Genomic DNA, 227,815 nt, shown 5'->3' with positions numbered 1-227,815 from the left:
TGGTGTCCTTCATTGAGGTCGAGAGTGAGGTCGAGGCTGACGGGCGGGACGAGCGGGTGGGCGCCGTCGTGGCGGCGGCCGTCCCCTATTCTCGCGCCCGCCGGGGGATGGTCGGAACGAGATCTCGCGGAGCGGGTACGAGGCGGAGCGGGTGCTAGAACGAGTACCCGAGGTCGGCCTCGTCGGCCGCGATCTCGGCTTCGGGGTCGGGGTGACGGTCCGGTGCCGTCGCCGCGTGCCGTGCGCGGCCGGGCCCGCCGCGCAGGTCGGCGGGCCGCAGACCGCTCGCGCGGACGTCGTCCGGGTCCGGCTGCCCCTCGGCCAGGAGGGCCGCGGTGAGCTCGGCCTCGCGGGCGGTGCGGGCCTGGGTGAACTCGCGCCGGAACGTGGCGACGAACGTCTCCGCCCGCCGTCCCGCGTCCTGCGCCGCCCGCTCCGCGCGGTCGACGACGGCCTCGGGCGCGTACTGCGCCACGATCTTGCGTCCCCGCTGGACGACGACGACCGTCACCACGACACCGACGCCGACCCAGAACAGCCGGCGCATCAGCGACCGGCCTTCGGCGCGTCGCCGCCGGACCGGGAGGCCCGCGCGAACGCCTGGCGGACGCCGTAGGAGAACGCGGCGACCTTCACCAGGGGGCGACCGAGCGTCGAGGCGTACAGGCCGGCCAGCGCCGACACGTTCTCGCTGACCTGTGCCGCCGACGTCGTGATCGTGTCCACCTTGACCAGCTGGTCGTTGGTGGAGGCGACCGTGGTCGCCGCCTCGTCGAGGATCGGCACGGAGTGCTCCGTGACCTCGCGGATGGAGCGCGTCGCCTCGTCGAGCACACGCCCCAGCTTCACCAGCGGGATCGCGAGCAGGCCCACGAGCAGCACGAACGCGACGGCCGCGATGAGCCCGGCCACGTCACCCATCGACATCAGATCTCTCCTCGCACAGGCGTCAGACGGTCGGTCGTCACCCTATCCCGGGTGACCGGCTGCGAACGGCGGACGCCCCGCCCCCCGCGAGGCGGGTGACGGGGCGTCCGGGGTGCAGGTCCGCGAGCGGTGCGGACCGGCGCGCGTGAGAGGTCAGCGCGCGTAGAACTCGACCACGAGCTGCACCTCGCAGGTCACGGGGACCTCGGCGCGCTTCGGCTTGCGGGTCAGCGTGGCCGACAGCTTCTCGAGGTTCACCTCGAGGTAGCCCGGGACGGCCGGCAGGACGTCGCGGTGCGCGCCGGCGGCGGCGACCTGGAACGGCGTCGTGGTCTGCGACTTCGGCTTGACCTGGATCGTCTGGCCCGGCTTCACGCGGAACGACGGACGGTCGACGATCTTGCCGTCCACCAGGATGTGGCGGTGCGTCACGGCCTGGCGGGCCTGCAGCATCGTGCGGCCGAAGCCGGCGCGCAGCACGAGCGCGTCCAGACGCGTCTCGAGGTCCTCGACCATGACCTCACCGGTCAGGCCCGGGTGCTTGCGGGCGTCCTCGTAGACCTTGAGGAGCTGCTTCTCGCGCAGCATGTACTGGGCGCGCAGACGCTGCTTCTCGCGGAGGCGGACCGCGTAGTCCGACTCGGTGCGGCGGCGGGCGCGGCCGTGCTCACCCGGGGGGTACGGGCGCTTCTCGAAGTGGCGGACGGCCTTCGGGGTCAGCGCGAGGCCGAGCTTGCGGCTCAGGCGGACCTGGCGGCGCGACTTGGTGACAGCGGTCACTGGTTGCTTCCTGTCCTGTGGTGATGGATGAGGTCACACCCGACGTCCACCCCGTGCGGGGAGGTCTCTCGGGTGCGGGACCAGCCGATGGAGCTCCCGCGCGGGGCGGGTGCTCACGGGGCCGAGGTCCCAGGCGGTCGCCGGAAACGGCAACCGCAGCATCTTACCGCATCCCGCGGGGCGTCCCGGCCCTCCGGCAGACCGCCCACACCTCCCGCGGCGAGGTCTTGTCGCCGGCGACGCGCTGCCGGTTGACTGTGCACCGCCGGCACGGCGCCGGCACGTCGCCCGAAGGAGTCGCCAGGATGCCCTCCCCCGTCACGCTCTCGCCCCGCTCCGCCGAGGTGGTCCGCTCCACCCTGCCCGTGGTCGAGGACTCCATCGACGACATCACCACGATCTTCTACCGGACGCTCCTGGACGAGCACCCCGGGCTGCTCGGGGCGATGTTCTCCCCCGAGCGCATCGCCGACGGCACGCAGCAGCGGGCGCTCGCGGCCGCGATCACCTCGTGCGCGGCGATGCTCGTCGCCGACGAGGAGGCCGACCCCCGCGACGTCCTGGCGCCGGTCGCCCGGCGGCACCGCGCCGTCGGCGTGGAGCCCGCCCAGTACGAGGTGGTGCACCAGCACCTGTTCGCGGCCATCGTCGCCGTGCTGGGCGACGCGGTGACGCCGGAGGTGGCGGCCGCATGGGACGAGGTCTACCGGACCATGGCGGGCACGCTGATCGAGCTCGAGACGGCGTGACGCCCGGTCGCCGACCGGGTGCCCGGGTCAGGCGCCGTCGAGGATCTGCCTGATCCGCGCCACCCGGTCGGTGACCTGCTTCTCGAAGCCGCGGTCGGTCGGGTCGTAGTAGCGCCGTCCGGCCAGCTCGTCGGGGAGGTACTGCTGCGCCGCGATGGCGTGCGGCGCGTCGTGCGCGTACCGGTAGCCCTTGCCGTGGCCGAGCCCCTCGGCGCCCGCGTAGTGCGCGTCTCGCAGGTGCGGCGGCACCACGCCGACCTTGCCCGCGCGCACGTCCGCCAGCGCCGCGTCGATCCCCTGGTACGCCCGGTTCGACTTCGGCGCGGTCGCCAGGTGGACGACCGCCTCGGCCAGGACGATCCGACCCTCCGGCATGCCGATGAGCTGCACGGCCTGCGCCGCCGCCACCGCGGTCTGCAGCGCGGACGGGTCGGCCATGCCGACGTCCTCGGCCGCGGAGATCACCAGCCGCCGTGCGATGAAGCGCGGGTCCTCGCCCGCCGCCACCATGCGCGCCAGGTAGTGCAGGGCGGCGTCCACGTCCGAGCCGCGGATCGACTTGATGAACGCGGAGACGACGTCGTAGTGCTGGTCGCCGTCCCGGTCGTACCGGACGGCGGCGACGTCGACCGCGCGCTCGACCGTGTCCAGGTCCACGGCCACCGGGTCGCCCAGGTCGCGGCCGGGGGCGGCGTCGGCCAGCGCCGCCCCGGCAGCCGCCTCCAGGATGGTCAGCGCCTTGCGCGCGTCCCCGCCCGCCATGCGCACGAGCTGGTCCTCGGCGTCGTCAGCCAGCGCGACGGCGCCGTCCAGGCCGCGCTCGTCAGCCACCGCACGGCGCACGAGCGCGCGGACGTCGTCAGCGGTGAGCGGTCTGAGCGTGAGGAGCAGGGAGCGGCTCAGCAGCGGGGAGTTCACCGAGAACGACGGGTTCTCGGTGGTGGCGGCCACGAGGGTGACCCAGCGGTTCTCGACGCTCGGCAGGAGGGCGTCCTGCTGCGTCTTGGAGAAGCGGTGCACCTCGTCGATGAAGAGCACGGTCTCCTCGCCGCCGGTGGCGAGGCGGCGGCGGGCGTCCTCGACGACCTGGCGCACCTCCTTCACGCCCGCCGTCACCGCGGAGAGCTCGACGAACCGCCGGCCGGACACCGTCGCCACCAGGTACGCCAGCGTGGTCTTGCCGACGCCGGGCGGCCCCCAGAGGATCACCGACCCCGGCGCCGCCCGGCGGGCGGACTCGTCGTCCGGCTCGACGAGCCGGCGCAGCGGCGAGCCCGGCACGAGCAGGTGCGCCTGGCCCGCGACCTCGTCGAGGGCGGCCGGGCGCATGCGCACGGCGAGGGGGGCGCTCGGGCCGGTGCGCCCGGTCGCCGGCGTGCCGCGGTTGCCGGTGAGCGCGGCGTCGAACAGGTCCATGCCGACCAGCCTACGGAGCGCCACCCACGCTGCCGGCCCGGTCCCGACCCCTGCTGCTGTGACGTGGGTCGCCCTAGGCTGAGCCGCATGGACGCGGACGTCGTGGTCGTCGGGGCAGGACCCACGGGGCTGCTCCTGGCCGGGGACCTCGCCCGCGACGGCGCGCGGGTCGTCGTGGTCGAGAAGCGGCCCGCCGACCTGAGCAACCTCACCCGGGCGTTCGCGGTGCACGCGCGGACCCTCGAGGCGCTCGACGCCCGGGGGCTCGCGGACGCGCTGCTCCCCACCGGACGGGCCGTCCGCCGGATCCGGGTGTTCGGCCGCGTCGACGTGCGGCTCGACACCCTGCCGGGACGGTTCCCGTTCGTGCTGGTCACCCCGCAGTACGAGGTGGAGCGCCTGCTGCGCCGCCGGGCGGAGGACGCCGGCGCGACGTTCCGGCACGGACTGCGCGTCTCCGGCGTCGACCAGCGCGACGACGGCGCCACCGTGGTGGCGGTCGAGGAGCCCGGTGGCGCGGCGAAGGAGCCCGTCCGGCTTCGCGCACCGTGGGTGGTCGGCGCCGACGGCGTGCGCTCGACGGTGCGGACGGCCGCCGGTCTGCCGTTCCCCGGGGAGACGGTGATCCGCGCGATGGTGCTGGCGGACGTCCGTCTGACCCGCCCGCCCGAGGACGCCCTGACGGTCGCGTCGGCCGGCGGGGCCCTGGGGTTCCTCGCCCCGTTCGGCGGCGACCGGTACCGCTTCATCGGCTGGGACGAGACCCTCGACCCCGGGGACGACGGGCCGGTGGACCTCGACGAGGTCCGCGCCCTCGCGCGGGCGACGCTCGGCGACGACCACGGCATGGCCGAGCTGCGGTTCGCCACCCGGTTCGCGGCCGACGAGCGCCAGGTGCCCCGCTACCGCGCCGGACGCGTGCTCCTCGCGGGCGACGCCGCGCACGCGCACAGCCCGGCGGGAGGCCTCGGCATGAACACCGGCCTGCAGGACGCCGCGAACCTGTCCTGGCGCCTCGCCGCCGTGGTCCGCGGGGCGGACGACGCGGTGCTCGACGGGTACTCGGCCGAGCGCCACCCCGTCGGTGCCCAGGTGCTGCGCACCAGCGGCACGATCCTCCGCCTCGCCACGGACCGGGGACGCGGGGCCGCCGTCGTGCGGGCGGCCGGGGCCGTGCTGCTGGGCCGGGCCGCCCCCGTGCGGCGGCGGGCGGCCGGGGCCGTCTCGGCCCTCGGGGTGCGGTACCCGGCCCCGCCCGGTGCGCACCCCGCCGCCGGGCGCCGCGTGCCGGACCTGCCGCTGGCTCCCGGCCCGGCGGGGTCCCGGGTGGCGGAGGCGCTGCGCGCCGGCCGCTTCGTGCTCGTCGCGCCGCGGTCCGGGCCCCCGGCGGACGTGCCCCGTGCCCCCGGCGAGCTCGACGCCGACGACCGGCTCGTCGTCCGCCGCGCCGACGGCCACGACGCGACCCTGCTCGTGCGGCCCGACGGCTATCTCGCCGACGCCCGGCCGCTGGGAGCGGGTCGGGCGGCTCGCGTCGGGCGCCAGCTCTCGAACCGCTGCGCGAGCGTGAAGCCCAGCCGGGCGTAGACGCGGCGCGCGGCGTCGTTGTGGGCGTACATCCCGAGGGTCACCATGGCGACCTCCTCGAGCCCGGCCCTCGTGGCGGCCGCCGTCACGGCGGCCGCGATCCCGCGGCCCCGCCACGCGGGGTCGGTCCCGATCGAGCCGAGCACCCACGGCTGGCCGGGCACCCGCCGCGACGCGCCCGCGACGCCGCGCAGCACGCCGTCGTCGCCGCGCCAGCCCCACCAGCGCGCCCGCGGCTCGTGGGGCGACAGCTCGCCGTGGGGGTTCGCCGTCGCGAGCGCGCGGGCGACCTCGTCGCCCGACCCGGGACCGACGAGCTCGGTCACGCGGTCCTGCCCGGGCTGCTCGCCCGGCGCCACGGTCGTGCCGAACCAGTCCCACGCGCCGCCGGGCGCGCGGTCGAAGGGCGCGGGGGCACCGACCCCACCGGGGGTCAGCACCGACAGCGCCGCGTGGGTCCCGCGGGGCAGGGACGCGCGCCGCACCCCCATGGCGTCACCCGACGACCGCAGCTCGTCGCGGGCCCTCAGCAGCAGGCGTGCGGCGGCGCCGGGGGTGCCCACGCCGAGCAGGCTCGCGCCCGTCCCGTCGGCCTCGACCGCGAAGGGTCGTGCGCCGTCGGTCCGCTCGCGCCAGCGCAGGCGCACGAGGAACGCCTCGTCGTCCCACCACGCGTGGCTGGCGTCCCACCCGTGGTAGGCGTGCTCGGCGACCACCACGGGGTGGCGCGCCCAGCGGTCGGGCAGGCTCGCCCCGGCCATGTCGGTGACCGGGGCGAGGCCGTGCCCGTCGAGAGCGAGCGTCACGCCCCCGCGGACGGGGCCGGCGCGTCGTCCTGCGGCACGGCGTCGACGCCGGCCTCCTTGCGCTGCTCCGGGGTGATGGGGGCCGGCGCCTCGGTGAGCGGGTCGTAGCCGCCGCCCGACTTGGGGAACGCGATGACGTCGCGGATCGACGCCGACTTCGTCAGCAGCGCGACGATGCGGTCCCAGCCGAACGCGATGCCGCCGTGCGGCGGGGCGCCGAACTTGAAGGCGTCGAGGAGGAAGCCGAACTTCTCCTGCGCCTCCTCGGGGCCGATGCCCATGACGTCGAACACGCGCTCCTGCACGTCGCGGCGGTGGATACGGATCGAGCCGCCGCCGATCTCGTTGCCGTTGCAGACGATGTCGTAGGCGTACGCCAGCGCGTTGCCCGGGTCCGACTCGAAGCTGTCGACCCACTCGGGCTTGGGCGACGTGAACGCGTGGTGCACGGCGGTCCAGGCGGAGTGGCCGAGGTCGACGTCGTCGTCCTCGCCGGTCGGCTTGAACAGCGGCGCGTCGACGACCCACACGAACGCCCAGGCGTCCTCGTCGACCTGCCCCGTGCGGTGCGCGATCTCCAGGCGGGCGGCGCCCAGGAGCGCGCGCGCCTCGGCGGTCTTGCCGGCGGCGAAGAACACCGCGTCGCCGGGCTGCGCACCCGTGGCGGCGGCGAGGCCCTCACGCTCGGCGTCGGACAGGTTCTTGGCGACCGGGCCGCCCAGCGTGCCGTCCTCGCCGTACGTCACGTACGCGAGTCCCTTGGCGCCGCGCTGCTTGGCCCACTCCTGCCAGGCGTCGAACTGGCGGCGCGGCTGCGAGGCGCCGCCGGTCATGACGACGGCGCCCACGTACTCCGCCTGGAAGACGCGGAACGGCGTCTCGGAGAAGTAGTCGGTGAGCTCGACGAGCGGGTTGCCGAAGCGCAGGTCCGGCTTGTCCGTGCCGTACAGGCGCATCGCCTCGGCGTACGTCATGCGGGCGATCGGCGTCGGGATCTCGACGTCGATCAGCTTCCACAGCGCGACGAGGATCTGCTCGGCCAGCGCGATGACGTCGTCCTGGTCGACGAAGCTCAGCTCGACGTCCAGCTGCGTGAACTCGGGCTGGCGGTCGGCCCGGAAGTCCTCGTCCCGGTAGCAGCGGGCGATCTGGTAGTAGCGCTCCAGGCCGCCGACCATGAGCAGCTGCTTGAACAGCTGCGGGCTCTGCGGCAGCGCGTACCAGGAGCCCGGCGCCAGGCGGGCCGGGACCAGGAAGTCGCGAGCCCCTTCGGGCGTCGAGCGGGTGAGGGTGGGCGTCTCGACCTCGACGAAGTCGTGCTCGTCCAGCACGCGCCGGGCCGCCTGGTTCGCCTTCCCGCGCAGCCGCAGGGCGTGCGCCTGGCTCGGGCGGCGGATGTCGAGGTAGCGGTGCTTGAGGCGCGCCTCCTCGCCGATCGTCTCCGTGTCGGCCAGCGCCGTGGAGACCTGGAACGGCAGCGGGGCCGACTCGTTGAGGACCACGACCTCCTTCGCCACGACCTCGATCTCGCCGGTGGCGAGGTTCGGGTTGGCGTTGCCCTCCGGGCGGCGACCGACCTCGCCCGTCACCTGCAGCACGAACTCGGCGCGCAGCGGGTGGGCCACGGACTCGTCGCGGATGACGACCTGGGAGATGCCCGAGGCGTCGCGCAGGTCGATGAAGGCCACTCCTCCGTGATCCCGGCGGCGATCGACCCACCCGGTGAGGGTGACGGTCTGACCGATGTGCTCGGCCCGCAGAGAGCCGGCCGTGTGGGTGCGGAGCACGGAGAGGTCCTTTCGTGACGTGTGGTGTGGGCTCGTGGTGCCGTCGTCCCGGTGCCCGGCCGGGAGACGGTCGTGCCCGCGGGCACGACGTGGCGAGTTTAGTCGCTGCACCCGGACGGGCGTCCGCAGTTTTCCGGTCCCGGGGTCCACCGGGGACCGCCTGGCGTGTTGCCGTGCTCACACACGGCGCCGTCACGACCCGCGACGACGCTCACCCGACCCCGCGAGAGGGGCGTCAGAAGAGCACCTGCTCGATCCCGGCGGCCGCGACCTCGAGCCCTCCGCCGTCGACGGGCATGCCGTCGAGGGCGCCTCCCGTGCGCCACCGCCCCGCACGGCCGTCGTGCCCCGCTGCCGAGGCGGCCGCGACGATCGAGCCCGCCGGGTAGTCACCGTCGTCGTGCGGTCGCAGCTCGTCGGCGTAGCGGCCGGTCGCGCCCGACCGCGCGCGGTGCCCGGAGGACCCGAAGCCGCGCTCGGCGAGCAACGGCTCGACCCGGTCCCACAGCCACTGCCGATAGGCCTCCAGGGCGTACGTGCCGCGGGCGTACACGCGCCCGTACCCGGCCACCGCCCGGGGGTGCTCACGCTCGAGCCACTGCAGGTACCACTCCCGCGTGCCCGGCTTGAGGTGCAGCGGCACGACCGTGACGCCCGTGGCGCCGGCGTCCGCGACCGCGTCGAGCAGGCGCCGCAGGTGGTCCCGCGAGTCGGTGAGCCACGGCAGCACCGGGGCCACCATGACGCCGCACGGCAGCCCCGCCGCCCGCACGGCCCGGATGAGGTCGAGCCGCGCCCTCGGGGTCGGGGTGCCGGGCTCGACGGACTGCTGCAGCTCCTCGTCGGCGAACGCCAGCGAGACGCCGAGGCCGACCTCCACGCGGCGCGCCGCCTCGGCGATCAGGGGCAGGTCGCGCCGCAGCAACGTGCCCTTCGTGAGGATCGAGAAGGGTGTGCCCGAGTCCGCGAGCGCCCCGATGATCCCCGGCATGAGGCGGTAGCGGCCCTCGGCCCGCTGGTAGGGGTCGGTGTTGGTCCCGAGCGCGACGGGCTCCCGCTGCCAGGACGGCCGCGCCAGCTCGGCGCGCAGCACCGCGTCCACGTTCATCTTGACGACGACCTGGGAGTCGAAGTCCCGGCCGGCGTCGAGGTCGAGGTACTCGTGCGTGGGGCGCGCGAAACAGTTGTGCGAGACGACACCGTTCGCGACGAAGTCTCCGGTGCCCGTCGTGATGTCGATCATGTCCTGCTCGAAGCCCAGGTCCTCCACGGCCGTCACCCGCAGCCCGTCCCCCGCCACCGCGGCCATGCCGGCCGCCGCCCGGACGGCCGAGTCGCCCGGCCCTGGGCCGACGAGCCGGTCGTGCGTCGTGAGGAACGGCCGCCCTCGCAGGTCGGTCAGGTCGCGTGCCACGTGCACCCAGCCACGGCCGTCGCTGAGGAACCGGTGGTCGTCGCTCGCGACGACCCGCGTGCCGTCGGCCAGCGTGACGCGGTGCGCGCGCCGGCGGGTCGTCCACCACGCGAGCACCGTGGTCTCCGCGTACCGGCGTCGCCCTTGCTCGTCGAGCTCCGTCCCGACGACGGCGTCCCCGACCCGGAGGTCGCGGATCGGGACCTGCCGCCCGTCCGTCATCAGCACGAGCGTCTCCGGGCTCAGGCAGTAGCGGCACGCATGGCTGCACCCGCGGTACGGGTTGACCGTCCAGCCGAACGGCATCTTCGACGCCGCGGGAACCTTCGACAGCGCGCTCTTGGCGAGCACCTCGTGGAACGCGACGTCGGCGAACTCGGGGGTCCGGACCGTGCGCACGAGCCCGAGCCGCGCCAGCCCCGCGCGCTCCAGCCCGGGCAGGGCGCCGTCGTCCGCGCCGACCGTCTGACCTTCCCATCTCACCCGGTTATTCGAACACGCGTTCGAGTCCGCTGTCCAGCCCCGGCGCGCACGCCGGTCAGCGGCGGAGCCTCGCGAGGGCCCGGCGGCCCCGTTCCCCCCACGGCAGCGGGCGCCCGGCCACCTCCGCGAGCAGCACCCCGACCGTGTCCAGGGCAGCCGCGGTCACCTCGCGCTGCGGGGGCTTGTCGGGGTCGGTCCAGTCCTCGCCCGGCGGGGCGGGCAGCAGGTCGTCCAGGTCGCCGTGAACGGTGACGTCCTGGTCGCGCAGCCAGGCGACCCAGGTCGCGCTGAGGTCCGCCACCCACGGGTGGTCCTCGGGCCCCACGGCGATGGGGGTCGACCGCCGCGGGGCGAGCGCGTCGCCGGCGACGATGCCGTCGACGATCGGCGAGAGGGCGCCGCCCCGCCGCACCTCCTCGCCGAGCCGGCGGTTGAGCCCGCGCAGCACCTGCGCCTCGGGGACACCGACGGAGGCGTTGGACCGCTCGGCCTCCCGCGGCGCCCACGCGGGGTCGACCTGGACGGCGTCCAGGAACCGGAGCCAGAGCGCGTCCCCGGCACCGCCCGGGGGCGGGGCCGTCACGACGTGGACGCGCGACGCAGGCAGGCCGGCGGCCCACACGCCCAGCACGTGGGTGGGGTCGAGGGACCTCAGGAACACGGACCGGCCGGCCCTCGCGCGGTCGAGGTAGGCGCGCAGGGTCGTCGTCGCGCCGAACTTCAGCGTCTCCTGCCATCCGCTGGCGAGCCCTCGCGCGAGGTCGCGGACGGTGAGCACCACCTGCACCTCGGCACCCGTCGCCGCCAGGTCGGCGAGCACCCGGTCCGCCTGCCCCTGGTCCGCCCTCGCCAGCAGCTCGTGGCTGACGACGACGTCGCCCCGCGTGCGTCGCACCTGGCGCACGAGGCGGTCCCACGCGCCGTCCAGGCGCCGCGGGTCGACGCCGTGGCGCGCACCCGTGACGTCCAGGGCGGCCCAGTAGTGCAGGCGCGGCTCGCCCAGCGGACCGCTCGGGTACAGCACGCCGTGCCGTCGCAGGTCACGGCGGTTCGCGTGGAGACGCGACTGCAGGTAGGTCGTGCCCGACTTGGGCGCGCCCACGTGCAGGAAGACTCGGTTCGGCATGGCACCCAGCGTCGCACGACGCCCTGTGCGGACCCTGGAGCGGCGACGCTGGAGCGGCGGGGAGACGTGCGGAGGGCCGCCCTCCGGTCACAGCGCGAGCGAGACCCCCGCCCGCGACGTGGCGAAGAGGCCGCCCGCGCCCTGGGGCGTGAGCACCGGAAGGGGCGCGGTGTCGAGGTCGGCCGAGCGGTAGCGCTTGAGGTCGCCCTGGTAGACCACGGTGCCCGGCACGTCCAGCAGGGTCTGCGGTCGCACCCTCCAGCGGGGGACGCCCAGGTCGCACACGCCCGCGTCGCGCAGCACGTGGTAGACGAACTCGGAGCAGAAGAACCGCCGGTCGTCCTCCGACCCGCGGCCGAGGAGACCGGTCACGAGGCCGGGCGCGTTGTAGGCGTAGGTGTGGCCGTCGAGCAGGAACTCCGCGACCCGGGCGCCCACGGCGTCGCGCTGCCGGGGGGTGACGGGGACCTCGAGGACGACGCCCGGCAGGGTGTCCATCCCCTGGTAGAGCTCGTCGTCGAGGCGCTCGCGCTTGAAGCAGCCGACGAACGGGTTGGACGCGCGGCGGCGACCGAAGCTGAACATGAGCTCGAGGTCGGCGTCGAGGGCCAGTGCCGCGTGCGTGTACTCGTCCCGGGTCGCGAGGCGGATCGTCCGCGACAGGACGGTGCTGCTGCGGGACAGGACCACATAGATGCTCACGGCGGTCACCGTACCGTTCCGCGGAGGCCGTCCGGCCAGGTCAGCGGCGAGATCAGGGTGAAAGTCAGGGACGCCTCAGGGTGCACGGGGGACAACCCCCGTGGGCCTGCCCGATCAGTCCGGCGCGCGGGCGGGGTCCACCCTTCGGCGCCGGTCCCCCGCCGCCACCCCGACCCGAGGAGTCCCCCGTGATCATCGTCCAGCGCGGCTTCAGCAGCTTCTCCGTCGACGACGTCGACGCCGCCGAGTCGTTCTACCGGGACGTCGTGGGGCTGGGCGTGCGGCGCACGCCCATGGGGCTCGAGCTGGACGTCCCCGGCGGTCCTGCCGTCTTCGTGTACCCGAAGGGCGAGGCCCACGAGCCGGCGAGCCACACCGTGCTCAACCTCGTCGTGCCCGACGTCGCCGCCGCGGCGGCGCAGCTGCACGCGGCCGGCGTCGACCTCGTGCGCTACCCGGGGTTCGCGCAGGACGCCGACGGCGTCGTGCGCAGCGCCGACCCGCGCCAGGGCCCGACCATCGGATGGTTCCGGGACACCGCGCGCAACGTCGTCGCGCTCATCGAGGACTGAGGCTCACTCCGCGGCGACGGGCACGACGCGCGGGAACAGGTCGTCCGCCGGCGGCGCCCAGGTCGCGGCGTCGGCGTCCACCTGCTCGCCCGAGCGGATGTCCTTCACCGCACCCGCCAGGACGGCCGGGTCGGCGCCGTCCTCCCCAGGCTGCGCCGGGAACCACACGAACGGGATGCCGCGCCGGTCGGCGACCTTGATCTGCTTGCCGAACTTCGCCGCCGTCGGCGCGACGTCCGCCGGCACGCCCCGGGCGCGCAGCGCCGCCGCGACCGCGTCGGAGCGGTCGCGGTGCGCCTCGTCGGTGACCGCGACCAGGACGGCGGTCGGCACGCCACGCGTCGCGGCGACCAGGCCCGCGGACAGGAGTCTGGAGACCAGGCGGGAGACGCCGATGGACAGGCCGACGCCCGGGTAGGTGTTCTTGCCGTCCGACGCGAGCGTGTCGTAGCGCCCGCCCGAGCAGATCGAGCCGAGCTGCTCGTGCCCGACCAGCACGGTCTCGTAGACCGACCCGGTGTAGTAGTCGAGGCCGCGCGCGATCTTCAGGTCCGCGACCACCACGCCGGGCGCGCGCCGCGCGGCCGCCTCGATCAGCGCGGCCAGCTCGCCCAGACCGGTCTCGAGGAGCTCCGTGGCCGCGCCGTAGGACACCGCGAGCGCCCGGACCCTGTCGACCACGGACGTGTCCGCGCCGGAGATCGCGGCGAGCTCGAGGCAGCCCTTGGCCTGCTCGGGCGTGGCGCCCTGCTCGGCCTGCAGGAGCTCGGCCACCGCCTCCGGGCCGATCTTGTCGAGCTTGTCGACCTGCCGCAGCACGCCCTCGACGTCGTCGAGCCCCAGCCCGCGGTAGAAGCCCTCCGCGACCTTCCGGTTGTTCACGAGGATCCGCACCTCGGGCACACCGACGTCGCGCAGCGCCCCGAGCGCCTCGGCCATCACCAGGGGCAGCTCGACCTCGTAGTGGTAGGGCAGCTCGCCCGCGCCGACGACGTCGATGTCCGCCTGGACGAACTCGCGGAAGCGGCCGTCCTGGGGGCGCTCGCCGCGCCACACCTTCTGGATCTGGTAGCGCTTGAAGGGGAACGCGAGCCGGCCGGCGTTCTCGAGCACGTAGCGCGCGAACGGCACGGTGAGGTCGAAGTGCAGCCCGAGCTGCTTCTCGGGCTGGTTCCCGGCGCCCTCGCCGTCGGGCTCCTCCTGGAGCCTGCGCAGCACGTAGACCTCCTTGGAGGTCTCCCCCTTGCGCAGCAGCTGGTCGAGCGGCTCCACGGCCCGCGTCTCGATGCCGGCGAACCCGTGCAGCTCGAACGTGCGCCGCAGCGTGTCGAGGACGTGCTGCTCGACGACGCGGCCGTCGGGGAGCCATTCGGGGAAGCCGGAGAGGGGGGTGGGGCGTGCCATGGGCCCCATCTTCCCAGACGTCGGGGCCGCCGCGGGACCTCGCCCGGGCGCCTCGCGGCCAGATCAGCGCAGGTGCGGGCGCAGGTACGGGTTGGTCGCGAGCTCACGCCCCACGGTGGTGGTCGGCCCGTGCCCGGGCACGACGCCGAGGTCCGGGTCGAGGCCGGCGACGACGTCGCGCAGCGTGCGGGCCATGGTGGCGGGGTCACCGCCCGGCAGGTCGGTGCGGCCGACCCCGCCCGCGAAGAGCACGTCGCCCGCCAGGACGACGCCGGGCCCCTCGCCGCCGTCACCGCCACGATCCCCGCCGTGCCCCGGCACGACGAGCAGCGTGGAGCCCTCCGTGTGGCCCGGGGCGTGCAGCGTCCGCAGCCGCACCGTGCCCGCGACGAGCTCGCCGGCGCCGTCCGTGCCGACCTCGAGCGGCTCCACGACGGCGGGCGTGCGGTAGTCCTCCGCCCGCCGGCCCGTGCCCGCGAGCGCCTGCGCGAGGGCGCTGCTCACCCCGGGGTCCGCGTCGCCCGACCCCGCGGCCAGGCCCAGCGTGCCGAACGGGTCCGCGAGGCGGTAGGCGTCCGCGGGATGGATGCGCAGGGGCACCCCGTACCGGTCGCACAGCTCCGCCGCGTCCCACGTGTGGTCGACGTGGCCATGGGTGGCGACGACGGCGCGCGGGACGAGGCCCCGCTCGGCGACCAGCCGTTCGACCTCGGGGGCGACGCCCGCCCCCGCGTCCACGAGCACGCAGTCGGCGTCCCGGCCGGTGGCACCGGCGACGACGACGCAGCAGTTGGTGGCGAAGACGGGCGCGACGACGAGGAGGATCTGCACGGCGCCACGCTAGCGGCCGGCGCCCACCACCGGGGCCGCGCGGGCCCTGCGGGTGTGACCTGCGTCCCGGCCTCTAGACTGTCCTCCGCGCGCGGGAGTGCCGTGCGCGGGGGACGAGGCGAGGAGGACCGCGCGTTGGCGGCCACCAAGCGCGAGCGTGAGTACGCCCGCAAGCGGCAGGAGAAGTGGGAGCAGCGGCAGGCGCAGGCGCGCGCCCGGAGGCAGCGCACCTTCGCGATCGTGGCGATCGTGGCGGTCCTCGCCCTGGTGGGCGGCGGCCTGGTCGTCGCGAACCTCGGCAGCACCGCCGACCCTGCCGCGTCGTCGGCGCCGCAGGCCGCGGGCGACTGCCCGGCGGTGCAGCCGGGCGCCCGCTCCGGCGGGGACCTGCCCGACCCGTCCGCCGCCGAGGACCGCACGTGGGCCGCGACCCTCGACCTGTGCACCGGGGCGGGCGAGTCGCAGGTGACCGTGGAGCTGGACGGCGCCGCAGCGCCCCAGGCCGTCGCGAGCTTCGTGTCCCTGGCACAGCAGGGCTACTTCGACGACACGGCCTGCCACCGCCTCACCACCCAGGGCATCTTCGTCCTGCAGTGCGGCGACCCGACGGCGACCGGGACCGGTGACCCCGGGTACTCCTACGGCCCGATCGAGAACGCCCCGAAGGACGACGTCTACCCCGCCGGGACCCTCGCGATGGCCCGCCAGGGCGGCAACGGCGAGTCGATGGGCTCGCAGTTCTTCATCGTGTACCAGGATTCGACCATCCCGTCCGACACCGCGGGCGGGTACACGGTGCTCGGCACCGTCACGTCCGGCCTGGACGCCGTCCAGGCAGTCGCTGACGCGGGCGTCGAGGGAGGGGCCGGCGACGGCTCCCCCGCGAGCCCCGTCATCATCGAAGGAGTGGAGACCCAGTGAGCGAGAGCACCCCCGGCTCGACCGGCCCCGAGGAGACCGTGGCCGGCACCGAGGAGACGGCCGAGACTCCATCGCAGACGACCCCGGACGAGGCGACCCCGTCGGCTCCCGCGGCGGACCCGCAGCCCTCCGCGGACGGGACCGCCCAGGCGGACCCCGCCGGCGAGGCCACTCCGTCGGGCCCCGCCGGCGAGGCCACGGAGCCGACCCCCGAGGCCCAGCCCGAGGCCGACGCCGCGCCGACGCCGGCACCCGCCGAGCCTGCCGGACCGGCAGACATCGCGGAGCCCGCCGAGCCCACCGAGCCTGCCGAGCCGGCAGACACCGCGGAGGCCGCACCGGCCGAGCCGGCCCCGGCACCCGCGCCGGCGGCGCCGAAGCCCTCGGGCGTGCCGAAGCCGCCGCGCCCGGGCGCGCCCAAGCCGTCGGCGCTGCGCCGCCCGGCCGCCCCCACGCCCGCCGACATGCCCCCGGCGGAGCCCACCACGCCCGTGGCCCCGGTCGTCCCCCCGGCGCTGGACGCCGCCGCCGCGGCAGCGGCGGAGGCCTTCGGCCGCGTGGACGAGGACGGCACCGTGTTCGTGCGCGAGGCCGCCGGCGAGCGCCAGGTCGGGCAGTTCCCGGGCGTGGAGGCCTCGGAGGCCATGAGCCTCTACGTGCGCCGCTACCTCGACCTCGACGCGAAGGTCGCGCTGTTCGAGACGCGCCTGGACAGCGCCGACCTGTCGGTGCGCGAGATCGACCAGACGCTGGCCAAGCTCGCGGAGGAGACGGGCGAGCCCGCCGCCGTGGGCGACCTGGACGCCCTGCGCGCCCGCGTCGAGGGCCTCCGGGCGCGGGCGGCGGAGCGCCGTGCCGCGCTCGAGCAGGAGCGCGCGGCCGCCAAGGCCGAGGCCGTCGCCGCCCGCACCGCGATCGTCGAGGCCGCGGAGAAGATCGCCGCCACCGACCCGGGCAAGATGCAGTGGCGCCCGGCCGGCGAGGAGCTGCGCGGCCTCCTGGACCGGTGGAAGGAGGCCCAGCGCAGCGGGCCGCGCATCGACCGGCCCTCGGAGGAGGCGCTCTGGAAGCGGTTCAGCCACGCGCGCACGGCCTTCGACCGCGAGCGACGGCACTTCTTCGCCGACCTCGAGCAGCGCAACTCCGCGGCCAAGTCGGCCAAGGAGAAGCTGGTCGCCGAGGCGGAGGCCCTGCAGACCAGCACCGACTGGGGCGCGACGGCCGCCGCGTACCGCGACCTCATGGCGCAGTGGAAGGCCGCCGGGCGGGCCAGCCGCAAGGACGACGACGCGCTCTGGGCCCGGTTCCGGGCGGCTCAGGACGCCTTCTTCGGCGCCCGTGACGCCGAGAACGCCGCGATCGACGCCGAGTACGGGAAGAACCTCGAGGTCAAGGAGGCGCTCCTCGTCGAGGCGGAGGCCCTCCTGCCGGTCAAGGACCTCGTCGCGGCGAAGGAGAAGCTGCGCGACCTCCAGGACCGCTGGGAGGAGGCCGGCAAGGTGCCGCGCGCCGACATCCAGCGCGTCGAGGGCCGCATGCGTGCCGTCGAGACGGCCGTCCGCAACGCCGAGCAGGCCCGCTGGGACCGCACCAACCCGGAGACCCGCGCGCGGGCCGAGGGCGCGGCGGCCCAGCTCGAGGCCGCCATCGAGGGGCTCGAGCGCGACCTGGACAAGGCGCGCGAGTCGGGTGACGCGCAGCGTGTCGAGGAGGCCGAGACGGCGCTCGCCGCGCGGCGTGCCTGGCTCGAGCAGGTCGTCCGCGCCGCGGAGGACACCCGGGGCTGAGCCGGCGGACGGGTGCGGCCGTCCGGGGACACCGGCCGGCGCGCGCCCGACGATCCACAGGCAGCACCCCGGAGGGGCTCACGACCGGATAGGTTCCCGGTCGTGAGCCCCTTCGCCGTCCTCCCCGTGCCAGCGGCCGCGCCCGGCGGGCGCGAGCGCGACGCCCCCGGCGGCACGTGCCGGCTCGACGCGCTGCTCACGCCGCCGCGCCCGCACCCCGGGCCGCTGGTCCGCCCGGCGGACGTCGGCGGGCGGGCGGCGTGGGACGTCCTGGTGCGCGACGGCGCCCTCGAGGTGCTGCGGGGCGACGCGGCCGTCGTCGCCGGGGCCGTGGTGACCCCCGGCCTGCGGGCCGGTCTCCTGGCCGGTGCGCTGCCCGGCGGAGCCGTGGCCGCCGGGCGCACCGCGGCGTGGGTGCACGCCGGCCGCGCCGCGGGCGCCCGGTCACCGGACCACCTCGACGTCGCCTATCCGGCCGGCGGGCACCGGCCCGACCTCTGGGGCGCCGGACTCGTGTGGCAGGCGCCCCTGCTGCGCGACGACACGGTCACGCTGGTGGGCGTGCGCGTCACCGCGCCGCTGCGGACCGTCGTCGACGTCGCGGTGCACGTCCCCGGCGACGAGGACGCAGCCCTCACCGCCCGCGCCGTCGCGGTCGCCTGCGACCTGGACCTCGCCGACGCGGCCGCGCTGCTGGAGCGCCGCGCCCGCGTCGTCGGACGGCCGCGGGCCCGTCGGGTGCTGGCCCGGGCCGCCGCCCTCCGTGCGGCGTCCGCCGCGCTGCCCTAGGTTGAGCCGCATGGCCTCCGCCGCACCCGCCGTCGAGCTCGACGCCGCTGGCCGCGCCGTGCGCGTCTCCAGCCCGGACCGTGTCGTCTTCCCCGAGCTGGACGACCGGCCCGGGCTCACGAAGCGCGAGATCGTCGAGTACTTCCTGTCCGTGGGCGACGGCATCCTCGGCGCCCTGCTGCACCGGCCCACCACCCTCGAGCGCTGGCCGAAGGGCTGGTGGCCCGAGGCGGTCATGGCGACGCGCGCCGACAACCGGGGCGACGCGTTCTACCAGAAGCGCCTCCCGAAGGGCGCTCCCGACTGGGTCGAGACCGCCACCATCGCCTTCCCCAGCGGGCGCACCGCCGACGAGGTGGCGCCCACCGAGCTCGCCGTCGTCGCCTGGGCCGCGAACCTCGGCACCCTCACGTTCCACCCCTGGCCGGTGCGACGCGACGAAGTCGAGGCGGTCGACCAGTTGCGCGTCGACCTCGACCCGCAGCCCGGCACGACCTTCGACGACGCCGCGTCCGTCGCGCCGCACCTGCGCGAGCTGCTCACCGAGCTGGGGCTCACCGGCTACCCGAAGACGTCGGGCGGGCGCGGCCTGCACGTCTTCGTGCCGCTCGCGCCCCGCTGGTCGTTCCAGCAGGCGCGCCGCGCCACGATCGCGATCGGACGGGAGCTGGAGCGCCGCCTGCCCGACCAGGTCACGACGAAGTGGTGGAAGGAGGAGCGGGGCTCGAAGATCTTCGTCGACTACAACCAGATGGCGCGCGACCGCACCATCGCCTCCGCGTACTCCGTCCGGGCGAACCCGCGTGCCACCGTCTCGACGCCGCTGGAGTGGGACGAGGTCGGCGAGGTGCACCCGGACGACTTCGACGTCACGACCGTGCCCGCCCGGTTCGCCGAGCGGGGCGACCTGTTCGCCGCCCTGCGCGCCGACCGCGACCCGGCGCTGGACTGCTCCCTCGACGACGCGCTCGAGCTCGCCCGGCGCGACGAGGAGGAGCACGGGCTCGGCGACCTGCCGTACCCGCCGGAGTACCCCAAGATGCCGGGCGAGCCGAAGCGCGTGCAGCCCAGCCGGGACACCGACCGCAAGCGGGGCTGACCCCGCCCGCGATCACGCGCGGGTGTAGCGCAGGAAGACCGACCCGTCACCCAGCGGCACGCACTCGGCACGCGTGAGGTCGGCCTGCCAGCCCTCCGGGAGCAGGCCCAGCCCCCCGCCGGCGACGTGGGGCACCACGCGGACCGTCAGCTCGTCGACCAGCCCGGCGCGCAGCGCCGTCGCGGCCGTCGTCGGGCCGGAGACCTCCACGACGCCGTCGGTCCCGGCCACGATCTGGGCCAGACGGTCGGGGGTGAGCCGCGGCTCGAGCGTGGTCCGGGGAGCGTCCACGACGGCCCCCTCGGCCACGAGGCCGTCGGAGCAGACCACCTTGTCGATCCCCCGCCAGATCTCGGCGAACTCGTCCGAGGCCGCGCTCTGCCCGAGCTCCCACGTGTCCCACACGCGCATGGCGTCGTACATGTGGCGCCCCACGACGAAGGTCCGCGCGTCCCGGACCCGGTCGTTGATGAACGCGTGCACGGCGTCGTCCGGCGCGCCCCAGTCGAAGTCGCCCGACGCGTCGGCCACGTAGCCGTCGAGCGAGCAGCTCATCAGTCCGTACCTGAGTGTTCCCATGCCCCCCAGACCCGCCCCGGGCCCCGAACTCATCGCCCGGAGCCTGAGCCGGCGTCACGCGTGCGGGCTCAGGCGGTGCCCGGCGCCCCGGGCAGGAGGTCCGCCAGGTCGTAGCCGACCGGCTCCTCGAGCTGCGCGTACGTGCACGACGACGGCTCGCGGTCGGGCCTCCAGCGCTTGAACTGCGCGGTGTGCCGGAAGCGCGAGCCCTCCATGTGGTCGTACCCGACCTCGATCACCCGCTCGACGCGCAGCGGCGTGAACGACAGGTCCTTGCCGGCGCTCCAGCGCGACTGCGCGCCCGGACGCCGCTCCCCCGCGCTGCCGTCCGCGACGGCGGGGTCCTGCCAGTCGGCCCAGGGGTGCGCCGCGGCGTCGGCCGTCCCCGGCTCGACGACGAGCGGGGCCAGCTCGGCGTGCAGGGCCGCGCGGCGCGCCGCCGGGAACGACGCCGACACCCCCACGAACTGCAGGCTCGTGGGGTCGTCGGGCTCCGCGTACAGGCCCAGCAGCAGCGAGCCGATGAGCGGCGCGTCGGGCGTCGAGGTCTTGTGCAGCCGGTAGCCGGCGAGGACGACGTCGGCCGTGCGGGCGTGCTTGATCTTCAGCAGGGCCCGCTTGTTCGGCTGGTACGGGTCGTCGAGCCGCTTCGCGACGACTCCGTCGAGGCCCGCTCCCTCGAAGGCCCGGAACCAGTCGCGCGCGACGGCGGCGTCCTGCGTCCGGGGCGTGGCGTGCACCCGCGGGCCGCCGAGGCCCAGCCCGTCGAGCACGGCGAGCCGGTCACGCAGGGGACGCCCGGACAGGTCGTCGTCCCCGAGGGCGAGGACGTCGAAGACGACGAGGCTCGCGGGCGTCTCGGAGGCGAGCATCCGCACCCGCGACTCGGCGGGGTGGATCCGCTGCCCGAGCGCGTCGAAGTCCAGGTGCGCGGCCGACCCGGCCCCCGTGGTCGCCGGGTCCCCCGGGCGGGCGACCACGATCTCGCCGTCGACCACGCACCGCTCCGGCAGCGCGTCGAGCACCGCGTCGACCACGTCCGGGAAGTAGCGCTGCATCGGCCGGCCGTTGCGGGAGTCGATCCGCACCTCGTCACCGTCGCGGAACACCAGCGCACGGAACCCGTCCCACTTCGGCTCGTACACCCAGGCCGACCCGCCGTCGGGCTGGTCCGGGACCTCGGGCACCGACCTGGCGAGCATGGGCAGCACCGGCGGTTCGAGCGGCAGCGTCATGCACGCGAACCTACTCCGCGAGGTCGCGGCCTGCCCGCCGCGTCGCCGTGCGGGTCAGAGCCTTCCGCCGGTCAGGGCCTCGTGCCGGTCAGACGTCTGCGGACTCCTGGTGCACGTCCGCCGCCCGCGTCCCGGTGATCCGGTACACGTCGAACACCCCGTCCACCTTCCGCACCGCGCTGAGCACCTGCTGCAGGTGGCCGGGCTCCGCCATCTCGAAGACGAACTTCGACAGCGCGATCCGGTCGGACGACGTCGAGACTGTCGCCGACAGGATGTTCACGTGGTAGTCCGACAGCACCTTCGTGACGTCGGACAGCAGCCGCGACCGGTCGAGCGCCTCGACCTGGATCTGCACCAGGAACATCGTGTTCGCGCCGGTCGTCCAGGACACGTCGACCATGCGCTCGGGCTGCGCCTTGGCCAGCTGCTCCGCGTTGGCGCAGTCCGCGCGGTGCACGCTCACGCCCGCGCCGCGCGTCACGAAGCCGACGATCGAGTCCCCGGGCACCGGGGTGCAGCACTTGGCGAGCTTCACCCAGATGTCGTCCACGCCCTTGACGACCACGCCCGGGTCGCCGGTCCGGCCGCGCCGGGAGGGCCGGCCCGGGGCCGCGACCTCGGCCGCGTCCTCCTCCGTCCCCTCCTCGCCGCCCAGCGACTTGACCAGCAGGTCGACGACGTGCGGCGCCGACGCGTGCCCCTCGCCGACCGCCGCGTACAGCGCGGAGACGTCGGCGTAGCGCAGGTCGTTCGCGAGCCCGACGAGGGCCTCGTGGCTCAGCAGGCGTTGGATCGGCAGGTTCTGCTTGCGCATCGCCTTCGTGATGGCGTCCTTGCCCTGCTCGATCGCCTCCTCGCGCCGCTCCTTGGTGAACCACTGGCGGATCTTGTTGCGGGCGCGCGCGGACTTGACGAAGGCGAGCCAGTCGCGCGACGGGCCCGCCGACTCGGCCTTCGACGTGAGGATGTCGACCGTGTCGCCGTTCTGCAGCGTGGAGTCCAGCGGCACGAGGCGCCCGTTGACGCGCGCGCCCATCGTGCGGTGGCCCACCTCGGTGTGCACCGAGTACGCGAAGTCGACCGGCGTGGCCCCGGCGGGCAGCGCCATCACCTCGCCCTTCGGCGTGAAGACGTACACCTCCGCGCCACCGATCTCGTAGCGCAGGGAGTCGAGGAACTCGCTCGGGTCGGCGGTCTCCCGCTGCCAGTCCACGAGCTGGCGCAACCACGCCATGTCGTTGGCGCGCGGGTCCTCCGACACCGTCTTGCCGGCCGGCGCCATCTGCTTGTACTTCCAGTGCGCCGCGACGCCGTACTCCGCACGGCGGTGCATGTCGTGCGTGCGGATCTGGATCTCGACCGGCTTGCCGCCCGGGCCCACGACCGTCGTGTGCAACGACTGGTACATGTTGAACTTCGGCATCGCGATGTAGTCCTTGAACCGGCCCGGGACCGGGTTCCAGCGCGCGTGGAGCGCGCCCAGCACCGCGTAGCAGTCGCGCACGGTGTCCACGAGGACGCGCGTGCCGACCAGGTCGTAGATCTCCGCGAAGTCGTGCCCGCGCACGATCATCTTCTGGTAGATCGAGTAGTAGTGCTTGGGCCGGCCCGTGACCGTGGCCCTGATCTTGGCGCTGCGCAGGTCGGCGGAGATCTGCTCGCGCACCACCGACAGGTACTCCTCGCGCGCCGGGGCCCGCTCCGCCACCAGGTGCACGATCTCGTCGTACACCTTGGGGTACAGGGTCTGGAAGGACAGGTCCTCCAGCTCCCACTTGATGGTGTTCATGCCCAGCCGGTGCGCCAGCGGGGCGTAGATCTCCAGCGTCTCGCGCGCCTTGCGCTGCGCCGACGTCCCCGACACGTACTTCCAGGTGCGGGCGTTGTGCAGCCGGTCGGCGAGCTTGATGACCAGCACGCGGATGTCCTTGGCCATCGCCACGACCATCTTGCGCACGGTCTCCGCCTGGGCGGCGTCGCCGTACTTCACCTTGTCCAGCTTGGTGACGCCGTCGACGAGCATGGCGATCTCCTCGCCGTACTCCCGCGTCAGCTCGTCGAGCCCGTAGTCGGTGTCCTCGACCGTGTCGTGCAGCAGGGCGGCCGCCAGCGTCGCGCCGTCGAACCCGAGCTCGGCCAGGATCGTCGCGACGGCGACCGGGTGCGTGATGTACGGGTCACCGGACTTGCGCTCCTGGCCCCGGTGGCACCGCTCGGCCGTCGCGTAGGCGCGCTCGAGGACCGACAGGTCGGACTTCGGGTGGTTGGTGCGCACGGCCTGGAGCACCGGCTCCAGCGCGGGCGTCGTGGGCGGGGCGCCGCGCACCCCGAGGCGCACGAGCCTGTTGCGCACGCTCCGCCCGGACCCCGGACCCCGGCCCGGCGTCGACGCCTGGCCGGACGTCCCCTGGGGCGCGGCGGCGGCGCGCGCGACCTTCGTCTCGTCGCTCATCTGCGCCTCCTTCCGCAACCACCGCGGGGTCGCCGTCGGCCGGGACGGCAAGTCTACGACTCCACGCGCAGCAGAGCCTCGACCGTCCGCCCGGCCAGCCTGTCGCGTCCGCCCAGGCCCGCGAGCTCGAGCAGGAACGCGAGGGCGACCACCTGACCGCCCGACCGCTCCACGAGCTCGGCCGCTGCGCGCGCCGTGCCGCCCGTCGCGAGCACGTCGTCGACCAGGAGAACACGCGCCCCCGCCTCGAGTGTTCCCGTGCGCAGCTCGATCGCCGCCGAGCCGTACTCGAGGTCGTAGTCGACGCGCTCCACCGGGGGCGGCAGCTTGCCCGCCTTGCGCAGCGGCAGGAACCCGACGCCGAGCCGCGTGGCCAGCGGCGCGCCCAGGAGGAAGCCGCGCGCCTCCATCCCCGCGACGACGTCCACCCCGCCGTCGGCGTCCACGACCCCGGCGAACGCCTCCACGACGTCCGCCAGCGCCGCGCCGTCCGCCAGCAGCGGGGTGATGTCGCGGAACACCACCGGCGGGTGCGGGTAGTCCGGCACGTCGCGGATCAGCGCGCGCACCTCCGCGGCGCGGGCGGCGCCGAGCCCGCCCAGGCCGTCGACGACGATGTCGTCCACGATGCTGCTCCTCGTGTCGTCCGCGGCGCCGCCCGCCGTCCCGTCCATCACGCTCACCGCCGGCCTCAGCGACCGCGCTTGCGGCGCGGCTGGGCCTGGTTGCCCTGGTGCTGGCCGGGGATCAGCTGCGCGGAGCCGGTCGTGTACGCCGCGACCTCGGCCTCGTGACCGCCCTCGGCCACCAGGCCGGCGCGCTCCTCGAGGACCGCCTTGGTGTGCGCGCCGATCTTCGGCTCCCGCTCGCGCAGGGCGACGTCGAGCGGCGTCGCGAGGAAGAGCGACGACGCCGCACCGACCGCGATACCGACGAACAGCGACAGCGACAGGTCGCGCAGCGTGCCCGCGCCCAGCAGGAAGGCACCGACGAAGAGGATGCTCGCCACCGGCAGGAGCGCCACGACCGAGGTGTTGATCGAGCGCACCAGCGTCTGGTTCACCGCCAGGTTGGCCCGCTCGGCGTAGGTGCTGCGGGTCTGCGTGAGCACGTCCGCCGTGTTCTCGCGGACCTTGTCGAACACGACCATCTTGTCGTAGAGCGAGAAGCCCAGGATGGTGAGGAAGCCGATGATGGTCGACGGCGTGACCTCCCAGCCGATCGCCGCGTAGACGCCGGCCGAGATGAGCAGGTCCCCGAGCATCGCCACGATGGCCGCCACGGACATCCGCCAGGCGCGGAAGTACACGGCCATGAACAGCGCCGCGGCCACGACGAACACGACGGTGCCCCACAGCGCGCGCGTCGAGACGCCGGCGCCCCAGGTGGGACCGACGAACGACGTCGTCACGGCGGACTCGTCGACGCCGTACGCCTCGGCGAGGCCGGTGACGAGCTGCGCCTCCTGCTCGGCGGTCACCTCCTCGGTCTGCACGCGTACCGCCGACCCGCCCACGATCGCCACGCGGGGCTCCTCGCTCGGGAGCACCTCGTGCACGGTGTCGATCGCCACCTGCTGCTCGGTGGAGGTCACGTCGTTGACCGTGAACTCCGTACCGCCCCGGAAGTCGATGCCGAGGGTGAGGCCCTTGACGAGGATGACGGCGATCGAGGCGATCGCAAGGATCCCCGCCACCGTGAACCAGCGCTTGCGGCGCTGCACGATCGGGTAGGACCGCCGGCCCGTGTAGAGGTCGTTGCCCCACTGGGCGAATCGCATGCGGGCCATCAGCGGCTCTCCTCGTTCGTGCCGGAGTGGTTCTCACCGGTCGCCGAGGGCGATCCGTCGTCCGGTCCGGCGCCCGGTCCCGTGTCCGCCTGCTCGGCGGCGGCCCGACGCTCGGCCGCGCGACGCTCGGCGATCGTCAGCCGGCGCCCGGAGGCGTCGGTGACCGGGGCCGCCGGCGCCTGGCGCGCCCCGCTGTGCACGGGCTCCGCCACCACGCGCTCGCCACCCGCGTCGGCGGCGTCCGAGGCCGCGGCGGTGGGTGCGCCCCCCGCGGCGGCGGGCTGCGGTGTCCGGACGCGCCCTGCTCCCACGTACCGGGGGCCGAGGCCCGCGCGCAGGCGCTCGGGCGACAGGCCCGACCAGAGGTGACCGTCCCGGAAGAACGGGATCTTGGTGAGGACCACCATCATCGGATGCGTGAACCAGAACACGACGGCGACGTCGATGATCGTCGTCAGGCCCAGGGTGAACGCGAAGCCCTGCACGCCGCCCACGGCCAGGAAGTACAGGATGATCGCGGAGATCAGGTTGACCGCCTTGGCGGCGAGGACCGTGCGGCGGGCGCGCACCCAGCCGCGCTCGACGGCGTAGGCCAGGGTCCTGCCGTCACGTAGCTCGTCGCGGATGCGTTCGAAGTACACGATGAACGAGTCCGCGGTGAAACCGATCGCGACGATCAGTCCGGCGACGCCCGCGAGCGAGAGCCGGTAGCCCATCCCCCACGAGAGCAGGGCGATCGACGCGTACGTGATCAGACCCGCGACCACGAGCGACGCGACCGTCAGCAGGCCGAGGGTGCGGTACTGCAGCAGCGAGTACACGACGACGAGCGCGAGGCCGATCAGGCCGGCGATGAGGCCGTTGCGCAGCTGCTCGGAGCCGAGGGTCGCGGAGATGACCTCCTGGCTCTCCACCGTGTACTGCACCGGCAGGGCGCCGAAGCTCAGCTGGTTGGCCAGCGTGGCCGCCGTGTCCCGGGTGAACGAGCCGGAGATCGTCGCCTGGCCGTTGGAGATGATGACGCCCGGGTCCAGGGAGGGCGCCGAGACGACGAGGCCGTCCAGGACGATGGCGAACTGGTTGCGCGGCGCCTCGAGGCCCTGCAGACGCGTCGTGGTCTCGCGGAACTCGCGCGTGCCCACCGTGTCGAAGTTGAGGAAGACGCCCCACTCGTTGGTGGTCGTGCCGTTCGCGCCCGGCACCAGGCCGGAGCTGGCCGACGAGATGTGGACGCCGTCGACCTCCATCGGGCCGAGGATGTACTTCATCCCGTCCTGCTCGCCGCAGGTGACCAGGGGCTTGTCCGGGTCGTCCCCGCCGCCGCCCTTGAGGTTGGCCGGGTCGGTGCAGTCGAGCTCCTCGAACTGCTTCTGGATCTCGGGGGTGATCTGCGCCAGGTCGCTCGGGTCGGACGCCGCCGCGGCGTCCTCGCCCTCGGGCGTCGCCGACGGCGACGGGTCGGCACCCTCGCCCGACGTCTCGGTGGCGGTCGCCGTCGGCGTGGCCGAGGGGTCCGTGTCCGCCGGGACGGTCAGCGGCGCCCCCGCGCCCTTGCCGCTCGGGGTGTCGCCGGCGTCGGTGGCCGCGTCGTCCGCGGCGGCGTCGTCCGCGCCGTCCCCTGCGGCACCGTCACCGGCGTCCGGAGAGGCCGACGGCTGCGGCGTCGGCATGCCCGCGGCGTACGTCAGCACGGGGCGGAAACGCATCTGCGCGGGCTGCGAGATGAGGTCGATGGTCTCCTGCGACACCTCGCCGGGGATGCCCACGACGATGTTCTGGGAGCCCTGCGCGGTGATCTCCGCCTCGGACACGCCCGAGGAGTCGATGCGCTGGCGGATGACGTTGATCGACTCGTCGATCGTCGCCGAGGTCACCTGCGACCCGTCGGTGGTGTCCGCCTTGAGGATCAGCTGCGTGCCGCCCTGCAGGTCGAGCGCGAGCCCCGGGGCCCAGCTCGCGCCGTCGGGGTTGCTGTCCGACTTGGCGTCCCAGAAGACGCCGGCGCCGACGGCGAGGAACGGCAGGACGATCGTCAGGATCGTGAAGACCACGAGGGTGCGTACCGGACGCGACCGCTTCGTGCGTGAGTTCGCCAACTTCTGTCTCTTCCCGTCTGCGCGCCGCCCCGGGGTCGACGCGTGATGGCGCCGGCCGGGATCACCCCGACCGGCGCGTCGTCAGGCCGACGGGCGCGAACGCCCGCCGACCCATGTCGCTGGTGCTGTCACTTCGCTGCTGTCACTTGGTGGTGCCGGCCTCGCCCTCGTCACGACGCTGCTGCTCCCGGTACTCCCGCTGCGCGGTGTCCAGGCTCGACAGGTCGTCGGGGACGTCGATGTGACCGTCGCCGGAGGTGATCGTACCGGTCGCGGAGGACTCGGTTGTGACGTCGGTCTCGTCGGTCGCCTCGGCGGGCTCCTCGACGGGCGTGTCGACGCGCTTGGCGATGGCCGCGCGCAGCCAGCGGGTCTGCGCGCCGCCGGGGACCGTCTCGATGGTGACGGTGTCGGTCGTCTCGTCGATCTCCACGACCGTGCCGAACAGGCCCGAACCGGTCATGACCTCCTGGCCCGGCGCGAGCTGCGACCGGAACTCGGCCTGCTGCTTCTGCTGCTTGCGCGTCCGCGAGCTCATGAAGAACATGAGCCCGGCGAGGACCACGAAGAGGATGATGAGTTCCACGGAGCGTCCTTGTCTGTCGCTGCCCGACGGTCGACCGACTGCCGGGCGTCGGGGCGCACCGGTCGGCGCGCCGGCGCAGGGTCCTGCGCACACGGGCCCCAACGAGCACGGCACCCGTCGAGTTCCGGCCCCGGGGCCGTCCGCGGCCGGGGGGGCGTTCCCAGTCTACTGGGGTGTCACGGCGTCGCCGTCGGCCCCGCCGGTCCCGTCGAACAGCGTGCCGCCGAGCGGCGCGCCCCACGCGCCGGGCGGGGGCTCGAGGCCGAGGTGCTCCCACGCCGCCTGCGTCGCGACCCGCCCTCGCGGGGTGCGTCCCAGCAGGCCCTCGCGCACGAGGTACGGCTCCGCGACCGTCTCGACGGTGTCCGGCTCCTCCCCCACGGTCATCGCGAGCGTGCCCAGGCCGACGGGACCGCCGGCGAACCGGCGGCAGACCGCGTCGAGCACCGCACGGTCCAACCGGTCCAGGCCGATCGGGTCGACCTCGTAGACCTCGAGCGCGGCGCGGGCCGCGCGCAGGTCGAGGCTGCCGTCGCCGCGCACCTGCGCCCAGTCCCGCACGCGGCGCAGCAGGCGGTTCGCGATGCGGGGGGTGCCGCGCGAGCGGCCGGCGATCTCGTGCGCCGCGGCGTGCTGGATGTCCACGCCCAGCAGCCCCGCGGACCGGGTGATGACCCGCTCGAGCTCGTGGGCGTCGTAGAAGTCGAGGTGGCCCGTGAAGCCGAACCGGTCGCGCAGCGGGGCGGGCAGCAGCCCGGACCGCGTCGTCGCGCCGACGACGGTGAACGGCGGCAGCGCGAGCGGGATGGCGCTCGCCCCCGCGCCCTTGCCCACGACGACGTCGACGCGGAAGTCCTCCATCGCGACGTACAGCAGCTCCTCGGCGGGCCGGGCGAGGCGGTGGATCTCGTCGATGAACAGGACCTCGCCCTCCTCGAGCGAGGAGAGCACCGCCGCCAGGTCGCCCGCGTGCTGGATCGCGGGCCCGCTCGTGACGCGCAACGAGGTGCCGAGCTCGGCGGCGATGATCATCGCCAGCGTCGTCTTGCCGAGGCCCGGCGGGCCGGACAGGAGCACGTGGTCGGGTGCCGCGTCGCGCGCCAGGGCCGCCTGGAGCACGAGGGAGAGCTGGTCCCGCACGACCCGCTGCCCGACGAACTCGTCGAGCTTCTTGGGCCGCAGCGCCGCCTCGGCAGCGCGCTCGACGTCGTCCGCGGAGGACGTGACCAGGCGCTCCCCGCCGTACTCGGGGTCCGCCTCAACCACGGCGTCCGCCCAGGGAGCGCAACGCCGCGCGGAGGGTGGCCGAGACGTCGACGGGGCCGCCGTCCTCGGCGCCCTCGCCGGCCTCGGCGAGCACCCGGTCGACGGTGTCCTGCGCGACCTTCGTCGGCCAGCCCAGGCCGACCAGCGCCTCGACCACCTGCTCGCGAGCCGGGTCCCCCGTCGCGGCGGGGACCGCCGGGGCGGCCTCGTCCGGGCCGCCCGCCGCGGGGGCGCCCAGCTTGCCGCCGAGCTCGAGCACCAGCCGCTGCGCGCTCTTGGGGCCGACGCCGGGCACCCGGCGCAGGGCGGCCAGGTCCTCGGTGGCGACGGCGCGACGCAGCGCGTCGGGCGTGAGCACGGCGAGCATGGCCAGCGCGATGCGGGGGCCGACCCCGGACACGGACTGGGCGGTCTCGAACACCTCCCGCTCGTCCGCCTCGGCGAAGCCGAACACCGTCATCGAGTCCTCGCGGACGACCAGCGTGGTGTGCAGCTGGGCCCGCTCCCCCACCCGGAGGCCGGCGAGCGTGCCGGGGGTGGCGTGCACGAGGTACCCGACGCCGCCGACGTCGAGCACGGCCCGCTCGAGCGTCACGTGCGTGACCGTACCGGTCAGGGAGGCGATCACCGTGGTCCTTCCGTCGAGCTGGCATCCGTCGAGCGCCCGGGCGGCGTCGAACACCCGTACGAGGCGTCACTGTAACAACCGGCACCCACGCCGGGGCGGCGACACACGACGCCGGGGACCCTCCGGGGCGACCTCAGCGCCGGGCGCGGGAGGGCGCCCCGCGGTGGGACCCGGTGCGCGCGGTGCGCTCGGCCGCGGCCCAGGCCCGCTGGGCGGGGGTGAGCTCGTTCCGCTCGCCGCCCTGCAGCGCACCCGACGGCCGCCACAGGTGCGTGACGGCGAGGGCGAGCGCGTCGGCGGCGTCGGCCGGCCGCGGCAGCTCGTCGAGCCCGAGGATTCGCGCGATCATGCGCTGCACCTGCTCCTTGTCCGCGCGGCCGGACCCGGTGACCGCGGCCTTGACCTCGCTGGGCGTGTGCATCGCGACCGGCACGCCGCGCCGGGCCGCCGCGACCATCGCCAGGCCGGCCACCTGCGCCGTGCCCATCACCGTGCCGAGGTTGTTCTGGGCGAACACGCGCTCCACGGCCACCACGTCGGGCACCGTGCGCTCGAGCCACTCGTCCAGCCCCTCGGCGATGCGCAGCAGCCGCAGGTCCACGCTCAGCTCCGGCTCGCTGCGCACGACGCCGACGTCGACCATGCGGGCCCTGCGGCCCGGCAGCGAGTCGACGACGCCGACACCGCACCGGGTCAGCCCCGGGTCCACCCCCAGCACGCGCACGCCGTCACCCTCTCACGCGTCCCGCCGAGGTAGCTCGATCCACGCCGAAACAGTTCGAGCCTCCGCGAGGTAGTGGTCCGGACCACTACCTCGCGGAGGCTCGAACTACCTCGGCGTGAGGTCACTCGTCGTCGAGGGCCGCCATGACCTCGTCGGAGGCGTCGAAGTTCGCGTAGACGTTCTGCACGTCGTCGCTGTCCTCCAGCGCGTCGATGAGGCGCATGATCTTGCGCGCGCCCTCGACGTCGACCTCGACCTCCATGGACGGGTGCCAGATGGAGTCGGCGGAGTCGTACTCGATGCCCGCCTCCTGGATGGCGGTGCGCACGGCCACGAGGTCCGTGGCCTCGGAGAGGACCTCGATGACGTCGCCCTCGTCGCTGACCTCCTCGGCGCCCGCGTCGAGCGCGGCGAGCATGACGTCGTCCTCGGTGACGCCCTCGGCCTTGGGCACCACCACGAGGCCCTTGCGGGAGAACAGGTAGGACACCGAGCCCGGGTCGGCCAGGTTGCCGCCGTTGCGCGAGAACGCGAGGCGCACCTCGGAGGCGGCGCGGTTCTTGTTGTCGGTGAGGCACTCGACGAGGACGGCGATGCCGTTCGCGCCGTAGCCCTCGTACATGATCGTCTGGTAGTCGACCGCGTCGGCGCCCTCGCCGGAGCCGCGCTTGACCGCACGGTCGATGTTGTCGTTCGGGACCGACGACTTCTTCGCCTTCTGGATGGCGTCGAACAGCGTCGGGTTGCCGGCAGGGTCGCCGCCGCCCGTGCGCGCGGCGACCTCGATGTTCTTGATCAGCTTCGCGAAAAGCTTGCCGCGCTTGGCGTCGATCGCCGCCTTCTTGTGCTTGGTCGTGGCCCACTTGGAGTGACCTGACATGCGCTCCCTAACTCCTTCGCGATGCTTGGACGAGCCGGACGAACAGCCCGTGCACGCGCGCGTCCCCCGTGATCTCCGGGTGGAACGCGGTGGCGAGCAGCCGTCCCTGACGTGCTGCGACGATCTTACCGGCGGCGGGCCCCACCGTGGAGCCGTCCGCCCAGCGGTCCGGGATGCGGGCGAGCACCTCGACGTCCGGGCCTGCCTCCTCGACCCAGGGCGCGCGGATGAACGCGGTACGCACGGGGCGGCCGCCGGCGACGTCCGAGACGCCCGCGACCTGCAGGTCCGCCTCGAACGAGTCGACCTGCCGCCCGAACGCGTTGCGCCGCACGAGGACGTCCATCCCGCCCAGCGTGCGCTGGTCGGCGGTGCCGCCCTCGATGCGGTCGGCGAGCAGGATCATGCCCGCGCACGAGCCGAACACGGGCAGTCCCTCGCCGATCAGTCGCCGCAGCGGGTCGGCGAGCTCGAACAGCCGCAGCAGCTTGTCGATGGTGGTCGACTCGCCCCCGGGCAGCACGAGCCCGTCGACGGCGTCCAGCTCGGCGGGGCGGCGCACGCTCACCGCGCGGGCGCCGGCCTGCTCGAGGGCGGCGGTGTGCTCGCGCACGTCGCCCTGGAGGGCGAGGACGCCGATCGTCGTGGTCACCGGGGCAGTGTAGGTGGCCCGCGCGGCCCGGCACCCCTCCGTTCAGGTGCAGGTGCCCAGCACGCCCGCGGTGATCGAGTACCGGCGCGTGTTCGACCACGCGGAGGTCCAGGTGACGCTCGTGAACACGCGGTCCGCGCGGACCCGCGCCGTCCCGTTGGTCACCGCCCCGGTCACCGCGTGGGTGGTCGTCCCCGCGGCCACCTGTGTCAGCGTGTTCCCGCCCGGCCCGGAGCCGAACGTGTAGCGCGTGGCCCCGGAGGCGGCGGTCCAGTTGAACGTCACCGACGCGATGCCGAGCAGGCCGCACGTCAGGTTCGTCGGGGCCGGCACGGTGGCGGCGCCCACGGCCCCGCTGGTCACCGTGCCCGTGTCGTTCCACGACGTGCCCGGGATCGTCGCCGCGAGCGCCACGGACACGCCGCCGCTCTGGCCCTGGGTGGTGGAGGGGGCCGTGGTCGACACCGCCACCGCCACGCACAGCGACGCCGTGCCGCCCGCGGGGACGGTCGCGGTGCCGCCGTTCCCCGCGCCGCAGCCGGTCCCCGTGTCCGCCGCGCCGAACGACGCGCTGGTCGTGAACGCCGTGCCGAGCGTCCCGGTCCGGGACGTCGTCGCGGTCACCGTGGCCGGCCGCGAGCCGCCGTTGCGCACCGTGACGAGCTCGGAGGCGCCGGAGCCCGGCACCGCCGCCGTGAGGGTGAGGGCCGGCAGGCTCACCGTGCCGCCGCGACCGACGAGGCCGTTGCCGAGGCCCGCGACCTGCACGTCCACCGTCGCGGCCGCGAGGCGGTTCGTCGGGGCCGTCGCGGTGCCGGTCGCGCGCCACCAGGCCCACGCCGCCCCGCTGCCGGCGAGCACCACGGCCATCGCCGTCACCACCAGCACGGCGACCCGGCGCACCCCGGTCGCCCGCCGGGCACGACCCCGGGCGGCGTGCTGCGCCCGCTCACCCACGACCCGGACCTCCCCGGCGACCGACCGCCCGTAGCGCCGCGCCCGCCGCGACGGCCCCCGCCGCGGCGAGCAGCACGACCACGGCGGCGCCGCCCGTGCGGGCGAGGCCGCCCTCGGCGAGCGGACGGGCCCCCGCGAGCGCCGCGGCGCGCTCGTCCTCGCCCTCGCCCTCGCCCTCGCCGGCCAGGGTCACCACCACGTCGAGGGGAGCCGTGGCGCCCTCGACCTCGTCGCCCGCCGTCGCCGCGAGGGTCACCTCCAGCGCGACGGGAAGCACCTCCGACTCGGCGACACGCACCGGTACCGGCCCCTCGGCCGCCGACCAGGGCGCGTCCGCCGCGCGGACGCGCACGTCGAGGGCGTCGGCAAGGGCGGCGTCGGCGGCGTCCCCCTCGCCGTGCTCGACCGCCACGGCCACCGCGCCGTGCGCCGGGCCCGGGCCGTCGTTGCGCACGAGCAGCACGCTGCGCCTGGTCTCCCCGGGCACCCAGGCCGTGGCGTCGAACAGGGGCGTGGCGAGCTCGCTCGACCACCGGCGTCCGTCCACGCTCAGCGCGACGCCGCCGGGGTCGTCCGCCCCTGCCGCCGAGGCGGGGACGCCGGCCACGAGGACCGCGCCCAGCGCGGCCACCGGCGCGAGGTCGCGTCGCACGGCCGCGACGGGCCGACGAGCCAGCGCCGTCATGGCCTCTCCTCCGGCGCCCGCCCGCGGGTGGTCCCGGCCGGCGCCGACCCCTCGTCGGGCCACCAGGTCGCCAGCCCGTCCGACCTGTCCGACGCATGCGGCACGGGCGGCACTGGCGGCACTGGCGGCACTGGCGGCACTGATGACTCAGGGCGCCGTCGGCGCCGGTCGCGCACCTCGCCCGCGACCAGCCACCCGGCGTAGCCGAGGAGCGCGAGCGCGACGACCGTGCTCAGCGTCCGCCGCTGGTCGGGCGTGCCGAGCCCCATCACCCGGCCCAGCTGGGGCACCGCGTACCAGAGCACGCCGCGCACCTGCACGGCCCGCACCGGCTGCGGGTCGCTCACCTCGTTCGCGTCGCCCCGGGTGAGCAGGGTGCGCTCGCCGGCGGCGGTCGTCCCCAGGCCCACGACGCGGTGGGTCACCACGGTGGGGTCGCCGGAACGCAGCTGGTAGGTGACCACCTGACCGGTCGTGATCGTCTCGACGTCCGCCGGGCGCGTCACGACGAGCGTGCCGACGTCGAGCGCGGGCCGCATCGAGCCGGTCGCGACGCCGTAGGGGGTCGCGCCCCCGAGCCGGGGGATCACGACGACGAGCAGGAGCGCCCCGCCCGCCACCAGCAGGACGGCCCCGGCGAGGACGCGCCCGAGCACGCGCCGCACGCCGGCGCCCGGGCGCGGTGGTGCCGCGTCCACGCCGCGCTCAGGGTGCGGGGACGACGTGCGCCTGCGTGACCTGGACCGTGACGTCCTCGAGCGCGGCGGTCAGCGCCTGCGTGTCGTTCGCCGCGGCGGTGTCGAACGCCGCCTCGAGGTTGACCACGAGCGGGTCCGACGCGCCCACGGGGACGGGGTCGGTCAGCGGGAGCGCGAGCGTCTCGCCGGCCAGCGTCGCGGAGGTGAGGCTCAGGTCGAGCGCGGCGGTGAGGGCGTTGTCCTCGCCCCACGACGGCGCCGAGACGGTGATCTCGCCGAGGGCGAGGTGGTCCCCGGTGCCCCCGACCGTCAGGGAACAGGTCGTCGTCACCGTGTCGCCCGGCACGATGCCGTCCGTCACGGGCCCGCCGCCGTCGAGGGTCCAGTCCCCGCACGTCCCGTCGGTCATGGTGAGGGTGCCCGCGGTCACGTCCGTGCCCGTCGAGGTCCCCTGGGCGGTCCAGTACGCGATGGTCTGGGCCCCACCGACCAGCAGGACGGCGGCACCTCCCGTCGCGATCGCTGCCTTCGTCAGTCGGTTCACGTCGATGCCCCCCGGTGCTCCGTGCACTCGTCCGCACGTCGGTGTGCAGGACGCGGATGCCATCGACCGTAACGAAAGGATGCCCAGGGCGCGCGTCGTCACCCGGTGGCGTCGTCGAGCTCCTCCGGGTCGGCGGGCTCGTCGTCGTACTGGGTGCCGAGGTGGCGCACGGTGCCGTCCCAGCCGCGCGCCAGCGCGTCGACGAGGTCCGGCAGCACGGACGGGAACACCTCGCGCGTCTCGGCCCGCAGCTGCGCCGTCGTGAGCCAGCGCATCTCGTCGAGCACGTCGCGCTCGACGGGCGTCCAGCCGGCGTCGGTCGGCTCGTGGCCGCCGTCGACGCGGGCGAGGAAGAAGACCTCGTCCTGGCGGCACGTCTCCGCGAGGAACCGGAAGATGCCGGCCCGGGTCAGCACGGGGCCCACCAGGTCGGTGGGCGCGAGGGCGAGCCCCGCCTCCTCGCGCAGCTCGCGCAGCGCGGCGTCGACCTCGCTCTCGCCCGCGTCGATGCCGCCGCCGACGGTGAACCACCACGACCGCTCGGGCTGGTCGGCGTCGTGGCCGCGCACCAGCAGCACGCGGTCCGCGTCGTCGAGCACGATGACGCGCGCGGCGCGCCGCCGGCGCAGCCCGTCCGGCCCGACCGCCCAGTCGTCCCCGAGGGCCGGGGTCACGGCAGCAGCCCCGCCAGGCGCACCGATCCCGGCCCGGCCTCGACGTCGGGGTCCACGGCTGACGGGGAGGGTGCATCCATGCCGCTCATGGTAGCCACGAGCGAGACCTCGACGACTCCACCTCCGTGCTCCCGAAGGAGCACCGCGGTGAACCAGGGCGACCCCTCACCGGCGGGGCTTCACCCGCTTCGTCGGGAGGGCCGTGAGCGGATCCTCCGGCCAGGGATGGCGGGGGTAGCGGGCTCGCAGGTCTGCTCGGACCTGGGGGTAGCCCTGCCTCCAGAAGGAGGCGAGGTCGCTCGTGATCGCCGCCGGTCGCCCCGCGGGCGACAGCAGGTGCAGGACGACCGGGACGCGGCCGTCCGCGACGGCCGGGACGGTGGTCCAGCCGAAGACCTCCTGCAGCTTCACGGCGAGGACCGGCGGTTCGACGCCGTGGTACGCGAGCCGGACCTCGGAGCCCGACGGGACCTGGAGCCGTTCCGGTGCCAGCTCACCGAAGCGGGTCGCCGCGGGCCACGGCAGGAGACGGCGGAGCGCCGAGGTCACGTCGATGCGGGCCAGGTCGCGCGAGCCTCGCACCGAGGCGAGCTCCGTCCCCAGCCAGGCGTCGAGGTCGGCCAGCAGCGCCTCGTCGTCGACCGCGGGCCACGGGGCCCCGAGGTGGGCGTGGCAGAACGCGAGCCGCTCCCGCAGGGCGAGCGCGGACTCCGACCAGCGCAGCACGGACAGGCCGCTGCGCCGGATGCCGTCGCGCACGGCCGCCTGGACGAGCAGCGGGTCGGGGTCGGTCAGCGGGACGTCGCCCAGCACGATCGCGCCGAGCGCCTCGACACGGCGCGTCACGATCCGGCCGTCGTCCCAGCGGATCTGGTCGGTGCTCGACACGAGATCGCCGGCGACGTCCCGCGCGGTCTCCTCGTCGATCGGCGCCGCGGACCGGATCCTGGCGTCGGCGCGACCGGGTGCCCGGTCGGCGACCGCGACCGCCAGCCAGGCGGTGCCCCGCAACGCCGACCGCGGGTCCAGCGCGGCGCCGGTGCCGCCGGACATCTGGTAGGTGGCCGACCCGGCGCCCCGGGCCCGCGCGATCCGGTCCGGGTAAGCCAGCCCCACCACGGTCCCCACCGCGAGATCGTCCGGCACCCCGTGCGCCCCCCGGCCGGTCGGCCCACCCGACGGGTCGCCCGTCGGCGCGCCGCGGCCGAGGCGCCGCGTCTCCTCGCGCCAGCGGGCCGTCGCCGCGCGGTCGTCACCACGGCGGAGGGCTCGCAGGCGTGCCGGGAGGTCGTCGCCGAAGGTGCGTCCCGCGTCGTCCGAGAGCATCGCGACGATCTCGCGCGCCCGGTCGGCGCCGACCCGCGGGGCCCCGTCCAGCAGCGCACGAGCGAGGCGAGGATGTGCCCCGACCGCCCGCATCCGCCGCCCCCGCTCCGTGATCCGGCCGTCGTCGTCGACCGCCTCGATGCGGCGCAGCAGTGCGGTGGCCGCCGTCATCGCGGGCGCGGGCGGCGCCTCGAGCAACGTCAGACCGGCCCCCGCAGGCGCACCCCAGGCCGCGAGGTCGAGGGCGAAGGCCGCCAGGTCGGCGACCGCGATCTCCGGCGCCGCATGCTCGTCGAGGCGCACGTGGTCCGTGGCGGACCAGCAGCGGTAGACCCGGCCCGGCGCCTCCCGCCCCGCGCGGCCCGCCCGTTGGTCGGCCGACGATCTCGAGACCCGGCAGGTGACCAGCGTCCCGAGACCACGGGACTGGTCGGTCCGCGGCTCCCGGGCCAGACCCGCGTCGACCACGACCCTGACCCCGGGCACGGTCAGCGAGCTCTCCGCCACCGACGTCGTCACCACGACCCGACGCACGGTGGACGGCAGCAGCGCCCGCTCCTGCTCGGCCCTGGACTGGCGGCCGAACAGCGGAAGGACGTGGAGGTCATGAAGGTCGGACAGCCGGCGGACCGTCCCGTCGATCTCGGCCTCCCCCGGGACGAACACGAGGACGTCGCCGTCGTTCTCCGCCAGCGCGCGCCGGACGACGGTCTCGACGTGGTCCAGCAGGCGCGGGTCGACGCGACCACCGGGGAGCAGCGGCGTGGGCAACGGCGGGGGGACCCACTCGGTCGCCACGTCGAACAGCGCGGCGGTCGCCGTGACCACGGGGGCCGGGACGTCCGTGCCGAGCGCGCGGCTCAGCCCGACCGTGTCCGCGGTGGCCGAGGTCGCGACGACGGCCAGGTCGTCCCGAAGGTTCGCCCGGACGTCGACGAGGAGCGCGAGCAGGAGGTCGGCGTCCAGGTGCCGCTCGTGGCACTCGTCGATCACGATCGCCGTGACACCCGGCAGCTCCGGGTCCTGCTGCAGCCGGCGCACGAGGAGCCCCGTCGTCACCACCTCGACGCGCAGCCCCTTGCCGCCGGTGCGCTCGCCGCGCATCGCGTAGCCGACCTGCTGCCCGAGCGGCTCGCCGACCAGCGTCGCCAGCCGGGTCGCGGCCGCACGCGTGGCCATCCGGCGCGGCTCGGCGACGATGATCGTGCCGCCGAGCGCGTCGGCCAGGGCCAGGGGCAGCAACGAGGTCTTCCCCGAGCCGGGCGGCGCGACCAGCACCGCGGCGCCGCTCGACCGCACCGCGTCGACGGTGGCAGGCAGGACCGCCCGGACCGGCAGGTCCGCACCCGGCACCGAAGGTTCAGGGAGCAGCACGCCCCGACACTAGTCGAGCGCGACCAGGGGCCCCGCGGACGCGATGCCGGCGGGACCCCTGGTCGCGGTCGGAGCTGGTGGTTACCAGCCGCGCTCCGCCAGGCGCACCGGCGCCGGCTCGGCCTCGACGTTGATGCCGACCATGGCCTCGCCGAGCCCGCGGGACACCTTGGCGACGACGTCGGGGTCGTCGTGGAAGGTCGTGGCCTGCACGATCGCCTTCGCGCGCGCGACGGGGTCGCCCGACTTGAAGATGCCGGAGCCGACGAACACGCCCTCGGCGCCGAGCTGCATCATCATCGCGGCGTCCGCCGGGGTGGCGATGCCGCCCGCGGTGAACAGCACCACCGGGAGCTTCCCGGCGCGGGCGACCTCGGCCACGAGCTCGTACGGGGCCTGCAGCTCCTTGGCCGCGACGAACAGCTCGTCCTCGGGCAGCGAGGTCAGGCGGCGGATCTGCGCGCGGATCTGGCGCATGTGCGTGGTCGCGTTGGAGACGTCGCCGGTGCCGGCCTCGCCCTTGGAGCGGATCATCGCCGCGCCCTCGGTGATGCGGCGCAGCGCCTCGCCGAGGTTGGTGGCGCCGCACACGAACGGCACGGTGAACTGCCACTTGTCGATGTGGTTGGCGTAGTCGGCGGGGGTGAGCACCTCCGACTCGTCGATGTAGTCGACGCCCAGGGACTGCAGCACCTGCGCCTCGACGAAGTGGCCGATGCGCGCCTTCGCCATCACCGGGATCGAGACGGCGTCGATGATGCCGTCGATCATGTCGGGGTCGCTCATGCGGGCGACCCCGCCCTGCGAGCGGATGTCGGCGGGCACCCGCTCCAGGGCCATGACGGCGACGGCGCCGGCGTCCTCGGCGATCCTCGCCTGCTCGGGCGTGACGACGTCCATGATGACGCCGCCCTTGAGCATCTCGGCCATGCCGCGCTTGACGCGGGCGGTGCCCACCTCGCCCGCGGTGATCCGGCCGTCGCTGCCGCTGGTCTCGCTCAACGCAACCTCGCTCGTGTCGCAGTGGGACGCGTGACCGCTGTCACGCGTCTTCCATCCTAGTTCCGGCCTCACGACCCGGTGAGGCCCTCCGGCATCTGGTCGTCCAGCTCGACCGTGCGCGGCAGCGCCGCGTGCCCCGACAGCCGCAGGAGGCGCACGTACCAGGTGCGTCGTGCGCGCCGCGCCTGGGCGACGGCCTCGTTGTGGAACCGGCGGGCCAGCTGGGCGCGGTACCAGGCCGCCGAGAGCTGTCCGACCAGCTCGTCGCCGTCAGGCTCCCGGCGCAGCTCGCCGAGCGCCTCGTCGTCGCCGAGCGCCGAGCGCAGCGTCGCGGACAGCTCGCTCTCGGCACGCTCGCGCTCGGCCCCGAGACCCTCGAGCGCGAGCTCCGCGCCCGGCGCGGGCGGGGCGGCGTCTTCCACGGCGGCGAACGCGGCGTCGGCCACGAGCACGGCGCCCGCCGGGTCGAGCAGCCCCGACGAGGCCAGGTCGATCGCGGCCCCCGCCCGGCGCGCCAGCTGGGCCTGCAGGGCGATGCGCGACGCGATCACCTTGCGGTGCAGCCGGTCCAGCCGCGACGCCGAGATCCAGGCGAGCCAGACCACCACGGCCGCGACCACGAGGACGAGGAGCGCGAGCTCGGACCAGGTCATGCGCCCTCACCTCCGGCGGCACGCCGCGTGCGCAGCCAGCCGACGGCGCTCTCCGTCCGCGTCGGGGCGACCGGCGACCCGAGCGCCTCCCCCGCCGCGACGGCCATCTCGTACACGGCGAGCACCTGCGAGGTCACCGCGGACCAGTCGAAGCGGCGCACGAACGCCGAGGCCCGCTCCCGTCGTTCCTGCGTCCCCGCGGCGTCGCCCAGGGACGCGAGGATCGCGCGGGCCAGGTCGTCGGGCTCGCCGGTGCGGAACAGCCGCCCGGCGGCGCCCTCGTCCAGCACCCGACGGAAGGCGCCGAGGTCGCTGGCCACGACGCCGGCGCCGGCGCTCATGGCCTCGACGAGCACGATGCCGAAGCTCTCGCCCCCGGTCTGCGGGGCGATGTACAGGTCCGCGGACGCGAGCAGCGACGCCTTGTCCTCGTCGCTCACACCGCCGAGGAACTCGAACGAGCCGGCGTGCGGGCCGAGGGCCTCCAACGCCGCGTCGCGCCCGTCGTCGCCCTTGCCCGCCACGAGGAAGCGCGCCCCCGGCACCTGCGCGAGCACCTGCGGCGCGGCCGCGGCGAGCACCTGCAGGCCCTTGCGCGGCTCGTCCAGCCTGCCGAGGAACGCGATCGTCGGCGCCTCGGCGGTGCCGCGCCACCGGTCGGACGGCTCGGCGGCCGCGAACGTGTCCACGTAGACGCCGTTCGGGATGACCACCGCGTCGCCCCCCATGTGGTCGACGAGGGTGCGGCGAGCGTCCTCGGAGACCGCGATCCGCGCCGCGATCTTCTCCAGCGACTGGCGCAGCAGCGGGTACGCGACCTGGAGCGCCCGCGATCTCGTCTGGGACGTGTGGAACGTGGCCACCACGGGCCCCTCGGCCGACCACAGGGCGAGCATGGACAGGCTGGGCACCATCGGCTCGTGGACGTGCACGACGTCGAACTGCCCCGCCTCCAGCCAGCGCCGCACCCGGGCCGCGGTGCGGGGGCCGAACGTCAGCCGCGCCACCGAGCCGTTGTAGCGCACCGGCACGGCGCGGCCCGCCGGCGTGACGACGTCCGGCACCGGGGTGTCGTCGTCGGCCGGCGCGAGCACGGAGACGTGGTGCCCGGCGTCCTGCAGCGCGCCGGCGAGGTCGCGCACGTGGAACTGCACCCCGCCCGGCGCGTCGAACGAGTACGGGCACACGATCCCGACGCGCAGCGGGCGCGACGGCGCGGCGACGGCGGCGCCGTCGGGCACGGCGCTCACGCCTCCCCCGCCTCGGCCTTGGTGCGCGCGTAGCGCTCGGCGTCGAGGTCGTCGACGAAGACCCGCTGCAGCATGTGCCAGTCCTGCGTGGACTCCTGGAGGGTGACCGCCACCGCGTCGACCCAGCCCTGCGTCATGCGCGCCACGCGCTCCTTGCGGTGCAGGCCGGAGTCGTCGGGCACGGGGACCGCGGGGTAGAAGCGGATGACGATGCCCCAGGCGGTCCCGGCCGCGCGCCGGCGCTCGCCCGTGAGCGGCTCGTAGGTGATGCCCACGGGCACCAGCGGCACCTTGGCCGCGAGGGCCAAGGCGGCGGGACCCGCGGCCACGCGGGCCCGGTGCCCGCACAGGTCCACCTCGACGCCCGACGCCGTGAGGTCGCGGTCGGCCAGCAGCGGGACGATGGTCCCGCCCTTGCTCGCGCCGCGCACGAGGTTGCGGAAGACGTCGGGGTCGCCGAGCGGCAGGACGTCGATGCCGATCGAGCGGCGGAACTCGACGAACTCGACGAACAGCTCCTCGGGCTTGAGCCGCTCCGCGACGGTGAGGACCGGGGCGATGTGCGGCGTCGCGTACGCGCCCGCCAGGTCCCAGTTGCCCAGGTGGGCCAGCGCGAGCGAGACGCCCTGACCGTCGGCCACCGGTCCCCCGACGTGCTCGTACCCCTCCACCCGGACCCGGGCGGTCACCTGCTGCGGGGTCGCGCCCTGCAGGGTGAACGCCTCGCGGAAGTAGCGCATGTACGAACGCATGCCCGCGCGGGTCAGGCGGCGCAGCCCGGGCGCGTCGAGGTCGGGCCGCACCCGCGCGTAGTTCGCCTCGAGCCGGCGCACCCCCTCCGTACGGCGCAGCCACGTGAGGTCGGCGACGACGGTGAACGCCGCCCGCAGCACGGGCTCCGGGAGCTTCGGCGCGTGGCGCCAGGCGAACGTGTACAGGCGGGCGACGTCGATCCGCATCAGGCCTCCGGGTTCGGGTCGGTTCGGTGGTCCGCGGCCTGGGGCCCGGCGTCGCGCACCGTACCCGCCAGCTGCCTGCGCACCGTCGAGACGCGCTGGACGACGGTGACGAGGCTGGCGGCGGCGAGCACGGTCAGCGCGATCACCGTGACGAGCAGCGGCAGCCCCACCTGCGTGAAGGCCACCGCCACGAGGGCCACGACGAGCCGGTCGGTGCGCTCCGCGATGCCGACGGCGGCCGTCGCGCCGACGCTCTCGGCCCGGGCGCGGGCGTAGGGCACCACGGACCCGAGCACGAGGCAGGCCAGCGACGCGACGATCCCCCACGTGTCGTACGGCAGCTCCGGGTGCAGCACGAACCACAGCGTGATGCCCGCGAACACGGCGCCGTCGGAGATCCGGTCGAGGGTCGAGTCGAGGAACGCGCCCCACGGCCCGGTGCGGCCCGACAGCCGCGCCATGACGCCGTCCATCGAGTCCGCGAGGGCGAAGAGTCCGATGAGGACGCCGCCGAGCAGCACGTGCCCGGTGGGCAGCAGCGTGAGCGCGAGGACGACCACGACGACCGTGCCGGCGATCGTCACCGCGTCCGGCGACACCCCGAGCCGCAGGAGCGCCCGTGCGGGCGGGGTGAACAGCCGTTGCATCGTCGCCCGCAGGCCTCCGAGCATCAGCGCGCCCCGTCGTGCCGGGACCCGGTGCCGGCCGCCGGCCAGGCCGCGGCGAGCCGCGCGCGCGTGCTGGACAGGAGCTCCGGCAGCGCCTTGGTCTGCCCGACGACGGGCAGGAAGTTGGCGTCGCCGAGCCAGCGCGGCACGACGTGCTGGTGCAGGTGCGCCGCGATGCCCGCGCCCGCGACCTCGCCCTGGTTCATGCCGATGTTGAAGCCGGCGGGCCCGTAGACCGCGGTGAGCGTGCGGACGGCCGTCTGGGTCATTGCGGCGAGCTCGGCCGTCTCGGACCCGGTGAGGTCGACGTATCCCGACACGTGCCGGTACGGCAGCACCATGAGGTGCCCCGAGTTGTACGGGTACAGGTTCAGCACCGCGTAGCACTCGGCCCCGCGGGCGACGACGAGTCCCGACTCGTCGTCGCCCGCCGGGATCCGGCAGAACGGGCACTGCGCCACCGACCCGTCGGCGGGCTTGTCCTGCCCGCCGATGTAGACCATGCGGTGGGGCGTCCACAGCCGCTGGAGCCCGTCCTCGGGCGGGCCGAAGTCGCCCGCCGGGACGGTCGTCGGGCCCTGCTCCCCCTCGTGTCCGGACATCGGCGCCCCGCTCAGACCTGGGCGCGGTCGCGCACGGCCGCGACGATGCGCTCGATCGCGTCGGCGACGGGCACCGTGTTCTCCTGGGTGCCGTCGCGGAACCGGAAGGACACGGCCCCGGCCTCGACGTCCTCGCCGCCCGCGATGAGCACGAAGGGCACCTTCTCCTTCGACGCGTTGCGGATCTTCTTGCCGAAGCGGTCGTCGGACAGGTCCACCTCGGCGCGGATCCCGCGAGCCGTGAGCTGTGCGACGACGTCCTTGAGGTAGTCGTCGAACGCCTCGGCGACGGGCACGGCGAGCACCTGGACGGGCGCGAGCCAGGCCGGGAAGAGCCCCGCGTAGTGCTCGATGAGCACGCCCATGAACCGCTCGATCGAGCCGAACTTCGCGGAGTGGATCATCACCGGCTGCTGCTTGGTGCCGTCGGCCGCCGTGTACTCCAGGCCGAAGCCCTTCGGCTGGTTGAAGTCGTACTGCACGGTGCCCATCTGCCAGGTGCGGCCGATGGCGTCCTTGGCCTGGACGGAGATCTTGGGCCCGTAGAACGCGGCGCCGCCCGGGTCGGCGACCAGCTCGAGGCCGGAGGCGACCGCGACCTCCTCGAGCACCGCGGTGGCCTTGGCCCAGTCCTCGTCGGAGCCGACGAACTTGTCCTTCTTCTTGTCGTCGCGCGTCGACAGCTCCAGGTAGAAGTCGTCCAGCCCGAAGTCGCGCAGCACCGACAGCATGAAGTCCAGCAAATGCTTGACCTCGGCCGGCGCCTGCTCGGGGGTGACGTAGGAGTGCGAGTCGTCCTGGGTCAGGCCGCGCACGCGCGTCAGGCCCTGCACCACGCCCGACTTCTCGTACCGGTACACGGACCCGAACTCGAAGAGGCGGATCGGCAGCTCACGGTAGGAGCGCCCCCGGCTCGAGAAGATCAGGTTGTGCATCGGGCAGTTCATCGCCTTGAGGCGGTAGCGGCCGTGGTCGCCGACGTCCTCGAGGTCCAGCGGCGGGAACATCGTGTCGCCGTAGTACGGCAGGTGGCCCGACGTGTAGAACAGCTCTTCCTTGGTGATGTGCGGCGTGCCGACGTAGGAGAAGCCCTCCTCGATGTGGCGCTGGCGGACGTAGTCCTCCATGACCCGCTTGATCACGCCGCCCTTGGGGTGGAACAGCGGCAGGCCGGAGCCGACCTCGTCGTGGAACGAGAACAGGTCCATCTCGGACCCGATGCGGCGGTGGTCGCGGCGCTCGGCCTCGGCCAGGCGCTCGAGGTACGCCTTGAGCTCGTCCTTGGTGGGCCAGGCGGTGCCGTAGACGCGCTGCAGCATCGGGTTCTTCTCGCTGCCGCGCCAGTACGCCGCGGCGTTGCGCATGAGCTGCACGCCGTTGCCGATGAGGCGGGTGCTGGGCAGGTGCGGACCGCGGCACAGGTCCTTCCAGACCACGGTCTCGCTCTCGCGGCCGGCGCCCCGGACGTTGTCGTAGATCGTCAGCTCGCCGCCGCCGACCTCGACGGACGACCCGTCGTCGTCCGAGGAACCGCCCTTGAGGCCGATGAGCTCCAGCTTGTAGGGCTCGTCGGCCAGCTCGGCCCGCGCCTCGTCCTCGGTGACGACGCGGCGGCGGAAGGTCTGGCCCTCCCGGATGATGCGCGCCATCGCCTTGTCGAGCGCCTTGAGGTCCTCCGGGGTGAACGGCGTGGCGACGTCGAAGTCGTAGTAGAAGCCGTCGGTCACGGGCGGGCCGATGCCGAGCTTGGCGTCCGGGTTGACCTGCTGTACCGCCTGGGCCAGGACGTGCGCGGCGCTGTGGCGCAGCACGGCGAGACCGTCGGGCGAGCCGATCGTCACGGGCTCGACGACGGTGCCGGGCGCCAGGTCGCGCGAGAGGTCCAGCAGCTCGCCGTCGACGCGCATCACGACGACGTCCTTGCGGTCCGCGAAGAGCTCCGTGCCCGTCGTCGGCGTCTGCACCGTCACCTGGTCGGCGTCGTCGGGGTGAGGTGGCATCGGCGAGGCGACGTCGGACACGTGCTGCTCCTTGCGGTTCGTGGGCGCTGCGGTGGGGCACGGGCAGCGCCTGGGCGGGACCGCCCGGGGCCTGGGCCGCCGGGCACGGTCGTGGGGCGCCACCGTCGGTGACGCCCCACGATCGTACTCATCCGCGCGGGCCGGGCCCGCGCCACGCGCCGTCGGACGGCGGCCGGACCCGGTCAGGCGCCGGGGCGGGGACCAGGGCGGGGGCCGGGCCGGGGGCCGGGGCTGGCGGCGGGCCCGTCGTCATTGTGCTTCTTGGCCTCCGCGGCCGCCTTGTCGACGTACCCGTCCACGCTGTCGGGCGTCGCCTTCTTGACCTGTTCCGCGGCCTTCTCGATGTTCTCGTCCGTCGCGAGGTCCTTGAGCTTGTCCTTGGCCTTGTCGAACAGGCCGCCCAGACCCGAGCTCTCGCTCATGCTGCTCCCCCTTCGGCTCCGGCCGGCCCGGTGCCGACCGTCGTCCAGACCATCACAGCCACCCCGCGCGCGCGACCGCTGCCGCCCGCGATCCGGGCGGATGCTGCGGCGACCGGTCGCCCGGGCACACTTTGTGAAGGACTTCACAAGAATTGACGGCGCAGGTCAGACGCTGTGGTCATACCATAGAGACGGCACCGAGAACGGAGCCATCCAGACCGGCCGCACACGCTGCGACCCGGACCCGGAGGGGACCATGACCACCACCCGCACCACCCAGCGACCGGTACGCATCATCGGCCTCGTCGCGCTGATCGCCGGCATCGTGATGATCGGGGCCGGAGCCGCCACGTGGGCCACCGTGAGCTCGCAGCTCGCCGCCCAGGACATCACCGTCTCCGAGGACGCCGCGTTCCTCGGCGGAGCGACGGTGGAGGGCCCGCTCTCCGCGTACGCCCAGGCGCAGGTCATCGACAAGCACGCGCTCGAGGCCACGGGCGGCCAGACCTACGCCCAGCTCGAGCAGGACGACCCGCTGCGCGCCACCGCGATGAACGCCTCGTTCCTGCGGGCCTCGCTGTTCACCTCCGTGGTCGCCTACGGCGTGAGCGCCCTGGTGATGGGTCTCGGCCTCCTGTTCGGCCTCATGGGCTGGTCGCTGCGCCGCCTCGCCGCCGAGCCCGCCGTCGCCACCGCGACCGTGCCCTCCGCCACGGCGGCCCGCACCCGGCTCAACCCGGCGGTCTGACCCGCCGCGCCACCCCGGCGACACCCCGCACGGCCCGCCCTCCCGTCCCGGGACGGCGGGCCGTCGCGCGCCCCGGGCGGCGCGGCCGGTCCCGCGCACCACCCGCCGGCGTGCGCCACGATGGACCGGTGCCCGCCGCCCCGTCATCCGACTCCCCCGACTACCCGGCCGCCGCGCGCACCGCGCCGTCGCTGGCGGCCCTCGACGCCCACCTGGTGGAGTGCCGCGCCTGCCCCCGCCTCGTCGCCTGGCGGGAGGAGGTCGCCCGCGAGCGCCGCGCCGCGTTCCGCGACGAGCACTACTGGGGCCGCCCCGTCCCGGGCTTCGGCGACCCGGCCGCGCGCGTCGTCGTCGTGGGGCTCGCCCCCGCGGCGCACGGCGCCAACCGGACGGGCCGCATGTTCACGGGCGACCGCAGCGGCGACTTCCTGTTCGCCGCCATGCACCGCACCGGGTTCGCCAACCAGGCGACGTCGGTCGCGGCCGACGACGGCCTGGAGCTGCGCGACATCCGGGTCACCGCCCCCGTCCGCTGCGCGCCGCCCGCGAACCGGCCCACCCCGCAGGAGCGCCGCCGCTGCGCCCCGTACCTGGCCCGGGAGATCGAGCTGGTGGGCTCCGGGGTGCGCGTGGCCGTCGCGCTCGGCGGCATCGGCTGGCAGGCGCTCCTGACAACGCTCGCGGAGCAGGGCTGGGACGTGCCGCGCCCACGGCCGCCGTTCTCCCACGGAGCCGAGGTGACGCTCGCCCGCACGGGCGGGCCCGGCGCCGCCGCGGACACGGATACGGATACGGACACGGACACGGACACGGACACGGGCGACCCCTCCCCCACGCTCACCGTGCTGGGCTGCTTCCACGTCTCGCAGCAGAACACGTTCACCGGCCGCCTCACGCCGGACATGCTCGACGCCGTCCTGCGCCGCGCCCGCGCGCTCGCGGGCGCCTGACCCGCGATCGGCAGCGAGCCGACGGGGGCCGCACGAAAAGGACGAGGCTCCCGCACGGCCTCCCGGCTAGGGTCACGACGTGACCGTGACCATCCTCACCGGACCGCCCGGCGCGGGGAAGACGACCGTCGCCGCGCTCCTCGGGGCCGCCGGCGCCGCCGTTGGCGCGAGTGCCGCTGGTGCCCGCCCCACCGTGACCCTCACCACCGACACCTTCTACCGGTCGATCACCACCGGGTTCGTGCCGCCGTACCTCGCCGGGTCGCAGCGGCAGAACGAGGTCGTCGCCGAGGCCGTCGTCGCGGCCACGAGCGCCTACGCCCGCGGCGGCTACGACGTCGTGCTCGACGGCGTCGTCGGCCCGTGGTTCCTGCCCCCGTTCCGTGCGGCGGCGGCGCGGGAGGGCTGGGACCTCGCGTACGTCGTCCTGCGTCCCGACCTCGACACGACGCTCGCCCGGGCCACGGGCCGCGCCGACGCCGAGCTGCGCGACCCCGCGGCCGTGCGCAGCATGCACGCCGCGCTCGCCGACCTCGGCGAGCTCGAGCCGCACGTCCGCGACACGACCGGCGAGGAGCCCGCCGCCACGGCCGCCGCGGTGCGGACGGCGCTCGACGGGGGCGCGTACCGGCTGTCCGCCCCGGCCGCAGACCTCCCGGCGGACGAGCGCGTCGACCCGCCGCTGCGTGCCGACGAGACGACCACGCTGCGCGCCTTCCTCGACTACCACCGCGACACCCTGCGCCGGAAGACCGCCGGGCTCGGCGCCGAGCAGCTGCGCACCCCGCTGCCGCCCAGCACCATGACGCTCGGCGGGCTGCTCAAGCACCTCGCCTACGTCGAGACGAGCTGGTTCCTCGAGGTCTACGACGGCGGCGCGCCCCTGGCGCCGTTCGACACCACGGACTGGGACGCCGACCCCGACTGGGAGTGGCACAGCGCCTCACTGGACTCCCCCGAGGACCTGCGACGGCTGTTCGACGCCGCCGTCGACGCCGCCGACCGGTCGATCGACGCGGCGCTCGCGGCCGGTGGGCTGGACGGCACGTCGGCCCGCGAGTCCGGGCGGGAGGGCGAGGGCACGTTCAGCCTGCGCTGGATCCTCGTGCACATGATCGAGGAGTACGCGAGGCACAACGGTCACGCCGACCTGCTACGCGAGGCGCTGGACGGCGCGACCGGGGAGTGACGCGGGCCCGCGCCGGCGTCAGGCGGCCGCGGCGCGCGCCCGGTCGCGGGCCTCGCGGCGCGGCCGGAGGAGGAACTGCTCGGTCGTGTACCCGACGACGACCGCGACGATCACGACCGGCGCCATCGCCGGCGCACCCGTCCCCAGCAGCATGACCACCAGCACCGTCGAGGAGACGGGGAACGGCAGCGTCGCCGCCGTCGCCGCTCCCATGCCGGCCGCCAGGGCCGGGACGGCGCCGTACCCGGGCAGGTCGGCGGCGAGGACGCCGGCGGCCGCGCCCAGCAGGACGGCGGGGAAGATGGGGCCGCCGCGCAGGGTGCCGAGGGAGACCGCGTAGGCGACGCCCTTGAGCGCGAGCAGGGCGACCAGGGCGCCGGCCCCCCACGCCGCCGGGTCCGCCGCGAGCGTCGGCAGCAGCGCCTGGCCCGAGAGCGCGACCTCCTCGGGCGAACGACCCGTCGCCAGGGCGTAGGCCGACGCGCAGACCGCGACCACCAGCGCCCCGACGACGGCCGCGGTGAAGGGCCGCCCCGCCGCCCGGCGCGCGACCGCCTCGCCCAGGCGGTGCACCAGCCGGACCAGGACCGCGACGAGCACGGCCACCGGGAGGGTCCACAGCACGTCGCCGACGTCCGGCCGGGCCGGGGCGTCCACGTCGGGCAGCGCCAGCGACGCGATCTCGAGGCCGGTCCACGTGCCCATGCCGGTGAACACCAGCGCGCCGACGCCGGAGGCCGCCAGGCTCGGCAGCACGACGGCGGCGAGCCGGGCGCCGGTCACGCCGGTCATCGCCGACGCCTCGACGACGAACACCGCCCCGACCACGGGGCTGCCGAAGATCGCCGAGAGCGCCGCGGCGGAGCCGGCCACCGCGAGGACCTGGCGCGCCGGGTCGCCGAGGCGCGCGTCCCACGGCCGCACGAGGACGAGGGCCAGCGCCGCGCCGATCGCCAGCAGGGGGGCCTCGGGGCCCAGCGCGACACCGAGCGGGAGGCCGGCCAGCGCGGCGAGGAGGACGCCGGGCACGTGCGACGCGGGCACCGGGCCGAGGCTCAGCCCGTGCACCGGGAGGTGGCCGCCCTGGCCCGGGAGCGAGCGCACCGCGACGCCGACCATGACACCCGCCACCGCCAGCCACGGCAGCGGCCACCACCAGGGAGGTCCGTCGAAACCCCACTCCTGCGGCAGCGTCTCCCACACCAGGTGCGTGAGCTCGTGCAGGACCGCGAGGAACAGGAAGGCCGCCACCGACACCGGGATGCCGAGCAGCGCGCACACACCGAGGAACCTCGCCCACGGCCGGCGCGTGGTCGGGTTGTCGGCGTCTGCGGCGGCGGTCACGGCGGCTCCTCGGGGTGGGCGGGACGCGGGGCAGGATCCTCGATCAGCCGAGGAGCTTGGCCTTCGCCGCGGCGAACTCGGCGTCGGACAGGACTCCCGCCGCCTTGAGGTCACCCAGCTGCGTGAGCTTCGCGATGAGGTCGTCGGCCGGCGGCGTCGCGGCGACCTGGGCCTGCTGCTGCGCCTGCTGGGCCTGGTACTGCTGGGCCTGCTGCTGCTGGGCCCAGGCCTGCTCCTGCGCCTGCTGGGCCTGGTACTGCTGGGCCTCGTACTGCTGCTGCTCGCGCGAGGCGGCACGGCGGTTCATCGCCCTGCTGGTCGCGTTCGCCGTCCCGGTGATCACGGCCGTGCGGGCCATCGTGCCGATCAGGCCGGGCCGGCCCATCCGTCGCAGAGGGGGCATGTCAGCTCTCCTTCTCGATCTCGTCGGTGAGGGCGTCGATCGCCTCCGCCGGCACGCGCGTCCAGTCGAGCACCTGCCCGCCGGCGCCGCGCACGGCGTCGCCGAGGCCGCGCGCCCACGCGTGCTCGAACACCAGCATCCCGACGGCGGAGCCCGGCGCGAGGTCGGCGGCGATGTCCTCGACGTCCTCGGCCGCGAGCAGCCCGGCGGGCTCGCCCACGATGCGGGCCAGCTCGTCGGCGCCGCTGTCGCTCGCCTCGAGCCACTCGACCGAGCCGTCGTCGCCCTTGCGCACGACCAGCGCGTCGAGCACGTCGATCGTGCCGGCGTCGGCCAGCCGCCCCAGCTCCGCGATGATCTCGCCCTTGAAGTCGCTGCGGGGGAACTCGATGAGCACGAGCTCCACGGGTCCACTGGGTCGCATGTCCTGCCTCTCGGTCAGCCTGTCGGCGACGGCGGTCGTGGCGAGGCTTCCCGCCGCTGCCCGTCCTGCGGACACTGTGGCACCGCTGCGCGCCGACCGCATGCCGGGCGGGGCAAGTCACCCCGCTCCTTCGTTCCGGGGGCGAAATCGCAGGTCATCCGCCACGATGAGCCGTGACCGCGGCGGCCACGGAGATCCGGCGCGGGGGGACGGAGGGCGACGCGATGACGCAGCGGGACGAGACCGGGCCACGCGGCCGCTCCGCCCCTGGAGACCCCGCCGGGAGCACCATGAGCCGGCGGGTCGAGCTCGCCGCCACCGTGCTGCTCGCGCTCGCGACCGTCGTCACGGCGTGGTCGGCGTTCCAGGCCACCAAGTGGTCGGGCGTGCAGGCCAACAGCTACGCCGCCGCGGGGGCGGCCCGGGCCGAGTCCACGCGCGCGTCCACGGAGGCCGGTCAGCTCACGGTGATGGACGTGACGGCGTTCGCGTCCTGGATCGACGCCGTCGCCGCGGAGACCCGCGCGGGGCGGGACTCCGGGCTCTCCGACGACGGCACCTACGCGCCCGTGGACGGGACGGAGTCCGAGTTCCTGTACACGCGGTTCCGGCCCGAGATGGTGCCCGCGTTCGACGCCTGGGTCGCCGCGGACCCGTTCCATGACGACACCGCGCCGCGCACGCCGTTCCTCCTGCCCGAGTACCGGCTCGAGGCCCAGGAGCGCGCCGACGCCGAGCTCGACCGCGCCGAGGACCTGTCGGCCACCGCCCGCCAGGCGAATCAGTACGGCGACAACTACGTGCTGACGTCGATCCTGTTCGCCTCCGTCGCCCTGTTCGCCGCGCTGAGCACCAAGCTCGCGCACCGCACGGCGCGGCGCGGGCTGCTCGGCGTCGCCGCGGTGCTGTTCGTGGCGTCCACCGCGGTCGTCCTGACGTTCCCGAAGGAGCTGTAGGGCGGGGCGGGGCGGGCCGGGCCTCAGCCCGCGGCCGCCCCGCACGACCCGCGCACGGTGAGGCGCGGCAGCAGCGCGACGTGCCGCGGTGACCCCTGCGCCCCGGGCACCTCGCCGCCCTCGTCCCCCACGATCCGCCCGACGAGCAGGCGCAGGGCCTCCCGGCCCAGCTCCCGCCGCGGCGGGGTCACCGTCGTCAGCGGGACGACGGCGAGCTCCGCGTTCTCGTCGTCGTACGCCACCACGGCGAGGTCCTCGGGCACGCGAAGGCCACGGTCCAGCGCCGCCTCGACGAGCCGGGCCGCGTGGTCGTCGGTGTGCACGAGCACCGCGCGCGTGCCGGTCTCGCGGCACCGGTCGAGGAGCGCGCCCAGCTCTCGCGCGAGCCCGGCGGGGTCGCCCTCGCCCTTGGGCAGCGAGACGTCCGGACCGGGCGCGACGCCGAGCCGCGAGACCGCGGTCGCGAAGCCCTCGCGCACGTGCGGCGCGGTCGGTGTCCGGTCGTAGACCGCCAGACCGATGCGACGGTGGCCGAGCCCGGCGAGGTGCTCCACCGCGAGGACGGCGCCGTGCGCGTGGTCGGACCGCACCTGGTCGAGCTCGCTCAGGGCGGTGAGCCCGTCGACGCGCCGCTCCACCACGACCACCGGCACGGGCACCGACCGCAGCCAGGCCGCGAGCTCCTCCGGCGACCGGTCCCGGGTGGTGGGGGCGACGACGATCCCCTGGACGCCCAGCCCGACGAGCCGGTCCACCTGAGCGGCCTCGACCTCGGGGCGGTAGTGCGAGACGCCGAGCACCAGGCGGACGTGGAGGCTGGGGGCGAGCGCCTCCATGCCGCGCACGAGCGGCGGGAAGTGCACGGTGGAGCTCGGCACCACGACGCCCACCAGCACGCGGGCGGCCTGCGGCTCGCGCGCCGAGCGCAGGGCCACGGCCCCACCGTGCACGCGGGCCAGGCGCCCGGCCCGGTCGAGCTCGACGATGTCGCGCCGGATCGTCACCTCGGCGACGCCGAGCGCCGCGGCAGCCTCCGCCGAGCGGACGCTCCCGCGCAGCTCCACCTCGCGCAGCAGGTACTCGTGCCGGGCCGTGGGCAGGTGCATGGGTCCTCCGTCGTCGTCGAGCGGGCCGGGTCAGGCCGGCGACAGGCCGTGACGAAGCAGCACCGTAGCGGACGATGTCCGAGGATGACCGGAAATGTTCGACCCTTCCCCGGCTCTCGACCGCTGCGCGAGGATGCCGGGGTGACACCCGCCGCGACGCCGCCCCTCAGCACCTCGAGCCCGACCGACGTTCCCGGAAAGAGGCCCGCAGAGACACCGGGAGCACTCCCGGGAGCACGCCCGGTCGCGACCACGGGAGCCCCGTCGAGCGGGACGGCGGCCGACCGCCGCCTCGCGCCCGCGCGTCGCTGGACGCGCGCGCAGTGGCTCGCGACCGCCGACGACCTGCTCGACGCGGTGCGCCCCTACGCGTCGCCGGGCGGCGCGCTCCTGACGCTCCCCGGCCCCGTGAGCGGGTCCGGGGTGTGGAGCGACGGGCTCGAGGGGTACGCGCGCACGTTCCTGCTCGCGGCGTTCCGCCTGCACGGCGAGGACGGCCGCGACCCGCACGGGCTGCTGGAGCGCTACGCGGACGGGCTGCGGCACGGCACGGACCCGGCGGGGAGCGAGCGCTGGCCGCGCGTCGACGAGCGGCGCCAGGCCGTGGTCGAGGCGGCGTCCGTGGCGATCGGCCTCTCGGAGACGAGGCCCTGGCTGTGGGACCGGCTCGACGACGGCACCCGGCAGCGCACCGTCGACTGGCTGGCCGGCGTGGTCGGCACCCGCGGGTACACGAACAACTGGTTGTGGTTCCAGAACGTGATCGAGGCGTTCCTGGCGAGCGTCGGCGGCCCGTGGGAGCAGGCCGACCTCGACCACAACGCCGAGACCGCGGAGTCGCTGTACGTGGGCGGCGGCTGGTACTCCGACGGCCGGGGCCGCGGCGGGCGCCGCCAGAACTTCGACCACTACGCGGGGTGGGCGTGGCACGTCTACCCGCTGCTGCACGCCCGGATCCAGGGGCGCCCGCTCGACGACGTGCACGCCGGGCGCCTGCGCGCCTTCCTCGACCAGGCCGTCCACCTGGTCGGTGCGCACGGGGCCCCGATGCTGCAGGGGCGCTCGGTGACCTACCGGCACGCCGTGCTCGGCCCGTTCTGGGCGGGCGCCGTCGCCGACGCGACGCCCTTGTCCCCCGGGGCCACCCGGGCCCTCACGGCCGCGGTGGCCGAGCACTTCGACGCCGCCGGCGCCGTCGACGACCGAGGGCTCCTCCCGGTCGGCTGGCACCGCCGGTACGACCGGGTGCGCCAGCTGTACACGGGCGGCTCGTCGCCCTACTGGGCGAGCAAGGGCTTCCTCGGCCTCCTGCTCGGGGCGGACCACCCCGTCTGGACGGCGGCGCCGGAGCTGCCCGAGGCCTGGCACGAGCCGCACGCCGTGGCGATGCAGGCGCCCGGCTGGCTGGTCAGCGCGACCCCCGCGGACGGGATCGTGCGCCTGCTCAACCACGGCTCCGACCGTGCGATCGAGCACGCGCTGTCTCCCCGCGCCGACGACCCGTTCTACCGCCGCCTCTCCTACTCGGGGTCGGCGTCGCCGCAGCTCGGGGCCGGCGACGTGGCCGCCCCGCTCGACTCCCACACCGCGCTCCTGGACGCCCGGGGGCTGCCGTCCCACCGCGACGGCGTCGAGCGCGTGCACCTGGACGACGCCGTGGCCGTGTCCCGGTCCCGCGTCTGCTGGCTGGACGTGCCCGGCGGCCCGGGGACCGACGCCGGCCCGACGGGCGACCTGCCGGGCGGCGCGGCGCCGGGGGCTGCCGGGCCGGGCGACGACGCCGGCTGGGCCGGCCTGCGTCGGGGACCGGTGCTCACGACCGCCTCGGTCGTGCACGGCGCGGACGAGGTGCGCCTGGCGTGGTGGACGCCCGCCTCGACCGCGGTGCCCGGCCGCGCGCCGGAGCCGGGCACGACGGCGGACGACCTCGACCGGGACGCCGCGTGGCCCGCCGACACCGGGCCGTGGCGGCTGCACGTGGGCGGGTGGGCGCTCGCGGCCGGACGGGAGGGCGCGCTGTCCGTCGAGCGGAGCGCCGACCGCTCGGGCACCTTCGTGCGGGTCGTCCGCGACGACGGGACGTCGTCGCGCGTGCGCGCCCTGGACGTCACGACCGAGGGCGGTCCCTCCGGGTCCGGGGCCGGCGCCACGCCGGAGGAGCCGCAGGACACACCGCCGGGCACGCCGCCGGGCACGCGGACCGTCCTGGACACCGCCGGCGCGGCCCGCCGGACGGGCTCGGACCCGTTGGGCTCGGCGTCCGCCGTGCCGTGGCTGCGCACGTCCTCGCCGGTCGAGGCCGGTGCGGTGGTCGCCGCGCTCGTGGTCCTGACGGGCGCGGACGACACCCCGCGCCGGCCCGCCCCCGTGGTGCGGGTGCGCCGCGGGGCGCACGGCGGCCCACCTGCCGGCGTCGAGGTGCGGTGGCCGGACGGCCGCGTCGACGCGGTGCCGACGGGCGCCGTCCCGACGCGCTCCGGGGCCGCGTCGTGACCCGGCTGCGCGCGGCCTTCGCCATGCGCCACGCGGACCTCGTGCCCGAGCTGTTCGACGACGCCGCGACCGCCCGGCTGCGCGCGGTGGCCGACGTGGCCGAGGGGGTGCTCACGCCGGACGCGCTCGGCGGTGCCGGTGCCCGGACGCGCGAGGGGGCCGGCGAGGTCCTCGGGGAGGTGGACGTGCTCCTCACGGGCTGGGGCGCGCCCCGGCTCGACGACGCCCTGCTGCGGCGTGCTCCCCGGCTGCGCGCCGTCGTGCACGCCGCCGGCTCGGTGAAGCCGATCGTCACCCCCGAGCTGTGGGAGCGCGGCGTGCGCGTGTCCAGCGCGGCCGCCGCGAACGCCCGCCCGGTGGCCGAGTACACGCTCGCGACGGTGCTGCTGGCGGGCAAGCGCGTCCTCGAGGCGGCCGACGCGTTCGCGGCCCGTCGCCGGTTCGACGGCTGGGAGCTGCCCGCACCGCTGGGCAACCACGGCCTGACGGTCGGGGTCGTCGGGGCGTCCCGCATCGGCCGGCAGGTGATGCGCCTGCTGGCACCGTTCGACGTCGAGGTCCTTCTGCACGACCCGTGGGTCGACGCCGACGCGGCACGCGCCCTCGGGGCCACGGCGGCCACCCTCGACGATCTCGTGCGGGCGAGCGACGTCGTGACCGTGCACGCCCCCGACCTGCCGGAGACCTACCGGATGATCGGGGCGCGGCAGCTCGCCCTCATGCCGGACGCGGCGACGCTGGTGAACACCGCGCGCGGGCGTCTCGTCGACACCCCGGCCCTCACCCGCGAGGTGCTGGCGGGCAGGCTGCGCGCCGTCCTCGACGTCACCGACCCCGAGCCGCTGCCCGCCGACCACGCCCTGTGGGACGCTCCCGGGGCGCTGCTCACGCCGCACGTCGCCGGGTCGCTGGGCAACGAGCTGCGCCGCCTCGGCGACCTCGCCGTCGGCGAGGTCGAGCTCCTGGCGGCGGGGGCGCCGCTCGGCCACGAGGTGCTCCCGGAGCAGCTCGGGACGACCGCCTGACCCGGGGCGCCCGCCGGGGCGTCCGGTTTTGCGCGTTTCACGATCGGTTGCTCGATCTCCTCGCACGATGGGCCCGTCCGCCGACGGACAACGCACCCACCGTCACGAAGGAGTGACCCACCGTGGTCGACGTCAGCCGCCGTACCGTCCTCACCTCCGCCCTCACCGCCGGCGCGGTCGCCGCGCTCAGCGCGCGCACCGCGAGCGCCGCCCCGGCGGGGTCCCCGCTCCCCCTCGCCCTCACCGGGCACGACCCGGTCGACGTCCGCTGGCTGGAGGGCGGCGCTCCCGCCGCCCTCGCCGGGGGCGCCACCTGGGGCGTGCCCTGGCCGCGCGGCGCGCTGGCCGGCGACCAGTCCTTCGCCCTGTCGACGGCGGCCGGCGAGGCCGTGCCGGTGCAGACCTGGCCCACCGCGTGGTGGCCCGACGGCTCCGTGAAGTGGACCGCGCATGCCGTGAGCGAGTCCGCCCCCCGCGCCGAGACCTACCGGCTCGCGCCCGGTGCGCCCGCGCGGGGGCAGCACACGATCACCGTGCAGGAGAACCCGGGCCGCGTCGTCGTGGACACCGGTGTCGTCCAGGTCGAGTTCGGGCGCCAGGGCGACAAGGTGGTGCGCGCGATCCGCCGCGGCGGCGACGTCGTCGCCAAGGACGGGCGGCTCGTCGTCCAGCGCCAGGACTCTCCCGACACCGACCGCGGCGCGAAGGTCGCCTTCGAGGAGTTCACCGGCACGGTCCAGAAGGTCACCGTCGAGCAGTCCGGGCCCGTGCGCGCCGTCGTCAAGGTCGAGGGGAAGCACCGCAAGGGACGCCGCGAGTGGCTGCCCTTCGTGCTGCGCTTCGCCCTGTTCGCCGGGTCGGACGGGATCCGCCTGGTGCACACGTTCATCTTCGACGGTGACGAGGACTCGGACTTCGTCACGGGTCTGGGCGTGCGCTTCACGGTCCCGATGCGCGGCGAGCTGTACGACCGGCACGTGCGCTTCGCCGGCCCCGACGGTGGCGTCCTCGCCGAGGCGGTGCGGGGCGTCACCGGCATGCGCCGCGACCCCGGCGCCGCGGTCCGGGCCGCGCAGGTCGCCGGGGAGGCGCTGCCCGACCCCGCCACCTGGGACCAGCGGGTCACCTCGCGCCTGCACTGGATCCCCGCGTGGGGCGACCACAGCCTGTCGCAGCTCACCGCGCACGGGTTCGAGATCCGCAAGCGTACGGAGGCCGGGCACTCCTGGGTGCGGGTCGACGCGGGGGGACGTGCGCCCGGGCTGGGCTACGTCGGCACGCCGTCGGGCGGGCTCGCCTTCGGGATGCGCCACTTCTGGCAGCTGCACCCCACCGAGCTGGAGATCACCGGCGCCGCGACCGACGAGGCCGACGCGACCGTCTGGATGTGGTCACCGCGCGCCGAGGCGATGGACCTGCGCTTCTACCACGACGGCATGGGCCAGGACACCTACCCCGAGCAGCTCGACGCGCAGGAGATCACCTACGAGGACTACGAGCCCGGCTTCGGCACGCCCTACGGCGTCGCACGCACCACCGAGCTGATGTTCTGGGCGCTGGCCGCGACCCCGACCGCGGCACGCTTCGCCCAGCTCGCGGAGGCGACCGCCACCCCGCCCCTGCCCGCGAGCAGCCCGGCGCACAACCACTCGGCGGGCGTGTTCGGGTCCTGGTCGCCCGTCGACCGGTCCACCCCGGCGAGGTCCACGATCGAGGACCGCCTCGACGCGATCCACCGCTACCACCTGGAGCAGGTGGACCAGCGCTCCTGGTACGGGTTCTGGGACTACGGCGACGTCATGCACTCCTACGACGGCGACCGGCACCAGTGGCGGTACGACGTCGGCGGGTACGCGTGGGACAACTCGGAGCTGTCCACGGACCTCTGGCTCTGGTACCACTACCTGCGCACCGGCGACGCGCAGGCCTTCCGGTTCGCCGAGGCCATGAGCCGGCACACGGGAGAGGTGGACCAGTACCACCTGGGCGAGTGGAAGGGCCTGGGCACCCGCCACGGCGTGCAGCACTGGGGCGACTCCGCCAAGCAGGTGCGCATCAGCAACGCCAACTACCGCCGCTTCGTCTACTTCCTCACCGGCGACGAGCGGTCCGGGGACCTGCTGCGCGAGCTGGTCGACTCCGACCGCACCTACCTCGTGCTCAACGCGGGCCGCAAGATCGACGGCTCCACCGGCGACTACGACCCCGATCCCACCGCCCTCCCGCTGAGCAAGACCACCGACTGGGGTGCCATCGCGGGTGCGTGGCTCACCGAGTGGGAGCGCGACGGCGACCCGCGGGCCCGCGAGCGCCTCCTGGCGAGCGCCCGGTCGATCGCGGCGCTGCCGAACGCCTGGGTGCAGGCGGACGCGACCTACGACCTGGAGACCGCGACCTTCACCTCGGGCCCCGACAAGACGGTCTCCGTGGGCAGCCTCAGCTCCGTCTTCGGGCTCGTCGAGGTCATGACGGAGCTGCTCGACCTGGTCGACGAGCCCGACGTCGAGGCCCGCTGGGTCGAGTTCTGCCGGCTGTACAACGGGACCAAGGCCGAGCAGGCGGAGGCCTCGGGCAAGGACTGGGGCAACCTCAACCTGCGGCAGGCCTACTCGCGGGCGACCGCCTACGCCGCCGTCCGGCTCGACGACGACGCGCTCGCCGCCCGCGCCTGGAAGGAGCTCGCGACCGGGCACGCCGGGTACCCGGACGACATGGACTGGGGCACGCACCGGATCGAGCCGCCCGCGGTGCTGCGTGCGGTCGACGAGGCCGGTTTCTCGTCCAACGCGTCCGCGCAGTACGGGCTCGCCGCGATCCAGTGCCTGGCCCTCGTCGGGGAGAAGCTGCCGTGAGCGCCCGGCGACGCCCGGGCCGGGTCGTGACCGCGGCGTGCTGCGCGCTCGCCGCCGGCACCGCGCTGGCGGGCCCGGCCGCGCACGCGGCCGGGCGTCCGGGCCTCGACGGGCCGCGCCCGGACCCCGCGCTGCTCGAGCGGTGCACCGGGGCCGGGCCGGTCGTGTGCACGTACCCCGAGCTGCCGCCCGGCCACTACGACGTCACGGTCATGCTGGGCGACCGGCACGGCCCGGCCGGCACCGAGGTGCAGACGGAGGCCCGGCGGCTCATGGTCGCCCAGGTCGACACCGCCGACGGCGAGCTGGCCCGTCGCACGTTCACCGTCAACGTGCGCGACCCCGAGAGCCAGCAGAACCAGCCGGCCGGCGAGGGCACCCCCGGGCTCACCCTCACGTTCACCGGCGACGCCCGCACGTCGCCGGGATCGGGATCCGGCCCGCCGACGAGCGCGCGCCGCGCCTGGCGCTGCTCGGCGACTCCACCGTCACCGACCAGGGCGGGGCCCCGTACACCGGCTGGGGCCAGCGGCTGCCCGCGCACCTCGGTCTCGGGGTGAGCGTGGTCAACCACTCCGGCTCCGGGGAGAGCACGGTCTCGGTGCTGGCCAAGCCAGAGATGTTCGACGCCCTGGTGCCGCAGCTGCGCCCCGGCGACGTCACGCTCGTGCAGCTCGCGCACAACGACAAGACGACGACGGCCGCGCAGTACCGCGCCAACCTCACGCAGATCGTGGAGCGCGTCCGGGCCACCGGCGCGACACCCGTGCTCGTCACCCCGATCGTCCGGCTCCGGTTCGACGGCGACCAGCTGAACTCCACGGGCCTCATCGAGACCGCGGCCGGCAGCCTTCCCCAGCACGTCCGCGACGTCGCCGCCGACCTCGACGTCGACCTCATCGACCTCACCGCCCTGAGCGAGGAGCTGGTCGAGGGACTTGGCCCCGTCGACGCCCAGCCGATCTACCTCGTGCGGGAGAACGGCGACCGCACCCACACGTCGTGGTACGGCGCCGGCGTGTACGCCGACCTCGTCGCGGCCGAGCTGCGCACGCTCGGCCTCGTGCCCGAGAGGTACTGGCGCTGACCCGCACCGGTGCGCGGGCGCGTCAGACCCGCCCGCGCACCGGCGTGCTCCCGCCTCCCGTGCCGCCGTCGGGCATGACCATCTCGGCACGCACACCGAGGAGTCGCACCTCGCGGCCGGGCTCCAGGCCGGCCGCGAGGTCGAGCACCGCGGCGGTCACCTCCTCCAGGGAGCGCGTCGGCGCCGGCAGCTTGCGCGAGAGCGTCCGCGTGAAGAACGGCGCGTAGCGCACCTTCAGGCCCACCCGGAACACCGCCCGCCCCTCGGCCTCGGTGTCCGCGTGCGCCTGCGCGGCCAGCTCGCGCAGAGCCGCCTCGACCTGTCCCGGCGTCGTGAGGTTGCGCTGGTACGTGGTCTCCCGGCTGTGCCCGCGAGCCACCCACGGGGTGTCGTCCACGACGGCGGAACCCTGCCCGCGGCCCAGCTCGCCGTACCAGGCGCCCATGCGCGGCCCGAACTCGCCGACCAGGTCCGCCTCGTCCGCGGCGGCGAGCTGCGCCACCGTGTCGAAGCCCAGCCCCGCCAGACGTCGCGACACCCGCGCGCCCACGCCCCACAGGTCGCCGGTGGGCCGCTCCCCCATCACCTCGGACCAGGTCTGCGCGCAGAGGCGGTAGACGCCTGCCGGCTTCCCGAACCCCGTCGCGATCTTCGCGCGGATCTTGTTGTCACCGATGCCGACCGAGCAGTGCAGCCCGCTCGCGTCGAGCACCGCCCGCTGCGCGCGGCGGGCGAACGCCTCCGGGTCCTCGCCGTCGTACCCCAGGAACGCCTCGTCCCAGCCGAGGACCTCCACCACCGTGCCGAGGCCGCGCAGCGCCTCCATGACCTGCGCGCTGGCCGCGTCGTACGCCTCCCGGTCCACCGGCAGGACCACCGCCTCCGGGACCTTGCGGACCGCGACCCGCAGGGGCATCCCCGACCGGACGCCGTGGGCCCGCGCCTCGTACGACGCCGTGGAGACCACGGTGCGCTCGGCCGGGTCGCCGCGGCCCCCGACGATCACCGGACGCCCGGCGAGCTCCGGGCGCCGCAGGACCTCGACCGCGGCCAGGAACTGGTCGAGGTCGACGTGCAGCACCCAGCGGAAGCGGCGCGCGCCCATGCCCCCGAGTGTGCGTCACCGCCCCGGCACCACGCCGCCCGAGGGCGAGGCGGGCGGGTGAGGACCGGGCGAAAACGTGCGGCGGGCGCATCGGTGGGCACGGCAGGGCCTCTCTCCCAGGGCGACCACCCCCGGGTCGCCCCTCCCCGGAAAGCGAGCACCACCATGTCCGTGTCCACCCCGACCCACCGCCCCACGTCGTCGTACCGCACCGCCGGTGCCACCCGAGCCCCGGGCGCTCCCGCGCGCCGCCTCCCGAACGCGCTCGCCCAGCAGGTGGCGCTGCGCCTCGACGTCGCCGTCTCCGCGCTGGCCCGGTTCCTCACCCGTTGGTCGGTGCCGGCGCTGCGCGTCGCGCTCGGCCTCGTGTTCCTCGGCTTCGGCGTCCTGAAGTTCTTCCCCGGCGCCAGCCCGGCCGAGGAGATCGCCGGCCGCACCGTCGAGACCCTCACCTTCGGCCTCGTGCCCGCGACCACGGCCGTGATCCTGGTCGCCGTGATGGAGACGTTCATCGGGCTCACCCTCGTCACGGGCCGGCTGCTGCGCGTCGGTGTCGTCGTGCTCGCCGTCGCCATGGTGGGCATCCTGTCGCCCGTCGCCCTGTTCGGCGACGAGCTGTTCGGGCACGGCATGACGCTGCTCGGCCAGTACGTCCTCAAGGACGTCGTCCTCGTCGCAGGGGGCGCGGTCGTGGCCGCCGCCTCGCTCGGCGCCCGCCTGCGCCTGGAGGCCTGACCGCGGCACGCCCGCACGCTCCCCCGACCGGGGGCCGCCGCCCACACGGGTGGCGGCCCCCAGTCGTGTCGTCGCGCCCCGACGCCTCGCCGTGGACGTCCCGGCGTCCGGATCGTGAGAAGTTCCGGGAGCAGCCTGGCGTTCCGCGACACGGCTGCTATACCTCCGCCCCAGGTCACGAGCCCCAGCGCGAAGCCCCGGCTGGCTGGGCAGCAACCCCACGTCACGGCGGGGTGCTCCGGGAGATGACCAGGCCGCCGGCCGGCCCGTCCGCGGGCCGAGACGCCGCGCGGCAAGCGTGATCGACGGACTGCGAGGTACATCCCATGACCGACCCCACCCGACCCTCCGCCGCCTCCGTAGTGGTGGTCTCCGGCAACCCGCGCGAGGGCTCGCGCACCCTGGCCGCGGCCGAGGCCGCCGGGCGCCGGATCGCCGAGCTGCTCGGCACCGACGACGTCACCACGATCGAGCTCGCGGCGTTCGCGGGCGAGATCCTCACCCCGGACCGCCCCTCCGCGGACGAGGCGAAGGAGCGCCTCGCGCGCGCCACCGTCGCCGTCGTCGCGACCCCGGTCTACAAGGCCTCCTACACCGGCCTGCTCAAGTCCTTCCTCGACCTCTACGGGCCCGACGGGCTCGCCGGGGTCGTCGTCGTGCCGCTCGTCGTGTCCGGCAACCCCGCCCACGCCCTCGCGGGCGAGGTGCACCTGCGTCCGGTCCTGGTGGAGCTCGGCGCCGTCGTGCCCACCCGCTCCCTCACGCTCACCGAGGCCCAGCTGACCGACCTCGGCGCGGCCCTCGACCCGTGGTTCGCCCGCTGGGCGGCACCGCTGCGCCGGGCCGCCGGGACCGCCGCGGCCACCGCCGAGCTGACAGGAGCCGCCCGGTGAGCACCGACCACACCGACCTGTCCGCCGCGCTGACCGGCATGGAGGAGCTCCTGGCCGAGCAGGACGAGCCCCAGCTGTCCCCCGACGAGTTCAAGACGGTCTTCCGCCAGCACCCCGCGGGCGTCGCCGTCGTCGCGCTCGAGCACGACGGGCGGCCCGTCGGGTTCACCGCCACGTCCGTGATCTCCGTCTCCGCGGCGCCGCCGCTCCTGGCGTTCTCCCTGGCGTCCACGTCGTCGTCCTGGCCCGCGGTCTCGCAGGCCAGGACGCTGGCGATCAGCTTCCTCGCCGACCACCAGGACGACGTCTCCGCCCGGTTCGCCACGAGCGGCATCGACAGGTTCGCGGCCGGCGGCTGGACCGCCCTGCCGTCGGGAGAACCCGTCGTCGACGGAGCCGTGTCGTGGGTGCGCGCCCGCGTCATCCAGCGCACCCCCGTGGGCGACAGCTACCTCGTCTCGCTGCGCGCCCTGCAGTCCGGGTCGGACGACGCCTCACCGCTCGTCTACCTCGACCGCACCTACCACCGCCTCGGCGACGAGTCCGCGATCTGAGCACGGAGACACCATGACCACCACCACGACCAGCACACCCTTCCTCGTCGGGCTCGACGTCGACGGCACGGGAGCGCACCCGGCGGCCGCCGCGGCCAGCGGGCTCCCCGCCGCGGAGCTCGTCTCGGCCACCCGGCTCGCACGCACCGTGCGGCACGCCGAGAACGCCGGCGTCACCTTCGCCACGTTCGCCGACGCCCTGCTGCCCGCCGTCAACGGGTCGCCGTCCGCGGCGCGGCTCGACGCCGTGACCCGAGCGGCGTTCGTCTCACGCACCACCACCGCCATCGGCCTGGTGCCCCAGGTGCCGACCACCTATCCCGAGCCGTTCCACGTCGCGACCCAGCTCGCGTCCCTCGACATCGCCGCCGCCGGCCGCGGCGGCTGGCTCGCGGCCGTCACCCGCACCCCGCAGGCGGCCGACGCGTACGGCCGCGAGCCGGTGGCCGACCTCGCTGCCGAGGCGCGCGACGTCGTCCAGGTCGTGCGCGACCTCTGGGACTCCTGGGAGGACGACGCCGTGATCCGCGACGTCGCCACCGGCCGTTATGTCGACCGCGACCGCCTCCACCACGTCGACTTCGTCGGCGGGTCGTTCTCCGTCAAGGGGCCCCTCATCACGCCCCGCCCGCCGCAGGGCCAGCTCGTCGTCCTGGCGGCGGCCGGGGACGTGGCGCCGTCGGTGCGCGACGAACCGTTGGTCGACGTCGCGCTCGTCGGCGGCCCGGACGTCGCGTCCGTCCGCGCCGCGGCGCGGGCCGCCACCGGCCACGAGCCCCACGGCGCCGCCCGCGCCGTCGTCGACCTGGAGGTCGTGCTCGACGCCGGCGGCCGGTCGGCCGCCGCCCGGCTCGCGGAGCTCGACGCCGCCGCCCCCGCGGGGGCACGCACCGACTGGGGCACGGGCGCGCTGCGGTACGCCGGCGACGCCACCGGCCTCGCCGCCCTCCTCGCGGAGCTCGCCGTCTCGGACGACGTGGCCGGCGTGCGCCTGCTGCCCGCCGTGCTCGACACGGACCTGCCCGCGCTCGCCGCCGTGGTGCTGCCCGCGCTGCGTGCCGCCCGGCTCACCGCGGCGCCCCGCTCGGGCGCCACCCTGCGCGAGGCCCTCGGCCTGCCGCGCCCCGCCAACCGCTACGACACCCGCACCCGCGCCGCGCTGCCCGCGGCCGCGCACGCCTGAGGAACCCGCGATGCCCACCAGCCAGACCACCAGCCCGACCACCGGCGTCCCGGACGCCCCGCTCACCCGGCCGCACGCCCAGGTGCACTTCGGCGTCTTCTTCCAGGGCGTCAACCACACCACAATCTGGTCCGACCCCGACTCCGGGTCGCAGACCGACTTCGCCTCGTTCGAGCGCGTGGTCCGCACCGCCGAGCGCGGCCTCTTCGACGCGTTCTTCCTCGGCGAGGGGCTGCGCCTGCGCGAGACCCGCGGCCGCGTCCACGACCTCGACGTGGTCGGCCGCCCCGACGCGATCACCCAGCTCGCGGCGCTCGCGGCGATCACGGAGCGCATCGGCCTCGTCGCCACCCAGAACACGACCTACCACGACCCGGCCGACCTGGCCCGCCGCCTCGCGAGCCTCGACGTCCTGTCCGGCGGCCGGGCCGCGTGGAACGTCGTGACGACCGACAACGCGTGGACCGGGGAGAACTTCCGCCGCGGCGGCTACCTCGACCACGCCGACCGCTACGAGCGGGCCGCGGCCGTGCTGGCCGTCGCGCGCGGGGTCTGGGACGCGTTCGGGGACGACGGCGCCGCACCGGGACCGGTCGCCCGCGTGTCGGTCCCCGGGGTGGACCTGCGCACGCCCCGCGACCTCGTCCTCGACGTGTCCACGCCCCGCAGCCCGCAGGGCCACCCGGTGATCTTCCAGGCCGGCGACTCGCCCCAGGGGCGGGACTTCGCCGCCGCCCACGCCGACGTGATCTTCTCCCGGCACGGCGCCGTGCTCGCCGACGCGCTCGAGTTCGCCGCCGACGTGCGGCGGCGGGTCGTCGCGGCGGGCCGGCCGGAGGGCGACGTGAAGATCTTCCCCGGCACGGCGATCGTCGTCGGCGACACGCCCGCCGAGGCCGAGGAGAAGGCCCGCTGGGTGCGCAGCGCCCAGGTCACCCCGGCCACCGCGCTCTCGATCGTCGGCACCATCTGGGGCGAGGACCTCTCGTCCTACGACCCCGACGGCCCCCTGCCCGCCCACGACCCGGTGGTCGAGGAGCTGGGCGGCGAGCGCGGCTCCGCGACGACGGGGGCGCGCACGCACGAGATCGCCCGGCAGTGGCGCGCGGTCGCGGAGGCCGAGCACCTCTCCATCCGCGAGCTGGTGATCCGCAACGCGGGCGAGCGCGGCTTCACGGGCACCCCCGACGCCGTGGCCGACGAGCTCACCCGGTGGGTGCGCACGGCCGCCGTCGACGGGTTCAACCTCAGCCCGTGGATCGTTCCCGCCGGCCTGGACGACGTCGTGGAGAAGGTGGTGCCCGCCCTGCAGGAGCGCGGCGCCTACCCGACGGAGTACGCCGGCACCACGCTGCGCGAGCACCTCGGGCTGCGCGAGCCGCTCACCCGGCGGGGCACCGGGGCCGGGGCCGGCGCCGTCGACGCCGACAGCGAACCGACCCCCGTCCTCGTGCCGTGAGCACGTACGCTGCCTCGGCAGACCAGGAGGCGACATGACCACCGTGACCATCTCGACGGACGCTCCCACGGGGTCCCCCGACCCCGCGTCCGAGGCCGTCCTCGACAACCCTCGCTGGTCGTCGCTCACCGGCGCGCACGCGCACCTCGCGGAGGGCAACGAGCTGGTGCTGCGCTACCCGGTCGACGTGTCGCCGTTCGCCGCCGTCCGGTCGTGGGACGACCCCGACGTGTGGGACGCGATCGTCGACGTCGCGGGGCACGGCGCCGAGTTCCCCGGTCCGCCGGCCGGCGTCGCGCTGCCCACCGGTTGGCAGACCGTCGCCGCGCACGAAGGCGTCCAGCTCGTCGAGACGGACCGGCTGCGGACGCGGGCCGACGACGAGGCCGTGGTGCTCGGCGCGGACGACGTGCCCGACATGCTGGCGCTCGTCGAGCGCTCCCGTCCCGGCCCGTTCCTGCCCCGCACGTACCTCATGGGCCGGTACGTCGGCATCCGCCGCGAGGGCCGGCTCGTCGCGATGGCCGGCGAACGCCTGCAGCCGGCCGGCTGGACGGAGATCAGCGCCGTGACGACCGACCCCGACCACCGCGGCCAGGGCCTCGCCACCCGCCTGGTCCTCGACGTCGCCCACCACGTGCGCGAGCGCGGCGCCCGCCCGATGCTGCACGCGGCCGGGACCAACGCGAACGCCATCCGGCTGTACGAGGCCCTCGGCTTCCGGCTGCGGGCGCGCACCACGTTCGGCGCGGTGCGTACGCCCCCGGCCTGACACCGGCACCGCCCCGTACCGCGACGCCCGCCGGTCGGGCCGGCCGTGCGGCTCAACCGACCGAGCGGCGGTGGCGCTCGGCGAGCTCCTGGTACTCGATCGCGTTGCGGCGCACCCGCTCGGCGCCCTCGGCGTCGAGCGGGCCGCGGTCCTTGGCGGGCACGCCGACCGCCAGGTGCCCTGCCGGGATCTCCTGGCCCTCGCGCACCAGCGCGCCGGCCGCCACGAAGGCGCCCTCGCCCACGACCGAGCCGTTGAGCAGCGTCGCGCCCATGCCGACCAGGCTGCCGTCGCCCACCGTGGCGCCGTGGATGATCGCCCCGTGGCCCACCCCGACGCCGGCGCCGATGGTCGCGGGCACGCCGGTGTCCGTGTGCACCACGCAGTTGTCCTGGATGTTGGAGCCCTCGCCGAGCTCGATCGCGTCCATGTCGCCGCGGAGCACCGCGCCGTAGAAGACGCTGGCCCGCGCGCCGATGCGGACGTTCCCCACGATCGTCGCCGTGGGGGCGACCCACGCCGTGGGGTGGATCTCGGGAGTGTGACCGTCGAAAGGAAGCACCGTCGCCATGCCCCGGACCCTACCGGCCCCGCCCTCGGAGGACGCCGCTCAGCGCAGGAACGCCGTCACGACGTCGTGCAGCGCCGCCGTGGTGAGCTCCAGGGAGGCGACGTCGACGCGCTCGTCGTTGCCGTGGAACAGGCCGCGCCACGTGCCCGGGTCCCAGCCGGCGCTGAGCAGTCCGAACCCGTAGGCCGGGACGCCCCGGCGCCGGTAGAACCGGCCGTCCGTGCCGCCCGTGCCGAGCGTCGGGACGACGGGGGCACCCGTCCGTGCCGAGACCGCGCCCTCGATCACCCGGTACAGGTCCGTGTCCGTGGGAGACAGCGACGGCTCGCCGAAGCGGTCGCCGACGATCTCGACGTGCTCGGCGAGGTCGCCCAGGGTCTCGGTCAGGAGCGCCTCCACGTCGCCGGGACGGGTGCCCGGCAGGACGCGGATGTCGAGCGTGATCTCGGCCAGGCCCGGGATGACGTTCGGCTTGGAACCCGCGCCGATGACGGTCGGCGCGAGCGTCGTGTGGGTCGTGGCGTGCGCGACGGCGCCGAGCCCGCCGAGCTGCGGCAGCGCGTCGTCGATCCGCTCGGGGTCCAGCAGCGCCGCGCGCAGGTCGGGCTCCGGCGCGAGCGCGTCGACGTACCGCCGCCACAGGTCGCCGACGACGACAGGCCCGCGCGCGTCGGCCACCCGGCGCACGACCTCCGCCGCGATGACGATCGCGTTGCGGCTGCCCCACGGGCCGGAGCCGTGGCCGGGCCGTCCGTGGACCCGGAGCAGCCGCCCAGCGCCGCCCTTCTCGCCCACGGCGAGGGTGCGTGACCCGGCAGGGCCGACGGGGACGCCGCCGGACTCGGTGAGCACGTGGTCGGCCTGCACGAGGTCCCACCGGTGGGTGGTCAGCCAGTCGACGCCCCAGACGCTGCCGTGCTCCTCGTCGGCGACGGCGGCGAGCAGCAGGTCGCCGCGCGGCGGCCGGCCGGACGTGGCGAGCGCCCGCGTCACGACGGCGTACGCCGCGGTGAGCCCGAGCATGTCGATGGCGCCGCGGCCCCACACCCAGCCGTCCACGAGCTCGGCGCCGAAGGGGTCGCGGGTCCAGCCGTCCTCCTCGACCGGCACGACGTCCGTGTGGCCCACCAGGCCGAGGCTCGGCGCCGCGGGGTCGGTGCCGTGCACGCGCGTGGCGAGCGACGTGCGGCCGGGCTGCGGCTCGACGAGCTCCAGGTCCAGCCCGGAGCCGTCGAGGAAGTCGGCGATGGTGGTGGCGTTGCGGACCTCCTGCCCGGACTCCACCGTGCCGTCGTTGACGCACGCGTTGCGGATCAGCGCCTGCAGCAGCTCGACGGTCTGCCCGGCGAGCTCCTGCTCGGTGGTCAGCGGCCGGCCCGCGGTCGCCGTGCTCGTGGTCACGGTCGTCGTCGTCATACCCTCTCCAGCTTCTGCACCGCCCGGCGACCGGGGATGGCCGCGACGAGCTCGCGCGTGTAGTCGTCCTGCGGGTCCAGCAGGATCTGGTCGGCCTCGCCGGACTCGACGAGCCGGCCCCGGCTCATCACCCCGACCTGGTCGGCCACCTGGCGCACGACCGCGAGGTCGTGCGAGATGAACAGGTAGGCGAGCCCGTGCTCGGCCTGCAGCCGCACCAGGAGCTCGAGGATCTGCGCCTGCACGGACACGTCCAGGGCCGACACGGGCTCGTCGAGCACCACGAGGTCCGGCTGCAGGGCGAGGGCCCGCGCGATGGCGACGCGCTGCCGCTGGCCGCCGGACAGCTCGCGGGGGCCGCGCCGCAGGACGTCGGCGGGCAGGGCCACGTCCTCGATCAGCGCGCGCGCCCGGTCGGCACGCTCGGCGCGGTCGCCCACGCCGTAGGCGCGCAGCGGTTCGGCGACGATCTGCTCCACGGTGAACCGCGGGTCCAGCGACGCGTAGGGGCTCTGGTACACGACCTGGAACCCGCGCCGCAGCGTGCGCAGCTCTCCGCCGCGCGCGGCGGTGATGTCCGTGCCACGGAACACGACCCGCCCGGCCGACGGCCGCTCGAGCCGGAGCGCGAGGCGCGCGGTGGTGCTCTTGCCCGAGCCCGACTCCCCCACCAGGGCGTACGTGCGTCCCCGTCCGACGGCGAGGCTCACGTCGTCCACCGCCACGAGGGTGCGCCGCTCGGCGCCGCGCGGCAGGGCGAACTCCTTGCGGACGCCGTCGAGCGCGAGGACCGGCGCCGCCGTGCCCTCGGCGGACGACGGGGCGGCCGGCGTACCGGGACGTTCGTCCTCGGGGCCCCCACCGTCGCGAGCCCCGGCGTCATGGTGCTCCGGGCCCGCGGCGACGACGAGCCGCGAGCTGGCGAGGCTCGGCGCGGCGGCGATGAGCTTGCGGGTGTACGGGTGCTGCGGGTCGCCGAGCAGCTGCGCGGCGGGACCCTCCTCGACGACGACGCCCTGCTCCAGCACGACGATCCGGTCCGCGCGGTCTGCGGCGACGCCCAGGTCGTGCGTGATGAGCAGCACCGCGGTGCCCGTGTCGCGCACCAGGGAGTCGAGGTGGTCGAGGATGCGCCGCTGCACGGTGACGTCCAGGGCGCTGGTCGGCTCGTCGGCGACGATCAGGCGTGGACCCGCCGCGATGGCGATCGCGATGAGCACGCGCTGGCGCAGGCCGCCCGACAGCTGGTGCGGGTACTGCCGGGCGCGGGCGGCGGGGTCGTCCACCCCGGCCTGGCGCAGCAGCTCCACGGCCCGGACCTTGGCGTCCGCGCGCCGGGCCAGCCCGTGGATCACGAGCACCTCGGCGACCTGGTCGCCCACGCGCACGACGGGGTTGAGGGACACGGTCGGGTCCTGGGGCACGAGGCCCACGTGGCGGCCGCGCACGGCCTGCCACTCCTTCGCCGTGAGGCCGGACAGGTCGCGGCCGTCGAGGTGGATCCGCCCGCCCGTGACCTGCCCGCCGCGCGGCAGCAGGTGCAGGGCGGCGTGCGCCGTCGTGCTCTTGCCGGAGCCCGACTCGCCCACGAGGGCCACGACCTCCCCGGCCGCGACGCGCAGGTCCACGCCGCGCACCGCGGGGCGGGTGCCGCCGTCCGCGGTCCGGTAGGCGACCTCGAGGCCGCTGATCTCCAGGACCGGCGTCTCCTGGCCGCTCTGCGGGGTGTGCTGCTGCGTCACTGGTCCTCTCCCGTCTTCTCGAGCGCGCGCGACACCCGGTTGGCGGCGAGCACGACGGCCACGATCACGAGGCCGGGCAGCGTGGTGAGCCACCAGGCGGTGGCGAGGTAGTCGCGCCCGCCGGAGACGAGCGCCCCCCACTCGGGCGCGGGCGGCGGGGTGCCGTACCCGAGGAAGCTCAGGGCCGACACGGCCAGCACGGCGGTGCCGAAGTCGAGCGCGACGAGCGCGAGCACCGGGCCCGAGGAGTTGGGCAGCACGTGCCGGCCCAACACGGCGGGCCACCGCAGCCCCGAGGCGCGGGCCGCCTCCACGTAGACCGACGTCGAGACACGCAGCACCTCGGCGCGCATGACGCGCGCGAACGTCGCCACGGAGCCGATGCCGACCGCGACCGCCACCTTGACGGGCCCGAAGCCGAGCGCGGTGATGATGGCCAGGGACAGCAGGATGCTCGGGATCGCCAGGAGCACGTCGACCAGGCGGCCGACGACGTCGTCCACCCAGCCGCGCAGGAATCCCGCGAGGAGGCCGAGCAGCGACCCGACGACGAGGCCGACGGCCACCGCGAGCGCCGTCGTGCGCAGGGTGAGCGAGGCCCCGTGCACCACCCGGGCGTACACGTCGCGGCCCAGGTGGTCGGTGCCGAACCAGTGCGCGCCGGACGGCGGCTGGAGCCGGTCGGCGGGGACGCCGCCCAGGGGGTCCTGGGCGGTGAACGCCTGCGGCACCACGGCCCACGCGGCGACGAGCAGCAGCACGGCCACGGCCAGCAGCAGCCCGGGGCGGCGCAGCACGTGGCGGGCGCCGCGGGCGGCGCGGCGGGGTCGTCCGGTATCCGGCGGAGCGGCGGGAGCGGGGGTCGAGGCCGGTGCGACGACGCCCCGTGGGCGGGAGAGGGTCTGCAGCGTCATGCGGTCACCGCCGTGGGTCGCCGGATCTCGATCCGGGGGTCGAGCAGGGGGTAGACGAGGTCGACCACGAGGGTGACGACGACGAAGACGAGCGCCGACAGCACGACGACCGCCAGGACGACGGGCACGTCCTGCTGGTTGACCGACTGCACGGTGAGGCGGCCCAGGCCCTGGCGCGAGAACACCGTCTCGGTGACGACGGCGCCCCCGAGGAGCCCGCCGACCATCACCCCGAGCACCGTGAACGCCGGGATGGCGGCGTTGCGCAGCGCGTGCGCGAGGTGCACCCGGGTGCGGCTCGCACCCTTGGCCCACGCCGTCTCGACGTAGGGCTCCCCGAGCGCGCCCCGCAGGGAGCGGGACAGGATCTGGGCGAGCTGCGCCCCGGCGGGGACCGCGAGCGTGATCGTGGGCAGCACGAGGCTGATCGGCCCCTCGTTGCCGATCGCCGGGAACACCGGCAGCCGGAACGAGAACCACTGCAGCAGCACCAGGCCGACGAAGAAGGTGGGCAGGGCCACCCCGAGCGGGGGCAGGGCGGAGAGTGCCTGGCGCAGGAACCGGGACCGCGGGAGCACGCTGGCCACGGCGACCGCGGTGCCGCCCACGACGGCGACGAGCAGCGCGGCACCCGTGAGCTTGAGCGTCTCGGGCAGGGCCTGCGCGACGAGCGACGTGGCGGACGCGCCGCTCACGTAGGAGTCGCCGAAGTCGCCGGTCAGCGCGCCGAGGAGGGCGTCGCCGTACTGGACGACCAGGGGGCGGTCCAGGCCGTACTCGGCCCGCAGGGCGGCGAGCTGGGCGGGGTCGACCTGGCTCACCTCGCCGCCCCCGGACGCCACCAGGGCGACCGGGTCGCTCGGCAGCAGGTAGAGGACGAAGAACGCGACGGTGAAGGCCGCCCAGAGGACGAAGACCCCCTGCCCGGCGCGCTGCAGCACGTAGCGCGTCATCGGGTCACTCCCCTGCCCCGTCGGTCACCCACGCGTCGTAGAAGTCCAGCCGCGAGGAGGCCTCGAAGGTCAGCCCCTGCACGCGGTCGGCGGCGGCGATCGTGGTGGACAGCTCGTAGACGGGGATGGCGTGCCCGCGCTCGAGCAGCAGCCGGGACGCCTCGGTCACGAGCTTCTGGCGCTCCGCGGGGTCGGTGGCGGCGGCCGAGTCGTCGAGGAGCGTGTCGACCTCCTCGGGGTCGCGCTGGTTGATGTTGCGGGCGTTCGCCGAGAAGATCGTGCGCAGCACGTCGGCGTCGGACCGGGTGAGGTTGTAGTAGTCGAAGTCGAAGTCGCCGGACTCCTTGGCCGCCTCGGACTCCGCGACGGTGACGTGCTTGAGCTGCAGGTCCACGCCGATCTGGCGCAGCTGCTGCTGCACGAGCTCGAGCGGCTCGGGCACCTGCCAGAACGTCACGGTCGTGGAGAGCTTCTGCCCGTCCTTCTCGCGGATGCCGTCGGCACCCTCGGTCCAGCCCGCGTCGTCGAGGATCTTCTTCGCGCCATCGGGGTCGTAGGCGAGCAGGTCGTCCGCACCCTCGAACAGCGGCGTGGAGTGCGAGAGCACGTTGGTCGCCGCCTGGTCCTGCGGGGTGAGCACGGTGTCGACGACCTGCTGGCGGTCGATCCCCTTGAGGATGGCGGTGCGCACGGCCTCGTCGGCGGCCAGCGGGCTGGACTCGTTCGGGAACAGGTTGAACACGACGCCCGGGTTGGCGCGGTAGGAGAGCCAGAACCCGTGGCCGTCGAACTGCGGCAGGTCGACGGCGTTGATCGCGGCGGTGGCGTCGATCTGGCCGGACTGCAGGCTGCCGGTGCGGACGCTCGCCTCGGGGATCACCTGGAAGGTGACGGTGTCGAGATAGGCCTCGCCGGTGTGGTCGTTCGCCTCCGAGCCCCAGGCGTAGCCCTTCACCTTCTCCAGCACGATCTCCTGGTCCTGGGTGTAGGACTGCACCGCGAACGGGCCGGAGCCCACGTACTTCCCGGCGCAGCGATCCTCGGCCGAGAGCTCCGCCGACGCGGGCGAGAGCAGGCCGAGGGAGAACGTCGAGGTGGCCTGGAGGAACTGCGCGCTGGGCTCGTCGAAGTCGACCGTCACGGTGCGGTCGTCGACCACGGTGGTGCCGGCGTACCCGACGAGGTACTGGGAGCCGAGGGACGCCACGGCGCCCAGGTCGACGATCGCGTCGAAGTTGGCCTTCACGGCCTCGGCGTCGATCGGGGTGCCGTCGGCGAAGGTCGCGTCGTCGCGCAGGTGGAACGTGTAGCTGGACGCGTCGTCGTTCACCTCCCAGCTCTCGGCGAGCCACGGCAGGATCTCGCCCGACTCCGGGTCCTGCGCCGTGAGGGAGGCGACGGTCTGCCGGGCGGCGGCGATGGCGTCGTTGTTGCCCACCTGCTGCGGGTCGATGCAGTGCGAGTCGACCGTGATGGCGAAGGTCAGGTTGCCGCCGGTGACGGGCTCGGCGTCGGCGGGCGCCGACGCGCCGTCGCTCGCCGCGTCGGCGCCGCCCGAGCAGGCGCTGAGCAGCAGCGCGGCGGAGGCGGCCACCAGCCCGGCGAGCCGGGCGGGTCGGGTGGTGCGGGGGGTGGTGCGAGGGGTGGTCGTCATGGCACGTCGGTCCTCGTGGTCGTGGCAGGCCGCCGCGTCGCGGACCTCGCGGGTCCCTCGCGGTCGACCGGTGCCGTGCTTACCCCGCCGCGGTCACGGCAGGGTCAGGTCGTTCCCGGAGCACCCCGTCACGTCGAAGGGTTGCTGGCCAGCGAGCCGGGCCTGGGTGCTGGCGCTCGTCACCTGGGCGGCAGGGAAGCCGCCGCGACCGCGCGAGTCAAGGATCGAACGGGACGTCTCACATCGCGGACCCCTCGCGGAAGGCCCGCCGCCGGCGCGACGCAGGCGCCGGCTGCACTAGTGCACAGGGAGCGAAAGGCCGGCGTCGGCCCAGGTCAGCGGCTCACGTTCGTACGGTCGACGCATGCGATACCTGGAGGGGCCGTTCGAGCCCGTGCACGAAGAGACCACCGCGTTCGACCTGCCGGTCACTGGACGGATCCCCGTCGAGCTGAACGGTCGCTACCTGCGCAACGGGCCCAACGCGCTGGGCGTGGAAGACCCGGCCGTGCACATCTGGGGCATGGGCCAGGGCATGGTGCACGGGGTACGCCTGCGCGAGGGCCGCGCCGAGTGGCGGTGGGTCGCGCGGCGCTGCGGGCGGCGGCCTGACCCTGCTGGTCACGCCCCGCGAGGTCGTGTCTCCCCGCCCCGACGTGCGCTCGCCGTCCGGGCCCGGGGCGCCTGCTCGGGGACGTGCCGGCGGTCAGACGACGGCGCCCAGGGCGCGGTAGGCCACGACGAACGCGGTCGCGACGACGGCGGTTCCCGCCACCGCGAGGGTGACGGGCAGGGCGCCACGGAGCCTGCGCGCGAGCATGCCGACGAGCAGGACGAGCGCGACGACGCCGATCACCACCCAGAAGGTGGCGCCCGTCGTCTCGACGACCGTCGTGAGCCCATAGGCCGACTCGCCGAGGCCGATGCCCGCGAGCAGCGCTGTGCCCAGAGCGGAGCGCACGCCCGTTCGCCACAGCCACGCCGCCGCGACCCCGACGAACAGGCCGACGACGAGGCCGACCACCCCGAACAGGGTCGGGTCGTAGAAGGACCCGCGGAGGTCGGCGGCGACGGTGTAGCCGAGGGTGAGCAGCACGAAGCTCGCGGCGCCGAGCACGGCGGCGTGCCACGTCCGGGTCCGTGGGTCGCGCGCGGCCCAGGCGACGAGGAGCGCGGTGAGCAGGGTCCAGCCGCTCGCCGAGTTCGCGAAGGGGGCCGCGGCATCGGGCAGGAACCCCTGGGCGTACGACGTCAGACCGCCCAGCAGGAAGCTCGCCGCGAGCACGACGACACCGTGCTGCCAGGGGTGACCGGACGCCCCTGGCACCCCGTCGGGTCGCGTCCGTGCCGACGGGCGGTCGTCGGCGCGGTCAGGGGACGAGGTCAGGTCGGGCACACCACGACGGTAGACGGCACGGGCCGGCGGGGCGTCATCCCGTGGTCGGACGCGAACTGGCACCGACCTCCCGGCGGGTGCACCGAGGGCCGCTCAGGCGCGGCGCAGGCGAGCGCCGAGCAGGTAGAGCTCGCAGCCGAGGCACAGCCCGACGACGGCGTTCAGGGCGGCCGCGACGAACGCGATGCCCGCGGCCCACGGAACGGCGGCCAGGACGCCCGCGAGCCCCAGGACCACGCCCACGCCGGTGACGACGAGCCCCACGAGCTGGGCGAAGCGGGGCGGGCGCGGGTCCTCCAGCTCGGCCGGCGGCGCGAGCCGCGGGCGCACGAGGGTCTTGAAGAGCCAGCCCTGCACCGTGCCCTGCGCGCCGCGCACGGCCCCGAGCAGGAAGCCCGCGGCCACCACGGCGAGGAGCACGAGGCCGGCGGTGGTCGCCCCGAGCAGCACGACGACGGCGAGGAGCAGCGCCGTGATGCCGGCGCCCACGCGGGGCCCGCGCGGGTCGATGCCGGCGGGTGCCTGCGTCTCGGTGGTCTCGCGGGTCATCGTCGTCTCCTCGGTCGTGCCCGGCGTGGGCGGTCCGGCGCTGCGCCGGTGGTCGGTGCGCGGGTCGCGCGGGTCAGGCGCTGCCCGCCGCGACGGGCAGGGCGGTGTCCAGGGCGTGGCGCGCCTGGGCGGGCGACATCCCGCCGCTGCTGCGGGCGGTCTGCACCCCGGCGCCGTCGAGCACGAGCACGGTCGGGGTCTTGAGCACGCCCAGCTCGCGCACCAGGTCGAGGTGGTCCTCGACGTCGAGCTCGTGGTGCACGACGCCGTCCTCGCGCTCGGCGAGGCCGCGCAGCACGCGGGCCGTGGCTCGGCACGGGGCGCACACCTCGGCGGACAGCTGCACGAACGTGGCGCGCTCGCCGAGCGTCACACCCCGGGCCGCCCAGTCGACGCCCGGCCCAGGGCCCGCGGGCGTGGCCCGCACTCGGCCCTGCCGCGACCGCCAGACCGCGCCGAGCACCGCCGTGAGCAGCACGAGCACCCCCAGCACCACGAGCTGCGTGGTCATGCCCTCGCTCCTTCCGTCCGGCCGTCTCCCCGGTCATCTTCCTCGCCATCCGCATCCTGGTCGACACGGTGGTCACATGCCGGACACCATCGGGTCCGTCATGCCGCCTGAGCGAACGGCGGGTGCTCCACGGCCGTGAACCCGGCGGCCCGGCGGGTGTCGGCCGCCGACCACAGGTCGGTCGTGACCTCGGCGCGCACCAGGGGCGCCACCTCCGCGGCGAACCGTCGCAGCACGTCCTCCTGGTGCGCGGGCTCCAGCAGGTGGTTGACGGACACCGACTGCAGCACGTGCCCGAAGGACCCGTGGTAGTCGAGGATCTTCTCCGCCACCCGCTCCGGCGAGCCGACCAGCGCGGGCCCGCGCTCCACGGCGTCCTCCAGCGTCTCGAAGGCCAGCGCCTTGCCCACGTGGGTCGCCGGGTCGAAGCCGCGCGCCCGCAGCCGTGCGACCTGCCCCTCGTACAGGGGCCGGTACTGCTCGATCGCCTGCTCGGTGGTGTCGGCGAGGAACAGCCCGCCCGACCCTGAGCCCACGAAGCCGTACGCCGGGTCGTGCCCAGCGGCCGCGTAGCGCTCGCGGTAGCGGTCGATGAGCACCTGGTAGTTCTCGCGCGGCTGCAGCGCGTTCGCGCTGACGATCGGGTCGCCCCAGCGGGCGGCCAGGTCCACGGCGAACTCGCTCGTGGCCGACCCGTGCCAGATGCGGAACGGCCCGGCGAACGGGCGCGGCAGCGTCGTGGCGTGCTCGAGCGCGTGCCGGTGCCGCCCGGACCACGTGACGTCCTCGGCGGAGAGCAGCAGGCGCAGCAGCTCGTAGTTCTCCTCGAGGTACTCGTACTGCTTGGTGAGGTCGAGGCCCAGCAGCGGGTACTGCAGCTCCTCGTTGCCCTTGCCGATGACGATCTCCAGCCGGCCCCGCGAGAGCTGGTCCACGGTGGCGAGGTCCTCGGCCACGCGGATCGGGTCGAGCAGCGACAGCACGGTGACTCCCGTGGACAGCAGGATGCGGCTGGTCCGCGCCGCCACCGCGCCGAGGATGACGGTCGGGGCGGACGACAGCACGTCGCCCGCGTGCCGCTCCCCCACGGCGAACGAGTCGAAGCCGAGCTCCTCGGCCAGCACGGCGTGCTCGACGACGCGCTCGAGCCGGTCGGCGGGCGGCACCGCCTCCCCCGTGACCGGGTGCGGCGGGTTGAAGACGATGTCGAGCAGCTGGAAGCGCATCAGGCCACCCGCTCCCCCGCCGCACCGGACGCCTCAACGACCTCGGCCTGCTCGGCGGCGCGGTCGCGCGCGGCCACGCCCTCGCGCACCAGCGGGATGACGTACCGGCCGAAGTCGACCGCGTCGTCGAGCAGGTCGTAGCCCCGCGCGGAGATGACTCGTACGCCCAGGTCGTAGTAGGCCAGCAGCGCCTCGGCCACCTGCTCCGGCGTGCCGACCAGCGCGTTGGAGTTGCCGGCCCCGCCGGTGGCCCTCGCCGTCGCGGTCCACAGCGCGGTGTCGTACCGCTCGCCCTGGGCGGCGATCTCGAGCAGCCGCTGAGAGCCGGCGTTCTCCGGCGTGTCGATCGGGTGGCGGCGCGACAGCTGCCCGCCGAGCGCGGCCTTGCGGGCCTCGATCCGGTCCAGCACGCGGTGCGCCTTCTCCCAGGCGAGCTCCTCGGTGGGCGCGACGATCGGTCGGAACGCGGCGTGGATGCGCGGCGGCGTCGTCCGGCCCGCGGCGGCGGCCTCCGCGTGCACCCGGTCGATCTGCTCCTGCGTGCGCGTCAGCGGCTCGCCCCAGACGGCGTAGATGTCGGCCTCCGCCGCCCCGACCTTGAAGGCGGCGTCCGACGACCCGCCGAAGGAGATCGTCGGCACGTGCCCGTCGAACGGCTTCGTGTCGAGCACGAAGTCCTCGAACTCGTAGAACTCGCCGTGGTGGTCGAACGCCTCCGGGCTCGTCCAGGCCTGCTTGACGATGCGGATGTACTCGTGGGTGCGGGCGTACCGCTCGTCCTTGGTGAGCCGGTCGCCCTCGCGTCCCTGCTCGTGGTCGTTGCCGCCGGTGATGAAGTGCACCGACAGCCGGCCGCCGGAGAGCTGGTCCAGGGTGGCGAACGTCTTGGCGGCGTACGTCGGGTACGACACGTTGGGCCGGTGCGCCAGCAGCAGCTCGATGCTCTCCAGGCGTGCCGCCGTGTACGCGGCGAGGGCGGCCGGTTCCGGGCCGGACGACCCGTACGCGAACAGCACGCGCGTCCATCCGTTGTCCTCGTGGGCACGCACGATGCGCTCCAGGTAGGCGGGGTCGAACGCGGCGGTCGTGCGGGCCGACGCCTCGGAGGCGTCGTTCGTCGTGGCGATGCCGAGGAACTCGACGGGCATGGGTCTCTCCTTCAGGAACGGGGTGGGCGGCGCAGGTCAGGCGGTGGCCGAGGGGGTGGTGGCCGGCAGCCCGGCGTCGCGCCACGCGGGGAACCCGCCGTCGACGTGGGTGACGTCGGTGTAGCCGCGGGCGGCGAGGGCCGCGGCCACCGGGCCGGAGCCGTTCACCGACCCGCACACCACGACCACGGGGGTGTCGAGCGAGATCGCCGGGGCGCCCGCCGGGCCGAACAGGGCGTCGAGGTCGTCCCGGTCGGCGAGGGTCGCCCCCGGGATCTCGCCGGTGGCCGCGCGGCCGCCGGCCGACCGCACGTCGATCAGCAGGGCGCCGCGCTCGACGCGGTCGCCCGCTGCTCGCGCGTCCTGCGGGGCCGGGACGGACTCGGGCGTGGTGCTCTCGGGGGTGGTGGTCACGGGGTTCTCCTCGGGGTGCGTGCGGTGCTGGGCGTGCTGGGCGTGCGGGAGCTTCTGGGGGCCGTCGGTGCCGAGCGGCTCACGACGTGGCCAGGGCGGGGAGGCGGGGGTGGGCCTCGGCGGAGGTCCCCCATGCCTCGGCGAGCAGCGCGAACGACCGCCGCCGGTCGGCGGGGTCGTGCGTGGCGGTGGTGACGAGCAGCTCGTCGGCGCCGGTGACGCGGGCCAGGGTCTCGAGCCGCTCGACGACGGTCGCCGGGTCGCCGACGACCCGGGTGTCGACGCGGTCGGCGACCACCGCCCGCTCGTCCTCCGCCCGCTCCGCCCAGGGTGTGGCGTCGGCGGGCCGCGGGTAGGCGATCGCGCCGTCGGTGCCGCGCCGGATGGACAGCACCCAGTCGGCGAACGGCGCGGCAAGCTCGCGGGCGCGCTCCGTCGTGTCGGCGACGAGGACGTCCGCGGACACCACGACGTACGGCTCGGCCAGCACACCGGGGCGGAACGCCGCCCGGTACGCGGCCACCGTGTCGAGGGTGTTCGACGGGCTCACGTGGTAGTTCGCCGCGAGGGGCAGACCCAGCTCCCCGGCGCCCCGGGCGCTCTCGCCGCCGGAGGACGCCAGCACCCAGAGGTCGAAGGCGGCGTCCTGCACGGGCGGCGAGACGAACCGGCGGCCGGACCCATCGGCGTACGTCCCGGCCCGCAGGCCCAGCACCAGGTCCAGCTCGTCCCGGAAGCTCGCCGGGGTGCGCGACGCCCCCACCACGGCGACCTGGGCGAGGGCCCGCTCGCGCAGCACCGAGTCGCCCGCCGTCGGGGGCGCCGGCGGCACGTACAGCCCGTCGACGACGCGCGGGCCGCCCGCCGCGGGGGCCGGGCCCGGCGCGCCGCCGCCCTTCGGCGGCGTGAACGCGCGCCCCAGCCCGAGGTCCACGCGGCCGGGGTGCAGGGCGGCGATCGTGCCGAACTGCTCGGCCGCGACCAGCGGGCTCGTCGTGCTCAGCAGCACGGCGCCCGAGCCGACGCGGATGCGGTCGGTGCGGGCGGCCACGGCCGCCGCGAGCACGGCGGGCGACGCGGACCCGACGCCGGGCGACAGGTGGTGCTCGGCGTACCAGACCCGGCGGTAGCCGAGCCGGTCGAGGTCGACCGCGAGGTCGACGGCGTCGCGCACGGCCTGCGCACCCGTGCGGCCCTCGGGCACCAGGGCGAGGTCGAGGACGGACAGGGGCACCCTGCTGTTCAGGGCCGCGGTGGGCTCGGTCATGGTGGTGGTCTCCAGGTCGCGCGTGTGACGGGTGGGGCGGGTGGCGCTGGGTCGGCCGGCGGGCGGAGGCCGGTCGGGGGACGTCCGCGTGGCGCGGACGTCCCCCGACGTCACTCGGTCTTGGGCAGGCCCGGCGGGTTGGTCTCGGGCTTCTCGACGGCCTCGGTCTCCAGGCCCCAGCGCTCGAGCACCTGGGCGTAGGTGCCGTCGTCGAACGCGTGCTGGAGCGCGGCGGTCACGGCGGGGGCGAGGTCGTTGCCCTCCTTGGTGGCCACGGCGATCTGGGCCGTGTCGGGCCAGCCGCCGTTGAGGGTGCCGACGACGGCGAGCTCGTCGGGCGCGATCTTGGCCTGGTAGGCGAGGGACGCGTTCGGCCCGACGTACACGTCGAGGCGGCCGGACTTCAGGGCGAGCAGCACGTCGGAGAGCTGCTCGTAGTACTCGGGCTGCCCGCCGGCGATCGGCTCGAGACCGGCGTCGACGTTCTGGTCGTTCCACTCGAGGAGGATCTTCTCCTGGTTGGTGCCGGAGCCGACGCCCACCCGCAGGCCCGCGATGTCCTTCTGCTCGGAGATCTCGGTGACGTCGGAACCGGCCTTGGTCAGCCAGCCCAGCTCGTCGTTGCGGTAGGAGGAGAAGTCGATCGTCTCCTTGCGCTCCTCCGTCACGGTGACGTTGGAGATGACGGCGTCGACGTCGCCGGACTGGAGGGCCAGCGGCCAGTCGGCCCAGGCCTTGACCTCCAGCCGGAGGTCCTTGCCGAGGCCGTCGGCCACGAGCTGCGCGATGTCGGTCTCGTTGCCGATCGGCGTCGTGTCGTCGTCGGCGAAGAACCCGAGGGGCGGCGCCGCGCCGGCGCTCACCGCGACGACGAGCTCGTCGTCGTCGGCGAAGGCGTCGGGCAGCAGGGCCACGGCCTCGGGGGACTCCGTGGAGCGCACCCGGTCCTGGTCGGGGCTCGTGCTGACCTCGAGGCCGGCCGCGGCCGCGCCCTCGGAGCTGGTTCCGGCGGGGGCGTCACCGCCGGCGGCGGTGCCGGCGGCCTCGGGGGCCGACGTGCTCACGCTGCTGCACGCCGTCAGGACCAGCAGGGGCACGGTGGCGAGGGCGGCGAGCAGGCGCGCGCGGCGCAGGGGTGCGGTCACGGGGTTCTCCTGGGGAGTAGGGCCACGGCCGGGAGGGCACGGGGACGGGAGGGCGGAATCGGGGAGGACGAAAGGGCGGGATCGGGGGGCGTAAAGGAAGGTGGGGAGAGCAGGGTCAGAGGACCTTGTCGAGGAAGGCACGGGTGCGGTCGTGGCGGGGATGGTCGAGCACCTGGGCGGGCGGGCCCTGCTCCAGCACGACGCCGTCGTCCATGAAGACGACCGAGTCCGCCACCTCGCGGGCGAAGCCGATCTCGTGGGTGACGACGACGAGCGTGGCGCCGGTGCTCGCGACGTCCTTGATGACCTCGAGCACCTCGCCCACCAGCTCGGGGTCGAGCGCCGAGGTGGGCTCGTCGAACAGCAGGACGCGGGGGCGAAGGGCGAGCGCACGGGCGATCGCGACGCGCTGCTGCTGCCCTCCCGAGAGCTGGCGGGGCCGCACGTCCGCCTTGTCGGCGAGGCCGACGCGGGCGAGGAGCTCGCGTGCCTCCGCCTCGACCTGGGCGCGGGGACGCCCCTGCGCGGACACGGGTGCCTCGACGACGTTCTCGAGCACGGTGAGGTGCGGGAAGAGGTTGAACCCCTGGAAGACGAACCCGATCCGGGTGCGCTGGCCGAGGATCTCCCGCTCCTTGAGCTCCTGCAGCACGTCCCCGCGCCGTCCGTGCCGACGGCGGTACCCCACGAGCTCGCCGTCCACGGTGACGAAGCCGGCGTCGACCTTCTCGAGGTGGTTGATCGCGCGCAGCAGGGTGGACTTGCCGGAGCCGGACGGGCCCAGGACGACGGTGACCGTGCCGGGCTCGAACGTGAGGTCCACGCCCTTGAGCACCTCGAGGGTGCCGAAGCTCTTGTGCAGGTCGTGCACCTCGACGCGGCCGGCGGCCGGCACGGTGACGGCGGCGAGCACGGCGGTGGCGGTCATGCGGGGCCTCCGGAGGTGCGGGCGGTGCGGGTGAGGACCCCGACGCGGGCGCGGGCGGCGAAGGCGGGCGGCACGTGGCTCGGGACGGGACGGCCCGTGAGGCGCGCCCGGGTGACCGCCGCCGTCCAGCGCACGCGCTGCAGCGGGGTGGGCGGGAGGGTGCGCACGGCGCCCTTCGCGTAGTGCCGCTCCACGTAGTACTGCACGATCGTGATGAGGGTGGTCAGCACGAGGTACCAGATCGCGGCGACGATGAGCAGCGGCACCACCTTGCCGTTGCGCCCGTAGATCACGGACGCGATGTAGAACAGCTCTCCGTACGCGAGGACGTACACGATCGAGGTGCCCTTGAGCAGGCCGATGACCTCGTTGACGGCGGTCGGCACGATCGAGCGCATGGCCTGCGGCAGCACGATGCGGGTGACCTGGCGCCGGCGCGGGATGCCGAGCGACGCGGCCGCCTCCTGCTGACCCTGGTCGACGCTGAGGATGCCGGCGCGCACGATCTCGGCGGAGTAGGCGGCCTGCGACAGCCCGAGGCCCAGGATGGCGGCGCCGAACTTGTCGATCAGCCCGAGCGTGTCGAACCAGAGGAACTCCGGGCCGAAGGGGACGCCGAGGCTGAGGTGCGGGTACAGGTAGGCGAGGTTGTACCAGAGCAGCAGCTGCAGCAGCAGCGGCACGGACCGGAACACCCAGGTGTACGCCCACGAGACGCCGACCAGCAGCGGCGAGCGGGACAGGCGCATGAGCGCGAGGACCGTGCCGAGCGCGAAGCCCACGACCGAGGCCGCGGCGGTGAGGCGGATCGTGGCCCACGCCCCGGAGAGGATCGACGGCCAGGTGAGGTACTGCGCGACGACGTCCCACTCCCAGCGGTCGTTGGTGACCAGCGAGCTGACGACCATCGCCAGCAGCACGGCCACGCCGGCCGTCGCCGCCCATCGCCCGACGTGGCGGGCGGGCACGATGCGCAGGTGCGCGTACGGGGTCGTCCCGGTGCTCTCCTCCGCGGGCGACGGGGCCGCCGTCGCCGTCCGGGCGCCTGGGGTCGTGACGGCGGTCATCGCGGCGACCTCTCCCCTGCCGTGACGGCGAACGGCACATGGTTGCCCGGCGGCGGTGCGGGGCACGTGCCGTGCTCGCTGAAGGCGTACGGCAGGTTGACGGCGTCGTTGAGGTCCAGCCGCGCGACGCCGGCGGTGCCGGGCGTCAGCGACTCCGGCACGTCGGGGCGGACGACCCGCCAGGGCGCCGCACCAGGGGCCTCGTCGCTGAACAGCAGCGACGGCGCCCCGCCGGGCCCGGCCGTCAGCAGGAGCGTGACGGTCCGGCCGTCACGGTTCAGGTCGAGCTCTCCGACCGCCCGCAGCCGGTGCACCAGCCCGCGGCGCGCGGCCCCCACCACCACCTCGTGGGGCGTGTCGTACAGCCGGACGGGCACCTCCAGCTCCCACGACGGGTCGTGGGCGAAGACGGGCACCCCGGCGAAGTCGAGGCGCGCGCGAGCGTGCGGATCGCGCAGCCGGATCGCGAGACGGCCCGTGCGGCGGAACAGCTCGACCGCCACCGCGGCCGTCTCCCCGACCGGCCCGTCGTCGCTCGGGCCGCCGTCGCGGCCGAGGGGTTCGCGGCCGACCGGCAGGAACGTGCCCAGGACGACGCCGGCCCCCTCGGGCACGTCGCCGTCGAAGGCGCCGTCCGAGATCCCGCGCCCCTCGATCCGCGGACCGTCCGCGCCGCCGGGACGCAGGTGGGCGCCGGTGTCGTCGGCGAACCACAGCCCGGGCACGCCGGGCAGCGGCGCGGGCCGGGACGGCAGCCAGTGGAAGCCGGCCAGGCTCAGCCAGCCGTGCGGCGCGGCGAGCTCTCGCTCCCGGTCGGCGCGCCCGCGCGCACGCGGGTCGGCGGCGGGCGAGGCCGCGCGACCGGTGTCAGGAGCGGCGGGCGAGCCGGGATGACGGGCGGACGGTGGTGCGGTGACGGTCATCGAGGGCCTCCGGTCACGGGAGCGGGCAGGGAAGCGGCACGGTCGTGGGTGCGGGCGCCGGGCCGGGTGCTCACGCCCGCACCAACCGGGCGTCGCCGGCGCGTTCGGTGCGGGTACGGGGCCGGCCGGGTGCGTGGGCCGGGACGGTGCCGCCGTAGGTGTCGGCGCCCGCGGGGCCGGCCTCGGGGAGCCCGAGGGTGGCGCGCAGCGTGCGCGGCGCCGAGGACGCGACCGTCCGCACGCCGTCGCGCACGAGCCGCGGGACCAGGCCGTCGACGATCGCGTCCAGGTCCGGGCCGAGGGACGAGGGCCGCAGCAGGAAGCCGTCCGACGCTCCCGCGTCGCGCCACCCGACGATCGTCTCCGCGAGGTCGTCGGGCGTTCCCGCCACCACGAGCAGCCCGCCCGAGACCTCCGGTCCCTCCAGGGCCTCGACCAGCTCGAGCCGCGCCTGCGCGCTGGCCCGCTCCTCGGCGAGCACGACGTACGCCTCGGTGAGCACGCGCAGCGTGTCGGGGTCGCGCCCCGCGGCCTCGGCGGCGTCGCGCAGCCGGGAGCGCAGCCGGATCGCCCGCGCGGGCGCGGTGGCGGCGACGCGCACGACGTCCGCGGTCCGGGCGGCGAGGTCGAGCGCGGCCTCGCTCCGGGCGGAGACGACGACGGGCGGCCTGCCCTGACGCCCCGCGGCGCCCCGGCGAGCGCCGTCGGCGGGGCGGCCCTCGGCGGGACGGAGGCGACGCACGGCGAACCGGATGCCGTCGTGGTCGACGCGGAAGCGCCCCTCGTCGTCGACGACGACAGCGCCGGCCGTGTCACCCGTGGCCCCCGCCGCGAGGCCGCCCCACTGCCGCACGACCTGCGCGGCGACGCCGGCGGCCTGCTCGGCCCAGCCCTCGTCCTGCACGACGGCCCCGGCGGGGAGGCCGACCTGCCACCCGGCACGGCCGGCGCTCGCCTGGTCGACGCGGGCGATCGCCTGCGCGACGTGGGCGGGGTCCACGTGCACGGTGTCGACGGCGGCCACGAGCCCGGCACGCTTCGTGTGCGGCGCCACCCGGGCGGCGGCCACGGCGGCGTCGAGGCGCCCCGTGACCTGCCTGCGGCCCGGGTGCAGCAGGAAGCCTTCGTCGAGGGTGACGAGGTCGAGGCCCCCGCCGTCGGCGGTGCGCACGAGCTGGACGAACCGCTCGCCGTCGAACGAGCGCGGCTGCACGATGCCGCGCGCCCGGTGGACCCCGGGGCGGGCGCCGGCCGCCGTGAGGTCGACCCCAACGACGAGGGGGGACGGGGCGGTGCTGGGCGTGGAGGAGGGCAGGTACGGCACGTCGGCTCCGATCGGACGCGGCGCGGGGCGCGCTCGGGCACGGGTCATGGACCCGCGGGTGCGCGCCGCCGCCGGAAGGGCAGGGGAGGATGGCCCGCCGGGACGGACGGGCGGGGGCGTCTGCGGCCGTGCCCGGCGGACGCCGGGCCGTCGGGGACGGTCGTCCGCCGTGGGCGGCGGACGGTCAGACCGCGGTCAGCGGCGTCGACACCACGCCGGGGTGGACATCGGCGTGGCGGACATCGGCGTGCCGGGCAGCGTCGAGGCGATCGTCGTCGAGGCGATCGTCGTCGAACCGGACGGCACGTGCCGGGTCCGGGACGACAGGGGGCGCACGGTGGTCGCGTCGCGGTGCATGCTCACCCTCTCCTGCTCCCGCCGAGGCGGGGTCGCGTGTTGCCGTGCCGTCGGCGACGGCCGGCCTGGTCCTCACCCGGGGCACCCACCCGCGCTGGGGGTTGCCGTCCGACGAGCCGGGGCTTCGCGTCGGAGCTCGTGACCACCCGGGACGTGCGACCGCGACCGCCTCGCGGCGCCGCGGTCGTCCGACCCGGTGCGCAGGAACGTAGGTGTCCGGAAGAGGGGTGTCAACGGTTCGTCCGGTCCGTCTCGAATAGCGAACAGATCCGACCGGACTAGTCGGATACTCGCCGACGCGGAAACCCGTCTACCGTGGTGCCCGTGAGCCAGGACGCAGGGCAGGACGCACCGCACTCGCACGAGGCTGCGCACGACTCGATGCCCGACTCGATGCACGACCCGATGCCCGACCCGATGCACGACTCAGTACCGGGGGCCCCGCACCACTCCCCCGAGGCCGCCGAGATCCGTGCGCTGGTCAACCAGCTGCGGCGGCTCGTGCTGACGTACAAGTTCGGGATCGACGAGGTCATGACCAAGATCTCGATCCTGCGCGACGAGTTCCGGCACATGCAGAACTACAACCCGGTCGAGCACGTCAGCTCGCGCCTCAAGTCGCTCGAGTCGATCGTCGCGAAGTGCCGCCGCAAGGGCATCCCCCTGACTCCCGAGGGCGTCCGCGACCACATGTTCGACGTGGCCGGCGTCCGTGTCACCTGCAGCTTCGTCTCCGACATCTACAAGGTGCGGGACATGCTCATGAACCAGGCGGACCTCACCGTCCTGGAGGAGCGCGACTACATCGCCCACCCCAAGGCCAACGGGTACAAGTCCCTGCACCTCATCGTGCAGGTGCCGGTCTACCTCTCCGACCGGGTCGAGCACGTGATCGTCGAGATCCAGCTCCGCACGATCGCCATGGACTTCTGGGCGAGCCTGGAGCACAAGATCTACTACAAGTACGCGCGCGACGTGCCCCGCCACCTCACCGATTCGCTCAAGCTCGCCGCCGACGTCGCCTCCTCCCTCGACAGCTCGATGGAGCGCATCCACGACGAGGTCAAGGCCATCGCGGGCGCCGAGGAGCCGGTCGAGCAGCGCGACTCGCTCCTCACTCCGGAGGAGATGCTGCGCAACTTCTGGAGCGCCGCCGAGGTCGAGGGCGACGCCCTGCGGGCGACGCGCGAGGGCTGACGTGGGGCCCGTCGAGCACCAGGAGCTCGCCGCCCGCGTCGCGCTCGCGCTGCCGGGCGTGACCCGCACGTGGCCGTTCGGCCCCGAGCACGACGTGTTCAAGGTCCAGGGCAAGGTGTTCTGCATGACCACGGACGTCACCGGTACCCCGCTGGTCACCCTGAAGTGCGCACCCGAGGACGGCGAGGCGCTGCGCCAGGAGCACGCGCACGTCACCGCCGGGTACCACATGAACAAGCGGCACTGGATCTCGGTGGCCGCCGGCCCGGGCATCACCCCGGAGCTCGTCGAGGAGCTGGTCCTGGACGCGTACGCGCTGGTCGTCGCGGCGCTGCCGCGACGCCTGCGCCCCGTCGACCTCGACGACGCGGAGCGGCTGCGCACCGGGATCGGCGACGTGCTGGCGGGCCGCCTCCCGCGCCGCCCCGGCGTCTGACCCGGCTACCGGACCGGCGACCGAAGAGCAGGGCCCGGGACCGTCAGGCGGGGACGGTGCTCGCCCGCACCACCAGCAGCGGCTCGCAGGTGACGAGGCGGTGACGGTGCGCCTCGGGGCCCGCGGCCAGCTCCTCGAGCAGGAGCCGCACGGCCTCCCGGCCGATGGCCTCCCCCGGCTGCCGGATCGTCGTGAGCGGGACGGCGGAGTCCCACGCGGCCCGGTTGTCGTCGTAGCCGATGATCGCGACGTCGTCGGGGACGCGCAGGGACGACGACAGCAGCAGGGACTGCAGCACCCCCACGGCGAGCAGGTCCGCCGCGGCGACGACGCCGTCGGGCCGCTCGTCGGCGCCGCGCAGCACCAGGTCGTCCCCCACGCGCCGGCCGTCCTCGACCTGGACGTTGCCCGTGTGCTCCACCTCGAGCACGACGCCCGGGTGCTCGGCGACGGCGCGCTCGACCCCCTGCAGGCGGTCGCGGACGGGGACGAGCTCGGTCGTGCCGGCGAACAGCAGCCGCCGGCGTCCGCCCTCGATGAGGTGCGTGGCGGCGAGGTAGCCGCCCAGCTCGTTGTCCGGCACGACGGAGCAGACGTCCGAGGGGTCGCCCGCCGCGTCGACCACGACGAGGGGCACACCCGGCGCCGCGCGGTGCAGGTCCTGCGTCGAGCCGTGGTTCGCCGCGACGAGGACGCCCGCCACGCGGTCCTCGACGAACAGGTCGAGGTACGTGCGCTGCTTCTCCTCCGACATGTCCGAGTTCGCGAGGAGCAGGTTCAGCCCGGCCCGGCCCGCCTCGGCCTCCGCTCCCCGCGCGACGTCGAGGAAGTAGGAGTTGGCGAGGTCGATGATCACGAAGCCGAGCGTGGAGCTGCGACCCGCGGCCAGGGAACGGGCGACGCCGTTGCGCACGAACCCGAGCTCCCGGATCGCGGCCTCCACCCGGGCGCGGGTCGCCGGCGTCACGCGCACCGTGCCGTTGAGGACGTTCGACACCGTGCCCATCGACACCCCCGCGGCACGCGCGACGTCCGAGATGCTGGGGGACGAACGTCTCACCGGGGTTGTCGCTCCTCGGGCCGGCGGGTGGGTGACGAGAGGAAGGCTACCCGCGGGGCCGTCCCCTCGGGCGGGAACCATGGCCTGCGGCTACGGTCCAGGCATGCCGCCCACGCCCCGGATCTGCGTCGTCGCCCCCGAGCCCCTGCTCACGATCGAGATCGAGACCGACCCGGTGCGCGACGCCCCCGAGGTGCACGTCCATCCGGGCGGCCAGGGGCTCTGGGTCGCGACCATGGCGCGCGCCCTGGGCGCCGAGGTGGTGGTGTGCGGCGCGTTCGGCGGGGAGACGGGCGAGATCGCGGCGCACCTGGCGCGCACCCAGGACCTGGAGGTCCGGCCGACGCACCGGGGCGGCGGAGGCACGCTGGTGCGGGACCGCCGGTCGGGGGACGACCCCCACCACGTGGTGATGCCGTCGGTGCCTCTCGACCGGCACGCCCTGGACGACCTCTACGGCACGTCGCTGGTGGCCGCCATGGAGGCGGACGTGTGCGTGCTGACCGGGACGCAGCACGGCGTCGGCCTGCCGGAGGACTACCTCGCCCGGCTCGCCCGCGACGTGGCGGCCTCCGGCACCCCCGTCGTGGCGGACCTGAGCGAGGACGTGGCGAGCACCGTGGACCGCGCGTCGCTCGCCGTGCTGAAGATGAGCCACGAGGAGATGGTCGACGGCGGCCTGACGGACGACGACTCCGCCTCGGCCCTGCGGGCGGCCGCGGCCGGCTGGGTCGCGGAGGGGCTCGACGCGTTCGTCGTCTCCCGCGCCCACGAGCCGACGCTCCTGGTCACGCCCGACGGCTCGTCGACCCTGACGACCCCGTCGGTGTCGACCGTCGACCACCGCGGCGCGGGCGACTCGATGACGGCCGGCGTCGCGGTCGGCGTCGCGCGCGGGCTGCCCGTGGTGGACGCGGTGCGCCTCGGCGCGGCGGCGGGCGCCCTCAACGTCGCACGGCACGGGCTGGGGACGGGCAGCCGCTCGGAGATCGAGAGCTTCGCCGACCGGATCACGGTCGAGGAGCTCGCCTGACGGCACGACGGGGAGGACGCGGACGATGCTCGCGCTGGTGACGAACGACGACGGGATCGACTCCCCGGGCCTGGGGGTGCTGGCGCGGTGCGCGGTCGCGCTCGGCCTGGACGTGGTGGTCGCCGCCCCGCGCGAGGAGTCGTCGGGCGCGTCGGCGGCCCTGCACGGGGCGGAGGAGGACGGCCGCCTGGCCGTCGCCTCGCACCCGTCCCCGGGGGTGCCCGAGGGCGTGCTGTCGCTGGCGGTGGCGGCCGACCCCGCCCTGATCGCCTTCGTGGCCGCCTACGGGGCGTTCGGCGAGGTCCCGGACGTCGTCCTGTCCGGCGTGAACCGCGGGCCGAACGTGGGCAACGCGGTCCTGCACTCGGGCACGGTGGGCGCGGCCCTGACCGGGGCGGCGCTCGGGATGCGGTCCCTCGCCGTCTCGCTCGACGCGGCCGACCCCGTGCACTGGGACACGGCGGAGAACGTCGCGACGCACGCGCTCGCCTGGCTGCTGGGCCGCCCGCTGAGCCGGCGGACCCTCAACATCAACGTGCCGGACCTCCCCCGCGACCGGCTCCGCGGCCTGCGGCAGGCGCCGTTGGCGACCTTCGGGGCCGTCCACGCGCGCATCGCCCGCAACGACGACGACCCCTCCGACCCCGGTCTCGTGGTCAGGTACGAGGGCACCGAACGCTCCACCGAGCCGGACTCGGACGCCGGCCTCCTGGCCCGCGGCTGGGCGACGGCCTCGCTCCTCCTCGCCCCCTACGCGGACGACTCCGACGTGGTCCCCGGGCTGCCGTGAGCGTCCCGGCCGCCCGCCGGGTCGTGCCGCCGGACCCCGGACGACGCGGTCAGGCGAGGACGAGCACCCGGTGCACGGTGACACGGCTGCCCGTCGACCCGAACCGGGTGCCGTCCTTCTGCGACCACGTCGGCACCTCGCCTGTCGGTGTCACCCGCAGCGTCCAGCGCCCGGCGGGCAGGACGGGCGAGACGTAGCGCAGCCCGGTGTCGGGCACCTTCGCGTAGAAGTCGACGAGGTGCGACGTCACCACGTGTCCGGCGTCGAGCAGCTCGACCCGGGCGTACCCGCTCCCGCCGTCGGTCGTGCCGACGACGGCGAAGCGCGCGCCCTCGACGTCGACCTCGAGGCGGTCGTCCGGGGCGCCGGAGCGGAACGGAGCCTCGACGACGTCGAGGGCGTCGTCGGCGAGCCGCACCTGCTCGCCCGTCGCCGGGTCCCACGCCGGCCAGTACTGTCCGAGCCGCGCCGCGCCGCCGTCGGTCAGCAGCGGCAGCCACACCTGCGTCGCGGCCGAGGCCTGGTGCGGGAAGGACCAGCGGTCGCCCACGTACATCGGCACGACGTCGTCGCCGCGCCGCACCCGTGCCACGAAGGAGCACTGCGAGTTGTGCGTCAGTGTGCCTGCCGGGGCGAGCAGCCCGGCGTGCCGCCACGGGCCCCGCACCGTCGGCGCCGTGAGCACCTCGTTGTCGTTGCACTCCCAGGACGTCTTGTGCGACACGAGCAGGTGGTAGCCGTCGTCGGATCGCCACATGGCGGGCGACTCGCCGCCGGGCGCCAGGTGCTCCGCGACCTTCTCCTGCGCCGTCAGGTAGTCGTCCGCGAGGAGGTACACGTCGCCCTCGTGCACCAGGAGATAGCCCGCGCCGTCGTCGTCCTGGAAGGCGCCGATGTCCCACCGGCGCACGGGCTCGCCCTGGTGCTCGAGCGGCCCGTGCCAGCGGTACTCCCCGGCCACGGTGTCGCACGTGGCGACGGCGACCAGGGGGTCGGTGTAGCCGAGGTCGTCGGAGTGCACGTACATGACGAAGCGGCCGGTGGCCGGGCAGCGCATCACCTTGGGTCGCTCGCCCACCCGGTCCGGTCCGAGGGGCCCGTCCGGCTGCACCGGCAGGACGACGCGCTCGAACCTCCAGTGCTCGAGGTCGGTCGACGACCAGCAGCCCACGCCGTCGAACCGGTTGACGTCGTCGGTCTTGTGCTCGCCGAACAGGTAGTAGCGCCCCTCGTGGTCCACGAGGCAGGCGCCGTGGGCGTTGACGACCTCGCCGCGGTCGTCGAACCAGGGCACTCCGTTGAGGATCATGGGCCGACAGCAGACCACACCGGGCGGCCGGTTGGAAAGCGCTTGCGCACCTCAGGTCGGCACGGTGGCGTCAGGCGGGCGTCAGCGGCCAGACGACCGGGATCAGCAGCGTGGCGACCACGAGCCAGGCGAGCATCATCACGAGCCCCAGCCGCCAGTAGTCGCCGAACTGGTAGCGCCCCGGACCCCTGACGATCATGTTCGCGGGGGTCGCGATCGGGGTGAGGAACGACGCCGCCCCCGCCGTCGCGACGAGCATGAGCACCGGTGCGGCCGAGATGCCCACCCCCTCCGCCGCCGCGAGGGCGATCGGGGTCACGACCAGCACCGTCGCCGCGTTCGAGATGAACTGCCCGAGCAGGGCCGTGAGCACGAACAGCGCGGCCAGCAGGAGGTGCCCCTCGCCCGCGGGGACGACGCCGACGACGACGTCGGCGAGGAGGTCGGCCGCACCCGAGTCCGCGATGGCGACCGAGAGCGGGACGAGCCCGGCGATGAGGACGAGCGTCTCCCACGGGAGCGCGCGCAGGGCCCGCGACGCCGGGACGGCCCGCACGAGGACCATGCCGACCGCGCCGACGAGTCCGGCGACCGCGGGCGGGAGCGCGCCGGAGGCCAGCATCACGATCGTCGCGACGAGCACCGCGACCGCGCCCGCCGCCCGTGCGCCCAGGCGCTCGGGCGGGGCCTGCACCGGTGGGCCGGCGCCGCGCGGCGGCTCGCCCCGGTCCGGCAGCAGCCGGTCGCCGCACAGCACCGCGACGACCACCGTGACCAGCACCAGCGGCGCACCGACGGCGGCGAACTCGAAGAAGCCGAACCGGGTGCCGGTCGTCTCCTGCAGGGCGTCGGAGACGATGACGTTGACCGGGCTGCCGCTGAGCGTCAGGAGGGCGCCGGCGCTCGCGGCGTAGGCGAGCGGGATCGCGAGCCGTGAGGTGGCCACGCCGGCATGGCGTGCGACGAGCACCATCACGGGGAGCGCCGCGGCGGCGGCGCCGTTGGGCGTGACCAGGGCCGCGAGCGCCGCGCTCAGCGCCATGAGGGCGACCAGCACGCGGGTGCGCCCCGTCCCGGCGCGGGCGAGGAGCTGCTGCCCTGCCCACGTGGTCACGCCCGACGCCTGCAGGCCCTCGCTCAGTACAAACAGGGTCGCGATGAACAGGACGACGGGGTCGCCGAACCCTGCGATCGCCTGCTCCGGGGTGAGGACGCCGGTCGCGGCCAGGGCCAGCGCCGTGAGCACCGCGACGACGCCGACGGGCAGGCGGTTCCACACGAACAGGGCGACCGCCGCGGCGAGCACGATCAGGCTCAGCGCGGCGTCCGACATCCCCGCTCCCCTCGTGTCGTGCGCCGCCCGGGGCCCGCGCCGTCAGAGGCCGAGCTGGCGGGCGGCGGCGCGCAGCGTCTCGGCAGAGTGTCGCAGGGCGGCGAGCTCGGCGCCCGACATCGGCGTCGGCAGCACCGTGCCGGCGCCGGCGTGGCTGACCATCGTGGGCATCGACAGGCACACGTCGCCCATGCCGTGCTGGTCCGTCATCAGCGAGGAGACCGGCATGACCCGGTGCTCGTCGTTCACCACCGCCTCGACGATCCGGGAGCTCGCCAGACCGATGGCGTAGGAGGTCGCCCCCTTGCCGGCGATGATCTCGTACGCGGAGTGCACGACGTCGTGCGCGATCGCGTCCCGGGCCGCCTCGGTGAGCGTGGCCCGGCCGTCGAGCGGGCCGAGGTCGAGGAGCGGCACGCCGCCGATGGTGGCCGAGGACCACAGCGGCACCGCGGTGTCGCCGTGCTCGCCGGCGATGTACGCGTGCACGTTCTGCACCGCCACGCCGACGTGCCGGGCGATCAGGTAGCGGAACCGCGAGGAGTCCAGCACGGCCCCCGAGCCGAGGACCTGGGCTCGCGGCAGCCCGGAGAACCGCAGCGCGGCCCAGGTGACCACGTCCACCGGGTTGGTGACCATGACGTAGACGGCGTCCGGCGCGACGTCGACGAGCTGCGGCATGAGCGTGCGCACCAGGCCGACCGTCGAGCCCGCCAGGTCCATCCGCGTCTGCCCGGGCCGCTGCTTCGCACCGGCCGTGACCACGACGACGTCCGCGCCGGCGCACGCGGCGATCTCGTCGGTCCCGACCACGTGCGCCATCGGCATGAACTGGATGCCGTGCGCGAGGTCGAGGGCCTGGGCGCGGACCTTCGCGGTGTCGATGTCGTACAGCACGACCTCCCGCGCGGCGCCCCGCATCAGGACCGCGTAGGCCAGCGTCGCACCGACCGCACCGGCGCCGACGACGGCCACCTTGGCCGTGGGACGCCGCGCCTGCGCCGTACCCCCGCCCAGCGTCTCGTCCGCCTCGATCGTCTCGTTCTCCACCCGCATCACTGCCGTCCCTTCGTCGCCTCGCGGCTCTCATCGTGCGCATCCCTGCGGCCCACCCGCAGCACCGCGGCCGCGCCGAGCACCAGGACCAGGGCGCCTGTCGGCACCATGAAGGGTCCGTACGGCCCGTCGCTCGACGACGCCAGCCACAGCAGGCCGAGGATCGCGGCGGCGTACGCACCGGCGACGACCGGCAGGGTGGCGAACGGCGCGCCTCGGGACGGTGCCCTCCCAGACGCCGCGGCGACGTCACGGGCGGTGTCACCGGCGGCTTCAGTGGCTGTGAGCCTCCGGGTCAGGGCCCCGGTCTCGATGCGCCCGAACAGCGCGACGAACGCCGCGAGCACCACCGCGAGCGTCGCCATCCAGGGCACCCGCCCGAGCCACCAGGCGGTGGTGCCGACGTCCGCCGACGGGAGCAGGCCCGCGGCGTCGAGCGCGAGCGCACCGACGAAGGAGGCGACCATGTGCCACAGGAACACCGTCAGCACGACGGCGTTCACACCGATCACCGCCGCCCACGGCCGCCGTCGGGTCAACCACCGGTCGGCGGGCCCGGCCACGAGGACGGCGAGCCCCACCTGCGCCGCGGCGAGCGCCAGGAGCGCGAGGGACGGGGGCGACGGGTTCTGCAGGGCGGCGCCCGGGACCGTCACCATGCTCACCGGGTACGGACCCGGCCCCGTGAGCAGCAGCAGCGCGGCCACCGAGCCCGCCACGAGGATCGCCGCCCGGCGCGGGGTCAGGCGCAGGCTGCCGTCCTCCCACGCGAAGCCGACCTGGTGCACGGCGAGCCACGCGAAGACGAAGTTTCCCGCCGCCCACAGCTCCACGCCGGTCGACAGGCGCAGCATGTCGCCCGCGACGACGCCCGCGAGCAGGACGGCGGGCACCGCGAGCCCGTACCTGCGGTGCAGGCGGTGCATCGTCGGCGTCAGGGCGACGACGCCGAGGTAGACGACCAGGAACCACAGCGGCAGCACCACGAGGGCCACGGCCTGGACGACGAACCCCTCCCGGACGCCGGCCCAGACCGCCACGAGCGCGCCCGCCGCGGTCGCCAGCAGCAGGGCCGTCACCGGCGGGAAGAGCCGGGCGCTGCGGCCCAGCAGCCATCCGGCGACGTCGCCGCCGCGGTCACGGTGCCGCGTCCAGGAGATCGCGTTCGACACTCCGCCGACGAGGAAGAACAGGGGCATGACCTGGAAGAGCCAGGTCGCCGGGTGCAGCTCCGGCAGCTGCGGCAGCGCCGTGAAGCCGGTCAGCTCGCCGTCCGGGGTCCGCACCACCGTCATGATCAGCCAGTGCCCGGCGACCACCGCCATGATCGCGGTGGCGCGCAGCAGGTCCACGTGCCGCCGCCGGGTGGTGGGCGTGCGCACGGCCAGCTCGCTGATCGTCGGCATCTGCGTCCTCCTCGGGGTCGGGTTCCGTGCAGACGCCCCCGAGCCTGCGCCCCGTGCCCGACGGCCCGGTCGCAGGAGCACGGGAAACCCGCAGCCGTCTGCGTGGCAGCACGCAGACCGGGGCCGCGCGCCGAGCCCGCGGGCGGGCATCTCCGGCCGTCGTTACCGTCTCGCCATGTTCGAGGACTTCACGCTGGAGAGCGTCGCCGTCGGGGACGTGACGCTGCGCGTGCGGCACGGTGGACGCGGCACCCCGGTGGTGCTGCTGCACGGCCACCCGCGCACCCACACCACGTGGCACGAGGTGGCGCGCCGGCTCGCACCCCGGCACACGGTCGTCTGCCCGGACCTGCGCGGCTACGGCCGGTCGTCGCTGCCTCCGGACGCCGCGGACCACGCGCAGTCGAGCAAGCGAGCCATGGCGCTCGACGTCGTCCGGCTCATGGACGCCCTGGGGCACGAACGTTTCGCCGTGGCGGGGCACGACCGGGGGTCGCTCGTCGCGTTCCGCACGGCGATGGACCACCCGGAGCGGGTGTCGCACCTCGTCGTGATGGACGGCCTCCCGGTCGTCGAGCACCTGGAGCGCACCGACGCGACGTTCGCCCTGTCCTGGTGGCACTGGTGGTTCCTGGCCCAGGACGCCCAGCCCGCGGAACGCGTCATCACGGCCGACCCCGACGCCTGGTACCGCACCCCGCCGCCCGAGGAGATCGGTGCGGGCAACCACGCCGACCTGTGGGCGGCGCTGCGCGACCCGGCGGTGGTGCACGGCATGTGCGAGGACTACCGCGCCGGGCTCGGCATCGACCGCCGGCACGACGAAGCCGACCGGGCCGCCGGCCGACGCGTCGACTGCCCCGTCCTGCTCCTGGAGTCCGCCGACGACGACCTCGACGTGCACGGCGACCCGGCCGCGATCTGGCAGCCGTGGCTGCGGCATGCGCTGAGCCACCGCGTGATCGCCTCCGGCCACCACCAGGCGGAGCAGGCGCCCGGGCAGGTCGCCGACGCCCTGCTGGAGTTCCTCGCCGCGCACTGACCTCCCACCGCGGACGAGAAGGCGTGCGCCCTGTCAGCGGTCCAGGTCCACCCGCAGGACCACGCAGCGCTCGAGCACCTCGGGATCGCCGTCCCGACGCGGGGGCGGTGAGACATCGAGGGAATCCGGGCGCTGGGTCCAGGTCGGGGCGGGGTCGACGCCGAGCCACGTGACCGACCGCACGCGGTGACCGAGGCGCTCGCGCCCGAGCGCCGTGAGGGACACGGGCTCGTCGGGCCGGTCCAGGTGGATGGCGTAGACCGCACCGTCCGTCCGGGTGTACCGGACGTCCCTCGCGGTGAACTCGACGGTTCCCTCGTTGAACCCCGGCCCTCGCAGCGGGCGGGCGGCCCCGAGACTCGGCCCCTCGCCGGCGACGTGGAACGGAGCGGTGTCGAAGATCGCCTCTCCGTGGCGCCGGAGCCACGAACCGATCCCCCCGAGGACCTCGACCTCGTCGGCGTCAGGCGTCCCGTCGCCCCGCAGCGGGACGCTCAGGAGCAGGTTGCCGTTCTTGGCCACGACGTCGGCGAGCGTGCGCACGACCGTGAGCGCGGACTTGTAGCCGTGCTGCTCGGCGAGCTGACGGTCGTAGTGCCAATGACCGATGCAGGTGTCGGTCTGCCACGGCCGAGGCTGGACGGCGTCGGGCGCGCCCCGCTCGATGTCCCAGGTCAGGCACTCCTTCTGGTCCTCGGTGAGGGCCTTGCCCAGCAGGACCGCGCGATTCTCCCCGTGCCGTGCGTGGCTCTGGTTGTACAGGTGTGCGGCGATCCGCAGACCAGCGTCGGAGACCGGCCACAGCGGCAGTGCGGTGTCGTCGAAGTAGACGAGATCCGGGTTCACCTGGTTGATGAGGTCGATGGTGCGGTCGTGGAACCTGCGGCAGTAGTCCGCGTCGGGCCGGCTCGCTCCCTCGCCCCACGCCCACTGGTACTTGCTCCGCGTCAGGTCGCCGAAACCCTCGCTCACCGGGTGGTTCTGGGCATACAGCTCCTGCGGGTCGAGTCCTTCCCACCAGGTCCCTGCGCCGTCGGCCGCGGTGAGGCCGCCGTCGTAGGGGACCCCGGCCCGCGGACCCTCGGCGTCGCAGCCCCGGGACGGTTCGTACCAGGTCCACGCGTGCGACGCATGGATGCTGACCCCGAAGGGCAACCCGGCGGCCCGCGCCGCCGCGGCCCACTCGCCGACGATGTCGCGGCGTGGCCCGAGATCGACGCTGTTCCAGCGGTGGTGACGCGACGCCCACAGGTCGAGGTTGTCGTGGTGGTTCGCCATCGCGACGACGTAGCGGGCACCGGCATCGCTGAAGAGCCTGACGATCTTCTCGGGGTCCCAGCGCTCACCGCGCCACTGGTGGATCACGTCCTTGAACCCGACCTCGCTCGGGTGCCCGAACCGCTCGAGGTGGGTCTCCTGCGCGCGGCTCCCCGGCACGTACATGTTCTTCGCGTACCAGTCACCGGCCTCCGGCTGGCACTGCGGCCCCCAGTGGGCCCACACGCCGAACTTGGCGCGGTGGAACCAGTCCGGCGTGGCATACCCCGCGAGCCCGTCCCACGACGGCTCGTACGGGCCTGCGGTCATCTCCTCTTCGGCCCCGGACACCTCGTGGTCCGGGACAAGGTCTGACGGGGCTGTGAAATCGAAGTCCACCTGGGACACATCCGATCGCTGGTTGCGAAGTGGTCGCTGGGCGCGGCGTGACCGGCCGAAGGGCTGGTCAGGGCGCCGTTGCCACCAGGCATCCTTCCCGGACGCGGCACGCGCACCGGGACGAACACGCCGCAGATGCCCGACCTTGCCGCGGACGCGCTCGAGCCGGTCGGCAGGGAACGGCGCCTCGATCTCGTTCAGAGCGAGGTACGTGAGCCGCCACCTGATGCCGCACTCGTCTATCGCTGCTCCTTCCTAGCGACCGCAGCCGCCTCGACGGGGACGACGACACCGTTGATGCCTGTTGCAAGGCCGGAGCAGAGGAACACCGCTGTATGGGCCTGGCGCTCGGCTGTGGGTTCGGAGGCGATCTTCCTCCACACCTCGATCGCGGGCGGGCGTTGTGCCTGCGGCGATGGCGACATCTCCTTATGCACCGAAGAACTGTCGGAGCCAAGGCACGCGACGTATCGCCGTGGGCATGGCCAGGTCAGTGGCGACCGGCCATGACTCCCCCGTCCGCGTCCCAGACGGCTCCGGTGACCCAGCCGGCCTGGTCGGAGAGCAGGAAGGTGACGATCTCGGCGATCTCCTCGGGGGTGCCGACGCGGCCGAGGGGGCGGAACGAGTCGAAGCCGCTGATCGCGTCGTCGACCTCGTCCTTGGGGATGAACCCTTCGTAGATCGGGGTCCGCACGACGGCGGGGGCGACGGCGTTGGCCCGGATCTTGTGGGGTGCCAGCTCGATGGCCAGGTGCTGGGTGAGGGCGTGCAGCCCGGCCTTGGCCATCGAGTACGCGGACGACGGGGTGGCTGCGATGGCCTGGTGGGCCCACATCGAGCCCAGGTTGACGATCGCGCCGGCGTTCCCGGCTTCGACCATGGAGGCCGCCACGGTCTGGGTGATGAAGAAGGTCGACCGGTTCAGGTCGAGGTAGGAGTCGTAGTCCGCGGGGGTGTGCTCGAGGAACGGCTTGGGGACGAAGACGCCGGCGGCGTTGACGAGCAGGGTCGCGTCGGCGTGCACGGTGGTCAGTCGTTCGCGCAGGGCCGTGACGGCGTCCTGGTCGGCGAGGTCCGCGGCGATCGTGTGCACCTGGGTGCCGTGCTCTGCGAGGCGGTCGCGGGCGGCCGCGAGCTTGGTCTCGTTGCGGCCCACGACGACGAGGTCGCCGCCCTGCGCGGCGATGCGTGCGGCGCTGGCGTAGCCCATGCCGCTGGTGCCGCCGATGACAACGGCCTTGCGGCCGGTGAAGGTGGGGTTCTGGTCGGTCATGGTCGTGGCCTCGCTCACGCGGTCTCGTAGATGCGGATCTCGGGGTCGGCCTGGAGCAGGGGGCTCAGGCCGCCGACGACGTCCTGGGTGAACAGCTCCGAGGAGAGGTAGGCCCGTGCGTGGGCGGTGGTGTCGAAGCCGTGCAGCACCTGGACGTCCTCGTCGCGTACGAGCAGCTCCTTGCTGGTGGCGCCGGTGACGGTGTCGAGGAACGGCTGCTTGTACTGCTGGTAGACGCCCGCGGCGGCGGGGCGGTCGGCGGCGTCGACGCTCAGGGTGATCTCGAGGTAGGCCATGGGTGTGCTCCTTCGTGGGCCAGGGCGGTGGTTCCGTCCGGCCGGTCACGCTAGGAGCGGGGCACGTCGCGCGGTAGGGGCGTGCGGCGAATGTGTCGATAGCGCGGGTGAATACCCGGTCAGTGGCTGGGGGTGCTGTCGGGTTGCGGCGCCTCGAGCCCGTCGGCCAGGGTGCGCAGCAGGTCCGCCTTCACTGAGCGGGGGTCCCAGACCGCTTCGTAGAAGATCTCGACCTCGACGCCGTCGTCGAGGACCTTGCGCTGGGAGGTGGTGGGGCCGGTCAGCTTCGACTCGGGCAGCATCGCGGACCCGAGGCCGAGGGCGGACCATTCCTCCAGGACCCGGTAGCTGGCTGCCTCGCCCGGGTAGTCGCGGACCGCGATGTCGTGCGCGCCGAGCAGGTCGCGGGTGAAGGCGGTGAGGCCGCAGGTGTCGGGCATGAGGATGAGCTGCTTGCCCGCCAGGTCGGCCAGCTCGGCGGGGCCGGTGGTCTCGGGTTCCGCCTCGACGAGCACGACCGGCTCGGAGTCGATGACGCGGTGCTCGAAGCGGGGCATCGGGGCCACCGACGGCACCACGATGACGTCGAGGTCGCCGGCGGCCAGGGCGTCGCGCAGCTCGCCCATGTTGGCCTCCCGGAGCACGAGCTGGCACGGATCGGGCTCGCACAGGTCGCGCACGGCCCGGTAGGCGCGGCCGACGATGCGGGGGTCGATCAGCGGTGAGACACCCATGCGGATGCTGTCGGCGGCCGGGGCGTTCCAGCGCCTGGCCTCGGCATCGACGTCGTCCAGTGCGGTGACGGCCCGGTCGACCAGGGGGAGCAGGTGCGCGCCGAACGGCGTCGCGGTGACGCCGCGGGCGGTCCTGTCGAAGAGGCGCTCACCCAAGCGTGCCTCGAGCTTGGCGATGCCGTTGGACAGGGCCGGCTGCGTGACCCCGACCTCACGTGCCGCGGCGCTGAACGAGCCGGCCTGGGCGACTGCCTGTGCGTACCGCAATGCGTCGGGGTTCAACCGGTCAGCCATCACCCCACCTTATGGCCAGATTCACCGTGGTCACCTACTGCACCCGACCGAAGGTTCGTAGGGTCGCCGCGGCGCGCCGCCCCGGACGCGCCCCCACCCGTACCGCCCTCGAGGGAGCCAGACGTGACCCGCACCGCCGTCGCCATGCGCGTGCACAAGCCGGGAGGCCCGATCCTCGCCGAGCAGGTACCCGTCCCACGCCCCGGTGTCGGCCAGGTGCGGGTGGACGTGACGGCCAGCGGCGTGTGCCGGGCGGACGTCGCGACCGCGCGCCGGAACGGAAGCGCGGTCTCCCCCGCCACTCCCGGCCACGAGATCGCCGGGACCGTCGCCGAGGTCGGCGACGGCGTCCCGGGCTGGAGGGTGGGCGACCGCGTCGCCGTCGGCTGGTTCGGCGGCTCCTGCGGCCACTGCCGCTTGTGCCGCAGCGGGGACGTGGTGCACTGCGCCGACCGACAGATCCCCGGGCTGTCCTACCCCGGCGGCTGGGCGCGGTCCGTCACCGTCCCGGCCGACGCTCTGGCTCGAGTGCCGGACGGCCTTGACCTGTTCGACGCGGCGCCCATGGGTTGCGCCGGGGTGACGACCTTCAACGCCGTGCGGCACGCCGGTCTGCGCCCGGGGTCACAGGTGGCTGTCTTCGGCGTGGGCGGACTCGGTCACCTGGCCGTGCAGTTCGCCGCCGCGATGGGTCACGAGGTGGTCGCCGTCGCGCGTGGCGCCGAGCGTGAGGGGCAGGCACGCGCCCTCGGGGCGCACCACTACGTCGACAGCGACCGCACTCGCCCGGGAGAAGCGCTGGCCGCGCTCGGCGGCGCGGACCTCATCGTGTTCACCGCGTCCTCGACCGAGCCCGCGACCGAGCTCCTGGACGGGCTCGCCGTCGGCGGGCGGCTCACGCTGGTCGGCGTCGACGCGGGCACGCTCGCCGTGCCCGCCGCCAGGCTGGTCACCACCGGCCAGCAGATTACCGGGCAGCTCACTGGCAGCCCGCCGGACATCGAGCAAGCGATGGAGTTCGCCCTCCTGCACGGCGTCCGGCCGGTGACCGAGATCGTCCCCCTCGACCAGGTCGGCGCCGCCCTCGAACGGCTCGAGGCCGGCACCGTCCGCTTCCGGACGGTGCTGGACGCGCGCAGCCCAGCACCCGTCGCCGACCCCACGACCCTGAGGAACCCATGAACCCGGACCAGCACGTGCGCCCCGAACCGGGTACCGGTGGCAGCGCGACAGAGACCGACGTCGTCGTGGTCGGCGCCGGCATCTCCGGACTCGTCGCCTCCCTCGTCCTGGCCGACGCCGGGCAGGACGTGCTGTGCTTGGAGGCCCGGGACAGGGTCGGTGGGCGGGCCCTCACCGTCACCACCGAAACGGGTCCGGTCGACCTGGGCGCGACCTGGTGGTGGCCGAACGAGCCGCAGATTCGAGCCCTCCTGCACCGGCTCGGCGTGGACTCGTTCGAGCAGTACCTCGGCGGGGACGCGCTCGCCGAGATGCCGGACTCCTCGACCGTGCGGGTCGAGGGGAACCCGCTCGACGTCCCCTCCTTCCGCGTGCGCGGCGGCACTCAGAGCCTCGCACAGGCGTTGCACGACGCCCTGCCCGCCGGCACGGTCCGACTGCGCCACCAGGTCACGTCGATCACCACAGACGCCGACGGCGTCACGGTCACCACGACAGCACCAGCTCACGTCCGGCGCGACGAGGAGACCTTGCGCGACGAGGAGACCGTCAGCATCCGGGCGCGGGCCGTGGTGCTCGCGCTGCCTCCTGCCCTGGCCGTCGGGACGATCGCGCTGCGCCCCGCGCCCGAGGCCGGGCTACTGCGTACCGCCCGGGAGACAGCGGTCTGGATGGGCGACGCGGTCAAGGCCGTCGCCGTCTACGACGATGCCTTCTGGCGTTCCGCGGGGCTCGCCGGGGCCGGCATCAGCCACCGCGGCCCGTTCCGCGAGTTCCACGACATGAGCGACGACGCCGGCCGCGCTCCGGCGATCTTCGGTTTCGCCCGCGCCGCCACGTTTCAGGGACAGTCCGACGCCGAGATCGCCGACGTCTTCCTCACCCAGCTCGCCACCCTGTTCGGCCCCGCGGCGAAGAGCCCGCGCGTGGTGCGGGTCAAGGACTGGAGCCGCGACCGCTGGACCACGCCAGCCGGCGTACCGGCCGGGAGCACGGCCACCTTCGGCGACGCGGGCTTCCAACCTCAGGCGTCCGGAGCGTCACCCGACCGCGTCTATTGGGCGTCGACCGAGACGTCGACAGCGTTCGCCGGGCACCTCGAGGGTGCGATCCACGGCGGCACCCGCGCGGCACGGGCGATCCTGCGCTCCCACCCCTGAGCCCTCCATCTTCGCGCCCACGCTTCCGGCAGGGCAGCGCGGACCGACGACCTCGACAAAGGACACGCATGACGAGCAGCAAGGCCGCCACCGCTTCGGACGAGGCCGCCGGAGGCCTCGAGGACCCCGGCATCCGCCGGGTCCAGCGCAAGACCCTGGGCAGCCTCGCCGTCGCCCAAGTGGTCGGCGCGATCGGGATCGGCGTCACGCCGTCCGTCGGCGTCCTGCTCGCAGAGCAGGTCACCCAGTCCGAGGTGTGGGCAGGGCTCGCGCGCACCGGCAGCACCCTCGGGGCCGCGGTGGCCGCCCTCCCCCTCGCCGCCCTCGCGCTGCGCCACGGTCGACGCCGCGCCCTGGCCCTCGGGTGGACGATCGCCGCGGCCGGAGCGGCCCTCCTGGTCGTGGCCGCACAGACCCAGAACCTCCTCGCGCTCGTCGTCGGGCTCACCGTCACCGGCGTGGGCACGGCCGCCCAGCTGCAGGCCCGCTTCGCGGCCACCGACCTGGCGCTGCCCGCCCACCGCGGGCGCGCCCTCAGCACGGTGGTGTGGGTCGGTGCGCTCGGGTCCGTCCTCGGCCCCAACCTCGGCACCCCCGGGGCATGGCTGGCCCACCGCCTCGGCCTCGCCGAGCTCGGCGGCGCGTTCATCTTCGCCGCCGTCGCGCTCCTCGCCGCCGGCGTCGTGACCTTCGCACGGCTGCGCCCCGACCCGCTGCTCACCGCGGCGGCCCTTCCCGCGGCGGAGACCGCGGCCAGCGTCGAGACTCAGACGTCCGACGCGACCTCAGGGGGCGAACCGGCCCAACCTGCGGCACCCGCCGTCCGACACCGCTTCGCGGGCGTCCGCGAGGTCGTGACGCTGTGCCGCACCAACCCCCCTACCGCGCTCGCGCTGCTCGCGATCGTCACCGCCCAGGTGCTCATGGTCACCCTCATGACCATGGCGCCGGTACACATGGCCGCCCACGGCGGGTCGTTGACCATCGTCGGTATCTCGATCAGCTTGCACATCGTCGGCATGTACGGCCTCGCCCCCGTGGCCGGCGCCCTCAGCGACCGGCTCGGAGCGCGAACGGGGATCTGCGTCGGTGCCGTGCTTTTCGCCGCGAGCTTCGCCGTCGCGTTCGCCGGGCTCGACAGCATGACCTGGGTGACCGTCTCCCTAGTCCTACTCGGACTCGGATGGTCCTTCATGAGTGTCGCGGGCGCCGCCAGCCTCACCGACGGCGTGCCCGAGGTCAGACGCCCCCGCCTGCAAGGGTTCGCCGACACCGCGTCCAACATCACCGCCGCGCTCGGCGCCTTCGTCGGAGGACCCGTCATGGCCGTCGTCGGTTACGACGGCCTCGCGCTCGTCGCCGCCGCGGCCATGGCACCGCTGTGCGTCGTACTCATCACCGGTGCAAGAACGCGTCACGAGCCCTGAGACGCGGCCCGGCCGAACCTCCGACCACCCACGAGAAGGAGCCTCACCACGTGACCCACGGAGCACCGTCCAGCCGCCGTCCGGCCTGGCTCTTCCCTGTGATCGTCCTCGTCGTCGCCGGCCTGCTGACCGTCATCTCCCTGGCAGTACGAGACAGCTCCCCCGATGAGCAGAAGGCCGCCGAGAACCCAGCCTCTAGCGACGCCGGCGGCCCAGCGGCAGATGTCGTCGAACCAACTCAGGAGCCGCTGCCGGACATGGCCCGGCGCGACGCCGACGACCCCCTGGCCGCCGGCCCCACCGACGCACCCGTGAGCCTGGTGGTGTACTCGGACTACCAGTGCCCCTACTGCGCCTCCTGGGCCGCGCAGACCCAACCGGCCATGCTCGAGTACGCCGAGGCCGGCGACCTGCGCGTCGAATGGCGCGACCTCAACGTCTTCGGCACCGCGTCGCTCACCGCGGCCCGAGCCGCCTACGCCGCAGGACTCCAGGGCCACTACCCCGAGTACCACGACGCACTCTTCGCCGACGGCGAGCACCGCCCCGCACACCAGCTCAGCAAGAAGGCCCTCATCGACCTCGCCGCACAGCTCGGGCTCGACGCAGACCAGTTCGCCTCCGACCTCGACTCCGCCGAGGTGGCCGCCGGGGTCGAGAAGAACGTCCAGGAGTCCATGGAGCTCGGCATCTACTCCACCCCCGCCTTCGTCCTCGGCGGCACCCCCATCGTCGGCGCACAACCGACCGACGTCTTCGTAGGGGCGTTCGAGGACGCTCTGGCACGCGCCCAGGGCTGAGGGGAGACACCATGGAGCTGACGTTCCTCGCCGCCTACCTCGGAGGCATGCTGGCTCTTCTGAGCCCCTGCGGTGCCCTCCTCCTGCCGGCATTCTTCGCCTCGACCGCACGCTCCGGGGCGCGCCTGCTCGCGCACGGCGCGGTCTTCTTCCTCGGCCTCGCACTCACTCTCGTGCCCCTCGGGCTCGGCGCCTCGCTTGCCGGATCCTTGCTGACCGCCCACCGCGACCTGATTATCGCGGGCGCCGGGTGGCTCATCATCGCCTTCGGTCTGATGCAGGTCCTCGGGGCCGGCTTCGACCTCAGCCGCCTTCTGCCCGGCGTCCGCACCGCCCAGGCCACGGCCCAGCAACGAGGCGGATTCAGCCGGTCTTTCCTGCTCGGCCTCGTGTCTGGAGTCGCCGGATTCTGCTCCGGACCGATCCTCGGCGCCGTGCTCACCATGGCAGCCACCGAAGACTCCCCGATCGTCGCCGGCAGCATGCTCGCCGTCTACACCGCGGGCATGGTCGTCCCGCTGCTCGGCATCGCCGCATGGTGGAACCGACTCGGGACCAGAGGCCGTGCACGCCTCCGCGGCCGCGAGATCCGCATCGGCAGACTTCGGTTCCACACCACGTCCCTGGTGACCGGAGTGCTCCTCGTCATCGTGGGCATCGTCTTCCTCCTCACCCACGGGATGGCGAGCTTGCCCGCACTGCTGCCGACCACCGTGCTCGGACGCGTCCAGACGTTCGTCCTGTCGATCACCGCCCTCGCCCCCGAACCGCTGCTCATCGCACCGACCGCAATCGTCGTCATCGCGCTGTGGGCCGCCCGGCGGCGACGGCAGGCCCGACGAGGTGAGTCCGACGCCACGATCACCGACGCCACCCCCGCCTCAAACACGAACCAAGAGGTTCCAGGTGAGTGAGGGGTTTGCTGCACGGACAGGAGACAAGGGCAAGGCGGGCATCGGCCGCAAGCCCCTTGCGGATCATCATGCGCCGCATGGGCACCGGTGCCGGGAACGGTCCACGCCATCGTCGATATGGATCCCCGCGCACCTCCCGTCACCGATAGTCACCATCCCTTTGGGACCGCGCCGGTTCTGCATTGCCGCAGGTCAAGCCGTTTGACGACACTGGAACCGAGAACCCGAGACCTTAGGACCAGCATCACCGCAGGTCAGAGAGTTGCGCCACGGCCCACGGGTGAAACGAGAAAGGCCCTCTGACCAGCGTTTCCGCTGGTCAGAGGGCCTTTGCTCACGGGTGGGCGATACTGGGTTCGAACCAGTGACCTCTTCGGTGTGAACGAAGCGCGCTACCACTGCGCCAATCGCCCGGTGCGTGGACGATATTAGCCACAGATCGGGCGGCGGACCAAACCGGCGCCCTGGGCACGTCAGGGGTCGAGGCGCTCGCGGCAGTTGCGCTCGAAGAGCTCGCGGGCGGCGCGCGACACCTCTCCCACCTCGACGTCGGCGCCGTCCAGCCGGACGACGGGCTGCACGTTCCGCCCCGACGACGTGAGGGCGAGCCGGGCGCGTCCCTGCGTCACCTCGTCGAGCACGGTGAAGGGCAGCTCGCCCTCCTTCGCCTCGCGCACGGGCAGCCCTTCCTCCGCCGCCCACTCGAGCGTGAGGGCGCGGGTGATGCCGGCGAGGCAGCCGGAGTCCAGGGTGGGGGTGATCAGCTCGCCGTCGCGCTCCACGAACACGTTCGACCCGGTGCCCTCGCACAGGTCGCCGACGGTGTTGGGCAGGATCGACTCGTCGCCGCCCTTGCGCACGGCGTCCGCGAGCGCCACGACGTTCTCCGCGTACGACGTCGTCTTGAGCCCCGCGACGGCGGAGCGCTCGTTGCGGGGCCAGGGCGAGCGCGCCGACCGGGAGGTCGGGGCCATGGCGGACTGCTGCGCCGCGACGACGACGGTCTGCGGGGCCTCGACACGGCCGGAGCCGAGGGGGCCGACGCCGGCGGTGACGGTGATGCGGAGCCGGCCGTCGAACGCGCCGTCCAGGCGCACCGCCTCGGCGAGCGCTGCCGCGACGCCGTCGCGCACCTTCTGCTCGTCGGGGGCCGCCAGCCCGAGCCCGGTGGCCGAGCGTGCGAGGCGGCGCAGGTGTCGCGTCAGCGCGAACGCCCGGCCGTCGAAGACGGTGCACGTCTCGAAGACGCCGTCCCCGACCGTGATGCCGTGGTCGACCGCGCTCAGCGCCGCCTCCCCCTGTCCGACGAGGCGGCCCTCCGCCCAGATCACCAGACTCATGGGGCCAGTGTGCCCGAGATCACGCCCGGGCGGTGCGAGCCCCGGGCTCCCGAGTTCACCCGCGGTTCACCCCGGGCCCTCGTAGTCGCCGCGCGGCGGCGGTCTCACCATCAGAGAACGGGCCGCGACGGCGCGGCCCCCGCACGATCGAGGTGATCGGCATGAGACAGGTCTTCCGAGTTCTGGCGTACGCCGTGGCGGCGGGCGTCGTGGTCCAGGCAGCCGTGATGGTGTACGCGGTGGCCGGGCTGGGCCTCTTCATCGACCAGGGCGGCGTCCTGGACCAGGCCGCGATGGAGCAGAGCGGCTCGGGACAGTCCCTGTTCCCGGAGGAGCTCGGGTTCATGCTGCACGGCATGAACGGCACGATGGTGCTGCCCGTCCTCGCGCTCCTCACCTTCGTCGCGTCGTTCTTCGCGGGCGTGCGTGGTGCCTGGCGCTGGGGCCTCGCGATCCTGCTGCTCGTCGCGCTCCAGGTCGTTCTCGGGCTTGCCGGCCACAGCGTGCCGTTTCTCGGGGCCCTGCACGGGGTCAACGCCCTGCTCCTGTTCGGCGTCGCCCTGTACACCGGCTGGCGGGTGACGGCACGCGACCGCGCCCTGCACGCGGTGCCGGCCACCGCTCCGCAGGGCGGTCTGGCCGCCGGCGGCGTGGCACCCTGAGCCGCCGGCGCCATGGCGGCCGATCGCGGCACGGTCCTGCGGCGGGTGGTCGCGGGGCTGGTGGCTGCGGCCGTCCTCGTGCCGCTCGCGCTGCTCTGGGCGACCAGCCGGGCGCCAGCGCAGTACTCCGTCACCGAAGCGGGGTCGTTCGAGCGCGGCAGCGGTCCGCGAGTGACGACGCTCGAGGGACACGCGGGTCACCCGGGTCACGGTGGCGCCACCGCGGCCACGACGAGCGTCGACACCTTGGTGGCTCCGCCGGGCCGGCCCGACGTCGCCCTCACCCTCACGGCGCGCGCCGAGCGCGTGGAGCTCGCCCCCGGCACGACGGTCGACGCGTACACGGTGAACGGGACGACCCCCGGCCCGACGCTGCGCGCCACGCAGGGCGACGTCGTCGAGGTGACGTTCGTCAACGAGAGCGTGCCGGGCGGCGCCACGCTGCACTGGCACGGGATGGACGTGCCGAACGCCGCGGACGGCGTCGCGGGCGTCACCCAGGACGCCGTGCCCGTCGGCGGTTCGCACACGTACCGGTTCGTCGCCTCCGACGCCGGCACGTACTGGTACCACTCGCACCAGGTCTCGCACGAGCAGGTGCTCAAGGGGCTGCTCGGGGCGGTGGTCGTGTCCCCGTCACCCGGGGCGCCGGCGGCGGGCGGCCCCGAGGTCGCACGGCTCCTGGCGGGCGTCGTCGACGTCCCCGCGCTGGTGCACCGGTACGGGGCGGTGCGGACGGTGCAGGGCGCACCTGGGGACCTGCCGGTCGACGTCGAGCCGGGGGCGGCGGCGCGCGTCCGCGTGATCAACACCGACAACGGCGTGCTGCCGGTCTGGGTGGGCGGGGCGCCGTTCCGGCTCGTCGCGGTCGACGGCACCGACGTGCACGACCCGCCCGAGGTGCGCGACCAGGCCGTCGTCGTCCCGGCGGGCGGGCGCGCGGACCTGCTCGTCGTCGCGCCCGCGGACGGCACGGCGGCGCGCGTCGAGCTGGGCGGTGTGTCGGCCGTCGTCGTCGGGCCCGACGACGCGACGTCGTCCCCGGCGCGACGCCCGACGGCGACCCTCGATCTCCTCTCGTACGGCACCCCGGTCCCGCTCGGCCTGGACCCGGAGGCACCCGACCGCTCCTTCGAGTACGTCATCGGCCGCGCGCCGGGGTTCCTCGACGGGAAGCCGGGCATGCACTGGACGGTGAACGGGCACACCTACCCGGACGTCCCGATGTTCGAGGTCGCCCAGGGCGACGTCGTGCGTATGCGGATCGACAACCGGAGCGGCGCCCCGCACCCGATGCACCTGCACGGCCACCACGTCGTGGTGCTCTCCCGCGACGGCGTGGCCGCGAGCGGCAGCCCATGGTGGACGGATTCGCTCGAGGTGGCCGACGGCGAGACCTACGAGGTCGCGTTCCTCGCGGACAACCCGGGGATCTGGATGGACCACTGCCACAACCTGCCCCACGCCACCGAGGGACTCGTGGCGCACCTCATGTACGCGGGCGTCACGACGCCGTACCTGCTCGGGCACGACAGCGGCAACGTCCCCGAGTGACCGGTGCCGAGTGGCCGGCGCAGCGGCGGTGCTCAGCGCCGCAGCACCAGGTGCGTCACCTCCGGCGTGACGCGCGCCGACACCGTGCGCAGGTCGTGCGTCCCGATGCCCTGGAACAGGCGCACCCCCTCGACGTCGAGCACCACGGGCGCGACGTGCAGCCGCAGCTCGTCGATGAGGTCCTCGGCGAGGAACTGGTTGACCGTCGTCGCGCCGCCCGCCACCGACACGCTCCGCTCGCCCGCCGCCTCGCGGGCCCGGTCCAGCGCCTCGTGCACCCCGCCCGTGACGAAGTGGAAGGTCGTGCCGCCCTGCATCTCGACCGGCTCGCGCTCGTGGTGCGTGAGCACGAAGACGGGCGCGTGGTACGGCGGGTCCTCGCCCCACCAGCCGCGCCACGACAGGTCCCAGTCGCCACGGCCGGGGGTGAACATGTTCCGCCCCATGACGAAGGCGCCCGCGGCGGTGATCGCGTCGAGCTCGGCCCGGTGGTCGTCGGGGCGGTCGAACATCCACGCGTGCATGATCCGTTCCCCGTCCCCGACGCCGTCGCCGAACGGCTGGTCGAGGGACTGGTTCACGCCCGCCGAGACGCCGTCGAGCGAGATGCCGAGGTCGCACGTCACCTGTGTCATGCACGTGGGACGCCCGGGCGTCCCGGTTCTCATCGGTCCGACGACGCGAGCCCCACCAGCCGGTCCGCCTTGAGCTCGGTCTCGTCCCACTCCCGCTCGGGGTCGCTCCCCCACGTGATGCCTGCTCCGGTACCGAACCGCAGGACGCCGCCGTCGGCCCCGTCCTCCCACCAGAAGGTGCGGATCCCGACGGCGAGCTCGGCCCGCCCGGCGTCCCCGTCCACCCAGCCGACCGCCCCGCAGTACGGCCCGCGGGCCGTCGGCTCGAGCTCCGCGATCAGCCGCAGCGCGGTCGACTTGGGCGCCCCCGACACCGACCCGGGCGGGAACGTGGCCTCGAGCGCCCGCGCCCACCGGCCGGCGCCGTCGTCCAGCAGCTCGCCCCGCACGCGCGAGACGAGATGGACCAGACCCGGGTGCTCCTCGACGCCGAGCAGGTCGGTGACCTCGACGGTGCCGGGCCGGCACACGCGCTGCAGGTCGTTGCGCACGAGGTCCGTGATCATCACGTTCTCGGCGCGGTCCTTCATCGTGAGCCCGGACGGTGCGCGCGCCGTGCCCTTGATGGGCCCGGAGGCGAGCGTCGCCTCCCCGCCGGGACCGACGTCGAGGGACAGGTACAGCTCGGGCGAGGCGCTCACGACCCAGACGGGGTCGAGCCCGCTCGCAGCGGGCACGTGGACGGCGGCCGCGTACGGGGCGGGGTTGCCGGCGGCCAGCCGGGCGGCGAGGGCCGCGGCGTCGGGCTCGACGACGTCCCCTGCGGCGTCCGGCGCGCCCAGCGGGGCGGAGAGCACCCGGCACACGTTCACCTGGTAGACGTCACCGCGCCGCACCCGCTCCCGGACCGTGGCCACGGCGCGGACGTAGGCGTCCCGGTCGAGCGAGGTCGTCCAGTCCGACGGCCGGGGGCCGCGCCAGCCGGGGCCGTCCGGGGTCCCGCCCGGCGCCGCGGACGCCGGCTCGACGTCCGCGAACCGCCAGGCGCGCGCCCGGCCGCCGTCGCGCGGCGTGCCGTCCCGCCCCAGGCCGGCCTCGAAGTCCACGACGACGAACCACAGCCCCGAGTCCAGGCGCTCCGGTTGGGCGGTCAGGTCGACGCACTCGACGGCATGGGTCGCGCGGCGGCCGGCGAAGGTGGCCCAGGAGGTCGGCTCGTGCACACGAGCACGCTAACGGGTCCTGCGGGGACACCCCGCGGGGGCGATTGGACGGACCGCCAGGGGTCCACTAATGTTTGGGGCGCGCCAGAACGGCGGGCACCGCAAGGTGTCCAGGTTCCTGGCCGCGCGGATGTGGCTCAGTTGGTAGAGCATCACCTTGCCAAGGTGAGGGTCGCGGGTTCGAGTCCCGTCATCCGCTCGGAGGCCCACTCTCTGATCGACTCACCACGAGCGTCGGGAGAGCACGTCTCAAGGTGGGTTGGCCGAGAGGCGAGGCAGCGGCCTGCAAAGCCGTATACACGGGTTCGAATCCCGTACCCACCTCGCAGCACGGGCGATTGGCGCAGCGGTAGCGCGCTTCCCTGACACGGAAGAGGTCACTGGTTCGATCCCAGTATCGCCCACCAGCATCATGAAGCCCCGACCGGGATCCCGGTCGGGGCTTCGTCGTTCCCGGAGCACGACTGCCCCGATCCGCGATGCTCCCCGATGCGGCGCCGACGGCCGGAGGGGCCGCAGCGTCGCAGGTCACACGGCCGCGATTGGACCAGCGCGCCGAAGGTCGAGTAATGTTCAGCAGGCGCCGGGAGGCCAGGACAGCAGTCCTGAACGACCCGGTCGTGCGGATGTGGCTCAGTTGGTAGAGCATCACCTTGCCAAGGTGAGGGTCGCGGGTTCGAGTCCCGTCATCCGCTCCGAGCTCTGCATTTCCCTCGCGGGAGCGCAGCAGCTCCCGCGGGCGATTGGCGCAGCGGTAGCGCGCTTCCCTGACACGGAAGAGGTCACTGGTTCGATCCCAGTATCGCCCACCAGAACGAGGCCGTCCCGGTTCGCCGGGGCGGCCTTTCGCGTCCTTCCGGCAGGTCTCCGCCCCCGGCTGTCGCCGACGTCACCCCTGCGGCGTAGCGTCGAGAGCATGTGCCGCAACATCACGACCCTGCGGGGGCTCGAGCCGCCCGCCACCGACGAGGAGATCCGCGCCGCCGCGGAGCAGTTCGTCCGCAAGGTGACCGGCGTGCAGCGCTCCGCGAGCGCAGCCACCCGCGAGCCCTGCGAGCAGGCCACGGCCGAGATCGCGGAGATCGTCACGCGCCTGCTCGGGGAGCTGCCCGAGCGCCGGCAGCCGCCCAAGACCGTGCCGCCGCTGCGCCGCGAGGAGGTGCAGGCGCGCATCGCCGCGCGTCAGGCCGCACGCGAGGAGCACGAGCGGATGCACGAGCTCGGGATCGCCCACACCCACTAGGCTCGCCCGCGTGGATCAGCCCTCCCCCGCCCCCGTCGACGGGGCGCCCGCCGCGCCCGACCCGGTCTCCGCGACGATGCATCGTGCCAAGGCGCACGCCCGGGCGTCGCACGTCACGGTGGGGCAGGTCCGTCACGGTCACGGCGGGGTCGTGGAGATCGACTGCTCGTGCGGGATGGTCCTCACCAACGGGCCGGACTGGTCCCTCGACGAGCACATCAGGCTGCACCGCGCCGAGGCGCGCTACGTGGCGCTGAGCCGTGTGGCCCCCGCCGGGATGCCGCGCCTCGTCCCCGTCGGCACGGACCGCCTCCCCCGCTGACGCCGCGCCCGACCACCCCGGCGACCCGTGTCGTCAGGGCCCCGGCCGGGCCTCGTCGAGCCCGAGTCAGAGCTCGTCCGGGTCGTCCCAGGACACTCCGCTCGAGGCGCCTTCCATGGGGCCGAGCTCCGCCGCAGAGAGAGACGCGGGCGCCTTTGCCGCGTCTCCCCCGGACCTGGCGTCCCGGTCGCGATCGTCCAGCGTGCGCCGCCGGGGTGCCAGCCTGGCCTGCGAGGCGATCGACTCGTCCAACCTGTCCACCGGCACCGTGGGTCGGGTGCCTGTGCCATCCGTGCTCATGGCCAAGGTCTAGCAGCCGGCGGGGTGGCCCGCCCGCGCTTGGCACACTATTTCATCTCTCCGAGCTCCCCCTGGCCCGCTTCCTGCACGGGGGCGGGGCGTCCCCGGGAAGGACGCTGCGCACCGCCGTCGCGCCCGGCGCCCGGCCCCTGGACGCACGGCCGCGAAGATCCCCGCCGGTGGCTAGAGTGTCGGCCGTGACCGCTGCCGACGCAGGCCTCGCCGACAGGGCGGCACCCGGGACCCCTCCGCCGCTCCCCCGGGCACGGGAACGCTGGCCCGGGCCCCGGCCGCTGCTGTGGGCGCCCCGAGCCCACACCGTCGAGGTCGTGCTGCCGGCGACCGGTGACCGGCTCCCGCTCCGTCTCGTCGGCGCCCACGAGCCCGGCTACTGGCGGGCCGACGCGGAGCTCGCCCCCGGCACCGACTACCTCTTCTCCGTCGACGGCGGTTCCCCGGTCCCCGACCCGTGCAGCGCCTGGCTCCCGGACGGCGTGCACGGCGCGTCCCGCGTGCTCGACCAGGAGTTCGCGTGGACGGACGCCTCCTGGCGGGGCGCCGACCTCGACTCCGGGGCCCTGCTGCGCGTCGACCTGCCCACGTTCACCCCCGCAGGAACCCTCGACGCGGCGGCCGACCTCCTCGAGGACGTCGCCGCGACGGGCGTCGCCGGCGTCGAGCTCTCCCCCGTCGCCGCCTACGACCCTGCCCGCGGCCTGGCCGCGGGCGTCCGGCTGTTCGCCGTGCACGAGCCGCTGGGTGGCCCGAGCGCGCTCCAGCGGTTCGTGGACCGCGCGCACCGGTGCGGTCTCGCCGTCGTGCTGGACGCCCCGCACCGCTGGGCCGTCGCCGACGGCCTCGGCCTGCACGCCTTCGGCCCCTACGCCACCGGGTCACGCCTCGGGCCGCGCACGGGCGCCCGGCCCGGCCCGCCGGGCTCCGACAGCCCCCGGATCAACCTCGACGGCAGCGGGAGCCGCGGCCCGCGCGACTTCCTCGTGGCCGACGCCGAGCGCTGGCTGCGCGACTTCCACGTCGACGGCCTCCTGCTGGACGTGGAGGCCCTCGTCGACCGCTCGGCCCTGCCGTTCCTCGGCGAGCTCGCCGAGGACGTCCACCAGCTCGGCGAGCAGGTGGGCCGCCGCCTGCACCTCCTCGTCGACGGGCCGGGGCGCAGCGACCGGCTCACCACGGTGGTGCACGACATCCTCGACGCGCCGGGCGTCGCCGACCCCGTCCAGGACCTGCGCCGGCTCGCGCAGGAGGTCTTCCCGCCGACGACGGCCCCCTGGCGTCCGCCGAGCCTGCGGCGTGCGCACCGCGCCACGCAGCGGGCCTCCGCGGTGCTCGTGCGGGACCTCACGCGGCTGCCCGCCGCGAACCGCTCGGTCCCCTGGACGCCAGACACCGGCGCCCCTCGGGAGGCCGCGGGGGTGACCGACGACGACCGCGCCTGCCTGCTGACCTTCGCGATCCTCGCCGGGACGCCGCCGGTGCTCGACACCGAGCACGTGCCGGTGCCCGCGCGGGACGACCGGTCCCGGCGGCTCGTCGACTGGACCCGGACGCTGCTCTCGCTGCGCCCCGCCGCGTCCGCGGACCGCGACCTGCCTGTGGAGGTGCGGACCGAGGGCACGGCCCTGGTCGGGCGCCGCGGGCGCACCGCCATCGTCATGGTCACCGGGGCGCAGAGCGTCGACGTCGACGTCGCGTCCCTCCCGCCCGAGATGGAGCTCGTGGCGGCGTGGGACCCCGCGGGGACGACCCTGGAGGGCGGCATGCTCCGGCTCCCGCCCCGGTCCCCGGCCGTGCTGCACTCGGGCCCGTTCGAGGCGTGAGGCGCCGGCCGGCCGCCGCGGCGGCACGGCCGCGCCGGCCAGCTCACACCGCCAGGCTCCGCCCCTCCTCGGCCAGAGCCCCGAGGCGCGACAGCGCCCGGAAGTACTTCTTGCGGTACCCGCCGCGCAGCATCTCGTCGGAGAACAGGTGCTGCGGGCCGTCGCCGGCGAGGAGCACCGGCACGTCCCGGTCGTAGAGGCGGTCCACCAGGACGACGAGCCGCAGCGCCACCTCCTGGCGCTGCACGGGCCGCACGCCGGTGAGCGCCACGAGCTCGACGCCGTCGAGCAGCGCGCCGTACCGGCTCGGGTGCACGGTGGCGAGATGGGCGAGCAGGGCGTCGAACTCGTCCAGCACGGCACCGGGCCGGCCCGCCGCCGTCCGCGCCACCACGTCCGACGACAGCGGCGACGCCTCGGTGACGACCGCGCGGTGGCGGTAGTCCTCGCCGTCCACGCGCAGCACCTCGAACCGGGAGGAGAGCGCCTGGATCTCGCGCAGGAAGTCCTCGGCCGCGAACCGGCCCTCGCCCAGCGCCTCGGGCAGCGTGTTGGACGTCGCGGCGAGCGCGACGTCGCGGTCGGCGAGCTCGCGCAGCAGGCGGGACATCAGCACGGTGTCGCCCGGGTCGTCGAGCTCGAACTCGTCGATGCAGACCAGCCGGCGCGTGGCGAGGGCCTCGACCGTCGGGAGGAACCCGAGCGCCCCGACGAGGTTCGTGTACTCGACGAACGTGCCGTACGCGACGGCCCCCTCCCCGAGCGCCCCGGTGACCTCGTGCGCCAGCGACGTGAGCAGGTGCGTCTTGCCGACGCCGAAGCCGCCGTCCATGTACACCGCGGGCACCGACCTGCGGCGGCCGAACAGCGCCTTGAGCCCGGTCGAGCGCGGCGCGACGATCTCGCTGGCGACCTCATGCAGCCGGGCGGGCACCGACGTCTGGCTCGGGTGGGCGGGGTCCGCCCGGTACGTCGAGAAGCGGGCGTCGGCGAAGTGGCGCGGAGGCACGAGGTCGGCGAGCAGCCGGTCGGGCGAGACGGTCGGGCGCACCGCCGACAGGGAGGGCACCGCGCCGTCCCCGGCGGGGCGCGCGGGGGGCGCGTCGCTGCCCTGGGCCTGGCTCTCGTCCTGGTCCGTGTGCTGGTCCCGGTCCTCGTCCTGCGTGAGCGTCACGACCGTCAAGGTTACGCGTCGTCAGTACGCTGGCCGCTGTGAGATCTGCCACGACGCCGCTCGACCTGCTCGTCCCGGGACCCGAGCACCTGCCCGCCGACCCGACCGAGCGCCGGCTCGGCGCGCTCTACGACGAGGGCACCGGGTCAGGGCCCTGGGTGCGCGCCAACTTCGTCAGCACGGTCGACGGCGGCGCGTGGGGCCCGGACCACCTGTCCGGCTCGATCAACGACGACGCCGACTGGCGCGTCTTCCGCGTCCTGCGCGCCGCGGCCGACGTGGTGCTGGTCGGCGCGGGCACGGCCCGGCACGAGGGCTACACGGCGCTCGACCGGCCTCGGGGTCTGGCCACCGCCGCCGACCGCCCCCTGGAGCTCGCGCTCGTCAGCCGCTCCGGCCGCGTGCCGCAGCAGCTCGCCGACGGAAACCGTCCGCCGCTGGTCCTCACGGGGCAGGCCGGCGCGCGGACCGCGAGCCGGATGGTCCCCGCCGACCGGGTGCTCACGGTGGCGTCCCCCCACGACCCCGACGAGGTGGACCTGCGTGCCGGCCTCGCCGCCCTGGCCGCCCGTGGGCTGCGCCAGGTGCTGTGCGAGGGCGGGCCGACGCTGCTCGCCGCCATGCTCGCGGACGACCTGGTCGACGAGCTGTGCGTCTCGACCAGCCCGTGTCTCGTGGGCCCCGGTCCCTCGCGCATCGTCGCCGCCTCGCCCGCCGGGGCACCCGGCGAGGTCCCGCCGCCGGCCGGGATCCCGGCGTCGCCGCCCGTGCCCGCCCGCCTCGCGCACCTGCTGCACGCGCCGAGCACGGGCACGCTCGTCGCGCGCTGGCTGCTGCGCTGAGCGATCGCGAGCACGACGGGGGCGAGGCACGCGTCACGTCCCGGCTCCGGCGGCCGTCTGGCCTCGCATCCACGGCCCCGGGTGGCTACGGTGCTGGCATGCCGACGACCGTCGTCCTCACCGAGGACGCCCTCACCGACGCCGACGTGGCGCACATCCTGTCCCTGCACGACGAGCAGGCCGAGCGCTACCGCGTGCTCGTGCCCGCGGACACCGACCGCAACGTGGTCGCCGCGATCATCGACCACCTGTGGGTGGGCGAGCTGCGCGAGGCCGGGCAGGACCTCGTCGGCAAGGAGCCCTCGCCCGAGGAGGCCAAGGTGACCGCGGCCCAGCGCCTCGAGCGGTCGCTCGCCGCGCTCCGCGCCGCCGGCGCCACGGCCGAGGGCACGGTCGCCGACGAGGACCCGCTGCCCGCGCTGAGCGCCGCCGTCGCCGCCCAGGGCGGCCCGGAGGGCGTGCAGGACGTGATCGTCGTGACCTACCCGCACGTCGTCGCGGACACCTTCCGCTCCGACTGGGCGTCCCGGGCCCGCGAGCACCTGCAGGTGCCCGTCCTGCACCTGTACGCCGGGACCAGCGCGATCGGCGACTGAGCCCGGCACCCGTACCCCTGACGCGCAGGAAGGCCCCGTCCAGCGGACGGGGCCTTCCTGCGTCGTGCGCGGACCGGGGCCGATCAGCGCACGCGGTGCCCGGCGCGGCTGATCGTCGCGCGCACCAGCTCGTCCATCGAGTCGAGGAACGGCTCCTCGTCGAGGAGGTCGTGGTCGACGGCCGCGACGGACAGCTCCGTGCAGCCCAGCACCACGACGGACGCGCCCCGCTCGACGAGCCGGGCCGCCACGGCGCGCAGCGCGTCGGGGTCGGCCGGACGCCCCGCCTTGACCTGGTCGTAGATCACCTCGTTGACGACCTCCTGGTCGACCGCGTCGGGGACGACGACGTCGACGCCGTGGGCGGCGAACGCGTCGTCGTACACCTTCGAGGCCACCGTGCCGGCCGTGGCCATCAGCCCCACGCGGCGCAGGCCGGGCACGCGGGCCCGGGCCGCCGCGACCGTGACGTCGATGATCGAGACGAACGGCACCGTGACGGCGTCCAGCACCTGCTGGGTGAAGTAGTGCGCGGTGTTGCACGGCATCACGAGGAACCGGACGCCGAAGTCCTGCAGGCGGCGGGCGTCCCGCGCGAGGACGGGGCCCGGGTCGGCGGGCGAGCGGCCGAGCACGAAGTCCGTGCGGTCCGGGATGGTGGCGTGGTTGAGCACGACGAGGTCCACGTGGTCCTGGTCCCGCTCGGCGTCGGTGCGCTGCACCACCCGCTGCAGGAAGTAGGCGGTGGCCAGCGGGCCGACGCCGCCGATGACGCCGACGGGCCGGTCGTCGACCGACCCGTCGGCGTTCCCGGCCGGGTGCCCGGCGGCCTGCTCGGCGCCCGAGGTCACGCGTGCTCCCGGGCGCCCTGCGGCGCGGCGGGTCCGGTCCAGGCCAGCGCGCGCGACTGCGCGACCGGGTAGTGCCGGGCGTACTTGCGGAACTGGTTGAGCTGCGCCACCAGCAGGTACGCGACCCGGCGCGGGTCCCACTCCTTGCGGTACCACAGCGGGTTGGACGCCCGCCGGGTCAGCTGCAGGCGCCGCGTCCGCGACCGGGTCTGCGGGTCCGCGACGTAGCGCCGCAGCAGGGCACCCGGCAGCACCGTGTACAGGTGCTCGGTGGTGACCGCGCCGTCGTCCGAGAGGGGGACGTCGGCCCCGAGCACCGCGCGCGGGTCGGGGTCGAGGCCGCGCAGGTGCTCGTGCACGTAGAACTTCACCGGGTTCGCGCCCGTCGACGTGACGTAGTAGTTCGAGCGCCCCAGGCGGGGGTTGAGCTCGAAGAACACGTACCGCCCGTCGCGCGGGTCGTACTTGAGGTCGAAGTTCGCGACCCCGGTCCAGCCGACGTGCTCCAGCAGCCGGCGCGCCTGCTCCACGACCTCGGGCTGCGTGCCCGTGACGATCGCGGCCGGGTTGCCCAGGGCGCCGGGCGCGTGCTCCTCGAGCAGCACGTGCCCGAAGGAGGAGAACCGCACCTTGCCCTGCGCGTCGCTGTAGCAGGTGAGGATCCGCATGCCGGAGTCGTCGCCCGGGATGTAGTCCTGCACGACGAAGGAGCCGACGTACCCGGCGTCACGCACCCGGGCGAGCAGGTCGAGCAGCTCGGCGCGGGTGTCCACGAGGAAAACCTTCTTCTTCCCGGCGAACTCCACGTCGTGGTAGGCCGCCGTGCTGGCCGCCTTGGCGATCACCGGGAACGTCAGGCCGCTCGTGTCCGGCTCCGCGCCCGACGCGACGTCGTGCACCACCGTGGTGGGGTGCGCCAGGCCGAGCTCGGCGCACAGCGCCCCGAACTCCTCCTTGTCGGTGAGCCGCAGCAGCAGCTCCTCGCCCACGTAGGGCACCAGGTAACGGTCCTCCAGGCGGTCGCGGTGCTGCACGAGCATCCGCACCAGCCAGTCGGCGGAGCCCACGACGACGAGGTCGGCGTCGGTGTGCTGGTCGGCGATGCGGCGCAGGCGCGCGACGATCGCCTCCGGGTCGTCGATCTGCGGCTCGGCCACGTGCGTGAGGATGCGCGAGTGCCGCACCAGCCCCGTCGACGCGCCGGACACGACCACGGACCGCACGCCGTACGCCTCGTGGAACGCCCGGGCGAGGCTGTACGCCCCGATGTCACCGCCGAGGACGACGGGCTGCAGCCGCCGCTGCGGGGTCTGCGTCACGATGCCTCCTTGGCGGCGGTGGTCGGCGAGGCGCCGGCGGCGCCGTTCGCCGCGTTGTCGGCCACGGTGTTGGCTGCATAGTTCCGGCGCAGCGCGTCGGCCGGGTAGAACTGGCGGTACTTGCGCACGTGGTTGAGCATCGCCGTGAGCACGTACAGCCGGCGGCGCGGCGAGGCGTCCGCCCTGTACCGCAGCGGGTGCACGGTGCGCCCCGAGCGCTGCAGCCGCACGACGCGGGCGTGCAGCTGCGGGTCGAGCACGTACGACCGCAGCAGGCGCTTCGGCACGACGGCGTACAGCACCTCGCGGTCCGCCGTCACCGGCTCACGGCGCAGCCCGTGCACGACGTCGTCCACCAGCACCTCGGTCGGGTTCTGCCCGCCCGCGGTGAGGTAGTAGTTGTTGCGGCCGATGCGCGGGTTCTGCTCGAAGAACTTGAACACGCCGTCGCGCGGGTCGAGCTTGACGTCGAAGTTCGCGAAGCCCCGCCAGCCCGTGTGCTCGAGGATGCGCTGGGCCGCGTCGAGGATCTCCGCGATCGGCTCGACGATCATCGCCGACGGGTTGCCCCGCGCCGCGGGGGTGCGCTCCTCGAGGAGCACCTGCGCCGAGGAGCGCAGCGTGACCCGCCCGCTCGAGTCGGCGTAGGCGGTGACCGACCGCATGCGCGTGTCGTCGCCGGGGATGTTCTCCTGCACCAGGAACCGGCCGCGGAAGCCGGCCTCACGCAGCGAGATCATCAGCCGGTCCAGCTCGGCCGGCGTCGCGATCTCGTAGATCTTCTTCTTCCCCGCGAACTGCACGTCGTGGTAGTCGGCGCTGCTGGCGGGCTTCGCGATGACCGGGAAGTCGAACCCGACCGGCAGCGGCTCCCAGCCGGGCTCCGCCGCGCGGGCGAAGTCCTGGATCACCGTGGCCGGCGTCGGGATGCCGAGCTCGGCGCACACCTCCTGGAACTCCGCCTTGTCCGAGATCCGGTCGATGAGCGCGGCGTCCGCGAACGGGACGACGTAGCCGGCGGCCTCGAGCTCGGCGCGGTGGTGCACCAGGACGCGCACCACCCAGTCCATGTTGGTGAGGAGCACGAGGGTGCGGCCGGCCGTCACCAGCCGCCCCGCGACGTCCTGGAGCGCGGCGACGATCTGCTCCGTCGACGTGCCGGACAGCTCGACGTCGACGATCTGCGAGTGCGCGATCGGGCCGGGCTCCGCGAAGGCGACGACGGTGGTGCGCACGCCGTAGCGCTCGTGGAACGAGCGGGCGAGGGCGTACACGCCGATGTCCGAGCCGACGATGACCGGCTGGAACCCGGGGCCGGCCTCGGTGCTGGTGGTGCTCACGGGTGCGGTCATGCCTCCTGCTCGGAGCGGTCGGCCGACCACTCGGTGTGGAAGGTGCCCTCGCGGTCCGTCCGGCGGTAGGTGTGCGCGCCGAAGAAGTCACGCTGCGCCTGGATGAGCGCGGCGGGCAGCCGCTCCGCGCGCACGCCGTCGTAGTACGCCAGCGACGACGAGAACGCGGGGGTCGGGACGCCGTTGAGGGCGGCCTGCGACACGACACGGCGCCAGGCGGCGAGCCCGTTGCCCACGGCGTTCGTGAAGTACTCGTCCGCGAGCAGCAGCGGCAGCGCGGCGTCCCGCTCGTACGCCTCGGTGATGCGGTTGAGGAAGCGGGCGCGGATGATGCAGCCGCCGCGCCAGATGCGGGCCATGGCACCGCGGTCGATGTCCCAGCCGTACTCGGCGGAGGCGGCGGCGATCTGGTCGAAGCCCTGGCTGTACGCGACCACCTTCGACGCGTACAGCGCGAGGCGCACGTCCTCGATGAAGGCGTCCCGGTCGGCGATCTCCCAGGTGCCCGCGTCGGCGGGCAGCGCGGCGCGGCCTGCCTCGCGCTGCGGCACGGAGCCGGACAGCGCGCGGGCGAACGTCGCCTCGGCGATGCCGGTGATCGGCACGCCCAGGTCGAGGCCGTTCTGCACCGTCCAGCGGCCGGTGCCCTTCTGCTCGGCCTGGTCGAGCACGATGTCGACGAACGCGCTGCCGGTGGCCGCGTCCACGTGCTGGAGCACGTCCGCGGTGATCTCGATGAGGAACGACTCGAGGTCGCCCGTGTTCCACTCGGCGAAGATCTGCCCGATCTCGGCGGCGGAGGCACCCAGGCCCTGCTTGAGCAGGTCGTACGCCTCGGCGATCAGCTGCATGTCGGCGTACTCGATGCCGTTGTGCACCATCTTGACGAAGTGGCCGGCGCCGTCCGGGCCGACGTAGGTGCAGCACGGCGTGCCGTCGACCTTCGCCGAGATGTCCTCGAGGATCGGGCCGAGGCTCGCGTAGGACTCGCGGGTGCCGCCGGGCATGATCGACGGGCCGTTGAGCGCGCCCTCCTCGCCGCCGGACACGCCCGTGCCGACGAAGTGCAGGCCCTTCGCGCTGAGGTCCTTCTCCCGGCGGATGGTGTCGGGGAAGTGCGCGTTGCCGGCGTCGACGACGATGTCGCCCTCCTCCAGCAGCGGCACGAGCTCGTCGATGACGGCGTCGGTGGCCGCGCCCGCCTTGACCATGATGACGACCTTGCGGGGCCGCTCGAGCGACGCGACGAAGTCGGCCATCGACTCGGACGGGACGAAGTCGCCCTCGTGCCCGGCCTCCGCGATCAGCGACTGGGTCTTGGCGTACGACCGGTTGTGCACCGCCACCGTGTAGCCGTGCCGCGCGAAGTTGCGGGCGAGGTTGCGGCCCATCACCGCAAGGCCGGTCACGCCGATCTGGGCACGAGCTGTCATCGTTTCCCTGCTTCCGTCGGTTCTCGGTTCGGGTCGGGCGGCCGGGGGCGGCGGCTGGCGCACGCGCTCCCCCGCCCGGGAGCCGGGACCAGCGTAGTCGGCGCGGCGACCGAGGTGTACGGACCATCACGATCCGGACACGACCGTCGCCCCGGTGCGTCGCTTCACCACGCCGGGCGCGACGCGCCGTACGGTGGCTGGCGTGACCGGTGATCGCTCGGGCGACTCGACGCGGGACCCTCGGCAGGATCCCAGGCAGGTGCCCGCCCCCTTCGCTGCCGCGCTGGCGTCCCTGCGCGAGCAGCGGCTGCGCGCCGAGGTCCACCTCGCCGAGATCCCAGGGCCGACGCGCGTCGCCCCGTACTCCGTGGCCCTCGAGGGCGAGGTCACCGAGCCGGGGGGCGAGGAGGTCGCCACCGGCCGGTTCGTCGTGCTGCACGACCCCGACGGCCAGGAGACGTGGCAAGGCACGTTCCGCGTGGTCACGCTGGTGCGCGCCACGCTCGAGCCCGAGCTCGCGGCCGACCCGCTGCTCGCCGACGTCGCGTGGACCTGGGTGACGGAGTCGCTCGCCGCCGCGGGCGTCGAGGCCCTGGCGACCGGCGGCACGGTGACGCGGGTGCTCTCCCAGAGCTTCGGTGCGCTCGGTGCCACGCCGGACGCCGTCGACCTCGAGATCCGCGCGTCGTGGACGCCGACCGACACCGACCTCGGCGCCCATCTCGCCGTCTGGGGCGATCTCATGGCGACGGCCGGTGGCCTGCCCCCGCTGCCCGACGGCGTCGCCTCCCTCGCCGGCCGCTCGGGCGGCCGCGGGCACCCGCGCCCCGGGTCGCGACCGCATACCGTGGGCCCATGAGCTCAGCAGTCCCCCCGACCGCCACCGACGTCGTCCCGCTCACCGAGCCCGCGGACGGCGTCGGGCGCGTCGTCGACACCCCGGCCGCCCTCGACCGCGTGGTCGAGCGGTTCGCGGCCGGCACCGGCCCCGTCGCCGCCGACGCCGAGCGCGCCTCGGGCTACCGGTACGGCCAGGCCACCTACCTGGTCCAGCTGCGGCGCGAGGGCGCCGGCACCGCGCTGCTCGACCCGGTGGCGCTGCCGGACCTGTCGGCGATCGGCGAGGCCGTGGGCGAGGCCGAGTGGGTGCTGCACGCCGCCTCGCAGGACCTGCCGGGGCTCGCCGAGCACGGGCTGCGCCCGGCGCGGGTCTTCGACACCGAGCTCGCCGCGCGCCTGCTCGGCCTGGAGCGCGTGGGGCTCGCCGCGGTCGTCGCCGAGCTGCTCGGCCTGGGCCTGGCCAAGGAGCACTCGGCCGTCGACTGGTCCACCCGCCCCCTCCCGGAGGACTGGCTGCGCTACGCCGCCCTCGACGTCGAGGTCCTGGTCGACCTGCGCGACCGCCTCGCCGAGCGGCTCGAGGCGGACGGCAAGGCGGAGTGGGCCGCCCAGGAGTTCGAGGCCGAGCGCACCGCCCCTCCGCCCGCTCCCCGCGTCGACCCGTGGCGGCGCACGTCCGGCACGCACACGCTGCGCGACCGCCGCCAGCTCGCCGTCGTGCGCAGCCTCTGGCAGGCGCGCGACGCGAGCGCCCGGGCGCGCGACGTCTCCCCCGGCCGGGTCCTGCCCGACCGCGCCATCGTCGCGGCCGCCCGCGCCCTGCCCCGCACCGTGCCGCAGCTCACCGCCCTGCCCGAGTTCGCGGGCAAGGCCACCCGGCGTCGTGCCCCCGCGTGGCAGCGGGCGATCGACGAGGCCCTCGCCCTGCCCGACGACCGCCTGCCCAGCCAGCGCGGCCCGCGCACCGACGGCCCTCCGCAGCCGCGCACCTGGGCCGACCGAGACCCCGTCGCAGCGCGCCGCCTCACGAGCGCCCGCGAGCTCCTCGCCACGATGTCCGGCGACCTGCACGTGCCCGTCGAGAACCTGCTGCAGCCGGACGCCCTGCGCCGCCTGTGCTGGACGCCGCCGGACCCGGCGCGATCGGCCGAGATCGCGGAGTTCCTGCGGGGACGCGGCGCGCGGCCGTGGCAGGTCGAGCTGGTCGCGACGCCCCTCGAGGACGCCTTCTCCACGCTCGTCTGACCCCCGACCTGTCAGGACCAGCGCGCGGTTGCCCTGCGCACGTCCTGACAGGTCGGGTGAGACGGGGTCTCAAAGTGGTCTATCCTGGTTCCCGGTACTCGCGGTAGCGTGTACCTCGGCGCCGGCCCTACCGGGTCGTCGCCCGAGAGCGGCGTCGCTCGTCGGACGCCGAAGTCCCGACCCCCGCCTGCGGATGGAGCTTCCATGACCACACGGAACCCGGCCCGCCGCGCGCTGCGCGACGTCGTCTTCGTCGAGGGCGTGCGCACGCCGTTCGGCAAGGCCCGGCCCGACAGCCTCTACGCGGAGACCCGCGCCGACGACCTCGTCGTCAAGGCCGTGCGCGAGCTGCTGCGCCGTCACCCCGAGCTGCCGGGCGAGCGCGTGGACGAGGTGGCGATCGCCGCCACCACCCAGCAGGGCGACCAGGGCCTGACCCTCGGCCGCACCGTGGGGATGCTCGCCGGCCTCCCCCAGACGGTGCCCGGCTTCGCCATCGACCGCATGTGCGCGGGCGCCATGACCGCCGTCACGACCACCGCCGCCGGCATCGCGACCGGCAGCGCCGACGTCGTGATCGCGGGCGGCGTGGAGCACATGGGCCGCCACCCGATGGGCTTCGACGCGGACCCGAACCCGCGTTTCCTGTCGGAGAAGCTGGTGGACCCGGAGGCGCTCAACATGGGCGTCACGGCGGAGAACCTGCACGACAAGTTCCCGCACCTCACCAAGGAGCGCGCGGACGCCTACGCCGTGAACAGCCAGGCCAAGTACGCCAAGGCCGTGGCGAACGGCGACGTCGGGCCCGAGCTCGTCCCGGTCGCCGTCCGCTCCACCGAGCAGGGCTGGGGCCTCGCCACCGCCGACGAGCTGCCGCGACCCGGCACCACCGTCGAGGGCATCGCGAACCTCAAGACGCCGTTCCGCCCGGGCGGCCGCGTCACGGCGGGCAACGCGTCCCCGCTGACCGACGGCGCGACCGCCGCGCTGCTCGCCTCCGGCGACACCGCCGCCGAGCTGGGCCTGCCGGTCGCCATGCGCCTCGTCTCCTCCGCGTTCGCCGGCGTCGACCCGTCGATCATGGGCTACGGCCCCGTCCCGGCCACCGACAAGGCGCTCGCGCAGGCCGGCCTGACCATCGACGACATCGGCCTGTTCGAGATCAACGAGGCCTTCGCCGTGCAGGTGCTGAGCTTCCTCGACCACTACGGCATCGCCGACGACGACGAGCGCGTCAACCCCTACGGCGGCGCCATCGCCATGGGCCACCCGCTGGCCAGCTCGGGCGTGCGGCTCATGGCCCAGCTCGCGCACCAGTTCGCGCAGCACCCCGAGGTCCGGTACGGCATCACCACCATGTGCGTCGGCCTGGGCCAGGGCGGCACCGTGATCTGGGAGAACCCGCACCACGCCGACTACTCCGGCCACACCACCGCGACCTCCGCGACGGACGAGGAGAACTGACCCATGCCCTCGAACACGACCGAGAACACCTCCGGCGTCCGCGCCGAGCGCGTCACGCACTCCCGCGTCCGCGACGTCGAGCTCCCCGGCGGCGCGGGCACCCTCGCGCTCGTCACCCTCGACAACGGCCTCGACCACACCAAGCCCAACACCCTGGGCCCCGAGGGCATGGCCGAGCTCACCGCCGCGCTCACCGCGCTCCAGGAGCGCGCCGGCCGCGGCGAGATCGCCGCCGTCGCCGTCACCGGCAAGCCGTACTTCCTGGCCGCGGGCGCGGACCTGCTGCAGGTCTCGACCGTCACCTCGCACGAGCAGGCGCTCGAGCTCGGCCGCTCCGGCCACGCCGCCTACGAGCTGCTGCACACCATGGGCGTGCCGACCTTCGCTTTCGTCAACGGGCTCGCGCTGGGCGGCGGCCTCGAGGTCGCGCTGAACTGCGACTACCGCACCGTGTCCTCCGACGCGCCCGCGCTCGGCCTGCCCGAGACCGGCCTCGGCCTCATCCCCGGCTGGGGCGGCGCCTACCTCGTGCCGCGCCTCGTGGGCATCGAGAAGGCCGTCGACGTCATCCTCACCCGGCCCGCGGCCCAGAAGCCCTTCAAGGCCGCCGAGGCCGCGCAGGTGGGCCTCGTGGACCAGCTCTTCGAGGCGGCCGACTTCCTCGAGCAGTCGATCCTGTGGGCCGCCCGCGTGCTGCGCGGCGAGGTCGAGGTGCCGCGCCGCGAGCTCGACCCGCAGCCCGTGTGGGACGCCGTCGTGGCCGCCACGCGCCAGCGGCTCGACGCCGTCGTGGCCGGCTCGCGCCCCGCGCCGTACCGTGCGCTCGACCTGCTCGCCGCCGCGCGCACCTCGACGCGCGAGGAGGCCTTCGCCGCCGAGGACCAGGCGCTGGCCGACCTCATCATGTCCGACGAGATGCGGGCCAGCGTCTACGCCTTCCAGCTCGTCTCGGGCGGCAAGAAGCCCGTCGGCGCCCCCGACAAGAGCCTCGCCCGGCCCGTGACCCGCGTGGGCATCGTCGGCGCCGGCCTCATGGCCGCGCAGATCGCGCTGCTCGTCGCGCAGCGCCTCGGCGTGCCGGTGGTCATGCGCGACCTCGACACCGAGCGCGTCGAGAAGGGCCTCGGCTTCGTCCGCTCCACGGTCGAGAAGCTCGTCGGTCGCGGCCGCATGACGCCCGAGGCCGCCGCGCGGATCGTCGCGAGCGTCTCCGGCACCACCGAGATCGGCGAGTTCGCCACCTGCGACGTGGTGATCGAGGCCGTCACCGAGGTCATGGGCCTGAAGAAGAAGGTCTTCGCCGAGCTCGAGGGCATCGTCCCCCCCGAGACGATCCTCGCGACGAACACGTCGGCCCTGTCGGTCACGGAGATGGCCGCCGACCTGCAGCACCCCGAGCGCGTGGTGGGCATCCACTTCTTCAACCCGGTGGCCCAGATGCCCCTGGTCGAGGTGGTGCAGGCCACGGAGACCTCCGACGAGGCCCTCGCGACGGCGTTCGCCATCACGAAGAAGCTGCGCAAGACGGCCGTGCTCGTCGCCGACCGGCCGGGCTTCGTCGTCAACCGCCTGCTCGTGCTCGTCATGGGCAAGGTCGTCGAGGCGATCGAGAACGGCACCTCCGTCGAGGTCGCGGACACCGCGCTCGCGCCGCTCGGCTTCCCGATGCCCACGTTCGAGCTGTTCGACCTCGTCGGCCCCGCGGTGGGCCTGCACGTGCTCACGTCGCTGCGCGAGGACCTGGGCGACCGCTTCCCGACCTCGCCCGGCCTGGAGAAGCTCGTCGCCGACGGCACGCGCGTCGTCCTGGACCGGCCGGCCCCGGGTCTGCCCAAGCCCGTCGACCCGCAGATCCAGGCCGTCTTCGGCGACGCCCTCCCCGCGGGCTCCGAGGGCCGCCACGGCACCCCCGTGCTGGACGCGGCCGGCGTGCTCGACTCCGTCCTCACCGCCCTGACCGTCGAGGTCGGCCACATGCTCGACGAGGGCGTGGTCGCGGGGCCGCCGCAGATCGACCTCTGCATGATCCTCGGCGCCGGGTGGGGCTTCCACACCGGCGGGATCACGCCGTACCTCGACCGCGCCGGGTACTCGGCGCAGGTCCTCGGCCGGCGGATCCTGCCCGACGGCGTCGCCAACGTCCCCGAGGCCGTCGCCTGACACGCCCTCCTCGGAGACCCGAGCCGCACGGCTCACGATGCACCGGTGGCCCGGTCCCCGCGGGGACCGGGCCACCGGCGTCGGCGGGCGGCCGCTACCTCGCGCCCACGGCGCGCCGGACCGCCTCCACCGTCCTCGCGACGTCGTCCTCGTCGGTGGACCAGTTGCTCACCGAGACGCGCAGGACGTCCCGGTCGCGCCACCGCGAGCCGGAGATCCAGGTGTCACCGCCGGCGAGGAGCCGCTCGCCCGCGGCGCGCGTCCGGGCGTCGTCGTCGAGCGCGAGACACACCTGGGTGTAGACGACGTCGTTGACCACCCGCACGCCGTCGATGCGCGCCACGCCCTCGGCGATCGCGCGGGCGCGCTCCGCCAGCCCGCCGACGAGCTCCGCCAGGCCGTGCCGGCCGAGCGAGCGCAGCGCCGCCCACGTGGGCACGCCCCGGGCACGCCGGGAGAGCTCGGGCGCCTTGTCGTAGGGGTTGCCGGGGCCGGGCGCGTCCACGAGGTACGCCGTGTGCACGCCGAACGCCGCGCGGACGGAGGCGGGGTCTGCCACGACGGCGATGCCGCAGTCGTAGGGCACGTTCAGCGTCTTGTGCGCGTCGGTGGCCCAGGAGTCGGCGCCCTCGATCCCGCGCACGAGGTGGGCGAGGCCCGGTGCCGCGGCCGCCCAGAGGCCGAACGCCCCGTCGACGTGCACCCAGGCGCCGTGCTCGTGCGCGAGCGGGACCGCCTCCTCGAAGGGGTCGAAGGACCCGGAGTGCACGTTGCCCGCCTGCAGGGCCACGATCGTCGGCGTCCCCGGCGGCCCCTCGGCGAGAGCGGCGGCCAGCGCGTCCGTGCGCACCCGGCCCTGGTCGTCGGCCGCCACCACCGTCGGCGCACCGAGCCCGAGGTAGCGCAGCGCGAGGTCGACGGAGTCGTGCCGCTCGGCGCCCACCAGCACGCGGACCGCCGGCCCGCCCGTCAGACCGCGCGCGTGGACGTCCCATCCGGCGCGGCCGAGCACCGCACCGCGCGCCGCGGCCAGCCCCGTGAGGTTCGCCGTCGTCGCGCCCGTCACGAAGCCCACGTCGGAGCCTGCCGGCAGGCCGAGGGCGTCGAGCACCCACCGGGCCGCCGCCTCCTCGACCGCGACGACGCCCGGCGTCGAGAAGCGCATCCCCGCGTTCTGGTCCCAGGCGCTCACGAGCCAGTCGGCGCCGAGCGCCGCGGGGAGGGTGCCGCCCATGACCCAGCCGAAGAACCTGCCCGACCCGATCGCCATCAGCCCGGGCTCGACCCGTGCGGCGAGCTCGTCGACCACGCCCGCGGGCGCGGTCCCCTGGTCGGGCAGCGGCCCGTCGAGCGTCCGCCCGACGGCGTCGGCGTCGGCGCGGGGCGGCACGGGCCGCTCCCCCACCCCGTCGAGCCACGCCCGGGCGTGGTGCACGGCGCGGTCCAGCGCGCCGTCGAAGTCCGTGCCTCTGACGGTCATCCGGGTGCTCCTTCGCGACCGGCCGCGGGGTCGCCCTCAGGATATCCACGGGCGGCACGACGGCCTCGGTAGGAGGGAGGGCGACCCTCGGGGATCGTGACGTCCTCGACCCCGCCGAGGCACGCGGGCGCGGGACCCGGCGACGGTCGCAGGCGCGTGTGACACTTCCCCGCATGAAGCGGACCATGGGTGTCGAGGAGGAGTTCCTCCTCGTGGGCGACGACGGGCGACCGGTCGCGAAGGCGTCGGAGGCGCTGGACGCGTCCGACGAGGCGGACGAGGCGGCGGACGGCGGCCCTCGCCCGCCCGAGCAGGGGACGACCACGGCCGGCGGGGAGCTCGAGGCCGAGTTCATGGAGGAGCAGCTCGAGACCGCCACGCACCCGCGCCGCGACCTGTCCGCGCTCGCCGACGAGATCCGGGCCGGGCGCAAGCGCGCGCAGACGGCGGCGGACCGGGTCGGCGCGCGCGTCGCCGCCCTGGCCACCTCGCCGTGGCCGTTCGAGGGCACGACCGTGGCGCGGCTGCGGTACCTGGAGGCGCGGGCCAGGTTCGGCCTCACCGCCCGCGAACAGCTCACCAGCGGCTGCCACGTGCACGTCGCGGTCGCCGACGACGCCGAGGGCGTGGCCGTGCTCGACCGGATCGGCCCCTGGCTGTCCGTGCTGCTGGCGCTGAGCGCCAACTCGCCGTTCTGGCAGGGCGAGGACTCCGGGTTCGCGAGCTATCGCTCGCAGGTGTGGGCGCGCTGGCCCACGTCGGGGCCGGCGCGGGCGTTCGGGTCGCCCGAGGCGTACCACGAGGCGGTCGACGCCCTGGTCGCCACCGGCACGATCCTCGACGAGAACATGGTCTACTTCGACGCCCGGCTGTCGGCCCGCTACCCCACGGTCGAGGTGCGCATCGCCGACGTCTGCCTCGACGCGGACACCGCCACCCTCCTGGGCGCGCTGGCGCGCGGGCTCGTCGAGACGGCGGCCCGCGAGGCGGCGGAGGGCGTGCCCGCCCCGGTGCTCCGCACGGAGCTGCTGCGGACCGCGGCGTGGCGCGCGGGACGCTCGGGGCTCTCGGACGACCTCCTGTCCCCGCACACGTGGCGCCCCGCGGGAGCGCACGACGTCGTCGGGCAGCTGGTCGCGCACGTGCGCGACGCGCTGGTCGACGCCGGTGACCTGGACGCCGTCACCGAGCTGCTCGGCCGCCTCTGGGCGTCGGGGGACGGCGCGGCCCGCCAGCGTGCGTGGCGCTCCGCCGCCGACGGCGACCTGCGCCAGGTCGTGGACCGGGCGGTCGCGGCCACGCACGCCTGAGCGGCGGGCGCCGGGGGCGGCTAGTCGTCCCAGCCCATCTTCAGCACCTCGAACGCCGTCGCGTGCTCCACGCCGAGGCGCGGGCCGGTGGCCGAGGTCATCCGGGCGAGGAACTCGGCGGGGTCGAAGTGCTCCCACCCGAGCCCGTCGAGGTAGGCGGCGTGTGCCCGCAGGGAGGCGACCCCGGCGTCGAACGTCGCGGTGACGTCGACCGCGTGCCCGGCGCCGGGCGACCCGGCGACCCACACCTGCCGCACGCCGCCCCACGGCTCCAGCCCGTCGTCCTCCAGCTGGTCGGGGAACACCCACCGGTTGCCGGCGTCGCGCACGGCGTCCACGACGGCACGCCCGGTGGCGATGTGGTCGGCCTGGTTGAGCATCCCGCCGGGGAAGGTCTCGCGGTAGTTGCCGGTGATGACGACCTCGGGCCGGTGCCGGCGGACGGCGCCCGCGATCGCGCGGCGCAGCGGCAGCCCGTACTCGATCACCCCGTCCGCGAAGCCGAGGAACTCGACGTCGTCGACGCCCACCGCCCGGGCGGAGGCGACCTGCTCGGCCTCGCGCACGCGGCGCGCCTCGTCCGGGTGCATGCCGTCGATCCCCGCCTCACCGCTGGTGACCATGGTGTAGACGACGCGCTTGCCCTGTCCCGTCCAGCGCGCGACGGCGGCCGCCGCCCCGAACTCCATGTCGTCGGGGTGGGCGACCACCGCGAGCGCCGTCGCCCAGGTCTCGTCGAGGGGGTGCAGCGGGGAGCCGTCCGGCGTCGTCGTCATGGCGCCACGCTAGCGACGACGGCGCGCGGTCGCGCGGCCCGGGCAGGACCGGCACGACCCGGCGGGCGTCAGTACGTCGTCAGGCCGTGGGCGCGGAAGACGTCGCGCACGCCCTCGGTCGCCTCGGGCGTGGGCGGCTCGGTGTCGCCGAGCTCGTAGGTGCGGCCCAGCTCCGCCCACTTGTCCCGCGCCATCTGGTGGAACGGGAGCACCTCGACGCGCTCGACCGTGCCGGGTCGCACGGCCTCGATGTCGGCCGCGTGCCGGGCGACGGCGGCGACGTTCTCGGGGTCGTCGGTGAGGCCGGGCACCAGGACGAAACGCACCCAGACCTTGACGCCGCGCTCGGCGAGGCGGCGCCCGAAGCGCAGCGTGGGCGCCAGGGACCGCCCGGTCACGCGCCGGTAGGTCTCCTCGTCGCCCGCCTTGATGTCGAGCAGCACCAGGTCGGTGTCCTCCAGCATCGCGTCGGTCGCGTTCGCGCCCAGGAAGCCGGAGGTGTCGAGGGTGGTGTGCACCCCGAGCTCCTTCGCGCCGCGCAGGACCCGGGCGGCGAACGCGGGCTGCATGAGCACCTCGCCGCCCGAGAGCGTGAGCCCCCCGCCGGTCGCGGTGAAGATGCCGCGGTAGCGGGCCACGCGGGCCAGCAGGTCGTCGGCGAGGACCGGCTCGCCGTCCTTCATCGCGAGCGTGTCGGGGTTGTGGCAGTACAGGCACCGCAGCGGGCACCCGCTGAGGAACACCGTCAGCCGCGTGCCGGGGCCGTCGACGGCCGTCACGAGCTCCCAGGAGTGGACGGAGCCGAGCTCCCCGGAGCGCATCAGGGACAGCCGGTCGGACCGCCCCACCTCCTGCGTGTCGACCGTCTCGATCCCCCGCAGGCCGGCGCCGGCCCGGCGCCGGGAGGGGGCGTCCAGCAACACCGGGCCGGCAGTCATGGTCAGAGCCCCCCGTGGAAGGTCCGCGACAGCACGTCCAGCTGCTGCTCGCGGGTCAGCCGCACGAAGTTCACCGCGTAGCCGGAGACGCGGATCGTGAGCTGCGGGTAGTTCTCCGGGTGCTCCATCGCGTCCTCGAGCGTCTCGCGCACGAGGACGTTGACGTTCATGTGGTAGCCGTCGCCGCCCACCGAGGCGTCGAGCAGGCCGGCCAGGTTGGTCACCTGCTCCTCGCGGGTGCGGCCGAGGCCGGACGGCACGACCGTGTTGGTCAGCGAGATCCCGTCCTGCGCCTGGTCGTAGGGCAGCTTCGCGACGGACAGCGCCGAGGCGAGCATGCCGTGCGTGTCGCGGCCGTTCATCGGGTTGGCGCCCGGCGAGAAGGGCTCGCCCGCGCGGCGGCCGTCCGGGGTGTTCCCGGTGGCCTTGCCGTAGACCACGTTGGACGTGATGGTCAGCACCGACTGGGTCGGCACCGCGTCGCGGTACATCCGGTGGCTGCGGATCTTCGCCATGAACGACTCGACCAGCTCCACGGCGATGGCGTCGACGCGGTCGTCGTCGTTGCCGTAGGCCGGGTAGTCGCCGTCGATCTCGTAGTCCACGACGACGCCGTTCTCGTCGGCCACCGGGATCACCCTGGCGTAGCGGATCGCCGACAGGGAGTCCGCCGCGACCGACAGCCCCGCGATGCCGCAGGCCATGGTGCGCAGCACGTCCCGGTCGTGCAGGGCCATCTCGAGCCGCTCGTACGCGTACTTGTCGTGCGACCAGTGGATGCAGTTGAGCGCCTCGACGTACGTCTCGGCGAGCCAGTCCATGGTGCGGTCGAAGCGGGCGCGGACGTCGTCGTAGTCGAGCGGCAGGCCCGGGGCGACGGCGGGGAACGCCGGCGAGACCTGCTTGCCGGTGACCTCGTCCTTGCCGCCGTTGATCGCGTACAGCAGCGCCTTGGCGAGGTTCACGCGAGCGCCGAAGAACTGCATCTGCTTGCCGACCGCCATCGGCGAGACGCAGCACGCGATGGCCGCGTCGTCGCCCCAGGCGGGGCGGATCTGCTCGTCCGACTCGTACTGCACCGCGGACGTGTCGATCGACACCTTGGCGCAGAACTCCTTGAACCCCTCGGGCAGGCGAGCGCTCCAGAAGACCGTCATGTTCGGCTCGGGGGCCGGGCCCAGGTTGTACAGCGTCTGCAGGAAGCGGAACGAGTTCTTGGTGACGAGCGGGCGGCCGTCCTCGCCCATGCCGCCGATGGTCTCGGTGACCCAGGTGGGGTCGCCGGAGAAGAGGGCGTCGTACTCCGGGGTGCGCAGGAAGCGCACGATCCGCAGCTTGATGACGAAGTCGTCGATGATCTCCTGCGCCTCGGGCTCGGTGAGGCGCCCGGCGGCCAGGTCCCGCTCGATGTACACGTCGAGGAACGTCGACGTGCGCCCGAGCGACATCGCTGCGCCGTTCTGCTCCTTCACGGCGGCGAGGTAGCCGAAGTACAGCCACTGGACGGCCTCGCGGGCCGTCGTCGCCGGGCCGGAGATGTCGTACCCGTAGGACGCGGCCATCTCCTTGAGCTCGCCGAGCGCGCGGATCTGCTCCGCGTGCTCCTCCCGCTCGCGGACCACGGTCTCGCTGAACGGCTGGACGTCGAGGCCGAGCTTGTCGACCTTCTTCGCGGCGACGAGCTGGTCGACGCCGTACAGGGCCACGCGGCGGTAGTCGCCGATGATCCTGCCGCGCCCGTACGCGTCGGGCAGGCCGGTGATGATGTGGGAGCTGCGCGCGGCGCGGACGTTCGGCGGGTAGACGTCGAAGACGCCCTGGTTGTGCGTCTTGCGGTACTCGGAGAACACCTTCTTGAGGTTCTCGTCCACCGGGTAGCCGTACGTCTTCAGCGCGCCCTCGACCATGCGCCACCCGCCGTTCGGCATGATCGCGCGCTTGAGCGGGGCGTCGGTCTGCAGGCCGACGATCAGCTCCGCGTCGCGGTCGATGTAGCCGGGGCCGTGCGCGGTGATCGCCGCGGGGGTGTGCGAGTCGACGCCGTAGACGCCCTTCTCGCGCTCGGCCGGGAACATCGCCGAGAGCTTCTCCCACACGGCGGTGGTGCGCGCCGTCGGCCCGGCGAGGAACGCGTCGTCACCCGTGTACGGGGTGTAGTTGCGCTGGATGAAGTCGCGCACGTCGATGCCGTCGCACCACGGTCCCGGGGCGAAGCCCGCCCAGGCGGTGGTCGTGGTGGGTGCCGCGTCGGTGGTCATAGGGAGCCCCCTCCTTCTGAGGTATGACCACATCGTATTCGTGAAAGCCTTCACAAGCGATGCCGAAGGGCTGTGATGTCGCAGACACCCCCGATCGCGCGCTCCGTCCTGGGACCCGGACCGGCCCCGCGGCAGGGCTCCGCAAGAGGATCAGCGGCGGACGGCTCCCGGCGTCGAGAGCGCGAGCGAGATCGCCTCGCGCGTCGTCGGCGCGACGACGTCGGGCCGGTCCGGGCCGTCCCACGACCGCCCGTGCGAGACCCACGCCGTCCGCGTGCCGGCGGCGTGACCTGCCGCGACGTCGGCGTGCCCGGCGTCGCCGACCATCCAGACGTCGCGGCGGTCGGCGTCGGGGAGCCCGAGCCGGTCGAGGGCGATCTCCAGCAGGAGCGGGTCGGGCTTGGCGACGCCCTCCTCCTCGGACACCACGATCGCGTCCGCGTGCGCGTCCAGGCCGCACCGTGCGAGCTTGCCGCGCTGCTGCGCGGAGGCCCCGTTCGTGACGACCGCCACCGGGTGCCCGGCAGCGCGCAGCGCCCGGAGGGTGTCGACGACCCCGTCGTACGGGCGCACCCGCTCGAGGATGCCCGCCCGGAACCGCTCGATCCCGGCCGGCACGTCGTCGTCCCAGCCGAGGCGGTCGATGAGCACGCGCGCGAGGGCCGCCTTCGAGCCGTGCCCGCTTTCGTCGGCCGCGAGGACGGCTGCGAGGTCGTCGGCCCCGCCGCCCGCGCGTCGCACCTCCCCCGACGCCCACGCCTCGAACGCCTCGGCGCGGCCCACCAGCGTGTTGTCCAGGTCGAGCAGCCAGATCATGCCCGCGAGGCTAGCGGCCGCCGGCCGCCCGGGTCCGTCCGTCTCGCGTCAGCCGCGCGCGAGCGCGGCGAGCGCGTCGCGCACGGCGTCCTCGGCGCGCATCCGCTGCTGGGTGAGGATCTGCTCCCGGCTGGCGTGGTCCAGGAACCGGGTCGGCAGCCCGACGTGCACGAACGGCGTGCGCACGCCCTGCTCCCCCGCCCGCTGCGCGGTCATGGCGCCGACGCCGCCGTCGACGACGCCGTCCTCGAGGGTCAGCACGAGGTCGTGCTCGCCGGCGAGCTTGACCAGCGCCTCCGGCACCGGCAGCACCCACGTGGGCGCCACGACGTCCACCGCCAGGCCGTGCGCGGCGAGGGACTCCCCCGCGGCGAGCGCCGTGCCCACCATCGACCCGACGCCGACGACGAGGACCTTGCGCGCGTCCGGGCCCGTGCCCGAGGTCGCGCCGGGCGTGTGCCGGGCGACGACGTCGACGCCGTCCAGCCCCTCGAGGGCCGGGATCGCGTCGGCGAGCGCCCCCTTGGGGTAGCGCACCACGGTCGGCGCGTCGTCGACGTCGACGGCGGCGCGCAGCGCCGAGCGCAGGGTCGGCTCGTCGCGCGGCGCGGCCAGCCGCAGGCCCGGCACGATGCGCAGCATCGCCATGTCCCACATGCCGTTGTGGCTGGCGCCGTCGTCGCCGGTGATGCCCGCGCGGTCCAGGACGAACGTGATGCCGGCCTTGTGCAGCGCCGCGTCCATGAGCACCTGGTCGAAGGCGCGGTTGAGGAAGGTGGCGTAGACCGCCACCACGGGGTGCAGCCCGGCGAACGCCATGCCGGCCGCCGAGGTCGCGGCGTGCTGCTCGGCGATGCCGACGTCGAACGTGCGCTCCGGGAACTCCTGCGCGAACGGCGCGAGCCCCACGGGGTGCAGCATGGCGGCGGTGATCGCGACGACGTCCGGCCGGTCGTGGCCGATCTTCACGATCTCGTCCGCGAAGACCTTGGTCCAGCCGAACCGCGAGGGCGCCACCGGCAGGCCCGTCTCCGGGTGGATCTGCCCGACGGCGTGGAACCGGTCGGCGACGTCCTGCTCGGCCGGCGTGTACCCGCGGCCCTTCTCCGTGATGGCGTGCACGATCACGGGCCCGCCGTACGCCTTGGCCCGGCGCAGCGCGTGCTCCATCGCCGTCACGTCGTGCCCGTCGACCGGGCCGACGTACTTGAGACCGAGGTCCTCGAACATGCCCTGGGGCGCCACGACGTCCTTGAGGCCCTTCTTCAGCCCGTGCAGCCAGTCGTAGGCGAAGCGGCCGGGGGCTCCGGTGCGGTGCAGCGTGCGCTTGCCCCACGAGAGGAAGGCCTCGTAGCCGCGGGTGGTGCGCAGGGTGTCGAGGTGGTTCGCGACCCCGCCGATGGTCGGCGAGTAGGACCGCCCGTTGTCGTTGACGACGATGACGAGGCGGCGGTCCTGCGACGCGGCGATGTTGTTCAGCGCCTCCCAGGCCATGCCGCCGGTCAGGGCGCCGTCGCCGATGACGGCGGCCACGTGGCGCTCGGGGTGGCCCTGCACGGCGTTCGCCTTGGCGACGCCGTCCGCCCACGACAGGGCCGTGGACGCGTGCGAGTTCTCGACGACGTCGTGCTCGGACTCGGCCCGCGAGGGGTAGCCGGACATGCCGCCCGCCTTGCGCAGCGCGGAGAAGTCCTGGCGGCCCGTGAGGAGCTTGTGCACGTACGCCTGGTGGCCCGTGTCGAAGACGAGCGTGTCCCGCGGCGACGCGAACACCCGGTGCAGGGCGATCGTCAGCTCGACGACGCCCAGGTTCGGCCCCAGGTGCCCGCCCGTGCGCGACACCTGGTCGACCAGGAAGGCCCGGATCTCCGCCGCGAGCTGCGTCGTCTGCTCCGGCGAGAGCCGGCGGACGTCCTCGGGCGAGCCGATGCTGCTCAGCAGGCTCATGCGTTCCTCCCCGTTCATAACCACACAACAATAGGCGCTCCGCGAGGTCGGCCCGCACACGGTAGTTTCGACTCGCCGACGGGAACACGTGACCGCCGGCGAGCGTTCGGCAGACGGACGACCCAGGAAGCTCGTCCTCTTCCGGCACATCTCTCAGGGGACACCTGTGCGCTTTCTCGACGGGCAGCAGCCCACCACCGACCTCACCTACGGCGACGTGTTCATGGTCCCGTCCCGCTCGGACGTGACCAGCCGCTTCGACGTCGACCTCGCGACCGACGACGGTACCGGGACGACGATCCCGGTCGTCGTGGCGAACATGACGGCCGTCGCCGGCCGGCGGATGTCCGAGACGGTCGCCCGCCGTGGCGGGATCGCGATCCTCCCCCAGGACATCCCGGTCGACGTCGTCGCCGACGTCGTCGCTGACGTGAAGTCCAAGGACCCGGTCATCGAGACGCCCGTCGTCGTGGCGCCCACCGACACCGTCTCCACCGTCCTGACGCTGCTGGGCAAGCGCGCGCACGCCGCGGCCGTGGTCGTGGCCGACGGCAAGCCCGTCGGCGTCGTCACCGAGGGCGACTGCGCCGCCGTCGACCGGTTCGCCCAGGTGCACCAGGTCATGTCGGACGACGTCGTCATGCTCGACGCCGCGGCGATCGACGCGGAGGGCCTCGAGGCCACGTTCGAGCGCATGCACGCCGCGAAGATCCACCTCGCGCCCGTCGTGCGCGACGGCGTCCTCGCGGGTGTCCTGACGCGCAAGGGCGCGGTGCGCTCGTCGGTGTACCGGCCGGCGCTCGACGCCGCGGGCCGCCTGCGCGTCGGCGCCGCCGTCGGCATCAACGGCGACGTCGCGGCCAAGACGCGCGAGCTGCTCGACGCGGGCGTGGACGTGCTGGTCGTCGACACCGCGCACGGCCACCAGTCGAAGATGCTGCAGGCCCTGGAGGCGGTGCGTTCCGTCGACCCGCAGGTGCCCGTCGTCGCGGGCAACGTCGTGACCGCCGCCGGCGTGCGCGACCTCGTGGCCGCCGGCGCCGACATCCTCAAGGTCGGGGTCGGGCCGGGCGCCATGTGCACCACGCGCATGCAGACCGCCGTGGGCCGCCCCCAGTTCTCCGCCGTGCTCGAGTGCGCGGCCGCCGCGCGCGAGCTCGGCAAGCACGTGTGGGCCGACGGCGGCGTGCGCCACCCGCGCGACGTCGCGCTGGCGCTGGCCGCGGGGGCGTCGCAGGTGATGATCGGGTCGTGGTTCGCCGGCACGTACGAGTCGCCGGGCGACCTGCACGACGACGGCACGGGCCGCCTGTACAAGGACTCCTTCGGCATGGCGTCCGCCCGCGCCGTGGCCGCGCGGACCGCCGGGGCGGGCTCGGCCTTCGGCCGCGCGCGCAAGGCGCTGTACGAGGAGGGCATCTCCACCGGGAAGATGTACCTCGACCCGCTGCGCCCCGGCGTCGAGGACCTGCTCGACGAGATCACCTCGGGCCTGCGCTCCAGCTGCACGTACGCGGGGGCGCGCACGCTCGGGGAGTTCCACGAGCGTGCTCTGGTAGGCGTGCAGTCCGCCGCCGGCTACGCCGAGGGCATGCCGGTCGCGACGAGCTGGTGAGCCGGCGTTGAGCACGGGATCCAGCACCGGACCGAACACGGGATCCAGCACCGGGGCCGACGACGGGGCGGGCGCGGGGGCGGCCGCGGCGCGCGCGCAGCTCGCCGCCCTGGCGGCGGACCGGCGGTTCCTGTCCGACTGGGGGCTGTCGCGCGGCGACCTCGACGCCGCGTCCGCCCGCCCGGCGGCCGTGCTGGTGCTGTTCGGCGTGCTGGACGACCTCGCCGCCGACCACGACGCCCAGGCCCTCGCGGTCGCCCAGGACCTCGACGTCCTGCTCCTGGAGCGGGCCGCGACTCTGCGGTCGCACGCCGGGCAGGTCGCGTTCCCCGGCGGGCGCGCCGAGGACGGCGAGACGCCCGTGGACGCCGCCCTGCGCGAGGCCGTCGAGGAGACGGGGCTCGACGCGGGCGGCGTCGAGGTGCTCGGCACCCTCGCGCAGCTGCCGATGCCCGTGAGCAACCACCTCGTGACCCCGGTGCTCGGCTGGTGGGCCCGGCCCACCCCGGTGCGGGTGGTCGACGTCGCGGAGTCGTCGCACGTCTTCCGCGCGCCCGTGGCCGACCTGCTCGACCCCGACCACCGCGTCACGACCGTGCTGCGGCGCGCCGGGCGCACCTGGCGCGGCCCGGGGTTCGAGGTGCTCGACGGCGACGGCGTGCCGCACCTGGTGTGGGGGTTCACCGCGGGCATCCTCGACGCCGCCTTCGAGCGCCTGGGGTGGACCGAGCCGTGGGACCGCGGCCGCGAGCGCGAGCTGTGAGCCACCGACGTCGGCACCCTCGCCTGGGATGATGCCCGCGTGCCTGCCGCCGAGATCGACGTCGACGTCCCGCTGACCCGCGCGCTGCTCTCCGAGCAGCACCCCGACCTGGCCGACGGTCCGCTGGAGATCGTCGCGCACGGCTGGGACAACGTCATGGTGCGGCTCGGTGACGACCTGGCGGTCCGGCTGCCGCGGCGCGCCCTGGCCGCACCCCTCGTCGAGCACGAGCAGCGGGCGCTGCCCGCCCTGGCCGCCAGGCTCCGCGCGGCCGCGCCCGACGTCGCCGTGCCCGTGCCGGTCCGCGTCGGGCGCCCGAGCCCGGCGCTCGGCTACCCCTGGTCGTGGAGCGTCGTGCCCTGGGTGGACGGCCTCGGCGCCGAGACCACGCCGGTCGCGGACCGCACCCCGTGGGCGGGTGCCTTCGGCCGCCTGCTCGCCGCCGTGCACGCACCCGCCCCGGACGACGCGCCGCCCAACCCGGTGCGCGGCGTGCCGCTGCGGGAGCGGGCGGAGGCCCTGGACCCGCGGGCCCTCGACGAGCGCCTCGCGGCCGTCCCTCCCGGCGCTCGCGCCGCCGCCCGCCGCCTCTGGGACCGGGCGCTCGACGCTCTCGACCACACCGGGCCCGGGGTGTGGCTGCACGGCGACCCGCACCCCGCCAACCTCGTCGTGGCCCGCGGCGAGGGCGGCCGGCCCGACCGGCTGGCGGCCGTCGTCGACTGGGGCGACGTGACGTCCGGCGACCCGGCCTCCGACCTGGGGGTGCTGTGGCTGTGCTTCGACGACGCCGGCCGCACGGCCTGCCGGGCCGAGATCCAGGCACGCGCGAACGGCGGACACGGCTGGGACGAGGCGACGTGGGCGCGCGCGGCGGGCTGGTCCCTGCTGTACGCGACGAACATGCTGGCCCACCCGGACCTGCACCCGCGGATGGTCCCGATCGGCCGCCACGCCCTGGGGGCGCTCCTCGACGAGTCGGCCTGACGGCGCGCACCCGCGCCGGGCACACTGGGCCCATGGCCCGCGACACCCCGACCACCTGGACCGAGGCCGACCCGCGCGCATTCGTCGCCGCGGTGACCCGGCCCGGGCGGCGACGGGACGCCGAGGCCCTGCTCGCCCTGATGGAGCGAGCGACCGGGCAGCCCCCGCGGATGTTCGGCGCGTCGATCGTCGGCTTCGGCGAGTACCGGTACGCGTACGCGAGCGGCCGGACCGGCCACGCCGCCGCGGCCGGTTTCTCCCCGCGCGCGGCCGCGAGCGTCGTCTACCTCTCCGACGGCGTGGGGGCGCACACCGACGCGCTGGCACGCCTCGGCCCGCACACGTCCGGCGTGGGGTGCCTCTACCTCAAGGACCTCACGCAGGTGGACCTCGACGTCCTGGAGGAGGTCGTCCGCGCGTCCTACACCGCGCTCACCGCGGGGACGTACGGGCTGCGGGCGCGCGAGGGCGGGGACGCGACGTCGGCGCCGCGCTGACCCTCCACCCACGCCGTCAGCGGACGCCGAAGGCCGTCGGCTCGGCGCCCCGGGACTCGAGCGCGACCCGCACGGCCGCGAGCGCGCGGTCGTAGACGGCGTCGTCACCGAGCAGCAGCGAGCCGTCGTTGGCGGCGTTCAGCATCGCCGTGATCTCGAAGGCGAGCTGGTCGACGTCGGTGCCGCCCCCGAGCTCACCGGCCTCCACCGCGAGCTCCGCGTGCCGGCGCAGGTAGGACGTCCAGTCGCGATGGGCGGCGACGACGGCGTCGCGCACCGCGCCGTCCTGCGTGTCGAACTCGACCTCCGCCGTGCGGAAGAAGCAGCCCCCTGCGAAGACCCGCCGGCGGGAGTACTCCGACCAGCGCGTCACGAGCGCCCACAGCCGGGCCAGGCCCGGCGCCGCCTCCCGGGCGGGCTCGACGACGGCCTCGACGAACATGCCCCGGGCGTGCTCCACCGCGGCGAGCTGCAACCCCTCCTTGCCGCCGAACAGGCCGGCGATCCCGCTCTTGTTGACGGGTAGGCGTGCGGCGAGCGAGCCGAGCGTCAGGGCCTCCAGCCCGCGGACGGACGCGTCCTGGACGGCGAGGTCGAGGACGGCGCGGCGCGTCCGGTCCCCGCGCACGCGCCGGCCGTCCGCGGGGTGGTCGGTCGGGGCGGTCTCCGTCTCGGTGGTCACCCGATGAGTGTACGACCGTTCGTTCAGTGTTACTGTGCGAACGTTCGTACAGATAGTTTGCCGCCCGCCTGGAGGTCGTCGTGCCCTACGTCCCCGCCCCCGTCAGCACCGGCCTGCGCGCGCTGTCCGCCCTCGCTCCCCCGCTCGCGGTCCGGGTCGCCGCCCGGGCGTTCTGGCACGTCGGCCCGCCGGCCGAGGTCCGGCCGGCCGACCGGGGTGTGCACGAGCGCGCCCGCCGGGGCACGGTCGACGTCGGCGGCGAGCGCGTCGCCACCTACCGGTGGGGCGACCGCGCGGCACCCACCGTGCTCCTCGTGCACGGCTGGAGGAGCCGGGCCTCCCGGTTCGCGGGCCTCGTCACGTCCCTCGAGGCCGCCGGCCTGGGCGTCGTGTCGTTCGACGGCGTCGCCCACGGAGAGTCGGGCGGTCGGCGCATGTCCGCGCTCGAGCACCTGGCGGCGATCCGCGCCGTGCACGACGCCGAGGGCCCGTTCACAGCCGTCGTCGGCCACTCCTTGGGCGCCCTCTCCGCCGGGCTCGCGCTGGCCGACGGACTGCCCGTCGACCGCTTCGTCGCCGTCGCCGCGATGACGGGCTTCGACGCGATCGCGGAGTCGTTCCTGCGCCTGGCCGGGATGCCCGCCGGGCTGCACGAGCGCTTCTGCGACCACGTCGAGCGCACCTTCCCCGGCGACGTGCGCGACGTCCGCTCCCGGATCGACCTCGTCGCGCACCCTGTCCCGGAGCACGTCGCGACGCTGTTCGTCCAGGACGACGACGACCGCATGTCGCTGCCCACGGGTGCACCCCTCCTGCACGCGGCGGTGCCGGGCAGCACGCTCCTCACCACCCGCGGCCTCGGCCACAACCGGGTGCTCGACGACCCGGCGGTCGTGGCGGCCGTCGTCGCGCACGTCACGGCGCCCCTGCCCGCCGTCACCCCGTGACGACGACGGCGCCCTGCCCCTCCGCGCAGGAGGGACGGGGCGCCGTCGGTGCGGGGCTCGTCAGGCGACTCTCGTGGTCGCCCGAGCCCGCGGTTCCGCTACGGGCGAGTGCCTCGTACCTCGGTTCTCACCCTGCGCTGCACCTCCGCCTCAGGCGACGAGCGAGCGCAGCACGTACTGCAGGATGCCGCCGTTGCGGTAGTAGTCCGCCTCACCGGGCGTGTCGATGCGCACCACGGCGTCGAACTCGACGGACGTGCCGTCGGCCTTGGTCGCGGTGACCTTGACCGTCTCCGGGGTGGCGCCGTCGTTCAGCGCGGTGATGCCCGCGATGTCGAACGTCTCCGTGCCGTCGAGGCCCAGCGAGTCGGCGTTCTCGCCCGCCGGGAACTGCAGCGGCAGCACGCCCATGCCGATGAGGTTCGAGCGGTGGATGCGCTCGAACGACTCGGTGATGACGGCCTTGACGCCCAGCAGCGCGGTGCCCTTGGCGGCCCAGTCGCGCGACGAGCCGGAGCCGTACTCCTTGCCGCCGAGCACGACCAGCGGGGTGCCCTGCGCCGCGTAGTCCTGCGCCGCGTCGTAGATGGTGTCCTGGGCGTTCTTCACGAAGTTGAACGTGAAGCCGCCCTCGACGCCGTCCAGGAGCTGGTTCTTGAGGCGGATGTTCGCGAACGTGCCGCGGATCATGACCTCGTGGTTGCCGCGGCGCGAGCCGTAGCTGTTGAAGTCGCGACGACCCACGCCGTGCTCGGCCAGGTACTTGCCGGCCGGGCTGTCCGCCTTGATGGAGCCGGCGGGCGAGATGTGGTCCGTCGTGACCGAGTCGCCCAGCTTCGCCAGCACGCGAGCGCCGGCGATGTCCGCGACCGGCGACGGCTCGGCGCCCATGCCCTCGAAGTACGGGGGCTTGCGCACGTAGGTGGACTCGCCGTCCCAGGCGAACGTGTCGCCCTCCGGCGTCTCCAGCGCACGCCACCGCTCGTCGCCCGTGAAGACGTCCGCGTAGTCCTTGGTGAACATGTCGCGGTCGATCGAGGCGTCGATCGTGGCCTGGACCTCCTCCGGGGAGGGCCAGATGTCCTTGAGGAACACCGGGTTGCCGGCCTCGTCGCGACCCAGCGGGTCGGACTCGAAGTCGAACTCCATGGTGCCCGCGAGCGCGTAGGCGATGACCAGCGGCGGCGACGCGAGGTAGTTCATCTTCACGTCGGGGTTGATGCGGCCCTCGAAGTTGCGGTTGCCGGACAGCACCGAGACGACGGAGAGGTCGTGCTCGTTGACGGCCTCCGAGATCTTCTCGTCCAGCGGGCCCGAGTTGCCGATGCACGTGGCGCAGCCGTACCCGACCAGGTGGAAGCCGAGCTTCTCGAGGTAGGGCCAGAGACCGGCCTTCTCGTAGTAGTTCGTCACGACCTGCGAGCCCGGCGCCATCGACGTCTTGACCCAGGGCTTCGACACGAGGCCCTTCTCGACGGCCTTCTTGGCGAGCAGCGCCGCCGCGAGCATGACCGACGGGTTCGACGTGTTGGTGCACGACGTGATCGAGGCGATCGCGACCGCGCCGTGGAAGAGGTCGAACTCCTTGCCCTCGCTGTCCGTGACGGGCACGGTGCGGCGCACCTGGGCGTGCGTGGACGGCGAGTCGGAGGCCGGGAAGGACTCCTTCTCGGCCTCGTCCACCGCGTCGATGACCTCGGGGGCGTAGTTCGGCAGGTCGCGGGCGAACGCGGCCTTGGCGTGCGAGAGCTCGATGCGGTCCTGCGGGCGCTTCGGGCCGGCGATCGACGGCACGACGGTGCCGAGGTCGAGCTCCAGGTACTCCGAGAACTTCGGCTCGACGTAGGACTCCGAGCTCGGGTCGAGCCACAGGCCCTGCTCCTTGGCGTACGCCTCGACGAGCGCCAGCTGCTCGTCGCTGCGGCCGGTGAGGCGCAGGTAGTCGAGGGTGACGTCGTCGATCGGGAAGATCGCGGCCGTCGAGCCGAACTCCGGGCTCATGTTGCCGATGGTGGCGCGGTTGGCCAGCGGCACCTGGGCGACGCCGGCGCCGTAGAACTCGACGAACTTCCCGACCACGCCGTGCTGGCGCAGCATCTGGGTGATCGTGAGCACGACGTCGGTCGCGGTGACGCCGGCGGGGATGGAGCCCGACAGCTTGAAGCCGACGACGCGCGGGATGAGCATCGACACCGGCTGGCCGAGCATGGCCGCCTCGGCCTCGATGCCGCCGACGCCCCAGCCCAGGACGCCCAGGCCGTTGACCATCGTGGTGTGCGAGTCGGTGCCGACGCAGGTGTCGGGGTAGGCGCGCAGCACGCTCTGCCCGTCCACGGTGACCTCGCGCGTCATGATCGTGCGCGCCAGGTACTCGATGTTGACCTGGTGCACGATGCCGGTGCCCGGGGGGACGACCTTGAAGTCGTCGAACGCCGTCTGGCCCCAGCGCAGGAACTGGTAGCGCTCGTGGTTGCGCTCGTACTCGAACTCGACGTTGCGGGCGAAGGCGTCCGCGCGGCCGGCGACGTCGATCTGCACGGAGTGGTCGATGACCATCTCGGCGGGCGCGAGCGGGTTGATCCGCTTCGGGTCGCCGCCGAGCTCCGCGACGGCCTCGCGCATCGTGGCGAGGTCGACGACGCAGGGCACGCCGGTGAAGTCCTGCATGATCACGCGGGCGGGCGTGAACTGGATCTCCGTGTCGGGCTGGGCGTCCGGGTCCCAGGACGCGAGGGCGCGCACGTGGTCGGCCGTGATGTTGGCGCCGTCCTCGGTGCGCAGGAGGTTCTCGGCGAGGATCTTCAGGGAGTACGGGAGGCGCTCGGCGCCCTCGACGGCGGAGAGGCGGAAGATCTCGTAGGCCTTCCCGCCGACCTCCAGCGTTCCCTTCGATCCGAACGTGTCCACGCTGCTCACTGCGGCTCCTTCTGCGGGGCTGGCCGGCACCGGCACCGTGCGCGCTGCGGCGCGACGGTTCCGACGCCGTGGTTCTGGGGGGGCTCCGCCCAGCGTACGCCGGGCACCTGGCCAGCATAGCCCATATATCTTGACGTCAAGATATCTCGGCGTCAGGTCCCGGCCCGGACGCCGTCACGACCATTCCCGTACGGCGGACGGGAACAAGGACGGGCAGCCGTCCGTTGTGCTCCTGCCCCGACCGGAAGGACGCCCCATGACGCCGCCCGCCGCCTCGCCCGCCGCCTCCGGACCGCTGGTCGAGCCAACCCCCGCGCCGCCCGCGCTGCCCTCGTTGGCGGCCCAGGCCGAGCTGCTGGTCGAGCGAGGCGTCGTGCCGCCCGAGCCGCTGTCCCCCGCCGCTCTGCGCGCCGCCGCGGCCGCGCTCGCGCGCACCGCGCCGGCCGGGTCCCTGCTGGTCGTGCACCCGCGGCTCCTGCCACCGTCGGCCCTCGCGGGGCACCTGCGCCTGGGCAGCACGGTGCGCGGGCGTCCCGTCGAGCGCGACGGGTTCGTCGTGGTCGACATGACCGACGTGGACGACTTCGCCCCCGTGCCCGGCGTCGACGTCCCCGACGCCGACGTCTACGCCGTCACCGCCCCCGAGCGTGGCGACGAGATGGCGAACTGGTCGCCCGAGGAGGCCGAGCCCGCGATCGCCGCGCGCGGACGCACCCCGCTCACGCTCGCCGAGGGGATCCACTGGGTGCTGCAGTCCCCCGACGTGCTCGCCCGGAACCTCTGCTTCATGACGATCGGGTCCCGGTTGCGCCGGGCGAACGGCTCCTACGACGCCCGCACGCCCGCCGTCTGGATCTCGAACGGCACCGGCCGCGACGGCGCAGCACGGCGCGGCGCCCCCAAGGTCGGCTGGTGCTGGTGGCGCAACCGGCACACGTGGCTCGGCTTCGCCTCCACCGCCGCCCGCGCCGCCTGACCCCGAAACGGCAACGTGGGTGCTGACCTGTTCCTCATTCGGGCCGAATGAGGAACACGTCAGCACCCACGTTGCGAATGGGTCAGCGATCGAGGACGGCGACGGCCTCCACGTGGTGCGTCATCGGGAAGAGGTCGAAGGCGCGCAGCCCGGCGAGCTCGTACCCGTGCCCGGCGAGGTAGGCGATGTCTCGGGCCAGTGCGGCGGGGTCGCAGGCGACGTAGACGACGCGCCTCGGGCCACGGGCGGCGATCGCGTCCACGACGGAGCGGCCGGCGCCCGCGCGAGGCGGGTCGAGCACGACGACGTCCGCCGCGCCGACGTCGGAGCCCGACGCGTCGCCGTCGGCCAGGACGCGGTCGACGGCGCCCAGGTGCAGCTCGACCTGGGGCAGGTCGTGGGCGTTGCGGCGCGCGTCCTTCACGGCGCGGGCGTCGCCCTCGACGGCGACGACCCGGCCGGAGCCGCCGACGGCCGCGGCGAGCGGCACGGTGAACAGGCCCGCACCCGAGTACAGGTCGAGCACCGTCGCGCCGTCGAGGTCGCCCGCCGCGTCGAGCACGGCGCCCGTGAGCAGGTCGGGCGCGGCCCGGTGCACCTGCCAGAAGCCCTCGGCGGCGACGCGGTAGCGGTGCTCGCCGCCGCCGGCCCGTACGGTCTCGGTGACCGACCGGCGGGCGTTCGGCCGGGTGTCGCCGCGGCCGCGGCGCCACGGCACGTCGTCGACGAGGAGGAGCGCGTCCCCGCCGTCCGCGGGCGCCACGAGCTCGAGGCGGGCGCCCGGCCGCCAGCGCCGGGTCCACACGTCCTCCGCGTCCGCGAGCGCCGCGACCGCCTCGGATGCGAGCGGCATGCCGTCCAGCGGCACCACGTCGTGGGAGCGGAAGCGTCGCATCCCCGCCCGCCCGTCGGCGTCGGCCACGAGATCCACCCGGGTGCGGTAGCCCAGGCCCCCGCGCTCGTCGTCGCCGGGCGCGGCCTCCACCTCGACCTCGCGCTCGAGCTTCGCGAGCCGCTGCAGCTGCTCGGCGAGGACGGCGGCCTTCCAGCGGCGCTGCGCGGGGAGGGACACGTGGGCGAGCTCGCCGCCGCCCACGCCGCCCGGGCCGGCGGCGGGCCAGGCGGACGGGACACGGTCGGGCGACGCCTCGAGGACCTCGACGGCGTCGGCGCGCCAGAAGCGGGAGCCGGTCTCCGTGACGCGGGCGCGCACGCGCTCGCCGGGCAGCGTGTGCCGCACGAACACGACGCGGCCGTCGAGGCGCGCGACGCAGTGGCCGCCGTGCGCGACGGGGCCGATCTCGAGCTCCACCTCTCGGCCGACCTCCGGGTCGGGGGCGGTGGATCGGGGACGCGGCGCGGAACGACGGGGTCGGGGCATGGGGACCATTCTCCCCCGTGCGGCGGGCCGCCCCGAACGGGCCCGGGACGGCGGGCCCCGGGGGTCAGAACCGCGGGCCGCGGGGCGAGGTGCCCTCCAGGCCGGTCTGCCCGGCCGACGACGACAGCTGCCAGGGCACGGAGGCCACCACGACGCCCGGCGTGAACAGCAGCCGCCCCTTGAGGCGCAGCGCGGACTGGTTGTGCAGCAGCTGCTCCCACCAGTGCCCCACGACGTACTCGGGGATGTAGACGACGACCAGGTCGCGCGGCGAGTCGCGCCGCACCGAGCGCACGTACTTGAGCACGGGCCGCGTGATCTCCCGGAAGGGCGAGTCGAGCACCCGCAGCGGCACCGGCAGGTCCAGCGCCTCCCACCGGGCGCGCAGGTCCGCGATCTCCTCGGCGTCCACGCCGACGGTCACGGCCTCGAGCACCGACGGGCGTGACGCCCGCGCGTACGCCACGGCGCGCATGGTCGGCTTGTGGATCTTCGAGACCAGCACGATGGCGTGCACGCGGCTGGGCAGGGCGCGGGCCCCCGCCACGTCGTCGAGCTCCAGCTCGGTGCGCACCCGGGCGTAGTGGGCGCGGATCGCCTTCATGAGCGCGAAGAGGACCGCCATCGCCAGCAGGGTGATCCACGCGCCGTGCGTGAACTTCGTCGCGAGCACGATGACGAGCACCGTGGCCGTCATGACGAAGCCGACGCCGTTGACCACCCGGGAGCGCTGCATGCGGGCGCGCTCGGCGGGGTCGGGCTCCTTGCGCAGCGCCCTCGTCCAGTGCCGCAGCATGCCGAGCTGCGAGAGCGTGAACGACACGAACACGCCCACGATGTACAGCTGGATGAGCCGGGTGACCTGCGCGTCGAAGGCGACGATGAGGACGATCGCCGCGACGGCGAGGGTGATGATCCCGTTGGAGAACGCGAGCCGGTCGCCGCGGGTGTGCAGCTGGCGCGGCAGGAAGCCGTCCTTGGCGAGGATCGAGCCGAGCACCGGGAAGCCGTTGAAGGCGGTGTTCGCCGCGAGCACGAGGATGAGGCCCGTGACGATCGAGATCGCCACGAACGCGGGCGTGAAGCCCTGGAAGACCGCCTCGGCGAGCTGGCTCAGCACGGGGTGCTGGTTGTAGTCCTCCGGCAGCGGCTGCCCGCCCACGCTGAGCTGGTCGTGGGCGTCCTCCACGTACTTCACCCCGGTGACCTGGGCGAGCAGCAGGATCGAGATCATCATCGTCGCGGAGATGCCGCCGAGCAGGGCCAGGGTCGTGGCGGCGTTGCGCGACTTCGGCTTCCGGAACGCCGGCACGCCGTTGCTGATCGCCTCGACGCCGGTCAGGGCCGCACAGCCGGACGCGAAGGCCCGCGCGAGGAGGAACGCGCCCGCGAGCCCCGTGAGCCCCTGGTCGAAGCCCGCCTCGGGCGTCATCTCGAAGTCGGCGCTCTCCGCCATCGGGAGGTCGCCCGCGAAGTAGCGGATCGCACCGACCACGGCCAGCAGGCCCACGAGGGCCATGAAGCAGTAGGTCGGGATCGCGAAGACCGTGCCCGACTCGCGCACGCCGCGCAGGTTCATCACCGTGAGGACCACGACGACCGCGACGGCGAACAGGGCCTCGTGCCCGCGCAGGAACGGCAGGGCCGACGCCGCGTACTGGGCGCCCGACGAGATCGACACCGCCACCGTGAGCACGTAGTCGACGAGCAGGGCCGAGGCGACGCCGATGCCCGCCGACGGCCCCAGGTTGGTCGTCGCGACCTCGTAGTCGCCGCCGCCCGACGGGTAGGCCCGCACGTTCTGGCGGTAGGAGGAGACCACCACGAGCAGCACCACGACGACGCCGAGGCCCACCCACGGGGAGATCGTCGTGGCGGCGATGCCGGCGACCGCGAGGGTCAGGAGGATCTCGTCCGGCGCGTAGGCCACCGACGACAGCGCGTCCGAGGCGAAGACCGGCAGCGCGACGCGCTTGGGCAGGAGCGTGTGCCCCAGGTTCTCGCTGCGCACGGGGCGCCCGATGAGGAGCCGTTTGGCGGCGTCCGCGATGTCCGACACGTCGAGCAATGCTATGCCCGCGCGCGCCGGGGGGCGCGCGGGTCCCGTCGGGACGCCGCCGCGATGTCCGCGGGCTCGGCGAGGTATAGCGTTTCGCCCGTGCACTTCGTGATCATGGGCTGCGGCCGCGTCGGGTCGACGCTCGCGCAGACGATCGAGTCCCGCGGCCACTCCGTGGCCGTCGTCGACCAGAACCCCGACGCGTTCCGCCGCCTGCCGGCCGGGTTCTCCGGGCAGAAGGTGACCGGCGTGGGCTTCGACCGGGACACGCTCGCCCAGGCCGGCATCGAGGACACGTACGCCTTCGCCGCCGTGTCGGACGGCGACAACTCCAACGTGCTCGCCGCGCGCGTCGCGCGCGAGACGTACGGGGTCGAGAACGTCGTGGCCCGCATCTACGACCCGCAGCGCGCGGAGATCTACCAGCGCCTCGGCATCCCGACGGTCGCGACCGTGCGCTGGACGGCCGACCAGGTGCTGCGACGCATGCTGCCCATGGGCGCCACCGACGAGTACCGCGACCCGTCCGGGCAGGTGCGCCTCGCGCAGGTCGACTACCACCCGGGCTGGGCCGGGCTGACGGTGCACCGCATCGAAGAGGCCACCGGCGCCCGGGTCGCCTTCCTGTCCCGCTACACCGACGGCATCCTGCCGACGCCGGGCTCGGTGCTGCAGGAGAACGACGTGCTGCACGTCCTCATGCGCGCCGACGACGCGGCCGCCGTCGAGCGCGTCCTCACCCACGAGCCGCGGCGGGAGGACAGCTGATGCGCGTCGTCGTCGCCGGGGCCGGGTCGGTCGGCCGGTCGATCGCCCGCGAGCTCCTCTCCCACGACCACGACGTCGTGCTCATCGACAGGAACCCCGCCGCGATGCGCGTGGCGCAGGTGCCCGAGGCCGACTGGCTGCTCGCCGACGCCTGCGAGCTGTCCTCGCTCGAGGCCGCGGACGTCACGAGCGCCGACGTGGTCGTCGGCGCCACGGGCGACGACAAGGCGAACCTCGTCTTCTCCCTGCTGTGCAAGACGGAGTTCGGCGTGCCCCGCACGGTGGCACGGGTCAACAACCCGAAGAACGAGTGGATGTTCGACGGCTCCTGGGGCGTCGACGTCGCCGTGTCGACCCCGCGGATCATGACGGCGATGGTCGAGGAGGCCGTGGCGGTCGGGGACCTGGTGCGGATCTTCACCTTCCACCAGTCCGGCGCGGACATCGTCGAGGTGACCCTGCCCGACGACTCGCCCCTGGTGGGGGCGCGCGTCGGGTCCGTCGTGTGGCCCACGGACACGGTGCTGGCGTGCATCGTGCGCGGGGCGCAGCCGCTCGCGCCGACGGTGGACGACACCCTCGAGTCCGGCGACGAGCTGGTGCTCGTCATGGGCAGCCAGGCGGACGAGGAGTCCCTCCAGCGCCTGCTCGCGCGCGGCGGGACGCCGGTCCCCGCGGTGGCGGCGGGCGAGCCCCTCGTGGCGCCCGAGCTCGCCGTCACCGACCGTGCGGACGCCGGTGGTACGGACGGCGACGCGGAGGACGACGCCGGCCAGGACGACGCTGCCCAGGACGACGGTCGTTAGGCCGCCGGCGGCCCGGCGGCCGGGCCCGCAGGCGCCGTCGCGGGGCGGTCGTCGTGCGCACCGCGCACGACGACCCAGGTGAGCCAGAGGACCAGGCCCCACAGCGGGACGCCCAGCACGAGGTGCGCGGTGCCCAGCCAGCCGACGCTGTCGGCGAAGTACAGGGGCACCTTGACCGCCAGGCGCAGCGCGAACAGGCCCGCCCAGAACCACGTGGCGAGGGTGTAGCGCCGGACCAGCTCCGGGTCCTTGCGCCACGCGACCAGCGCGGCGAGCGGGCTCGGGCCGGCGTCCGGCGCGGGCGCCCCGGGCGCGACGGTCTCGGGCGAGCCGGTGCCGGAGGGCCCGGCCTGCGGCTGCGCGCCGTCGGCGTCGCGGGCGCGCTCGGCGGCGACATCGGCGAAGCCGCCGCGCACCGCCTCCACCACGAGCCCGACCACCGGCCAGCGCACCGCCAGCGACACGAGGATGGCCGCGAGGTAGGCCGCGTTGGTCCACAGCCCCCACACGTAGAAGTTCTGCGCCTCGCCGGACCGCCAGGCCCAGAAGACGCCCACGCCGATGCCGAGCAGGCCGCCGAGGGCCTGCGTGATCGGGGTCCGCTGCGCGAGCCGGGCCACCACGGCGACGAGGGCCGCGCCCACCGACGCCACGAGCGCCCAGGTGAGTGCTCCGCGCTCGTCGCCGCCCATCGACGCGATGACGTAGATGACCACGAAGAGCAGGCCGGGCAGCACCGCCTCGACCACACCGCGCACGCCGCCGACGGCCTGTCCGAACGAGAACGTGTCGCCCGTGACCGCCCGCACGCCCCGCGCGTCACCTGCGGGCGTCGCGGGGGTCGCGGGCGCGCCGGGGTCGGCCGGCTCCCCCGCCACCGGGTGTCCGTCGCTCACTCGCCGGCCCGCGCGCGCAGCTCGTACCGGGGGTTGAACATCGTGCGCCGGCCGTCGATGTCGCACACCAGGCCCTCGACGCGGATTCGGCGGCCCGGGTCGATGCCCGCGATGGCGCGCCGTCCGAGCCACACCAGGTCGAGGGAGCCGGAGCCGTCGTACAGCTCGGCCTCCACGGTCGGCACCCCCTCGCGCGGGCGCAGCACGACCGAGCGCAGCACCCCGGCGGCGCTGGCGCGACGGCGGTCGCCCAGGTCGGCGACCGGGGTGCAGCCACGGTGGGCGGCGGCCTCGTGGCGCTCCTCGTCGGCGGCGACCTCGTCGGCGGAGGCCAGCGCGTGCCGGACGGCGGTTCGCAGGGACATCAACAGCTCCAGGCTGGTGGTCGAGCCGGCCTCGCGGCCGGGTCGGTCACCGGATCTCGGTGATCTCCGGCCCGCGGGTCAGCGGGTCGAACGACGGTGTCTGCGGCGCGGCGCCCTCGGGTCCCGCGGGGGTGTCCTCGCCCGACGCCCCGCCCTGGCGCGCGCTCTTGGGCAGGGTGAGGGTCAGCAGGTCGCGCGGCGGGCGGGGGTTGCCGTCCCGCACCACGACGACGTTCGCGAACACGGACTCGAGCTGCTTCGCGGCCTCGGGGTCGACCGCCGCCCGGCCGGACAGCACGCCCCGCAGGAACCAGCGCGGACCGTCCACCCCCACGAAGCGGGCGGGGCGCACGGCCGGCTTGCCGTCGGGCCCCGTGGCCGGGATGCGCGCGATCAGCTCGCGCCCGAACGTGCCGGGCACGTCGTCGACGGTGCCGCCCTGGCGCGTGATGGACGCCCCGATCTCGGCGCGGACCTCGTCCCAGATGCCCTCCGTGCGGGGGGCCGCGAACGCCTGCACCTGCAGGCCCGAGCCGTTGAGGGTCGCGGACACCCCGGTGACCTTCTGGGTCTTCTTGTCGACCTCCATGCGCAGCTCCAGGCCGGGCAGGACGGGCAGCCAGACGGCGCCGAGGTCGACACGCGGGCCCATGCCCGTCACCTGGGTCGAGTCGAACGGGCCGCGCTCGGGACGCTCCGCCTCGTCCGTGCCGCCGGCGGCCTCCGCGGCCTCCACGTCCTGGGCGGCGGCGGCCGCAGGCTCGCGGGCGTCGTCGGTCGCCTTCTTCGACGCGTTGCGCCGGAACAGCCCCACGGAGGATCTCCTTCTCGTCGTCCTGCTCGCCCGGCGGCCGGGCGAGCCCTACCCATCTCCCACAGTAGACCGGTTCGGGCACGCCTCCGGTCCGTGTCCGGGGGCGTCAGCCGCCGGCGAAACCGCCGCTCGAGCCGAACCCGCCCTCGCCGCGGTGCGACCCCGGCAGCGTCGTCGCCACGAGGAAGCGAGCGTGCTCCACCCGCTGCACCACGAGCTGCGCCACCCGGTCGCCGCGGCGCAGCCGCACCGGCTCGGCGACGTCCGTGTTCAGGAGGACCACCTTGATCTCCCCGCGGTAGCCCGCGTCGATGGTGCCCGGCGCGTTCACGACGGTCACCCCGTGCTTCGCCGCGAGGCCGGAGCGGGGGTGCACGAAGGCCGCGTACCCCTCCGGGAGCGCGATCGCCACCCCCGTGGGCACGACGACGCGGCCCTGCGGCGGGATCTCGACGTCGACGGTGGTCACGAGGTCCGCGCCCGCGTCGCCCGGGTGCGCGTACGCAGGGGTCGGGACGTCGTCGAGCAGCGTGACGAGCACGTCGACCGTGCTCGGGTCCACGCTCGGGACGGGGCTGGGGTCGTGTCCCGGCGGGTCGCTCGGGCGCGGGTGCGGATCGGTGCTCGGGACGCTCTGGTCCTGGCTGGCGGTGTCGGGCACCCGGGAAGCGTAGCCGACGAGGCAGGTCGCGCCAGCGTGCGCGCGACCGTGCCCGCGCGGCCCCGCGGTGCTGGGATGATGGGCCCATGAGCGAGCACGCGCCCCACCCGACCCCCGTCACCGGCCCGGCCTTCCGGGAGCGCCTGTCCCCCGGCCCGGCGGCCTGGTGCGGCGCCGTCGGGCTCGGCGTGATCGTCGCGGTGACGCTGTGGCCGCTCGCGCACGCGGTCTCGGCCGTGGTCGGCGCCCTCGTCGCGGCGGGCACGCTCTGGGTCCTCGTCGCGACCGCACCGGTCATCGAGGTCTCCGACGGCCGGCTGCGCGCCGGCAAGGCGCAGATCACCGTCGATCTCCTGGGCGAGGTGACCACGATGGACGACGCCGACGCGATGCGCACCGCCCTGGGCCCGGCGCTCGACGCGCGCGCGTTCGTGTGCCTGCGCGCGTGGGCACGCACGGGCGTGCGCGTGCAGCTGGAGGACCCGCTCGACCCCACGCCGTACTGGCTGCTGTCGACCCGGCGCCCGCAGGCGCTGGCCGCGGCCCTCGCACGCTGAGCCGCGCCGGCTCGTCGGGAGACGACGAAGGCCGTCACGTCCTCGACGTGACGGCCCGTGTCGTCCGTGGTGCTCGCGCCCCGACCCGGCGGTCGGTCAGGCGGCGCACTCCGTGCAGATCATCTGACCGTTCTTCTCGTAGGCCAGCTGGCTGCGGTGGTGGACGAGGAAGCAGCTCGTGCAGGTGAACTCGTCGGCCTGGCGGGGCAGGACGCGGACCGCGAGCTCCTCGCCGGACAGGTCGGCGCCGGGAAGCTCAAAGCCTTCCGCGGCCTCCGTCTCGTCCTCGTCGACGACACCCGACGACTTGTCGGAACGACGCGCCTGGAGCTCCTGGATCGAGTCCTGCTCCACGTCCTCGTCGTTCTTGCGGGGGGCGTCGTAGTCGGTTGCCATCTGTGTGGTCACGCTCCGTGGTATCGGTGTCGGTACGCGCTGATAATGCTCGGCGACCGGGTTTTTGTTCCCGGTCGGCCCACGGATTGTGCACCATTTCGCGCGGGCGCGCGACACCACGCGCTGTTCCTCGTGTCACAGGCCGGAGACCGGTCGCTGACCTGCGACGACGCGTCCCGGGGCCGGCGTGTTCGCCCTCGGCGAGACGTGCGGGCTGAAGCGATACTTCACCCCGGCGCGCGGGCCCGGAACCCCCGAACCTCGTCAGCCGGCCAGGCCCCGGACCGGGGGCTCGGGCCCGTCGGCGTCGGCCTCCTCGAGCAGCCGCACGAGATCCTCCACGACCGGTGCCGCGCCGGCGACCGTCATCGTGCTGCTCGGCCCCCGGCCGTGCAGCCCGCCCACCCAGGCCCCGGCCTCCGCGGCCACCAGGGCACCGGCCGCCAGGTCCCAGGGGTTGAGCCCGCGCTCGTAGTAGAGGTCGAGCGCTCCCTCCGCGAGCAGGCACAGGTCGATGGCCGCCGACCCCAGGCGCCGGATGTCCCGCACCCGCGGCAGGACGCGGGCCAGGACCTCGCCCTGCCGCGCCCGGCGCTCGGGCACGTAGCCGAACCCCGTGCCCACCAGGGACCGGGCGAGGGAGTCGGGCCGGCTCACGCGCAGCGCGCGCCCGTCGCGCTCGGCACCCTGACCGCGCGCCGCGGTCCAGGTGACGCCGTCCACCACCGAGTGCACGCAGCCCGCGAGCGCCGTCCAGCGCTCCGGGTCGACGGGCCCGGCCACGACGGCCACCGAGACCGCGTACGACGCGACGCCGTACACGTAGTTCACCGTGCCGTCGATCGGGTCGAGCACCCAGGTGAGCCCCGACGTGCCGGGCGTGTCGTCGCCCTCCTCGCCGAGGATCGCGTCGTCGGGCCGCTCGGCGGCCAGCCGGCGGCGGAGCAGCTCCTCGACCGCCCGGTCCATGTCGGTCACCGGGTCCACGTCGTTCGACTTCGTGGCGGCGACCTCGACGCGCTCCGGGCGCCCGTCGCGCACCAGCGCCCCCGCCTCGCACGCGAGGCTGCGGGCCAGCGCCCTCAGCGACCCGACGTCGGTGCCGCCCGGGAGAGGTTCGGTCAGGCCACGGGGCTCCGCTCGTCCGTCCACGACCTACATCTTGCCTGACCGCCGCCCCCACCGGGCGGTCCAGCCGGGACCGGGGTGGGGCACGGTCCACCCCCGGGCGAGGGACGCGATGCGGAACCCGAAGACGAGGACCACCACCCCGATCGCGGTCCACGGCTGCAGCACGCCCTCGTGCCACAGCGTGGCGGTGAGGCCGGCGCCGACGAGCGCGGGCACGGCGTAGAGCTGACGGTCGGCGAACACGAGCGGCACCTCCCCCACCAGCACGTCGCGCAGGATGCCGCCGCCGACCGCGGTCAGCACGCCCACCACGACCGACGCGAGCACGCCGGCACCGAGGTCGAGCGACTTGGTGGTGCCCTGCAGCACGAAGAGGGACAGCGCGGCCGCGTCGAGCACCAGGACCGAGCGCCGCATGCGCTCCAGGCCGGGATGGAAGAAGAAGATGATCACGCCGGCGGCGAGGGCGGCCAGGACGAGACGCCAGCTCGAGATCCCGACCGGAGGGGTGTCCCCGATGAGGACGTCGCGCAGGATCCCGCCGCCGAGCCCGGTGACCCACGCCAGGACGAGGACGCCGAACGCGTCGAAGCGCCTGCGCACGGCGGCGAGCCCGCCCGAGACCGCCGCGACGAAGACGGCGACGAGCTCCAGGTAGGAGACCGGGCCGGAGGTGAACGCGTCCACGGGACGTCATCCTCCCAGGCACGCCGGCAGGCGGCCCGTCGGTGGGCGCCACAATCGGCGGCACACCGACGCGCCTGCGCGGTCCCGCGCCGCGCCGGTGGCACCCTCGAACAGGCGGACCCGCCCCGACGGACACCCGCGGGCGACCTGTGAGGGAGGAAGCATGGCCGAGCTCGAGCTCGTGAGGCTGCACGAGGACGGTGAGCGCCTGGTCCTGCGCGGCCCCGACGGCACCGAGAGCACCCTGCCCATCACGGAGGCGCTGCGTGCCGCGGTGCGGCGCGACCGGCCGCGCACCGAGGCCCTGCGCGCCCAGGCGGTCACGGCCCTGCGCCCGCGCGACCTGCAGGCGCGCCTGCGCGCGGGCGCGTCGGTCGAGGAGCTCGCCGAGGAGTCCGGCCTCCCCGCCGAGCACGTGCAGCGCTACGAGTGGCCCGTGGCCGCGGAGCGCGACCACGTGATCGGGCAGGTGCGCGCCCACCGGCTGCCGGGCGACGACGAAACCACGACGCTCGGTGAGGTCGCCGACACCAGGCTCGCCGCGCGTGGCGTGACCGCCGCCGAGGCGCGCTGGTCCGCGCGCCGCGACGGCACGGCGCCCTGGGTGGTCGAGGTGCGGTTCTCCGCGGGCGACCGCGACCGGTCCGCACGCTGGACGTTCGACCCGAAGGGGCGCGTCGTCACGCCGCTCGACGACGAGGCGCGCTGGCTCGGCCAGCCCGACGACCCGGTCTCGCCCGACGTGAGGGGCGTCCCGTCCACGGCCGGCCGCACGGTCGCCCCGCGCCGGCACTCCGAGGACGACACGACGGCGCTGCTCCTGGACGACCTCGCCGGCCGGCGCGGGCAGCGGCCCGGCGACCGACGGCGCACCCCGGCGCGCACGACCGACGACGTCCCTCCCCCGCCGGCGCCGATCCCCGTCGGTGAGGTGAGCGCTCCCCCGTCCGTGCACGACACGCCCGGTGCCGAGCCCGCCCCGGAGCCCGCCGGTGCGGGCGGGGCGAGCGTCGTCGACCTCGGGTCGCGCCGCGCGGGCCTGCGCTCCTCCGGCCCCGACCGGTCCACCCACCCGTCGGCCTCCCGCCGGCCCGTGCCGGGCGTGCTGCCGCTCGACCGGGAGGACGGCGGCGAGGGCACGGAGGCCCCCGCCGAGGCCCGCACCGACACGCACGCCGAAGGACCGTCCGACGTCGTCGACGACGCGCCGGCGCCGAGCGGACCGCCGGCGCAGGGTGCGCCCGGCCCGCAGCCGGCGGCGCCTGCACCCCGGGCCGACAAGCCGTCAGGGGCGCGCCGGTCGGGACGCAAGGGCCGCGCGCAGGTGCCGAGCTGGGACGAGATCGTCTTCGGCGGCGGCCGCCCCTCGTCCTGACGGCCCGCGCCCGCCGCTCGCTCCGGCCGTCCGCCTGCTGTCCACGCGTCAGGCGCGGTCGCCCAGGTCGAGCTGGTCCGTGACGGCGGCGCGACGCCGGGCGTCGTCCTGCGTCATGCGTCGCATGTGGTGGCGCCGGCACAGCACCTCGTAGGACACCGGGCCGCCGTCGGGCGCCCCGGCGACGTCGCCCACCACCACCTGGTCCCCCTCGACGACCATAACCCCGCCCACCGTGCGCGCGTTGTGCGTGGCCCGGGCGCCGCACCAGCACAGCGACCGCACCTGCAGCTCCTCGACGCGGTCGGCGAGCTCGATCAGCCGGGCGGCGCCGGGGAAGAGCCTCGTGCGGAAGTCGGTCGTGATGCCGAAGGCGAAGACGTCGAGCTCCACCTCGTCCACCAGCCGCGCGAGCTGCTCCACCTGGGCCGGGGAGTAGAACTGCGCCTCGTCGCACACCAGGTAGTCCACGACCCGGCCGGCCTGCCGCTCGGCGGCCACGACCTCCCAGAAGTCGGTGCCGTCGGTGACCTCGCGGGCGTCGACCTCGAGCCCCAGCCGCGACGACAGCCGCGAGGTGCCGGCGCGGTCGTCGCGCGTGAAGATCAGCCCGGACCGCCCCCGCGCCGCGTGGTTGTGGTCCGTCTGCAGGGCCAGCGTCGACTTGCCGCTGTCCATGGTCCCGGAGAAGAAGACGAGCTCGGCCATGCGCCAGATCCTGTCAGACGACGGGGCGCCGGCCGCACCTACTGGCCGACGCGGCCGTCGACGCGCTCGCGCAGCAGGTCCGCGTGGCCGCAGTGCCGGGCGTACTCCTCGACGTGGCTGAGCAGCAGCTCGCGCAGGGTGATCGCGGCCCCCGGCTCCGCACCCAGGTCGGAGAACCCCGCGTTCGTCGCGCCGAGGTCGCCGAAGCCCTCGACCATGCGGTCGGTGGCCGCCATCTCCTCCCGCCAGCGCCGGAACGCCTCCTCGACGACGGCGGGGTCGGCGACGGCGCCGTCCCAGTCGCCGTCGCGGTGCGCGTCGCTGCGGTAGAGCCACGGCGCGTCCTCGCCCGTCATGATGCGCCGCACGTGCCGCTCGTCCTCGGTCAGGTGGCGCACGAGGCCCAGCAGCGACATCGTCGACGGCGGCACCGAGCGGCGGGCGAGCTGCTCGGCGTCCAGGTCGGCGCACTTCATCTCGACCGTCAGCCGGTACGAGCGGAGCGAGTCGAGCAGGAGCGCCCGCTCCTCGTCCGTGCCCGGGTCGCGACCGGCGTCGCTCTCGCGCGGGTCGTCCGCCGGGTCCACCCACATGTCGGGGTAGACCGTGGCGCGGGTCCAGCGGGACGCGGGCGCCGGGTCCTGCGCGCCGTCCTGCACGCTCTGCTCCATCTCGGCATGGTGGCACCCGGCGCCCGGACGCGCCACGGAATTCGTCGCCGCCCCGTACCGCCCGTGCCGCCGTGGCCGCCCCGGGCCGCCGGCTACGCCTGGGCGACCAGCAGCGGCACGACCATCTCCGCGGGCGTGAGCGACCCGTGCACGCCCGGCATCTCACGGGCGCCGGACGGGTGCAGCCGCGAGTCGACGACCGTCGCCGCACCGCGGGCGGCGACGAGGACGTCGCCCACCACGGGCAGCACGTGCTCGGCCACCGGGCCCAGCCAGCCGGCCGCGACCGCGTCGTCGCGGAGCACCACGAGCGCGTCGTCCCCGAGCACCGTGGCCCAGCGTGCCGCGACGTCGCGCGGGTCCGCGCCGGGCGCGACGTACACGTGGCCGGCGCGCGGCTCGCCGCCCAGCAGCGCGACGTCCCGCGCCAGCTCGGGGTGCGCGGCGACGTCGTGCTGGCGGGACAGGTCCGCGGTCACCTGGCCGTGGTCGGCGGTGACGACGACGAGCGTGCCCTGCGGCACGGACCGCACGAGGCGGCGCAGCTCGGAGTCCGTCTCCTCCAGGGCGTCGCCCCACTGCCACGACTGCGGCCCGTGCTGGTGGCCCGCCTTGTCGACCGCTCCGTGGTACAGGTACACGAGGCCGGGCTCGCGCAGCTCCCGCACCGTGGTGCCCACCTGGGCGTCCAGGCCCTCGGCGGGCACGTAGCGCGGTCCGCGCAGGGCCGCGCGGGTCATCCCGGAGCCCGCGAAGCGGGCGGGTCCGGGCGCGACGACCCGCGTGCCGGCGGCGGCCATCCGCTCGAGCACGGTGGGCTCGCGCTGCACGTCCTCCGGCTCCGCCCGCATCGGGCCGGAGAGCTTGGTCCGACGGTAGGGGTCGGACTGCTCGGTCCAGGAGACGGTCGTGGCCAGGCCTCCCGTCGCGGGGTTGCGCTGGGTGTAGCCGAGCAGCCCGGTGCGGCCCGGCGCCGTGCCGGTGCCGAACGTCGCGAGCGCCGCGGCCGTCGTCGACGGGAAGCTGGACAGCACCGACCGGCCGTCCGCGGCCAGCGAGCGCAGGAACGGGGCGTGGCCGCCGCGCTCGGCGAGGTTCGCCAGGCCCAGCCCGTCGACCAGGACGACGACCGCCCGCCGCACGCCGGACGGCAGGCCGAGCGCGTCGCGGCAGTCGGCCGACCGCAGGCCGGTCGCGGTCGTGAGGTCCACGCCGAGGGCGCCCGCGACGGCGGGCAGGACGGCGGCGAGCGAGCCCGTGCCGTAGGAGGGGGCGAGCAGGCCGTCGGGCAGCGCCAGGGTCGCCGTCATCGGGCGACGCGCCCGCTCGCCCCCGTCGCCGCCGACAGGGAGCGCGAGAACGCCATCGCGCGACGCAGGGCGTCCCGGCCCTCCGCGGCCCCGCTGACGCGCACGACGACGTCGTCGGGGGTGAGCTGCCCGGTGAGGCCGTGGTCGGCCTCGCAGTTCGGGTCCGGGCACTGCGCCGGCTCCAGGTCGACCCGCGAGACCGCGCCCCAGCCGATCGCGAGCGTGAGCTCGGACGCGCTGTCGCCGGGGCGGTGCTCGGCGGGCTCGTCGACGACGTGCGTGAGCGCGACGGAGCGGATCTCGCTCAGCGGCACGGCCTCCGTGGTCGCCGCCGCGGACGACGGGTGGGCCGCGTCGCCCTCGTGGTCGTCGACGTGCGCGGTGACCAGGCGGGTCGGCGTGAGCGCCAGCACGGTGAGGTGGCGGCGCACCGCGTCGTCGAACGTGGTCTCGGCCTGCACGAGGTGGGCGAGCACGTCCTCGTCGGCGAGCGCGACGTCGAGGACGTCCTCCACCAGGTCCGGGTAGTACCCGGCCCGGCGCACGTGGGCGGACAGATCGGCACGGAGGTTCTCACGGGCAGTGGCATGCGGCACCCGCGCATTCTCCCACCACGCCCGCCGGGAGACCACCAACGCCGGGACGGGCCGACCCGAGCCCGTGGTCGTCGTCCTCCCCCGCCGGTGCCGCGCCCAGGCGCGCCCACTGGGGAGTGGGCCGGCCCGCACCCCAGCCGCTGCCGCCGCCGTCCGCGTGCGCGCGCCAGAACCAGCCGGACTCGCGGCCCTCCGGCCATCCCTCGGGGTACTCCTGCCAGGCCTCGAGCCTGCCGCGGGGGGTCAGGTCGAGCAGCGCGAGCGCCGGCATCGTGGCCTCGCAGCCTCTCCCCGTGAGCGTGCCCGTGAGGAACACCCGGTCACCCAGGCGCAAGAAGCACGCCCAGGTGCCGGAGTTGTCGCCGCGCACGACCTCGTCCTGCACGCGGGACCCGGGGTCCGCGACGGCGTACCAGTGCTGCGGGTAGCCCATGAGCTCCACGAACGGCGCCAGCTCCGCCCAGGTCGCCTGGGCGAGCACCGCGAACGACACGCCACGGGCGGTGAGGTAGGCGGGATCCTGCACGGCGACGTACGTGAGGGTGCAGCCCGCGCACTGGTCCTCGGCGGGCGCGCCCGGGTGCCACATGTGCTGGTAGACGACGAGCTCCTCGCGCCCGGCGAACAGGTCCAGCAGGGTGGCGGGGCCGTGGGGCCCGACGACGACGGAGGCTGCGTCGACCTCCGTCATCGGCAGGCCGCGACGCGCGGCGGCGATCGCGTCGCCCTCCCGCGTGTGCGCCTTCTCCCGCACGAGCAGGTCGTCGCGGGCGGCCTGCCAGGCCTCCCGGTCGACGACGGTCGGGACGGCAGGCGCCGAGGCGCGGCCGTCGGTCGGGGTCGGGGTCGGGGTCATCGTGCGCTCCTCGCTGGTCGGCTGTCACCAGCACGACGAACGGGCGGCGCCCGGACCGACACTCGACCAGGACTCAGCCGGGCAGGGCTCGCCGGGGCGCGTCGGCCCGCTGCGCCGCCGACCGCAGCCGGACGACGGCGTGCAGCACGCTCACGCCGACCGAGCCGGCCACCACCGGGTACAGCTCCAGCGAGGCCAGCTCGGGCAGGTCGTCGGCCAGCACCGACACCCGCGCGAGCACGTCCTCGAGCGCGTCGATGTCGGCCTCGGGCGCGCCGCCGTACCCGAACAGGCGCGGCGCGGCGCGCACGGTGCGCACCATGGCCGCCACGTCCACGTCGGTGAGCGGCGGGATCCCGTAGGCGACGTCGTCGAGCAGGTCGGTCGCGTCGCCCGCGAGCCCGAAGGAGACCTTCGGGCCGAACAGCGGGTCCTCGCCGGAGCGGATGACGCACGGCACCCCCACGGGCGCCATCGCCTGCACCTCCATGGCAGGCTCCTCCTCCCCCAGGACCTCGAGCGCGACCTGCCGCAGCCGCTCGACGTCGGCGCGCAGCTCGCCCGCGTCGGCGATGTCGAGACGCACCCCGCCGAGGTCCGTGCGGTGCCGCAGCGCGGTCGACGCCGTCTTGAGCGCCACCGGCCACCCGATCGCGTCGGCAGCCGCGACGGCCTCGTCCGCCGTGCGGACCGTCCGCGAGCGCCAGAGCCGCACGCCGTAGCAGTCCAGGAGCTCCGCCGTCTGGTCCTGCGTCAGCACACGGCCGTCCCCGCCGTGGGCGTCCGCGAGCCAGCCCTCGACGAGCCGGCGCGCCCGCCGCGCGTCCACGCCGTCGGGGCGCACGTGCGTGCCGCGGTCCTCCGTGCGCCAGCGCGCGTACGTCACCACCTTGCCGAGCGCGGTCACGGCGTCCTCGGGGGTCGAGAACGCCGGGATGCGCACGGGCGTGCCGTCGGGTCCGGTCGCGGCGAGCTCGTCGGGCAGGCCGCTGAGGCCGAGCATCGACGCGACGGTGGTGCGCCCGGTCCGGGCGGCGGCCTCGGCGACCGCGCGCGCCACCGCCCCCGTCCGCGGCACGACGACCGGCACGTCGACGGCCACGACGACGTCGCACGCCCCCGGGGCGTAGAGCGCGTCAGTCACCTGGGCGATCTGCTCGTCGGTGGCGTCGGGCAGCAGGAAGTCGGACGACGCCGCGACGACGAGGCCCGCGGCGGCCGCGGCCTCCGCGACGAGGGCGGCGAGCGCCGCGGAGGAGGCGAGGATGCCCACGCGGCCGCCCGCCGGCAGGGGCTGGTGCGCGAGCACCTGCGCGACGTCCATGAGCTGGTGGGTGTTCTCCGCCCGGATGACGCCGGACTGGCGCAGCATCTCGTCGAGCAGGCGGCGGGGTGCGCGGGTGGCGCGCACGGCGTGGCCCGGCGGCACGACCTGCCCGGACCGGCCCGCCACCACCACGACGACGGGCTTCACCCCGGCCAGGCGGCGCGCGATCCGGGAGAACTTGCGGGGGTTGCCGATGGACTCGAGGTAGAGGCAGACCACGGCGGTGCGCGCGTCGTCCTGCCAGTACTGCATGAGGTCGTTGCCCGACACGTCGGCGCGGTGCCCCGCGGACACGAGGGCCGAGACGCCGAGGCCCCGGCGCTCGAGCGTCCGGGTGAGCGTGACGGCGGCGGGCGCCGACTGGCAGAACATGCCGACCACGCCCGCGCGGGGCGAGCTCTCGGCGAGGCTCGCGTGCAGCCGCGCGCCCGGGGTCGTCGTGAGCAGGCCGAACGACGCGGGCCCGACCACCCGCATCCCGCCGGCGTGCGCGGCGCGCACCAGCTCGCGCTGCCGGGCCAGGCCGTCCGGGCCGGTCTCCGCGTACCCGGCGGCGAGCACGACCACGCCGCGCACGCCGCGCCCGGCCAGCCGGCGCACCGCGTCGACGGCGTCCGCAGGCGGCACCGAGAGCAGCGCGAGGTCGGTCCCGCCGTCCCCGTCGGCCCCGTCGGCCCCGTCGTCCCCGGCAAGGGCCTCCTCCCACGACGCCACGACCGTCACCCCGTCGACGTCCGGGACCGGGCCGGGGGCGCCGAGCACGGTGAGCAGCGTGTCGCCCGGGTCGGCCGCCGCGGCGTCCACGACCCGTTGCGCCAGGTGGTGCTCCGGCGCCGCGCCGCCGGGGCCGGCCGGCCCGGGGCCGACCAGCAGCACGCGCCGGGCGGACAGCAGCGCCTGCATGGAGCGCGCCTCGGCACGGTGCTCCCGGTCGGCCATCACCTCGCGGGAGCGCTCCGTCGGGTCGAGGTCGAACGCGACCATGACGACGCCGTCGTCGAGGTGCTGGCTCACCTCGTACCCGGCGTCGCGGAACACGGCGAGCATCGACGAGTTCTGCGGCAGCACGTCCGCGGTGAACCGCCGCACGCCGCGCTCGCGCGCCGCCGCGGCGACGTGCTCGAGGAGCACGGAGCCCAGGCCCTTGCCCTGCATCGCGTCGGCGATGTTGAAGGCCACCTCCGCCTCGGCGGCCGACACCTTGTCGTACCGGGCGACACCGAGCACGTCCTCGCGCGGGCGTCCGTCGGCGTCGACGCCGGGCCGCACGGCCACCAGCGCGACGCGGTCGTGCTGGTCGAGGTGCGTGAGGCGGTTCAGCTCCCGGTCGGTGAGGCGCCGCACGGGCGCGAAGAAGCGGAAGTACGCCGACCGTTCGGACTGTGCCTCCTGGAAGCGCTGGATCGCGTCGGCGTCGTCCGGGCGCAGCGGCCGCAGGTGCATCGTCGTGCCGTCGCGCAGCACCACGTCGGCCTCCCACGCGACCGGGTACTCGGGGCCCGCACCGCGGTCCGGCCGCGGGTCGCGCGGGGTGCCGGGCTGCTCGTCCGGAGTGTCGGGTACGTCCACCCGTGCAGGTTATCCGTGCCCACAGGGCGGCGCAGGCGCGGGCTCGTCGCCGCGCCTGCGCCGCCCTGTGGGCGCCCCCGGATAGAGTCTGGTGCCGTCCCCGAGGCCCACCGGCCCCGCACCGAGCACGACCCGACAGCCCACCGAGCCCAGGAGCCGCACCGCATGGCGCGCAAGAGCAGCAGCGCACCCGCCACCGACGAGCCGTTCGACGAGAAGATCGTCGACATCGACGTCGCGGCGGAGATGGAGACGTCGTTCCTCGAGTACGCGTACTCCGTCATCTACTCGCGCGCGCTGCCCGACGCCCGCGACGGCCTCAAGCCGGTGCACCGCCGGATCCTGTACATGATGTCCGACATGGGCCTGCGGCCCGACCGCGCGCACGTGAAGTCCTCGCGCGTCGTCGGCGAGGTCATGGGCAAGCTCCACCCGCACGGCGACACCGCGATCTACGACGCGCTGGTGCGCCTCGCGCAGGACTTCTCGATGCGGCTGCCGCTGGTCGACGGGCACGGCAACTTCGGCTCCCTCGACGACGGCCCCGCCGCGCCCCGGTACACGGAGGCCCGGCTGGCGCCGCCGTCGATGGCGATGACCGCGGGCCTGGACGAGGACGTCGTCGACTTCGTCCCGAACTACGACAACAAGCTCACGCAGCCCTCCGTGCTGCCGTCGGCCGTGCCGAACCTGCTGGTCAACGGCGCGTCGGGCATCGCGGTCGGCATGGCGACGAACATGGCGCCGCACAACCTCGTCGAGGTCGTCGCCGCCGCCCAGCACCTCATCGCCCACCCGGACGCCACGCTCGACGACGTCATGCGCTTCGTGCCCGGCCCCGACCTGCCCTCGGGCGGCAAGATCGTCGGCCTCGAGGGCGTGCGCGACGCCTACCGCACGGGCCGCGGCACGTTCCGCACCCGCGCGACGGCGCGCATCGAGAACGTCACGCCGCGCCGCAAGGGCATCGTCGTCACGGAGCTGCCCTACGGCGTCGGCCCCGAGAAGGTGATCGAGAAGATCGCCGACGGCGTGAAGGCCAAGAAGATCCAGGGCGTCACCAACGTGCAGGACCTCACGGACCGCACGCACGGCCTGCGCCTGGTCGTCGAGGTGAAGACCGGCTTCGACCCCGACGCCGTCCTGGAGCAGCTCTACCGCACCACCCCGCTCGAGGACTCGTTCGGCATCAACAACGTGGCCCTCGTGGACGGGCAGCCCCGCACGCTGGGCCTGCTGGAGCTGCTGCGGGTGTGGGTGGAGCACCGCATCGACGTGGTGCGCCGCCGCTCGACCTTCCGGCTCGCCAAGCGGCAGGAGCGCCTGCACCTGGTCGAGGGCCTGCTGCTGGCCATCGTCGACATCGACGAGGTCATCCAGGTCATCCGCACCTCGGACGACGCGGCCACGGCGCGCGAGCGCCTCATGAGCGTCTTCGACCTGTCGGAGCCGCAGGCCACCTACATCCTCGACCTCCAGCTGCGCCGGCTGACGAAGTTCTCCCGCATCGAGCTGGAGAAGGAGCAGTCCGAGCTGGAGCGCGAGATCGCCGAGCTGCAGGAGATCCTGGCCGACGACGCCCGCCTGCGGGCCGTCGTGAGCGCCGAGATGAGCGAGGTGTCCTCCACCTACGGCACCCCGCGCCGCACCGTGCTGCTCGACTCCGCCGGCGGCGCGACCGCCCCCGCGGCGACGAACGGCCGCAGCAAGGCGCCCGCCATCAGCCTCGAGATCGCGGACTCCCCCACGCGCGCGCTCCTGTCGGCGACCGGGTTGCTCGCCCGCACGTCGGGCGAGGCCGCCGACGCACCGCTCGAGCGCGCCGGGAGGCGGCACGCGCACGACGCGATGCGCGGCGACGTCGCGACCAGCACGCGCGGCGACGTCGGCCTCGTGACCTCCGCGGGCCGCCTGCTGCGGGTGTCCGTGCTCGACCTGCCCGCGCTGCCCCCGGTCGACGGCCCGCCGTCGCTGTCCGGCGGCATCCCGGTGAGCGAGCTGGTCGCGCTGGCGCCCGGCGAGACCGTGCTGACGGTGGCCTCCCTGGACGAGGACGCGCCCACGCTGGCGCTCGGCACCGCGAACGGCGTCGTCAAGCGGGTCGCGGCCGGGGACGTGCCCGCGAACCGCGACGAGTGGGAGGTCATCGCCCTCAAGGACGGGGACCGGGTGGTCGGCGCCGCACCCGTGGGCGACGACGACGAGCTCGTCTTCGTGGCCTCGGACGCGAGCCTGCTGCACTTCGACGCCTCGGCGGTGCGCCCGCAGGGCCGCGCGGCCGCAGGCATGGCGGGCATCCGCCTCGGCGCGGGGCAGCAGGTCGTCTTCTTCGGCGTCGCGCGGGCCGCAACCCGCGACCTGCACACCGTCGTGACGGTGGCGGGGACGTCCGGCGCGCTGCCCGGCACCGGCGGAGGCTCCGCCAAGGTCACGCCGTACGAGCTGTACCCGGGCAAGGGGCGCGGCACCGGCGGGGTGCGGGCCCACCGCTTCCTCAAGGGCGAGGACGGCCTGGTCCTCGCCTGGGTGGGCGAGGGGCCCGCGCGCGCCGTCGGCGGGGCCGGGCAGCCGGTCGAGCTGCCGGAGAGCACGGACCGGCGCGACGGCTCCGGCCAGCCGCTCGCCGCGCCCGTCGCCGCCGTCGGCTGACGACTTCTTCGAGCAAGCGATCTGTCGCGTCATCGACCCCGATGACGTGACAGATCGCCTGCTCGAAGAAGTCAGCGGGCCAGCGCGTCGACGATCGCCGACCCCAGGTCCGCCGGCCGCGAGAACATCGGCCAGTGGCCGGTGGGCAGGTCGACGATCTCGTAGTCGTGCAGCCGGGCCAGCTCGGCCACGTACGGGTGGCCGGAGGCCATCAGGTCGCGCAGCGTGCTGGCCGGCATCTCGCACGCGATCACCGTGGAGGGGATGTCGAGGCGGCGGAGGTCGTCGCCGAGGTGGTGCCCCTCGCGGACCGTGCCGCCGGGCTGCGGGATCGCGCGGTCCCGGAACTGCGTGCGCAGCTCCTCGGTGAGGCCGACCACGTCGGCGTCCTCGAGCTCGTCCCACGCCGGCAGGTGGTGGTCGACGACGTCGGCGGGCAGGTCGGCGCCCACCGCCTGACCCTCGGAGAACGGCCCGGAGTCGACGTAGACGACGTGGGCCACCCGCTCGGGCCGCCGGTCGGAGGCCGCGTACACGAGGCCGCCGCCCGCGGAGTGGCCCACGAGCGCGACGGGTGCGCCGCCGGGGACGGCGTCGATCGCGGCGACCACGGCGTCCACGTGGTCGGCAAGGTGGATGCCCGACCGGTCGGCGTCGGCCGACTCCATGCCGGGCAGCGTGACGGCGTGGGGCGTGTGCCCCGCCGTCGTGAGCGCCGGGACCACGTCGTCCCACGCCGATCCGTCGAGCCAGAACCCGGGAACCAGGATGATGTCCATGACCCGAGATTACGAGTGACCTCCGACACGCCGGCTGCTTCACTGCCGCCATGCCCGACGCCTCACCCACCGGTCCCTCGAAGTCCGGTCCCCCGCCGTCCGGTCCCCTGCCGACCCGCCCCGGCCTGCCCGACGGCTACGACGTCACCACCGACCCGGAACGCATCGGCGCTGCCCGCGCGCACGCGCTCCTGGCCGCGCACGCGTACTGGGCCGAGGGCCGCACGCTCGACGTCCACCGGGGCGCCATGGCGGGGTCCCGCAGCTACGGCGTCGTCACCGCGGCGGGCGATCTGGCCGCCTACGCGCGCCTCGTGACCGACGGCGCGACGTTCGGCTGGCTCGCGGACGTGATCGTCGACCCCGCCCACCGCGGGCACGGGCTGGGCCGCGCCGTCGTCGGGCGGGCGCTGGCCGACGTCGAGGCGCTCGGGCTGAAGCGGGTCCTGCTGCGCGCGTCGGACGAGGGCCGGCCCATCTACGAGCGCGTCGGCTTCCGCGCCGTCCCCGAGCCCGACTCCTGGCTGGAGCTGCGCGCGAGCACCCCGGCGACCAGCAGCGCCTGACCCGCCACGTAGGTGAGCATCACCCAGAACCCGGAGGCGGGCGGGTCGAACCAGTCCGTGAAGGCGCCGAGCGCGATCATCGCGTCCGACGCCAGGAAGACGACGCCGCCCGCCCCGGCCAGAGGGTGCACGCCCGTGGCGAGCACCGCCATCGCGACCAGGCAGACCCCGTACACGACCACGGCGGCCAGCAGCGGGCCGGGCGCGCCCGGGGCGCTGGCGACGACGAGCGCCACGGCCGCGAGCACGTAGGGGGCCAGGAGCACCGGCCGGCGGGCGACGCTCGCGCCGCGCGTCGGCCAGAACGCGACGGCGTACGCCACCTGGGCGAGCAGGAAGAAGGCGACCATCACGAGGAACGCGGCGTCGCCCTCGAACGCCGCGGGCGCCGTGTCCCCGAGCCAGGACAGCCCCAGGGCCACCGCGACCAGGCGCACCAGCCGTGAGCGGGGGGCGGGCGCGGCGCACCACAGCGTCGCCGCGAGGAGCGGCATGAGGCAGGCCTGCGTGACGCGGGCCCACGTGGCGGCCTCGGCCACCTGCGCCACGAGGTGCAGCACGGTGAGCATCGCGAGCGCGACGGCGGTCGCGCGGGAGGTGACGGTGGGCAGGAGCCGCTGGGGCGGCGCCGGGATCAGCCCGGGATGAACGGCGTCGGTCACGCGGGGCAGCCTAGAGCCTGCCGAGCAGCCTTGGCGAGGTCGTCGGCAGCAGCGGGTCAGAGCTCGATCGTCAGCAGGCGTGACCCGTGCCTCGTGGTGTAGCCCAGGCTCGCGTACAGCCCGTGCGCGCCGCTCGGGTTCTGGGTGTCGACGTCGAGCGCGGCGACCGCCATGCCGTCGGCGGCGAACGCCCGCATCCCCGCGGCGAGGAGCGCGACGGCCACCTTGCGCCCGCGGTAGGCGCGGCGCACGCCGAGGATGTCGGTGTACCCGAAGGGGTAGCCGCGCACCGCGAAGTCCGCCTCGTACCGCGCCGCGACATGGTAGCCGACGACCAGCGGTTCCCCGGCCCGCAGCGCGTCCGCGGTCTCCGCGTCGGTGCGCGGGTCGGCGAGGAGCGCGGCGACGTCCGGCTCCGGGTCGACGACGACGAACGACCACTCGGGCGCGTACGTCGCCCGCCCGCTGCGCCACTGCTCCCGGGTCTGCGGCTCGCTCCCCCAGTGGTCGCGGAACGCGTCGTTGTGGGCCAGCCGGGCGGCGTCGTCGTGCGCGTCGTCGAGCGGCAGCAGCCGCAGCCCGCCCTCCGGCTCGACGACCGGCAGCGGGTGGGCGGCGAGGTCGCGCAGGTCGCGCTCCAGGTCGGAGTAGTACCGCCGGGGCGCGAAGCCGGCCCGCTCGTACAGCCGGACCTTCGTGGCCGGGGCGGTGTCCTCGAGGAATCCCGCGATGCGACCCGGCAGGGCGGTCCCGGTGGCGGCGAGCAGCTGACGTGCCCGCGCCTCCTGCCAGGCGAACAGCTCCCGGCCGATGCCCTCCCCGCGGCGGTCCGGGTGGACGGCGCCCCAGAGGAAGGCGCGCACCCGGGTGGTGTCGCCGGGCATCGTCTCGACGTAGCCGTAGGCCCGCAGCGCGCCGGCCTCGTCGAGGCCGAGGACCGAGTCCGTCCCGAGACGCTGCCACGGGGCGCCGAGGATCTCGCGCAGCTCTTCCAGCGTCTCCCGGTACGGCTCGCCGTCCGCCTCCGCGACGGTGTTGCGCAGGTCGAGCAGCGTGCCGGCGTCGTCCACGGTCGCGGGGCGCCACGTCAGCCCGCCGGCCGCGAGCGGCGGCAGCACGGACGGGGCGTCCGCACGCTCGGCGAGGGGTGCGAGCGTAGCGGGGGTCGGGGTCGCCATGGGCCCCACGGTAGGCACCGCCGCCCGCCGGGCGCACGGGCTTTTCGCGCACCCACCGCTTGTCCGCGGCGGCGGCCGTGTGGCACGGTGCAGCGTCCTGACCAGCACCGACCGCAACGGAGCGCGCGATGACCGACGCCGTCCCCGCCGTGTACGAGCCCCTCGACGAGCGGTTCGCCGCCGTGGGCGGCGACAGCCGCCTCGAGCGCCTCTGGACCGGCGGCCGCTGGACCGAGGGGCCGCTGTACGTCCCCGCGGGCCGCTACCTGCTGTTCAGCGACATCCCGAACGACCGGGTGCTGCGCTGGTGCGAGACGGACGGCTCGGTCAGCGTCTTCGGCTCGCCCGCCGGCTACGCCAACGGCCGCACGCTCGACCGGCAGGGGCGCGTCGTCACGTGCCAGCACGGCGAGCGGCGGGTCGTGCGCACCGAGCACGACGGCTCGACGACGGTGCTCGCCGACCGCCTGGACGGCCGCCGGTTCAACAGCCCCAACGACGTGGTGGTGTCGTCCGACGGCGCCGTGTGGTTCACCGACCCGCCGTACGGCATCGCGAGCGACTACGAGGGCCACCGCGCGGAGCCGGAGGTCGACGGCTGCCACGTCTACCGGGTCGACCCGCGCACGGGACAGGTGGCCGCGGTCGCGACGGACCTCGAGCGTCCCAACGGCCTGGCGTTCTCCCCCGACGAGAGCCGGCTGTACGTCGCGGACACGCAGCGACGCCACCTGCGCGTGTTCGACGTGGACGGCGGCCGGCTCGCGGGCGGCGACGTCCTCGCCGACCTCGAGGGCGGGCCGGACGGTGTGCGGGTCGACGACGCCGGCCGCGTGTGGGTCGCGGCGGGGACAGCCGTGCACGTCCTGCATCCCGACGGCACCCTCCTGGGCCGACTCCGCCTGCCCGAGGAGGTCTCGAACCTCACGTTCGGGGGCCCCAAGCGCAACCGGCTGTTCCTCACGGCGACGACGTCGGTGTACTCGATCCTGCTCACCGTCACCGGCCCGCGTCTCGTCTGAGCCGCACCGCCGCGAGCGCGGACGGGTGGCGGCGGCGAGGGCGCGTGGACGCCTCGTCCGTCGACGCGGCCGCGCCGTTACGCTGCACGGGTGACGACCACGCTCGACCCCGCCGACACCCGTTCCACCGCCCTGCGCGAGGCCCTGCGCACGCGCGTCGTGGTGGCCGACGGCGCCATGGGCACGATGATCCAGGCCGCGGACCCGACCCTCGAGGACTACGAGGGCCACGAGGGCTGCAACGAGGTGCTCAACGTCTCGCGCCCGGACATCATCTCGGCCGTGCACGACGCGTACCTGGAGGTCGGCGTCGACGCGATCGAGACCAACACGTTCGGTGCCAACTGGTCCAACCTGTCCGACTACGGGATCGACGACCGCATCCGCGAGCTGGCCCGGGCGGGGGCGGCCCTGGCCCGCGGGCGCGCCGACGCGTACGCCACGCCGGACCACCCGCGCTGGGTGCTCGGCTCGATGGGGCCCGGCACCAAGCTGCCGAGCCTGGGGCACACCACCTACGCCCACCTGCGCGCGACGTTCGCGGAGCAGGCGGCCGGGCTCCTCGAGGGCGGGGCGGACGCCCTGCTCGTGGAGACCAGCCAGGACCTGCTGCAGGCCAAGGCGGCCGTGACCGGCTGCCACGACGCGATCGCCGAGGTCGGTCGCTCGGTGCCCGTCATCGTCTCCGTCACGGTGGAGACCACCGGCACCATGCTCATGGGCTCGGAGATCGGGGCGGCGCTGACGACCCTGCAGGCGATCGGCGTCGACGCGATCGGGCTGAACTGCGCCACCGGCCCGGAGCAGATGAGCGAGCACCTGCGCCACCTGGCGCGGCACAGCGAGGTCCCCGTCACGTGCATGCCCAACGCGGGGCTGCCGGAGCTGGGCCCGTACGGCGCCGTGTACCCGCTCACCCCGGAGGAGCTGGCCGCCGCGCACACGCAGTTCGTGCAGGAGTTCGGTCTCGGGCTCGTGGGCGGCTGCTGCGGCACGACGCCGGAGCACCTGCGCCAGGTGGTCGAGGCGGTGCGCGGCCGGGAGCTGCCGGACCGCGCGCCGCAGCGCGAGAACGGTGTCGCCTCGCTGTACTCGCACACGGACCTGCGTCAGGACACCTCGTACCTGGCGATCGGCGAGCGCACCAATGCCAACGGTTCCAAGGCGTTCCGCGAGGCGATGCTCGAGGGCCGCTGGGACGACGTCGTCGACATCGCGCGCGCCCAGACGCGCGACGGCGCGCACCTGCTCGACGTCTGCGTGGACTACGTGGGGCGCGACGGCGTCGCGGACGTGCGCGAGGTCGTCTCCCGGCTCGCCTCGGCGTCCACCCTCCCGCTGGTGATCGACTCGACCGAGCCGGCGGTGCTGCAGGCGGGGCTCGAGCTGCTCGGCGGGCGCGGCGTCGTGAACTCGGTGAACTTCGAGGACGGCGACGGCCCTGGCTCGCGCTACGCCAAGATCATGCCGCTCGTGCAGGAGCACGGCGCAGCCGTCGTCGCGCTGACCATCGACGAGGAGGGGCAGGCACGCACCAAGGACGGCAAGGTCGCGATCGCCACCCGCCTCATCGAGCAGCTCACGGGCGACTGGGGCATGCGGGTGGACGACATCATCGTCGACGCCCTGACCTTCCCCATCGCCACGGGCCAGGAGGAGACGCGGCGCGACGCCATCGAGACCATCGAGGCGATCCGCGAGATCACGACCCGCTACCCCGGCGTGCACACGACGCTCGGCGTCTCGAACGTGTCGTTCGGCCTCAACCCCGCGGCGCGTACCGTGCTCAACTCCGTGTTCCTGCACGAGGCGACGCAGGCCGGCCTGGACTCCGCCATCGTGCACGCCGCGAAGATCCTGCCGCGCAACGCCATCCCCGACGAGCAGTGGGAGGCGGCGGAGGACCTCGTGTGGGACCGGCGCCGGTACGACGACGAGGGCAACCTGGTCCACGACCCGCTGGCGCACCTGCTCGAGTTGTTCTCCGGCGTGGACGCCACCGCCCTGCGCGACCAGCGCGCGGCCGAGCTCGCCGCGCTGCCGGTCGGCGAGCGCCTGGAGCGCCGGATCGTCGACGGCGCGCGCAAGGGCCTCGAGGACGACGTCGACGAGGCGCTCGGCGCCGGCATGAAGGCCCTCGACATCGTCAACACGCACCTGCTGGGCGGCATGAAGGTCGTGGGCGAGCTGTTCGGCTCCGGTCAGATGCAGCTGCCGTTCGTGCTCCAGTCAGCCGAGGTGATGAAGACGGCCGTGGCGCTGCTGGAGCCCCACATGGAGAAGGTCGAGGGCGACGGGGACCGCTCCAAGGGCACGGTCGTGCTGGCCACCGTGCGCGGCGACGTGCACGACATCGGCAAGAACCTCGTCGACATCATCCTCACCAACAACGGCTACACCGTGGTGAACATCGGCATCAAGCAGCCGGTCAGCGCCATGATCGAGGCCGCCGAGGAGCACGACGCCGACGTCATCGGCATGTCGGGGCTGCTCGTGAAGTCGACGGTCGTGATGAAGGAGAACCTCGCCGAGCTCGTCTCCCGCGGGCTCGACAAGCGCTGGCCGATCCTGCTGGGCGGCGCGGCCCTGACCCGCACCTACGTCGAGGACGACCTCGCCTCCGCGTTCCCCGGCACCGTGCGGTACGCCAAGGACGCGTTCGAGGGGCTGCGGCTCATGGAGCCGCTCGTCGCGATCGCGCGCGGCGCCGACCCCGAGTCCGTGGGCCTGCCCGCGCTGCGCAAGCGCCGCCACGGCGTCGTCACCGTGACGGAGACCGCGCCCGAGGACCTGCCCGCGCGGTCCGACGTCGCCGCCGACAACCCCGTGCCCACCCCGCCGTTCTGGGGCACCCGCGTGGTCAAGGGCATCCAGCTCGCCGACTACGCCGCGTTCCTCGACGAGCGTGCCACCTTCATGGGCCAGTGGGGCCTCAAGCCCGGCCGGGGCGACGACGGGGCGTCCTACGAGGAGCTCGTCGAGACCGAAGGGCGGCCGCGCCTGGCCGCGTGGCTCGAGCGTGTCCGCACCGACCAGATCATGGACCCCACGGTGGTGTACGGGTACTTCCCCGTGTGGTCCGAGGGCGACGACGTCGTGGTGGCGCACCACGACGGGCCCGACGGCGGCTCCGGCGGCGAGCCGGGCACGGAGCGGCTGCGGTTCCGGTTCCCGCGCCAGCGCCGCGACCGGCACCTGTGCCTGGCCGACTTCGTGCGCCCGCGGTCGTTCGTCGAGGAGACCGGGCGGTTCGACGTGCTGCCCGTGCAGCTCGTCACCGTCGGCGACGCCGTCTCGGGGCACACGGCGAAGCTGTTCGAGGCGAACGCCTACCGCGAGTACATGGAGCTGCACGGTCTCTCCGTGCAGCTGACGGAGGCGCTCGCCGAGTTCTGGCACTCCCGGGTGCGCGACGAGCTCGGCTTCTCAGGCGAGGAGCCCGACGACGTCGAGGGCCTGTTCAAGCTGCAGTACCGCGGGGCCCGCATGTCCCTCGGCTACCCCGCCTGCCCGGACATGGAGGACCGCCGCAAGGTGGTCGAGCTGCTGCGCCCCGAGCGCGTGGGCGTGACGCTGTCCGACGAGCTGCAGCTGCATCCCGAGCAGTCCACCGACGCCTTCGTCTTCCACCACCCGGAGGCGAAGTACTTCTCCGTGTGAGTCGGGTCGCCGCCACCGAGTCGTCGGGCGCACGCGCTCCCGGATACGGTGGGTCAGGTATGAATCGTGACGAACTCCCTTTTTCGCCGTCCTCCACCGCCACCGCGTCCGACCGGCTCCTCGAGCGGGGCGAGCTCGTCGACCTGTGCGAGAGGGCCGTGCGCGGTGCGGGTGGTTCGTCCGACACAGCGCGCGCCCTCGCTGAGGCGATGGTCTCCGCCGAGCTGCGCGGCAAGCCCTCCGTCGGCGTCTCCCACCTGCTCGACTTCGTCCGCGCGATCCCGGCCGGTCGTCTCAACGGCGATCCGCGGCCCACGGTCGAGCGCCGCAGGTTGTCGGTCGTCGTGGCCGACGCGGACCGCGGCGCGGCCCAGGTCGCGTTCGCCCGTGCCCTCCCGGTGGTCCTCGACGGGGTCCGCGACGCGGGCGTCGCCGTCCTGAGCATTCGCAACTGCTACCCGGCAGGCGAGCTCGCCCACTACGCGATCACGGGCGCGCGGGCGGGCTTCGTCGCCCTCGCCGCGACGAACTCGCCAGCCCTCCTGGCCGCCTACGGTTCCCGCGCGCCGATCACCGGCACCAACCCGCTCGCGTTCGCGCTGCCGCACCCCGACGGACCGCGAGCGTTCGACCAGGCGGCCAGCGCGACCGCCTGGGTCTCGGTGCGCGAGGCCGCCGAGCGCGGCGAGGCGATCCCCGACGGGTGGGCGCTCGGGCCGGACGGTGACCCGACCGACGACGCCTCCGCCGCGCTGGCCGGTGCGCTGCTGCCGTCCGGCGGGGTCAAGGGCGCGAACATCGCCGTCATGGTCGAGATGCTCGCCGCGCTGTCGGGCGGCGCGTTCTCCGTCGACGCGGCACCGTTCGAGCGCGGCAGCACCTCGCCCGCGGTCGGGCTGTTCCTGCTCCTGCTCGACCCGGCGGCGTTCGACCCCGGCTTCGTGGACCGCGCCGAGGCGCACCATCGACGCCTCACGACCGAGCACGGCGCCGACTTCGGCCGGCGCAAGGCCGAGCCCGCTGCCGTGCGGCTGCCCTCGGCGGTGCTCGACGAGCTGGAGGAGTGGGCACGATGAGGACCGACCGGCCGATCCGGACCGTCGAGGCGCACACCGAAGGACTCCCGGTGCGGGTGGTCACCGGCGGCGTCGACGCGCTCCCGGGCGCCGACATGGCGGAGCGGCGTCGGTGGTTCATCGAGAACTCGGACGAGCTGCGCACCTCCCTGATGTGCGAGCCGCGCGGCCACGGCTGGCTGTCCGGGGCGATCCTGCAACCGCCGACCCGGACCGATGCCGACTGGGGCGTGCTGTTCATCGAGGTGACGGGGGTCCTGCCGATGTGCGGCGCGGGGACGATCGCCGTGGCGACCGTGCTCGTGGAGACCGGGATGGTGCCCGTCGTCGAGCCGGTCACCACGGTCCGGCTCGACGCCCCGATCGGCCTGATCACCGCCGAGGTCCGGGTGCGCGACGGGCGGGCCGAGGACGTCACCATCGTCAACGTGCCGTCCTACGCGCACGAGCTCGACCGGCGCCTCGACGTCCCGGGGTACGGCGAGGTCGCGTGCGACATCGCGTTCGGTGGCAACTACTACGCGTTCGTCGACGCCGCTGACCTCGGCATCCCGTTCGAGCGAGACCGCGTCGACGAGCTGATCGCCGCCGGCCGCGCCGTCATGGCTGCCGTGAACGAGCAGGCCTCCCCGGTCCACCCGGAGACCGGCTACGCCGGCTGCGAGCACGCCGTGCTCCTGGCGCCCGGGTCCGACGCGGCACGGGCGCGACACGCCCTGATCAACCACCCCGGCTGGCTCGACCGGTCCCCCGGCGGCACCGGCACGAGCGCCCTGATGGCCGTGCACCACGCCCGCGGCCGGCTCCACGCGGACCGTCCGTTCGTCAATGAGTCGTTCATCGGCACCGAGTTCACGGGTCGCATCGTCGAGGAGACGACCATCGCCGGCCGTCCGGCGATCGTGCCCGCCATCACCGGGCGGGCCTGGGTGACCGGCACGGCGCAGTACGTGCTCGACCCGACGGACCCGTTTCCCGCCGGGTTCACCCTCTAGCCCCGTGCCCGCCCGGCGCTCGACGTGGAGCGGGCGCACGTCGTGGGGCACTCGTTCGACGGTTGGTCCGCGACCAGGGACGATACGAGCATGAGCACGCCGAACCCCGGTCACGACGTCCTGCCCGAGGAGACCAGTACGGCGATCGAGGTCGACCGGTACCGGCCCGCCGACCGCGCCGATCTGTACGAGGTCTGCCTGCGCACGGGCGACTCCGGCGAGGACGCCACCGGGCTGTACGCCGACGGCGACCTCCTCGGCCACGTCTACCTCGGCGCGTACCTCGAGCTGGAGCCGGACCTGGCGCGCGCCCTGCGGCGCGCGGACGGCACCGTCGCCGGCTACTGCGTGGCCACCGCGAGCACCACGGACTTCGAGCGCCGCTGCGAGGAGAGCTGGTGGCCCGCGCTGCGCGCCCGCTACGCCGCCCCCGCCGAGGACGACGGGTCGCCGGACGCGCGACTGCTGCGCATGATCCACGCGCCGTCGCGGACCGAGACGCCGTGGCTCGCCGAGTTTCCCGCGCACCTGCACGTGGACCTGCTGCCCGAGGCGCAGGGCGGCGGCCGCGGCCGGGCCGTGCTGGAGGCCGTGCTCGACGCCGTCGCCGCCACCGGCGCGCCGGGCATCCACCTCGGCGTCGGCGGGCGCAACGTGCGCGCGATCGGCTTCTACGAGCACCTGGGGTTCCGCACCCTGGAGCACCACCCCTGGGGCCTCACCATGGGCCTGCGTCTGCCGCGCCGCTTGAAGCAGGCCGACGGCGGCCGCCGGTCCTAGGCGGCCGCGCTCCCCCGCAGGATCGACGTCATCTTCTTGCCCTTGGCGACCTCGTCGACCAGCTTGTCCATCCAGCGGATCTGCTGCATCAGCGGGTCGTCGATGTCCTCGACGCGGACGCCGCAGATCACCCCGGTGATGAGCGACGCGTTCGGGTTCATCGCGGGCGCCCGGGCGAAGAACGTCTCCAGGTCCACCTCCTCGGCGATCGCCTTCTCGAGGCCGGCGTCGTCGTAGCCGGTGAGCCAGGTCAGGACGCGGTCGAGGTCGTCGGTGCTGCGTTCCTTGCGCTCCACCTTCTGCACGTAGAGCGGGTAGATGCTGGCGAAGGTCATCCGCCGGATCCGGTCGGCAGGCATCGGTCGCCTCCTGTCGTGGCGGTCGGGTGTGCTCCCGACGAGGCTAGCGCGCGACGACGAGGTCCGTGGCGGGCGCCGTCGCACGCTCGAGGCGCGCCACCAGGGCGACGAGCCCCGCGGCGAGCGGCACCAGCACCAGGTTGCCCAGCAGCATCGGGCGCAGGAACGGCAGGCCGGCGACGTAGCTGGCCAGCAGCCCGTCCAGGCCCGCGGGGTAGAACGTGCCCCGGCCGAGCCACCACACGCCCGCGTTGGTCCACAGGTAGAAGAACAGCGAGCTGCCGACCCCGAAGCCGAGGGCCGCGACGAGGCGACCCGCCGTGCCCCGGGTGCGCCCGGACCACCAGGCGCCGACGCCGATCGCGGCCCAGGCGGTCCAGGTGAACACCAGCACGGACGAGTTGCCGAGCAGCACGTCGCTCAGCGCGACCACGACCAGCGGCGCGAGCATCGCCAGCCGGTGGCGCAGCAGCCCGGCGGCGGCGAACGCTGCCGCGGTCGAGAGCTCGAGGTTGGGCGGCGCGCCGAGGTCCGTCTTCACGAGCCGCCAGACGACGGCGCCCGCCACGAGCAGCACCGCCAGCGCGGGGCGCCACCACCGGCGCACGAGCTCGCGGGCGGTGAGCGGCGAGTCGAGGCGCGGCGCACGCGTCCGCGACGTGGGGGCGCTCACTGCTCGATCTCCTCGAGCTTCCACGTGATGGTCTGCCCGTCCTCGGTCTCGAGCGACCCGGCGCCCACCTGGGCCATCTCGTCGTCGACGTACAGGCCCCAGAACTCCGTCGCCGGGTCGGCCTCGCGGCCGCGGATCGCGGTGACGAAGGCGTTCTCACCCTCGCCCTGCACCTGCGCGTCCGGGTCCTTCTCCTGCAGCAGCTCGAGGGCGGTCTTGCCGTCCTCGCCCTCGTACGAGAACTCGCCGACGTTCTCGGCCACCTGCTCGCTGGCCTCCACCGACGCGGAGACCGACGGCGACGTGCCGTCCGACGAGCCGCCCTCCGAGCACCCGGCGGCGATCCCTGTGGTCAGGGCCAGTGCGGGCAGGAGTACGAGCAGTCGTGGCGCCGTCCGGCGCGTTGCGGTCTTCACGGCCAGAGGGTACCCATCACTAGCGCGCACCCGCCGCTCGGGGCCGCCATGCGGACGGCGACCCGGCCGGGCTCAGGCGTCGATCCGGGACTGGTCGAGCGTGCTCGCCCCGGCGACGATGAACTCCTTGCGGGGCGCGACGTCGCTGCCCATGAGCAGCTCGAACACCCGCTCCGCGGCCTCGGCGCCCTCGACGGTCACGCGGCGCAGCGTGCGGTGCCGCGGGTCCATGGTGGTCTCGGCGAGCTGGTCGGCGTCCATCTCCCCCAGGCCCTTGTAGCGCTGGATGTCCTCCTTGTACCGGCGCCCGGCCCGGTCCAGCTTCTTGAGGGTCGCGGTGAGCTCCGCCTCCGAGTACGTGTACAGGTACTCGTTCTTGCGCCGGCCGCTGCCCAGCACCTCCACCCGGTGCAGCGGCGGGACGGCGGCGAACACGCGTCCCGCCTCGAGCATCGGCCGCATGTACCGGTAGAAGAGGGTGAGCAGCAGGGTGCGGATGTGCGCGCCGTCGACGTCGGCGTCGGTCATCAGCACGATCTTGCCGTAGCGCGCGGCGTCGAGGTCGAAGGACCGGCCCGAGCCCGCCCCGAGCACCTGGATGATGGCGGCGCACTCCGCGTTGCGCAGCATGTCGCTGATCGACGCCTTCTGGACGTTGAGGATCTTGCCGCGGATCGGCAGCAGCGCCTGGAAGTCGCTCGAGCGGGCCAGCTTGGCCGTGCCGAGGGCGCTGTCGCCCTCGACGATGAACAGCTCGCTGCGGTTGACGTCGTCGCTGCGGCAGTCGGCGAGCTTCGCCGGGAGCGACGACGCCTCGAGGGCGTTCTTGCGCCGGGAGATCTCCTTCTGCTTGCGGGCGGTGACGCGGGCGCGCATCTCGGCGACGACCTTGTCGAGCAGCAGCGCGGCCTGCGCCTTCTCGTCGCGCTTGGAGGAGGTGAGCAGCGCGCCGAGCTCCTTCTCGACGACGCGCGTCACGATGCCGCGCACGGGCGCGGTGCCGAGGACCTCCTTGGTCTGGCCCTCGAACTGCGGCTCCGCGAGCCGCACCGTGACCACCGCGGTGAGCCCCGCCAGGACGTCGTCCTTCTCGATCCGCTCGGCCGCGTCCTTGGTCGAGACCTTGAGACGCCGCGCGTTCGCCTCGATCTGCTTGCGCACCGTCTTGAGCAGGCCCTGCTCGAAGCCGGACAGGTGAGACCCGCCCTTGGGCGTGGAGATGATGTTGACGAAGGAGCGGACCTCCGTGTCGTAGCCCCCGCCCCACCGCAGGGCGATGTCGACCTCGCAGTCGCGCTGCACCTCCTGCGGGGTCATGTGGCCGCGGGAGTCCAGCACCGGCACCGTCTCGGTGAAGTGGCCGCTGCCCTTGAGCTGCCACGTCGAGGTGACGGGGGCGTCGGGCGCGAGGAACTCGACGAAGTCGACGGCCCCGCCGTCGTGCTGGAAGACCTCCTCGTGCGGGCCGGTCTCCCCCGGGGTGCCCGGCAGGCCGCGCTCGTCGCGCACCGTGATCTTCAGGCCGGGCACGAGGAACGTCGTCTGGCGGGCGCGCGTGACGAGCTCGTCGTAGCTGAACACGGCCGTCTTGGGGAACACCTGGCGGTCGGCCCAGTACCGCACGCGCGTGCCGGTGACGCCGCGCTTCGCCTTGCCGACGACGATGAGCTCGGACCCGGAGACGAAGGGCTCGAACGAGGACTCCGGCGACGGGCCGGAGGCCGGGTCCGAGAACACGCCGGGCTCTCCGCGGTGGAACGTCATGCCGTACGTCTTGCCGCTGCGGTCCACCTCGACGTCGAGCCGCGCCGAGAGCGCGTTGACCACCGAGGCGCCGACGCCGTGCAGACCGCCGGACGCCGTGTACGAGCCGCCGCCGAACTTGCCGCCCGCGTGCAGCTTGGTGAAGACCACCTCGACGCCGGTCAGGCCCGTCTTCGGCTCGACGTCGACCGGGATCCCCCGGCCGTCGTCCTCGACCGTCACCGACGAGTCCGCGTGCAGCACCACCCGGATCGCGGTCGCGAACCCGCCCAGGGCCTCGTCGACCGAGTTGTCGATGATCTCCCACAGGCAGTGCATGAGGCCGCGCGAGTCGGTGGACCCGATGTACATGCCGGGGCGCTTGCGGACCGCCTCGAGGCCCTCGAGGACCGACAGGTGGCGCGCGGTGTACCCGGACTCGGAGGTGGCAGTCACGGGAACGAGGGTAGACGACCGAACAGGTGTTCCCGTGCGCTCCACGCCGTCCGGGCGTGCGACGTACCACTATGCCGGGAGCGAACCCGGCCCGGGTCGGGGATGCTCCGCGGCCCCGGTCTGGTTGGATGGTCATGTGAGCACCACGACGACCGAACCGACCCAGCCGCTGACCGCCGCCGACCGCTGCGACCGCTGCGGCGCCCAGGCGTACGTCCGTGTGGTCCTGCCCGTCGGAGAGCTCCTCTTCTGCGGGCACCACGCACGCGCGCACGCGGGCGCCTACGAGGGCGTCGCCGTCCACGTCCAGGACGAGACCGACCGGCTCCTCGCCGAGCACGGGGCGCGCTGACCCGCGGCCCCGCCCCTGCCGGCGAGCGACGCCGACGAACGACGAGAGCCCCGCACCCTCCGGTGCGGGGCTCTCGTGCGTCGTGGTGCGGGCAGTACGGGTCAGGTGTTCCGGCCGGCGAGCGAGCCCACCCACGAGGCTCGCACCCCGAGCGTGGTGCGCCACCCGTCCGCCGTCCTGGTCCGCGACACCTTCGTCCCCGTCGCCGAGGTGGCCGTCAGCGTCCTGACCTGACCGCTCGACCACCGTGACGTCACCGCGATCGAGCGGACCGACGGCAGCCCGAAGATCGACCGGGCCTTCGCCTGCGTGATCGAGTCGCTCCAGCCCACGTACGGGTTCTTCGGCGCCTGGGCGGAGTAGGGGTCCCCGACGTGCTTGAGGTACGGCAGGGCCGTCGTCCCGAAGACCTCCGCGTTGGTGGCCGTGCCGCGGCGCCCGCCCGCGCCGCCCGTCGAGGCGAAGTACGGCGTCTCGGCGAACCCGCCCTCCGCGTCGCGCAGCACGGTCACCGTGCGGTCACCGGCCTGGATGGTGGCGTTCACCGCCGCGACCCAGGTGCCGCCCCAGCTCCCGCCCTGCTTCGTCCAGCCGGTGTAGTGCTGGGACCGGGTGTCGTCGTAGACGTGGCAGCCGCACTCCGGCTTGAGCCCCTTCACCTTCTCGACGATCGCGTAGTTCCGGGCCGCGACCGCCTGTGCCTGCAGCGCGGCCGCTCCCCCGTTCGTGCTCGCGCCCCACCCCGACGGCATCTCGTCCAGGCCGTAGAGGTACTCGGTGTTGATGATCACCTCGTTGACGACGTTCGGCCGGTTCGACCGCTTCGTCACCACGAGGCGCCCGTTGCGGTAGGTCCCCTGGGCGCCCGCGACGGTCGCGACCGGCTTCTCCGTCGCGGTGGGCTGGAAGTACCGGGTGCCGGACCACTCGTACGTGAGGCTGGACCGCGCGGTGACCGTCCTGACGGTCGCGCCGCCCTTCGTGACCTTGGCCGTCACGCCCCCGGACGTGACGCCGACGGTGACCTTCTCGGCGGCGACGCCGCTCGCCACCACCGTGTTCTCCGGATCCGTGAGCCGCCAGGACCCGGAGTCGACCGCGAGGACGGTCGTGGTGCGGCTGTCCGACGGCGGACCGAGCACCTGCACGTCGAGGGTGGTGCGCGGGTCGTTGGCCGTCGAGACGGTGGTGCCCGGGTAGTAGTACCCGAGGATCTGCGCGGCTGTGCGGCCGGACCTGGCCTGCTGGTACGCGCCCCACTGGGCGAGCCCCACCCCGTGCCCCGACCCCGAGCCGGAGATCGCGAACCGCACGGGCACCACGAGCACCGTGACCGTCCCGCTCCTGGCCTGGCTGGTGCGGAAGCGGTAGCTCGTCGAGGAGGTCGGCTTCACCGTGGTCGACGCGCGGCCCTTCGTCCCGGTCCGCACGCTGCGGACGTCGACCCAGGACGAGCCCTTCTTCCGCTGCAGCGTGACCGCCGCGCCCCGCACGGGCTTGCCCGACCTCAGGTAGCTGACCGTGAGCGTCTTTTCGGTCGCGGCCGTCGTCGTCCCCCCGCCGGAGGCTGTCAGCGTCCAGGTGGCCGCCTGCGCCGGCGGGGCCACGAGCACCGACACGAGCCCCAGGGCCAGGGCGACGACGAGCGCGAGCAGGACGACGAACCGGGACCGCCCGGGGATGGCCGTGGTCTGGAGCACGCGCACACCTTGCCACATCGGCCCAGGCCAGGGGAACGCCCGCACAGTTCACCCTCCGCCCCGGGCAACCACCCGTCACCGCTGGATCTCTCCCCGCTCCCTCTCCCCCGGCACCGTCCACCGAAGGAGAGTCCCCCGATGTCCAGCACCATCCCCGCCGCCGCGGCGCTCGACGACCCGACGGCCCACCACCTCGCCACCACCGCGGCCGCCGTCGCCGCCGAGCTCCGGCCGGGCCTCGCCGGCGCGGCCCACCTCCCGGGCGAGCCCGCCTACGACGCGGCGCTCGGGGGCTTCAACCTCGCCCTCGTGCACCGCCCCGCCGTCGTCGTGCGCGCCGCGGCGCCCGAGGACGTCGCCCGCACGGTGCGCGTGGCCGCGGCCCACGGGCTCGGCGTCGGCGTCCGGTCGACCGGCCACAGCGCCGCGCCGACCGGCCCCGCCGACGTCCTGCTCGACGTGTCCGCCCTGGACCACCTCGCGATCGACCCGGTGGCCCGCACCGCCACCGTCGGGCCGGGCACGGCGTGGCGCGCAGTGCTCGACGCGGGTGCCGAGCACGGGCTCGGCGGGCTCTGCGGGTCCTCCCCGCACGTCGGCGTGGTGGGCTACACGCTCGGCGGCGGCCTCGGGCCGCTCGCGCGCACGTTCGGCTTCGCCGCCGACCACGTCCGCTCCCTCGAGGTCGTCACCCCCGACGGTTCGCTCGTCGTGGCGTCGCCGACCCGGCACGAGGACCTGTTCTGGGCCCTGCGAGGAGGCGGCGGGGCGTTCGGGATCGTCACGTCCATGACCTTCGACCTGTTCCCGCTGCGCACGGTGCACGGCGGCACGCTGTGGTTCGACGCGCAGGACGCGGGACCCGTGGTGCACCGCTGGCGCGACCTGGTCCGCGACCTGCCGGAGGCCGTGTCCACGTCCGTCGCGCGGCTGAACCTCCCGCCGCTGCCCGACCTGCCCGAGCCGCTGCGCGGGCGCTCCGTCCTCGTGGTGCGCTACGTGCGCCACCTCGACGAGACCGAGCAGGACACCGGCACCCGGGCCGGTGAGGACCCGGTGGTCGACGAGCTGCGCGCCGTCGCGCCCCCGATCCTGGACGCGGTCGGCGACCTTCCCTACGTGCGAATCGGCGAGGTGCACGCGGACCCGGAGGACCCCATGCCGTTCGTGGAGCGCGGCGGCCAGCTGCGCGAGCTCACGGCCGAGGCCGTCGACGCCTTCCTCGCGGCCGTGCCCCCGGGGTCGCCCGTGATGATGGCCGAGATCCGCCTCCTCGGCGGAGCGGTGGGGCGGCCCGCCGCCGTCCCGAACGCCGTCGCCGGCCGCGACGCCGCCTGCACCCTGTTCGTCGGGTCGATCGGCGCGCCGATGGGGCCGCCGGACGCCGCCGCCCACGTCCAGGCCGTGCACGACGCCCTGCGTCCGTGGAGCACGGGCGGGTCGCTGCTCAACTTCGCCGGGCCGCGCGACGCCGTCTCGGCACACCTGCTGCGCACCGCCTTCGGCGCCGCCACGTACGAGCGGCTCGTGTCGATGCGCCGCCGGCTCGACCCGTCCGGCGTGCTCGCGCCGTCCTCACGCTGGGCCGCCGTCCACGGCGTACCGGGCGTCCCGGCGGCCTGAGCGTCGTCCCGTCACACGGTCCGCCGGAGGCACCTCGGCGGGTACGGCGAAGAGCCCCGGTGCCGGTCGAGGATCGACCGGCACCGGGGCCCTTCGTCATGCTGCTCGCGCTCAGTCGAGGTAGTCGCGCAGCACCTGGGACCGGCTCGGGTGGCGCAGCTTCGACATCGTCTTGGACTCGATCTGGCGGATCCGCTCACGGGTCACCCCGTAGACCTTGCCGATCTCGTCCAGCGTCTTGGGCTGGCCGTCCTGCAGGCCGAAGCGCATCGAGACGACGCCCGCCTCGCGCTCCGACAGGGTGTCGAGCACCTGGTGCAGCTGCTCCTGCAGCAGCGTGAAGCTCACGGCGTCGGCCGGGACGACGGCCTCGGAGTCCTCGATGAGGTCGCCGAACTCGCTGTCGCCGTCCTCGCCCAGCGGGGTGTGCAGCGAGATGGGCTCGCGGCCGTACTTCTGGACCTCGACCACCTTCTCGGGGGTCATGTCGAGCTCCTTGGCCAGCTCCTCCGGGGTGGGCTCGCGGCCCAGGTCCTGGAGCATCTGGCGCTGTACGCGGGCCAGCTTGTTGATGACCTCGACCATGTGCACCGGGATGCGGATGGTGCGGGCCTGGTCGGCCATGGCGCGCGTGATCGCCTGACGGATCCACCAGGTGGCGTAGGTGGAGAACTTGTAGCCCTTGGTGTAGTCGAACTTCTCGACCGCACGGATCAGACCGAGGTTGCCCTCCTGGATCAGGTCCAGGAACAGCATGCCGCGACCGGTGTACCGCTTGGCGAGGGACACGACGAGACGCAGGTTCGCCTCGAGCAGGTGGTTCTTGGCGCGCTTGCCGTCGTGGGCGATCCACCGCAGGTCGCGGTACATCTTGCGCTCCTCGGCGTTCGCCTTCGTCTTGTCGAACGTGGCGTAGTCCTTGGACAGGCGCTCCTCGGCGAACAGGCCGGCCTCGATGCGCTTCGCGAGCTCGACCTCCTGCTCGGCGTTCAGGAGGGCGACCTTGCCGATCTGCTTGAGGTAGTCCTTGACGGGGTCGGCGGTCGCGCCGGCCGTGACGACCTGCTGCGCGGGCTGGTCGTCGTCGTCGGTGTCCGAGACGACGAAGCCGGTCTCCTCGTCCTCGCCCTTGCCGTCCTTGGCCGCGCCGGCCTTGCCGCCCTTCGCGGCGGCGGTCGGCTCGGCGGCCTCGTTCTCCGGCTCGTCGTCGACGTCGGTCACGTCGTCCAGCTCGACGTCCTCGACGTCGTCGGCGGCCGGCTCGTCCTTGGACGCCGCCTTGCGACCGCGCGTCGGCTTCGCGCCCTTGGCGGCGGTCTTGGTCCCGGCCGACTTCGCGGCACCGCCCTTCGCCGCGGTCTTCTTGGGCGCGGACGCGGCCTCAGCAGACTCGTCGTCCGACGACGCGGACGTGACGGTCGAGGTCGTCACCGTCGAGGTCTTCACGGGGCTCGCGGACCGGGCGGCCGGCGCCTTCGCGCGGGTGGTCGTGCTCCGGCTCGCGCTGGCGGCGGCGACCTTGGTGGCCGTCGGCACACCGATCTCGACGCCCGCGGTCGCGAAGGCGCGCAGGACCGCCTTCAGACGCTTGGGGTCCGCCACCGCGGCGTTCTCGCAGGCAGCACGGAAGCTCTCGGCGTCGACCCGGCCGTCGGCGGTGCCTCGAGCGAGCAGCCCCTGCAGGGCAGGGTGCTCGAACTCGCGGGGAAGTGCGGGGTTCTGCGCAGTGGACGCCACAAACCGACCTTTCGGCATTCGAGGGGACGGTGCACCGCCGTCAAGGCCTCCGACTCGGACTGTCGTGGCTCAGGCGGGACACCTCTATTGTACCGGCGACATCGGCGACGGAGGGGCACCACGGGCTCCTGCGCCCAGTCCCGTACCCACGTCGTCCGTTCCCCGGTCCTGGCTCAACGCACGGGCCCCCGGGAAGATTCCCGGCCGCGCGGGCGGAACCGCGGGCGAAACTCCGGACGCCACGGCGACCCGGATCCTGCCGGCCGACCACGCCGGACCGCACGGGGACGGTCACGAGCGTCACACCGCGCGGCGCCGCGCCCGCGCGTGTCGTCACGGTTTGACCGCCAGGACCGGGCACGGCGCCTCGAGGAGGATCCGCTGAGCGCCCGACCCGAGGATCAGCTTGCCCACCGGGCTGCGGCGGCGCAGGCCCACGACGATGAGCTCGGCACCAGCCTCCTGCGCCGTGCGCACGAGGTCCTCGGCGAGGTCGCCCGTGCCGCCCACCACCGAGTACGCGAGCCCCGACGCGGCCAGGTCGTCCTCGACCGCCTGCCTCTCGGGTCCGTCGTCCCGCGTGGCGACCACCGTGAGCGGGACCGCCCGCTCGTGCGCCTCGCGCTTCGCTGCGGCGAGTGCCGCCTGTCCCTCGGCCGTGCTCAGGAGTCCGACGACGATCGCCATGGGGGCACGCTACCCGACCGTGGGCCCGGCCACACCGGCCACCGCTCCCCGACCTCCCCTCACCACGCGTCTCCGCCGGCGCCGGCCGCGGCAGCCCCGCGACCCGCGCTCACCCATCCCGGCGGCACGCCCGCCTCGAGCACGCCGCCCACGAGCGCCGCCAGGCGGTACGCCGGGTCCTGCGCCGCCGCCTCGCGCACGCGGCGCGCCGCCAGCCATCCGTCGCCGCGCCACCACGCCAGGAAGCCCAGCAGCGCCAGCGGCGGGGCGTGCCACCTCCGGGGAGCGCCGGCCACCACCCGCTCCAGCACGAGCCGTGCCGCGTCGGCCGCCGCACCGTCCGGCGGGACGCCCTCCCCCGGGTCCACCACCCGGGCGATCGCCCGCGCCGTGGCCGCCTCGACGTCGGCCACCTCGCGCGCGCCGGCACCGACGCACACCCCGGCGGTGCGGTCGGCCGCCTCCCGCGCGCCCGGCACCAGCCAGAGCAGCACGGCGTCGCGGACACGGACGTCCGCGAGCGCCACCGCCAGGCGGCCGAGACGCGCCGGCGGCAGGTCGACGTCCGCGGCCCCGCCCGAGCGCAGCTCCGCCGCCGCCTGGCGCACCAGGTCGCACCAGACGCCGTACGCCTCGGCACGCCACCGGCCCGGAGCGTCGCTCGCGGCGACGCCCGGCACCCGGGCCGCGGACGGCGCCGCCGACCCGCCACGTGGCACGTCCCGGGACAGGTCCGGTGGCAGGACCTGCGCCGCCGCGTACGCCCGTTCCGCGCGGCCGGCCGCCTTGGCGACCCGGTCCCGCACCCGCGCGGGGAGCACGCGGATCCGGTGCGCCTCCTCCTCCGAGTCGGCGATCGCCCGGCCCGCGACCACGAACGCGGCCCCGACCTCGCCGTGCTCGAGCTCGCCGAGGGGCCGCCCCCGCGCCGGGCAGCACGCCGGGTCCACGCACTCCAGGCCCCGGTAGCCGTCCGCGCCCACCAGCCAGCCCTCCACGTCGACCGCCGGGGCGAGCAGCTCCTCGAGCGCCGCGACCACGGACACCCCGCACGGGCGGGCCCGGTCCGGCGGGAGGTCCGAGTAGAGCGCGACCAGCACCACCCTGGCCCCGGCCCGCGCGGCGGCGCGGGCGACGACGAGCATCGCCTCCCCCACCGCGTCGTCCTCCCCGCCGCCCGCTGCGTCGGCCGCTGCGTCGCCCGATCCGTCGACCAGCCGGCCGGCCACGGCCCCGCGGCGGCCGTCGAGGTCGGCCAGGCGCGTCCGCGCGACGAGGCCGACCCGGCCCTCGTCCGTGACCGCGACGACGATCACGCACTCCCGCGGCCGGAACCCCAGCAGGTACGGGACGGCAGCGAGCAGGTCGCGGGAGGTGCGGAGCACGAGCGGGGTGTCGAAGGCGGGGCCGGGGTGCCCGGCGCGGTCGGTGGCGTATGCGGCGTCCATGCATAGATCCCAGGCCATGGCAGCGGGCTCGGACGCCGCCTGCTCCCGGGCTGTGGACGGGGCCTGCCTGGGGGCAGCCTCCGTGGAAGGAGGGGCCGTCGGACGTCCCGTGCTGTCCCGGGCGCCCGGGGTGCTTCCCGCACGGCACGGGCCGCTACGGTAGGCGCCGTGCCCTCGCTCCCCCGTCGTCCGCACCGCCCGGTCCGGCCGCGCCCCAGACCCTCGGGGGCGGCGCGCGGCGTCCGCGCAGCGGCGCTCACCGCGGTCCTGACGCTCTCCGGGTGCGGCCTGCTCGGCGGCTCCGGGACGCCCGGCGACGACGTCTCCGCCACGGGCCCGGACGGGTCCGGCGTCGGGGTGCGCGGCGCCACGGAGGCGCCCGCCACGGAGCCCGCCCCGGGTGAGGCGTCGACCCTGCCGACCTTCGACCCGGACACGACCGTGGGCGGGTACGCCGACGGGTTCCCCGAGAAGCTGCTCAAGGCGCCCGAGGACGCCACGGTGCTCGCCAGCTCGGCCACCACGGGCGAGGGCGGCCTCACGGACGTCACCCTCAACCTCAGCACGCAGCGCAGCACGCAAGAGGTCATCGACCAGCTCGCCGAGCGGCTGCGCGAGGCGGGTTTCGAGGAGTCCGGCGCGGCCGTCTTCTCCGGCCTCACCGCCCAGACCACCTTCGGCCGCGAGAGCACGCCGCAGGGAAGGACGAAGAAGGACGCGGGTCCGGTCGTGGAGTCGATCACCCTCGGCGTCCTCGACGACGGCGAACGCCGCCTCGTGACGGTGAGCGGCTCCGTCGTCGCCGGCTGACGCTCGCGCGCCGTCGGGCCCCGCCCGGCCGGACGCATAGGCTGTCGGCATGCCCACCGCCGCGTCGCTGGTCGACCTCGAGAACCTCCGTACCGACGTCGACACCAGGGTCGAGGAACACCTCGACGCCCTCGCCCGGGAGGTCGCCGGCATCGGCGCACCGGCGACCGCGCTCACCGACCAGGCGGCCGTGCTGCTGCGCGGCGGCAAGCGACTGCGCGCGGCGTTCTGCTACTGGTCCTACCGCGCCCACGGCGGGGCCGCGTCGGGCCCGGAACGGGACGCGGTGGTGCGGGCCGGAGCCGCGCTCGAGCTGTTCCAGGCCGCCGCCCTCCTGCACGACGACGTCATGGACGCGTCGGACACCCGCCGTGGCGAGCCCACCGCCCACCGCGCCTTCGAGGCCCGGCACGCCGCGGCGGGCTGGGCGGGCTCGGCCGAGCGGTTCGGGACGGCCGCCGCGATCCTCCTCGGCGACCTGTGCCTGGTCGCGTGCCAGCGCGAGATCGCGGACGCGGTCGCGGACCTGCCCGCCGGGCGGGCGGCCGACGCCCGCGCGCTGTTCGACGCCATGCAGACCGAGGTGGTCGTGGGCCAGTACCTCGACGTCCTCGTGCAGGCCGAGCCCTGGGGCCTGGACCCCGTCGCCGACGAGGGGCGCGCCCGGGACGTGCTGCGCGCCAAGTCCGCGCGCTACTCGGTCGAGCGCCCGCTCGTGCTCGGTGCGGTGCTCGCGGGCGCGTCGACCGCGCGGGTGACGGCGGTGTCGGACGCCGGGCTGCCGCTCGGGGAGGCGTTCCAGCTCCGTGACGACGTGCTCGGCGTGTTCGGCGACCCGTCCGTGACGGGCAAGCCCGCCGGCGACGACCTGCGTGAGGGCAAGCGCACCGTCCTGATGGCCCGCACGCTCGCCGCCGCGGGCGCGGCCGACCGCGACCTCGTCGTCGCTCGCCTCGGGGACCCGTCGCTGGACACCGCGACCGTCGAACGGCTGCGCGGGGTCATCGCCGCGTCGGGCGCCCTGGACGGCGTCGAGACCCTCATCGGCACGCTCACGGACGGCGCGCTCGACGCGCTCGCCTCGGCCGGGCTCGCCGACCCCGGCCGCGAGGTGCTCCTGGACCTGGCCCGGGCCGCCGTCGACCGGGCGGCCTGAGGACGCTCCCGCCCCGAGGCGGGCACGCGCCTCAGAGCAGCGCCTGAGCCACCCGGCGCACCTGGGCCCGACGACCGGCACGCAGCTCCTCGATCGGGGCCGCGCCGATCGTGGGCTCGACCTCGAACAGCCAGCGCAGGACGGCGGTGTCGTCCAGGCCGACGTCCGAGAGCACCAGCACGGTGCCGCGCAGGGTGGGCAGCACGTGCGGCGCCCCGTCGTCCGTCACGAGGAACACGGCGGGCACCTGGAACGTGTTCCGCTCGCCGCGCTTCATCCCGACGAGCGAGCGCTCCGAGACCAGGCCGCGCACCTTGCTCACCTCGGTGCCGAGGGCCTCCGCCACGTCCGGCAGCGTGAGCCACTCCGCCACGAGGGACTCGACGACGCTCCGGTCGTCGGTGCTGCTGGTGCTGCTGGTGCTGCTGGTGGTTCCGGAGGCGGGGGCGCCGTGCCCGGGCGCGGTCGTGTCGTTCACCGGGCCAGCCTACGGGCCTGCCGATCCGGGCGCCCCTACACTCGTCGCGTGGCCATCGCGACGACCGACCCGATGCTCGGCCGCCTGGTCGACGGGCGGTACGAGATCGTCGCGCGCGTCGCCCGCGGGGGCATGGCCACCGTGTACCGCGCCACCGACCGGCGCCTCGACCGCGAGGTCGCGATCAAGGTGATGCACCCGCACCTCGCCGACGGCGTCGACGGCGCCGCGTTCGTGTCCCGGTTCCGCCGGGAGGCCCGTGCCGCCGCACGCCTGACCCACCCCGGCGTCGTCGCCGTCTACGACCAGGGGGTCGACGGCGACACCAGCTACCTCGCCATGGAGTACGTGCCGGGCACCAACCTGCGACGTGAGCTGCACGCCTCGGGCGCGCTCACCCTGGGCCGCGCGCTCGACGTCGTCGCGCAGGTGCTCGCCGCCCTGTCCGCCGCGCACCGCAAGGGGCTCGTCCACCGCGACGTCAAGCCGGAGAACGTGCTCGTCGTCGGCGACGACGTCGACGCGGGCGCACGGGTCAAGGTCGCGGACTTCGGGCTCGCCCGCGCCGTGACCGAGGTGACCACCACCACGACCGGCACGGTGCTGGGCACGGTCGCGTACCTCGCGCCCGAGGTGATCACCAGCGGCACCTGCGACGCACGCACCGACGTCTACGCGGTCGGCGTGCTCGTGTACGAGCTGGTCACCGGCACCCTCCCCTACGCGGGCGAGACACCGATCCAGGTCGCGTTCCACCACGTGCACGAGGACCTCCCCGCCCCGTCCGCGCTCGTGGACTGGCTGCCTGCCGAGGTCGACGCGCTCGTCGCGTCCTTCGCGGCCCGGGACGCGCAGCAGCGCCCGGCGGACGCGGGGGCGGCCCTCGCGGCCGTCGAGGCCGTCCGCTCGGCGCTCGGGGCGGACGTGCTCGAGCGCCGCGCCGAGCGGCCGGCCGACCTGCCCGGTCCCGCGTCCGTCACGCCGGACGGGTCCGGTCGCCCCGGTGGGGCCCACGACGCGGGCGGCACGGCGGCCGACGACGGCGAGGGCGACGGGTCCGGGGGGACGGACGCGGTCGACGAGATCCCCACGGCGTTCTTCCAGGAGGTCTCGGCGAGCGCACCGTCCCAGCCCACCGACCTGCTCGTCGAGCAACCGACCGAGACCTACCGCCGCCCGTCCCGGCGCCGTCGCGTGACGGCGTGGGTCCTCGCGCTCGTCCTCGTGCTCGGCGGCGGCGGGCTGGGCACCTGGTGGTGGTTCACGGACGGCCCCGGCGCCTGGACCTCGGTGCCGACCGGGGTCGCCGGGGTGGCGGCGGACGACGCCCGCGCCGTCCTGGAGGACGCCGGGCTCGGCACGACGACCAGCAGGACGTTCGACGACGACGTCCCGGAGGGCTCGGTCGTGACGACCGTGCCCGCGCCCGGCGACCGGGTGCGCACCGACGGGTCGGTGGAGCTGGTCGTCTCCCGCGGCGTGCAGATGCTCACGGTGCCGGGCGACCTGGTCGGCACCGCCCAGGAGGACGCCACCTCAGCCCTGGAGGACGCCGGCTTCACCGTCGGCGAGGCCGCCCGGTCGTACGACGACGAGGCCGGCCGCGGCGAGGTGCTGGACCTCTCGGTCGAGGAGGGTTCGCGTCAGCGGCACGACACGGTCGTGACGCTCACGGTCTCCGACGGCCCCGCCCCGGTGCAGGTGCCGCAGGAGGTGGGCAAGGCGAAGGACGCCGCCGTCGCCGACCTCGAGGACCTGGGGCTCGTCGTCGAGCTGGGCGACCCGAAGTACTCCGAGGACATCCCGAAGGGGCACGTGCTGGCGCAGGACCCGGAGGAGGGCGCCACGGCGCACCGCACGGACACCGTCACCCTCACGATCTCGCAGGGCCCTCCGCTGGTCGAGGTGCCGAACGTCGTGGGCAAGCGCACCGAGCCCGCTCGCAAGGCGCTGGAGAAGGCGGGGTTCGTGGTCAAGGAGAACGCCTACCTGGGCGGCATCCTGGACACCGTGCGCTTCCAGGACACGACGGGTGAGGCCCCGAAGGGCAGCACGGTCACCCTCACCGTGTGGTGAGCGCCCGGACGTACGGCCCGGCGCACCGTCCGGCGGCCATGGGCGTCACCAGCTCGTGAGCATCTCCGCGACCCGGAACGCCATCTCGAGCGACTGCTGGTGGTTGAGGCGCGGGTCGACGAGCGTCTCGTACCGCAGCGCCAGCCCCGCGTCGTCGATCTCCTCGCTGCCGCCCAGCACCTCGGTGACGTCGTCGCCGGTGAGCTCCATGTGCAGCCCGCCCGGCACGGTGCCGAGGGCACGGTGCACCTCGAAGAAGCCGGTGACCTCGTCGAGCACGTCGGTGAACCGGCGCGTCTTGTAGCCGCTGTCCGACGTGATCGTGTTGCCGTGCATGGGGTCGGTGACCCAGGTGACGGCCACCCCCTCGGCCGTGACCTTCTCGACCACCTCGGGCAGCACGTCCCTGACCCGGCCGGCGCCCATCCGGGTCACGAACGTCAGCCGGCCCGGGGTGTTGCCGGGGTTGAGCCGGGCCGCGAGCGCGAGCGCGTCGTCGGGCGACGTCGTCGGGCCGAGCTTGACGCCGATCGGGTTGGCGACGCGCGAGAGGAACTCGACGTGCGCGCCGTCGAGCTGGCGGGTGCGCTCCCCGATCCACAGGAAGTGGGCCGACGTCGCGTACGCCTCGCCGCTGCGGGCGTCGACCCGGGTCAGGGCGCGCTCGTAGTCGAGGATGAGCGCCTCGTGGCTGAGGTAGAACTCCACGGAGCGCAGCGCGTCGAAGTCTGCCCCGCAGGCCTCCATGAACCGGATCGCGCGGTCGATCTCCGCCGCGGTGCGCTCGTAGCGCGCGTAGGCGGGGTTGCGCATGAACCCGCGGTTCCACTCGTGCACGCGCCGCAGGTCGGCGTGACCGCCCTGCGTGAACGCGCGGACCACGTTCGCCGTGGCGGCGGAGATGCGGTACGCCTGCTCGAGGCGCCGCGGGTCCGGGGCGCGGGACGCAGGGCTGAACTCGTGCCCGTTCACCATGTCCCCGCGGTACGCCGGGAGGGTCACGCCGTCACGCGTCTCCACGTCCGACGAGCGCGGCTTGGCGTACTGCCCCGCGAGCCGGCCCATCTTCACGACGGGCGTGCTCGCGCCGTGGGTGAGCACCACCGCCATCTGCAGGATGGTGCGCATCTTGTTGCGGATGCGGGTCGCGTTCGCGTCCGCGAACGTCTCCGCGCAGTCCCCGCCCTGCAGCAGGAACGCCTCGCCGCGGCCCGCCGCGGCGAGGCGTTCCGTGAGCAGCCGAGCCTCGGCCGGCACCACGAGGGGCGCGGCCTGGGAGAGCCGCCCCGCCACCGCCGCCAACGCCGCGGCGTCCGGCCACACGGGCTGCTGGCGCGCCTCGAGGGCCCGGAACCGGTCCAGGCCCTCGGGGTCGCTCCCGGGCACCACGGTGTCGACGGCGGTGGTCATGCGGGCTGCTCCTGCCTCTGGCTCGGTGGTCGGCTCGGTGCCGTCGTCAGTGCGCGGCGGGCTTCGCGGGCACCAGCGGCTGGCCGATGCCCTCGAGGATCTCGCCGAACCACGGCTGGCTGACGTCGAACGCCTTGCCGCCGGCGATGCGCGGGAACGCGATCGCCTTGAGGCGGTCGCCGTCCTCCTCGTCGTGGCCGATGACGCCCGGCTCGCCGCGCAGGGCGCACTCGACGGCCAGGTCGGTCATCGACTTGATGAGGCGCAGGTCCTCGGCGTTCGCGGCCGCGGCGCGCGAGTAGTAGCCCGACTTCTGGACCATGACCTTCTCGGCGCCGAGCTTCTCCGCGAACTGCTTCGCGAACCACTGGCCCGGGTTGATCGTGTCGAGCTTGACGTGCCCGAACGGGTCGCGCGGCACCTCTTCGCCGGCGGCCTCGAGCTGCTCGACGATCTCGTTCATGCCCGCACCCTCCGACAGGAAGATGTTGACGTTGCCGATCTCGTCCATGACGGCGCGCAGGCGCGCGGCCTCGGCGTCGATGTCGATCTCCAGCTCGGGCAGGAACACCGCGTGCACGTCCCAGCGCTCGCGCGTGAGCCCGAGGGCGGGCGCCCACTCCTGCGCGTCGAGCCACTTGCGGTACTCCTTGGCCGTGGCGGCGGTGAGCCAGCCGCAGTGACGACCCATGACCTCGTGCACGATGAGCATGCGCGGGCCGGAGCGGTGCTCGCCGATCACGTTGGCGGCGAAGCCGGCGGCCTCCTCGGCCGCCGTCCAGGCACCGAGCGACTGCCGGATGGGCACCACGTCGTTGTCGATCGTCTTCGGCAGGCCCACGACGGTGAGCTCGTAGCCGTTGTCGTGCAGGTACGCCGCGAGGTCGGCGGCCGTGGTGTTGGTGTCGTCGCCACCGATGGTGTGCAGCACGTCGACGCCGTCGGCCTTGAGCTGCTCGGCCGCGACCTCCAGGGGGTTCTGCCCCTCCTGCACCAGGCCGCGCTTGACGCAGTCCGCGGCGTTGGTGAGCTTGACGCGCGAGTTGCCGATCGGCGAGCCGCCGAAGCGGTGCAGGATGCCGGCCTGCTTGCGGCCCTCGGAGTCGATCACGATCTTCGTGCCCGTGAGGAGCCCGTGGTAGCCGTACTGGTAGGCGATGATCTCGATCGACGGGTCGAGCTCGGTGTACCGCTCGATGAGGCCGCCGACGGCGGAGGACAGGCAGGGCGCGAAGCCGCCGGCGGTCAGGAGAGCCACGCGACGAACCGACATGACGGGGGTTACCTCTCGGTGGGGGACGGAAGCCCTCCCATCCTAGGAGCACCGCGCGGCCGCCGGCCCCTGCCGTCCGCCCCACGAACGAGCCGTGCGCGCCCGGGCCCGGCCGTGCGATGATGTCGGCCGAGCCTCCCCGCGTTCCGGCGCCGGGAGGCTCTTGCGTATGACGACACCTGCGCCCCCTCCCGACCTGCCCGCCGTCCCCGCGCCCGGCCGCCCGGCGGTCGTCCGCCGCGCCACGGCGGAGGACCGCGGGGTCCTCGAACGGCTGTGGCTGCTCTTCCGCCACGACATGTCCGCGGTCTCGGGCGAGCTCCCCGGGCCGGACGGACGGTTCCGCGACGACCGGCTCCGCGACGCGCTCGCCGACCTGGGCCCCGGGACGGGGGTCCCCGGCGGCGGGGCGGGGCGCGACGACCGGTCCGGGCGGCGGGGCGTGGTCTGGCGCGGCTACCTCGCGGCGGTCCCGGGCGCGACGCCCGGGGCCGGCGAGCGGCCGGTGGCGTTCGCCCTCGTCCGAGGTCTCGACGCGCCCACCCGCGTGCTCTCCGCGTTCTTCGTGGTGCGCGCGGCCCGGCAGCGCGGCCTCGGCCGGGAGGTCGCGGCGGCGGTGCTGCGCGACGTGCCGGGTCCGTGGGAGGTCCCGTACCAGGACGCCAACGCGCCGGCGGCGGCGTTCTGGCCGCGTGTGGCGACCGACGTCGCGGGCGACGCCTGGGCGGTCGACCGTCGCCCGGTGCCCGGTCGGCCCGACGTCCCTCCGGACGCCTGGCTGCAGCTCGCCGTGGGGTGAGCGGCGGCCCCGGGGCCCTGCGGGTCAGGACCCGGCGGCGGGCTCCTCCGGCGGCTGCTGGGCAGCGGCCGCGAGCCGCGCCTTCATCGTGGCGGCGTAGACGTCGACGTACTCCTGCTCGGAGAGCCGCAGGATGGCGTACATGATCTCGTCCGTGACGGAGCGCAGCACGAACCGGTCGCCCTCCATCCCGCGGTAGCGGCTGAAGTCGAGCGGCTCGCCGAAGACCATGCCGATCGGCATCGGCTTGGGGACCGACCGGCCCAGCGGCTGCGCCACGTCGGTGCCCACCATCGCGACCGGGATCACGGGCGCCCCCGACTCGAGGGCCAGGCGGGCGACGCCGGTCTTGCCGCGGTAGAGCCGCCCGTCCGGGCTGCGCGTGCCCTCGGGGTAGATGCCGAACAGGTCCCCGTCGTCGAGCACGCGCAGCCCGGTGTTCAGGGCGGCCTCGCTGGCCTTCCCGCCCGAGCGGTCCACCGGGATGGTCCCCACGCCGCGCATGAAGCCGGCCACGAGCCGCCCGCGCACGCCGCCGCCCGTGAAGTAGTCCGACTTGCCCAGGAACTGGACCTGGCGGTCGAGCACGAGCGGCAGGACGAACGAGTCGATGACGGCGAGGTGGTTGCTCGCGAGGATCGCCGGACCGGAGGTCGGGACGTTCTCGACGCCCTTCGTCCAGGGACGGAACGCCAGCCGGAGCCACGGCCCCACCAGCACGTTCTTCATCACCCAGTAGAACAACTGTCCTCCTCGCCCAGTCGTGCACGGCGCCCCACCCAGCGGACCGCCGGTGACGGGCCGTGGCGCCGACGGGCGGGACCGTCGACGCGTTGCATCGCCCACGACAATAGAGTGAACCCATGCCCGCACCGAACCCGGACGCCGAACCGGACCTGCCGGACGACGACCTGCCCGACGACGCCGTCGAGGCGCGCTGGGCCGACATCGTCGCCCAGCTGGGGCCGCTCGACGAGCACGCCGACGCCGATCGTGCGGACGAGCCGACGGCTGGCGGCCCCGGGGACGCCGGGTCGCAACCGCGGCACGAGGGCCCGGCGGTCCCGCCCGGGCGGGTGGTGAGCCCCGGTCCCCGGGACTGGCCCGTCACGCCGGAGATCGAGGACCTGGAAGAGACGGAGTCTCATTTCACGCCGCCCGAGCCGGAGCCCGTCCTGTCGCGCGACCCGCTCCTCACGCTCGCGTGGGCAGCGGTCGTCGGGGTGCCGGTGCTCGTCGTGCTCGGCGTCGTCCTGCGCGCGGCCGTCCCGGCCCTGCGCATCCCGGGCTGGTCCGGCCCGGTGGCCGGCGTGCTGTTCCTCGTCGCACTCGGCATCCTGATCTGGCGGATGCCGCACCGCCGCGACCCGGACGACCACAGCACGGGCGCCGTCGTCTGACCCGATCGCGCGGCCCGGCCGCGCGATCAGGTCGTGCGGCCCGAGGCGGTGCGGCCCGACGGCGCGGTTCAGCGCCGGGCGAGGTCGGCGGCGCCGATGATGCCCGCCTCGTTGCCGTGCTCGGCAAGCTCGATCTGCGCCACCGGGCGGTGCCCGAGGGCGGAGAGCTGCGCCTCGTAGGCCTTGCGCACGGGCAGCAGCAGCAGGTCGCCGGCGGCACCGACGCCGCCTCCGATGACGATGAGCTCGGGGTCGAGGAGCGCCGCGACGGAGGCCGAGCCCTCGCCGATCCACCGGCCCAGCGTCGCCAGCAGCTCGATCGAGAGCTCGTCGCCCTCCTGCGCCGCCTGGGTGACGTGCGGACCCTCGAGCGCGGACACGTCCCCGCCGGCGAGCTCGACCAGCCGGGCCGACCGGGCCGGCTGCGCGACCACGGCCTGCTTCGCGTCGCGCACCAGGGCCGTGCCGGACGCGTACTGCTCCCAGCACCCTTCGTGACCGCAGCCGCAGTAGTGCCCGCCGGGCACGACACGCATGTGCCCCACCTCGGCCGCGACGCCCCACTTGCCGCGCACGAGCTCGCGGTCCACCACGATCGCGCCGCCGAGGCCGGTGCCGACCGTCAGCATGAGCATGTCGGTCGCCTCGCGCGCGGCGCCGAAGCGGAACTCCGCCCAGCCCGCGGCGTTCGCGTCGTTCTCCACGACCACGGGCACGTCGACGTCCAGCAGGCCCTCGATGCGCTCGGCCAGCGGGTACTCGCGCCAGGCGATGTTCGGGGCGAAGAGCACCGACCGGCGGTCCGGGCTGACGAAGCCGGCGGCCGCGAGGCCGATCGCGCCGATCTCGTGCTCCTTGGCCAGCTCGGTGCACGCGTCGGCGATCGCACGGTCGATCGACGCGACGTCGTCCGCGACCGTCTCGCGGCGCACCTTCGCGAGGATCTTGCCCGCCTCGTCCACCACACCCACGGCAATCTTCGTGCCGCCGATGTCGACTCCGATGGCGTGCATGCAGGACCTCGCGTTCATGTGTCGGTACGCCGCGTCCGCACGGCGCATCACCCGGTCGCCGTCGCGGCGCGGGGGCGCGCGGTGCGCGCAGGGACCAGACTAGCCACCGCGACCCGAGGGTGCGACGCTCGTCCACCACCGAGCCGCCACCGATCCACCATCATCGGTCACGGACCGTCACCGAACCGTGTCCTGGACCACTCATGAGACCCGGTATCGTGGCGGCCGGGGAACGCCCCCCTGGCCAATGCATGAGCATGGACGATGGAGTCAGCATGGACGAGATCACCATTCCGCAGGCGGTCGAGCTGCCTGCCACGTCGAACCTCAACGACCTTCTCGCCACCCGCGTGGCGAGCGACCCGCGCGCCACGCTCGCCGAGCGGCCGTCCGGCGACGGCTGGCAGCCGGTCTCGGCCGCGCAGTTCGACGCCGAGGTGGTGGCCGTCGCCAAGGGGCTGGTCGCCAAGGGCGTGCAGCCCGGCGACCCCGTCGGGATCATGTCCCACACCCGGTACGAGTGGACCCTGCTCGACTTCGCCGCCTGGGCGGCCGGCGCGGTGCCCGTGCCGATCTACGAGACGTCCTCCGCCGAGCAGGTGGAGTGGATCCTCACGGACTCCGGCATCACCCTGCTCGTCGTCGAGGACTCCGGCCTCGCCGCGACGGTGGCGGAGGTCTCCGACCGCGCGCCGGCGCTGCGCGAGGTGCTCGAGATCGAGGACGGCGCAATCGCCAAGCTGACCGCCGCGGGCGCCGACGTCACCGACGAGGAGATCGCACGGCGCCGCGCCGTGGCGGACCTCGCCGACGTCGCGACGATCATCTACACCTCCGGCACGACCGGCACCCCCAAGGGCGCCGAGATCACGCACGGCAATCTCGCGCTCCTCGGCGTGAACGCCGTCGCCGCGGTCCCGGAGGTCTTCAAGGACGGGGGGCGCACGCTGCTCTTCCTCCCCCTCGCGCACGTGTTCGCCCGCTACATCGAGATCCTCGCGATCGCGAGCGGCACGGTGCTCGGGCACTGGGCCGACCTCAAGACGGTCACCACCGGCCTCGGCGCCTTCCGGCCCACCTACATCCTCGCGGTGCCCCGCGTCTTCGAGAAGGTCTACAACGCGGCGGAGCAGAACGCGGCCGCCGGCGGCAAGCTGAAGATCTTCCACTGGGCGGCCGCCACCGGGATCGCCTACTCCCGAGCGCTCGACACGCCGTCGGGCCCGTCGCTGTGGCTCCGCCTCCAGCACAAGGTCGCCGACACGCTCGTGTTCTCGAAGCTCCGCGCCGTCCTGGGGGGGCAGGCGCAGTACGCCGTGTCCGGGGGCGGCCCCCTGGGCGAGCGGCTCGGCCACTTCTTCCGCGGCCTCGGCGTCACGATCCTCGAGGGCTACGGCCTCACCGAGACCACGGCGCCCACGAGCGTCAACCGCCCGGACGCCATCAAGATCGGCTCGGTCGGCCCCCAGCTGCCCGGCTGCGGCGTCAAGATCGCCCCGGACGGCGAGGTGCTCCTGCGCGGCATCCAGGTGTTCCGCGGGTACCACAACAACCCGGAGGCGACCGCCGAGGCGTTCGACGACGGGTGGTTCCGCAGCGGCGACCTCGGCACCCTCGACGACGACGGGTTCCTCACGATCACCGGCCGCAAGAAGGAGATCATCGTGACGGCCGGCGGCAAGAACGTCGCCCCGGCGCTCCTCGAGGACCGGATCCGGGCGCACGCCCTCGTGAGCCAGTGCGTCGTCGTGGGCGACAACCGCCCGTTCATCGGCGCGCTGGTCACCCTCGACGCCGAGGGCCTGCCGGGCTGGCTGAAGATGCACGGCAAGCCGGAGATGACGCCCGCGCAGGCCGCGACGGACCCCGAGGTGCTGGCCGCGCTCGACGCCGCCGTGACCCGGGCCAACCAGGCGGTCTCGAAGGCGGAGTCCATCCGCAAGTTCGCCGTGCTGCCCGGCGACCTCACGGTCGAGAACGGCTACCTCACACCCAAGCAGAGCGTGCGCCGGCACGTCTTCGTCAAGGACTTCGCCGCCGAGATCGACGAGCTGTACGTCGACACCCGGCAGAAGTCCGCGAGCTGACCCGGACGCCACGCCGCCCCGGCCTCGCCCGCGGGTCCCTCGAGCCCGCCGCGGACACGTCCGCGGCGGGCTCGACCCCTGTCCGGACGACGCGGAGCCGGCGGCTGTCGGAGGCCGCCGCTACGGTCCCGGCATGCCGAGCAGCACCCCGTCCGCGACGCACAGCACCGTGCTCCAGCCCTCGTTCGAGGACCTCGGCACCCCCCTGCGGGACGTCACGTTCGTCGTCGTCGACCTCGAGACCACCGGCGGGCGCGCGTCCGACGGCGGCATCACGGAGATCGGTGCGGTCAAGGTCCGCGGCGGCGAGGTGCTCGGCGAGCTGCAGTCGCTCGTCAACCCCGGCCACCCGGTGCCGGCGTTCGTCGCGCGGCTCACGGGCATCACGACGTCCATGGTCGCGACCGCTCCCCCGGTCGAGCTCGTCCTGCCGAGCTTCCTGGAGTTCGCGCGCGACGCCGTGCTGGTGGCGCACAACGCGCCGTTCGACGTCGGCTTCCTGCGGGCCGCCTGCGACCGGCTCGGCTACGACTGGCCGGGGTTCCGGGTCGTGGACACCGTGCCCCTCGCCCGCCGCGTGGTCACCCGCGACGAGGCCCCGAACCACAAGCTGTCCACCCTGGCCGCGCTCTTCCGGGCGCGGGTCGCGCCCGAGCACCGCGCGCTGGCCGACGCCCGGGCGACCGTCGACGTGCTGCACGCGCTCCTGGAGCGGCTGGCGCCCCTGGGGATCACCCACCTCGAGGACCTCGCGGGCGCCGCCGACCCCGTGCCGCCGGACGTCCGGCGCAAACGGACGCTCGCCGACGGCCTGCCCGAGGCCCCGGGCGTGTACCTGTTCCGGGGGCCTGGGGACGAGGTGCTGTACGTCGGTACGTCCACGAACCTCCGCAAGCGGGTGCGGTCCTACTTCACGGCCGCGGAGAAGCGCGGGCGCATCACCGAGATGGTGCGCATCGCGCACGCCGTCACCCCCGTGGTCTGCGCGACGCCGCTCGAGGCGCAGGTGCGCGAGCTGCGCCTCATCGCCGAGCACGCCCCGCGGTACAACCGGCGCTCCAAGCACCCGGAGCGCCAGTCGTGGGTGCGTCTCACGGACGAGGCCTACCCCCGGCTGTCGGTGGTGCGCGACGTGCGGGCCGGGAGCCCGCACATCGGCCCGTTCACCTCGCGGCAGTCCGCGCTGGCCGCCGTCGAGGCGGTGCACGACGCCCTGCCGCTGCGGCAGTGCACGGCACGGCTGCCGCGCGTCGCGAGCACCGCGGGCAGCCCGTGCGCCCTCGCCGGCATGGGACGCTGCTCGGCGCCGTGCACCGCCACCGGGACGGCCGACGAGGGGTACGACGTCGTCGCGGACGCCGCCCGTACCGCGCTCACCGACGACCCGTCCCTGGTCGTCGACGCCCTCGCCGCGCGGGTGGGCAGGCTCGCGGCCCAGGAACGGTTCGAGGAGGCGGGGGCGGTGACCCGTCGGCTGCGGGCGTTCGTCCAGGGCGCGGCGCGAGCGCAGCGGCTCGGTCCCCTCGCCCGGTGCGCCGAGCTCGTGGCGGCGCGGCCCACCCCCGCGGGCGGCTGGGAGCTCGTCGTGATCAAGCACGCACGCCTCGCGGCGACCGCCGTGACCGGTCCGGACGAGGACCCGCTGCCGGTCGTGGACGCCCTGCGCGCGACGGCGGAGCACGTCGCCCCTCCCGTGCCGCCGGCGCCCGCGTGCCACCCGGAGGAGGCCGCCCTCGTGCTCGCCTGGCTGGACGAGCCGGGAGTCCGGCTGGTGCACGTGAGCGACCCCTGGACGTGCCCGGTGCGCTCCGCCGCCGCGCACGCCGACCTCGGCGCGGTCTCGACGACCGTCGCGGGTCTGTGGACCGTACCGGGCGAGGGCGACGAGCCCGTCGGGCGCCTCGCGGACCCGCCGCCGGTGGCTACGATGACGGCATGCTGACCGCGATCGTGCTCATCGACACCGAGGCCGACCAGATCCCCGAGGTCGCCACCAAGGTCACCGACCTCAAGGGAGTCAGCGAGGTCTACTCCGTCACCGGCAAGGCCGACCTGGTCGCCATGGTGCGCGTCCGGGAGCACGAGGAGCTCGCCGACGTCATCGCCGACGGGATCAGCAAGGTCCCCGGCGTGGTGCGCACGGAGACTCTCATCGCGTTCCGCACCTACTCGAACGTCGACCTCGAGCAGGCCTTCGCCCTCGGCCTGGACGACTGAGGGCGCGCGGCGACCGCACGAGCCTTCCCGGAGGTCGCCGCCGCCTCGTCAGTCGCCGGTCGCCGCGACCCAGCCGTCGAGCACGCGGGCGGCCCCACCCTCGTCGACGCTGCGGGCGGCCAGCTCGATCCCCGCGGCCAGCCGCTCGACCAGCGAACCCTGTCCCGTGCCGGGCAGGCTCCCGTCGGCGACGAGGCCGGCGGCGGCGTTGAGCAGCACGGTCTCGCGCACCGGCCCGCGGTCGGTCCCGTCGAGCACGCGCCGCGCCACACCCGCGTTGTGGGCGGCGTCGCCCCCGCGCAGGTCGGCGACCTCGATCCGCTGCAGGCCGAGGTCCGACCCGGCGTCGAGCCGCTGCTCGCGGACCGCGCCGGCGCGCACCTCCCACACCGTCGCGCCCCCGGTGGCGGCGAGCTCGTCGAGCCCGTCGTCGCCCCGGAACACCAGCGCGTCCGTCCCGCGGCTCGCGAACACCCCGGCCATGAGCGGCGCCATGCGTGCGTCGGCGCAGCCGACCGCCGTCGCCCCGGGCTGCGCCGGGTTGGTCAGCGGACCGAGGAAGTTGAACGCGGTGGCGATGCCCAGGTCGCGCCGGGCCACGCCGGCGTGCCGCATCGACGGGTGGAAGAGCCCCGCGAAGCAGAAGGTGATGCCGACCTCCGCGGCGAGGGCAGCGACCCGCTCGGGCGCCTGGTCGAGACGGATCCCGAGCGCCTCCAGCACGTCGGCCGAACCGGAGGACGAGGACGCCGCGCGGTTGCCGTGCTTGACCACCCGCAGCCCGGCACCGGCGATGACCACCGCCGCCATCGTGGACACGTTGACCGTGTGGTGCCGGTCGCCGCCCGTGCCGACGATGTCGACCGTCCGCCCCGGGACCTCGATCCGAGTGGCGTGCGCGAGCATCGCGTCGGCGAGCCCCGTGAGCTCCGCTGCCGTCTCGCCCTTCGCCCGGAGGCCGACGAGGAAGCCGGCGAGGCGCGTCGGGGGCACCTCGCCCGACATGACCTCGTCCATGGCCCAGGCCGTCTCTGCGGCGGTCAGGTCGCGCCCGGCGACCAGCTCGGTGAGGATGCCGGGCCAGGTGAGGTCGGAGGCCGGGTCGGTGGAGGCCACGGTGGTCCCTTCGGTTCGGAGCCGCGCGCCCTCCGACAGGGGCACGGGCGGCCCCGCGGCGGGTCAGGCGGCTGCGGTCAGGAAGCCGGCCACGGTGCGCTGCAGCTCGATCGGGTCGAGCGGCCTCGGCACCACGGCGTCGGCGAGCGACCACGATGCTAGCCATCCGTCGTCAGGCCTGCCGGTGAGGACCACGACGGGCGGGCACCGGTACACCTCGTTCTTCAGCTGACGGCACAGCCCCATGCCTCCGGACTTGTCCGCCTCGCCGTCCAGCACCAGCAGGTCCCAGCCGCCGCGGTCGGCCGCCGCGATCACCGCGGCCGGCGTCGCGACCTCCGCCCAGTCGATCTGCGGGGCGTGGGCGCGCAGGCGCGGCCCGACCGCGGTGCGCACGTGCGCACGGACCGTGCGGTCGTCGCTGTAGAGCAGGACGCGGGGCCCCCGGGCCGCGGGACCCGTGCGCGAGGTCGGGGCGATCGCGCCGGTCGGGCTGGTCGTCGTCTGATCCGTCTGATCCGTCAACTTCTGGCTCCCCTTCGCGGACGTGCACGGCACCGGGCACGGACACGACGTCCGGCACCGGCGCCACGGCCGTCGGACGTCGACGTTTGCTGGCATCGTGGCACACTCGCGTCACCTCGGGCAGGTGCCGAACGTGGTCTTTTACTGGCACTCTCCGACGATCCGTCACCTCGTAGTGGCAGAGTGGCGAGTTTCCGCAGATTCTGTGCACATCGACTTCGCGCAAGGCCCGTCCGAGTGGCTCGAACCAGCCGTATGTCGGCCATAATGGCTGACGTGTCGACCGCAACGGCTGCTGCCCCCCATGCCCACCAGCACGTGAGCGTCAACCGTCCGAACCCCGTGTCGGTCGGGACGATCGTCTGGCTCGCGAGCGAGCTCATGTTCTTCGCTGGCCTCTTCGCGATGTACTTCACCGTCCGGTCGGTGATGCCCGAGGCGGAGTGGGCCGCTGAGGCGGACAAGCTCAACATCGCCTTCTCGACGTTCAACACCACCGTGCTGGTGCTGTCGTCCGTCACCTGTCAGATGGGCGTGTGGGCCGCCGAGCGGTTCAAGCCGGTGCGCTCCGGCTCCCTGCTCCAGGTGAACAAGTGGGGCATGCACGAGTGGATGACCCTCACCTACCTCATGGGCGCGTTCTTCATCGGCGGCCAGATCTTCGAGTACACCGAGCTGGTCCACGAGGGCCTGACGATCTCGTCCAGCGCGTACGGCTCGGTCTTCTACCTGACCACCGGCTTCCACGGCCTCCACGTGCTGGGCGGCCTCATCGCCTTCCTGTTCCTGCTGGGGCGTTCCTTCGCCGCCAGGAACTTCGGCCACCACGAGGCCACCACCGCCATCGTCACGTCCTACTACTGGCACTTCGTCGACGTGGTGTGGATCGCCCTCTTCGCCGTCATCTACCTCCTGCGCTGAACCCCCCGGCCGGCGTCGCCGCCGGCCTTGACTCTGCACCTTCGATCTGCGAGACGAGGATCATTTCGTGAAGGCACTCGCCGCCCGCAGGCACCACCGGTTCGCGCCGGTCGTGCTGTTGCTGCTGGCGCTGCTGGTCACGGGCGGCGTCTACGCCGCCCTGGCCCCTAGCCCGGCCCAGGCCGACACCGCCAGCACCGCGGACATCGAGACCGGGAAGAAGCTCTTCCAGGCCAACTGCGCCACCTGCCACGGCCCGAACGCGGAGGGCACCACCGAGGCCCCGTCGCTCGTCGGTGTGGGGGCGGCCTCGGTCGACTTCCAGGTCTCCACCGGCCGGATGCCGATGCAGATGAACGGCCCCCAGGCCGAGGCCAAGCCCCGGCAGATGGACGAGGAGCAGACCGCCGCGCTCGCCGCGTACGTCGCGTCCCTCGGCGCCGGCCCGGCCATCCCCACCGACGAGCAGGTGGACGGGAGCCAGGGCGACCCGGCGAACGGCATGGCCCTGTTCCGCACCAACTGCGCGATGTGCCACAACGCCGTCGGCGCGGGCGGCGCGCTGTCGGAGGGCAAGTTCGCACCGCCGCTGTTCGACACGTCGGAGCGCAACGTCTACCAGGCCATGCTCACCGGCCCGCAGTCGATGCCAGTGTTCAACGACGCCAACATCACCCCCGACGAGAAGCGCGACATCATCGCGTTCCTCGACGAGCAGAAGCAGGGCTCGGCCGGCGGCCTGACCCTCGGCTCGCTCGGCCCGGTCAGCGAGGGCCTGTGGGCCTGGATCATCGGCATCGGCCTGATCATCGGCGGCGCGGTGTGGATCGGAGCGAAGTCCTCGTGAGCGAGAACCTGAACCCCCGGGACGGGTCGCACGACGTGACCCGCCGCGACGGTGACGGCACGGCCGTCGCCCAGACCGACCGCTTCGCCGACCCCGGCGTCCCGGAGCACCACCCGCGCCTCGCGGACACGGACCCCAAGGCGGCCAAGCGCAACGAGCGGATCATCGCGATCCTGTTCGCGATCTCGTGCCTCGGCACGATCGGTTCGCTCGTGGCCTACTTCGCCGTCCGCCCGGACGGCACCACGCCCGGCGTGCGCCTCTCCACGGTGCTGCTCGGCGTCGCGATCGCCATCTCCTTGTTCGGCATCGGCTTCGCGGCCGTGCACTGGGCCAAGACCCTCATGTCGGGCAAGGAGTACGTCGAGGAGCGCCACTCGAGCAGCAGCTCGGAGGAGGTCCGCGGGGTCGTCCAGCAGCAGTTCAAGGAGGGGCTCGAGGACTCGGGCATCGCCCGTCGCCCGGTGCTCAAGGGCGCGGTCGTCTCCGCGCTCGCGCTCTTCCCGCTGACCATCGCCGTGCCGCTCGTCTCGAGCGTGGGCGGCAACTGGGACGTGAACAAGTTCCGGCACACGCTCTGGAAGAAGGGCGTCCGTCTCGCCTACGACCCGTCCGGGCGCCCCATCAAGGCGTCGGACCTCACGGTCGGCTCGGTCGCGCACGTCATCCCTGACGTGCCCGCCGAGGAGCGCGAGTCGCACGAGTGGATCACGGAGAAGGCCAAGGCCGTCGTCCTGCTGGTCCGCATGGACCCGCGCGACCACAAGCGCGACCACCGCGAGGGCGCCTCCTACGACGGCATCGTCGCGTACTCGAAGATCTGCACCCACGTCGGGTGCCCGGTCGCCCTGTACGAGCAGCAGACGCACCACCTGCTCTGCCCGTGCCACCAGTCGACGTTCGACATCTCTGACGGCTCCAAGGTGGTCTTCGGACCTGCCAAGCGCCCGCTCCCGCAGCTGCCCATCACGGTCGACGCCGAGGGGTATCTTGTGGCTGAGGACGACTTCAACGAGCCCATCGGTCCGAGCTACTGGGAGCGCCTGAAGTGAGCACCACGACCACTCCCCCCACCGCGGCGGAGCCGACCACCGTGATCGGCAAGTCCGCCGACTACCTCGACCAGCGGACCAAGGTCGGCGTGCTCGCGAAGCAGCTCGTCCGCAAGGTCTTCCCCGACCACTGGTCGTTCATGCTCGGCGAGATCGCGCTGTTCTCGTTCGTCGTGCTCCTCATCTCCGGCGTGTTCCTGGCGATGTTCTTCGACCCGTCGATGGCGCTCGTCGTGCACCACGGTGCGCCGGCGACCATGGACGGCCAGCTCATGTCCACGGCCTTCTCGTCGACGCTCAACATGTCGTTCGAGGTCCGCGGCGGCCTGCTGATGCGGCAGATCCACCACTGGTCGGCCCTCATCTTCGTCGCCGGCATCGTCGTGCACATGATGCGCGTCTTCTTCACCGGCGCGTTCCGCAAGCCCCGTGAGCTGAACTGGCTGGTCGGCACCCTGCTGCTGATCCTCAGCCTCCTCGCCGGCTTCTCCGGCTACTCCCTCCCGGACGACGTGCTCTCCGGCAACGGTCTGCGCATCACCGACGGCGTGGTGAAGTCGATCCCGATCATCGGGTCGTACCTCTCGTACTTCATCTTCGGCGGCGAGTTCCCGGGCGAGCACATCATCCCGCGCCTGTTCACGGTGCACATCCTGCTCGTGCCCGCGCTCATCCTGGCGCTGGTCGGCGTGCACCTGTTCCTCATGGTGCTCAACAAGCACACCCAGTACCCGGGTGGCGGCCGCACCGACAAGAACGTGGTCGGCTACCCCGCGGTGCCGGCGTTCGCCACGAAGATGGGCGGCAACTTCTTCATCATCTTCGGCGTGCTGGCCCTGATGGGCGGCACGATGGCGATCAACAACGTCTGGAACTACGGCCCCTACGACCCGTCACCGGTGTCCGCAGGCGCCCAGCCCGACTGGTACATGCTGTTCCTCGAGGGATCGCTACGCCTCATGCCGGGCCAGACAGAGATCGTCACGTGGGGCGACTACACGCTCTCGCTGAACATCCTGGTGCCCGCGGTCATCATCCCCGGGCTGCTGTTCACGTTCCTGTTCGTGTACCCGTTCCTCGAGGCCAAGGTGACCGGCGACCACCGCGAGCACCACGTGCTCGACCGCCCGCGCAACGTCCCGACCCGTACGGGCCTCGGCGTCGCGTTCCTCACGGCCTTCATCATCCTGGCTCTCGCCGGGTCGAACGACCTCATCGCGACGCACTTCGCGCTGTCGATCAACACGATCACCTGGGTCTTCCGGATCCTGTTCTTCGCCGGACCCGTCTTCGCGTTCTGGGTCACCAAGCGGATCTGCCTGGGCCTGCAGCGCAAGGACCGCGAGCTGGTGCTGCACGGTCACGAGACCGGCCGCATCGTCCGCTTCGCCAACGGCGAGTACATCGAGGTCCACCGCCCGCTCGACGAGCAGGAGCGCTGGCTGCGCGTCAACTACGAGGCGAGCCGGCCGCTGGAGATCGAGCCCGCGACGGACGCCCGTGGCGTCAAGCGCAAGGGCTACAAGAAGGACAAGCGCTGGCAGAAGCTGTCGCAGTTCTTCTACGAGGACCGGGTCGAGCCCGTCACCCCGGCCGAGCTGGCCGCGGCGCACGCCCACGGCGAGCACGACGAGCTCGAGCCCGCCCACGACACCCCCGAGCTGGTCTCGGGGTCTGGAAACGTCGAGCGGGAGCACTGAGTCTCCTGCAGGCTGGACCGGTGGCCCGCGCACCCCTCTCCCGATCCGTCGGGCGGGGTGCGCGGGCCCTCGTCGTCTCCGGACGGTGAACCCGCCGGAGAGCAGCCCTCGACGACGTCCCCACCGCACGCCGGCCACGACGTGCGGCACGCAACCGGAGGTATCTCAGCATGGCTGTCTACACGCTGCCTGACCTGCCCTACGACTACAGCGCCCTCGAGCCGCACATCAGCGGCAAGATCATGGAGCTGCACCACGACAAGCACCACGCCGCCTACGTCACCGGCGCCAACACCGCCCTGGACAAGCTCGCCGAGGCCCGCGAGTCCGGCGACAACGCCGCGGTGAACCTGCACGAGAAGAACCTCGCGTTCAACCTCGGCGGCCACACCAACCACACCGTCTTCTGGCACAACCTGTCCCCCGAGGGCGGCGGCCAGCCCGAGGGCGAGCTCGCCGAGGCCATCAAGGACACCTTCGGCTCGTTCGAGAAGTTCCAGGCCCAGTTCGCCGCCGTCGCCACCGGCATCCAGGGCTCCGGCTGGGCCGTGCTCGGCTGGGACTCCATCGGCCAGCGCCTCGCCATCTTCCAGCTCTTCGACCAGCAGGCCAACGTGCCCGTCGGCATCACCCCGCTGTTCATGCTGGACATGTGGGAGCACGCCTTCTACCTCGACTACCTCAACGTCAAGGCCGACTACGTCAAGGCCGTGTGGAACATCGCCAACTGGCAGGACGTCGCCGCCCGCCTCGACCGCGCCCGCACCCAGACCGCCGGGCTCATCGTCCCCGCCTGACGCCCCACCCCCCGAGCGTTGTGAGCGCGATTTCGGGGACAATTCGGCCGCGAATTGTCCCCGAAATCGCGCTCACAACGCTGTCTGGTCCGGTCATGCGAGGGGCCCCGCACGCCGACGCGTGCGGGGCCCCTCGTGCACTCTCGTGCAGGGGCGGCTCAGCCCTGGCCGAACTCCGAGTACGGGATGACGTCCTCGTCCGCGGGTGCCGTCACCTCGACCGGCTCGCCCCACTTGCTGAACGTGGACTCGACGACCATCTCCTGGCCCTCGACCTCCATCGTGATGTCGGCCTCCACCGGCAGCCCCTTCGGGTCGACCTTGTAGACCGCGGTGATCTCGCCCAGCTGGTCCGCGGTCGAGGTGTCGATCCCGGCCGCCCCGTCCTGGACCTTGGAGGGGTCGATCGTCGCCGTGTAGACCTCGGTCTCGACGCCGTCCACGGTCTCCGTGCCGGTGTGCTCGAACGAGGTCACGGCGTCGGCCATGGACTCCGCCTGGGAGGCGGCGTCCATGGACTCCATCGAGTCGATCGTGCCCGCCAGCGCCGGGTCCGCGGCCATGTCCTCGGCGGTCATCGACAGGTACTTGCCCTGCGTCATCTCGCCCATGGACATGTAGATCGTGCCGTCGAGCAGCACGATGTCCATGTCCATGCCCATGACCGCCATGGACATCTGCATGGTCGTCTCTTCGAACGTCGGCCCGTAGGCGACGTCAGCCGTCGTGGTGCTGTCGGTCATGCCCGCCGACTCGGCGAGCTCGCCCGAGTACGTCAGCTCCATGTGCGCGCTCGACGCCTCCTCCTGCGCCGCCTGCATCTGCCCGGCGAGGTCGGTCATCGTCGAGACCGTCGCGATCTCGGCGGCCTGCTCCTCGCCGGCCGGCTCGCCCGCGGAGGAGCCCGTGGGCTCGTCGCTCCCACAGGCGCTCAGGGCGAGGGCGACCAGGCCCGCCGATGCCAGGGCCGCGGTCTTCTGGGGGACGCGCATGGTGCTCCTTCTCAGGGAAATCGTGGAGATCTCATTCCATCACGCGGCCGCCCCCGTGGGGCCGGACCGGCGGCGCCGGACGCTGATCGTTGCCGATCCGTGTCCCGGGGCGCCGCTCCCCCGCCGGTCGTGCGGCCGGGAGCTGTGCGGCCGTGAACGACGAAGGCCCCCCACGCATCGCGTGAGGGGCCGTCGCTCGGAACGAGGGCTCAGTGGGCGTGCTGCCCGCGGCTGAACTCGAACACCCAGCCGACGAGACCGATGATGCCGAGGATGAAGCCGATGTAGAGGACCCACCACCCCACGGCGAGGCCGAGGAAGGCGACCGCCGCGGCCGCGGCGATGACCAGCGGCCACCAGCTCCACGGCGAGTACACGCCCTGGTCGCCGGCGCCCTGCTCGATCTCGCCCTCTTCGTCGTCCTCCGGGCGGGGGTCGATCCGGCGCGCGGTCAGCGCGAGGTAGGCGCCGACCATGGCGACCAGCGCACCCACGAGCGGGATGCCGAGGTAGCCGACGGGCTCCTCGAAGCCGGTGAACAGGCCGTACAGGACGCCCACCACGACGAAGAACGGGGCGAGGAACAGGAAGAGCTTGATCTCGATCTTCACTTGCGGTTCTCCTCCTCGTCGTCGATCACGGTGGTGGTCGACTGCGCGGCCGCCGACCGGCCGCCGTCACGACGCTCCTCGACCAGGGCCTGGTGCCCGCGCCGGTCGGGGTCGCCGTAGACGGCGTCCAGGCCACCGTGACCGGGCGCCTGCTCCATCGCCGCGACCTCGGGGTGGTGCAGGTCGAAGGCGGGCGACTCGGAACGGATGCGCGGCAGCGAGGTGAAGTTGTGCCGCGGCGGCGGGCAGCTGGTGGCCCACTCGAGCGAGCGGCCGTAGCCCCACGGGTCGTCCACGGTCACCTTCGGCGCGTTGCGCCAGGTCGTGTACACGTTCCACAGGAACGGCAGGGTCGACGCGGCCAGGATGAACGCTCCGATGGTCGACACCTGGTTCTCCCAGGTGAAGCCCTCCTCGGGCATGTAGTCCGCGTAGCGGCGCGCCATGCCCTCGACACCCAGCCAGTGCTGGATGAGGAACGTCATGTGGAAGCCGATGAACAGCAGCCAGAAGTGCACCTTGCCGAGCCGCTCGTTGAGCATGCGCCCGGTGAACTTCGGCCACCAGAAGTAGAAGCCGGCGAACATCGCGAACACCACGGTGCCGAAGACCACGTAGTGGAAGTGCGCCACCACGAAGTAGGAGTCCGACAGGTGGAAGTCCAGCGCGGGGCTCGACAGGATGATGCCGGTCAGGCCACCGAAGAGGAACGTCACGAGGAAGCCGATCGACCACAGCATGGGTGTCTCGAACGTGAGTTTCCCTCGCCACATCGTGCCGATCCAGTTGAAGAACTTCACGCCGGTCGGGATGGCGATCAGCATCGTCATGAAGGCGAAGAACGGCAGGAGCACGGCGCCGGTGACGTACATGTGGTGGGCCCACACGGTCACGGACAGCGCGGCGATCGCGATGGTCGCGTAGATCAGGCCCTTGTAGCCGAAGATCGGCTTGCGGCTGAAGACCGGGAAGATCTCCGACACGATGCCGAAGAACGGCAGCGCGATGATGTAGACCTCGGGGTGACCGAAGAACCAGAACAGGTGCTGCCAGAGGATCGCCCCGCCGTTCTCGGGGTTGAAGACCTGCGCCCCGAGACGACGGTCGGCGCCCAGCGCGAACAGCGCGGAGGCCAGCGGCGGGAAGGCCATCAGCACGAGCAGGCTGGTGACGAGCGTGTTCCACGTGAAGATCGGCATCCGGAACATGGTCATGCCCGGCGCGCGCATCGTGATGATCGTGGTGATGAAGTTGACGGCACCGAGGATGGTGCCGAAGCCCGCCAGCGCGAGGCCGAACACCCAGAGGTCTCCGCCTAGCCCTGGACTGAATGTCGTGTTCGACAACGGTGCGTAGGCGAACCAGCCGAACGACGCGGCGCCCTGCGGAGTGAAGAAGCCCGCGGCGGCGATGAGGCCGCCGAAGAGGAACAGCCAGTACGCGAACATGTTGAGCCGCGGGAAGGCGACGTCCGGCGCACCGATCTGCAGCGGCATGATCACGTTGGCGAAGCCCGCGAACAGCGGCGTCGCGAACAGCAGCAGCATGATCGTGCCGTGCATGGTGAAGAGCTGGTTGTACTGCTCCTTGCTCTGCACGACCTGGATGCCGGGCATGAAGAGCTCGGCACGGATCAGCAGCGCGAGGATCCCTCCCACGGCGAACCAGATGAACGACGTGATGAGGTACAGGTAGCCGATCGTCTTGTGGTCGGTGGAGGTGATCCACTTGACCACGGTGCGACCGAGGTTCTGGCGCTTCGGCGCGAGACCGGGGATGACCTCGACGTCGTGCGCGGGGGCAGTCGTGGCCGCCATCAGTTCTCGACCTCCGGGAGGGTGTCTTCCTGCGGGAAGTTCGCGTCGTGCTGCTGGCGGTTCAGGTCGAGCCCGAGCTCGCCGGTCTGGCCCGCGGCCGCCAGGTCGTCGATGTGGGCGTCGTACTCCGCCTGCGACACGACCTTGACGTTGAAGAGCATCCCGGAGTGGAACTCTCCGCAGAGCTCGGCGCACTTGCCGGCGTACGTGCCCTCGCGGGTCGGGGTGACCTGGAAGGTGTTGGTGCGGCCCGGGATCATGTCCTGCTTGTACAGGAAGGCCGGGATCCAGAAGGAGTGGATGACGTCGCGCGAGTCGAGCGTGAACTCGACCGTCTGGTCCACCGGCAGGTAGAGGGTCGGGACGTCCTTGGACGTGCCCGGGGCGCCGTCCAGCTCGTCGTCGACCGTCTGGCCGCCGACGTCGAGCAGGTGCTGCCCGGAGTCGTACACGCCGTCGTCCAGGTAGTTGAAGTCCCAGCTCCACTGCTTGCCGATGACCTGGATCTGCACGTCCGGCTCGGCGCTGGTGTCCTGCACCGCCGACATGTCGCGGTCGGTGAAGAAGAACAGGACCAGGATCATGATCGTCGGCACGGCCGTGTACATGATCTCGAGCGGCATGTGGTACCGCGTCTGGATCGGGAGCTGGTGGTCGTCCCGGCGCTTGCGGTAAGCCGCGACGCACCAGAGCATCAGGCCCCACGTGATCACACCGACGATCAGCGCCGCGATCCAGGAGCCGACCCAGAGGTTGGTGATTCGCTCGGTCTGGTTGGTCACCTCCCCGTCGCTGTAGCCGGGCAGGTATCCGCGCTTGACGGAGTCGCTGGCACAACCGGAGGCCAACACGGCGACAGCGCCGGCGATCGCCGTCGCGCGCAGGATGACCCGCCGGGTGCGGGTGGGGCTCTTCGAGTGCAAGGGAGGCCTTTCACGTCACGTCCTGCCCGACCGCCACGGCCCCTCTGGGCAACAGGCACGCGGACAGGACCTTCGTCCTCGATGAAGTGCAGCCTAGCGCGCCCGGAGCAGGTTCGACGCCGCAAAAGCCCCCGCGGGGCGTGACTCTTTCCGCACGGGACGTCCACAACTCCTTCTTGCACACACACCCTCGGGGAGTGTCAGATCGATCCCCGCCGGTGTCAGATCCTCGCGCCCGGGCAGAAGCCCGTGCCGAGGGTTCCCGGGTCCCGAAAGATGGCACGATCGTGCCCCGGGGCGCGCCTGGAGCGCCCGGCAGGGACGACCGGCCGCGCCGTCGTCCCGCACGTCAGCCCTACGGAGCACACCTGTGACCGACACCACCGATCCGACCGGGAACCACTCCCCCGCGTCGCCGGGCCCGGCGACGTCCGCCCCGAGCGCCCGGGTGCACCTGGACAACGGGGGCGGCGCGCCGTTGCACCCGCTGGCCCGCCAGGCGTTCCTGCAGGCGCTCGACGACGGCTGGGCGGACCCGCACCGGCTGCACACGGAAGGACGGCGGGCGGCCCGGCTCCTCGACGGCGCACGCGAGGCCGTCGCCGCGGTCCTCGGGGCGCGCACCGAGGAGGTGCGGTTCACCCCCAGCCACGCGTCCGCCCTGCGCGACGGGCTGGTCGGCACGGCGCGAGCCCGCCGGCGCGCCGGCGGGGACGTCGTCGTCGGCGCCACGGAGCGGGCGGCGGTGCTGCACGCGGCGGCCGACGCCTCGCACGCCCACGGGGGCGCCCGCGTCGTCGTGGAGGTCGACCGGCACGGCCGCGTCGACGCGGACGCCTTCGCGGACCGGGTCGCGCGCCCCGGCGTCGCGCTCGCCGCGCTCCAGCACGCCAACGGCGAGGTCGGCACGCGGCAGCCGCTCGAGGCCGCGCACGCGGCCGCACGGTCGGCGGGGGTCCCCCTGCTCGTGGACGCGGGCGCGTCGCTGGGCCACGACGTCGTCCCCGACGCCTGGGACCTCCTCGCCGCGCACCCGGCCGACTGGGGCGGGCCGGCCGGGGTGGGGGTGCTCGCCGTGCGCCAGCGCGTCCGGGCGCTCCCGCCGGAGCCGGAGGACGCCGACCCGTGGGCGCCCGGCGGGGTGAGCGTGCCCGCCGCGTTCGCCGCCGCCGTCGCCCTGCAGGCGACGACGTCCGACCGCGACGCCGAGGACTCCCGCCGACGCCGCCTCACGGACCGCCTGCGGACCGCCGTCGCGGCCGTCCCCGACGTCGAGGTCGTGGGCGACCCGGAGGACCGCCTCCCCCACGTCGTGACGTTCTCGTGCCTGTTCGTGGACGGCGAGGCCCTCGTGACGGAGCTGGACCGGGCCGGGTTCGCCGTCGGCTCCGGCTCGGCCTGCACCTCGAGCACGCTGGAGCCGTCGCACGTGCTCGCGGCGATGGGGGTGCTCACGCACGGCAACGTGCGGGTCGCGCTCGACCGCTCGACGACCGAGGAGGACGTCGAGCGTTTCCTCGCCGTCCTGCCGGCCGCGGTGCGGCGCGTGCGCGACGTGCTCGGGGTGACCGGGCTGTGAGCGCCGACGACGCCCGGCCGGACGCCGTCGTGGTGGACGCCCGGGGCCTGCGCTGCCCGCTGCCCGTGATCCGGCTGGCCGCGGCCGCCCGCGACCGCCCGGCCGGGACCCTCCTCACCGTCCTGTCGACCGACCCGGCAGCGCGCCACGACGTGCCCGCGTGGGCGCGGATGCGCGGGCACACGACCGTCGGCGAGGCCGAGCAGACCCCCGACGAGGACGGCGGCACCGCGTGGTCGATCACCGTGCGGCTCGACGCCTCCCCCTGAGCCCACGCCCGACCGCCGCTGGCGACGCACCGGACGACGTCGGCCCGGCCGCCCCGTGGGGGCGGCCGGGCCGTCGAGGTCGCTCGGCGTGCGGTGCGCTCAGCTGAACGAGCCGCCGCAGGCGCAGGAGCTGCCGGCGTTCGGGTTGTCGATCGTGAAGCCCTGCTTCTCGATGGTGTCCGCGAAGTCGATCTTCGCGCCCTCGAGGTAGGGCACGCTCATGCGGTCCACGACGACCTCGACGCCGTCGAAGTCGCGCAGCGCGTCGCCGTCAAGGAGACGCTCGTCGAAGTAGAGCTGGTAGATCAGGCCGGAACAGCCGCCGGGCTGGACGGCCACACGCAGACGAAGGTCGTCGCGGCCCTCCTGCTCGAGGAGGCTGCGGACCTTGTCGGCGGCGACGTCGGACAGGTCCACGCCGTGCGTGGCGATCTCGGTGGTGTCGGTCATGCTTCCTCCAACAGGCGGACCGGTACGGCTGTTCCCGATCCTACGCGCGAATTCCGACAGTGCGACGACACGGCCCACGGGCGGGCCGCCACGGCCCGCGAGCCGGCCAGGCCGTGAGGCGGCTCGTCACGCCCAGGACGGCGCCCACGTCCGCGCCACCCGGGCCGTCGCCGCCACGAGGTCGTCTCCGGTCTCGTGCACGCCGCTCACGCCCGCGCCCGACCACTCACGGCGCGAGACCTCGCTGCGCCCGGCCAGCACCACGACCGGCACGGCGTGCGGGGCCCCGGCGGCCACGGCGGCCGGGACGCGCCCCTCGCGCAGCGTCGTGCCGTCGAGCACCGCGAGGTGCACGACGACGAGGTCGGACGCCGCGGCCGGTGCCGACAGAGGCCCCTCCCCCGGACCCGCCACGCTCACCAGCCCGAGCGCCTCGAGCGGGACGAACACCCCGGCAGCCGGACGGTCGGGCGCACGGTGGGACCCCCCGGGCGACGCCGGGTCCGGCAGGGCGACGACACGCACCTCGCACGACGGCGCGGCCTCCCGCCACGCCGTCACGAGCGTGGGGGCCAGGGACGCGGCGTCCTCGCCGACGCAGAGCAGCACCTGCATGCCGCGATCGTGGCACAGCCCGCGCCCCGGCGGTGGGCCGGGCGGCTCGCGCGCGTGCGCCGCCGGGGGCGGACGCGCGGCGTCCCGCACGCAGCCGCTGTGGAAACATAGGCGCGTGACCACCCTGCTGAACGACATCGCGGGCAGCTCGACCGGCACCTCGTCCGGCTTCGCCGAGCCCGCATCCTCCGCGCTGCTGCTGCTCGGCCAGGGCCGCGACCTCGCCTCCGAGCGCGGCGTCGAGTGCACCGGGGCGCTGCCGTCGCCGTCTGACCCGGACCTGGTGGAGCGCGCCCGGGCCGCGCGGGCCGCGCTGGGCGAGCGCGCGTTCGTCCTCGGCCACCACTACCAGCGCGACGAGGTCATCGACTTCGCCGACGTCACCGGCGACTCCTTCAAGCTGGCGCGCGAGGCCGCCGCCCGGCCGGAGGCGGAGTTCGTCCTGTTCTGCGGCGTGCACTTCATGGCTGAGAGCGCGGACATCCTCACCTCCGACGCGCAGCAGGTCGTGCTGCCCGACCTGGCCGCGGGCTGCTCCATGGCCGACATGGCCGAGATCGGTCAGGTCGAGGAGGCGTGGGCGGTGCTGCAGGACGTCGGCATCGCGGACGACACCGTGCCCGTGACCTACATGAACTCCTCTGCCGCGATCAAGGCCTTCACCGGCCGCCACGACGGCACGGTGTGCACGTCGTCGAACGCGCAGGTCGCGCTGCGCTGGGCGTTCGACCGCGTCGGGGGCGTCGAGGGCACCGGGAAGGTGCTCTTCCTGCCCGACCAGCACCTCGGCCGCAACACCGCCGTCCTCCAGCTCGGCCTGAGCCTGGACGACTGCGTGGTCTACGACCCGCGCAAGCCGCTGGGCGGCCTCACCGAGCAGCAGCTGCGCGACGCACGCATGATCCTGTGGCGGGGGCACTGCTCGGTGCACGGGCGGTTCTCCGCGCGCAACGTCTCCGAGATCCGCGAGAAGGTGCCCGGGGTGACGGTGATGGCGCACCCGGAGTGCCGGCACGAGGTGATCACCGCGGCGGACGAGGTGGGCTCCACCGAGTACATCATCAGGGCCCTGGAGGCCGCCGAGCCGGGCAGCGCCTGGGCGATCGGCACCGAGCTCAACCTGGTGCGGCGCCTCGCCAAGGCCCACCCGGACAAGCAGGTGCACTACCTGGACTCGACCGTGTGCTTCTGCTCGACCATGAACCGTATCGACCTGCCGCACCTGGTGTGGGCGATGGAGTCGCTGGTCGAGGGGCGCATGGTCAACCGGATCGTGGTCGACGCCGACGACGCGCACTGGGCCCGGGTGGCGCTCGACCAGATGCTGGCGCTGCCGGGGATCTGACCGCAGGGGCCGCGGCGGCCCCGACGACGCAGGAGATGGGCATGAGCACCGACGGCGGGCTTCGTATCGGGATCTTCGTGTTCGACGACGCGGAGGAGCTCGACGTCGTCGGGCCGTTCGAGGTGCTGGCCGCCTGGGCGCAGCACTCCTCCCTCAAGCCGCACGTGACCACCTTCTCGCGCGACGGCGCCGGGGTGCGCCTGGCGAAAGGGCTGCGGCTGGTGCCCGCCCACTCGGCCGACGACGTGGGGCCGCTGCACGTGCTGGTGTACCCGGGCGGCTGGGGCGCCCGTGCGATGCTCGCCGACCCCGCCCACCTCGAGTGGCTGCGGCAGGTGCGCCTGCAGACGCCGATCGTCGCGAGCGTGTGCACGGGCGCGCTGGTGCTGGCGGCCGCGGGGCTCCTGGCCGGGCGGCCGGCGACCACGCACCGCGACCACTACGACGAGCTCGCGAAGATCGACCCCAGCGTCGTCGTGGACACGGAGGCCCGGTTCGTCGACGACGGGGACGTCGTGACGGCGGCCGGGGTCTCGGCGGGCATCGACATGGCCCTGCACCTGGTGGCGCGGCTGGAGTCGCCGGAGGCGGCCCGCGGCGTGCGGCGCGGGATCCAGTACGACCCCGCTCCCCCGGTCTGAGCCGCGGGACGGCCGGCCCGTCAGGTACCTGATACCGGCGGTCGCCGGTATACCCTGCGCGGGTGACTCGAATGATCCAGCTCACCTGGGCGTCCCTGCGCCCCCGCAAGCCGGTCCCTGGTCAGGGCCTGCTCGACCCGTCCGTGACGCGCCTGCGCGTGCACCCCGGCGACCTCGACATGTACCTGCACGTGAACAACGGCTCGTACCTGCAGATGATGGACGTGGCCCGGTCGAACTTCATCGCCGACCTCGACGGCTTCGCCAAGATCGGCGACCGCAAGTGGTACCCGGTGGTCGCCGCGTCGACGATGACCTACAAGCGCTCGCTGAAGCTCGGCGACCGGTTCGAGATCAGCACGCGCGTGCTCGGCTGGGACGCGCGCGTCATCTACATCGAGCAGGTGTTCACCTGCCGCGGGCAGCTCTACGGCCGAGGCCTCGTGGCCGGCCGCTTCCTCGGCCCCGGGAACGCACGCGTCCCTGCCCCGGACGTCGTGGCGCTGATGGGCCCCGAGGCGCCCGTCCTGAGCCCGGAGCTGCCCGACGACGTCGCCGCGTGGGCGCGGGCCCTCGACGTCGCCCACCGGGACGTCGGCGCGGTCTGACGGCGGGTCGCCCCGCCCGGGTCAGCGGAACGTCGTCGCGTAGTACGTCTGACGGTCCACGGTCTCGACCGTGACGTCCTGCGTGCGCTCCAGGCGGCGGCGCAGGTTGTCGGCGAACCGCAGCGAGTCGTCGTTGAACCGGGACACGTCGTACGCGCACACGACTCGGTGCTCGGCGAGGTGCGCGACCAGGACGTCGATCATGTCCATGAAGGTGCGGGTCGCCCGGCGGCCCGGGTGGGCGAGGGTGAACCCGATGTACCAGACGGCCCCGCGCGCCGCGTGCTCGGGGTAGCGCTCGGCGAAGAACTCCGGGCTGACCCACGGCACCGCGGCGAGGTCCGTCGCGAGCGTCGTGAGGCCGACGGCCTCCCCCCGGGCGTCGTGGGCGAGGAGCTTGAGCACCCGCGGGTCGCTCATCTCCTCGTCGAACTCCTCGCGGTGCAGCACGTGGCGCGCCGCGGCGCGGGTCCGCAGCGGCTCGAACGCCTCGAGGTAGAGCGCCCAGAACCGCTCGGCCACCTCCCCGGTCACCGTCGTCTCGAACGTCACGTCAGCGCGCACGGCCCAGCTCCTCCCACCCGGCCCGGCGGAACGTCGCCACGACCACGGCGCACACGGGGAGGGCCTCGCAGGCCAGGCCGGTGATCCGCCGCCCCTCCGGGTGGTACACGCCGCCGCGGGTCGCGGACAGGTCCTCCAGGCTGTGCGTGAGGTCCGTCTCCACCTGCTCGTGCGACGGGCCGTCGTGCTCCACGAAGAGCCCGGCCCCGCTGCCGTCGTCCCGCCGGGACCACGCGACTCCCGCCCACGCCTCGTGGCCGGGCAGCGAGGCGTGCCCGGCCGCGTACACGCAGTACAGCGCGTCGCCGTGCTCGCCCTGCAGCTGGTCGGGCCCGTCGACCTCGACGACCGTGCTGCCCGGTGGCACCACCGAGCTCAGCCGGACCAGGTTGAAGTCGCCCACCCCGGCGGCGACGAGCGCCGCGTCGAAGGCGGCGAGCGTCGTGCGGCCGGTGCCGGTGCCGGTGCTCACCCGGATGGTCAGAGGCTCGGTCATGGGGTCCTCGGGTTCGGTCTGGTCGGACGGTGGGCGGAGGGGTCGGCGGCACGACCGGCTGCGGCGTCCAGCAGGTCCAGGACGGGGCGCAGGACCGCGTCCGGGGCCTCCCGCCCCTTGGTGAGGAAGACGGTACTGCCCAGGCGGAGGTCCGCCCGCTCGACGGGGCCGACGTCGGCGCCCGAGTAGACGACGAGGGGGGTGCGGTGCAGGCGGCCGCGACGCCGCAGGTCGGCGACGAGGTCGTAGCCGGTGCCGTCCGGCAGGCCGAGGTCGAGCAGCACCAGGTGCGGCTCCGGGCCGTCGGCGAGGGCGGCACCAGCCTCGGCGAGGTCGCGCGCCGCCGTCACCACCAGGCCCGCGCTCTCCAGGACCGTCGTGAGGACGGCGCGCAGGTCGTCGTCGTCCTCGACGACAAGCACGTGCTCGTGGTGCGGGCGCAGCCGGACGACGTCGCGGACGGTCGCGGCGAGGCGGGCGGGGTCGACGGGCTTGACCAGCCAGCCGTCCGCGAGCGCCGCGGTCTCGCGCGCGTCCGACGGGGCGGTGCCCGACACGACCACCACCGGCAGCTCGGCGGTCGCCGCCGAGTGCCGCAGCCGTCGGAGCACCTCGGCACCCCCGGTCCCGGGCATCGCGAGGTCCAGCACGATCGCCGCGGGATGCTCGGCCTCGACGGCCTCGAGCGCCGCGCCGCCGTCGGTCACGCCCACGACGGCGTACCCGCGCGCCTCCAGCACGCCGCGCAGCACGTCGACCACGTACGGGTCGTCGTCCACGACGACGACCCGGGTGGCCGCGGCGCCACGGGCCTCGGTGGTGGACCCCGTCACGGGTGCCGGCGCGGGGCCCTGCCCGGCCCCCTGCGTGACCCCCGGAGCGGGCTCGGCGGGGAGGTCCGCCGCCGGGAGGCCGGGCACGGCGCCCGGTACGTCGTCGTCGCGCGGCGGGGCCGTGGTGGTCACGCGCGGCAGGGTCATCCGGAAGCTGGACCCCTGCCCTTCGCCGTCGCTGACCGCCCACATCCGCCCGCCGTGCCGCTCGACGATGCTGCGGGCGATGGCGAGGCCCAGCCCGGTGCCACCCCGCTCGCGCGCGTCCGAGGCGTCCACCTGCTCGAAACGGCGGAAGACGGTCTCGATCTTCTCCGGGGGGATCCCGCGCCCCTCGTCGTCGACGCGCACCTCGACGAGGTCTCCGACCGGCCGGGCCGACACCCGCACGGTGCTTCCGCGCGGCGAGAACTTCACGGCGTTGCTCAGCAGGTTGGTCAGCGTCTGCACGATGCGTTCGCCGTCGACCAGCACGCGCTCGGTGCAGCCGTCCGACGACAGCTCCACGCCGGCGTCGTCGGCCAGGATCGACACCTGCTCCGTCGCGGCCGCGACGAGGCCGTCGAGCCCGTGCTCTGCGAGCTCCAGCTGCGCGGTCCCCGCCTCCATGCGCTCGACGTCGAGGATGTCGTCCACGAGCCGCCCCAGCCGCTCGCTGCTCGTCAGGGCGATGTGCACCATGCGCGCGGCCTGGTCGGACGACCGGTCGAGGACGCCGCTGTCGAGCAGCCCGAGCGCGCCGCGGATCGAGGTGAGCGGGGTGCGCAGCTCGTGGCTCACGACCGAGACGAACTCGTCCTTGATGCGCTCCACCTCGCGCCGCTCGGAGATGTCGCGGAACACCACGACCGCGCCGGTCACCACGCCGTCGGTGCGCAGCGGGCTCGCCGCGACCTCGACGGGGACGTCCTTGCCGTCCGGGCGCCGGTAGACGTCCTGCTCGGCGGTCGCGGTGAGGCCCTCGCGCAGCGCCTCGGTGATGTAGCAACCCTCGCCGGGGTACGGGGTGCCGTCCTCGGCGGGCGCGTGGAACGTGTCGTGCGCGTCGAGCCCCACGAGGTCGGCCGCGGCCATACCCAGCGTCCGCGCGCCGGCGTCGTTGACGAATGTGACCCGCCCGCCGGAGTCGACGCCGTAGATCCCGTCCGCGACGGACTCGAGCGTGCGCTCCCGCTCGCTCGCGAGCGCACGCAGCTGTGCCGTGCGCTCCTCCACGCGGCGCTCCAGCCCGCCGCGCAGCGACTCGTTGTCGACGACCACGAGGATCTGCCGCACGGCGACGGCGACGAGGACCGCCACCCACAGGGCGTTCGCCACCCAGGAGATGCTCTCGTTCGCCCCGGCCTGCCACACCCGGGCGAGCGCGGCCGCGAGGAACAGCCCGAAGGTGACGACCGTGCCGAGCACGGGCGACCCGTCCGTCCGGTGCCCGGTCACCGGGCTGCCCGAGGCCGCGGGATGTCTCGCGGCCACCGCGATGGCGAGATAGCCGCCCACCCAGCCGATGTCGACGGGGCTGCCGAAGCTGAACCCACCCTCGGCCGTGAGGAGCGCGAACGCGACGTCGGCGACGGCGTAGAGGACGAACCCGATGCCGACGAGCCCGAGCGGCACGCGCTCGGCGGCCGGGGAACGCGTGAGCACGAGGACCGCGAGCGTCGCGAGGAGCGCGTCGACGACCGGCAGCGCGTAGGCCGTGAGCGCCGGTTCGCCCTGGAAGCTGGTCTCGCGTCCGAGGGCGACGGCGAAGACCGCGATGTACAGGACCGACCCTCCGACCACCACGCTGTCGAGCAGCATGCGCACCAGCTCGTGGCCGCGTGGCCGCACGGTCGGGAACAGGGCCATCCCCACCACGCCGAGGAGCAGGGCCACGATGTAGGCCGCGTCGCCGGTCTCCGGGGCGCCGACGAGGACGGCGTAGACGTTGCCGAGCAGGCCGACCACCCCGCCGAGGGACAGCAGCCCCCACGCGCGGCGCCGGCGCCCCGTCGAGCGCGCCGCGCGCCAGCCGCAGCTCAGCGCCGCGACGACACCCGCCGCCGCGATGGCACCGCGCGAGATCGCGGCCTGCACGGACTGCTCCAGCGGGCCGGCCAGGAGCACCACCAGCGCCAGTCCCACCACCGCCGCGGACCAGCACCAGCGCACGAACACCGTGTGCGCCCGAGCCGTCGCCTGTCGCCCGTCCCCCATGGGCCCGAGGGTAGGAGAGGTTCGCCCGCTTCGCCCTCCCGATGGGCGCCCAGAGCGACGAAGGGCGTCCACGGGCGTCCGGGGGTACCGTCGTGCGGACTCAGGAGGACGCGGACGGGAGGCACGGCACGTGGCGACGGGGGGCCGACGCGTGGTGGTGATCGACGACGATCCGTCGATCCGCGAGGTGGCAGCGGTCGCGCTGTCCGCGGTCGGGGGGCACGAGGTGCACACGGCGGGCGACGGGGCGATGGGGCTGGACGTCGCGCGCCGCGTCCGCCCCGACGCGATCCTCCTCGACGTCATGATGCCCGTCCACGACGGCCCGACCGTGCTCGGCCGCCTGCGGGCCGTCCCGGAGCTGCGCGAGGTCCC

Annotated in this window: 211 protein-coding genes, 6 tRNA genes, 1 pseudogene and 3 riboswitches (2 of these 221 only partly in view); of the genes and pseudogenes, 88 read left to right on the top strand and 130 right to left on the bottom strand. The window is 74.6% G+C overall.

The genetic code is table 11. The features are described 5' to 3' along the window. From alaS to rpsD, 4 genes are all read right to left on the bottom strand, one after another. On the bottom strand, position 1 holds a 1-nt sliver of the coding sequence (alaS, locus tag ACH436_RS03435) for an alanine--tRNA ligase (protein WP_430559146.1). It extends 2,711 nt beyond the left edge of the window; just 1 of its 2,712 coding nucleotides falls inside the window; only part of the start codon is in view: it crosses the left edge, with 1 base visible at position 1; its stop codon lies off the left edge, out of view. Between the two features lie 153 nt (positions 2–154). After that, entirely contained in the window at positions 155–547 is a 393-nt protein-coding gene (locus tag ACH436_RS03430) for a hypothetical protein (protein WP_430558760.1), read from the bottom strand. Beyond that, a complete protein-coding gene (locus tag ACH436_RS03425; RefSeq protein ID WP_430558759.1) occupies positions 547–927 on the bottom strand; it encodes a DUF948 domain-containing protein in 381 nt (126 codons plus the stop codon). Before ACH436_RS03425 ends, ACH436_RS03430 begins: the two co-directional genes overlap by 1 nt. Before the next feature lie 153 nt (positions 928–1,080). Continuing rightward, the gene (gene rpsD / locus ACH436_RS03420) at positions 1,081–1,707 is read right to left on the bottom strand and encodes a 30S ribosomal protein S4 (RefSeq protein ID WP_430558758.1); all 627 of its coding nucleotides are present in this window, start codon (positions 1,705–1,707) and stop codon (positions 1,081–1,083) included. Positions 1,708–2,012: 305 nt separating this feature from the next. Between rpsD and ACH436_RS03415 the strand changes: the two genes are divergently transcribed. Beyond that, positions 2,013–2,456 carry a globin domain-containing protein gene (locus ACH436_RS03415; RefSeq protein ID WP_430558757.1) on the top strand — a complete coding sequence of 148 codons (444 nt, stop codon included), beginning with the start codon at positions 2,013–2,015 and terminating at the stop codon, positions 2,454–2,456. Positions 2,457–2,483: 27 nt separating this feature from the next. Here the strand turns inward: ACH436_RS03415 and ACH436_RS03410 are convergent, their stop codons facing one another. Further along, positions 2,484–3,872, bottom strand: coding sequence for a replication-associated recombination protein A (locus tag ACH436_RS03410; protein ID WP_430558756.1), 1,389 nt, complete (start codon positions 3,870–3,872; stop codon positions 2,484–2,486). 87 nt (positions 3,873–3,959) lie between these two features. Here ACH436_RS03410 and ACH436_RS03405 point away from each other — a divergent pair, with 87 nt between their 5' ends. Next, complete coding sequence (locus ACH436_RS03405) at positions 3,960–5,459, top strand: FAD-dependent monooxygenase (RefSeq protein ID WP_430558755.1); 1,500 nt, start codon at positions 3,960–3,962, stop codon at positions 5,457–5,459. On the opposite strand, the gene ACH436_RS03400 is transcribed toward ACH436_RS03405, so the two are convergent. The 5 genes from ACH436_RS03400 to ACH436_RS03380 form a co-directional block, all read right to left on the bottom strand. Continuing rightward, positions 5,360–6,265, bottom strand: a complete 906-nt coding sequence (locus ACH436_RS03400) for a GNAT family N-acetyltransferase (protein WP_430558754.1) — start codon at positions 6,263–6,265, stop codon at positions 5,360–5,362. The genes ACH436_RS03405 and ACH436_RS03400 overlap by 100 nt on opposite strands. Further along, positions 6,262–8,052, bottom strand: a complete 1,791-nt coding sequence (gene aspS / locus ACH436_RS03395; protein ID WP_430558753.1) for an aspartate--tRNA ligase — start codon at positions 8,050–8,052, stop codon at positions 6,262–6,264. The genes ACH436_RS03400 and aspS overlap by 4 nt, the downstream gene beginning before the upstream one ends. A gap of 235 nt (positions 8,053–8,287) precedes the next feature. Beyond that, positions 8,288–9,949, bottom strand: a complete 1,662-nt coding sequence (locus tag ACH436_RS03390) for an Rv2578c family radical SAM protein (RefSeq protein WP_430558752.1) — start codon at positions 9,947–9,949, stop codon at positions 8,288–8,290. A gap of 55 nt (positions 9,950–10,004) precedes the next feature. Further along, entirely contained in the window at positions 10,005–11,075 is a 1,071-nt protein-coding gene (locus ACH436_RS03385; protein WP_430558751.1) for a hypothetical protein, read from the bottom strand. 87 nt (positions 11,076–11,162) lie between these two features. Next, on the bottom strand, positions 11,163–11,777 hold the full coding sequence (locus ACH436_RS03380) for a hypothetical protein (RefSeq protein ID WP_430558750.1): 615 nt from the start codon (positions 11,775–11,777) through the stop codon (positions 11,163–11,165). Positions 11,778–11,965: 188 nt separating this feature from the next. Here ACH436_RS03380 and ACH436_RS03375 point away from each other — a divergent pair, with 188 nt between their 5' ends. Next, the gene (locus tag ACH436_RS03375; protein ID WP_430558749.1) at positions 11,966–12,349 is read left to right on the top strand and encodes a VOC family protein; all 384 of its coding nucleotides are present in this window, start codon (positions 11,966–11,968) and stop codon (positions 12,347–12,349) included. Between the two features lie 3 nt (positions 12,350–12,352). On the opposite strand, the gene hisS is transcribed toward ACH436_RS03375, so the two are convergent. Together hisS and ACH436_RS03365 are read right to left on the bottom strand one after the other, a co-directional pair. Further along, complete coding sequence (hisS, locus tag ACH436_RS03370) at positions 12,353–13,753, bottom strand: histidine--tRNA ligase (protein WP_430558748.1); 1,401 nt, start codon at positions 13,751–13,753, stop codon at positions 12,353–12,355. Between the two features lie 63 nt (positions 13,754–13,816). Beyond that, a complete protein-coding gene (locus ACH436_RS03365) occupies positions 13,817–14,584 on the bottom strand; it encodes an MBL fold metallo-hydrolase (RefSeq protein WP_430558747.1) in 768 nt (255 codons plus the stop codon). Between the two features lie 135 nt (positions 14,585–14,719). Between ACH436_RS03365 and ACH436_RS03360 the strand changes: the two genes are divergently transcribed. The 4 genes from ACH436_RS03360 (at position 14,720) to ligD (ending at position 19,180) form a co-directional block, all read left to right on the top strand. Continuing rightward, positions 14,720–15,505: a peptidylprolyl isomerase gene (locus ACH436_RS03360; RefSeq protein ID WP_430558746.1), complete on the top strand. Its 786-nt coding sequence runs from the start codon at positions 14,720–14,722 to the stop codon at positions 15,503–15,505. Then, positions 15,502–17,292, top strand: a complete 1,791-nt coding sequence (locus ACH436_RS03355) for a DUF349 domain-containing protein (protein WP_430558745.1) — start codon at positions 15,502–15,504, stop codon at positions 17,290–17,292. Before ACH436_RS03360 ends, ACH436_RS03355 begins: the two co-directional genes overlap by 4 nt. A 102-nt stretch (positions 17,293–17,394) precedes the next feature. Then, positions 17,395–18,081 (top strand): hypothetical protein, encoded by a 687-nt coding sequence (locus tag ACH436_RS03350; RefSeq protein ID WP_430558744.1) that lies wholly within the window; start codon positions 17,395–17,397, stop codon positions 18,079–18,081. Positions 18,082–18,091: 10 nt separating this feature from the next. Then, positions 18,092–19,180: a non-homologous end-joining DNA ligase gene (gene ligD, locus ACH436_RS03345; RefSeq protein ID WP_430558743.1), complete on the top strand. Its 1,089-nt coding sequence runs from the start codon at positions 18,092–18,094 to the stop codon at positions 19,178–19,180. A 12-nt stretch (positions 19,181–19,192) separates the two neighbouring features. On the opposite strand, the gene ACH436_RS03340 is transcribed toward ligD, so the two are convergent. The 26 genes from ACH436_RS03340 to ACH436_RS03215 all read right to left on the bottom strand — a co-directional run bounded on the left by ACH436_RS03340 (position 19,193) and on the right by ACH436_RS03215 (position 45,905). Beyond that, positions 19,193–19,735, bottom strand: coding sequence for a dihydrofolate reductase family protein (locus ACH436_RS03340; RefSeq protein WP_430558742.1), 543 nt, complete (start codon positions 19,733–19,735; stop codon positions 19,193–19,195). A gap of 92 nt (positions 19,736–19,827) precedes the next feature. After that, complete coding sequence (locus ACH436_RS03335) at positions 19,828–20,994, bottom strand: ATP-dependent DNA ligase (protein WP_430558741.1); 1,167 nt, start codon at positions 20,992–20,994, stop codon at positions 19,828–19,830. Positions 20,995–21,082: 88 nt separating this feature from the next. Next, positions 21,083–23,449: a RelA/SpoT family protein gene (locus tag ACH436_RS03330; protein ID WP_430558740.1), complete on the bottom strand. Its 2,367-nt coding sequence runs from the start codon at positions 23,447–23,449 to the stop codon at positions 21,083–21,085. A gap of 53 nt (positions 23,450–23,502) precedes the next feature. Further along, positions 23,503–24,123, bottom strand: a complete 621-nt coding sequence (locus tag ACH436_RS03325) for an adenine phosphoribosyltransferase (RefSeq protein WP_430559145.1) — start codon at positions 24,121–24,123, stop codon at positions 23,503–23,505. A 17-nt stretch (positions 24,124–24,140) separates the two neighbouring features. Next, a complete protein-coding gene (secF, locus tag ACH436_RS03320) occupies positions 24,141–25,238 on the bottom strand; it encodes a protein translocase subunit SecF (RefSeq protein ID WP_430558739.1) in 1,098 nt (365 codons plus the stop codon). Further along, positions 25,238–27,289, bottom strand: a complete 2,052-nt coding sequence (gene secD / locus ACH436_RS03315; protein ID WP_430558738.1) for a protein translocase subunit SecD — start codon at positions 27,287–27,289, stop codon at positions 25,238–25,240. The genes secF and secD overlap by 1 nt, the downstream gene beginning before the upstream one ends. A gap of 187 nt (positions 27,290–27,476) precedes the next feature. After that, entirely contained in the window at positions 27,477–27,920 is a 444-nt protein-coding gene (gene yajC / locus ACH436_RS03310) for a preprotein translocase subunit YajC (protein ID WP_430558737.1), read from the bottom strand. Positions 27,921–28,085: 165 nt separating this feature from the next. Further along, positions 28,086–29,186: a Holliday junction branch migration DNA helicase RuvB gene (gene ruvB, locus ACH436_RS03305; protein WP_430558736.1), complete on the bottom strand. Its 1,101-nt coding sequence runs from the start codon at positions 29,184–29,186 to the stop codon at positions 28,086–28,088. Continuing rightward, positions 29,179–29,814: a Holliday junction branch migration protein RuvA gene (ruvA, locus tag ACH436_RS03300; protein WP_430558735.1), complete on the bottom strand. Its 636-nt coding sequence runs from the start codon at positions 29,812–29,814 to the stop codon at positions 29,179–29,181. Before ruvA ends, ruvB begins: the two co-directional genes overlap by 8 nt. Positions 29,815–29,947: 133 nt before the next feature. Then, entirely contained in the window at positions 29,948–30,538 is a 591-nt protein-coding gene (gene ruvC, locus ACH436_RS03295; RefSeq protein ID WP_430558734.1) for a crossover junction endodeoxyribonuclease RuvC, read from the bottom strand. A gap of 121 nt (positions 30,539–30,659) precedes the next feature. Further along, complete coding sequence (locus tag ACH436_RS03290) at positions 30,660–31,418, bottom strand: YebC/PmpR family DNA-binding transcriptional regulator (RefSeq protein ID WP_430558733.1); 759 nt, start codon at positions 31,416–31,418, stop codon at positions 30,660–30,662. Positions 31,419–31,425: 7 nt separating this feature from the next. Then, positions 31,426–32,070 carry a pyridoxal 5'-phosphate synthase glutaminase subunit PdxT gene (pdxT, locus tag ACH436_RS03285; protein ID WP_430558732.1) on the bottom strand — a complete coding sequence of 215 codons (645 nt, stop codon included), beginning with the start codon at positions 32,068–32,070 and terminating at the stop codon, positions 31,426–31,428. A 42-nt stretch (positions 32,071–32,112) separates the two neighbouring features. Continuing rightward, positions 32,113–33,027 carry a hypothetical protein gene (locus ACH436_RS03280; protein WP_430558731.1) on the bottom strand — a complete coding sequence of 305 codons (915 nt, stop codon included), beginning with the start codon at positions 33,025–33,027 and terminating at the stop codon, positions 32,113–32,115. Beyond that, positions 33,020–33,712: a hypothetical protein gene (locus tag ACH436_RS03275; protein WP_430558730.1), complete on the bottom strand. Its 693-nt coding sequence runs from the start codon at positions 33,710–33,712 to the stop codon at positions 33,020–33,022. The genes ACH436_RS03280 and ACH436_RS03275 overlap by 8 nt, the downstream gene beginning before the upstream one ends. Next, the gene (locus tag ACH436_RS03270) at positions 33,709–34,410 is read right to left on the bottom strand and encodes a signal peptidase I (RefSeq protein WP_430558729.1); all 702 of its coding nucleotides are present in this window, start codon (positions 34,408–34,410) and stop codon (positions 33,709–33,711) included. Before ACH436_RS03270 ends, ACH436_RS03275 begins: the two co-directional genes overlap by 4 nt. 7 nt (positions 34,411–34,417) lie before the next feature. Next, on the bottom strand, positions 34,418–34,954 hold the full coding sequence (locus ACH436_RS03265; protein WP_430558728.1) for an alternate-type signal peptide domain-containing protein: 537 nt from the start codon (positions 34,952–34,954) through the stop codon (positions 34,418–34,420). 98 nt (positions 34,955–35,052) lie between these two features. After that, positions 35,053–35,628 (bottom strand): NUDIX hydrolase, encoded by a 576-nt coding sequence (locus tag ACH436_RS03260; protein ID WP_430558727.1) that lies wholly within the window; start codon positions 35,626–35,628, stop codon positions 35,053–35,055. Positions 35,629–35,793: 165 nt separating this feature from the next. Continuing rightward, complete coding sequence (gene hrpB / locus ACH436_RS03255; RefSeq protein ID WP_430558726.1) at positions 35,794–38,328, bottom strand: ATP-dependent helicase HrpB; 2,535 nt, start codon at positions 38,326–38,328, stop codon at positions 35,794–35,796. A gap of 81 nt (positions 38,329–38,409) precedes the next feature. Next, entirely contained in the window at positions 38,410–39,330 is a 921-nt protein-coding gene (gene pdxS, locus ACH436_RS03250) for a pyridoxal 5'-phosphate synthase lyase subunit PdxS (protein ID WP_430558725.1), read from the bottom strand. A 68-nt stretch (positions 39,331–39,398) separates the two neighbouring features. Beyond that, on the bottom strand, positions 39,399–39,983 hold the full coding sequence (locus ACH436_RS03245) for a hypothetical protein (protein ID WP_430558724.1): 585 nt from the start codon (positions 39,981–39,983) through the stop codon (positions 39,399–39,401). Continuing rightward, a complete protein-coding gene (locus ACH436_RS03240) occupies positions 39,980–41,185 on the bottom strand; it encodes a glycosyltransferase family 4 protein (RefSeq protein WP_430559144.1) in 1,206 nt (401 codons plus the stop codon). Before ACH436_RS03240 ends, ACH436_RS03245 begins: the two co-directional genes overlap by 4 nt. Positions 41,186–41,229: 44 nt before the next feature. Continuing rightward, positions 41,230–42,192: a phosphatidylinositol mannoside acyltransferase gene (locus ACH436_RS03235; RefSeq protein WP_430558723.1), complete on the bottom strand. Its 963-nt coding sequence runs from the start codon at positions 42,190–42,192 to the stop codon at positions 41,230–41,232. Continuing rightward, the gene (pgsA, locus tag ACH436_RS03230) at positions 42,192–42,863 is read right to left on the bottom strand and encodes a phosphatidylinositol phosphate synthase (RefSeq protein ID WP_430558722.1); all 672 of its coding nucleotides are present in this window, start codon (positions 42,861–42,863) and stop codon (positions 42,192–42,194) included. Before pgsA ends, ACH436_RS03235 begins: the two co-directional genes overlap by 1 nt. Beyond that, positions 42,863–43,462 (bottom strand): HIT family protein, encoded by a 600-nt coding sequence (locus ACH436_RS03225; RefSeq protein ID WP_430558721.1) that lies wholly within the window; start codon positions 43,460–43,462, stop codon positions 42,863–42,865. The genes pgsA and ACH436_RS03225 overlap by 1 nt, the downstream gene beginning before the upstream one ends. An 11-nt stretch (positions 43,463–43,473) precedes the next feature. After that, a complete protein-coding gene (gene thrS, locus ACH436_RS03220) occupies positions 43,474–45,462 on the bottom strand; it encodes a threonine--tRNA ligase (protein WP_430559143.1) in 1,989 nt (662 codons plus the stop codon). A 203-nt stretch (positions 45,463–45,665) separates the two neighbouring features. Beyond that, a complete protein-coding gene (locus ACH436_RS03215; RefSeq protein WP_430558720.1) occupies positions 45,666–45,905 on the bottom strand; it encodes a hypothetical protein in 240 nt (79 codons plus the stop codon). Between the two features lie 256 nt (positions 45,906–46,161). Here ACH436_RS03215 and ACH436_RS03210 point away from each other — a divergent pair, with 256 nt between their 5' ends. The 3 genes from ACH436_RS03210 (at position 46,162) to ACH436_RS03200 (ending at position 48,792) form a co-directional block, all read left to right on the top strand. Further along, on the top strand, positions 46,162–46,653 hold the full coding sequence (locus ACH436_RS03210) for an aromatic ring-opening dioxygenase LigA (RefSeq protein WP_430558719.1): 492 nt from the start codon (positions 46,162–46,164) through the stop codon (positions 46,651–46,653). Between the two features lie 128 nt (positions 46,654–46,781). Beyond that, entirely contained in the window at positions 46,782–47,603 is an 822-nt protein-coding gene (locus ACH436_RS03205; protein ID WP_430558718.1) for a uracil-DNA glycosylase, read from the top strand. Between the two features lie 79 nt (positions 47,604–47,682). Continuing rightward, the gene (locus ACH436_RS03200) at positions 47,683–48,792 is read left to right on the top strand and encodes a DUF664 domain-containing protein (RefSeq protein ID WP_430558717.1); all 1,110 of its coding nucleotides are present in this window, start codon (positions 47,683–47,685) and stop codon (positions 48,790–48,792) included. An 18-nt stretch (positions 48,793–48,810) separates the two neighbouring features. Here the strand turns inward: ACH436_RS03200 and ACH436_RS03195 are convergent, their stop codons facing one another. From ACH436_RS03195 to ACH436_RS03185, 3 genes are read right to left on the bottom strand one after another with little or no spacing between them, the layout of a single operon-like run. Next, positions 48,811–50,136: a chloride channel protein gene (locus ACH436_RS03195; protein WP_430558716.1), complete on the bottom strand. Its 1,326-nt coding sequence runs from the start codon at positions 50,134–50,136 to the stop codon at positions 48,811–48,813. A 43-nt stretch (positions 50,137–50,179) separates the two neighbouring features. After that, positions 50,180–50,539, bottom strand: coding sequence for an SHOCT domain-containing protein (locus tag ACH436_RS03190; protein WP_430558715.1), 360 nt, complete (start codon positions 50,537–50,539; stop codon positions 50,180–50,182). Position 50,540: 1 nt separating this feature from the next. Further along, a complete protein-coding gene (locus tag ACH436_RS03185) occupies positions 50,541–50,963 on the bottom strand; it encodes a DUF6325 family protein (RefSeq protein ID WP_430558714.1) in 423 nt (140 codons plus the stop codon). 173 nt (positions 50,964–51,136) lie between these two features. Here ACH436_RS03185 and ACH436_RS03180 point away from each other — a divergent pair, with 173 nt between their 5' ends. Then, positions 51,137–51,919 (top strand): hypothetical protein, encoded by a 783-nt coding sequence (locus tag ACH436_RS03180; protein WP_430558713.1) that lies wholly within the window; start codon positions 51,137–51,139, stop codon positions 51,917–51,919. Between the two features lie 23 nt (positions 51,920–51,942). Here ACH436_RS03180 and ACH436_RS03175 read toward each other — a convergent pair whose 3' ends face one another. Continuing rightward, positions 51,943–53,025, bottom strand: a complete 1,083-nt coding sequence (locus tag ACH436_RS03175; protein ID WP_430558712.1) for a substrate-binding domain-containing protein — start codon at positions 53,023–53,025, stop codon at positions 51,943–51,945. 141 nt (positions 53,026–53,166) lie between these two features. Between ACH436_RS03175 and ACH436_RS03170 the strand changes: the two genes are divergently transcribed. The 5 genes from ACH436_RS03170 (at position 53,167) to ACH436_RS03150 (ending at position 60,482) form a co-directional block, all read left to right on the top strand. Further along, on the top strand, positions 53,167–55,518 hold the full coding sequence (locus ACH436_RS03170; RefSeq protein WP_430558711.1) for a DUF2264 domain-containing protein: 2,352 nt from the start codon (positions 53,167–53,169) through the stop codon (positions 55,516–55,518). Further along, complete coding sequence (locus tag ACH436_RS03165; RefSeq protein ID WP_430558710.1) at positions 55,515–56,543, top strand: hydroxyacid dehydrogenase; 1,029 nt, start codon at positions 55,515–55,517, stop codon at positions 56,541–56,543. Before ACH436_RS03170 ends, ACH436_RS03165 begins: the two co-directional genes overlap by 4 nt. 122 nt (positions 56,544–56,665) lie before the next feature. Then, complete coding sequence (locus ACH436_RS03160; RefSeq protein WP_430558709.1) at positions 56,666–59,395, top strand: Tat pathway signal sequence domain protein; 2,730 nt, start codon at positions 56,666–56,668, stop codon at positions 59,393–59,395. After that, a complete protein-coding gene (locus ACH436_RS03155) occupies positions 59,392–59,955 on the top strand; it encodes a hypothetical protein (protein ID WP_430558708.1) in 564 nt (187 codons plus the stop codon). Before ACH436_RS03160 ends, ACH436_RS03155 begins: the two co-directional genes overlap by 4 nt. Further along, positions 59,952–60,482 carry a GDSL-type esterase/lipase family protein gene (locus tag ACH436_RS03150; protein ID WP_430558707.1) on the top strand — a complete coding sequence of 177 codons (531 nt, stop codon included), beginning with the start codon at positions 59,952–59,954 and terminating at the stop codon, positions 60,480–60,482. Before ACH436_RS03155 ends, ACH436_RS03150 begins: the two co-directional genes overlap by 4 nt. Positions 60,483–60,504: 22 nt before the next feature. On the opposite strand, the gene ACH436_RS03145 is transcribed toward ACH436_RS03150, so the two are convergent. Then, positions 60,505–61,587: a DNA polymerase IV gene (locus ACH436_RS03145; protein WP_430558706.1), complete on the bottom strand. Its 1,083-nt coding sequence runs from the start codon at positions 61,585–61,587 to the stop codon at positions 60,505–60,507. A 171-nt stretch (positions 61,588–61,758) separates the two neighbouring features. Here ACH436_RS03145 and ACH436_RS03140 point away from each other — a divergent pair, with 171 nt between their 5' ends. From ACH436_RS03140 to ACH436_RS03115, 6 genes are all read left to right on the top strand, one after another. After that, entirely contained in the window at positions 61,759–62,322 is a 564-nt protein-coding gene (locus ACH436_RS03140; RefSeq protein WP_430558705.1) for a DoxX family protein, read from the top strand. A gap of 173 nt (positions 62,323–62,495) precedes the next feature. Further along, positions 62,496–62,627: riboswitch (SAM riboswitch) on the top strand. Positions 62,628–62,648: 21 nt separating this feature from the next. Further along, positions 62,649–63,215 (top strand): NADPH-dependent FMN reductase, encoded by a 567-nt coding sequence (locus ACH436_RS03135; protein WP_430558704.1) that lies wholly within the window; start codon positions 62,649–62,651, stop codon positions 63,213–63,215. A gap of 38 nt (positions 63,216–63,253) precedes the next feature. Then, positions 63,254–63,769, top strand: a complete 516-nt coding sequence (locus ACH436_RS03130) for a flavin reductase family protein (protein WP_430559142.1) — start codon at positions 63,254–63,256, stop codon at positions 63,767–63,769. A 13-nt stretch (positions 63,770–63,782) separates the two neighbouring features. After that, complete coding sequence (locus ACH436_RS03125) at positions 63,783–64,952, top strand: nitrilotriacetate monooxygenase (RefSeq protein WP_430558703.1); 1,170 nt, start codon at positions 63,783–63,785, stop codon at positions 64,950–64,952. Between the two features lie 10 nt (positions 64,953–64,962). After that, entirely contained in the window at positions 64,963–66,411 is a 1,449-nt protein-coding gene (locus tag ACH436_RS03120) for an LLM class flavin-dependent oxidoreductase (protein ID WP_430558702.1), read from the top strand. Positions 66,412–66,445: 34 nt separating this feature from the next. Next, on the top strand, positions 66,446–67,183 hold the full coding sequence (locus ACH436_RS03115) for a GNAT family N-acetyltransferase (protein ID WP_430558701.1): 738 nt from the start codon (positions 66,446–66,448) through the stop codon (positions 67,181–67,183). A gap of 52 nt (positions 67,184–67,235) precedes the next feature. On the opposite strand, the gene ACH436_RS03110 is transcribed toward ACH436_RS03115, so the two are convergent. Genes ACH436_RS03110 through ACH436_RS03085 form a run of 6 tightly spaced genes read right to left on the bottom strand, consistent with a single transcriptional unit; the run spans position 67,236 to position 74,433 of the window. After that, the gene (locus tag ACH436_RS03110; RefSeq protein ID WP_430558700.1) at positions 67,236–67,754 is read right to left on the bottom strand and encodes a gamma carbonic anhydrase family protein; all 519 of its coding nucleotides are present in this window, start codon (positions 67,752–67,754) and stop codon (positions 67,236–67,238) included. 39 nt (positions 67,755–67,793) lie between these two features. Continuing rightward, positions 67,794–69,170, bottom strand: a complete 1,377-nt coding sequence (locus ACH436_RS03105; RefSeq protein ID WP_430558699.1) for a M20/M25/M40 family metallo-hydrolase — start codon at positions 69,168–69,170, stop codon at positions 67,794–67,796. Then, positions 69,167–70,912, bottom strand: a complete 1,746-nt coding sequence (locus ACH436_RS03100; RefSeq protein ID WP_430558698.1) for a dipeptide ABC transporter ATP-binding protein — start codon at positions 70,910–70,912, stop codon at positions 69,167–69,169. The genes ACH436_RS03105 and ACH436_RS03100 overlap by 4 nt, the downstream gene beginning before the upstream one ends. Continuing rightward, positions 70,909–71,826: an ABC transporter permease gene (locus ACH436_RS03095; RefSeq protein ID WP_430558697.1), complete on the bottom strand. Its 918-nt coding sequence runs from the start codon at positions 71,824–71,826 to the stop codon at positions 70,909–70,911. Before ACH436_RS03095 ends, ACH436_RS03100 begins: the two co-directional genes overlap by 4 nt. Continuing rightward, the gene (locus ACH436_RS03090; RefSeq protein WP_430558696.1) at positions 71,823–72,779 is read right to left on the bottom strand and encodes an ABC transporter permease; all 957 of its coding nucleotides are present in this window, start codon (positions 72,777–72,779) and stop codon (positions 71,823–71,825) included. Before ACH436_RS03090 ends, ACH436_RS03095 begins: the two co-directional genes overlap by 4 nt. A gap of 4 nt (positions 72,780–72,783) precedes the next feature. Continuing rightward, positions 72,784–74,433 carry an ABC transporter substrate-binding protein gene (locus ACH436_RS03085; RefSeq protein WP_430558695.1) on the bottom strand — a complete coding sequence of 550 codons (1,650 nt, stop codon included), beginning with the start codon at positions 74,431–74,433 and terminating at the stop codon, positions 72,784–72,786. 70 nt (positions 74,434–74,503) lie between these two features. Then, positions 74,504–74,617, bottom strand: a riboswitch (SAM riboswitch). Between the two features lie 180 nt (positions 74,618–74,797). Here ACH436_RS03085 and ACH436_RS03080 point away from each other — a divergent pair. Further along, positions 74,798–74,998: pseudogene (locus ACH436_RS03080) on the top strand (carotenoid oxygenase family protein); the annotation flags it as partial. A 141-nt stretch (positions 74,999–75,139) separates the two neighbouring features. Here ACH436_RS03080 and ACH436_RS03075 read toward each other — a convergent pair. From ACH436_RS03075 to ACH436_RS03015, 13 genes are all read right to left on the bottom strand, one after another. Further along, positions 75,140–75,829 carry a DUF6518 family protein gene (locus ACH436_RS03075; protein WP_430558694.1) on the bottom strand — a complete coding sequence of 230 codons (690 nt, stop codon included), beginning with the start codon at positions 75,827–75,829 and terminating at the stop codon, positions 75,140–75,142. Between the two features lie 93 nt (positions 75,830–75,922). Beyond that, positions 75,923–76,378 (bottom strand): DUF4395 domain-containing protein, encoded by a 456-nt coding sequence (locus ACH436_RS03070; RefSeq protein WP_430558693.1) that lies wholly within the window; start codon positions 76,376–76,378, stop codon positions 75,923–75,925. A 73-nt stretch (positions 76,379–76,451) separates the two neighbouring features. Next, a complete protein-coding gene (locus ACH436_RS03065; protein WP_430558692.1) occupies positions 76,452–76,889 on the bottom strand; it encodes a thioredoxin family protein in 438 nt (145 codons plus the stop codon). A gap of 98 nt (positions 76,890–76,987) precedes the next feature. Beyond that, entirely contained in the window at positions 76,988–78,115 is a 1,128-nt protein-coding gene (locus ACH436_RS03060; RefSeq protein WP_430558691.1) for an LLM class flavin-dependent oxidoreductase, read from the bottom strand. Further along, on the bottom strand, positions 78,115–79,263 hold the full coding sequence (locus ACH436_RS03055) for an LLM class flavin-dependent oxidoreductase (RefSeq protein ID WP_430558690.1): 1,149 nt from the start codon (positions 79,261–79,263) through the stop codon (positions 78,115–78,117). The genes ACH436_RS03060 and ACH436_RS03055 overlap by 1 nt, the downstream gene beginning before the upstream one ends. Before the next feature lie 36 nt (positions 79,264–79,299). Further along, the gene (locus tag ACH436_RS03050; protein WP_430558689.1) at positions 79,300–79,677 is read right to left on the bottom strand and encodes a rhodanese-like domain-containing protein; all 378 of its coding nucleotides are present in this window, start codon (positions 79,675–79,677) and stop codon (positions 79,300–79,302) included. Positions 79,678–79,756: 79 nt separating this feature from the next. Then, complete coding sequence (locus ACH436_RS03045; protein WP_430558688.1) at positions 79,757–80,944, bottom strand: LLM class flavin-dependent oxidoreductase; 1,188 nt, start codon at positions 80,942–80,944, stop codon at positions 79,757–79,759. A gap of 110 nt (positions 80,945–81,054) precedes the next feature. Next, on the bottom strand, positions 81,055–82,089 hold the full coding sequence (locus ACH436_RS03040) for an ABC transporter substrate-binding protein (RefSeq protein WP_430558687.1): 1,035 nt from the start codon (positions 82,087–82,089) through the stop codon (positions 81,055–81,057). Between the two features lie 115 nt (positions 82,090–82,204). Next, entirely contained in the window at positions 82,205–83,017 is an 813-nt protein-coding gene (locus ACH436_RS03035; protein ID WP_430558686.1) for an amino acid ABC transporter ATP-binding protein, read from the bottom strand. Then, a complete protein-coding gene (locus tag ACH436_RS03030; protein ID WP_430558685.1) occupies positions 83,014–84,084 on the bottom strand; it encodes an amino acid ABC transporter permease in 1,071 nt (356 codons plus the stop codon). Before ACH436_RS03030 ends, ACH436_RS03035 begins: the two co-directional genes overlap by 4 nt. Beyond that, the gene (locus ACH436_RS03025; RefSeq protein WP_430558684.1) at positions 84,081–85,007 is read right to left on the bottom strand and encodes a DUF1684 domain-containing protein; all 927 of its coding nucleotides are present in this window, start codon (positions 85,005–85,007) and stop codon (positions 84,081–84,083) included. The genes ACH436_RS03030 and ACH436_RS03025 overlap by 4 nt, the downstream gene beginning before the upstream one ends. Before the next feature lie 70 nt (positions 85,008–85,077). After that, complete coding sequence (locus tag ACH436_RS03020; RefSeq protein ID WP_430558683.1) at positions 85,078–86,331, bottom strand: LLM class flavin-dependent oxidoreductase; 1,254 nt, start codon at positions 86,329–86,331, stop codon at positions 85,078–85,080. 195 nt (positions 86,332–86,526) lie between these two features. Beyond that, positions 86,527–86,694 carry a hypothetical protein gene (locus tag ACH436_RS03015; protein ID WP_430558682.1) on the bottom strand — a complete coding sequence of 56 codons (168 nt, stop codon included), beginning with the start codon at positions 86,692–86,694 and terminating at the stop codon, positions 86,527–86,529. 24 nt (positions 86,695–86,718) lie between these two features. Beyond that, positions 86,719–86,832: riboswitch (SAM riboswitch) on the bottom strand. Between the two features lie 273 nt (positions 86,833–87,105). Here ACH436_RS03015 and ACH436_RS03010 point away from each other — a divergent pair. After that, on the top strand, positions 87,106–87,885 hold the full coding sequence (locus tag ACH436_RS03010; RefSeq protein ID WP_430559141.1) for a GTP pyrophosphokinase family protein: 780 nt from the start codon (positions 87,106–87,108) through the stop codon (positions 87,883–87,885). 1 nt (position 87,886) lies between these two features. Beyond that, on the top strand, positions 87,887–88,321 hold the full coding sequence (locus ACH436_RS03005) for an MmcQ/YjbR family DNA-binding protein (RefSeq protein WP_430558681.1): 435 nt from the start codon (positions 87,887–87,889) through the stop codon (positions 88,319–88,321). 43 nt (positions 88,322–88,364) lie between these two features. On the opposite strand, the gene ACH436_RS03000 is transcribed toward ACH436_RS03005, so the two are convergent. Next, a complete protein-coding gene (locus ACH436_RS03000; RefSeq protein ID WP_430558680.1) occupies positions 88,365–89,381 on the bottom strand; it encodes a LacI family DNA-binding transcriptional regulator in 1,017 nt (338 codons plus the stop codon). 103 nt (positions 89,382–89,484) lie between these two features. Between ACH436_RS03000 and ACH436_RS02995 the strand changes: the two genes are divergently transcribed. Continuing rightward, positions 89,485–90,414 (top strand): PfkB family carbohydrate kinase, encoded by a 930-nt coding sequence (locus ACH436_RS02995; protein WP_430558679.1) that lies wholly within the window; start codon positions 89,485–89,487, stop codon positions 90,412–90,414. Between the two features lie 25 nt (positions 90,415–90,439). After that, entirely contained in the window at positions 90,440–91,204 is a 765-nt protein-coding gene (gene surE, locus ACH436_RS02990) for a 5'/3'-nucleotidase SurE (protein ID WP_430558678.1), read from the top strand. Positions 91,205–91,253: 49 nt separating this feature from the next. Here surE and ACH436_RS02985 read toward each other — a convergent pair whose 3' ends face one another. The 4 genes from ACH436_RS02985 to ACH436_RS02970 all read right to left on the bottom strand — a co-directional run bounded on the left by ACH436_RS02985 (position 91,254) and on the right by ACH436_RS02970 (position 96,308). After that, positions 91,254–92,513 carry a family 43 glycosylhydrolase gene (locus ACH436_RS02985; protein WP_430558677.1) on the bottom strand — a complete coding sequence of 420 codons (1,260 nt, stop codon included), beginning with the start codon at positions 92,511–92,513 and terminating at the stop codon, positions 91,254–91,256. 70 nt (positions 92,514–92,583) lie between these two features. Then, entirely contained in the window at positions 92,584–93,846 is a 1,263-nt protein-coding gene (locus ACH436_RS02980) for an SLC13 family permease (protein WP_430558676.1), read from the bottom strand. 42 nt (positions 93,847–93,888) lie between these two features. Beyond that, positions 93,889–94,902: an L-lactate dehydrogenase gene (locus ACH436_RS02975; RefSeq protein WP_430558675.1), complete on the bottom strand. Its 1,014-nt coding sequence runs from the start codon at positions 94,900–94,902 to the stop codon at positions 93,889–93,891. After that, on the bottom strand, positions 94,902–96,308 hold the full coding sequence (locus ACH436_RS02970; RefSeq protein ID WP_430558674.1) for an acyltransferase: 1,407 nt from the start codon (positions 96,306–96,308) through the stop codon (positions 94,902–94,904). The genes ACH436_RS02975 and ACH436_RS02970 overlap by 1 nt, the downstream gene beginning before the upstream one ends. Positions 96,309–96,483: 175 nt before the next feature. On the opposite strand from ACH436_RS02970, the gene ACH436_RS02965 reads away from it, so the two are divergent. Beyond that, positions 96,484–97,350, top strand: a complete 867-nt coding sequence (locus ACH436_RS02965) for an alpha/beta fold hydrolase (protein WP_430558673.1) — start codon at positions 96,484–96,486, stop codon at positions 97,348–97,350. Positions 97,351–97,383: 33 nt separating this feature from the next. On the opposite strand, the gene ACH436_RS02960 is transcribed toward ACH436_RS02965, so the two are convergent. The 4 genes from ACH436_RS02960 to ACH436_RS02945 form a co-directional block, all read right to left on the bottom strand. Then, positions 97,384–98,937 carry an alpha-L-fucosidase gene (locus ACH436_RS02960; protein ID WP_430558672.1) on the bottom strand — a complete coding sequence of 518 codons (1,554 nt, stop codon included), beginning with the start codon at positions 98,935–98,937 and terminating at the stop codon, positions 97,384–97,386. A gap of 559 nt (positions 98,938–99,496) precedes the next feature. Next, complete coding sequence (locus tag ACH436_RS02955; RefSeq protein ID WP_430558671.1) at positions 99,497–100,300, bottom strand: SDR family NAD(P)-dependent oxidoreductase; 804 nt, start codon at positions 100,298–100,300, stop codon at positions 99,497–99,499. Continuing rightward, positions 100,297–100,578 (bottom strand): hypothetical protein, encoded by a 282-nt coding sequence (locus tag ACH436_RS02950; RefSeq protein ID WP_430558670.1) that lies wholly within the window; start codon positions 100,576–100,578, stop codon positions 100,297–100,299. Before ACH436_RS02950 ends, ACH436_RS02955 begins: the two co-directional genes overlap by 4 nt. A 119-nt stretch (positions 100,579–100,697) precedes the next feature. Then, positions 100,698–101,606, bottom strand: a complete 909-nt coding sequence (locus ACH436_RS02945; RefSeq protein ID WP_430558669.1) for a LysR family transcriptional regulator — start codon at positions 101,604–101,606, stop codon at positions 100,698–100,700. Positions 101,607–101,729: 123 nt separating this feature from the next. Here ACH436_RS02945 and ACH436_RS02940 point away from each other — a divergent pair, with 123 nt between their 5' ends. The 5 genes from ACH436_RS02940 to ACH436_RS02920 all read left to right on the top strand — a co-directional run bounded on the left by ACH436_RS02940 (position 101,730) and on the right by ACH436_RS02920 (position 107,089). Then, positions 101,730–102,788, top strand: coding sequence for an alcohol dehydrogenase catalytic domain-containing protein (locus tag ACH436_RS02940; RefSeq protein WP_430558668.1), 1,059 nt, complete (start codon positions 101,730–101,732; stop codon positions 102,786–102,788). Next, complete coding sequence (locus tag ACH436_RS02935) at positions 102,785–103,948, top strand: flavin monoamine oxidase family protein (protein WP_430558667.1); 1,164 nt, start codon at positions 102,785–102,787, stop codon at positions 103,946–103,948. The genes ACH436_RS02940 and ACH436_RS02935 overlap by 4 nt, the downstream gene beginning before the upstream one ends. A 68-nt stretch (positions 103,949–104,016) precedes the next feature. Next, on the top strand, positions 104,017–105,375 hold the full coding sequence (locus ACH436_RS02930) for an MFS transporter (protein WP_430558666.1): 1,359 nt from the start codon (positions 104,017–104,019) through the stop codon (positions 105,373–105,375). A 50-nt stretch (positions 105,376–105,425) separates the two neighbouring features. Further along, the gene (locus tag ACH436_RS02925) at positions 105,426–106,175 is read left to right on the top strand and encodes a DsbA family protein (protein WP_430558665.1); all 750 of its coding nucleotides are present in this window, start codon (positions 105,426–105,428) and stop codon (positions 106,173–106,175) included. Between the two features lie 11 nt (positions 106,176–106,186). Beyond that, positions 106,187–107,089, top strand: a complete 903-nt coding sequence (locus ACH436_RS02920) for a cytochrome c biogenesis CcdA family protein (RefSeq protein ID WP_430558664.1) — start codon at positions 106,187–106,189, stop codon at positions 107,087–107,089. A gap of 341 nt (positions 107,090–107,430) precedes the next feature. Here ACH436_RS02920 and ACH436_RS02915 read toward each other — a convergent pair. Beyond that, a tRNA-Val gene (locus ACH436_RS02915) sits at positions 107,431–107,502 on the bottom strand. A 60-nt stretch (positions 107,503–107,562) separates the two neighbouring features. Next, entirely contained in the window at positions 107,563–108,429 is an 867-nt protein-coding gene (locus ACH436_RS02910) for an aminotransferase class IV (protein WP_430558663.1), read from the bottom strand. A gap of 161 nt (positions 108,430–108,590) precedes the next feature. Between ACH436_RS02910 and ACH436_RS02905 the strand changes: the two genes are divergently transcribed. Both ACH436_RS02905 and ACH436_RS02900 read left to right on the top strand, forming a co-directional pair. Beyond that, positions 108,591–109,091 (top strand): hypothetical protein, encoded by a 501-nt coding sequence (locus ACH436_RS02905; protein WP_430558662.1) that lies wholly within the window; start codon positions 108,591–108,593, stop codon positions 109,089–109,091. Between the two features lie 12 nt (positions 109,092–109,103). Further along, a complete protein-coding gene (locus ACH436_RS02900; RefSeq protein WP_430558661.1) occupies positions 109,104–110,645 on the top strand; it encodes a multicopper oxidase family protein in 1,542 nt (513 codons plus the stop codon). Positions 110,646–110,677: 32 nt separating this feature from the next. Here ACH436_RS02900 and ACH436_RS02895 read toward each other — a convergent pair whose 3' ends face one another. Next, on the bottom strand, positions 110,678–111,280 hold the full coding sequence (locus tag ACH436_RS02895) for a dihydrofolate reductase family protein (RefSeq protein ID WP_430558660.1): 603 nt from the start codon (positions 111,278–111,280) through the stop codon (positions 110,678–110,680). A gap of 29 nt (positions 111,281–111,309) precedes the next feature. Continuing rightward, complete coding sequence (locus ACH436_RS02890; RefSeq protein ID WP_430558659.1) at positions 111,310–112,443, bottom strand: chorismate-binding protein; 1,134 nt, start codon at positions 112,441–112,443, stop codon at positions 111,310–111,312. Between the two features lie 126 nt (positions 112,444–112,569). On the opposite strand from ACH436_RS02890, the gene ACH436_RS02885 reads away from it, so the two are divergent. From ACH436_RS02885 to ACH436_RS02850, 8 genes are all read left to right on the top strand, one after another. Then, positions 112,570–112,642: transfer RNA gene (locus tag ACH436_RS02885), tRNA-Gly, on the top strand. Between the two features lie 54 nt (positions 112,643–112,696). Next, positions 112,697–112,767: transfer RNA gene (locus ACH436_RS02880), tRNA-Cys, on the top strand. 8 nt (positions 112,768–112,775) lie between these two features. After that, a tRNA-Val gene (locus ACH436_RS02875) sits at positions 112,776–112,850 on the top strand. A 215-nt stretch (positions 112,851–113,065) separates the two neighbouring features. After that, a tRNA-Gly gene (locus ACH436_RS02870) sits at positions 113,066–113,138 on the top strand. 42 nt (positions 113,139–113,180) lie between these two features. Further along, positions 113,181–113,255, top strand: a tRNA-Val gene (locus tag ACH436_RS02865). A gap of 104 nt (positions 113,256–113,359) precedes the next feature. Beyond that, positions 113,360–113,686: a DUF2277 domain-containing protein gene (locus ACH436_RS02860; protein ID WP_429729700.1), complete on the top strand. Its 327-nt coding sequence runs from the start codon at positions 113,360–113,362 to the stop codon at positions 113,684–113,686. Positions 113,687–113,696: 10 nt separating this feature from the next. Next, complete coding sequence (locus tag ACH436_RS02855; protein WP_430558658.1) at positions 113,697–114,008, top strand: hypothetical protein; 312 nt, start codon at positions 113,697–113,699, stop codon at positions 114,006–114,008. 497 nt (positions 114,009–114,505) lie between these two features. Further along, positions 114,506–116,146, top strand: coding sequence for a hypothetical protein (locus ACH436_RS02850; RefSeq protein WP_430558657.1), 1,641 nt, complete (start codon positions 114,506–114,508; stop codon positions 116,144–116,146). A gap of 43 nt (positions 116,147–116,189) precedes the next feature. Here the strand turns inward: ACH436_RS02850 and zapE are convergent, their stop codons facing one another. Then, the gene (zapE, locus tag ACH436_RS02845) at positions 116,190–117,215 is read right to left on the bottom strand and encodes a cell division protein ZapE (protein ID WP_430559140.1); all 1,026 of its coding nucleotides are present in this window, start codon (positions 117,213–117,215) and stop codon (positions 116,190–116,192) included. Between the two features lie 143 nt (positions 117,216–117,358). On the opposite strand from zapE, the gene ACH436_RS02840 reads away from it, so the two are divergent. Then, positions 117,359–118,162 (top strand): dihydrofolate reductase family protein, encoded by an 804-nt coding sequence (locus ACH436_RS02840; RefSeq protein WP_430558656.1) that lies wholly within the window; start codon positions 117,359–117,361, stop codon positions 118,160–118,162. A 98-nt stretch (positions 118,163–118,260) separates the two neighbouring features. Beyond that, a complete protein-coding gene (locus ACH436_RS02835) occupies positions 118,261–118,758 on the top strand; it encodes a hypothetical protein (protein WP_430558655.1) in 498 nt (165 codons plus the stop codon). A gap of 83 nt (positions 118,759–118,841) precedes the next feature. On the opposite strand, the gene ACH436_RS02830 is transcribed toward ACH436_RS02835, so the two are convergent. Genes ACH436_RS02830 through gndA form a run of 4 tightly spaced genes read right to left on the bottom strand, consistent with a single transcriptional unit; the run spans position 118,842 to position 123,713 of the window. After that, on the bottom strand, positions 118,842–119,609 hold the full coding sequence (locus tag ACH436_RS02830; protein WP_430558654.1) for an aspartate/glutamate racemase family protein: 768 nt from the start codon (positions 119,607–119,609) through the stop codon (positions 118,842–118,844). Next, a complete protein-coding gene (locus tag ACH436_RS02825; RefSeq protein WP_430558653.1) occupies positions 119,606–120,928 on the bottom strand; it encodes a carboxylate--amine ligase in 1,323 nt (440 codons plus the stop codon). Before ACH436_RS02825 ends, ACH436_RS02830 begins: the two co-directional genes overlap by 4 nt. Beyond that, a complete protein-coding gene (locus ACH436_RS02820; protein ID WP_430558652.1) occupies positions 120,925–122,280 on the bottom strand; it encodes a hypothetical protein in 1,356 nt (451 codons plus the stop codon). The genes ACH436_RS02825 and ACH436_RS02820 overlap by 4 nt, the downstream gene beginning before the upstream one ends. Then, entirely contained in the window at positions 122,277–123,713 is a 1,437-nt protein-coding gene (gndA, locus tag ACH436_RS02815) for an NADP-dependent phosphogluconate dehydrogenase (RefSeq protein ID WP_430558651.1), read from the bottom strand. Before gndA ends, ACH436_RS02820 begins: the two co-directional genes overlap by 4 nt. Positions 123,714–123,972: 259 nt before the next feature. Between gndA and ACH436_RS02810 the strand changes: the two genes are divergently transcribed. From ACH436_RS02810 to ACH436_RS02795, 4 genes are all read left to right on the top strand, one after another. Continuing rightward, on the top strand, positions 123,973–124,572 hold the full coding sequence (locus tag ACH436_RS02810; protein WP_430558650.1) for a DUF3000 domain-containing protein: 600 nt from the start codon (positions 123,973–123,975) through the stop codon (positions 124,570–124,572). Further along, positions 124,569–125,798: an HRDC domain-containing protein gene (locus tag ACH436_RS02805; RefSeq protein ID WP_430558649.1), complete on the top strand. Its 1,230-nt coding sequence runs from the start codon at positions 124,569–124,571 to the stop codon at positions 125,796–125,798. Before ACH436_RS02810 ends, ACH436_RS02805 begins: the two co-directional genes overlap by 4 nt. 204 nt (positions 125,799–126,002) lie before the next feature. Continuing rightward, positions 126,003–127,262: a thiolase family protein gene (locus tag ACH436_RS02800; protein ID WP_430558648.1), complete on the top strand. Its 1,260-nt coding sequence runs from the start codon at positions 126,003–126,005 to the stop codon at positions 127,260–127,262. 3 nt (positions 127,263–127,265) lie between these two features. Then, positions 127,266–129,422 (top strand): 3-hydroxyacyl-CoA dehydrogenase NAD-binding domain-containing protein, encoded by a 2,157-nt coding sequence (locus tag ACH436_RS02795; RefSeq protein ID WP_430558647.1) that lies wholly within the window; start codon positions 127,266–127,268, stop codon positions 129,420–129,422. Positions 129,423–129,516: 94 nt separating this feature from the next. Here ACH436_RS02795 and ACH436_RS02790 read toward each other — a convergent pair whose 3' ends face one another. Then, complete coding sequence (locus ACH436_RS02790; RefSeq protein WP_430558646.1) at positions 129,517–130,902, bottom strand: pyridoxal phosphate-dependent decarboxylase family protein; 1,386 nt, start codon at positions 130,900–130,902, stop codon at positions 129,517–129,519. A gap of 173 nt (positions 130,903–131,075) precedes the next feature. Here ACH436_RS02790 and ACH436_RS02785 point away from each other — a divergent pair, with 173 nt between their 5' ends. Then, complete coding sequence (locus ACH436_RS02785; protein WP_430558645.1) at positions 131,076–132,212, top strand: glutamate--cysteine ligase; 1,137 nt, start codon at positions 131,076–131,078, stop codon at positions 132,210–132,212. Positions 132,213–132,232: 20 nt separating this feature from the next. On the opposite strand, the gene ACH436_RS02780 is transcribed toward ACH436_RS02785, so the two are convergent. The 5 genes from ACH436_RS02780 to dxs all read right to left on the bottom strand — a co-directional run bounded on the left by ACH436_RS02780 (position 132,233) and on the right by dxs (position 138,947). Continuing rightward, positions 132,233–132,988, bottom strand: a complete 756-nt coding sequence (locus ACH436_RS02780) for a PIG-L deacetylase family protein (RefSeq protein ID WP_430558644.1) — start codon at positions 132,986–132,988, stop codon at positions 132,233–132,235. 68 nt (positions 132,989–133,056) lie between these two features. Beyond that, on the bottom strand, positions 133,057–133,926 hold the full coding sequence (pflA, locus tag ACH436_RS02775) for a pyruvate formate-lyase-activating protein (RefSeq protein ID WP_430558643.1): 870 nt from the start codon (positions 133,924–133,926) through the stop codon (positions 133,057–133,059). Between the two features lie 2 nt (positions 133,927–133,928). Beyond that, entirely contained in the window at positions 133,929–136,184 is a 2,256-nt protein-coding gene (pflB, locus tag ACH436_RS02770) for a formate C-acetyltransferase (RefSeq protein WP_430558642.1), read from the bottom strand. Positions 136,185–136,334: 150 nt separating this feature from the next. Beyond that, a complete protein-coding gene (locus ACH436_RS02765) occupies positions 136,335–137,000 on the bottom strand; it encodes an HAD family hydrolase (protein WP_430558641.1) in 666 nt (221 codons plus the stop codon). Between the two features lie 48 nt (positions 137,001–137,048). Further along, complete coding sequence (dxs, locus tag ACH436_RS02760; protein ID WP_430558640.1) at positions 137,049–138,947, bottom strand: 1-deoxy-D-xylulose-5-phosphate synthase; 1,899 nt, start codon at positions 138,945–138,947, stop codon at positions 137,049–137,051. Positions 138,948–139,113: 166 nt separating this feature from the next. On the opposite strand from dxs, the gene ACH436_RS02755 reads away from it, so the two are divergent. The 4 genes from ACH436_RS02755 (at position 139,114) to ACH436_RS02740 (ending at position 142,809) form a co-directional block, all read left to right on the top strand. After that, positions 139,114–140,562, top strand: coding sequence for a GuaB1 family IMP dehydrogenase-related protein (locus tag ACH436_RS02755; protein ID WP_430558639.1), 1,449 nt, complete (start codon positions 139,114–139,116; stop codon positions 140,560–140,562). A gap of 109 nt (positions 140,563–140,671) precedes the next feature. Next, positions 140,672–141,325, top strand: a complete 654-nt coding sequence (locus ACH436_RS02750; RefSeq protein ID WP_430559139.1) for an NUDIX hydrolase — start codon at positions 140,672–140,674, stop codon at positions 141,323–141,325. 39 nt (positions 141,326–141,364) lie between these two features. Further along, positions 141,365–142,312 carry an aminoglycoside phosphotransferase family protein gene (locus tag ACH436_RS02745; RefSeq protein ID WP_430558638.1) on the top strand — a complete coding sequence of 316 codons (948 nt, stop codon included), beginning with the start codon at positions 141,365–141,367 and terminating at the stop codon, positions 142,310–142,312. A gap of 32 nt (positions 142,313–142,344) precedes the next feature. Continuing rightward, entirely contained in the window at positions 142,345–142,809 is a 465-nt protein-coding gene (locus ACH436_RS02740) for a DUF1801 domain-containing protein (protein WP_430558637.1), read from the top strand. 16 nt (positions 142,810–142,825) lie between these two features. On the opposite strand, the gene ACH436_RS02735 is transcribed toward ACH436_RS02740, so the two are convergent. Next, complete coding sequence (locus tag ACH436_RS02735; protein ID WP_430558636.1) at positions 142,826–143,491, bottom strand: TetR/AcrR family transcriptional regulator; 666 nt, start codon at positions 143,489–143,491, stop codon at positions 142,826–142,828. Between the two features lie 80 nt (positions 143,492–143,571). Here ACH436_RS02735 and ACH436_RS02730 point away from each other — a divergent pair, with 80 nt between their 5' ends. Further along, entirely contained in the window at positions 143,572–144,438 is an 867-nt protein-coding gene (locus ACH436_RS02730; protein WP_430558635.1) for an alpha/beta fold hydrolase, read from the top strand. Between the two features lie 150 nt (positions 144,439–144,588). On the opposite strand, the gene acnA is transcribed toward ACH436_RS02730, so the two are convergent. Next, positions 144,589–147,354 carry an aconitate hydratase AcnA gene (acnA, locus tag ACH436_RS02725; RefSeq protein ID WP_430558634.1) on the bottom strand — a complete coding sequence of 922 codons (2,766 nt, stop codon included), beginning with the start codon at positions 147,352–147,354 and terminating at the stop codon, positions 144,589–144,591. Between the two features lie 256 nt (positions 147,355–147,610). On the opposite strand from acnA, the gene ACH436_RS02720 reads away from it, so the two are divergent. Next, complete coding sequence (locus tag ACH436_RS02720) at positions 147,611–148,330, top strand: DUF5701 family protein (RefSeq protein WP_430558633.1); 720 nt, start codon at positions 147,611–147,613, stop codon at positions 148,328–148,330. An 82-nt stretch (positions 148,331–148,412) separates the two neighbouring features. Here ACH436_RS02720 and ACH436_RS02715 read toward each other — a convergent pair whose 3' ends face one another. Together ACH436_RS02715 and ACH436_RS02710 are read right to left on the bottom strand one after the other, a co-directional pair. Beyond that, positions 148,413–149,711, bottom strand: coding sequence for a class I SAM-dependent RNA methyltransferase (locus ACH436_RS02715; RefSeq protein WP_430558632.1), 1,299 nt, complete (start codon positions 149,709–149,711; stop codon positions 148,413–148,415). Positions 149,712–149,775: 64 nt separating this feature from the next. Beyond that, a complete protein-coding gene (locus ACH436_RS02710) occupies positions 149,776–151,770 on the bottom strand; it encodes an APC family permease (RefSeq protein WP_430558631.1) in 1,995 nt (664 codons plus the stop codon). Between the two features lie 114 nt (positions 151,771–151,884). On the opposite strand from ACH436_RS02710, the gene ACH436_RS02705 reads away from it, so the two are divergent. Together ACH436_RS02705 and ACH436_RS02700 are read left to right on the top strand one after the other, a co-directional pair. Then, positions 151,885–152,538, top strand: coding sequence for a potassium channel family protein (locus tag ACH436_RS02705; protein ID WP_430559138.1), 654 nt, complete (start codon positions 151,885–151,887; stop codon positions 152,536–152,538). After that, positions 152,538–153,344: a potassium channel family protein gene (locus ACH436_RS02700; protein WP_430558630.1), complete on the top strand. Its 807-nt coding sequence runs from the start codon at positions 152,538–152,540 to the stop codon at positions 153,342–153,344. The genes ACH436_RS02705 and ACH436_RS02700 overlap by 1 nt, the downstream gene beginning before the upstream one ends. Here the strand turns inward: ACH436_RS02700 and ACH436_RS02695 are convergent. The 4 genes from ACH436_RS02695 to dut all read right to left on the bottom strand — a co-directional run bounded on the left by ACH436_RS02695 (position 153,341) and on the right by dut (position 155,981). Beyond that, entirely contained in the window at positions 153,341–154,240 is a 900-nt protein-coding gene (locus ACH436_RS02695; protein ID WP_430558629.1) for a DUF3159 domain-containing protein, read from the bottom strand. The genes ACH436_RS02700 and ACH436_RS02695 overlap by 4 nt on opposite strands. Next, positions 154,237–154,605, bottom strand: a complete 369-nt coding sequence (locus ACH436_RS02690) for an OB-fold nucleic acid binding domain-containing protein (RefSeq protein ID WP_429729800.1) — start codon at positions 154,603–154,605, stop codon at positions 154,237–154,239. The genes ACH436_RS02695 and ACH436_RS02690 overlap by 4 nt, the downstream gene beginning before the upstream one ends. Before the next feature lie 46 nt (positions 154,606–154,651). Beyond that, the gene (locus ACH436_RS02685) at positions 154,652–155,419 is read right to left on the bottom strand and encodes a DUF3710 domain-containing protein (protein WP_430558628.1); all 768 of its coding nucleotides are present in this window, start codon (positions 155,417–155,419) and stop codon (positions 154,652–154,654) included. Between the two features lie 106 nt (positions 155,420–155,525). Next, positions 155,526–155,981: a dUTP diphosphatase gene (gene dut / locus ACH436_RS02680; protein WP_430559137.1), complete on the bottom strand. Its 456-nt coding sequence runs from the start codon at positions 155,979–155,981 to the stop codon at positions 155,526–155,528. 185 nt (positions 155,982–156,166) lie between these two features. Here dut and ACH436_RS02675 point away from each other — a divergent pair, with 185 nt between their 5' ends. Continuing rightward, positions 156,167–156,637: a DUF3093 domain-containing protein gene (locus tag ACH436_RS02675; RefSeq protein ID WP_430558627.1), complete on the top strand. Its 471-nt coding sequence runs from the start codon at positions 156,167–156,169 to the stop codon at positions 156,635–156,637. Positions 156,638–156,733: 96 nt separating this feature from the next. Here ACH436_RS02675 and ACH436_RS02670 read toward each other — a convergent pair whose 3' ends face one another. From ACH436_RS02670 to ACH436_RS02660, 3 genes are all read right to left on the bottom strand, one after another. Continuing rightward, positions 156,734–157,033 carry a DUF4193 domain-containing protein gene (locus ACH436_RS02670; RefSeq protein ID WP_429729811.1) on the bottom strand — a complete coding sequence of 100 codons (300 nt, stop codon included), beginning with the start codon at positions 157,031–157,033 and terminating at the stop codon, positions 156,734–156,736. Between the two features lie 264 nt (positions 157,034–157,297). Beyond that, positions 157,298–158,185: an inositol monophosphatase family protein gene (locus tag ACH436_RS02665; RefSeq protein ID WP_430558626.1), complete on the bottom strand. Its 888-nt coding sequence runs from the start codon at positions 158,183–158,185 to the stop codon at positions 157,298–157,300. 3 nt (positions 158,186–158,188) lie between these two features. After that, complete coding sequence (locus ACH436_RS02660) at positions 158,189–158,851, bottom strand: trimeric intracellular cation channel family protein (RefSeq protein WP_430558625.1); 663 nt, start codon at positions 158,849–158,851, stop codon at positions 158,189–158,191. 163 nt (positions 158,852–159,014) lie between these two features. On the opposite strand from ACH436_RS02660, the gene sepH reads away from it, so the two are divergent. Then, a complete protein-coding gene (sepH, locus tag ACH436_RS02655) occupies positions 159,015–160,226 on the top strand; it encodes a septation protein SepH (protein ID WP_430558624.1) in 1,212 nt (403 codons plus the stop codon). A gap of 48 nt (positions 160,227–160,274) precedes the next feature. On the opposite strand, the gene ACH436_RS02650 is transcribed toward sepH, so the two are convergent. The 6 genes from ACH436_RS02650 to ACH436_RS02625 form a co-directional block, all read right to left on the bottom strand. Next, positions 160,275–160,934: a thymidine kinase gene (locus ACH436_RS02650; protein ID WP_430558623.1), complete on the bottom strand. Its 660-nt coding sequence runs from the start codon at positions 160,932–160,934 to the stop codon at positions 160,275–160,277. A gap of 38 nt (positions 160,935–160,972) precedes the next feature. Beyond that, positions 160,973–161,605, bottom strand: coding sequence for a DinB family protein (locus ACH436_RS02645; protein WP_430558622.1), 633 nt, complete (start codon positions 161,603–161,605; stop codon positions 160,973–160,975). Between the two features lie 92 nt (positions 161,606–161,697). After that, the gene (locus tag ACH436_RS02640; protein WP_430558621.1) at positions 161,698–162,915 is read right to left on the bottom strand and encodes an alkaline phosphatase family protein; all 1,218 of its coding nucleotides are present in this window, start codon (positions 162,913–162,915) and stop codon (positions 161,698–161,700) included. Then, on the bottom strand, positions 162,912–163,511 hold the full coding sequence (locus ACH436_RS02635) for a DUF5998 family protein (protein WP_430558620.1): 600 nt from the start codon (positions 163,509–163,511) through the stop codon (positions 162,912–162,914). Before ACH436_RS02635 ends, ACH436_RS02640 begins: the two co-directional genes overlap by 4 nt. Next, the gene (locus ACH436_RS02630) at positions 163,489–164,367 is read right to left on the bottom strand and encodes a DUF899 family protein (protein ID WP_430558619.1); all 879 of its coding nucleotides are present in this window, start codon (positions 164,365–164,367) and stop codon (positions 163,489–163,491) included. The genes ACH436_RS02635 and ACH436_RS02630 overlap by 23 nt, the downstream gene beginning before the upstream one ends. A 73-nt stretch (positions 164,368–164,440) precedes the next feature. Next, positions 164,441–167,263: a GNAT family N-acetyltransferase gene (locus tag ACH436_RS02625; RefSeq protein ID WP_430558618.1), complete on the bottom strand. Its 2,823-nt coding sequence runs from the start codon at positions 167,261–167,263 to the stop codon at positions 164,441–164,443. A gap of 165 nt (positions 167,264–167,428) precedes the next feature. On the opposite strand from ACH436_RS02625, the gene ACH436_RS02620 reads away from it, so the two are divergent. Beyond that, a complete protein-coding gene (locus ACH436_RS02620) occupies positions 167,429–169,912 on the top strand; it encodes a DNA topoisomerase (ATP-hydrolyzing) subunit A (protein WP_430558617.1) in 2,484 nt (827 codons plus the stop codon). A gap of 71 nt (positions 169,913–169,983) precedes the next feature. On the opposite strand, the gene ACH436_RS02615 is transcribed toward ACH436_RS02620, so the two are convergent. Then, positions 169,984–170,691 carry an alpha/beta fold hydrolase gene (locus ACH436_RS02615; protein WP_430558616.1) on the bottom strand — a complete coding sequence of 236 codons (708 nt, stop codon included), beginning with the start codon at positions 170,689–170,691 and terminating at the stop codon, positions 169,984–169,986. Positions 170,692–170,741: 50 nt separating this feature from the next. On the opposite strand from ACH436_RS02615, the gene ACH436_RS02610 reads away from it, so the two are divergent. Beyond that, complete coding sequence (locus ACH436_RS02610; protein WP_430558615.1) at positions 170,742–171,257, top strand: GNAT family N-acetyltransferase; 516 nt, start codon at positions 170,742–170,744, stop codon at positions 171,255–171,257. Here the strand turns inward: ACH436_RS02610 and ACH436_RS02605 are convergent. Both ACH436_RS02605 and ACH436_RS02600 read right to left on the bottom strand, forming a co-directional pair. Beyond that, complete coding sequence (locus tag ACH436_RS02605) at positions 171,170–171,919, bottom strand: lysoplasmalogenase (protein WP_430558614.1); 750 nt, start codon at positions 171,917–171,919, stop codon at positions 171,170–171,172. The two genes, ACH436_RS02610 and ACH436_RS02605, sit on opposite strands and share 88 nt — an antisense overlap. A gap of 56 nt (positions 171,920–171,975) precedes the next feature. After that, the gene (locus tag ACH436_RS02600; RefSeq protein ID WP_430558613.1) at positions 171,976–173,097 is read right to left on the bottom strand and encodes a GNAT family N-acetyltransferase; all 1,122 of its coding nucleotides are present in this window, start codon (positions 173,095–173,097) and stop codon (positions 171,976–171,978) included. Positions 173,098–173,225: 128 nt separating this feature from the next. On the opposite strand from ACH436_RS02600, the gene ACH436_RS02595 reads away from it, so the two are divergent. From ACH436_RS02595 to ACH436_RS02575, 5 genes are all read left to right on the top strand, one after another. After that, positions 173,226–174,119, top strand: a complete 894-nt coding sequence (locus ACH436_RS02595; RefSeq protein WP_430558612.1) for an SMP-30/gluconolactonase/LRE family protein — start codon at positions 173,226–173,228, stop codon at positions 174,117–174,119. A gap of 90 nt (positions 174,120–174,209) precedes the next feature. Further along, complete coding sequence (gene metH / locus ACH436_RS02590; protein WP_430558611.1) at positions 174,210–177,779, top strand: methionine synthase; 3,570 nt, start codon at positions 174,210–174,212, stop codon at positions 177,777–177,779. A 59-nt stretch (positions 177,780–177,838) separates the two neighbouring features. Continuing rightward, positions 177,839–178,855 carry an Ldh family oxidoreductase gene (locus tag ACH436_RS02585; protein WP_430558610.1) on the top strand — a complete coding sequence of 339 codons (1,017 nt, stop codon included), beginning with the start codon at positions 177,839–177,841 and terminating at the stop codon, positions 178,853–178,855. Beyond that, the gene (locus tag ACH436_RS02580) at positions 178,852–179,850 is read left to right on the top strand and encodes a proline racemase family protein (protein ID WP_430558609.1); all 999 of its coding nucleotides are present in this window, start codon (positions 178,852–178,854) and stop codon (positions 179,848–179,850) included. Before ACH436_RS02585 ends, ACH436_RS02580 begins: the two co-directional genes overlap by 4 nt. Positions 179,851–179,940: 90 nt before the next feature. Next, the gene (locus ACH436_RS02575) at positions 179,941–180,630 is read left to right on the top strand and encodes a GNAT family N-acetyltransferase (protein ID WP_430558608.1); all 690 of its coding nucleotides are present in this window, start codon (positions 179,941–179,943) and stop codon (positions 180,628–180,630) included. On the opposite strand, the gene ACH436_RS02570 is transcribed toward ACH436_RS02575, so the two are convergent. From ACH436_RS02570 to ACH436_RS02555, 4 genes are all read right to left on the bottom strand, one after another. Then, positions 180,627–180,989: a DUF2200 domain-containing protein gene (locus ACH436_RS02570; protein WP_430558607.1), complete on the bottom strand. Its 363-nt coding sequence runs from the start codon at positions 180,987–180,989 to the stop codon at positions 180,627–180,629. The two genes, ACH436_RS02575 and ACH436_RS02570, sit on opposite strands and share 4 nt — an antisense overlap. Positions 180,990–181,032: 43 nt before the next feature. Next, positions 181,033–181,662, bottom strand: coding sequence for a DUF6580 family putative transport protein (locus tag ACH436_RS02565; protein WP_430558606.1), 630 nt, complete (start codon positions 181,660–181,662; stop codon positions 181,033–181,035). Continuing rightward, the gene (locus ACH436_RS02560) at positions 181,659–182,078 is read right to left on the bottom strand and encodes a DUF4430 domain-containing protein (protein ID WP_430558605.1); all 420 of its coding nucleotides are present in this window, start codon (positions 182,076–182,078) and stop codon (positions 181,659–181,661) included. Before ACH436_RS02560 ends, ACH436_RS02565 begins: the two co-directional genes overlap by 4 nt. A gap of 72 nt (positions 182,079–182,150) precedes the next feature. Beyond that, entirely contained in the window at positions 182,151–184,277 is a 2,127-nt protein-coding gene (locus ACH436_RS02555; protein ID WP_430558604.1) for a type IIA DNA topoisomerase subunit B, read from the bottom strand. A gap of 136 nt (positions 184,278–184,413) precedes the next feature. Here ACH436_RS02555 and ACH436_RS02550 point away from each other — a divergent pair, with 136 nt between their 5' ends. Next, positions 184,414–184,629: a DUF7455 domain-containing protein gene (locus ACH436_RS02550; RefSeq protein ID WP_380326818.1), complete on the top strand. Its 216-nt coding sequence runs from the start codon at positions 184,414–184,416 to the stop codon at positions 184,627–184,629. A 101-nt stretch (positions 184,630–184,730) separates the two neighbouring features. Here the strand turns inward: ACH436_RS02550 and ACH436_RS02545 are convergent, their stop codons facing one another. Continuing rightward, positions 184,731–186,329 (bottom strand): SpoIID/LytB domain-containing protein, encoded by a 1,599-nt coding sequence (locus tag ACH436_RS02545; protein ID WP_430558603.1) that lies wholly within the window; start codon positions 186,327–186,329, stop codon positions 184,731–184,733. Positions 186,330–186,467: 138 nt separating this feature from the next. On the opposite strand from ACH436_RS02545, the gene ACH436_RS02540 reads away from it, so the two are divergent. Next, entirely contained in the window at positions 186,468–187,952 is a 1,485-nt protein-coding gene (locus tag ACH436_RS02540; protein WP_430558602.1) for an FAD-binding oxidoreductase, read from the top strand. A 111-nt stretch (positions 187,953–188,063) separates the two neighbouring features. Here ACH436_RS02540 and ACH436_RS02535 read toward each other — a convergent pair whose 3' ends face one another. The 3 genes from ACH436_RS02535 to ACH436_RS02525 all read right to left on the bottom strand — a co-directional run bounded on the left by ACH436_RS02535 (position 188,064) and on the right by ACH436_RS02525 (position 191,824). Continuing rightward, positions 188,064–189,689, bottom strand: coding sequence for an RNA polymerase sigma factor (locus ACH436_RS02535; RefSeq protein WP_430558601.1), 1,626 nt, complete (start codon positions 189,687–189,689; stop codon positions 188,064–188,066). A gap of 333 nt (positions 189,690–190,022) precedes the next feature. Then, positions 190,023–190,376, bottom strand: coding sequence for a universal stress protein (locus ACH436_RS02530; protein WP_430558600.1), 354 nt, complete (start codon positions 190,374–190,376; stop codon positions 190,023–190,025). 59 nt (positions 190,377–190,435) lie between these two features. Further along, positions 190,436–191,824 carry a DUF4192 family protein gene (locus tag ACH436_RS02525; protein WP_430558599.1) on the bottom strand — a complete coding sequence of 463 codons (1,389 nt, stop codon included), beginning with the start codon at positions 191,822–191,824 and terminating at the stop codon, positions 190,436–190,438. 168 nt (positions 191,825–191,992) lie between these two features. Here ACH436_RS02525 and ACH436_RS02520 point away from each other — a divergent pair, with 168 nt between their 5' ends. Continuing rightward, positions 191,993–192,634 (top strand): hypothetical protein, encoded by a 642-nt coding sequence (locus tag ACH436_RS02520; RefSeq protein WP_430558598.1) that lies wholly within the window; start codon positions 191,993–191,995, stop codon positions 192,632–192,634. A 49-nt stretch (positions 192,635–192,683) separates the two neighbouring features. After that, entirely contained in the window at positions 192,684–193,790 is a 1,107-nt protein-coding gene (locus ACH436_RS02515; RefSeq protein WP_430558597.1) for a polyprenyl synthetase family protein, read from the top strand. A gap of 31 nt (positions 193,791–193,821) precedes the next feature. On the opposite strand, the gene ACH436_RS02510 is transcribed toward ACH436_RS02515, so the two are convergent. Then, a complete protein-coding gene (locus ACH436_RS02510) occupies positions 193,822–194,268 on the bottom strand; it encodes an Rv2175c family DNA-binding protein (protein ID WP_430558596.1) in 447 nt (148 codons plus the stop codon). Positions 194,269–194,316: 48 nt separating this feature from the next. Between ACH436_RS02510 and pknB the strand changes: the two genes are divergently transcribed. Beyond that, positions 194,317–196,344, top strand: a complete 2,028-nt coding sequence (gene pknB, locus ACH436_RS02505) for a Stk1 family PASTA domain-containing Ser/Thr kinase (protein ID WP_430558595.1) — start codon at positions 194,317–194,319, stop codon at positions 196,342–196,344. A gap of 45 nt (positions 196,345–196,389) precedes the next feature. Here pknB and ACH436_RS02500 read toward each other — a convergent pair whose 3' ends face one another. Together ACH436_RS02500 and ACH436_RS02495 are read right to left on the bottom strand one after the other, a co-directional pair. Beyond that, a complete protein-coding gene (locus tag ACH436_RS02500) occupies positions 196,390–197,754 on the bottom strand; it encodes a class II 3-deoxy-7-phosphoheptulonate synthase (RefSeq protein WP_430558594.1) in 1,365 nt (454 codons plus the stop codon). A gap of 46 nt (positions 197,755–197,800) precedes the next feature. Then, positions 197,801–199,027 carry a pyrophosphate--fructose-6-phosphate 1-phosphotransferase gene (locus ACH436_RS02495; RefSeq protein ID WP_430558593.1) on the bottom strand — a complete coding sequence of 409 codons (1,227 nt, stop codon included), beginning with the start codon at positions 199,025–199,027 and terminating at the stop codon, positions 197,801–197,803. Between the two features lie 169 nt (positions 199,028–199,196). On the opposite strand from ACH436_RS02495, the gene ACH436_RS02490 reads away from it, so the two are divergent. Continuing rightward, positions 199,197–199,826, top strand: a complete 630-nt coding sequence (locus ACH436_RS02490) for a GNAT family N-acetyltransferase (protein WP_430558592.1) — start codon at positions 199,197–199,199, stop codon at positions 199,824–199,826. A 24-nt stretch (positions 199,827–199,850) separates the two neighbouring features. On the opposite strand, the gene ACH436_RS02485 is transcribed toward ACH436_RS02490, so the two are convergent. Next, positions 199,851–200,570, bottom strand: a complete 720-nt coding sequence (locus tag ACH436_RS02485) for a lysophospholipid acyltransferase family protein (protein ID WP_430558591.1) — start codon at positions 200,568–200,570, stop codon at positions 199,851–199,853. Between the two features lie 119 nt (positions 200,571–200,689). Here ACH436_RS02485 and ACH436_RS02480 point away from each other — a divergent pair, with 119 nt between their 5' ends. Then, on the top strand, positions 200,690–201,226 hold the full coding sequence (locus tag ACH436_RS02480; RefSeq protein WP_430558590.1) for a hypothetical protein: 537 nt from the start codon (positions 200,690–200,692) through the stop codon (positions 201,224–201,226). A 68-nt stretch (positions 201,227–201,294) separates the two neighbouring features. On the opposite strand, the gene ACH436_RS02475 is transcribed toward ACH436_RS02480, so the two are convergent. Continuing rightward, on the bottom strand, positions 201,295–202,239 hold the full coding sequence (locus ACH436_RS02475) for an ROK family glucokinase (protein WP_430558589.1): 945 nt from the start codon (positions 202,237–202,239) through the stop codon (positions 201,295–201,297). Positions 202,240–202,514: 275 nt separating this feature from the next. On the opposite strand from ACH436_RS02475, the gene ACH436_RS02470 reads away from it, so the two are divergent. From ACH436_RS02470 to ACH436_RS02460, 3 genes are all read left to right on the top strand, one after another. Beyond that, positions 202,515–204,326 (top strand): AMP-dependent synthetase/ligase, encoded by a 1,812-nt coding sequence (locus ACH436_RS02470; RefSeq protein WP_430558588.1) that lies wholly within the window; start codon positions 202,515–202,517, stop codon positions 204,324–204,326. A gap of 133 nt (positions 204,327–204,459) precedes the next feature. Next, positions 204,460–206,268, top strand: coding sequence for a DEDD exonuclease domain-containing protein (locus tag ACH436_RS02465; protein ID WP_430558587.1), 1,809 nt, complete (start codon positions 204,460–204,462; stop codon positions 206,266–206,268). Continuing rightward, positions 206,262–206,543 (top strand): Lrp/AsnC family transcriptional regulator, encoded by a 282-nt coding sequence (locus ACH436_RS02460; protein ID WP_430545226.1) that lies wholly within the window; start codon positions 206,262–206,264, stop codon positions 206,541–206,543. The genes ACH436_RS02465 and ACH436_RS02460 overlap by 7 nt, the downstream gene beginning before the upstream one ends. 48 nt (positions 206,544–206,591) lie before the next feature. Here ACH436_RS02460 and trpD read toward each other — a convergent pair whose 3' ends face one another. Together trpD and ACH436_RS02450 are read right to left on the bottom strand one after the other, a co-directional pair. Next, positions 206,592–207,659, bottom strand: a complete 1,068-nt coding sequence (gene trpD / locus ACH436_RS02455; RefSeq protein WP_430558586.1) for an anthranilate phosphoribosyltransferase — start codon at positions 207,657–207,659, stop codon at positions 206,592–206,594. 63 nt (positions 207,660–207,722) lie between these two features. Further along, a complete protein-coding gene (locus tag ACH436_RS02450) occupies positions 207,723–208,184 on the bottom strand; it encodes a hypothetical protein (RefSeq protein ID WP_430558585.1) in 462 nt (153 codons plus the stop codon). A 267-nt stretch (positions 208,185–208,451) separates the two neighbouring features. On the opposite strand from ACH436_RS02450, the gene ACH436_RS02445 reads away from it, so the two are divergent. The 5 genes from ACH436_RS02445 to ACH436_RS02425 all read left to right on the top strand — a co-directional run bounded on the left by ACH436_RS02445 (position 208,452) and on the right by ACH436_RS02425 (position 213,501). Continuing rightward, entirely contained in the window at positions 208,452–209,105 is a 654-nt protein-coding gene (locus tag ACH436_RS02445; protein ID WP_430558584.1) for a heme-copper oxidase subunit III, read from the top strand. Between the two features lie 67 nt (positions 209,106–209,172). Beyond that, on the top strand, positions 209,173–209,952 hold the full coding sequence (locus ACH436_RS02440) for a c-type cytochrome (protein ID WP_430558583.1): 780 nt from the start codon (positions 209,173–209,175) through the stop codon (positions 209,950–209,952). Beyond that, a complete protein-coding gene (locus tag ACH436_RS02435) occupies positions 209,949–211,004 on the top strand; it encodes a Rieske 2Fe-2S domain-containing protein (protein WP_430558582.1) in 1,056 nt (351 codons plus the stop codon). Before ACH436_RS02440 ends, ACH436_RS02435 begins: the two co-directional genes overlap by 4 nt. After that, positions 211,001–212,704, top strand: a complete 1,704-nt coding sequence (locus ACH436_RS02430) for a cytochrome bc complex cytochrome b subunit (protein ID WP_430558581.1) — start codon at positions 211,001–211,003, stop codon at positions 212,702–212,704. Before ACH436_RS02435 ends, ACH436_RS02430 begins: the two co-directional genes overlap by 4 nt. A 170-nt stretch (positions 212,705–212,874) precedes the next feature. Then, complete coding sequence (locus ACH436_RS02425) at positions 212,875–213,501, top strand: superoxide dismutase (protein ID WP_430558580.1); 627 nt, start codon at positions 212,875–212,877, stop codon at positions 213,499–213,501. A 158-nt stretch (positions 213,502–213,659) separates the two neighbouring features. Here the strand turns inward: ACH436_RS02425 and ACH436_RS02420 are convergent, their stop codons facing one another. The 4 genes from ACH436_RS02420 to coxB all read right to left on the bottom strand — a co-directional run bounded on the left by ACH436_RS02420 (position 213,660) and on the right by coxB (position 217,844). Continuing rightward, positions 213,660–214,493, bottom strand: coding sequence for an LppX_LprAFG lipoprotein (locus tag ACH436_RS02420; RefSeq protein WP_430558579.1), 834 nt, complete (start codon positions 214,491–214,493; stop codon positions 213,660–213,662). 209 nt (positions 214,494–214,702) lie between these two features. After that, positions 214,703–215,104: a cytochrome c oxidase subunit 4 gene (locus tag ACH436_RS02415; protein ID WP_430558578.1), complete on the bottom strand. Its 402-nt coding sequence runs from the start codon at positions 215,102–215,104 to the stop codon at positions 214,703–214,705. After that, on the bottom strand, positions 215,101–216,921 hold the full coding sequence (gene ctaD, locus ACH436_RS02410; RefSeq protein WP_430558577.1) for a cytochrome c oxidase subunit I: 1,821 nt from the start codon (positions 216,919–216,921) through the stop codon (positions 215,101–215,103). Before ctaD ends, ACH436_RS02415 begins: the two co-directional genes overlap by 4 nt. Further along, positions 216,921–217,844 carry a cytochrome c oxidase subunit II gene (coxB, locus tag ACH436_RS02405; protein WP_430558576.1) on the bottom strand — a complete coding sequence of 308 codons (924 nt, stop codon included), beginning with the start codon at positions 217,842–217,844 and terminating at the stop codon, positions 216,921–216,923. Before coxB ends, ctaD begins: the two co-directional genes overlap by 1 nt. A 448-nt stretch (positions 217,845–218,292) precedes the next feature. Here coxB and ACH436_RS02400 point away from each other — a divergent pair, with 448 nt between their 5' ends. Together ACH436_RS02400 and ACH436_RS02395 are read left to right on the top strand one after the other, a co-directional pair. After that, positions 218,293–219,423 carry a cysteine desulfurase family protein gene (locus tag ACH436_RS02400; protein WP_430559136.1) on the top strand — a complete coding sequence of 377 codons (1,131 nt, stop codon included), beginning with the start codon at positions 218,293–218,295 and terminating at the stop codon, positions 219,421–219,423. Continuing rightward, positions 219,420–219,692, top strand: a complete 273-nt coding sequence (locus ACH436_RS02395; RefSeq protein WP_430558575.1) for a sulfurtransferase TusA family protein — start codon at positions 219,420–219,422, stop codon at positions 219,690–219,692. The genes ACH436_RS02400 and ACH436_RS02395 overlap by 4 nt, the downstream gene beginning before the upstream one ends. A gap of 99 nt (positions 219,693–219,791) precedes the next feature. Here the strand turns inward: ACH436_RS02395 and ACH436_RS02390 are convergent, their stop codons facing one another. Both ACH436_RS02390 and ACH436_RS02385 read right to left on the bottom strand, forming a co-directional pair. After that, a complete protein-coding gene (locus ACH436_RS02390) occupies positions 219,792–220,142 on the bottom strand; it encodes a HesB/IscA family protein (protein ID WP_416343171.1) in 351 nt (116 codons plus the stop codon). 126 nt (positions 220,143–220,268) lie between these two features. Continuing rightward, positions 220,269–220,757, bottom strand: coding sequence for a hypothetical protein (locus ACH436_RS02385; RefSeq protein ID WP_430558574.1), 489 nt, complete (start codon positions 220,755–220,757; stop codon positions 220,269–220,271). 115 nt (positions 220,758–220,872) lie between these two features. On the opposite strand from ACH436_RS02385, the gene nadA reads away from it, so the two are divergent. The 3 genes from nadA to ACH436_RS02370 all read left to right on the top strand — a co-directional run bounded on the left by nadA (position 220,873) and on the right by ACH436_RS02370 (position 223,351). Then, the gene (nadA, locus tag ACH436_RS02380; protein ID WP_430558573.1) at positions 220,873–222,102 is read left to right on the top strand and encodes a quinolinate synthase NadA; all 1,230 of its coding nucleotides are present in this window, start codon (positions 220,873–220,875) and stop codon (positions 222,100–222,102) included. A 41-nt stretch (positions 222,103–222,143) separates the two neighbouring features. Continuing rightward, complete coding sequence (locus ACH436_RS02375) at positions 222,144–222,743, top strand: DJ-1/PfpI family protein (protein ID WP_430558572.1); 600 nt, start codon at positions 222,144–222,146, stop codon at positions 222,741–222,743. A 71-nt stretch (positions 222,744–222,814) separates the two neighbouring features. Then, positions 222,815–223,351, top strand: a complete 537-nt coding sequence (locus tag ACH436_RS02370) for an acyl-CoA thioesterase (RefSeq protein WP_430559135.1) — start codon at positions 222,815–222,817, stop codon at positions 223,349–223,351. Between the two features lie 21 nt (positions 223,352–223,372). Here ACH436_RS02370 and ACH436_RS02365 read toward each other — a convergent pair whose 3' ends face one another. From ACH436_RS02365 to ACH436_RS02355, 3 genes are read right to left on the bottom strand one after another with little or no spacing between them, the layout of a single operon-like run. After that, entirely contained in the window at positions 223,373–223,915 is a 543-nt protein-coding gene (locus ACH436_RS02365; protein ID WP_430558571.1) for a hypothetical protein, read from the bottom strand. Beyond that, entirely contained in the window at positions 223,905–224,411 is a 507-nt protein-coding gene (locus ACH436_RS02360; RefSeq protein WP_430558570.1) for a pyruvoyl-dependent arginine decarboxylase, read from the bottom strand. The genes ACH436_RS02365 and ACH436_RS02360 overlap by 11 nt, the downstream gene beginning before the upstream one ends. After that, positions 224,408–227,440, bottom strand: coding sequence for a response regulator (locus ACH436_RS02355; RefSeq protein WP_430558569.1), 3,033 nt, complete (start codon positions 227,438–227,440; stop codon positions 224,408–224,410). Before ACH436_RS02355 ends, ACH436_RS02360 begins: the two co-directional genes overlap by 4 nt. A 157-nt stretch (positions 227,441–227,597) precedes the next feature. Between ACH436_RS02355 and ACH436_RS02350 the strand changes: the two genes are divergently transcribed. Beyond that, a protein-coding gene (locus ACH436_RS02350) for a response regulator (RefSeq protein ID WP_430558568.1) crosses the window boundary here: on the top strand, positions 227,598–227,815 show its 5' portion. It continues 142 nt past the right edge of the window; the window shows 218 of its 360 coding nt (coding positions 1–218); its start codon is at positions 227,598–227,600; its stop codon lies off the right edge, out of view.

The sequence above is a fragment of the Isoptericola sp. NPDC019693 genome (genome assembly GCF_044389085.1).
GTDB lineage: Bacteria > Actinomycetota > Actinomycetes > Actinomycetales > Cellulomonadaceae > Isoptericola.
The sequence above is the reverse complement of the archived record's forward strand: the minus strand, read 5'-3'. Positions and strand labels throughout refer to the sequence as shown.

Coding starts and splice junctions, on each gene's coding strand:
- ACH436_RS02445 (WP_430558584.1), top strand. CDS start 208,452: ATGGCTGACGTGTCGACCGCAACGGCTGCTGCCCCCCATGCCCACCAG.
- ACH436_RS02920 (WP_430558664.1), top strand. CDS start 106,187: ATGGAGCTGACGTTCCTCGCCGCCTACCTCGGAGGCATGCTGGCTCTT.
- ACH436_RS03095 (WP_430558697.1), bottom strand. CDS start 71,826: ATGACGCTGCAGACCCTCTCCCGCCCACGGGGCGTCGTCGCACCGGCC.
- ACH436_RS02495 (WP_430558593.1), bottom strand. CDS start 199,027: ATGTCGGTTCGTCGCGTGGCTCTCCTGACCGCCGGCGGCTTCGCGCCC.
- ACH436_RS03210 (WP_430558719.1), top strand. CDS start 46,162: ATGACCACCACCCGCACCACCCAGCGACCGGTACGCATCATCGGCCTC.
- ACH436_RS02740 (WP_430558637.1), top strand. CDS start 142,345: ATGGCCCGCGACACCCCGACCACCTGGACCGAGGCCGACCCGCGCGCA.
- ACH436_RS02645 (WP_430558622.1), bottom strand. CDS start 161,605: ATGGAGCAGAGCGTGCAGGACGGCGCGCAGGACCCGGCGCCCGCGTCC.
- ACH436_RS02475 (WP_430558589.1), bottom strand. CDS start 202,239: ATGCACGCCATCGGAGTCGACATCGGCGGCACGAAGATTGCCGTGGGT.
- ACH436_RS02390 (WP_416343171.1), bottom strand. CDS start 220,142: ATGACCGACACCACCGAGATCGCCACGCACGGCGTGGACCTGTCCGAC.
- hisS (WP_430558748.1), bottom strand. CDS start 13,753: ATGGCACGCCCCACCCCCCTCTCCGGCTTCCCCGAATGGCTCCCCGAC.
- gndA (WP_430558651.1), bottom strand. CDS start 123,713: ATGACAGCTCGTGCCCAGATCGGCGTGACCGGCCTTGCGGTGATGGGC.
- ACH436_RS03415 (WP_430558757.1), top strand. CDS start 2,013: ATGCCCTCCCCCGTCACGCTCTCGCCCCGCTCCGCCGAGGTGGTCCGC.
- ACH436_RS03330 (WP_430558740.1), bottom strand. CDS start 23,449: ATGAGCGACGAGACGAAGGTCGCGCGCGCCGCCGCCGCGCCCCAGGGG.
- ACH436_RS02500 (WP_430558594.1), bottom strand. CDS start 197,754: ATGACCACCGCCGTCGACACCGTGGTGCCCGGGAGCGACCCCGAGGGC.
- ACH436_RS02900 (WP_430558661.1), top strand. CDS start 109,104: ATGGCGGCCGATCGCGGCACGGTCCTGCGGCGGGTGGTCGCGGGGCTG.
- ACH436_RS02355 (WP_430558569.1), bottom strand. CDS start 227,440: ATGGGGGACGGGCGACAGGCGACGGCTCGGGCGCACACGGTGTTCGTG.
- ACH436_RS02420 (WP_430558579.1), bottom strand. CDS start 214,493: ATGCGCGTCCCCCAGAAGACCGCGGCCCTGGCATCGGCGGGCCTGGTC.
- ACH436_RS02610 (WP_430558615.1), top strand. CDS start 170,742: ATGCCCGACGCCTCACCCACCGGTCCCTCGAAGTCCGGTCCCCCGCCG.
- ACH436_RS02720 (WP_430558633.1), top strand. CDS start 147,611: ATGACGCCGCCCGCCGCCTCGCCCGCCGCCTCCGGACCGCTGGTCGAG.
- ACH436_RS02360 (WP_430558570.1), bottom strand. CDS start 224,411: ATGACCGAGCCTCTGACCATCCGGGTGAGCACCGGCACCGGCACCGGC.
- ACH436_RS03405 (WP_430558755.1), top strand. CDS start 3,960: ATGGACGCGGACGTCGTGGTCGTCGGGGCAGGACCCACGGGGCTGCTC.
- ACH436_RS03245 (WP_430558724.1), bottom strand. CDS start 39,983: ATGACCTGGTCCGAGCTCGCGCTCCTCGTCCTCGTGGTCGCGGCCGTG.
- ACH436_RS03290 (WP_430558733.1), bottom strand. CDS start 31,418: ATGTCAGGTCACTCCAAGTGGGCCACGACCAAGCACAAGAAGGCGGCG.
- thrS (WP_430559143.1), bottom strand. CDS start 45,462: ATGCCACCTCACCCCGACGACGCCGACCAGGTGACGGTGCAGACGCCG.
- ACH436_RS03410 (WP_430558756.1), bottom strand. CDS start 3,872: ATGGACCTGTTCGACGCCGCGCTCACCGGCAACCGCGGCACGCCGGCG.
- ACH436_RS02575 (WP_430558608.1), top strand. CDS start 179,941: ATGAGCACGCCGAACCCCGGTCACGACGTCCTGCCCGAGGAGACCAGT.
- ACH436_RS02385 (WP_430558574.1), bottom strand. CDS start 220,757: ATGCAGGTGCTGCTCTGCGTCGGCGAGGACGCCGCGTCCCTGGCCCCC.
- ACH436_RS02470 (WP_430558588.1), top strand. CDS start 202,515: ATGGACGAGATCACCATTCCGCAGGCGGTCGAGCTGCCTGCCACGTCG.
- ACH436_RS03145 (WP_430558706.1), bottom strand. CDS start 61,587: ATGGGCGCGCGCCGCTTCCGCTGGGTGCTGCACGTCGACCTCGACCAG.
- ACH436_RS03060 (WP_430558691.1), bottom strand. CDS start 78,115: ATGCGCTTCCAGCTGCTCGACATCGTCTTCAACCCGCCGCACCCGGTC.
- ACH436_RS03175 (WP_430558712.1), bottom strand. CDS start 53,025: ATGCACCTGCCCACGGCCCGGCACGAGTACCTGCTGCGCGAGGTGGAG.
- ACH436_RS02970 (WP_430558674.1), bottom strand. CDS start 96,308: ATGCCGACGATCAGCGAGCTGGCCGTGCGCACGCCCACCACCCGGCGG.
- ACH436_RS03185 (WP_430558714.1), bottom strand. CDS start 50,963: ATGCGACCCAGTGGACCCGTGGAGCTCGTGCTCATCGAGTTCCCCCGC.
- ACH436_RS03225 (WP_430558721.1), bottom strand. CDS start 43,462: ATGTCCGGACACGAGGGGGAGCAGGGCCCGACGACCGTCCCGGCGGGC.
- ACH436_RS03275 (WP_430558730.1), bottom strand. CDS start 33,712: ATGACGGCGCTGGCTCGTCGGCCCGTCGCGGCCGTGCGACGCGACCTC.
- ACH436_RS02670 (WP_429729811.1), bottom strand. CDS start 157,033: ATGGCAACCGACTACGACGCCCCCCGCAAGAACGACGAGGACGTGGAG.
- ACH436_RS02615 (WP_430558616.1), bottom strand. CDS start 170,691: ATGGACATCATCCTGGTTCCCGGGTTCTGGCTCGACGGATCGGCGTGG.
- ACH436_RS03125 (WP_430558703.1), top strand. CDS start 63,783: ATGACCACCACCACGACCAGCACACCCTTCCTCGTCGGGCTCGACGTC.
- pflA (WP_430558643.1), bottom strand. CDS start 133,926: ATGACTGCCGGCCCGGTGTTGCTGGACGCCCCCTCCCGGCGCCGGGCC.
- ACH436_RS02820 (WP_430558652.1), bottom strand. CDS start 122,280: ATGACCGCACCCGTGAGCACCACCAGCACCGAGGCCGGCCCCGGGTTC.
- ACH436_RS02480 (WP_430558590.1), top strand. CDS start 200,690: ATGCCCGCACCGAACCCGGACGCCGAACCGGACCTGCCGGACGACGAC.
- ACH436_RS02700 (WP_430558630.1), top strand. CDS start 152,538: ATGCGCGTCGTCGTCGCCGGGGCCGGGTCGGTCGGCCGGTCGATCGCC.
- ACH436_RS02515 (WP_430558597.1), top strand. CDS start 192,684: ATGCCCACCGCCGCGTCGCTGGTCGACCTCGAGAACCTCCGTACCGAC.
- ACH436_RS03325 (WP_430559145.1), bottom strand. CDS start 24,123: ATGGACGGGACGGCGGGCGGCGCCGCGGACGACACGAGGAGCAGCATC.
- ACH436_RS03105 (WP_430558699.1), bottom strand. CDS start 69,170: ATGACGACGACGACCGTGACCACGAGCACGGCGACCGCGGGCCGGCCG.
- ligD (WP_430558743.1), top strand. CDS start 18,092: ATGGCCTCCGCCGCACCCGCCGTCGAGCTCGACGCCGCTGGCCGCGCC.
- ACH436_RS02945 (WP_430558669.1), bottom strand. CDS start 101,606: ATGGCTGACCGGTTGAACCCCGACGCATTGCGGTACGCACAGGCAGTC.
- ACH436_RS03430 (WP_430558760.1), bottom strand. CDS start 547: ATGCGCCGGCTGTTCTGGGTCGGCGTCGGTGTCGTGGTGACGGTCGTC.
- ACH436_RS03090 (WP_430558696.1), bottom strand. CDS start 72,779: ATGACGCGCTACGTGCTGCAGCGCGCCGGGCAGGGGGTCTTCGTCCTC.
- ACH436_RS02910 (WP_430558663.1), bottom strand. CDS start 108,429: ATGAGTCTGGTGATCTGGGCGGAGGGCCGCCTCGTCGGACAGGGGGAG.
- sepH (WP_430558624.1), top strand. CDS start 159,015: ATGGCCGAGCTCGAGCTCGTGAGGCTGCACGAGGACGGTGAGCGCCTG.
- ACH436_RS02630 (WP_430558619.1), bottom strand. CDS start 164,367: ATGACCCCGACCCCGACCCCGACCGACGGCCGCGCCTCGGCGCCTGCC.
- ACH436_RS03190 (WP_430558715.1), bottom strand. CDS start 50,539: ATGCCCCCTCTGCGACGGATGGGCCGGCCCGGCCTGATCGGCACGATG.
- ACH436_RS02835 (WP_430558655.1), top strand. CDS start 118,261: ATGCCGACGACCGTCGTCCTCACCGAGGACGCCCTCACCGACGCCGAC.
- ACH436_RS02570 (WP_430558607.1), bottom strand. CDS start 180,989: ATGCCTGCCGACCGGATCCGGCGGATGACCTTCGCCAGCATCTACCCG.
- ACH436_RS02705 (WP_430559138.1), top strand. CDS start 151,885: ATGGGCTGCGGCCGCGTCGGGTCGACGCTCGCGCAGACGATCGAGTCC.
- ACH436_RS02860 (WP_429729700.1), top strand. CDS start 113,360: ATGTGCCGCAACATCACGACCCTGCGGGGGCTCGAGCCGCCCGCCACC.
- ACH436_RS03030 (WP_430558685.1), bottom strand. CDS start 84,084: ATGACCGCCGTCACGACCCCAGGCGCCCGGACGGCGACGGCGGCCCCG.
- ACH436_RS02460 (WP_430545226.1), top strand. CDS start 206,262: ATGCTGACCGCGATCGTGCTCATCGACACCGAGGCCGACCAGATCCCC.
- ACH436_RS03335 (WP_430558741.1), bottom strand. CDS start 20,994: ATGACGCTGCCGCTCGAACCGCCGGTGCTGCCCATGCTCGCCAGGTCG.
- ACH436_RS03120 (WP_430558702.1), top strand. CDS start 64,963: ATGCCCACCAGCCAGACCACCAGCCCGACCACCGGCGTCCCGGACGCC.
- ACH436_RS02580 (WP_430558609.1), top strand. CDS start 178,852: ATGAGGACCGACCGGCCGATCCGGACCGTCGAGGCGCACACCGAAGGA.
- ACH436_RS03215 (WP_430558720.1), bottom strand. CDS start 45,905: ATGAGCGAGAGCTCGGGTCTGGGCGGCCTGTTCGACAAGGCCAAGGAC.
- ACH436_RS03115 (WP_430558701.1), top strand. CDS start 66,446: ATGACCACCGTGACCATCTCGACGGACGCTCCCACGGGGTCCCCCGAC.
- ACH436_RS03110 (WP_430558700.1), bottom strand. CDS start 67,754: ATGGCGACGGTGCTTCCTTTCGACGGTCACACTCCCGAGATCCACCCC.
- ACH436_RS02980 (WP_430558676.1), bottom strand. CDS start 93,846: ATGTCGGACGCCGCGCTGAGCCTGATCGTGCTCGCCGCGGCGGTCGCC.
- ACH436_RS02965 (WP_430558673.1), top strand. CDS start 96,484: ATGTTCGAGGACTTCACGCTGGAGAGCGTCGCCGTCGGGGACGTGACG.
- ACH436_RS02930 (WP_430558666.1), top strand. CDS start 104,017: ATGACGAGCAGCAAGGCCGCCACCGCTTCGGACGAGGCCGCCGGAGGC.
- ACH436_RS02975 (WP_430558675.1), bottom strand. CDS start 94,902: ATGCGGGTGGAGAACGAGACGATCGAGGCGGACGAGACGCTGGGCGGG.
- pflB (WP_430558642.1), bottom strand. CDS start 136,184: ATGACCACCGACGCGGCACCCACCACGACCACCGCCTGGGCGGGCTTC.
- ACH436_RS02585 (WP_430558610.1), top strand. CDS start 177,839: ATGAATCGTGACGAACTCCCTTTTTCGCCGTCCTCCACCGCCACCGCG.
- ACH436_RS03135 (WP_430558704.1), top strand. CDS start 62,649: ATGACCGACCCCACCCGACCCTCCGCCGCCTCCGTAGTGGTGGTCTCC.
- ACH436_RS03010 (WP_430559141.1), top strand. CDS start 87,106: ATGCACGACTCAGTACCGGGGGCCCCGCACCACTCCCCCGAGGCCGCC.
- ACH436_RS02425 (WP_430558580.1), top strand. CDS start 212,875: ATGGCTGTCTACACGCTGCCTGACCTGCCCTACGACTACAGCGCCCTC.
- ACH436_RS03045 (WP_430558688.1), bottom strand. CDS start 80,944: ATGACCGAGCCCACCGCGGCCCTGAACAGCAGGGTGCCCCTGTCCGTC.
- ACH436_RS03025 (WP_430558684.1), bottom strand. CDS start 85,007: ATGACCGTCACCGCACCACCGTCCGCCCGTCATCCCGGCTCGCCCGCC.
- ACH436_RS02595 (WP_430558612.1), top strand. CDS start 173,226: ATGACCGACGCCGTCCCCGCCGTGTACGAGCCCCTCGACGAGCGGTTC.
- ACH436_RS02370 (WP_430559135.1), top strand. CDS start 222,815: ATGATCCAGCTCACCTGGGCGTCCCTGCGCCCCCGCAAGCCGGTCCCT.
- ACH436_RS03235 (WP_430558723.1), bottom strand. CDS start 42,192: ATGCGGATCGACGTCGCCCGCCTGTACACGTTCGCCTGGCGCCACGCG.
- ACH436_RS03065 (WP_430558692.1), bottom strand. CDS start 76,889: ATGACCACGCAGCTCGTGGTGCTGGGGGTGCTCGTGCTGCTCACGGCG.
- ACH436_RS02765 (WP_430558641.1), bottom strand. CDS start 137,000: ATGATCTGGCTGCTCGACCTGGACAACACGCTGGTGGGCCGCGCCGAG.
- dxs (WP_430558640.1), bottom strand. CDS start 138,947: ATGAGCCTGCTGAGCAGCATCGGCTCGCCCGAGGACGTCCGCCGGCTC.
- ACH436_RS02935 (WP_430558667.1), top strand. CDS start 102,785: ATGAACCCGGACCAGCACGTGCGCCCCGAACCGGGTACCGGTGGCAGC.
- ACH436_RS02800 (WP_430558648.1), top strand. CDS start 126,003: ATGACCACACGGAACCCGGCCCGCCGCGCGCTGCGCGACGTCGTCTTC.
- ACH436_RS02530 (WP_430558600.1), bottom strand. CDS start 190,376: ATGGCGATCGTCGTCGGACTCCTGAGCACGGCCGAGGGACAGGCGGCA.
- ACH436_RS02525 (WP_430558599.1), bottom strand. CDS start 191,824: ATGGACGCCGCATACGCCACCGACCGCGCCGGGCACCCCGGCCCCGCC.
- ACH436_RS03385 (WP_430558751.1), bottom strand. CDS start 11,075: ATGCCGAACCGAGTCTTCCTGCACGTGGGCGCGCCCAAGTCGGGCACG.
- ctaD (WP_430558577.1), bottom strand. CDS start 216,921: ATGGCGGCCACGACTGCCCCCGCGCACGACGTCGAGGTCATCCCCGGT.
- ACH436_RS02805 (WP_430558649.1), top strand. CDS start 124,569: ATGAGCTCAGCAGTCCCCCCGACCGCCACCGACGTCGTCCCGCTCACC.
- ACH436_RS02490 (WP_430558592.1), top strand. CDS start 199,197: ATGACGACACCTGCGCCCCCTCCCGACCTGCCCGCCGTCCCCGCGCCC.
- secF (WP_430558739.1), bottom strand. CDS start 25,238: ATGGCCCGCATGCGATTCGCCCAGTGGGGCAACGACCTCTACACGGGC.
- ACH436_RS02895 (WP_430558660.1), bottom strand. CDS start 111,280: ATGACACAGGTGACGTGCGACCTCGGCATCTCGCTCGACGGCGTCTCG.
- surE (WP_430558678.1), top strand. CDS start 90,440: ATGCTCGCGCTGGTGACGAACGACGACGGGATCGACTCCCCGGGCCTG.
- ACH436_RS03340 (WP_430558742.1), bottom strand. CDS start 19,735: ATGAGCTGCTCGCTCGACGGCTACGTGGCCGACGCGTCGGGCGACTTC.
- ACH436_RS02650 (WP_430558623.1), bottom strand. CDS start 160,934: ATGGCCGAGCTCGTCTTCTTCTCCGGGACCATGGACAGCGGCAAGTCG.
- ACH436_RS02950 (WP_430558670.1), bottom strand. CDS start 100,578: ATGGCCTACCTCGAGATCACCCTGAGCGTCGACGCCGCCGACCGCCCC.
- ACH436_RS03130 (WP_430559142.1), top strand. CDS start 63,254: ATGGAGGAGCTCCTGGCCGAGCAGGACGAGCCCCAGCTGTCCCCCGAC.
- ACH436_RS02795 (WP_430558647.1), top strand. CDS start 127,266: ATGCCCTCGAACACGACCGAGAACACCTCCGGCGTCCGCGCCGAGCGC.
- ACH436_RS02905 (WP_430558662.1), top strand. CDS start 108,591: ATGAGACAGGTCTTCCGAGTTCTGGCGTACGCCGTGGCGGCGGGCGTC.
- ACH436_RS02600 (WP_430558613.1), bottom strand. CDS start 173,097: ATGGCGACCCCGACCCCCGCTACGCTCGCACCCCTCGCCGAGCGTGCG.
- ACH436_RS02785 (WP_430558645.1), top strand. CDS start 131,076: ATGAAGCGGACCATGGGTGTCGAGGAGGAGTTCCTCCTCGTGGGCGAC.
- ACH436_RS03425 (WP_430558759.1), bottom strand. CDS start 927: ATGTCGATGGGTGACGTGGCCGGGCTCATCGCGGCCGTCGCGTTCGTG.
- ACH436_RS03055 (WP_430558690.1), bottom strand. CDS start 79,263: ATGCCCGTCGAGTTCCTCGGCATCGCCACGACGAACGACGCCTCCGAG.
- ACH436_RS02690 (WP_429729800.1), bottom strand. CDS start 154,605: ATGTCCCTGCGAACCGCCGTCCGGCACGCGCTGGCCTCCGCCGACGAG.
- ACH436_RS02960 (WP_430558672.1), bottom strand. CDS start 98,937: ATGACCGCAGGCCCGTACGAGCCGTCGTGGGACGGGCTCGCGGGGTAT.
- ACH436_RS02675 (WP_430558627.1), top strand. CDS start 156,167: ATGAGCGAGCACGCGCCCCACCCGACCCCCGTCACCGGCCCGGCCTTC.
- ACH436_RS02715 (WP_430558632.1), bottom strand. CDS start 149,711: ATGCCCCGACCCCGTCGTTCCGCGCCGCGTCCCCGATCCACCGCCCCC.
- ACH436_RS02780 (WP_430558644.1), bottom strand. CDS start 132,988: ATGACGACGACGCCGGACGGCTCCCCGCTGCACCCCCTCGACGAGACC.
- pgsA (WP_430558722.1), bottom strand. CDS start 42,863: ATGCTCGGAGGCCTGCGGGCGACGATGCAACGGCTGTTCACCCCGCCC.
- ACH436_RS02375 (WP_430558572.1), top strand. CDS start 222,144: ATGAGCACCGACGGCGGGCTTCGTATCGGGATCTTCGTGTTCGACGAC.
- ACH436_RS02540 (WP_430558602.1), top strand. CDS start 186,468: ATGTCCAGCACCATCCCCGCCGCCGCGGCGCTCGACGACCCGACGGCC.
- ACH436_RS02465 (WP_430558587.1), top strand. CDS start 204,460: ATGCCGAGCAGCACCCCGTCCGCGACGCACAGCACCGTGCTCCAGCCC.
- ACH436_RS03085 (WP_430558695.1), bottom strand. CDS start 74,433: ATGACGACCACCCCTCGCACCACCCCCCGCACCACCCGACCCGCCCGG.
- ACH436_RS02790 (WP_430558646.1), bottom strand. CDS start 130,902: ATGACCGTCAGAGGCACGGACTTCGACGGCGCGCTGGACCGCGCCGTG.
- ACH436_RS02995 (WP_430558679.1), top strand. CDS start 89,485: ATGCCGCCCACGCCCCGGATCTGCGTCGTCGCCCCCGAGCCCCTGCTC.
- ACH436_RS03035 (WP_430558686.1), bottom strand. CDS start 83,017: ATGACCGCCACCGCCGTGCTCGCCGCCGTCACCGTGCCGGCCGCCGGC.
- ACH436_RS02985 (WP_430558677.1), bottom strand. CDS start 92,513: ATGATCCTCAACGGAGTGCCCTGGTTCGACGACCGCGGCGAGGTCGTC.
- ACH436_RS03070 (WP_430558693.1), bottom strand. CDS start 76,378: ATGACCCGCGAGACCACCGAGACGCAGGCACCCGCCGGCATCGACCCG.
- ACH436_RS02640 (WP_430558621.1), bottom strand. CDS start 162,915: ATGACGGCGACCCTGGCGCTGCCCGACGGCCTGCTCGCCCCCTCCTAC.
- ACH436_RS02620 (WP_430558617.1), top strand. CDS start 167,429: ATGGCGCGCAAGAGCAGCAGCGCACCCGCCACCGACGAGCCGTTCGAC.